This is a genomic window from Stenotrophomonas sp. ZAC14A_NAIMI4_1, from assembly GCF_003086915.1.
Lineage (GTDB): Bacteria > Pseudomonadota > Gammaproteobacteria > Xanthomonadales > Xanthomonadaceae > Stenotrophomonas.
The window spans coordinates 3,199,067-3,429,752 of sequence record NZ_CP026002.1 but is presented as its reverse complement, the minus strand read 5'-3'; the positions used below and the strand labels follow the sequence as shown (position 1 = coordinate 3,429,752).

Genomic DNA, 230,686 nt, shown 5'->3' with positions numbered 1-230,686 from the left:
GCTCGATCAGATCGAACTGGATGTTCGGCGCCTTGACGTTCCGGCCGATCTGGCCCTTGATCGTCATCAGCGACTCCTTGAACTTGCGTGAATCGAAGTTCTCGAAGGCCGAGCCTTTCTGGCGGGCGGCGCTGCCCACGGACATTGTGCTGTCACCCGCCCGCGTCGTCACGCCCACATCCACGTGGGTGGGCACGCCCATCAGCCGGCGGCCTTTGAATTCATCGTATTTGAACCGCGGCAGGTAGTTCCGGCGAAGGCCTACCTCCTGCTGTGGCTCGCCATCATCCTTGCGGCTGTAGCTTTCAAACGTGATCACCTCAACAAGATCGGTCTTCCGGGCAAAGTTCCCGTTGAGCATCGCCGCTGCACGGTCCTCGGCCATGCCCAGGTTCTTCTCGGCCTGGGCAATCGCTTCGAGGCTGCGCCCAGCAAGGGCCTCCTCCAGCTGCCAGCGGGCGCGCGGCACGGCGGAGAGGCTGCCTTCGATGGATCGCGCGACCTCGCGGAACTCCTCCCAGACCTCGGGTGTCAGCAACAGAAGTTCTTCGTCAGCCGCATTCAGCAGCGCCGGCGCGCTGATCTTCCCGGCCAGCTCCAGCGTGGCACCTTCGCCGGGCCCGCTCACAACGGCATGCATCTTCACCGGCACCACCGGCACCAGGCGGGGCTGCCCGACGACCCGTGGCTCCGACAGGCCGCTGCGCAGCTCGCTCCGGCTGCCCGGCAGCGTGAACACCAGCCGCAGATCTGATTCGCAGAAGATGCGCGGCGTCATCCCCTGCAGGTCCGTTACGCCACGCACCACCTGACCGTGCACGTCGCGGGCGATGACCTCCACACCCTTGCTGTCGCGGCGGTAACCCACGAACGCGGCCCCCGGCACCGGTGTTGGCGGACCCTGCCGCTGCAGCTGCAGCTGGTGGAACGGCCGTAGCCGCAGCCGCCGCACCTGCAGCGCAGGCCGCATCGTCGCGTCGGCCCGTGGATCCTCGCTCCACGGCCCCAGCTGCGCGGGCTCACGGCAGTCCGGGTGCTGCAGCGGATCGGTCCACTCGCCGCTGGCATCATCGCGGACCTGTAGTTGGTATCGATGTTCACTCTGCGGCAGTAGCACGCCCTGCCCGGGACCCGCAGCGGCGTCCTGCCCGTTGCGCCGTGGCCAGGGCAGCTTCAGGCCGACTGGCCCGGCGCCGGGGTGCGGCCAGCCTTTGCGCCAGTCAGGGAGGACCGGTGGCGCCGGGGTGGGTGCGCGCTCGGGTAGTGTCACGCGATCCGTGTCGCCGTGGGTGTCGGTCCTGCCGGACGCCACGATCGTGAAGCCATGCAGCACATCGCGGATGCGATAGGTGACGCCCGCACAGGGCACGACGTTGCCATGCCCGTCATGGCGAAACAGCGTGAATTTTCCAGAGCTCATGTTCCAGATTCCTTTCTTCCAACGTGATCAGCTATCGCCTGCGTCGCGCAGGTAGCCCTCGTGCCGTTCGTCATCCACGAACAGGCCAACCTTCTCCGGTCCGTCGGTGACAACTTCCTCGGTAAACCCGTTGCCATCGGTCGTTCCGCTCAACCAGCGGCCATCCGGCAGCTGCATCGAATAGGCCGCCCCCGCCAGCGGGACGCCTGCGTGATCGCGCACAAGGAAGCGGGCGCGGCAGGGTGCAATACCCAGCGTGCGTAGCGGATAAGCAAGGGACGCCGGGCCGACGAAGCTGTGCTGGCCCGCATGCACGGTGAGGGTTCCCGGGCAGCTGAACTGCAGGTTGCCCCCTTCCAAGCGCAGGCTGGCGCCGCCCTCCACCTGTACGACCAGTGCACCTCCAGCGGCCAGTTCGACCGCCGCATGCGCGCTGGACAGGCGCTGTTTCTGCCGAGACTGCAGCTTCACCGCGTCGCCCTGCGCCTGGATCTCGATCGGTTGCTCACCGGCAGCGAGGGTCAGGCCGGACGCAAGCCCCGATGCCGAAGTGGCGGCCGACGCCAGGACGCCGACCGACTGTGCCGCGTGCAGGCGCGCGTGGCCCATGACTACCGCGTGTGCAGCACCACCGGCACCCAGGACCAGGCTCTGCCCTGCCTGCCAGAACAGCCCCTGCCCCGAAACCACCGCCTGCAGCGGCGCAACCATGCCCAGCAGCGGTGCCGTGCTGTGGGGGACGCCACCAGCTGTGTCGCCGGCGGCCGCGCACGCACGGGCGAAGCCATCGGCCGCAACCACGCCCGCTGCCGCTTGCCGCAGCGGTGCCAACGCAGGCGAGGCATGCAACCCTCCGGTGCCGTGCAGCACAGCGCCCTGCCCAGACGCAGCGGCCATCGCCCCACACTGGGCCAGCAGCGCGCCTGCCTGCGCTGCCGTACCCGCCGGTTGGCCAGGCCCTGACGGATGGGCACCGAGCCACAGCCCACGCTCGCTGCGCACCACGCCCGCTGCATCGCTGCGCAGCTCGAAGCCCTGCCCACGCAGGCTGCCGCGATGATTGCCGCGCTGGTGGATGACGTGGCCGAGGTTCAACTGGGTGGCCGCCTGTGTCGTCGCCAATTGCAGGCGGAGCTGGTTGTCCGTGTCGTCGAACTGCAGGGTGGAGCCACCCTCACCGCCCCATTCGCGGGAGCTGAAACCCCAGAGCGCCCCGGGATGGCGATGCGCCTGCGGGCCATCACCCGCTGCGTGCCAGGCCGGTGCGTTGCCACCGGCAAGGTTGCCGGTGCCGCCGACGCGCGTATCGCTCGCCTGCGCATGCAGCGATGGATCGTTCTCGCCGCGCCCGTTGTACAGCGCGCCCAGTACGATCGGGCGTTGCACATCCCCCTCCAGGAAGCCCACCAGCACCTCCTGGCCCACGCGCGGCAGGAACTGGCTGCCCACGCCCGGGCCTGCAAACCGCTGTGCAACGCGCAACCATGCGCTGTGCGCAGGCTTGCCCGCTGCATCCATCAGCGGAAAGCGCACGCGGATCCGCCCGAGGGCGTCGGCGTACACGCGACCGCCTTCGGCTGCTCCGCCGCCCTCATCGGCACCGACCACGATGGCCGTCTGCCGACCCACCACCTGGGCTTCGCCCGCCGGGTCTGTCGTGGATGGACGCCAGGGGCGCTGGCGGTCAACAGCATGGAAGGCGGCGGCATAGCCGAGCTGCTGGGCACGGCGCTGCAGTTCGGTAGGCAGGAACCCGTCACTTTGCAGCGCCTCCACCCAACGATGCGGGAGCAGCCGATCTGGCAAGGTATTGGCGCCGGCATGCTCCAGCGAAGTGATCAGCAGTTCGGGCGTGTGTTGCGGCGACCATTGGCTGATGGCCGACCACCTGCCTGCGGCCAGCCCTCGCACTGTCGCAATGCCCTGCCACCCATGCCGATCCGCTTCGTGGCGCTCAACCGAAAGGACGGCGCGCCGCTCGCCTTCTGCGTGCGATTCGAAGCCCAGCGAGCCGCACGCCAGATACTCCTCGACAGACGAACTGCCACCGCCATCCACCGGCAACTGCACGGCCAGCGTGCGATCCTGCCGATAGTCATCGCTGACCATGCTCAACCGGTGCGGGCCCAGCCGCACGCGCCGGGCCAGGTGCAGCACGCTGTCCTCCTGCTCCGCCGCGTCGCCGCGGTGGAAGCGAAGGGCACCGCCACGTGCCGAAGCCGCGTGCTGTGGCAAGGCCACGCTATCGAAGAACAGTTCGATTCGATGCAGTGCGGGCGCCTCCGCATCTGCCTCGACACGCCAGCCAATGCCCTCTTCGGCCAGCAGGCCGGCGACAAAATCCATATCGGACTGGCGATACTGCACGCAGTAGTGACGCGGCGGCAGCGCGTCCAGGCAGGCCCGCGCATCGTCGCTCCAGCGCCAGCAGGCGAGCGCTGGATGGCCGGCGAACACGGCATCCACGATCTGGCGAACGGTTGCATCACGGAAAACACGACTGTTCCGTTGCTGCGCCAGCCACCACGTCCATGCCGCCAGGCGAATGCGGTAGCGGGTAAGGCCGCGATCGCAGTCCAGCCGGCACACCTCGCGTACCAGGCCGGCCCGCCGGATGTCGCGCCCCTGCGCATCGCGGGTGGACAGCGTCGCAGGCCGGCCCGGCCACGTTTCGCAGGCCGGGTCCGTGTGCGAAGCGAGTACGTCGACGTGGTAATCCAGTCCTTCGGACAACGCTTCGCGTCCGCGCCAGCGTTCGACCAGCAAAAGCCCTGCGCCGGGCAGTTCAAACCGGTGCAGCAGCGCTGCATCCTCATGCGCTTGCAACGTGTGCATATGGCTTACGCCCTGTGCACCACCCTGGCGCACTTCTGTGCGCAGGAACCTAGCAAGGGGTTGGCCGAGGAAAAATCAGACGATTACGAAAATGCCCACGGACGGCTGAAGAACATCACTGCATCACGGATTCGCCAGCGAGTTGTATGGCCGAGACGCAACGTGCAGGCAACAGAAGGTGCTGATTGCGACACGGAAGGTGGCGCCTGCGCAGCGCGCACCGCATTGGTAGAGCCGAGCCCATGCTCGGCTGCTCCTGGCGCGGTGTCTGAGCCGAGCATCGGCTCGGCTCTACAGGTTCCGTCGCCGGGCGTGGCCCGGCGCTACCGTCGTTACTTCGTTGACACAGCACGCACTGCACACGAAGTTCGTAGATCCCGGTAGACGCCAACCAAGGTTGGCACCTACCAGAGCAGCATCAAGCGCGCCGCATCAACGACTCATCGAATACGGCGCCTGCGCACCCTGCCCCGGCCATGCCTTGTTCGGCTCGGCCTGCATGGTGAAGGTCAGCTCGCCACCGGCCAGGATCTCGTCATGGCGCAGGAAGGTGCGCTGCAGCGGCTTCCCGTTGAGGCTGACGCTGCCCACGTAGGTGTGCTTGTCGTCCAGGCCGTTGGCCACGATGGTGAAGGTCTTGCCGTTCGGCAGGCGCATCGCGGTCTTCGGCAGGAACGGGCGGCCCAGGATGTATTCGCCCGAACCCGGTGCCACCGGGTAGAAGCCCAATGCAGTGAACACGTACCACGCCGACATCTGGCCAACGTCATCGTTGCCGGCCAGGCCATCGGGGCGATCGGCGTACTGCGTGTCCATGATCTGCTTCAGGCGTGCCTGGCTGCGCCAGGGCTGGCCGGCATACGAGTACAGGTACGCCACGTGGTGGCTGGGTTCGTTGCCATGCGCATACCAGCCGATCAGGCCGGTGATGTCTTCCATGTGCTCGAAGATGGACGGATCGACCTTGGCGTTGAACACCTCGTCCAGCCGCGCCAGCAGCTTGTCGCTGCCACCATGCGCTGCAGCCAGGCCGGCCACGTCCTGCGGCACGTACCAGGAATACTGCCAGGCGTTGCCTTCGGTGTAGTCGGTGCCGTAACCGCTGGCGCTGGGGTCGAACGGCGTGCGGAAGCTGCCGTCACGCTTGCGCGCGCGCATGAAGCCGGTGTCCTTGTCGAACGCATTGCGCCAGTTGCCGGCGCGCTTGTCGAAAGTGCTGGCCACGTCGGCCTTGCCCATCGCCTGCGCCATGCGCGCGATGGTCCAGTCGTCGAAGGCGTACTCCAGGGTCTTGCTGGCCGCCTCGCCTTCCTCATCGATGGGTACGTAACCCAGCTCGCGGTACTGCGCGATGCCATCGTAAGGGCCGTAGTTCGCCGTCTCGACCATCGCCTTCAGCGCCTTGTCGGCATCGAAGCCACGGATGCCCTTCACGTAGGCATCGGCGATCACCGGCACGGCGTGGTAGCCGATCATGCACCAGTCTTCCAGGCCGTGGAACGACCACACCGGAAGCATGCCGTACGGGCTGTGGTCGTGGTGGGCCAGCATCGAGTTGATGAAATCGCTGTTGCGCTTTTCCGGCTGCACCAGGGTCAGCAGGGGATGCAGGGCGCGATAGGTATCCCACAGCGAGAACGTCGAGTAGTTGGTGTAGCCCTCGGCCTTGTGCACCGCATTGTCGGCGCCACGGTACTGGCCGTCGGCATCCATGAACAGCGTCGGGCCCAGCATGGTGTGGTACAGCGCGGTGTAGGCGCTGCGCCGTGCATGCTCGGGCGCGTCGATGTCCAGCACCGACAGCGCCTGCGTCCACTCCTGCTTCGCCTGTGCGCGCACGCGGTCGAAATTGAAGTCGGCCACCTCCGCATCGAGGTTGGCGATCGCACCGGCCTCGCTGACCGGCGAGATCGCGACCTTGACGATCAGCGGCGCATCCAGCTTGCCGAAGTCGAACGTGCCGACCAGCTGGCGGCCCTCGATCTGCGCCCGCTGCGCCGGGTCCTTCTCGCCCGGGGGCGCGAAGCCCTTGTAGACGATGTCCTTCTCGGTGTTGTGCAGCTCGTGGCTGGCCAGCGGCCGCGAGAAGCGCATGGCGAAGTACAACTGGCGGCCCGCCGCCCAGCCCCGCGTTTCGCGGAAGCCGGTCACGGTGCCATCGTCGCGCACGCGCACCCGCGACCACAGGATCTTGCCCGGGTAGTCGTACATGCTGGTGCGCATGTCCAGCAGCATCTTCGCGTCGGTGCCCTTGGGGAAGGTATAGCGATGCACGCCCACGCGGGCGCTGGTGGTCAGCTCGGCGCGCACCTTGTAGTCGTCCAGAGTCACGGCGTAGTAGCCGGGCTCGGCCTTCTCGTCGTCATGACGGAAGCGCGAGGCGTAGCCACTGCGCGGCTTTTCCGGGTCACCGCGCTCCAGGCCCGGTTCGCCGGTGAACGGCATCACCAGGATGTCGCCCAGGTCGGAATGGCCGGTACCTGAGAAATGCGTGTGCGAGAAGCCGACGATGCTGCTGTCGTCGTAGCGGTAGCCCGCTGCCCAGCCATAGGCCTTCTCGCGCGGCTGGATGCGCGTGTCCGGGCTGAGCTGGACCATGCCGAAGGGCACAGTGGCACCCGGGTAGGTATGCCCTTCCCCGCCGGTGCCGATGAAGGGGTCGACCGAGGCATAGGCCTTGTCGGCGGCGGACTTCGGCGTGGCGGCCGTGCCCACGCCGGAGGCGAGCATGGCGGTGGCGGCGACGGCGATCAGGAGGCGACGGTCCAGCAGGGGCATCGGCATTTGGATCGATTCAGGTGGTGACCGGATCGTAGCACCGGGCCAAGGCCTGCACATGCTGCGTTGCAACTGAACAGATGGAGACGCGACGAAAAGTGTCGCTTTCATATGCAACTTTTTGTATTCACCACCTCTGCCCCGGCGGACAGACTGGATCGGTAGCGGTGCACTGCACCTCTACAACGAGAACCGCCTGCTGATGTGCTGGCGCGCTTGCGACGTTTTTGGCGTTGTTTCGTGGCGCCAATGCGGGTGCCGACGGCCTTCCGCTCTGTTGGGGCTGAGCGCCCGCAGGTAAGCAGAGTGCTTTCCGTTGGGTGCATTGCGCCATGTAGTGACGCATTCGGACCACTTGCAGGGCTGCGCGTTAAAGCGCTCTTGGCAGCGCCGCAGAAGAGGCAACGCGATGATGAAAAAGAAACTGGATCCGCTGCGATGGCGGAGTGCAGGATGGCGGCGCAGTGGCGTAACCGCTGCCGGGCGTGGAACCCCGAAATGAGTTGTGAGAGCTGCTTGCCGTGACTACGGCGGGCGGTGCGCGGCGGCCGCATGGCCCACCGGCTTTTTCTCACAGCTCAGCCGAAGTTCCACCCGCGTATCGCCCGCCACCTACGGGTGGCCCACTCTTGCAGGAGCCATCGCATGTCATCTGAAGCACCCACCATTACCCCCGAAGTGGAATCGCTGTTTTTCCGGTTGGAACACGCGCTGTACACCGCCGAAGGCATGGCGACGATGATCAACGAGAACGAACCGCCGGACCCGGCGGCGCATGGCCGGCCGGGCTACAACGTGCACAAGGTCAGCTCGGCCATCATTGCCGTCAGCCAGCGTGGCCGCCGGTTGCTGGGTGAACTGCGTGCACACCACGGCCCCATTACGTTGCATTGAGGCCGGGGTGGCGCCTTCTGTAGAGCCTAGCCCATGCTCGGCTGAGAGCGCAGTCGAGCATGGCTCGACTCTACAAAAGCAGTCGAGCATGGGCTCGGCTCTACAAAAGCAGTCGAGCATGGCTCGACTCTACAAAAGCAGTCGAGCATGGCTCGACTACAAAAGCAGTCGAGCATGGCTCGACTCTACAACAGCAGTCGAGCAAGCTCGACTCTACTGCAGGCCGCCGCTGACGCGCTCCAGCGCCTGCCGGTAGCGCCGGCTGCCGAACAGGCCCCGCTGCAGGGTCGTGCGCAGCGCCTGCACGTCCTCATCGTCCGGCTGCTGCGCGCAGGCGCGCTCGGCCCAGAACACCGCCCGGTGGAAGTCGTGATCGCTGCGCGCGGCGTAGTACTGCGCCAGCATCCAGGCGGCCTGGGTCCACGCCTGCCCACCCCAGAATTCGAGGGTCTCCAGCAGGCGTGGCAGGCGACCTTCGGCAGGCTCCTGCGTGCGCAGGTAATGGCCGACGCCGGCCACGCAGCTGCGCACCCTACGCTGCAGGCGCTCGCCCCATTCTTCTTCGGTCGCCGCCAGTTCCAGGCAGCGCAGCTCGCAGGCGTTGGACAGGTGCACCAGTTCGTCCACACCCATGCCCGCAATGCCGCCCTCCTCCAGCCCGCGGTCGTAGACCAGGCTGAGGTTGTAGAGCGCGCGGCCACTGTCCTGCTCCGCTGCGCGGCGGTACCACTGGATGGCCAGCGCCGGATCGTAGGCCGGCACATGCTCGAAGTAGTGGTAGCCCAGCGCGGCCTGCATTTCCGGGAAGCCCAGCTCGGCACCGGCCTGCGCCATGTGCAGCAGCGCGGTGTGCTGCTGCGTTTCGTCGAAGGCGTAATAGACGTCGTTGAACGGGCAGTCCGCGCCAGGCGCAGGCACCGCCATCAGCGCCGCCGCATGGCGATAGGCCGCCTCGGCCTGTGCTGCATCCGGCGTCACGCCGCACCAGCCGGTGTCGCGCAGTGCGCCCTGCATCACCGCCGCCCAGGCTGAGTTGCGCCACTGCCGCGCTACGACCGGCGCCAGCCACTCGCCCATGCCGGTGGCGGCGGCCGCGTGCAGCATGCGCATCAACTGGGGGTCGTCAAACCCGCGCGGCACGCTGGGGTCGGCCGCCTGCGCGTAATGCGCCGCGGCCATATCAGTGTTGTCCACCCGCGATGCAAGCTCGGCGAGCTGCAGGTGGATGCCCGTGCGCTCCAGTGCCGACTGCGGCTGCGCCAGCAGTTCCATGCCGCGCGCGAACGCCTGCTGCACCGCGCCGCGGTTGCCGGTATCGATGCTGTCCACGTCGATGGCGTCCAGCCAGGCGACCATCCGCAGCTGGTTGCGCTGCGATGCGTCGAGGCCTTCAGCCAAGGGGCCATCGGCCAGCGCCAGGATCTCGTCATGGCTGCCACCCCAACGTGGCGTGCGCAGCCGCGCGTAGGTGTCCAGCAACGGCAGGCCATGGCCGGCGGCCTGCAGGCCCATCTGCAGCCAGGCCAGCGCCGGCTCCGGCGAACTGCCGACCCCCTCGATCGGGTCGCCGTCCTCGTCCAGCTCCGGCGGCAGCGGAATGGCGGTCGCCCAGGAAGCGGGCAACGCTGCAGGCAGCGCCGGCAGGCGGGGTGACTCGGCCATCCACGCACCCAGCAGCGCCTGCATGTCGCGCCAGGGACCGGCGCCATCGGCGGGATGAAAGCCATCATGCATCCAGTCGCTCATCCACACGGGAACGCCGAAGGCCGCCACGCTGCGCATCAGCTGGTGCAGCAGCGGCCAGCACAGCGGTCCACGATCGGCCAGGGCGATGGCATGCACGAACAGCGCGGTCTGCGCGGCATGCACGCTCGACCAGGCGCCCTCGCCCACTGACGCTGTCCAGCCCGAGCCACGCGCATCGACGGCAATGCGGTCCCAGACCAGCGCTGCCAGCAGCAGCGGCGCGTCGGCCTGCGGCGAGGCCTGCTGCCAGGCAGCCAATGCCTGCCACAACGTGTTGATCGGCAGCGCCTGCGGAGGCGCCAGCAGGGTGAGCACGCGCGCACCGCCATCGGCGTCCTGCGGCGCGAGAAGTTCAGGCAAGGCGGACTGGATGGCCTCGAAGCGATGGGCGAGCAGGTCATCCCAGATCGCGGGCGCGGCACGACGCCGCGGGGATTCAACGGAAAGCGGAGAGGTCATCAGGATTCAAGCAGAGCGACAGCACGCGCGGAGTATAGCGCTGCGGCGGGGTCGTGCTTCGGCTTTGCTTTGGTAGTGGTCAAGCTTGCTTGACCGCCTTTTGCCGTTCCGTCGCGCAAGCTCGACGCCTACCAGAGCGAGAGGCGGACGCAACAGCAGTCGAGCACGCCCGAAGCTACGTCGGCAGCGCCGCCACCAGCGTGGACAGATCCGCGCTGTCCACCGGCCGCACTACGCGGGCTACTTCCTGGCCGTCGCGCAGCAGCACGACAGTGGGCCACAGCTTCACCTGGAATGAGCGGCCCAACGGCTTGCCCTTGCCATCTTCAATTTTCCAGTGCGGCAGGTCATGCGCGTCCACGAAGGCCTGCAGCGCCGGCTGCGCGGCCTGGCAGTGGCCGCACCAGGGCGCGCCGAACTCGATCAGCAGCCAACCCGCCTGCGCATCGACATCGCTGCGGGCCGGCTCAACGGCCTGGTGGTCGCGCATGAACGGCATGCGGTTACGCCGCCAGTGCGCGCTGGATGTCTTCCAGCGGTGCGTTGGTGAAGTTCTTGGCGAGATCATCCAGCAGGCGCGCCTGCGCTTCCTTGTGCAGCAGCGGGCGGATGCGGCCCAGGGTGATCGGGTCGGCCACCAGGATCAGGTGCGCATAGCGGTTCTTCAGCGCATCCTCATTCAACTGTTCGGCCACCTGCTTGGCGAACGTGGCTTCGTTGAGCTGCGAAATGGACATGTCCTTCGGCACGGCACCGGAAGGGCCCTGGCCCGACACGCCCTGCTCGCTGATGTCCTGCAGGCGCAGCTCGCCCTCCTGCTTCAGCGTCAGCTGATGATCGGTGCCGACGTTGATGAACACGCGCGCCGAGCCACCATCGGTGACGACGACAAGGGTACCTTCGGGAATGCGACGGGTCATGCGATGCTCCGGTTGCGTTGGTTCGCCACCACCGTAAAGGCTGCGTTGTGAGCGATGCGGCCACACTGCGTCCACAGCATGTCATCACGGCTCGCACATGAACAGGCACGCTGGAACACTGCGTCCGCGCGTCACCGCTTCGCTGCATGTTCACGCCGTAACCGTTATCATGAACGGATGATCGACACGACGTACTACGTGACAGGCACGCCTGTTACGTGGGAAGCACGGCCGACCGGCGTACCGCTTGCCACACCCGCTCCCACCCCGCCATTCCTCCGCCGCGCGCAGGATCCGGGTGGATGACACCGCTCAGGCGTAGTTCTTCGCTGCTTCTCCCGATGTGCCCCCTGCCCGCCTGAACTGATCAGCCTGTGCTGATTGGCAGCAGCTGCCATCGCGGCTGGCCCGGATCTTCGATCTTCACCAGCCCTCGCCGATCCACGGCGTAGTTTCCCGTGCGTGGTCTTTTCCCGTACGTCCTGGTCCAGCGTGGACCGCCCGCACCGATGCCCCTGCGCCAGTTGCGCCAGCATCGCCGTTTCCGATTCTCGGGACACACCACACCGCCTATTCCGCACTCCAATCCAAGAACAGAAAGGACGTCCCATGCAGGACAACCCCGATGCCCATGCCCATTTCGGCTGGTTCAAACGCCGCCGCCACCTGAAGGTTGACGAGATCACCGTCGTCGACAAGCCCATGCTCAAGCGCGCCGTCGGAGCCGCTGCACTGGGCAACGCGATGGAATGGTTCGACTTCGGCGTCTACGGCTACCTTGCCGTGACCATTGGGCAGGTCTTCTTCCCCTCCAGCAACCCCACCGCGCAGGTCATCGCCGCCTTTGCCACCTTCACCGTGGCGTTCCTGGTGCGCCCGCTGGGCGGCCTGGTGTTCGGCCCGCTGGGTGACCGCTACGGGCGGCAGAAAGTGTTGGCGTTCACCATGATCCTGATGGCGCTGGGCACGTTTGCCATCGGCCTGATCCCCTCCTACGAACGCATCGGCATCTGGGCGCCGGTCCTGCTGCTGCTCGCGCGCGTCGTGCAGGGCTTCTCCACCGGCGGCGAGTACGGCGGCGCCGCGACGTTCATCGCCGAATATTCCACCGACCGCAACCGCGGCCTGATGGGCAGCTGGCTGGAGTTCGGCACGCTGGGCGGCTACATCGCCGGTGCAGGCACTGTCACCGCGCTGCACATGCTGTTGAGCAGCGAGGACATGCTGGACTGGGGCTGGCGCATTCCGTTCCTGGTGGCCGGCCCGCTGGGCCTGCTCGGCCTGTACATGCGCATGAAGCTGGAAGAAACCCCGGCCTTCCGCGCCTTTGCCGAAGAAGCCGAGAAGCGCGAGCACGACCGCCCGGGCCTGGGTGACCTGTTCCGCGTGCATGGTCGCCAGCTGCTGGTGTGCATGGGCCTGGTGCTGGTGTTCAACGTCACCGACTACATGCTGCTGACCTACATGCCCAGCTACCTGAGCGTGACCATGGGGTATGCCGAGAGCAAGGGCCTGCTGCTGATCATCATCGTGATGCTGGTGATGATGCCGTTGAACATCGTTGGCGGGCTTTTCAGCGACAAGCTGGGCCGCCGGCCGATGATCATCGGCGCCTGCATCGCGCTGCTGGTGCTGGCCGTGCCCTGCCTGCTGCTGATCGGCAGCGGCAATGACTGGCTGATCTTCCTCGGCCTGATGCTGCTCGGCCTGGCCCTGGTGTGCTTCACCAGCTCGATGCCCTCCACGCTGCCGGCGCTGTTCTACACGCCGGTGCGCTACAGCGCGCTGTCGATCGCCTTCAACGTGTCGGTCTCGCTGTTCGGCGGCACCACGCCGCTGGTCACCGCCTGGCTGGTCGAGCGCACGGGTGACCCGCTGGTGCCGGCCTACTACCTGATGGTTGCGGCGGTGGTCGGCCTGGTCACCATGATGTTCGTGAAGGAGACGGCGAACATGCCGCTGCGCGGTTCACCGCCGGCCGTGGCCAGCGACAAGGAAGCCGCTGCGCTGCTCAAGAGCGATGGGCCCGTGACCGTGGACCCGACCCTGCCGCCGCTGCCGGAAGCCGGTGACGGCGAGGCACCCCGGCCGGCCTGACAGGACAGGGCCGCTATGCGCATGGGTCGTGAACACGACCCATGCCGCGTCAGCCCGTTGCTGGCGCGTCGGTCTGCAGCAGGCTGTCCCGGTCCCGCAGCGGGAAACGGATGTGGGCATCCACGCCGTCGGCACGGAACAGCAGCTGCCCGCTGCCGGCCAGCTCGTAGGGCACCCGCTTCTCGATGAGCGAGCAGCCGAGCCCGCGTCGCTGCGGTGCAGACCAACCATCCACGGGCGAATGCCGTTCGCACCAGTGCAGGGCCAGCCAGGGGCTGCTCCCCTCCTGCGCCTGCACGGACCACGAAACGTCGATGCGGCCATCGCTGCGGATGGCCCCGTACTTGAGCGCGTTGGTCGCCAGTTCGTGCACGGCCAGCGACAGCACTTCGGCCGCCTTCGGCGGCAGCAGCACGTCAGGGCCATCCAGCAGATACTGCTCGTTACGGTGCACCTGCACCGATATTTCCTCGTCCAGCATGCCGCGCAGGCAGACCCCCGCGTTGTCCGCGCGGGTCAGCAGCGCCTGCGTGCGGGCCAGTGACATCAACCGCCCGCACAAGCGCTCGGCATACTCCTCGACGCTGCCTACGGTTTCCTGCGTGCGCCACGCGATGGCGTGGATCATCGCCATGATGTTGCGCACCCGGTGCTGCAGCTCGGCCAGCAGCACGGCCTGGCGCTCGGTGGCACGCTTCAGCGTATCGATGTCGATGGCGATGGCGAACACACCGGTGACTTCGCCCTGCGCATCCCGCAGCGGCGCTGCCGCGATGCGTGTCCACCGCACCTGTCCATCCTCGTGGGTGAACTGGAATTCCAGCCCCGGCACGACCGTGTCGCCGCGAAGCGCGCGCGCTACAGCGAAGTCTTCCGGGCCGATCAGGCTGCCATCCTCATGCCAGCCCTGCCAACGCGGCATGTTGCCGCTGTCCCGCGACGGCAGCTCGCCGCTGGGCAGGTAGGCGCGCATCTGCTCGTTGGACTGCAGCACCCGGCCTTCGGTGTCGACGATGCACAGCCCCACCGGAAGCATCTGGAAGGCCAGTGACAAGCGCTCGTCACTCTGCCGCCTGCGTCGCTGCTCATCGTCGCGTGCGGCGTGCGCGGCATGCGCGGCGGTCGTCTCGAACATCGTGACGAGCACGCCATCGATGCGCCCGCACGCATCACGGATGGGGCTGTAGGTAATGGTGAACCAGATGTCTTCCAGCACCCCCTGCCGGGCAAGCGGATACAACTTGTCCTCGTAGGTGATGGTTTCGCCCTGCCATATCCGTGCATAGATGGGCCCGTTGATGTGCCACACCTCGGGCCAGCAGATGCGGGTCGCCTGGCCCAGGCCGTGCGGGTGCTTGTCGGCCAGGATCTCGGCATAACCGTCGTTGTACAGCTGGACCAGTTCTTCGCCCCACAGCACGATCATCGGGAAGCCGTGGGCCAGCATCAGGTCCACGGTCGCCCGCAGGTGCGGCGCCCAATCGTTACGGTCGCCCAGCGGGGTGGCCGACCAGTCGTGCCCGGCGATCCGTTCAGCCATGCCACCGCGCAGCGCGTGCAGCGGCGGCGACGTCGGCAGCACCGGCGTCGTCGCAACAGGAGCGCTCAGCTCCATCCGACTAGCCATGCGGCGCCTTCAACTGCCACCTGCGGTGGCTCGGCGGGCATGCACAAGGGTCTCCAGCTGCTGGGCCAGCGCCTGGATGTGGTAGGGCTTGGCGCAGCGAGGCGCATCGGCGAACCGGCTGGGCACATTGTCGTCATAGCCGGAGGTCAGCAGGAACGGGATGCCGGCGGCGGCCAGCCGATCCGCCAGCGGGTAGACCTGCTCGCCCCCCAGGTTGATATCCAGGAGGGCGACATCGATAGGCTGCTCGTCGAACAGCCTGTTCAGCGCGGCGAGGTCGCCGGCGGGGCCGACGATGTGCACGCCCTTCAGTTCCAGATAGTCGACCAGGAACATGGCAATGGCGAATTCATCTTCCGCCACCAGCACACGCACCCCTTGCAGGCCCGGGTTATCAACGGCTCCCAACACGTACAACGCTCCTGTCCAGGCGGTACCTCCGTCTGTTACAGGCAAAGGGTGGCCAATCGGCCTACAAGATCGCGTGACGACAGTGCCACGTACCGGTGCCGGGCCGGCGGCGGTACCATTCCCCGGCCTCCACTTTCCTGTGCCCCCAATGGCCTACGCACGCATCACCTCCACCGCCGACAACTACCTGCACCACGTCAGCAACGGCACGTATTCCGTTGAGGCCGACGAACCTGCGTCGCTGGGCGGCCAGGGCCGCGGCTTCGCCCCCTTCGACCTGTACCTGGCCTCGCTGGCCTCGTGTACGGCCATCACCCTGCGCATGTATGCCCAGCGCAAGGGCTGGGAGCTGGGCGAGTTCCACGCTGAACTGCGCTCGGAGCGCGACGCGGGCGGTCGCCTGCATGTGCACCGGGTGCTGCACGCCAGCGCGGAACTGAGCGATGCGCAGTGGTCGCGGCTGCTGGAGGTGGTGGAAAAGACCCCGGTGACCCTGGTGATGCGCGAGGGTGCCCGCATCACCAGCGAGCGCGGGCAGTAACGCGGCCTAGCGCCGCCGGTGCAGCACGGTACGCTGGCGCATGGCGGCAAACTGCTGCTCCGCCTGCTGGATGTCCTCGGCCTGGAAGCCGGACGCATCCAGCAGCTGGTTGGCCGCTGCGGCGGCCAGCGGATCGTCCTCGCGCTGGCGCCAGCAGCGCGCCGGCAGGAAGTAGCCGACCTCGCTGCGCCCGCGCATGATGACCACCGGCCGGCCGGCATACAGCAGGAATTCGGCCAGGTGCTGGCGAAGCCCTTCCACCGAAACATAGGCCGGACCCGCACCGATCAGGTGCGGGGATGCCTCGGGGCTCTCGAACAGTTTGCGGCGGCTCATGCATGTCTCCTGTCTGCGAATCGGGTGTCCCTTTCCCTTGACGGCTGCATCGGCCTGCAGCCGCCATCGCCTGCGGTCAGAAGCCGGTGTTGAACTCCAGCTGGAATACATCGATCGACAGCGGCGGGCCGGACACTTCCTTGGCCGCCAGCCACTTGCCGCTGATCCAGCTGCGCGCATCCAGCGCGTAGGCACCCCCAACGTAGTAGCCACGCGCGTTGGTGCCACCCAGGTGGAAGTTCGGATCGTTGTAGGCGTCAGGCAGCGCATCGGCCTCGATGCGCTTGTAGCCCAGCAGCGCCTGCCACTGCCCCTTCTCCTTCAGATCGGTGGCACCGACGATCGCCTGCAGCATCCAGGCCGTGTCACCGCTGCGGAAGGTGGCGATGCTCGCGCTGCCGCCCGCACCATAGTTGTTGACGATGCCGTTGTTGGCGCGGGCGAACATGCCCTGCTTGTCATACGCCAGGTTGCGGATGTAGTCGCCATCCAGGCGCAGGCCGATGCCATCGGCCAGCTGGGTGTCCCATCGCAGGTTGAGGGTGGCCAGGCGGAATGCCGAGGCCAGGCCCACGTACTGCGGCGTGGGCGTGTTGGCCGGGTCGAGCGGGTTCAACGCGATGTCACGGATCAGCATCAGCGTGTTGCCCTTCTGCATGAACGCCGGGCGCGACCAGTCGGTATCGCAGCCGACCGCGCCGGCATACAGCGCACACGGCGAAGACAGGCGGCCGCTGATGTTCTTGAAGTCGTAGTAGCCCAGCGCGGCGCGCAGGGCATTGTCTTCGTTGAAGCGCCAGTTGATGCCCACCTGCGCGCCCGACAGCCACTTGTTCTCGTTCGGGGTCTTGACCCGGCTCTGGCTCGGTGAACTGTCGGAGGTGTACTCCAGCGGAACCACGGCCAGGTTGCCGAACAGGCCTACATCCCCATCTGCGAGGTCGTAGTTGAGGTTGGCCGCCAGGCCGTCGAAGTTCAGGTCATTGGAGAACAGCGTGTCGCTGGTCCAGAACGGGTTGCCGAAGCGGCCGCCGCGCACGCTGATCCACTCCGCCGGGGCATAGGCCAGCCACGCCTGGTCCAGCCATACGTCCTTCTTGCTGAGGCCGCCGCCGAGCTGTTCGGTGGTCGAAACCGGGCCATTGCTGCTGCCGCTGGCCAGGCGTACGCCAGCAGTGGTGTGTTCGCCGATCTGCGCGTCGATGCCCACCCTTGCGCGGATGCGCCACAGGTTGCGGCGGTCCTGACGCGTGTTGAGCAGCGGCGGCAGCTGCAGGTTGGTGTTGTTGTTGGTGTCGAAACCACTGCCAGCGTTGACCGAGGCCCAGTTCGTCTCGATATCGCTGTTGCGCTCGGAATAGAAGCGCGACTCGCTGCGCACGCGCATGTCACCACTGACCGTGATGCGCTTGGTCCACTCAGCCACTTCGTTCGGCGCGGCCCAGCCCTCGGATTTCGCCTGCGCCATCACGTCCTGGCGCACTTCGTCACGAATGCCATCGCGCACGCTCTGCGGCACGTACGGCACGCGCACGTCACCGGCCTCCAGGGCGATGCCACCGCTGCTGCCTGCCGTTGCTGCCGCCGCGCCACGCCCGGCTGCCGCCGCCTCGGCCTCGGCCTGCACCAGCAGCGCCTGGCCATCCTCGGGCTTGAGGGCACCACTGGCGATCAGGCCCTTGATCAGCTTGACCATGGTGGTCTCGGCCGCCATCGCACCAGCGGGGGCTGCAAGGCCCAGCAGCACGGCGCAGCACAACAGCGCACGTCGGGCCGTGCGCGGGCGGCGGGATGGGGTTCCAGCGCGGTGGTGGTCGTTCATCACGGTTCTCGTCAAGAAGAAAGGGTCGGCACGCATGTGGTCAGGCGCCCGGGCGGCGCCCCTGCACCAGCACGCGGGCGGGGAAATCAAGGGATGGCGGCGGTGCCTGGTCGACCTTGCCGATCTGCCGCAGGGCATCGAGCACGGCCATGTCGGCCTCCTCGTTGCCGCTGCCACGGACCAGCTCGACCTTCTCCAGGCGCCCATCGGCGGCCAGCCAGACATTCACCTGCAGCTGGAAGGCCAGGCGCTTGACGCGTTCGTCGCGGGAAATGGCCTGCTGCATGAGGTAGCCGAGATAGCGGCCGTAGGTCGCATTGCCGGCGCCACCACGGCCCACGCCCGAGGCGCCTCCGCCACTGCCAGCCTGGATGCCGAAGTTGTCACCGCCGGCCTGGGCGTCGGCGTTCATGGTGACCGGGTCGGCCGCCTCCGGTGCCGGCGTCGGTTCCTCCGCAGGCGTCGGGGTATCCAGTGGCTCCGGCTCGGGCATCGTCTCTTCCGGCGGAGTTTCCGGCTCGGGCGGTTTTTCCGGCGGCGGCGGCGGTGGAGGTGGCGGCGGTGGCAGGGCCAGCATCGGCGGCTGTACCACGGGCCGGCGCGTGCTGGCCGTGTCCTTGAACAGCAGCCACCACAGCGCCACGCCCAGCACCAGCAGCGCGGCGATGACCAGCGCTACGGTCACCAGCAGCTGGCGGCCGCGCATGCCGGGTTCGGGACGGGGTGGTTGATGGGCCGTCATGCCTCAGCCCTGCGCCTTGCCGGTGACCAGGCCGACCTGGGCCAGCTCCAGCCGCCGCAGCAGGTCCAGCACTTCGACCACGCGGGCGTACTGCACCTGCGCGTCGCCGCGCACGATCACCGGGAAATCCGGCGTGGTCGCGCGCTCCGTGCGCAGGCGGTCTTCCAGCTCCGCCATCGACACCGGGTAGGCGTCCAGGAACACCTGCCCGCTGGGATCGACGGTGATCGCCTTGGTCTTCGGTTTCTCCAGGGCGATGCTGTTGCTCGCCTTCGGCAGGTTCACCTCGATGCCGGGAATGGAGGCGTTGCTGGTCAGGATGAAGATCACCAGCACCACCAGCAGCACGTCCACGAAGGGCGTCACGTTGATGCCCTTCTCACGCTTCTTGATGCCGAACGTCGCCTTCTGGCCCATGGCGCGCCCCTCAGCCCTGCACCGCAGCCGGGCCGCGCCCGTCCTGCTCTTCGGCCAGGCGCGCGGCGAACTCGTCGATGAACACCGCCATGTCCGCGCCGATCGCTTCGGCACGCGCACCCAGGTAGTTGTAGCCGAACAGCGCCGGGATCGCGACGCCCAGGCCGGCAGCGGTACACAGCAGCGCTGCGGCCATGCCCGGGGCCACCGAGTTGATGTCCACCGCGCCGGCCATCGCCGCCACCACGAACACCAGCATGATGCCGATGACCGTGCCGAACAGGCCCACGTACGGCGCGCCTTCGATGGTGGTGGACAGCCAGTTCATGCGCTTGGCCATGCCTTCCTGCTCGCGCACCATCACCGCATCCATCGATGCACGGATGGCGGCGATCGTGGCGGCGCTGAGGTAGCCGCTGTTGCCATCGCGCAGGTGGCGCTGCTGCATTTCGTCGATGGCCACCTGGTAGATGCGCCACAGCGAACCGTCGTGCATGTCGGTGGGCGCCTTGCCCTGGCGGTCCATCTCGCCCAGCGTGCGCAGCGGCGCGCCGGCCAGCTTGCCGAAGCTTGCGGTGAACACCGCATTGGCCTTGCTGGTACGGCTGAAATGGCGGCCCTTGGCGATCATGATCGCCCACGACATCAGCATCATCAGGCCGAGGATGGCCACCACCACCCAGGCGTCGAACGGCATCGCCTTGAGGATGAAGCCGAAGTGGCTCTGCCCTGCCGATTGTTCATCGGCACCGTAGCTGACCAGGCGCGAATCGGCGCCCTGTGCCGTGGCATCGGCCAGCAGCAGCGCTGCCGGGCGCGCCACCCGCGAGATGCGCAGTTCATCCAGCGCACCCTCGAACGCGGCCAGCGGTGTTTCGCTGCCCGGTGCATCGGCACCCACGACCGGCGCGGTCGCCAGTGCCGGCAGCTCACCCGCCAGCTGGGCCACCACGCGGCCGTTGAGGTACAGCTGCACCTCGCCTTTTGCTGCAGTCACTGCCACATGCGCCCACTGGCCTTCGGGGATGGGCTGGGCCTGCGTGCTGCGCTGGCCATTGAGCTGCACGAACGGTACGCGGTTCTCGATGCCCACCACCAGCTCGCCCGCGCCGTCGCGGCGAGCGTAGATTGCCTGTGCCGCCTCCTGGGCGCCGGGCTTGATCCACGCGGAGAAGGTGAACGGAGCGCCCGCTTCCTGTGCCAGCGAAGCGCTTGCCGGCAGCGGCAGCGGTGCCGTGCCCAGCTGCACACCACGTCCGATCACCGTGCCTTCGGCGGCCGGCACCACGGCGCCGGCGTTGTTGCCGTAGGCGGTGGTGTCGCGCGCCGGGGCGTTGGCCTCGGCGAAGTGGTAGACCAGCGTGTAGTCCGGATCGAACACCTGCTGGCCGTTGCCGCTGGCCGGGGCCTTGCCGTTGCCGTAGTACATCCAGATCGTCTGCGGGGCAGCGGCGGTCACCGCCGGCACGTCCACCCAGACCAGGGCCAGGCCGGCCTTTGCATCGAACTGCTCGATCTGGTGCGACAGCACCGTGCGGCCGTCGCCGGACACGAAGCGCAGGTCGGCGCCGCCGTCCTGGGTGCCATCAAAGCCGAAGTTGCCTGTATGCAGGCGCAGCAGCAGCGGCGTACGGCCGGGGTCGCCTGCCAGGCCGGCGCCCTGCGGGCCGGCATCGACGGTGATCGGCTTGCGGTACTTCCATTCGGCCTGCCACCAGTTGGTATCGGCCGCCACGGCAGGCAGCGCGACGAACGCGGCCAGCAGCAGCAACACACGCGAAAGCAAACGGTCCATGCGAAAGGTCTCCGGGGATCGCACAACAAGGAAAGGTCAGTAACTGGTGCTGATGTTGAAATGCAGGCGCGGGTCGTCCTTGGACGTGACCGGACCGTCACTGAAGGGCCAGGCGTAATCCAGCCGAAGCTGCAGGTGGTCGCCCAGGCGCATCTGCGCACCCAGGCCGGCCGAGGCCAGGTTGTACTTGTCGATCTGTTCGGGCAGCGGCTGGCGCAGTCGCAGGTAGGCCGCATCGGCGAAGCCGTACAGGCGCAGGTCGGTCCCCTTCCACAGTGACCAGGCCGGCGTGCGCCACTCCAGGTTGGCCAGCGCGCCGTAGTCACCGATCGCCTCGGCCGACAGGTAGCCGCGCACGGTGTACATGCCACCGGCGGCGAACTGTTCGGCCGACACCAGCGGCGCGTCGGTCAACTGCACCGAGCCGCGCGCATACCACTGCCAGTCACTGGCAAAGCTGTGCGTATTGGAGACATCGGCCTTGAACGCGACGAAGCTGGGATCGGCCCAGTACCGTTTCTGGCCGAAATCATCGGCACCGCTGCCATAGCCCAGCAGGCGGCGGGTACCGGCCACCAGCTGCGTGCTGATGCTGGTCTGGTTGCTTTCGCCCTGGCGCACGCCGACGAAAGCCAGGGTAATGGGCGCGTACTTCAGCGGCGTCTTCAGGCTTTCGCCCGCCAGCTGAGTGTCTTCTTCGGTGTCCTTGAAATCCACGCCTACGCTGAGCTGGCGCCACCACAGGCTGCTGCCGGGGACGCGGTAGTTCAGCTTCAGGCCCACCGAGTGGCCATTGCCGATGACATTGGTGCCCGTGCCCACCCCGCCCTGCCCGCCCGCATTGAGCACGCGGCTGTCGGAGGTGTAGCCGGCGGCCTCCAGGCTCCACGGCGTGCCCTCGAAGGGCAGCGTGTACGAAGCGGAAAACACCTTGGCCTGGTCGGTGTCCTCCGGCGCCAGATAGACGCCGAGGGTGGCGCTGTGGCCGCGGCGCCACAGGTTGTCATGGGCCAGCGAGGCGCTCAGGCGCAGCCTCTCAGTGTCCGCACTGTGGTCGTTGTTCAGTGCGGCACTGGCTCGCCACGGTGATTTTTCGTCCACCTGCAGGTCCACGTCCATGGTGCCGGGCGTGGCACCCTCGCGCACCAGCGGCATCACCTGGCGGCGACCGCCCTCGTTGAGCGCGGTCAGTTCCTTCTGCGCCTGGTTGAAGTCCGGCACCCGGCCTTCGGCCAGCGCCGGCACGCGCTCGCGGATGCGCTCAGGCGATTCATTGCGGGTGCCGACCACGCGCAGTTGACCGATGGGGGTCTGCTGCACCTTCAGCAGCACAACACCACCGCTCACCTGCTGCTCGGGCAGTTCGACATACACCGACTGGTAGCCGGCCTGCTGGTAGAGCGCATTCACGGCATCACGCGCCTGCTCGACATCGGCCAGGGTCTTGCCGGGACCGAGATACGGCTCCACCGCGCGCTCGATCTGCCGAGGGTCGAGCACGGTGTTGCCGCGCACGATGTACTCGTTGATGTTGACGCTGGCCGCAGGCGTGGCGTCCTGCGCGAATGCAGGCAGAGGTACGGCGGCAAGCGCCAGCACCAGCGGATGCAGGCACAACGGAAGGCGGACGGCTCGGCACGGAACAGGAGTCATCGAAGGCATCGCGTCGTTACGAAGGGAGTGGCCGGACAGCGGCGCGTGGATCTACCAACAGGACGTGCACGGCGCGTCAAAGCCGCCAACAGTTTTGTGACAGCACTGTCATCTTTTGACGAGCCAGCAACGGGGTCCGGCGGACACTGCGCGCGAGCACCGTCTTCAATGGAGGATGCTTTCCGCAGCAGGAGGTTCGTGATGCACATTCGAGTGATGTCGCTGTTCCGCCACGCGCTGGCGTGCACGATGTTGCTGGCGTCTGCCTGGGCGCTCGCCGAGCCTGCCAAGCCGAAGGAAGCGGCCCCGTGCATCGAAGTGCAGGTCAATGGAGAGCGCGTTCCCGCATGGGAGTGCCTGCAGCAGAAACTGGCACCGGCACCCGGCGCGCCCCGCCGGCCCGCGTTGCCCGAAGCCGAGCGGTTGATGCGCCAGCCGGGCAACCAGCTGCAGCAGTACAACCTGGGAGGCACGCGGCAGCGCATGGGCGATGCGTTCGGACGCTCGGTTGTGCCGCAGCGACCGGCGCGCTGAGCATTGCCCAGGTCCGGCGCTATCGCGTGGCCGGCACGAAGCCATCCATCGAGAGCAGTGGCAACGCGGGAACCGGCAGGCTGCGCAACCGTCCTGCCTCGCGCAGTTCGACCGCATCCGCACGGATGGCAGCAAGGACCGTGGAAGGCCCCAGGCGCTGGCCCGGTGCATAGGCTTCGGCCTGGCCCCCATCCACTGACAGCAGGGCCAGCGGAACACGCCCTCCCGCAAGCACGCCCACGACCACCACCTCGCTCTGCACCGCGCCGGGGGACAGCAGGCGCACCATCGGCACGCTGGCGGCAGAGTCGAAGCTCGGCACTGCGGGCGCGGCACCCTGCACCCGCGCTGGCGCTGCGCCAAGCGGTGCAGTCAGCGCCGTTGCCCAGTAGCCCAGCACGGCCGACAGCAGCAGGGCTGCCAGCAGTGTCAGCAACCGATTGCGATCCCAGCGCCTGCCTTCCATGTCCGCTACCGTCACCCGCCCTGTGTGCGACCACGCTAGCAGCGCCCGCTGACGCTTTTGTTTCATCATGCAGGCCTACGCTCACCGCATCGGCTCGCACAGGAGGCCCTGTCGATGCAGCGTCGTTCCCGCGGCTTCACCCTGATTGAGCTGATGGTGGTGCTGGTCATCATCGGCATCTGCACCGCGGGCATCGGGCTCGGCCTGGGCAGCCTGCTCGATCCCGGCCGGCAGCTGCGGCAGGATGCCGAGCGCCTCGCGCAGCACCTGCAGGTGGCACGTGACGAGGCGCGCATCGACGGCCGCCCGCTGCGCTGGCAGGCCGACGCCACCGGTTACCGCTTCAGCAGGCGCGAAGGTAGCCGCTGGGTGGACCTGGCACGCGACGATCTGCTGCGCCCACAGCACTGGCAGGTCACCGGCATCAGCGTGCAACCCGCTGCAGCCATCGAGTTGAGCCCGGAATGGATCGGCGTGCCGTGGGACCTGGTGCTGTCGCTGGAAGGGCGCCGCGTGCGTCTTCGTGACGATGGCAGCGGACAATTGCAGGTCGTTCAATGAAGCAGAGGACGCGTGGATTCACCCTGATCGAAGTGCTGGTTGCGCTGGCCATCGTGGCCATCGCACTGGCCGCAGTGATGCGCTCGGTGGCTGTGGCCACCGATGACCAGTCGCGCCTGCGCGACCGCCGGCTGGCGTTGATGTGCGCGCAGGATCGATGGCAGGAACTGCGCCTGTCCGCCCAGCCACCGCAGGAGGGGCGGCAGCCCTGCGTGCAGGGACGCAGCCGTTTCCTGGTCATCCAGCACGTGGGTACCGGCACCGATGGCCGGCCGCAGATCGATCTGGCGGTGGTGGCCGAGCACGCACCGCAACAGGCGCTGGCACGGATGCAGCTGCCATGGACAGCGGCACCATGAAGCGACGCGCAGGGGGTTTCACCCTTATCGAGGTGATGATCGCGATCACCATCATGGGCGTGCTCGCGCTTATCTCCTGGCGGGCCCTGGACAGCGTGGCCAGCACTGACCAGCGGTTGCGCCAGGCCGATGCCGAGAGCGCCACCGCACTGCGCATGCTGCAGCAGTTCCAGCGTGATATCGAGATGCGTGCCGATGATGCGCTGATGAACGGTGCGGTGCGCCCGGCCGATGCGCCGCAGCGCCTGCTGCCGCCGTCGCTGGTGAGCGAACGGCATGCCGATGGCAGCTTCGCGCTGGAGATCACCCGCAGCGTGGGCAGCGATGGGCTGCACTGGCAGCGGGTGCGCTGGTGGCGCCGGGGAGACACGCTGTGGCGCGCCAGTGGTGCGGCGACTGACCGGTATCCGCTGCCGACGCCCGAACTGTCGAAGGGCATCGTGGTGGCACGCCAGGTGCAGCGTTTCGACGTGCGTGCGTGGCAGCCGGGAACCGGCTGGGCGGTACTGCCCAGCCAGGCCGATGTGCTGCCGGCTACCGGGCTGGAGCTGCAACTGGTGCTGCGCGACGGGCGAGGCGCATTGAGCTACCGGCGGGTGCTGGCGTTGTAGCGCCGGGCCGTGCCCGGCGGCGGGGTTTCATCCACGCGTGGCGTGGATCTACTGACAACCAAGGTGCCTTGCCCGCCGATTGAGACATCGTGATTCCGCCCGAGGTAGCGCCGGGCCATGCCCGGCGGGTTGGTTGAAATGCCGCCGGGCATGGCCCGGCGCTACCCGTTGGGCACGTTACTGCGTGCGTGGCGTACCGCCCTCGGTGCGGGCCTGCGGAAACTGGAAGGCGCTGTTGCTGTCATACCCGCCTGCCGCCGTGTCACCACGCGTCGGCGCGCTGATGCTGCTGGTGCCACTGCCAAACCCCAGGATCTGTACGCTGATCACCGAAGGCTGGTTGCGCCGCGCATCGTCCTGGCCCTTGCGGATCACGTCCTGCGCCGCCTGGCTGGCACTGCTGGCCGCCGCACTCGCTGACGCCAGTGCATTGACGTTCACCGTGGCCAGCACCGGCAGGCCCTTGCTCTCGCCCTGCACCTGGATGTTGGCGGCGTTGAGCACCTGCAGCGCCGCCAGGTTGATGTTGCCCGACACGCGGATGCCGGCCTCGCCCGCGTCAATGGTGCCCAGCGGTGCGATCAGGTCCACGTCGCCCGGAGCAATCTCGGCGATCGGGTTCAGGGTTGCAATGCCGGCACCGCTGGCAGGCGCCTGCGGCGACAGGCTGACGTTGCCCCAGCCGTCGTACAGCCGGCGCGGCGGCGTATACAGCAACGTAGTGCGCGAACCCCGGCCGGCGTTGATGTCGCCCTGTTCCGACCAGGCCAGGATGTCACCGCCGAAGGTGGTCATCACCCGCGACAACCCGAGCAGCACGCTGTCCTGGCTGAACAGGCGGATGTCACCCTGGCCCTGCGTCACCAGACCCGAGCTGGACGGCGGCACGACGCCCTGCACGCCCACCACGATCTGCCCGCCCGGTGCCATCAACTCGATGTTGCCACCGGCTTCGGTGCGGATGCCGCTGCCGCCGAACATCACGATATCGCCCGTGCGCTTGATATCCGCACCGCTGGCATCCTTGTCGGGCATCAGGGTGGCGATCGCTTCGCGGCCACGCAGGTACGAGCCGAAGCGCGGTCCCTCGGCATCGTTGTACTCGCGCCCGCCCTCGCGCAGTTCAGCGTAGTAGACCTGGCGAAGGAAGATGCGCTGCTGCTCCTTCGGCAACGCATCGAAGGTCGCCAGTGCCACCGCGCCATCGGCATCGACGCCGAAGCGCTGCAGCAGCCACTGCTTCAACTCCTTGTCGTAGACCTTGACGGCCTTGCCTGGTTGAGCGGACAGCGACTGCGAGGGATCGGCCAGCCTGGCCGGGTCCAGATACCGGGCGCGCAGTGCATCAAAATCGATCTGCTGGTTGCCGGCGGTGACGGCCACGCTGGCGCCCGGCCGGGTATCGCCCTGCACCAGGCCACCGGTGGTGACCACGCGGCCCTTGTCTTCCAGCCGCAGCTGGCGCCCGGCACTGACTTCAACATTGCCTGGCCCGGCCACGTGGATACGGCTGTGGACCACATCGCGCCCGGCCACCACCGACGTCACGTCGGTGGACAAGATATTCAACGCACCGATGTCGGACACCAGGATGTCGCGGCCCGCAGTGACCCGTACCGGCGCGGCCAGGTCGCTCCAGGCCAACAGCGTGCGGGCGCCCGCGGTGTTGTCCAGCGTCCACTGTTCACCGGTCTTCAGGCCGATGATGTCGCCCTGCACGGCCTGGAACAGGTTGGGCGTCGCGCCTGCCCGGCGCACGCCGCCGGCACCCGGCACGTTCGCGCCGAAGGCGAACAGCGGCAGGCCCGCGTTGGCACTGCCGGCCTGCACCGCATCGGCGGAGACATTGCCCACCGTGGTCGCCCCTGCCACGGCCATGAACGCAGGAGCGGACGGCGTGGGCAGCGGCGTGTCGGCACCGGAACTGCTGATGCCCGCCGCGCCCTGCTGCAGCAGGATCGAATCCATTGCCAGCACTTCCAGTGCGCCATCGGCCGACGGTGCGGTCAGCAGCACGTCGCGGCCACCGCTCGAGCCGGCCCGGGCGAGACGGATGCTGCCACTGGCGGCAAGCATGCGCAGCTGCGAGGGATACAGCCAGTAACGCAGCTGGCTGCCATCGGCCAGGCTCGTACCCTCGGCGAAGACATCGCCTGCAGAGGGTTCGGCAAGCAGGCTGCCGCGCAGCTGCGCGGGTGCCAGATCGCCACCAATGGACACCAGGTCGATGGCCGTGTTGGCCGTCCACAGCGAGAACCAGCTGTTGGCTGCCGCCGTCCGTCCGTCGCCCAGCGCAACCGCGTTGAAGTTGGCGACCGGTACGCGGCCGGCATCGGCCACGCCGGCCAGCACCACGTCGCCACGTGCCTGCAGGGAGGCCGCCGCATCGCCGAGCACCAGCACGGGGCCGCCCATCGGCTGGCCCATCTGCGCACTGTACGGATCTTCCTGGCGCAGGCCCGCGTAGGGCGCCACGTAATGGGAGGCACCGATCGCCACGCCACCGATGCGCGCGGCATCCAGCTGCACGTGCCCGCGCAGGTTCACCAGCACGCCGTTGAGGCCCAGGTGTGGCACGTTGGACGTGGGCGACGTCGATGTCGCGGCCAACTGCGGATTGAAGGCGCCGCCGAGGCGCACATCCAGGTCGCCACCACCGGTCAGGTGCAGCGTGCCGTCGGCGCTCACGCGGCCGGTGGAGCCGACCGCCGCGACCAGGCCGGATGAATGGCGCGCGCGATCGCTGGCCGTGGCCACACCGCCCATCACGCTCAGCGCACCGGCATTGCGCCCGGCGTCCAGGGCCAGATTGCCGCCGCCCAGCGTGCCGAAGCCAACGAAGCCCACCATGCGCGGCCCGGTCAGCTGCAGGCTGTCGCGTGCGCTGTAGGTGCCGAAGTTGATCCACCAGCTGCTCGGCGATGCCGCCGCACCGCCGACCGCGCCATTGCCCTGCCGCCACAGCCAGTTGCCGATGGCGCTGGCTGCGTAGCCTGCGCTTTCGCGGGTCGTGCCGAGGATGTCCTCAAAGCCGACATCACCGTTGGCATCCCACAGGTCACCGCGGATATCGCGACCGGCGGCCACGGTCAGGTTGCCGCCCTCGTCGGGATACCAGGCCTGCCATGCGGTCAGCGCTGCATCGTAGCGGCCGCTGGCCTGGATCGGGCCCAGCAGGGACGACTGCCCCGGCGCAGGTGCCCTGTCCGGGTTGAACGCTGCATCCTCGCCATTGCCCAGTGCGGTCGGCGCACCGGCGGTGTACACGCCATAGCCGGACATCATCCGCACATCGCGTGCGGCCAGCAGCTGCAGGTCGCCCTTGCCGGTGCGCAGCACGCTCCACAGCGGGATGGCCGGCTTCGATCCGTAGGTAGTGACTTCGGTCATCGTGCCACCGCCATAGCAGTAGCCGGTGGTCGCGCAGAAATCCTCTTCGCTCATGCCGATCAGTTCGCCGAACTCACGGGCGGACTTGCCGACCCACGATTCGTCGCCCCACATGTCCAGCGAGCCCTGCGTGTCGACCAGGCGCGGCGCGGCCTCGCAATAGCCGAACGCGCAGAGGTCTTCCTCGCTCAAGCCCAGCTGGGCGGCCGCGTCCTTCAGCAGCAGGCCGGCCAGCGAACTGTCGCCCCACAGGTCCAGCGAGCCCTGCTCGGTCAATACTTTGTCACCCACCCATTCGGTGCTGGTCTTGATGGTGCCGATGGTGCCGTAGTGGCTGTCGGCCAGCACCACGTCGCCGTCCGCACCGAAGCGGCGCTGGCGCGGATCCGCGGCCACGGTATCGGCGCCGGCCACGGCCGTCAGGTCCCAGGAAGTGGTGCCCTCCGGCAGCATGGCCGCCAGCGCCCAGTTGCGCCCCTGCCTGCCCTCGCCGTCGGCGGGCCGCAGGTTCACCGGCTTGCCATCGGCCAGGCGCACGCCGGTCATCGAGGGAATGAGCGAGCCCGGCGCAAGCACCAGCGCGCTGGACAGGTCCATGGCCTCCGGCAGTGCCACACCGGCCGGCCAGAGCTGCGCGGCCAGGGTGGCGGTGCCGGCCAGCCGGAAGCCGGCGCCCAGGCGGTCACCGGCGGCCAGCTGCATGGCCTGCTGCAACACGGTGCCCGCCCGCAGTACGGTGCCATCGGCGGTGGTGACCGCTGCCGGCAGCACCATGCCAGCCGGCAGCAGCAGGTTGGCGCCAAGGCGCATTTCCGCAGGCAGCACCGTACCGGCAGGCACGTCGATGGCGGCGAACGGGATCGCGTAATTCAGCACGGCGCCCTTGGGGAAGCGCGTGCGTGCCTGCAGGGTGACGCCATCGATGGGCACCACGATGTCACCGCCCAGCGGCGTGATGCGCGTGCCGTTGGCATCAAGGGTCTCACCCAGCAGCCAGCCCGATTCGTCGGGGTTGTCCGGCGGCGGCGCGAAGCCGTCGTTGATGCTGCCGTAGATGTTGATGTCACCGGCGGCACGCAGCACCATCGCTGCCGATTCACCGAAGCCGCGGCGGGCTGCATCGCTGCGGTTGGCGTCCGGGCCGTAGCGGTAACCGGACAGGTCCAGGTCGCCGCGCACGGTCAGGCTGCCGGTGGGATTATCGGCCGAGACCACGCCGACGATCTCCACGCCGGGCCGCAGGCGCGGCGTACCCAGTGCCGCCAGGCGCGCGCCCAGGTCGGCATTGCCCACTGCGGCATTCATCCAGGCCTGGTTGTCCGGGTCGACCACGCTGTCCAGCCACTGCTGGGTGATCAGCTGCGGGCGGGTGCCGTTGACATCCGGCGTCGCCGCCAGCGGCGCATCGGTATAGCGCCTGAAGGCGTTGACCAGCACGTCGCGCGCGCCCAGCACCTGCAGGCCGGATTCAGCGCGTATGGCGGCATCATCGGCACTGCGGCGCGGCACGTTGATGGTGAACGTGCCACGCGCTACGCCGTCGTTCTGGCCCGCCGCCGTGCCCACGGCCACCTCGGTGCCGCTGCGCAGGTCCACGCGCGCGGTGGTGCCCAGTACCACCTCGCCATCGCGGCTGTTCAGCTCCACCTGCGCGCGGTTCGAACTGTTGATGATCTTGCCGTAGCTGTCCACGCGCAGCGCCGTGCCGTGCGCGTCCAGCACGCCATCCACCTGCAGCAGGTCGCGTGCGGCCAGGCGGATGCTGCCCACCTGTTCACCACTGGCATCGATGCGGCCGTTGATGGTCAAGCTGCCGCCATCGACGCTGATCGCAACGTTGCGCGCCTTCAGTGTGTCGGCCACCACCAGGTCGCCCTGCTTGAGCTGGAAACTGCGGGTGCCGAAGAAGCCGCCCGCATCCAGCTGCGTGTTCAACCCATTGAAGTCACCCAGCTGCTGGGCGCGGACGAACAGCTCGCCGCTGTCGTAGGGCACGCGGTTGCCGCCCATCTGCTGCGTGCCACTGGCCGAGCCGAGCAGCGTGCCGGACAGGTCGATGCGGCCGGACCCTTCGCCGAGCGCGGTTGCGCTGATCCTGCCGGCACGGTTGTTCACCGCCGACACATCGATGCGCGATCCATCCAGCGCGATCACGTCGCCTTGGGCGGCGCTCAGCTCGACGTCGCCGCCCCAGCTGTATTTGTCCAGGTCGTCCATGCGGATCCGGCGCCCGGCCAGATCCAGCTGCGCGGCGTTGCCCAGGGTCAGGGTGTCCTCCGCCGCTGCCTGCAGGCGACCAGATGCCAGGGCGACGGTACTGTCCAGCAGGATGTTGCGCGCCTGCAGGGACAGTTCGGCGCCCAGCGCATCACTGCTGGCGCCCGTGCCGCCACCCGCAACGCGCAGGTCACCACCGGTACGCACCTGCAGCTGGCTGCCGGCGCTGCCGGTCAGCAGCGGCGCCTGGATATCCAGCGCACCGCCGCTGTACTGCCAGCCGCTCCCGGCCACGTACTCGCCCTGTGCCTGGTACACGTCCAGGCTGCCCTTGCCGGAGAACTGCACCTGTTCGCTGGCGCGCAGGGTAACCCCGTCGAAGCCCAGCACCTGGCGGTTGGCCGGTACTTCCGAACTCGGCCGGGTATAGGGTGCGCGCCCCAGGATCAGGCTGCGCGTGCTGATTTCCAGCTGGCCATGGCCGAGGCGATCGACCATCGCCGCGCCCGGCTGCTGCGGCGTGCTGCTGATGAACTCCGGCGAGGCCGCCAACGTGCCGTCCCAGACCAGCGTGTCCGCGAAGATGCGGGCCTGTTCGCCCGCCTTGCCATAGCCATGGATGGCCGGCGCGCCCAGCACCAGCTCGCGCAGGCTGCTGTGGCCGGTGGCGGGATTGCGCGTATCCAGATCCACGTTGCCGAACACGTTGATCGCATCACGCGCGCTCAGGCTCAGCGTTTCCAGGGCAGGCGTGCCGGTGGCGGTGTTGCCACGCAACAGCTGCTGCAGGGTCTGCTGGTTCAGCACCAGGCCCTGCGGCAGGCCGCCCGTGGCCGCCGCTGCCTGCAGTGCCGCAGCCTCGCCCATGTTGATCGCCGACATGCTCAGGCCCAGCCGGCGGGTTCCGTAGCTGACCGTGTCGCGCAGCTGGAAGCTGCCTTCCGTGGCCGCGTTGATGCTGCCTTCCGACAGCAGGCGGGTCTGGCCCGCGCAATCGGAGGCCACGCATGCGCCGATGTCGATCGCCACCTTCGCCGTGCTTCCGGCCGGCAGCAGGTTCGTCTGCCCGTTGGACACCACCAGCAGGCCGGTGCTGGCATCCCCCTTGTACAGATAGCCGTCGGTGGCATCGTAGGCCGGCCGGCCCAGCCCCAGCGTGCTGACGGTCGCGCCCTGTTCCACAACCACGCCTTCGCCACCACTGCCTGCGCCGAGCACCACCTCGGCCGCGCGCAGGCTGGCGCCGGACCGCACCAGCACGCTTGAATCGCTGGCGCGAAGCAGCAGCGAGCCCGGTTCTGTGCTGTCCGGGCGTGCGCTGACGCCCACCAGCAGGCGCGACGGCTGCAGCGCGGTGAGCGCATCGGCAAACACCGCGGCGCCCGACATGCGGCTGGCGCTCTGCCCGCCCGCCAGGATTTCCAGACCGCCGCCGTTGCCCAGCACCGCCACCGTGCCGCCGAAGCCATTGCTGCCCGCAGCGGCACCGAAGCGGGTACTGCCCGCCATGCGCAGCGCCACATCGCCGCCCAGGCCTGCACCGTTGCCCAGTTGCAGCAGCAGGGTGCCCGCATCCACGGTCTGCGCACCGCGCGGAATGCCACGCCGTGTCGCATCATCGGCGACGAACTGGTTCCAGGAGGTTTCGTTGTAGCCCGAATGGCGCCGCACCACATCGGCCGGGGTCAGGATCACATCGGTCCACAGCCCTGCCGTGGATGCGCCCAGGCCTTGGGCCTGCTGCCCGCTGGTGCGCCACGAACCCGTGCCGGTCGCGGTGGGCGCCGCCATCGACGCGCCCTGCGCGCCCAGCTCCACCCGGAACGCGCCGGGCTGCAGTGCATACGACGCCGGCAGCAGGGTGTAGGTCCCTGCAGCCAGCCCCGGCACACCGGCTGGCACGGTGATGCGCTGGCCGATGCGCGGATCAGCCGTTCCCTGTGCCAGGTTCGCCGGCGCCACCTCGCTGGCATAGCCCGGCACGATGGCATACACGGCATTGCCGCTGCTGCTGAAGCTGAAGGCCGGATTGGCATCGGCCAACGCATGGCTGCGCACATCGACCGAGCCACCACGGCCGCTGACGAAACCGGCACCGGTCAGCTCGCCGCCGCCGGACAGATCCAGCAACGCGCCCTCGGCAATATCGATCCGGTTGCCGACCAGGCTGACGCCGATGTCGCTGGCCTCGCTCACCCGGCCGATCGCGCCCGGGGTGACGGCCACGCCGCCCAGCTGCCAGACCAGGCCATCAACGGTGCCGCCATAGGGAAGCTTCAGGCCGGCCGCGCTGCTGGAGGTGATGCTTCCGGGCAGCAGGGCCAGCGTGGACGCGGTTCCGGTGGTACTGGTGCCACCCAGCTGCAGCTGGCCCAGCGGAGCACGCACTACGCCGCCCTGCTCCACCGTGGCCGCCACCAGCGCCAGGCTGCCGAACACCGAATGCGGCACGCTGGCGCCTGCGCCAGAGGCGTGGATGCGCAGCAGGCCATCGCTGTCCGCCCAGATGTTGTTGCCGAGGCCGCTGTCGTACAGGCCGATGCCGATACGGGCACGGGTACCGGTGGTGGGATAGACCTGTGCCGCGGTGATGTCCAGCCGCGACGGTGCCAGCAGCTGGGTTGAATAGTGAGCGTTCATGCCGCTGACCCCGGCCAGCAGGCGCAGGTCGCCACGGCTGATCAGTTCACTGCGCTCGAAGCCGGCCAGTGACACGGAATCGCGCAGATCGATCAGCTCGCCCTGCGCGCTGAACACGTGGTCAGCCGAGACATCCCGCGCCGCCTCCGGTGCCACGAAAAGGGCGTTGCTGGTGACACGCTGCCAGCGTGCCTGCGCCAGGCGCAGGTAGGGCGCCTGCACATGCAGGCCGCTACCCTGCGCGCTGCCGGTGGCCATCGCCAGGGCGGCCTCTCTGTTGCCATACAGGCGCAGGCTCTGGCCCAGGCGCAGGTCGACATCGCCCTGCGCTCGCAGGTCGGCGAACAGCGAGAGATGATCGAAGCCGCCCTCCTGCACCAGCTGTGCCGAAAGCACGGCATGACCGTATCGGGGCGCCTGGGCGTCACCTTCGCGCACCGTCGCCTGGGTCAGGGTGATCGCACGTGCACCGCCCACCTCGCTGCTGATGGAGCCGGTGTCGTACAGGCCACCGCCGAACGCCACGCCCAGCGTGCCGCCCTGCGCGCCCGCACCACCGGCCGCCGCACGCAGCGTGCCGTCCATGTACAGGGCATTGGCCGAGCGCAGCGCGATGGTGCCACCGTTGCTGGCCAGCGTGGTCTCGCCCTGGCCCTGCACGTCCAGCACCGCCGTCGCGCCGGAAGCATCCAGCACGGCGCCGCGCTCGATCACCACGAAGGCATCCGGCGGGCGGTTGCCCAGATCATCACGCTCTTCCCAGTCCAGCGTGCCTCCGATGCCGATGCTGCCACCGTCGCGCAGGATGCCCTGGCGCCGGCCGGACGCATCGCGCTCCACATGGCTGTCGGCGGAGACGTCCAGCACTGCATCCTTGCCGATGCGGTATTGCAGGTCACTGCCGGTCGCCTGGTAGGTCTGCGTCGCAGTGCGCACGTCATCGAGCAGGATACTGCCGCCACGTGCGGTCAGCCGGCCTTCCACGGTGATGTTGCCCGCCCCGCGCAGCTCGATGGACTGGCCGGGATCGACCGTGACCGATGCGTTGCGGCCAATGCGTACGTCACCGCCATCGGTAGTGCGCTGCGAGCGCAGCAGTACGCTGGCACCTCCGCGTTGCTGGATGGCGCCACTGCCGACGTCAGCGGCGTACAGCGGCGGCAGCCAGGTTTCCATTGCCTCAGTTGCCGATGCGGCGTCACCGGCGCGATCACGCAGGCGCAGGCGCGGGGCGCGCACGGTCAGCGTCGTACCGTCGGCCACGTCCAAGCCACCATGACCGTTGATGTCATAGCGGTCGAAGCCGCTGCCCAATAGACCAGGGGCCAGCCACAGGCGGCTGTGATCGGTCGCGCTGTCGGCCACCACGATGCTGCCACCGCTGGCCAGCTGCAGGCGGCCCGCGCCGGAAACACCCAGCCCGCTCAATTCACCCTGCAGGCTCAGTCGCCCGCTGCCGTCGCTGGTGACCTGGGTGCTGTCAGCCAGCAGGCTGATGTCGCCGCCCTTGCCGCCGCTGGCACGCCCCTTCAGATCGACACTGCCGCCGGCATCGACCGAGATGCGGCTGCCGCTGGCGACGATCACATCGTGGCTGCTTTCCAGCGCCACCCGGCCACCGTCGCGCCAGGCCTGGCTGTTGCCCGCGGCTGCGTCCAGGCGCTGGTTGGCCCAACGCCCCTGCAGGTCCACCACCGCACCCGAGCCAAGCGAGACCACACCGCGCCCGTCGGCCTGCACCACATGCAATGTGCCGTTGGCGTCGGCCAGCAGGTTGCTGGCGGTCAGGCTGCCGCCGGCAATGCGCAGCTGGCCATCGATCTGTACCTGGTGCCCTACCAGGTTCAGCTGGCCACCGTCGGCCATCGACAGCGCGCCATCCAGCGTGATGTCACCGCGGGTGGCCAGGTCCAGCCGGCCCCACTGCTGGGCACTGAGCTGGCTGCCATCCAACCACACCGTGTTGCGTCGGCTCTCGTCCAGCGACTGCTGCAGCGTCCAGCCCGCACCCGACGGCGCGGCATCGCCAACGCGGACCTGCGAATTGAACACCGAGGTTCGGCCGGTTCCATCGTAGCGGCCCAGCCACAGCTGGGCGCCACGGGCCACCGCGGTCTGCGACTGCGCGTAGCCCTCGGCGGCGGCGGCGGGCGTGCGGGTCTGGCGCACGCCATTGAACACCGCCGTATCCACCTGCCCCTCGAGTACTGCCGTCGGCGCCGACACCAGCAGGCGACCCGCATCGCGGCCGACGGTGTACCCGTTCTCGACACGCGATTCGCTGGCGATGATCGGGTTGCGCCAGGCGTCGGTCACGCCCCAGCGCGACTGCTCGACCTCATAGCCGCGGTACAGCCCGGCAAACACGACCTCGGCCGGGGCATCGTCCATGCGGTAGAGCTGGCCATCGGTGCCGCGCAGCCAACTCTGCCGCATCGTGCCGCCGGCCACGTCCAAGCTGCCACCGGCCAGATTGATGCGCGAGCCACCACTGGTGACCACCTCGTTGCCGGACAGCTGCACGGTGCCGCCCTGCGCCGCCCATTCGCCGATCGAATGGCCCTGGTTGCCGAGGTAGCCGCCCACTTCCAGCAGGCCACCGGCGGTGTACCAGCGCTCGCCTTCGTAACCACCGGTGCCGGCCGGCACATGGATCAGCCCACGGCGATCCACCCAGATCTTCGCGCTGTTCAGCGCGCCGGTATCACGGTTGCCAAGGGCGTCGCGCAGCTCGTTGCCCTGCACGTTGATTTCCAGCTGGTTGCTGTCCATCGCCACTTTCACGCCGGTGGCGCCGGAGACGTCCACGCGCGCCCCATCGGCCAGCAGGGTGCGCTGCTGGGCGTCCACTACCACCTGGCCTCCGGTCGCCAGCGTCAACGAGCCTGCCTGCGCTTCCACCGTACCACCCGACACGATCTCCACCCGCGACTGGTCGCGGCGATCCTGCAGCCGCGAAAGATTGTCGAAGGCACCGGCAACCGCCACGGCACGGACCTTGTCCTGCGCGGTCGACTCGGCCAGCAATGCCTGCCGCTGGCTGTCCAGCGCCGTCGTCTTGCCATCGTCTTCGATCAGGATGGCCGTGGTGGAATCCCGTGACAGGGTCACGCTGCCCGTCGCATCGCTGGACGCGCTGAGCAGGTGCACCGTGCCGCGCTGGTTCAGGGTGCTGGTGGCCACCGCCACGCCGGCCTGCTCCAGCGTGCGCCCGGCCAGGGTGATGTCGCCCTCGCGGGCCTGGATCAGCCCGCTGTTGCGCACGCTGCCTGCCGTGCTGCCGGCGATGAAGCGGGGTGCGATTTCGTTGCCGCGCGTGGTCGAAGCGGTGTTCTGCGCCGTACCCACGCCACGCCGGATCACGAACGCATCGCCCGCGGCCAGCTGGGTCTGTCCCTTGCGCGTCTCGATCTGCCCGGCGTTGTCCACGCTGTGCCCGGCCAGCAGCACATAGCCACCGCCGCGGGTGGCGGTGGTCGGCTCGCGGGTGGTGATGCGCGCGCCCTGCTCGACAATCACGCTGCCCAGCGCATCGGTCAGCGCCGTGCTGTTGTTGTCGCTGCTGTACAGCCCGTTGTCACGGAACTGCGTATCGCTGATGCGCGCGGCGGCGGCCACCAGGTTGCGTACGTTCACCTGGCCGGTATTGCCGAACACCACGCCGTTGCGGTTGGCCACGAACACGGTGCCGTCGGCTTTCAGCTGGCCCAGGATCTGGCTGGGGCGTGCGTTCGGGTCATTCACCCGGTTCAGCACCGCCCAGTCGGCGTTCTGCACGAAGTTCAACGTGGTGTTGCCACCGATGTTGAAGGTTTCCCAGTTCAGGATGGCCTTGTCGGCCGTCTGTTCGATACTCACCTGTACGCGGCCATCGCCGCTCTGCGACTGGATCGCATCGCGTGCGTTGAGCCAGCCCTTCGTCAGCGGATTCTCATCCACCTTCAGGCCATCCTTGCCCAGCCCATCAGCCACCACGAACCCCGCTTCGCGGCGCGCCGTGCGTGCCTGCTCCTGCAGCCGCTGCTGCAGGGCGATCGCCTGCGCGGCGGTGCCCAGATTGTCGATGGACTGCTGCAGCTTCTGCCGCGCCGCATCCTGCTGCTGGGCAGGTAGCGCAAACTGGATCGGGACCCCGTTGGGCATGCGCCCGCTCTGTGCCGCCGCGCCCTGCGCCGCGCCGCGGTCTGCGAACCAGCCTGGGCTGAAGGCCTGCTGGGCCTGGCTGGCCGGTGCCACCATCGTTCCCAGCGCCACGGCAATGGCCCAGGCCATCGGGTGGTTCTGGCGCGCCGGAGGCAGGCGGGAAGCAGTCGTAAGCGGGTGCGACATCGGAACCTCGTCAAACTGGTTGGGCGGCATCGGCCGCAGCGCTGTCTGGTCGGAACGTTCTGGCGGAAACGGAGGGTTCACGCCCTGCACCTGTTAGACGGGAGCGAGGCCGTGAAGCCGACATCAAATCGCCGGGCCCGCGGCCGCCAACGCAGAAGGCGCCGGCATTGCTGCCGGCGCCTGTTCAGACGATTGCGACTGCGTGCTGCGCGTTACGGACGGCCGAGGCCGGCGCAGGTGCTCGGGTTGTTCAGGCCGGCGGTGCTGCTGGCGACCACGAAGCGGGTACGGATGGCATCGCGCCAGGTGGCGGTCAGCGGAACGAAGCCGTGGGCGCGCGAGGCGGCATCATTGTTGCCGTTGTAGTGACCCAGCAGGAACGTGCGCAGCGCGGTGGCCACGGCAACGGTCTTGTAGCACTGGCCCAGGTCGAAGTTGGTGTAACCCACGATCGGGTAACCCACGGCCGGCGGGTTGGTGAACACCGGCACCCAGTTGCGCGGGTCATTGGCGGCAGTGCCGGTCGGCGGGGCGATGGTGTTCAGGGTGGCCTGCACGCTCGGGTCGTTCGGCGAGTAGCCGCGCACCTTGGCGATCTTGGTTGCATTGTCCAGGTCCGGCACGACGTCCGGGCCGATGTAGCCGATGGCACCGGCGGTGGCGTACACCTTGTCGTACAGCGGCTGGCTGCCCAGCGCCGAGGCGGTGGTGAAGTTGGTCGGCAGGGTGGTGAACTGCTTCCAGAATTCCTGCGTGGTGGTGAACTTGCCACCGACCAGGGTGGTGCCGGCGGTGTCACTGGCCGAGCAGGCGTTTTCCAGGAAGCGGGTCAGCAGCTCGGTGGTGCCGCTCTTCTCGTTGCGGTAGACCACGGTGATCGCACCGGTACGGCTGGAGCTGATCTGGTTCCACTGGGTGATCTTGCCCGAGAACACGCCGCACAGCTGGGTCACGCTCAGGTCGAGGTTGCTGCTGCCGTTGTTGTACGGCACGGTGACCGAGGTACCCACCGACGGAATCTGGATGAGCGGGCCATAGGTCGGGGCGAAGTTCTGGTTGTAGGCCAGGACTTCAGCATCGGACAGCACCGAGTCGCTGCCGGCGAAGTGCACGGTGCCGGTGGTGTTGAACAGGGCCGGCTTGTTTTCCAGGAAGGCCTGCTTGCCGGTGCCCGAACCGGTCACTTCGTAGCTGAAAGTGGACGGCAGGATGCTGTCCGAGGAGCCCTTGTACAGCTTGGCCGGCAGCGAAGCGCCGCCGCCCTGCACCAGGGACTGGGCCGATGCGGCACCGGCGGTGGCGAGCAGCGCGGTGGCAACCAGCGCGGCCAGGGTCTTGTACGTGTTCATGCTCTTCTCCTGAAGGGTTTACTGCGAAGGGAAACGCCAAGGGAGGAACGGTCATTTCACGGCTGCTGTCGCCGGGGGCCTCCCAGCCCGCTCTGCGACGACGGTGCCATGCTCGTCGCGGCCGATGACAGGTCGCTTAAGAAACCTGTGGAAGACCGCAAAAAGGTGTGGAGGATTGTGTGGAGGATTCCCGCGTGTCGTGCTTCATTGCACCAGCTGGTTCATTTCCATGATGGGCATCAGCACAGCCAGCACGATGGTCAGCACCACGCCGCCCATCACCAGGATCATGGTTGGCTCCAGCAGCGCGGTCAGCGCCATCGCACGGCGTTCGATGTCGCGCGAGATGGTCTGCGCGGCGCGGTCCAGCAGCGGTGCCAGCGCACCGGTCTTCTCGCCGCTGGCCACCAGGTGCACGAGGATGGGCGGGTACACATCCTGCACTTTCAAGGCCGCGCCGAACGCCGCACCTTCCCGCACCCGCGCCGCGACATCGTCGGCGCAGCGGCCCAGCAGCGCGTTGCCCAGGGTCTGTCGTGCGGCTTCCAGTGCGCGCAGCAACGGCACGCCGGCATCCAGCAGGATCGCCAGCGTCGAGGCGAACCGCGCACTGTTCACGCCGCGCACGAACCGGCCCACCATCGGCACCCGCAGCAGTATCGCGTCCCAGCGCAGGCGAAGTTCCGGCCGGCGCAGGGCCAGCCGCCATGCGACCCCGAGGGCAACGCTGCCCGCCCCCAGCCAGATGCCCCAGCTGCGCACGAACGCACTGGCCGCCAGCATCACCTGGGTCAGCATCGGCAGGGTCTGCCGCGCCTGCACGAACGCCGTCACCACCTGTGGCACCACGTAGCTGAGCAGGAAGATCACGATCGCCACCGACACCAGGCTGATGGCCGCCGGGTAGATGAAGGCGGTCAGCACCTTGGCCTGCAGCGCATTGCGCTTCTCGATGTAGTCGGCCAGCCGCTCCATCACCCGTGCGAGGTCACCCGAGTCCTCGCCCGCGCCGACCAGCGCCCGGTAGATCGGCGGAAAATCACGCGGCCGCGCGGCGAGTGCCACCGTCAGGCGCTGGCCGGCGCGCACATCGGCGCGCACGGCCGTCAAGGCCTGGGCGATGTGCGGCCGCTCGGCCTGCTCGATCACCGCGCTCAATGCGCTTTCCAGCGGCAGGCTGGCAGCCAGCAGGCTGGCCAGCTGGCGCGTGGCCCAGGCCAGTTCGCTGGCCGACAGCCTGCGCGTTCCCAAGCCGCTGCCGGCACTGCGTGCCGTGCTGACCTGTACCGGCGTCAGGCCGCGGCCGCGCAGCAGCTGCCGCGCGCCACGCGGGCTGTCCGCGTCCAGCTGGCCTTTCTCGATCTGGCCCTGGGCATTGGCGGCCTGGTAGTCGAACAGAGCCATGGCCAGATCACTCGTCGCCGGTCACGCGCAGGATCTCTTCCTGGGTGGTCACCCCGCTGTCCACCCAGCGTTGCCCATCACCGCGCAGGCTGCGCATGCCGGCCAGGCGCGCCGCCTCGCGCAGCGCGGGCTCGCCCTGGCCTTCATGGATCAGGGCGCGCACGCGATCATCCACCACAAACAGTTCGTGGATGCCCGTGCGCCCGCGATAGCCGCTGTGCGCGCAGGCCGGGCAGCCTACCGCCCGCCACACGGTGCGCCCATCGGCATCCACCTCGGCACGCCGGCAGGCCACGCACAGCCGCCGCACCAGCCGCTGCGCGAGCACGCCGCGCAACGATGACGCGAGCAGGAACGGCTCCACGCCCATGTCGGCCAGGCGGGTCACTGCTGAAATGGCATCGTTGGTATGCAGCGATGCCAGCACGCCGTGGCCGGTCAACGAAGACTGCACGGCGATCTGCGCGGTCTCGAGGTCACGGATTTCGCCGATCATGATCGTGTCCGGGTCCTGGCGCAGGATCGCGCGCAGCGCGGTGCCGAAGGTCATGCCGATGCGCGCGTTGACCTGGATCTGGCCGATGCCCGCAAAGTCATATTCCACCGGGTCTTCGACGGTGAGGATGTTGCTGGCGCTGCTGTCCAGCTGGCCCAGTGCCGCGTAGAGCGAGGTGGTTTTGCCGCTGCCGGTCGGCCCGGTCACCAGCACGATGCCGTGCGGCTGGCGGATGAGGCCGGTAAAGCTGGCCAGCGTATCGTCGGCCATGCCCAGCCGTTGCAGCTGCAGGCGACCGGCGTCCTTTTCCAGCAGGCGCAGCACGGCGCGCTCACCATGGCCGGTGGGCACGGTCGACACGCGGATGTCCAGCGGCCGCCCGCCCACCCGCAGCGCGATGCGCCCATCCTGAGGCAGGCGCTTCTCGGCGATATCCAGATGCGCCATGATCTTGATGCGCGACACCAGCGCGGCATGCAGCGCCCGCCGTGGCTGCACCATGTCGCGCAGCGTGCCATCGACCCGGTAGCGCACCACCGAATGGGTCTCGAATGGTTCGATGTGCAGATCGCTTGCACCATCGCGCGCGGCCTGCGCCAGCAGTGCGTTGATCATGCGGATCACCGGTGCATCGTCCTGTGCATCCAGCAGGTCGGTCACCTCCGGCATGTCCTGCATCAGCCGGTCAAGATCGACCTCGCTCTCAGCCGCGCCCACCACGGCGGCCGCATCACCGCCGTCGCGATACCGCTCGCCAAGGCGCGCCTGCCACTCGGCTGCATCGAGCACCTGGAACGGCAGCGACCCGTGCCGTCGCCGCAGTTCGGCCACGGCCCATGCGGCGGTATCGGCGGTTCCCAGCAGCACCGGCTCGCCGCCGGACTCGGCCACCAGCACGCCATGGCTGCGTACCCAGGCATAGGGCAACGCGGGCAGGACACTGCTCATGGGGCAATCACCAGTTCCGGCGTGTAGCCCAGCCCCCGCAGCTGCTGCAGCGCCGGGTCCAGCGCGGCCGGCTCGCGCGGCAGGCGCACGCGCAGCCGCTGCATGCTCTCGCCGGGCGTCGCTTCGGCGTAGGCCGGCAAGCCCAGCGCACGCACCTGCGCCACCGCTTGGCTGGCCCGTGCCGGGTCCAGCCCCTGCGCGAACTGCACCAGCTGCACCGTGCCCTCGCCCGCCGGGTACAGCGCAGCCAGGCTGCCGCCCGCAACCGGCTGGCTCTGGCCATCACGAGCGCTGCCCTGGCCCAGTACGCTCAGGTCCTGCGGTGGCAGCTGTGGTGCCGCCAGCGCCGGCAGGGCCCAGCTCTGCACCGGCTGCGCGCTGGCCTGGGCGTTACGCATGTAGTCGTAACGGTCGCGCGTCAGGCGTTGGCCGGCGGCGGGATCACGCACCACGTGCGGGCGCAGGAACACCATCAGGTTGGTCTTGGTGCGATTGCGGGTATCGCTGCGGAACAGCGCCCCCAGCACGGGAATCTTTCCCAGCCCGGGCACCGCGTCGCGGCCATGGCTGACGCTGTCTTCCAGCAGGCCGCCAAGCACCATGATCTGCCCGTCGTCCAGCAGCACGCTGGTATCCAGCGCCCGCTTGTTGGTGATGATGCCGGCACTGGCGCTGGAGCTCTGGCCGTCGATGCTGCTGACTTCCTGGTAGATGTCCAGCTTCACCGTGCCGCCTTCGGAGATCTGCGGGCGCACGCGCAGCTTCAGGCCAACGTCCTCGCGTTCGATGGTCTGGAACGGGTTGTTGCTGCCACCCCCGCCATCGGTGACGTAGCGCCCGCTGACGAAGGGCACGGTCTGGCCGACCATGATGCTGGCCGCCTCGTTGTCCAGGGTCATCAGGTTGGGCGTGGACAGGATGTTGGCCCCGCCCTTGCTCTGCAGCGCATTGGCCAGCGCCTTCATGTTGAGGATCTGGCCGACGCCGGGCAGGTTGATGGTCCCGTCGATCACGCCGATGTTCAGGCCATCGCGCGGCAGCACGTCCAGCGTGGTGCGCGCACCGGTGTCCAGCCCGCTGCCACCCGCGGCGCCGCCGAAGTGGGTGCCGCCGAACGTGCGGCCGTTGCCGAGCATCCACTGCACACCCAGTTCGGCCGCATCGCTCTGGTTCACCTCCACGATCAGGCTCTCCACCAGCACCTGTGCACGACGCTGGTCCAGCTGGTCGATCACCCGGCGCAGGTTGCGGTACACCGGCTCGGGGGCCGAGATCAGCAGGGTGTTGGTGGCCACATCGGCCTGCACCGAAATGCCATTGCTGCTGAAGCCGGTGCTGCCTGCGTCGATCGGGTCGCGGCGGTTCGGATCCAGCCGCTGCGATTGCAGTGCGTTGCCGCTGCCCGCGGCCTGCTGCGGCGGGGCCGGCTGGGCCGCCATGGCGGCCGGGCTGCCCCCCGGTTGCGCGGTGATGCCCGCGCTGCTGCCCACGGCAGGTGCATCGCTCTGCCCAGCCACGACCCCGCGCAGCACGCCGGCCAGCTGGGTGGCCTGCGCGTTGCGCAAGTACACCACATGCAGGTTCCCGGATTCGTCCTGCGCCTGGTCCAGCTTCTCCACCAGCTGTCGCGCCAGCCGCGTGCGGCCCGGGCTGCTGGATCGCAGCAGCACGCTGTTGCTGCGCGGGTCGGCCATCACCACGACCTTCTGCAGCGTCTCGCTGCCCTGCACATCCAGCAGGGGTGCAACCATGGCCGCCACATCCACGGCGATGCCCTGCTGCAGCTTCACGACATCGGTATCCATGCCGGCCGGCGTATCGACACTGGCAATCACCCGGGCGATCCGCTCCAGGTTGTCGGCGTAGTCGGTGATGACCAGCGTGTTGTTGCCCGGGTTGGCGGTGATCGGATTGTCGGGGCTGATCATCGGCCGCAGCACCGGCACCAGGGCGGCCGCACTCTCATAGCGCAGGGCGAAGGTCCGCGTGGCCACTTCGCCACCGGCACCGCCAGCACCCACCTGCCCCGCCATCAGCCTGGCATCGGCCTGCGGCACCACCCGGCTGACGCCAGCACTCTCCACCACGGCAAAACCGCGCATGCGCAATGCGCCCAGCAACAGCTGGTAGGCCTGCGCCGGGCTGACCGGGCCATCGGAGACCACGGTCATCTTGCCCGTCACCCGCGGATCGACCAGGAACTGGCGGCCAGTGAAACGCGCCGCCATGCGCAGCACCCCGCCGATATCGGTATCGACCAGGTTCAACTGCACCGGCTCATCGCGGGCACTCTGGGCCACGGCCTCTGCCGGCAGGTGCGCCATGCCCACCACCAGTGCCAGCGCCAGGCTGCAGAGCAGAGGCTGCATCGCCCTCATGGACGGCCGCCCGGCGCGGCCATCACGATGTTTCCGGAAATCCGTGCCGCCGGCATGTTCGCATCCCCTGTGCGTGTCAGTTGCAGTTGCTGCAGTTCAACGGCCGGATCAGCCAGCACCGGCAGCAGCCAGTTCCACAACGCGTCGGCCGGCACATCCTGCACCTGCAGGTGCCAGCGGCCGTTGCGCGCCTCGATGTGCAGGCCGCCGGCCAGGCCAGCGGCTGCGATCTGCATGCGCAGCGCGGCCAGCGACGGCCGCTGCTGCTGGGCCTGGTTGCGCTGTTCGCGCGCACGCAGCAGCGGCCGGAGGGCATCCGCCTGCGCCTGCAGCCGCGGCAGTTCGGCCTGCCAGTAGCTGTGCTGCTTCAACAGCGGTTCCAGCCAGAATGACCACAGCCCGGCGCCCAGCAGCGCCACCACCATCAGCAGCAGCATCCGCCGGTCACGCACGGGCAGGCGCCGCCAGCGCCCCTGCAGGTCGGCTCCAGGCGCAGCCCGCGCCGGCACCGCAGCGCTCATCGCCTCGCTCCCGTGATACGCAGGAGGCCATCCTCATTCCGCCGCAGCTGCAGGCCATGCGCCTGTGTTGCCTGCTGCCACTGTTCAAGCCGCTGCGGATCATCCGCCAGCGCCCGCGCAGCATCATCGAGGTCCAGCGTCAGCGCGTCCGGCTGGTAGCCCACGCTGCGCACCTGGCCAGCCAGCGCGGGGATGGCCTGCAGCACCGTGGCCACCTGCTGCTGCACGGCCGGCAACGGCGCGGGTGCCGGCGGTACCGCCAACGCGCGGCGGGCCTGCACGACCGGATCCACGACCTCTGTGATTTCCGGAAACTGCGCGGCCAGTTGGCGGGTGGTGTGCTGCTGCAGCGCTTCGCCCGCCGTGCGCCAGCGCATGACCTGCAACTGCAGGCCCACTGCGGCCAGCAGCACGGCCGCCACTGCCAGGGCAATCGCCAGGCGGGGTGCCGCTTGACGGCGACCGGGCAGCGGCAACGACCAGCCCGGCAGCGGTCCGCAGGCATGCGCCTGCTCCGGCAGGGCCGAGGCAGGCAGGTCATGCGGCCAGTCGGGCGGTACGTCGCCCAGCCACTGCACCTGCTGCACGCCGCACTGCTGCAGGCGTGCCTTCAAGGCCAGAAGCACGGCGCCGCGATCCCTGCCGCCGCACCAGTGCACGAACCCGCGGTCCAGCCCGCTGCGTACCAGCAGGTGTTCGCCGCTGGCCTGCAGCGTGGCGCTGCCTGGCTGCCAGGGCAGCAGCAGCGGCGTGGGATACAGGCCCTGCAGGTGCAGGCCACAACCGGCGATGACCTGCTGGGCCTGGACGATGGCCTGTTGCCCCAGCCACGCCACGGCCACCGTGCGATCGGCTGCCTGTCTGCCATGGCCCAGTGCGACGTCCTGCAGGTCATCCAGCAGCATCGCTTCCACCTCGCCCTGGATGGCCGCCTGCAGGCGGCGGCCCGACAACGGCGGCAACGGCAGTTCCAGCAGGATCAGATCCTGCGGATCGAGGCAGGCCAGCAACGCTGCCTGCGGATGACGCTGCCCCAGCACCGCCAGCGTGTCGCTGCCCTGCGCGTGCAGCTCGCCCCTGCGCAGCTGCACCCACTGCACCGTGCTCCCGGCATGCAGCCGCTCCAGCATCGGCAGGCGTACCCGCAGCTGCGTGGTCATGCGCCGATCCTCGTCCAGACACGCTGCACGCGAACGCCCTCGTCACGGTACTCGCGCCAGATCAGCGCACGAAACTCCACGGCAGTGTCATCGGCCTGCACCTGGCCCACGGCAAGGAACCACTCGCTGTGGATACCCAGCGGAAAGCCGGCCATCTGTTCCTGGGTCAACTGCAGGCGGTTGCCGATGTCGCCCCGGTTGAGCAGCCAGTGCCCAGCGTCGCGCTCGCCCAGCAAAGCCTGCAGCCGGGCGCCATCGATGCCGGGGGAGACCGCCTGCAGCACGCCCATGTCTGCAGTGTTTGCGTTGACCAGGGTCTTCGCCGGCAGCACCACGGTACGCTTCGCAAGTGCCTGCACCGCCGCGGCATCCGCACCCGCCAGTACCTGCTCGACCAGGGCTTCGCGCGGCAGCGGCGCCTGTGCCTGCAGTGCGCCGTCGCGCAGGCGCGACTGGATGCGGTCTGCGGCACCGGCGCACGCACTTCGTGCAAGGCCTTGGCTGCCGCACAGGGCGACGAATGCGCGCCGCGCCTCCACGTCCGGCCCACCCTCGGCCAGCAGGTTGCGCAGGTTGAACATCGACTGCGCGTCGATCATCTGCAGGTGCACTGCCAATGGCACCTGCAGCTGCACCGGGCGGGCCCATCGACCGTTGCGCACCGTGGTCAGCTGTTCCTGCGCGTCCTCACGCAGCTGCAGTGCGCCGCGCTCCAGCGCAGCATCCACCGCCATCCGCACCTGCGCGCGCAGCTGCTCGCCACGCAGTGCACGCAGCTGCGCCGATTGCCGGGTCAGCAGTGCGGTGGCGATCACCGCCACAAGCGCCACCACCAGCATCGCCACGATCACGGCCATGCCACGCTGGCGGGCGCACGGGGCCGAACGCATCCGGAGTGCCATTGCGCCGCCTCACAGTTGCCAGGAGCCGATGTCCGCATTCCCGGCATCGCCGCCGGGCTTGCTGTCTGCACCCAGCGAGAACACGTCGATATCGCCGTGCGTGCCAGGCACCTGGTACTGGTAGGGATGGCCCCACGGATCATTGGGCAAGCGGTCAAGGTACGGCGTGGCCGGCAGGGCGCCACTGCCCTGCGGGGGTTTCGCCAGTGCCTGCAGGCCCTGCCCGGCGTCCGGGTAGCGGCCGTTGTCCAGCTTGTAGAGCTTCAGCGCCTGCATCAGTGCGGCGATGTCCTGCCGCGCCGCGACCACGCGCGCCTGGTCCGGCCGATCCATCAACCGCGGCACGATCAGTGCGGCGAGGATGCCGATGATGACCACCACCACCATGATCTCGATCAGGCTGAAGCCCTGCTGCCGAGCCCTGCGACCACGAAACTGCATTGCCATTGTTCCGCCCTCGTCATCCTGGAAGAGACCGCTGCGCCATGCTCAGCGATGCATGTGTCAGTACGATAAACATCCGCCTGCAGTGCGCTGCGGCGGATCCTCTGCAAACCTTGCGCGTACGCGGGGTGCGCACGCCGCATCGCGCAGCACTGCCGGCATCCCGGCCAGCGTTGCGTCGGTCCACGTCACGAGCAGCGGGTGCGCGCAGGCGTGCAGCAGGCGCACGCAGTCCGTTGGCGTCCACGCCAGGCCATGGCCGAGGCCGATGAAGCGGCGATAGGCCTGCTGATGCCGCAGGTCATCATGCAGCCGCTGCGGGCTGTGCAGGCCGCGCATTGCCACCAGCAGCGCCGCACGTTGCAGTATGCGCATGTCCACGGCCTCCAGTGGCAACAGCGGTGCCACTGCATCCGGCCATGGCTGCAGCAGCGGGTCCAGCTCGCGCCGCAGCAGCATCAGCGGATGCGCGCTGCAATCCAGCGCGCCCCAGCGCATGGCGTCCGCCCAGGCATCGCTGCACAGCATCCACACCCACGAATGCCCGTAGCGCTGCACGTTCAATGGCGCATGCCGTGCCTGTTCCAGCGACTGGCTCAGGTGGCGATCAAGCTCCAGCATGCTGACCCTGCGACTTTCTGCCATCGGCGTCGCCCGTGCACTGTGACGCGATGTGCGTCGTCTGCTGGAAGAGACGCCGCCAGCGCCCGCGAAGCGACAGTGCATGTGCAACTCTGTGCGCTGCACCCTGCTTCATTCATTGCGTCACTGCAGCGTCATCATCCTGCAGGCATCGCGATCGATGCGCGGCGCCTCGCCACCGCAGCGCCGGGCCAGCACCGCCACGTCATTGCGCCGTGCGAATGCCGCCAGTGCTTCGCTCAGGCCGGCATCGTCCGTCCACGCCGCGACGGCCGTGCGCAGCGCGGGCAACCTCCAGCCGTCCATCACCCCGTGGGTACCCGCCACGAACCAGTGCCAGAGGCGGTGATGCAGCACCTGGTCGTGCAGCTCGACCAGGTCGGCAATGTCATGCATGGCCAGCAACAGCAGCGCGCGGGCGATGGCGGCCGGTGGCAGCGTGCCGCCTTCGGGCAGCGGCAGCGCCTGCCGCTGCAGGCGCAACAGCATCGACAGTGGGTGAGACTGCGGATCAAACTCCAGCAGCACGGCCTGCTGCTGCCAGCGCGCATCGGACAGCACGCACACCCAGGGCGAGCCATAGCGATGCACCATCAGCGGTTGCCGCTGCGTGGTTTCCAGCAGCGCAGACAGGTTGCGGCGCAGATCCAGCACGCCAATGGTCTCGTTGCGCATCCGTGGCTCCCCCGTTGAGTATTGACCGCCCGTACCCCGACGGTACGCGCCACCCTTTACCCAAGGACGGCGATGCCACCGGGAAAGCGACGCAGGCCCAGCGACATCGTCAGCCGCAGCTGCTCGAGCGCTGCGTCCGGGTCGTCGATGCGGAAACGGCCACTGACCGGCGCCCGGGCCAGTGCGCGCTCGCCCAGCATCACCTTGCCGCGGCGGTAGCGATTGATCTCTGCCACCACCTCGTGCAGTGGCGCGCGGCGGAACACCAGCATGCCGTCGGTCCAGGCGCCGACCTCGGCCGCCACTGCTTCGGCTACCACGCCACTGAGGCGTTCGTCATAGCGGGTTTGCTGGCCGGCCTGCAGCTGCAGGCGGCCCTGGGGATGTTCGATGCGGACGCTGCCGCGCAGGCAGGTCACCCGCACCTGGTCATCGGTATTGCGGATATCCAGCCGCACCGGCCCCTCATCGGCGAGCACGCAGCCCTGCCCGGCGAACACCGCCAGCCGTGCGCCGGCAAGAGTCTGCAACGCTGCCTGGCCCTGCACCAGCTCGTAGCCTTCACCACGGCCGTCGCTGCGCCGGCGCAGGCTGCTCTGGGTATCCAGTTCTATGGCCACGTCAACGCTGGGCGTGATGCGCAGGCGCTCGCCGGTGCCGGTGTGGTAATCGGAGGCCAGCGCACTCGCCGATGGCCACAGCCCCATCGGCGGCCGCACTGCGGCGGCCACGACCAGGCACGCCGGGGCGGCGACCGCAGCCCCGAGGAAGGCGCGCCGGCTCCATCGCTGGGCAGGCGTGGCCACCTGTGGCTGGCGTGCCGCCGCGGGCACCTGCCCGCCCGCCACGCGTACCTGCTCCCACTGGCGTCGTGCCTGGGCAAAGGCTTGGCGATGGGACGGGTCTGCATCGCACCAGTCACGGAACGCGCGGCCATCGGCGGCCGTCGCTTCGCCGGACGTCAGCCGCACCACCCACGCGTGCGCCTGGCGCTCGATGGCGTCCAGGGTGCGGTGCGGGCGGTCGTCAGCGTCCATGGGGGCTCATGCCGTCCCCGCACACTGCGGGGTTCTGCTCGGCGTCAAAGTGTAGACGGACGGCGCGGCTCAGAACCGCACCTGGCGCCCCTGCCCGCTGCGTTCGGCCAGATAGTCCTGTGCGGCCTTCAGCTCGCGCTGCACCAGGCGCAGCGAAACACCGAGCTGCTCGGCCACTTCGCGCTGCTGCAGGCCATCGACGCGGATCGTGAGGAGGATGCGGCGACGGCGTTCCGGCATGCGCTGCAGCAGCCCCACCATGTCTTCCAGCGCCATTTCCTGCTCGGCCGCCTGCGCCGGTCCCGGGCCCGGGTCGGCCATGTCCATCAGCGCATCCACTTCTTCCAGGCTCAGCAGCCTGTAGTCGGCACGCTGCCGATCGATGACGGTGTTCATCGCCATGCGCAGCAGGTAGGCCGCAGGATTCTGCACCGGGTCGAGCCGGTCGCGGCGCGCGCTCAGGCGCATCCACGTGTCCTGCAGCGCGTCGCCGGCCAGCTCCTCCGAGCCCAGCTTGCGTACCAGCCGCCGCTTGAGTTCGTCGTAGCCCCCCAGCAGGTGATCCATCAGGTCTGCCGCCCCGGCGGTACCGTTGCTCATTTTCGCGTCCTTGAATTCATGGAAGGGGGGCGCGGCCACCACAGTCGTGGTTGCCGGCGGAGGGTTGGATCTGCAGCACCACCGGCTGCGGCAGCGCGGCCGTTTCCGGTGCCAGCACCAGCGAACGCAGCGCCTGCAGCAATCGCGCGTCACGGCGCGGGTTGCCGGTACCGCTCACCAGATCGGGGTCGTGCACCTGGCCGCGGGCATCGATGCGGAACTGCAGCGTGGCGGTGTACTGGCCGGGGTGCAGGTCGAGGTCGCCGCAGAACGCGCTGCGCAGGCGCTGCTGCACGCCACCCAACCGGCGGCGACGCTCCGTGTCGGAGAGCACGGGCAACATCGGGCCCGCCGCAGCCTCGACAGCGGCCAGCCGCAGCACCACGCGCTGCGTATCAATGGTCTCGGCGTCGACGCCGGTATCGCGCAACAGCTCGCGCAGGGCCTGGGCCGGTGCCAGGGTGCCCTGCACCGGATGGCTGCGACGGCCCGCCGCCAGATCGCCGGCGTACATCACCGACCACCCACTGGCGACGCTGAAGCGTTCGACCGCCTGTTCCAGCGGCTGCGAGGGAATATCGAAGCGCTGTGCCGGTTCCTGCGCGACAGCGACGAAAGCCAGCAGCAACCATGCGGCGATGGCCACTTTCCAGGTTCTGACCGCACGGTGTCCATTCAGCCCCCTGACGTCGAACACATGACCCTCGGCAGCGACAGCAGCTGCAACAACGGCACGCGGCCCGACCCCGGGGTCGGCCTGCGCACGGTCGGCAAGCGGACCCAAACCGTACTGGCTGCACGTTTCATTGCGATGACCGGCGCGGCCGCTGCCCTGCGGGCAGCCGGTGCGCTACCTCGTTCCCTGCCAGCAGCGTCGGCCCATGCCCGGGGGTGCCCTAGAGCGGCAACTCGGTGGTCTGCTTGATCCGCTGCATCGGGATCTCGGTCTTGGTGTTCTGCACGCCCGCGATGCGGTTCAGGTGCCGGATCTGGAACTGCCGGTACGCATCCAGGTCCGCCACGGCCACCCGCAGCAGGAAGTCGCAGTCACCCGCCATCAGGTGGCACTCGAGCACCTCAGGGAAAGACTTGATGCTGTTGATGAAGTGGTTGGTGGTGTCCTCGTCCTGCCCGCGCAGCCACACCCGCACGAACACCGTGAAGCCGCGCCCGACCTTGGCCGGGTTCAGCAGCGCCACGTAGCGGTCGATGTAGCCCCCCTCCTCCAGCAGCCGCACCCGGCGCAGGCAGGCCGATGGAGACAGCCCCACCTGCCGGGCGAGCTCCAGGTTCTGCAGCCGCCCGTCACGTTGCAGGGCATCAAGGATGCGGCGGTCCAGGCTGTCGAGCTCGTTCTGCATGGGATTTCACTGGAATGGCGAAGGCGCGCACAGGATTGCAGATATTCGGATCAACACGGCATCAACGCAACCCGATTCGAGGGGCTGGCCGTTAGCATGGTCGTCCCCCCACCTGCGATCGCTCCATGGACGCCCGCACCACCCTGCCCCTGCCCGCCCCCGCCTGCGACACCGCACCCCGCGCCGAATTCCTGCGCGGCCTGCGCGCCGCCATCCCGGTGATGATCGGGTTCCTTCCCTTTGCCCTGGTGCTGGGTGCCCAGGCCGCGCAGAAGGGCCTGACCGCGCTGGAAGTGCCGCTGATGACCGGCCTCAATTTCGCTGGCGGCTCCGAATTCGCCGCGGTGGAACTGTGGACCTCGCCGCCGCACATTGCCCTGATCGTGGCCATCACCGCCCTGGTCAACAGCCGCCACCTGCTGATGGGCGCCAGCATCGCCCCATTGCTGCAGCAGCTGCCGCGGCGCCGGGTCCTGCCCGCGCTGTTCTTCATGTGCGATGAAAGCTGGGCGCTGGGCGTGGCCGATGCACGGCACCGTGGGCGCGGCTTCAGCCTGGCCTATTACCTGGGCGTATCGGCGGGCCTGTACACGGTCTGGGTGGTGTTCACCACGCTGGGCGCGCTGGTCGGGCCGCTGCTGGGCGACATCCACGCCTATGGGTTCGACATGGCCTTCCCGGCCGTGTTCCTGGTGCTGCTGCGCGGCATGTGGCAGGGCATGAAGGCCGCTCGCCCCTGGCTGGCCAGCCTGCTGGTGGCCGCAGGCACCTACCTGCTGGTGCCCGGCGCGTGGTACGTGGCCAGCGGTGCGCTGGCCGGGCTTGCCGCCGCGTGGCTGCTGGCGGAGGACGCGGCATGATCCTCGGCGGAGTGATCCACTGGACCTCCTTGCTGACCATCGTGCTGATGGCGGCCGTGACCTACCTCACCCGCATCCTTGGCTACCTGGCCCTGCGCAACCGCACCCTCAGCAAGCGCGCGGTCACGGTGATGGAAGCGGCGCCGGGCTGCGTGCTGATCTCGGTGATCGCACCGGACTTTGTTTCCAGCCATCCGGCCGATCTTGCCGCGCTGGCGATCACCCTGCTGGCTGCCACGCGGTGGTCGATGCTGCCGACGGTGCTGATCGGTGTCGTTTCGGCGGGAGTACTGCGCCACGTGATGGGGTGAGGCATCCCCTGCGTCACCCGGTCGCAGGGTCCGGCGCGGGCACACTTGACCAATATCAATCCGCGCCGCGTGCCGTGCGCGTATCTCTATGCAGGAACCCCAACGCCGGCGTCACCGGCATCCAAAGGACCTGCGATGAGCTACTCCCCCGACAACGCCCAGCTGCTGAACGCCATGCAGAACGTCATGGTGATCTCCACCACCGACCTGCAGGGCAACATCACCTATGCCAATGACCTGTTCTGCACGCTCACCGGGTTCGCGCGCGAGGAGCTGATCGGCCAGCCGCACAGCATCGTGCGCCACCCTGACGTGCCCAAGGCCGTCTACAAGGACATGTGGGACACCATCAAGGCCGGCAAGACCTGGACCGGCATCGTGCCGAACCTGGGCAAGGGCGGCGTGCTCTACGTGGTCGACACCACCGTGCAGCCGCTGTTCGATGCCGAAGGCAACATCACCTCGTACATCAGCATCCGCCGCGTGGTGAATGACCTGATGCAGAACTACGACCTGGTCGAGTTCAGCAAGGAAAAGTTCGACGATTTCTACGAGGCCGCGTGAACGCCCTCCCGACCAGTACGTCCTTCAGCCGCCTGCTGGTGGGCTTCGCGTCCGAGTCGGGCAATGCCCGCGCCCTGGCCCAGCGCCTGGGCGCGGAGCTGCAGCCGCACGCGCCGCAGGTCCTTCCGTTCAACGACATCGACGTGGCCAGCCTCGGCCACGGCGACGTGCTGCTGGCCATTTCCAGCTCGTTCGGCGACGGCGAACCGCCCGCCAATGGCGAGCAGTTCTTTGAAACGCTGCGCCAGACCCCGATGCTGAGCGGGCTGCGCTACGCCGTGTTCGGCCTGGGCGATACCGGCTACCCCAGTTTCTGTGGCTTCACCAAGGCGCTGGACGCCGCACTGAGCGAGCGCCAGGCGCAGCCGCTGCTGCACCGCGTGGATGCCGATCTCGGCTACGAGCAGTTCTTCCAGCAATGGCAGCCGGTGCTGGGCCAGGTGTTGCAGGGGGACCTGGTCGCCGGCCAGGACCTGCGCCTGCAGGTCACCGCCTACGGCGAAGACAACGCCTTTGCCGCGCCCATCCTTGAGCGCCGCCGCTTGAACAGCAGCGACCCCGCTGCCTGGCACGTGCAGCTCGACATTGCCGGCAGCGGCATGGCCTACCGGGCTGGCGACACCCTGCACGTGGTGCCGGACAACGATCCGTCGCTGCTGCAGGCACTCGCAACGTGGTACGGCGATCCCGCTGCAGTGACGGTGCTGCAGGACCGCGAGCTGCGCCTGCCCAGCAAGAGCGTGCTGCGCGAACTGGCCCGCCTTGGCGGCAGCGAAACGCTGAAAGGCCTGCTCAAGGTCAGCCAGAAGCGCGAACTGGACGCCTACCTGCACGGCCTGGATGTGCTGGACCTGCTGCAGGACCATGCCACGCCGGACAGCGTTCCGCTGGACCGGCTGTGCAACATCCTTTCGCCGCGCCTGCCCCGCGCCTACTCCATTGCCTCGCACCCCGGCGACGACCAGGTCAGCCTGTGCGTGCGCGAGGTGCGATACCACCTTCGCGGCCGCGAGCGTTGCGGCACCGCCACCGGCAGCCTGCTGCACGGTGCCGGCCATGCACGCGTGTACTGCCGGTCCAACCCGGGCTTCCACCTGCCCGACGCCGCCGATGTGCCGCTGCTGATGGTCGGCACCGGTACCGGCATCGCGCCGCTGATGGGCCTGATGCAGGAACTGCAGGCCGGCACGCGCGCGCGCGACGTGCACCTGGTGTTTGGCGAGAAGCACCGGCAACACGATTACCTGTACCGCGAACAATTGCAGGACTGGCACGCACGGGGGCTGCTGGCCGGCCTGCATACCGCCTTCTCGCGTGACGGCACCGGAAAGGTCTACGTGCAGCATGTGCTGCAGCAGCGCGCCGATGAAGTGCGTGATCTGCTGGCACGTGGTGGCCACCTGTACCTGTGCGGCAACAAGCGGCACCTGGAAGCAGCGGTGCGTGAGGCCATCGATGCGATCGGTGGCGAGGGGCGCTGGGAGACGCTGCGCGGTGAAGGCCGCACCCACTGCGAGCTGTATTGACGGCTGGATCGATTCCGCCGGGCATGGCCCGGCGCTACCAACCGTGGGGCGCTGCTGCCCTTCGCCGTTACATCGGCACGCCGACAATCACGCTCGATGCCTTGAACAGCACCGTGGCCGGGCCGCCTTCCTGCAGCTCCAGTGCGCGGGTGCTGGTGCGGGTGATGATGGCCACCACGGTACAGCCATGGCCGATATCCACCACGATCTCATCATTCACCGCGCCTTCGGTGATGCGCTCGACCGTGCCACTGAACTGGTTGCGTGCCGAATACCGCGTGCCATCGCCCTGCGCCACGATCACCGAGGACGCCTTGACCAGCGCATACGCCGGCACCCCCACAGCCAAGCCCAGCGATTCCACGCTGCCGTGGGTGATGGTGGCGACCACCGCCACGCCGGGCGCGACTTCAATCTGCACTTCGTCATTGACGGCGCCGTTGGCCAGCGCGCTGACGCGCCCGTCGAACTGGTTGCGTGCACTGGTGATCATGCCGATTCTCCGGATCAGGGCCAGATCCTCGTCCAGCCCAGGGGTGGCCTGCAGCGACTGCAGGAATGCGCGGTGCGCACGCTCGACCTGTTCAAAGCGCGCGATCAGCTGCCGGCCACGCTCGGTCAGGCGCGCACCGCCACCACCGCGACCGCCCACGCTTCGCGCGACCAGCGGTTCGCCGGCCGCGGTGTTCATCGCGTCCACCGCATCCCAGGCGTTCTTGTAGGTCATGCCCATGCGCTTGGCGGCCTGGCTGATCGAACCGCAGGCGTCGATCAAACCCAGCAGGGCGAAGCGCCCGCGTCCGCCCAGGTTCTGCCCGGCAATGCTCAGCCACAGGTTGCCCTGCAGTTCCAGGGTGGGGTCGGCCTCGCTCATCGTGCTCCGTTCCATGCCGCGCGTGCGGGCCCCCAGTGTAAGGCGTCGCTGCACCGCACCGGCCTTGATATGAATCAAGGTGCCCATTCACCGCACCGCCGACACTACCCCGGTCGGTCATCAAGTTGACCTCTGCCAACCGTTATATCATCGTGGATATAACGAACCCGAGGACTCGCGAGGATGCGTACCTGTCGTTTCGTTCTACCCCTGTCGGCCCTGCTGCTCCCTCTCTCCGCACACGCCCTCGAGGCGGCCGCGCCGCCCCCGGTATTCACCCTGGGCACGGTTGACGTGCACGCCACCCGCGGCACGTCGGCCACCGTGGCCGAGCGCCGCCTGGATGCCGAACGCATCCAGCAGCTGGACCGCAATACCGTCGGCGAGGCCGTCAGCGTGCTGCCCGGCGTCAGCCTCGCCCACAACTCGCGCAACGAGGACATGGTCTACCTGCGCGGCTTCGATGCGCGCCAGGTACCGGTGTTCCTGGATGGCATCCCGTTGTACGTGCCCTACGACGGCTATGTGGATTTCGGCCGCTTCACCACCTTCGATCTCGCCGAGATCCAGGTCGCCAGCGGTGGCGCCTCGCTGCTGTATGGCCCCAACATCCTCGGCGGTGCGATCAACCTGGTCAGCCGCCGCCCTGATCGCCCCTTCGAAGGCGATGTGCGCCTGGGCATCGCCGATGGCGGCGAGCGCAAGGCGGCCTTCAACCTTGGCGGCCGCCAGGGCGACTGGTACTACCAGCTGGGCGCATCGATCCTGAAAGCCGATGAATTCCCACTGCCCGACGGCTTCGTCGATTACAAGCGCGTGCCCACAGACACCGGCAGCGAGCGCCAGAATGCCCAGCGCGAAGACCGTCGCCTGTCGTTCAAGCTCGGCTACACGCCGCGCGAAGGCGACGAGTACGCCATCGGCTATGCACGCCAGGACGGCGAGAAGGGCAACCCGGTCTACACCGGCACTGCGCGCAGCGGCATCCGCTACTGGCGCTGGCCCTGGTGGGACAAGGACAGCCTGTACTTCATCGGCAACACCGCCCTGGGCGAACACACCACCCTGCGCACGCGCGTCTACCGCGATACCTACGGCAACGGCCTGGATGCCTATACCGATGGCACCTACCAGGTGGCCATGGACAACGCCAACTTCCCCAGCATCTACGACGACCGCACCGTCGGCGGCTCGATCACCCTGGCCACCACCGTGCTGCCGCGCCAGGAACTGCAGCTGGCGGTGCACTACAAGGAAGACAAGCACAGCGAGAGCAACCCGCATTCGCCGACCAAGGACTACCGCGATGTCACCACCTCGGTGGCCATCGAAGACCGCATCGCGCTCACCGATACCTCGCACCTGCGCGTGGGCATCGGCCACGACCGCCGCGAGGCCAAGCGCGTGTACTTTTGGCCGACCGGCAGCACCGACGCCACCAACGGCGTGGTCGAGTACGTGCAGCAGATGGCGCCGGACCAGCAGTGGTACGCCAGCGTCGCGCGGCGCACGCGCTTCCCGACCATCAAGGACCGCTATTCGGCGCGCATGGGTGCGGCCCTGCCCAACCCGGACCTCGCCCCCGAACACGCCACCCACTTCGAACTGGGCCTGCGCGGGCGCTGGTGGGAAGGCGGCCAGCTGCAGGCCGCGCTGTTCCAGAGCCGCATCGACGACCTGATCCAGACCGCCATCGTGGCCTCGACCGACTGCGGCGGCAGCACCTGCAACCAGGCGCAGAACATCGGCAAGGCCCGCCACCAGGGCGTGGAACTGGGCCTGCAGCAGCGCTTCGGCGATGACTGGAACCTGCAGGGCAGCTACACCTGGCTGCGCCGCACCAACCTGCAGAACCGCGACGTCGCCCTGCTCGACAGCCCGCGGCAACGCCTGTTCATGGCGGTTGGCTGGCAGATGCTGCCGCAGGTGAAGCTGCAGGCCACGGTGGAAGCCGAACAGGGGCGCAAGGTCAGCTACGCCGACACCGCGCGCCCGGTACGTGCCCTGCCCGGCTACGGCATCGTCGGCCTGAAGGCCAGCTGGGCCCCGCGCGACGCCTTGGATTTCGACGTCGGCGTGCGCAATATCGGCGACAAGTGGTATGAGCTGGCCGATGGCTACCCGATGCCCGGCCGCACCTGGTTCGCCAACGCCAACTGGAGGTTCTGAGCATGGGCACCACCCCGACACCGCGCATCGCCGCGATCGTGCATGACCACAGCGGCGAGCCCGACGGACTGCTGGCCGCGTTCGCCGCGCGCCAGCTGGCTGCCGGGGTACGCGTGCGCGGGCTGGTGCACCTGCCACACGAACCCACTGCCAACGGCAAGCGCATGGCGCTGATGGACGTGACCGACCCCGGCTCACGCTACCCCATCAGCCAGGCGCTCGGCCCGGCGTCCTGCGGCTGCAACCTGGACCCGGGCGGCATCGCCGATGCCAGCGTCGTGCTGCGCCGCGCCTTGCAGGAACCCGCCGAGCTGGCCATCGCCAACCGCTTCGGCACGCTGGAATCGGAAGGCGGCGGCATGGCCGACGAACTGCTGGCGCTGATGATGGCCGACATTCCCGTGTTGACCGCGGTGAAGCTTCCCTACCTGCAGGCCTGGCGCGAATTCACTGGCGGGCTGGCCGCCGAACTGCCCGCCGACGCCGATGCACTGGAGCGCTGGTGGAATGCCTGCCGCAGCGCACCGGTGGCGGCGGCATGAGGCGGCGTGCGCTGCTGCAGGCCTTCGCGCTGGCACCCTTGCTGGCCGCCAGTGCAGAACTGCTGGCCATGCCCGCCCAGCGCGTGCTGCGCCTGGGTGCGCCGAAGGCCACGCCCAGGCGCGTGTTCGCGGCCGGTCCGCCGGCCGCCGTGCTGATCGCCGCCGTGGCGCCGGACCGCCTGCTCGGCTGGCCGATGAAGGTTTCGCCGGATGCCCTGGCCCAGTTGCCGGCATCGCTGCGCACCCTGCCCGTCGTCGGCCGCCTCGCCGGCCGTGGCAGCACCGTCAGCCTGGAACGCCTGTTGTCGATGCAGCCGGACCTGGTGCTGGACGCCGGGGATTTCGATGCCAACTATCGCGACGGCGCCGAGCGCGTCTGGAAGCAGACCGCCATCCCCTTCGAGCTGATCGCAGGCCGGCTGCCCGACCATCCCGCGCAGTTGCGCCACGTCGGCAGATTGCTGGGCGTACCTGCGCGCGGCGAAGCGCTGGCCAAGGCCGCAGAAGCACAACTGGCACTGGTGCGCGAGGTGCTGGCCACGCGTCCGCCCGCATCCCGCCCCACTGTCTACTACGGCCGCGGCAGCGATGGCCTGGAGAGCGGCTTGTCCGGCTCCATCAATACCGAGGTGATCGAATTCTGTGGCGGCCGCAACGTCGCAGCGAGTGCCGGCAGCGGTGGCCTGGCGCGCGTATCGTTCGAGCAGCTGCTGGCCTGGGACCCGGACGTGATCCTGACCCAGGATGCCGGCTTTGCCGCACGCGCCGTGCAGGATCCGCGCTGGCGCGCCCTGCGCGCGGTACGCGAGGGCCGCCTCCACTGCGCGCCGGTGCTGCCGTTCGGCTGGCTGGACGGCCCGCCGGGCATCAACCGCCTGCCAGGCTTGCCCTGGCTGCTGTCCAAGCTGCACCCCGGCGCAGCGCCGGCACTGGCACCGGCCGCACTGCACGCAAGGCTGGCGGCACTGCATCTGCTGTTGTGGGGCCAGCCGTTGCCCGCCGACATCGCACGCCACCTGGACCCGCGCAGCTGATGCGGCGTCCGCTTCCTGGTTGGGCCTGGCATGTGGGTGGCTGGGCATTGTTGTTGGCGATGGTGCTGGCGGCGTTCTCGGTCGGCCAGTTCCCCGTGCGGCCCGGCGCGCTGCTGCAGGCCATCGGCTGGCAGCTGTTCGGCATCGGCGAGCCCAGCCCTCCGGCAGTGCAGGCCGCGCTCTGGCATATCCGCCTGCCGCGCGTGCTGGCCGCGGTGCTGATCGGCGCGGTGCTCTCTGCTGCCGGCGCGGCTTACCAGGCCATGTTCCGCAACCCGCTGGTCTCGCCGGACATTCTTGGCGTCTCCGCCGGCGCCGGCCTCGGCGCTTCGCTGGGCCTGTTCCTCGGCCTGCCGATGCTGCTGGTACAGGGCATTGCCTTTGCGGGTGGGCTGGGTGCGGTCGGCCTGGTCTGCATGGTGGCCGCGCTGGTGCGCCGGCATGATCCGGTGCTGGTGCTCGTGCTGGCCGGCGTAGCGGTTTCCGCACTGCTGGGCGCGGGCATTTCGCTGCTGAAGCTGCTGGCCGATCCGTACACCCAGCTGCCATCCATCACGTTCTGGCTGCTCGGCGGCCTCAACTCGGTGGTCACCGATGATCTGCGGGTAACCGCGCCGCTGCTGCTGATCGGCCTGCTGCCGCTGGTATTGCTGCGCTGGCGGGTCAACCTGCTCAGCCTGGGCGACGAGGAAGCCAGCGCACTGGGCGTGGCGGTGACGCCGCTGCGCTGGACCTTGATCGCAGCGGCCACGCTGTGCACCGCCGCCGCGGTTTCACTGGCGGGCATCATCGGCTGGGTCGGGCTGGTAGTCCCGCACATCGCCCGCCTGATGGTCGGCGCGGATTTCCGCCGCCTGCTGCCGGCCAGCCTGCTGCTGGGCGCCAGCTTCCTGCTGGCGGCCGACACGCTGGCACGCATCGTGGCGCCGATCGAACTGCCGCTGGGCATCCTCACCGCCTTTGTCGGCGTGCCCTGCTTCCTGCTGGTGCTGGCGCGCAGCGAGCGTCGTGCATGAGCCCGCCCCCGTTGCTGCTGGATGCAGACGCCCTGGTGATCGGCCATGCCGGGGTGTCACTGGGCGCACCGTTCGCGCTGTCGGTGCAGCCGGGCGAAGTGATGTGCCTGCTCGGCCCCAACGGCTGCGGCAAGACCACCCTGTTCCGTACCCTGCTCGGGCTGCTGCCACCGGTGGCCGGCGAGGTACGCCTGCTGGGCCAGCCGCTGCGCGGGCTTGACCGCGCCACGCGCGCGCGGCGAATGGGTTACGTGCCCCAGGCCGCGCCACTGCCGTTCGCCTGGCGCGTGCGCGACGTGGTGGCGATGGGTCGCGCTGCGCACCTGGGCCTGCTGGCCGCACCCGGCCGCGCCGATGAAGCGATCGCCGAAGACTGCCTGCGCGAACTGGGCCTGCAGGCGCTGGCCGACCGCACCGTGACCACCCTCAGCGGGGGCGAACGGCAGCTGGTGCTGATCGCCCGCGCCCTGGCCCAGCAGGCGCAGCTGCTGGTGATGGACGAACCCACCGCCAGTCTCGATTTCGGCAACCAGCTGCACATCCTCGATACCGTGCGCCGCTTGGCCGGGCGCGGCATCGGCGTGCTGCTGTCCACCCATCAACCGCAGCACGCGCTGCAGGTGGCCGATCGCATCGCGCTGATGTCGGCGGGCAGCCTGACGGCGCTCGGTCGCGCGCAGGAGATCGCCACGCCCGCGCGGCTGGCCGCCCTCTATGGCGTCGATGCTGCCCGCGTCGCCGCCGCACTTCCCGCATCTGGAGCACGATCGTGAACACCCCGCTTCCCCCGCCCATCGACCACAGTGCCCGCTACCGCCAGCACCTGCTGGCCTGCGGCTTCCAGCCCAAGCCCGCCAGCGCCTGGGACGCGCGGGCGGCACAGTCCAGCTGGAAGCGCCGGCATGATGACTACAGCGAGGCCTTCCTCGCCCGGCTCGATCTCACTGGCATTGCCACCGTGCTGGACGTGGGCTGCGGTCCCGGCCTGCTCAGCCTGCCCATCGCCGCGCAGGTGGAGCAGGTGCATGCACTGGACTACAGCAGCGGCATGCTCGATGGACTGCGTGCGGCCATCGCTCGCGACGGCGTGGGCAATGTCACCCCGTGGCCGCTCTCCTGGACCGATGACTGGCAGGCCGTGCCGCGCTGCGACCTGGCCATTGCCTCGCGCTCGCTGATGGTGCCGGACCTGGAAGCCGCACTGCGCAGGCTGGATGCACATGCACGGCAGCGCGCCTGCATCACCTTCGCCACCGGCCCGCGTGCCGGTGTCACGGAACTGGCTGAGCTGCTGGGCCGCGAGTGGGTGCCGATGCCCGACCACCGTTACCCGATCAACATGCTGCTGGACATGGGCCGCGACCCGCAGGTCGACTACCTGCCCGAATCGGTGCGCGACGTGGACCAGGACGCCGAAGGCCTGTTGCGCCAAGCGGTGGACCTGTTCGGTGCACTGGATGAGGACGAGCAGGAACGCGTGCGCGCCTGGCATGCCCGCTCGCCGCAGCATCGCTTTGGCATGGCACCGACACGGCGCTGGGCCTTCATCCAGTGGGCGACGGACTGCTGACCGGGTAGCGCCGGCCGCTGGCCGGCTGCTCTGCTCTGCGCGGTTGCCGGCCAGCGGCCGGCACTACCCTGGCGCCTCCTGCCGCCCACCTTGCGGGCCGCCTGATCGCTTTGGCATGGCACCTGGCCGGCACTACCTCAATCGCTGACGATGCGGCCGTCCACGACGCGGGCCACCTGCTGGCCGAATACTTCGACATCGCGCGGGTCGTGGCTGATCAGCAGCAGCGGGATGCCCGTTTCATCCAGCACCGCTTCCAGCTCCTGGCGCAGGTGCTGGCGCAGATCGTGGTCCAGTGCAGCGAACGGTTCGTCCAGCAGCAGCGCCTGCGGCTGGGTCACCAGCGCCCGTGCCAGCGCCGTACGCTGGCGCTGGCCGCCAGACACCTGCGACGGCAGCAGATCGGCCACGTGGTCGATGCGGAAGGCCTGCAGCCAGCGCTCCACCGCATCATTGCGCACGGCGCGGCGAGGATTGAGCCAGCCGCGGTGCAGCCCGAACGCCACGTTCTGCCGCACGCTCAGGTGCGGGAACAGCGCGTAATCCTGGAATACATAGCCCAGCCGGCGTTGCTGCGGTGGCAGGTTCACCCCCGCGGCACTGTCGAACAACACCTGGCCCTGCAGCCGCACGTGGCCGTGCCAAGGCCGCAGCAGGCCTGCCACGGCCTTCAGGGTCAGGCTCTTGCCCGCACCGGACGGGCCGAACAGCACCACCTGCCGCTGCCGGCACTGCAGCGCCACGTCCAGCACGAACTGCGTGCTGGCCGCCTGCATCGGCCGGTGAACCTGCAGATCAAGCCACATCGCGCAGCTCCTGCCGGCGCCCGCCTACCAGCCGCGCGGCCAGCAGCAGGATCACGATGCACACCACCGAGGTCAGGATCACCAGCGCATTGGCCTTGCCATCCTGCCCGGCCTGCACCGCTTCATAGATCGCAATCGAGAGCGTCTGCGTGCGGCCGGGAATGCTGCCCGCCACCATCAACGTCGCACCGAACTCGCCCATCGCCCGCGCGAACGCCAGCAGCAGGCCGGCCAGGATGCCGCGCCAGGCCAGCGGCAGGGTGATGCGGAAGAACACCGCGGCCTCGGACACGCCCAGTGTGCGTGCCGCATTCTCGAGCTGGCCATCCACGCCTTCGAACGCGGCGCGCGCCGGCTTGAACACCAGCGGCAGCGAGGCCACCGCTGCGGCAATCACCGCCGCCTGCCAGGTAAACACCAGGTTGATGCCGAACCACGACTGCAGCCACACGCCTATCGGACCGTTGCGGCCGATCAGCACCAGCAGGTAGTAGCCCAGCACCGTGGGCGGCAGCACCATCGGCAGGGTCAGTATCGAATCCAGCAGCTCACGGCCAGGGAAGCGCCTGCGCGCCAGCAGCGCACCCAGCGCAACGCCCAGCACCAGGTTGATCGCCGTGGCCCAGCCGGCCACCTTCAGCGACAGGCCCAGGGCGCTCCAATCCAGATCCATGCCTCAGGGCTTGCCGAATCCGTGCTTGACCAGGATCGCCTGGCCCTGCGGCGAGCGCACGAAGGCCGTGAAGCGCTTGGCTTCGGCCGGCTGCGTGCTGGCCTGCACCACTGCCAGCGGATAAGCGATGCGACCGGCGACCGGCACTTCAAACGCGCGGCGCACGCGGTCGGGCATGGCCTGCGCATCGGTGGCGTAGACGAAGCCCGCATCCACTTCACCGCGCGCCACGTAATCGAGCGACTGGCGCACGTTCTGGGTGGTGATGGCCTTGCCCTGCACCGCCGGCCACAGCCCCGCCTTTTCCAGCGCACCCTTGGCATAGCGGCCCACCGGCACGCTGTCAGGGTTGCCCAGCGCGATGCGCTGCACGCTGCCGCCCGCCAGATCCTTCAGGGCACGCGGGGCGGCCTTGGCCTGCGGCGGCACCACCACCCACAGCGCGTTCACCGCGAACACCTCGCGGGTGCCGGGCGCCAGCAGCTTCTGCTGTTCGGCCTGGTCCATCGTGGTCTCGTCGGCCGACGCAAACACATCCACCGGTGCACCACGGCTGATCTGCTGCAGCAGCACCCCGGACGCAGCGAAGTTGAAATCAACCTTGGTGCCCGGGTGCGCCTTCTCGTAGGCCGCGCCCAGTTCGCGGAAACTCTCGGTCAGGCTCGACGCCGCCGACACCGTCAGGTCGGCGGCCCATGCCGGCAGTGCGGCCAGCAGGCCCAGCAACAATAGTCCAGCACGTTTCATCATCGGCTCCCGTCAGGATTCAGTCTGGTTCGGATTCGTCGGCCACCGCCAGGGCGGCCAGACGCTCAGGTTGCAGCAGCAGGATCTCGCGCTGTTTGACCGCGATCACACCATCATCGCTCAGGCGACGCAGCACGCGGCTGGCGGTCTCCGGCGCCATGCGCAGGTAGTTGGCGATCTCGGTGCGGGCCATGGTCAGGTTGAAGCGCGTGGCGGAAAAACCACGGCGCGCGTAACGCTCGGACATGTCCAGCAGGAACGCGGCCATGCGTTCCTCGGTGCGGTGGTTGGCGGCCAGCGTGGCGACCTTGCCGATCTCCGCGCTGAGCAGGCTGAACAGCTTGGCCTGCAGCCCGGGCATGCGCGTGGCCAGCAGGCTCAGCTTCGGGAAGGAGATGCGGCACAGGTGCACCGTGTCCAGCGCTACCGCATTGCAGGGGAAGCGCGAACCATGGATGGCATTGAGGCCGATCACTTCGCCGGGCAGGCTGAAACCGAGCACCTGCTCGTTGCCCTGGCTGTCATCGACGAAGGTCTTGACCATGCCCGCGCGCACCGCGGCGATCGAATCGAACTGTTCACCGGCACGGAAGATGTAATCACCCGCATGGAACGGGCCGACATGATCCACCAGCACGTGCAGGTCACCCAGCGCGGTCTTGTCGTAGCCCTGCGACATGCAGGCATCGGAAAACGCGCAGGTGCTGCAGAAATGCAGGGCGTCGCCATCATCGGCGGCGGCGGGGTTCGGCGTGGCCTGGCCGAGGCGGCCGCGGGAAGGCGGAGTCAAGGACATCGAAGCGACACTCAAGCGATGGCGGCCGCCGGCCGGAAACATGCCGCCATCATACGCCACAGCAGGTGCCCTTCTTCGGCCAGGCGGAGCACGCGCCCGTCCCAGTGGGCCCAGCCGCGCGCCAGCAGCGGATCCAGGGCCGGCAGTGCATCGGCGAAGCACGCATCAAACGCGACGCCATTGCGCCATTCAAACGCCGCGGCATCGACGGAATGATCGCAGGCGATGCTCTGTGCCACCTCGGATGACAGTCGCTCCTGTTCAGACAGGATCAGGCCAGCCGTCACCCCGATCTGTCCGGACTGCAGGCGCGCCTGCCAGGCCTGCAGGTCGTCTTCCAGCCGGTAGAACACCTCGCCGATCTGGCTGCAGGCCGCCAGGCCCAGGCCGACGAAGTCGCTGCGGTCACGGCGTGGCACGCCGGCCAGGTCGCAATGGCGCTGCCCATCGCCCGGCCCGTTCGGGTCCGGCAGGTCGCCGCGCTGGTAGTGGTCACCGCCGATGGCCACGTAGCCGGCGTCGCGCAGCAGCCGCCAGGTCTGCAGCCACGTATCCGCAGCGGGCCGTTCGGGCACGGCACACGGTGCCGGCAACAGGATGCGTTCCGGTGCCTCGGCCAGGACTTCATGCACGCGCTCGATGAAGCCACCATCCTCCGCCGACGGCACGCGGAACTGGTAGTAGCGTGCAGTGAACCCGACCTGGCGCGACTGCGCCAGCAGGGTCGGGCCCGGCGCATCAGCACGGTCGATCACATTGAAACGGGTGCAGCCCACGGCGCGGAGCTGCGACGGTGGCAGCGTGCTGCCGGCATCCACCCGGACTTCCACCTGCGGCCGCGCCACGGTGCGCAGCTGCTGTGGCACCGCATCCAGCAACTGGCCCAACGCCACCGGCGCCAGCACCTCGGCCAGGCCGAGCTGCAGCACCATGGCCACCACCTCGCGATCATCGGCCAGTGCATCGGCCTGGCGCCGCAATGCGGTCAGCAGGGTATCCAGGTAGCCGGACGCGGCTGCCGCCTGCCCTGCCCGGCCGGCCTGGAAGCCCAGGGTCAGCCCGCGCGGGATCAGGTGCTCATTGCTGGCGCGCAGGGCGCCGCGCCATCCACTTTCGCCGAAGCCGGCACTGAACTGGTCGGCCGCCGGGAACAGCACGTGGCGGGGTTGCCGCAGCAATGCTGCCTGCAGCGCGGTGTCCTCACTCGGGTCGACGTGGAAGCTCATGGCAGACATCTTCGGGCGTCCCTCTTCGCGTTGCCCTGATTGAAATCAAGCGTGGTGCATCGGCGAGATACATGCGTGCCAGCGGCCGGCACGCGCACCCGGTAGTGCCGGCCGCCGGCCGGCAAACCCAGTTACCTGCCACGCGCACGATCGGCCGCAGCCGCATCGATCGCTTCGGGCAGATCGGTCTCGCGGTCGATCTGCGGGAAGTGGCGACGCTCCATCCGGCGGATCGCGAAGTGCATCCATGCCAGCGCCGTGGCCACCAGCACGAACAGCAGCATGAAGCAGCTGCTCCAGATACCCAGCGCATCGTTGAGCGCGCCGAACACGATCGGCAGGATGAAGCCGCCCAGCCCACCGATCATGCCCACCACACCGCCTACCGCGCCCACATGGTGCGGGTAATAGACCGGGATGTGCTTGTAGACCGCTGCCTTGCCCAGCGACATGAAGAAGCCCAGCACGAACACCAGCACGGTGAACATCACCACGCCGATGGCCAGGTGGAAATGGATCGGGCCATGGATGCCCTTCACCACGTACTCGGTATCCGGGTAGGCCAGCAGGAAGGTGCAGATGGCCGATACGCCGAAGGTCCAGTACATCACCCGCCGTGCGCCGATCCGGTCCGACATCCAGCCACCGACCACGCGGAACAGGCTGGCCGGGATGGAGTAGCAGGCCGCCAGCATGCCCGCATGGCCCACGTCCATGCCGTAGGCACCCACCAGGTAGTGCGGCAGCCACAACGCCAGCGCCACGAAGCCACCGAACACGAAGAAGTAGTACAGCGAGAACCGCCAGACCTGCAGGTTCTTCAGCGGAGCCATCTGCTCGGCGAACGGCACCGGCTTGACGCCGTCGCGGCGGCGCTGCTCGAGCGAAGGATCCTCCTTGCTGAACAGGAAGAACAGAATGGCGGTGACCGCCAGGGCCACCGCCCAGACCTTGGCCACCATGGTCCAGCCGGCCGCCACCATCACCAGCGGCGCCAGCAGCTTGGTCACCGCGGCGCCGATGTTGCCGGCGCCGAAGATGCCCAGCGCCGTACCCTGCTTGCTGGCCGGGAAGAAGCGCGAGACATAGGCCACGCCCACCGAGAAGTTGCCGCCGGCGATGCCCACGCACAGCGCCGCGAACAGGAACTGGGTGTAGGTCTGCGCGTAGGTCAGCATCCAGGTCGCCACCGCGCCACACAGCATCACCAGCACCATCACCTTGCGGCCGCCGAACTGGTCGGACCAGATGCCGAGGAAGACCCGGCTGATGGAACCGGTCAGCACCGGGGTGGCGATCAGCAGGCCGAACTGGGTGTCGCTCAGTCCCAGCTGCTCGCTGATCTGGATGCCGATGATGGAGAAGATCATCCATACCGCGAAACACACGGTGAAGGCGAACGTGCTCAGCCACAGCGCACGCTGCTGCTGCCCGGCACTGGCGGGGGCGAGGACCTGGTTCATGCAATCTCCTTTCTCAAGGGTCGGTCAGCCGTTCCCGGCTTCGGCTTCGGCTTCGATCTCGTCCAGCCCGCGCACCGGGTAACGTTCCTGCAGCTGCAGCAGGTAGGCCTGCACCTCGCGCTGGCGCACCTGCAGTTCCAGGTAGTCGCGGATCTGCGGCAGCACCGCTTCGAAAGGCTGCGGCTGGCCGTCCTCACGGGCGTCGATGCAGACCACGTGGTAGCCCCAGCGTGATTCCACCGGGAACCCCGCCAGGCCCTCGCGCAGGCGGAACACCTGGCGGTCGAACTCCGGCGTGGTCTGCCCGCGCTGCAGCCAACCGAGGTCGCCACCGTCGCTGCTGGAGGGGCACCGCGAGTGGCGCAGGGCGAAATCAGCAAACAGGTGCGGGGCCTGCTTCAACTCGGCCACCAGCCGCTCGCCTTCGTTGCGCGCGTCCAGCCGCCCGGCCACGTCATCGGCCGGTGCCGCCAGCAGGATATGGCGCAGGCGCACGCGGTCGGGCGAGCGGAAGCGTTCCGGGTTCTGTTCGAAATAGCGCTGGCAGTCCTCGTCGGTGGGCACGCGGTCTTCGATCGCGTCCTCGATCAGCTGCTGGATCAGCACTTCCTCGTCACTCACCCGGCCGCCCTCCTGCGCCTGCAGGCCCAGCCGCCGCACCTCCAGGCGCAGCAGCTCGCGCACCACCAGCGCACGCGCCGCCTCGGCCCGCGACTGCTCCGGGCGCATCGCCCGGTGGTGCTGCATCTCGCGGGCGATGTCGGCCTCGCTGATCGCGGTCTCGTCCACGTACAGCCGGCACGGCGCCGGCTGCCCGAGCGAGCGCGGCCCCTGCTCCGCTGCGTCGTGGTGGTGCGAATGGGCCTCGGCCGGAACCGGGGCATTGGAGTCGATCACGGTGATCGGCAGGAACTTCGGCAGGCTGCCCATGGCTTACTCCCGCGGACCGTAGCGCAGCGGGGCCTGGCGGCGGCGCACCACCTGGTACGGCCGCCACAGGTAGCTGATCGGAATGCTCCACACGTGCACCAGGCGGGTGAACGGCGCGATCAGGAACAGGGTCAGGCCCAGGAAGATGTGCATCTTGTAGACCCAGCTGACGCCCTCGATGTAATCGGCGGCGCCGGCACGGAAGGTGACGATGTGCTGCGCCCATTCGGCCAGCTGCACCATCACGCCACCGTCCAGGTGGCCGGACGAGATGCGGATGCTGTACAGGCCCAGGCACAGCTGGGCGAACAGCAGCACCAGCACCAACGTGTCACCGAAGCTGCCGGTGGCCCGCACGCGCGCGTTGAACAGGCGGCGCACCAGCAGGATGCTGATGCCGATGAAGCACAGCGCACCGAACACGCCGCCCACCACCATCGCCAGCATCTGCTTCTGCGAGGAGGTGATGAAGTGCTCGTACACCGCATGCGGGGTCAGCAGGCCCACCAGGTGGCCACCGAGGATGGCCAGGATGCCGATGTGGAAGCAGTTGCTGCCGATCCGCATGCCCTTGTCCGACAGCATCTGGCTGGAGCCGGTGCGCCAGGTGTACATGGCCTTGTCGTAGCGGGCCCAGCTGCCGATCAGCAGCACCGCCACGGCGATGTACGGGTAGTACTGGAAGGCGAATTGATGAAGGTAGTAGTTCATGGCTGGACCTCACGGTGCACGGGACGCCCGGGCGAGCGCGTCGGTGGCTTGCAGTCTTCGGCAGGGGCTTCGGCGCCGAAGCGCACCGCCTCCTCTTCCCACAACCGGTCCATCGCCTCGGCCGTGTCGTCGCGGGGTTCTTCGCTGGCGCGCTGCCGCAGCGCCTCCAGGTTGACCTTGCCGTCGCCGGCCTCCACCAGGATCTCCAGCAGCGGTACGTGCGGCAGCGTGCGTTCGGCCGCGCGCGCGGCCAGCATGCCGGCGATATGGCCGATATGGTGCAGCCATTCGCGGGCCTCCTCCTGTGGCCGGTGGGCCAGGAATTCCAGCAGCAGCGGCAGGTAATCCGGCAGCTCGCGCGCATCCAGTTCGAAGCCGGCACGGCGGTAGGTTTCCACCAGATCGACCATGGCCTGGCCGCGGTCGCGCGATTCGCCATGGATGTGTTCGAACAGCAGCAGGCTCATCGAACGGCCCCGGTCGAAGGTCGCCAGCCAGGCCGCCTGCGCGTCCAGCGGGTCACTGTCCAGCAGCTGCTGCACGAAGCCGCGCAGCTGCTGGCGACGGGCGGCGGGGAGTGCCGCCTGGTCACAGGCAGCCAGCAGTTCGTCGCCGTGCTGCCAGAGTTCATCACGGGGGTAGTCCAGCAGTACCCCGACCAGCTTGAGGACGCTCATTCCACCACCTCCTTGCGACGCCGGTGGTTGGGCCCGTTGTTGACCACGAAGGTGGTGGCCTTGCGCTGCCCGAACAGGTCGGCCGGGCTGTCACCGTTGCAGCCGTTGCCGAAGGTGAAGCCGCAGCCACCGCGCTCACCGAAGGCGTCGTTGGCATACTCGCGGTGCCCGGTGGGAATCACGAAACGATCCTCGTAGTTGGCGATGGCCAGGTAGCGGTACATCTCCTCCACCTGGGCGATGCTCAGCCCCGCCTGGTCCAGCACGGCGGTGTCCTCCACGCCGTCCACGTTCTTGGCCCGGCGCCAGGCGCGCATCGCCATCAGCCGTTCCAGCGCACGCACCACCGGCGCTTCGTCGCCTGCCGTGAGCATGTTGGCCAGGTAGCGCACCGGAATGCGCAGCGAAGCCACGTCCGGCAGCTCGCCACTCATGCCGATACGACCACGCTCGGCGGCGGACTGGATGGGCGACAGCGGTGGCACGTACCAGACCATCGGCAGCGTGCGGTATTCCGGGTGCAGCGGCAGGGCCAGCTTCCAGTCGATGGCCAGCTTGTACACCGGCGACTGCCTGGCCGCTTCCAGCCAGCTGTCCGGGATGCCTTCCTGGCGCGCAGCGGCGATCACCGCCGGGTCTTCCGGGTCCAGGAAAATGTCCAGGTGGGCCTGGTACAGGTCCTTCTCCGCAGCCACCGAGGCGGCCTCGGCGATGCGGTCGGCGTCGTACAGCATCACGCCCAGGTAGCGGATGCGGCCCACGCAGGTTTCCGAGCACACCGTCGGCTCACCCATCTCGATGCGCGGGTAGCAGAAGATGCACTTCTCGGATTTGCCGCTCTTCCAGTTGTAGTAGATCTTCTTGTACGGGCAGGCCGACACGCACATGCGCCAGCCACGGCACTTGTCCTGGTCGATCAGCACGATGCCGTCTTCCTCGCGCTTGTAGATCGCACCGGACGGGCACGCCGACACGCACGCCGGGTTCAGGCAGTGCTCGCACAGGCGCGGCAGGTACATCATGAAGGTCTTCTCGAAGGCGCCGTAGATCTCCTTCTGCACCTCGTTGAAGTTGTAGTCGCGCGAGCGCTTGCTGAATTCCGAACCGAGGATCTCCTCCCAGTTCGGGCCCCACTCGATCTTCTGCATGCGCTCGCCGCTGATCAGCGAACGCGGCCGCGCGGTGGGCTGGTGCTGGCTGTCCTTGGCGGTGTGCAGGTTCTGGTAGTCGAAATCGAACGGCTCGTAGTAGTCGTCGATCTGCGGCAGGTCCGGGTTGGCGAAGATCTTGGCCAGCATCCGCCAGCGCCCGCCGGCACGCGGCACCAGCTTGCCAGCGCGCGTGCGCACCCAACCGCCGTTCCACTTGTCCTGGTTCTCCCACTCCTTCGGGTAGCCGATGCCCGGCTTGGTTTCCACGTTGTTGAACCAGGCGTACTCGACGCCCTCGCGCGAGGTCCAGACGTTCTTGCAGGTGATCGAGCAGGTATGGCAGCCGATGCACTTGTCCAGGTTCAGCACCATCGCGATCTGTGCACGGACTTTCATCACACCACCTCCTTGCTGGCCGACACGGAAGCGCCCGCGGGCTGTTCATCGTCCAGCCAATCGATCTTGTCCATCTTGCGTACGATCACGAACTCGTCGCGGTTGGTGCCGCAGGTGCCGTAGTAATTGAAGCCGTAGGCCAGCTGCGCGTAGCCGCCGATCATGTGGGTGGGCTTGAGCACGATGCGGGTCACCGAGTTGTGGATGCCGCCACGGGTGCCGGTGATCTGCGAACCGGGCACATTGATGATGCGTTCCTGGGCGTGATACATCATCGCCATGCCCGGCATCACGCGCTGGCTGACCACCGCGCGCGCCGCAATCGCACCATTGACGTTGAACAGCTCGATCCAGTCGTTGTCGACGATGCCGGCACTGCGCGCGTCATCCTCGCTCAGCCACACGATCGGGCCGCCGCGCGACAGCGTCTGCATGATCAGGTTGTCGCTGTAGGTGCTGTGGATGCCCCACTTCTGGTGCGGGGTGATCCAGTTCAGCACGATCTCCTTGTTGCCGTTCGGGCGCTGGTTCAGCAGCGGCTCCACCGTGCGCGTGTTGACCGGCGGGCGATAGCTCATGAACGCCTCGCCGAAGTCGATCATCCACTCATGGTCCTGGTAGAACTGCTGGCGGCCGGTCACCGTGCGCCACGGGATCAGCTCGTGCACGTTGGTATAGCCCGCGTTGTAGCTGACGTTGTCGTCCTCCAGGCCCGACCAGATCGGCGAGGAGATGATCTTGCGCGGCTGCGCCTGGATGTCACGGAAGCGGATCGCCTCGTGTTCCTTGCCGACCGCCAGGTGGGTGTGCTCGCGGCCGGTGAAGCTGCCCAGCGATTCCCAGGCCTTCACTGCTACGTGGCCGTTGGTTTCAGGCGCCAGGTGCAGGATGACTTCGGCTGCGTCGATGGCGGTGGAAATGGCCGGACGGCCCTGGCTGACGCCCTCGTCGAGCACGGTATGGTTGAGCTTGCCGAGGAATTCGATCTCGTGCTTCGTATCCCAGTTCATGCCCTTGCCGCCGTTGCCCAGCTTGTCCAGCAGCGGACCCAGCGAGGTGAACTTGCGGTACAGGTTGGGGTAATCGCGCTCGACCACCGTCATCGACGGCATGGTCTGCCCCGGGATGGCCTCGCACTCGCCCTTCTTCCAGTCGGCCACGCCGAACGGCATGCCCAGTTCGTTGGGCGTGTCGTGCAGGGTCGGCACCAGCACCAGGTCCTTCTCAACGCCCAGCACGCCCGGTGCCATGTCGCTGACGGTACGCGCTACGCCCTTGAAGATGTCCCAGTCGCTGCGCGATTCCCAGGCCGGGTCCACCGCCTTGGACAGCGGGTGGATGAACGGGTGCATGTCCGAGGTATTGAGGTCGTCCTTCTCGTACCACGTCGCCGTCGGCAGCACGATGTCCGAGTACAGCGCCGTGGTGCACATGCGGAAGTCGAGCGTGACCAGCAGGTCGAGCTTGCCTTCCGGCGCCTCGTCGTGCCACTTCACTTCCTGCGGCTTGATCGCGCCCATCTCGCCCAGATCCTTGCCCTGCAGGCCGTGACGCGTGCCCAGCAGGTGGCGCAGCATGTATTCATGGCCCTTGCCCGAGGAACCGAGCAGGTTCGAGCGCCAGATGAACATCATGCGCGGGTGGTTCTGCTGCGCATCCGGATCGGCGAAGGCGAAGTCCAGCGAGCCGTCCTTGAACTTGCCCAGCGCGTAGTCGGCCGGGGCCACGCCGGCCGCCTCGGCCTCGCGCACCAGCTGCAGCGGGTTGCGGTCCAGCTGCGGGGTACTGGGCAGCCAGCCCATGCGCACCGCGCGCAGGTTGAGGTCGGCCAGGCTGCCGCTGTACTTGCTGGCATCGGCCAGCGGCGAGAGCAGCTCATCCACCTGCAGCTTCTCGTAGCGCCACTGCCCGGTGTTGAAGTAGAAGAACGACGTGCCGTTCATGTGCCGCGGCGGGCGGCTCCAGTCCAGGCCAAAGGCCAGCGGCTGCCAGCCGGTCTGCGGGCGCAGCTTTTCCTGGCCCACGTAATGCGCCCAGCCGCCACCGGTCTGGCCCACGCAGCCGCACATGATCAGCATGTTGATCAGGCCGCGGTAGTTCATGTCGTTGTGGAACCAGTGGTTCATGCCCGCGCCGACGATGATCATCGAACGGCCGTGGGTCTTGTCGGCGGTGCGGGCGAATTCACGGGCGATTTCAATCACCTCGGCACGCGACACGCCGGTGATGCGCTCCTGCCAGGCCGGCGTGCCCGGCACCATGTCGTCGAAACTGATGGCCACGTTGCCGCCGCCGAAGCCACGGTCCACGCCATACTGGGCCAGCAGCAGGTCGTAGACCGTGGCCACCAGAGTATCGCCACCATCGGCCAGGGCCAGGCGACGCACCGGGATGTTGCGTTCAAGCACGTCCTCGGCCGGGGCCGCGGTCCAGCCGTCGGTCTCGATGCCGCCGAAGTACGGGAAGCTGACCGCTTCGATACCCTCGTGGCCCTCGGCCAGGCTCAGCCGCAGGCGCGTATCGCTGCCGTTGCTTTCCTTTTCCTCGATGTTCCACTTGCCCTTCTCGCCCCAGCGGAAGCCGATAGAGCCGTTGGGCACCACGATCTGGCCGCTGCTCTCGTCATAGGCCAGGGTCTTCCAGTCAGGATTGTTGGCCTCGCCCAGGCCACCCAGTTCGCTGGCGCGCAGGAAGCGGCCCGGCACCAGCCGGCCATCCTCGCGGCGCTCCAGGCGCACCAGCATCGGCATGTCCGAGTACTGGCGGCAGTAGTCCTGGAAGTACTGCGAGGGCGAATCGACGTGGAACTCGCGCAGGATCACATGGCCGAAGGCAAACGCCAGCGCCGCATCGGTGCCCTGCTTGGGGTGCAGCCAGTGGTCGGTCAGCTTGGCCAGCTCGGAATAGTCCGGGCAGATCGCCACCGTCTTGGTGCCGTTGTAGCGCGCCTCGGTGAAGAAATGCGCATCGGGCGTGCGCGTCTGCGGCACGTTCGAGCCCCAGGCGATGATGTAGCGGCTGTTGTACCAGTCGGCCGATTCAGGCACGTCGGTCTGCTCGCCCCAGATCTGCGGCGAGGCCGGCGGCAGGTCACAGTACCAGTCATAGAAGGACAGGCAGGCGCCGCCCAGCAATGACAGGTAACGCGCGCCGGCCGCATAGGACACCATCGACATCGCCGGAATGGGCGAGAAGCCGACCACGCGGTCCGGCCCGTACTGCTTCACCGTGTACAGGTTGGAGGCGGCGATGATCTCGTTGGCTTCTTCCCACTGCAGGCGCACGAAGCCGCCCATGCCGCGGCGGGTCTTGTACGAGCGCGCCTTTTCCTTGTCCTCGACGATGCTCGCCCAGGCATCCACCGGAGCCATGCTCCTGCGGGCTTCGCGCCACAGGCGCAGCAGCGTGCCGCGGATCAGTGGGTACTTCAGGCGGTTGGCGCTGTACAGGTACCAGGAATAGCTGGCGCCACGCGGGCAGCCACGCGGTTCATGGTTGGGCAGGTCCGGGCGCGTGCGCGGGTAGTCGGTCTGCTGGGTTTCCCAGGTGACCAGGCCGTTCTTGACGTAGATCTTCCAGCTGCACGAACCGGTGCAGTTCACCCCGTGGGTGGAGCGGACGATCTTGTCGTACTGCCAGCGCTGGCGGTAACTGTTTTCCCAGTCACGGCCCTCGCTCTTGGCAAAACCATGGCCATCGGCAAAGGTCTGGGGTTCACGCTTGAAGAACTGCAAGCGATCGAGGAAATAACTCATCGTGGATCTCCCTTTGCGGACATCGGCATCGTGGCTGGGGTGTTCATTGGCTTCGGTGCATTGCTCGGGTTGTCAGCGTGGCTGCCCCTAGCAGGGGGTTTCAGCACCGTGCCGGTAGTACCACCACCAGGTCACGGCCAGGCAGGTGAAGTAGAAAGCGATGAATCCGTACAGCGCCATGTCCGGGCTGCCGGTCAACGTGATGGACGAGCCGTAGCTCTTGGGAATGAAGAAGCCGCCGTAGGCACCGATTGCGCCGGAGAAGCCGACCACGGCGGCTGACTCGATGCTGGCCTGGTGCCCGGCAGCGGCCTTGCCCTCGGCGCTGTCGTTGGCCGCCCAGCGCTCGTGCAGGGTGCGGAAGATCACCGGGATCATGCGGAAGGCGGTGCCGTTGCCGATGCCACTGAGCACGAACAGCGCCATGAAGCTGAGCAGGAAGCCGTTGAAGCTGCCGCCCTGGCCGTCGCTGGGCAGGAAGTGCAGCACGCCGAACACCGCAGCGATCATCAGCGCGAACACCCAGAAGGTCAGGCGTGCGCCGCCCCAGCGGTCGGCCATGCTGCCGCCGACCGAGCGCATCAGCGCGCCCAGCAGCGGGCCGATGAAGGCGTAGGCCAGCGGATTCACCTCCGGGAACTGGCTCTTGACCAGCATCGGGAAGCCGGCCGAGAAGCCGATGTAGGAACCGAAGGTGCCGATGTACAGCCAGCACATCAGCCAGTTGTGCTTGCGGCGGAAGATCACCGCCTGCTCGGCGAAGGAGGAGCGCGCACTGGTCAGGTCGTTCATGCCGAACCAGGCCGCGACCGCGCAGACGATGATGGCAGGCACCCAGATGAAACCGGCGTTCTGCAGGTACAGCGCCGCGCCCCCGTCCACCACCGGCTGCGGTGCGCCACCCAGCGCACCAAACACGCCCACGGTGATGACCAGCGGCACGACCGCCTGCGCCACCGACACGCCCACGTTGCCCAGCCCGGCGTTCAGCCCGAGTGCCAGGCCCTGCTTCTGCTTGGGGTAGAAGAAGGAGATGTTGGACATCGAGGACGAGAAGTTCGCCCCGCCGAAGCCGCAGAGGATGGCGATGACCACGAACACCCAGTACGGGGTGGCCGGGTTCTGCACGGCAAACCCCAGCCAGATCGTGGGCGCCAGCAGCGAGGCGGTGGACAGCGCCGTCCAGCGGCGGCCACCGAAGATCGGGATGACGAAGGAATAGAAGATGCGCAGCGTGGCGCCGGACAGGCTGGGCAGCGCCACCAGCCAGAACAGCTGGTCGGTGCTGAAGGGGAAGCCGATCTTCGGCAGGCTGATGGTCACCGCCGAGAACAGCACCCAGACCGCGAAGGCCAGCAGCAGCGAGGGGATGGAGATGACCAGGTTGCGGGTGGCGACCCGCTTGCCGGTGCGTTCCCAGTAACCGGCGTCTTCCGGCATCCAGTCGCTGATGACGCGGCCGGATCGGGCAGTGCTGGGGACAACAGGATCGCTACCGACGGTCATACATGGCTCCAAGGCTGTGGAATGACGTGGGTACTGCTTTCAAGTTGTAACCCGTCGTCACGCAGCCATTAGGCCGGGCATTGCCCTCGACGGGGTTGATCTGGATCAATCAGGGGCCGGTATCCACCCTGCCCCTGACAAATGTCAAACCGGTGACCCGGAACTGCTGCGGCGGCTCACGCCGCGCTGGCGCACGCTGTCGCGCACATCCACATCGAACTGCAGCTGCAGCGTGGTGCCGTCATCAAGGTACAGCGGGAAGGCCAGCCCGTCACGGCACGGCAGGCGCCCGGCCAGCGCTTCGACCGCCTCGCGCGGCAGTACCAGCCGGCAGTAGGTGCCACCGTCGAGCAGCACGGCCTGGTCGCCGCCATGCAGGGACACCGCCGTGCCCCAACCCCCATTGCCGCCGAACCGGGTCAGGTTCTCGACTGATTCGCCGGCCCGCAGCTGGGTTAGTTCGGCCTCGTCCAGGCGTAGTCGCATGGCTTGATCCTGCAGCTGCACCTTCATGAGGCGACATCCTCCCATTGGGCGGGCGTGTTGCAGTTGACCAGGGCGCTTTCGTCGGCGTGGGCCAGGCGTACGGTGTGTGCGCCCAGGCGATGTTGCAGGGCCTGCAGGGAACGCGGGCCAAGGGGGTCGTGGATCATGCTTTCAAGGACTGTACGGCTTTCATTGTCCACATTAAACAGCATTGGGAGCGGATGGCCGTCATAGATCGTGCAGCGGCCAGGATGGGCATCACGCAACTGCTGGAGCAGCCGGGGGGTGAGGCGTGGCGTATCCACCGGCGCCACCCACGCCGGGCCGTCAGGCATCTGCAGGGCGACGCTGTACAGCCCGCCCAGCGGACCGCAGCGGGCCACCCGGTCGGGGATGCCATCAAACGCCGGGTAGTGGCCACTCACCCAGACCCGGTCCGCGCCTGCGAGCATCAGCAGGCCGCGCATGTGTTCGAGCAGCGTGCGCCCCTGCCATGGCAGCATGGCCTTGTCGCGCCCCATGCGGCTGGACAGCCCGCCAGCCAGCACGATGCCGGCCATCGGCGCGTTCACCTGCGCGCTCCGGGCACGCGCCCATCACGGGTGGTGGGCGTGGTCATGGTCATGCACCGGGGTGTCGTCGGCGTGGCACAGGCTGCAACCCTCGGTCCACTCGCTGTCACCGTCCTGGTAATGCTCCTGCTTCCAGATCGGGCACTGGTGCTTGACCGCCTCGATCAGCTGCCGGCATGCACGGAAGGCTTCGTCGCGGTGCGGGCTTCCTGCGGCCACCACCACCGCCACCTCGCCCACCGCCAGGCGACCCTTGGCGTGGGCCACGTACAGCTTCAGCTTCGGCCCGAAAGCGGCCTGCACCTCGGCCGCCAGCCGCTGCACCTCGTTCAGCACCAGCGGCTCGAACAGGTCATAGCTGATGCCCAGCACCGGCCGGCCCTGGTTGAGGTCGCGCACCTTGCCGATGAATACGTCGATGCCGCCGAAGCCGGGATCGGATACCGCCGCAATGCCTTCGCCCGGATCAATCGCCGCCTGTGCGCGGTCGACCACCTTCGCGATCGTGGGATGGCTCATCTCAACCCCCACTGACCGGCGGCAGAATCGCCACGCGGCCATCGGCCGGCAGCGCATCGTGGTCGCGCAGCACCCGTTGCTGGTCGGCGAACGCCGAGTAGTCCAGCAGGCCGGCACGGAAATCCGGCCAGCGCACCGGCAGCAGCTCGCGCAGCGCCTGGCGCAGATCGGCAATGGTCGCCCCGGCAACGTCAACCGCGATCTCGCGGCTCGCATCCAGCTCGGAAAACGCACCAAACAACTGCAGGTTCACCTGTTTCATCATGATTCCTCGCTTACCAGCTGCACCGGTTCGTGGTGACCCCAGCCCTGCACCCGCACATAGGTCCCGGCCGGCGCGAGGTTGCCCTCGGCCTCCAGCACCACCCAGGCGTTGGCCCGCAGCATGGACATCAGGCGGAACGACTCCTGGCCGGACAGCACGCGCGCGCTCAACCGTCCCTGCGCGTCCACCTCCACCCGCGCACGGGCATGGAAGCGCAGCCCTTCGGGCTTGCGCACGTCGGCCTGCAGCGGCAGCTGCAGCGGCGTCTCCGGGGCCAGCCCCAACAAACGACGCAGCACCGGCTCGACGAAGAAGCGCTGTCCCACCGCCGCCGACACCGGGTTGCCCGGCAGGCCGAAATACAACGCGCCGCCAGGCAGTACCGCGAACAGCAGCGGCTTGCCCGGGCGGATCGCCACCTTGTGGAAGATGATGCGGGCGCCGCGCTCACGCAGCGCGTCTGGCACGAAATCGTAGCGCCCGGCCGACACGGCACCAGTGCTGATCAGCAGCTGCGCCCCGGCGTCCAGTGCCTGGTCGAGCACAGCGTTGAAGGCGGCCACCTCGTCGCCCACCGTGCCCTGCCAGACCACCTCGGCGCCGGCTGCCTGCAGGCGCCCCACCAGGTAGGGCCGGTTGCTGTCACGGATCTGCCCGGACTGCAGCGACTGCGCGGCCTCGGTCACCAGTTCCTTGCCGGTGGCGATCACTGCAGCCTTCGGCCGCGCAACCACCGCCACCTCGCCGACGCCGATGGCGTGCAGCAGGGTGCGGGCGTTGATATCCAGCACGTCGCCGGCACGCAGCACGCGCTCGCCCTCGCTGACGTCCTGGCCGCGCAGGCGCACATGCTGGCCGGGGCTGACATCCGCACGCAGCGCGATCCGGGTCGGGCGGCCTTCGTGGCGCTGCAGGATCTCCACCTGCTCCACCGGCACCACCGTATCCAGGCCGGTCGGCATGCGCGCACCGGTCATGATTTCCCAGGCGCCCTCGCCGCCCACGGCGCCGTCATCGCCGGCGGCCTGCCAGCCCTGCACTGCAAATTCGGTACCACTGGCGAAGGCCGTGCCATCGGCCCGCAGCGCGAATCCATCCATCGCCGAGTTGTCGAACGGCGGCAGCGACTGTGCGCTGATGATGTCGCTGGCCAGAGTGCGCCCGCCCGCATCGTGCAGGCGCAGGCGTTCGGCCGGCAGCGCCGAGGCCGCCTCCAGCAGGTGCTGTAGTGCTTCGCTGTAGGCAATCATGCGGCGCCCCCCTGGCCGTGGCCACCGCCATCGACCATCGCCAGGGCATGTCCAAGTACCGGCGCCAGGATGTCCAGGCACTGCGCGGCGGCGCGCGGGCTGCCCGGCAGGGCAAACACCAGCAGGTTGCCCAGCTGCACCACTTCGGCCCGGCTCAGCCAGGCCATCGGCGTGTGCTGCGCACTCAGCGCGCGCACCATCTGCGCCAGCCCATGCACCGGGCGCGCGTCCAGCGAACGCAGCGCCTCCGGGGTCAGGTCGCGCGGGCCCAGGCCCGTACCGCCGGTGCACAGGCACAGGCGCACGCCGCTGTCGGCCAGCGCGCGCAGGCGGCTGGCCAGCGGCTCGATGCCATCGGCCAGCACCTCGGCCGCCACCACCTCGCCGCCCAGCGCCTGCAGGCCCGCCACCAGCTTCGGCCCGGACGCATCGGCATAGGTGCCATCACTGGCCCGGTCGCTGAGGGTGATCACCGCGCACGCCGCGCCCTCCAGGCCCTTCGGCGCACGTGGCTTGAAACGGGCGCGCTCGGCCTCGTCCATGCCATCGGGATGCAGCCAGACACCGCGCTTGCCACCTTCCTTGAACAGCAGGCGGATGCCTTCGATGCGCAGCGCCGGTTCCACCGGCTTGCTCAGGTCGTACAGGGTCAGCAGGGCCGCGTTCACCCCTGCCAGCGCCTCCATCTCCACGCCGGTGCGCGCCTCGCTGGCGCACTCGCACCAGACGCGGATCGCCTGCCGTTCCGGCACCGGTGCGCAGAACACCTGCACCAGTTCCAGCGGCAGCGGGTGGCACAGCGGCATCAGCATCGACGCCATCTTTGCGCCCTGCAGGCCGGCAATCTCAGCCATCACCAGCGCATCGCCCTTGGGCAGGCGGCGCTCGACGATCAGCGGGTAGGCCACCGGCCCGGCATGCAGTTCGCCCACGGCCACCGCGCGGCGGCGGGTAATGCGTTTGTCGCGGACATCGGCCATGTGGAAGGCCGCGTTCAATTCCCCGGTCATGGTGTTGCTCATCCTCCGATCGAGGCCAGGTGCGGGGTCAGCCCGGTCTGGCCCTGGTGCAATCCGTGCCCGGCCGCTTTCAGGCCGAGCTGGGTGGTGATGCGTGCCAGCAGTGCGTCGTGGTCGTCGTCGCTCTGCAGCAACGGGCGCAGCGGCACGCCGAATTCGCCGAACAGGCACAGCCGCAGGTCGCCCTTGGCGGTCACCCGCAGGCGGTTGCAGCCCTTGCAGAAATCGCGCGAGTACGGCGCGATGATGCCCACCGTGCCGCGGTGCTGCGGGTGGCCGAACTCGCGGGCCGGGCCGGCATCGGCCGCACGCGGGCGCTCCTGCCAGCCAGCCGCCAGCAGCTGTTCGATCACCACGTCAGCGCGCAGGTGGTGGCGCTGGAAATAGGCTTCGTTGTCGCCGGTGCGCATCAGTTCGATGAAGCGCACGCTGAAGGGCCGGTCGCGCAGGTACTCCATCCACTGCGGCAGCTCGTCATCGTTCAGCCCGCGCAGCAGCACCGCGTTGAGCTTGATCGTCTGCAGGCCCAGCGCCTGGGCCAGGGCCAGGCCCTGCTCGATCTCCGGCAACCTGTCATGCCCGGTAATGGCGTGGAAGCGCTCGCGCTGCAGGCTGTCCATGCTCACGTTCAAGGCCGTGAGGCCGGCACGATGCCAGCCCGGCAGGCGCCGCGGCAGCAAGGTGCCGTTGGTGGTGATGGCCACCTTGCGGATGCCGGGCACCGCAGCCACGGTGCCGATGATCTGTTCCAGGTCCTTGCGCAGGCTCGGCTCGCCACCGGTCAGGCGGATCTTGCTCATGCCCAGCGCCGCAAACGCGCGCACCAGCCGGGCAATCTCGTCCACCTGCAGGAAGCGCGGCCGGCCCTCACCCTGGTAGCCATCGGGCAGGCAATAACTGCAACGGAAGTTGCAGGCTTCGGTCAGCGACAGGCGCAGGTACGGAAAGCTGCGCCCGAAACCGTCGGTGAGTTGGCTCATGGCTGGTCCACCTTGTTGCTCCACCGTATTGCCTATGCCCGGAATGGTCCGGATACCCTCGCCTGCTGGAACGATTGCCAGAGTACGCGTCCTTCAGTTCCATGGGCATGACTTAAATCAATCGCCGCTGGCCCGGCCGCGCACGCGTTGTGGCAGCATGCGGCTTTCCGTGCAGCGGATGTGTGACAACCCTCATGATGATGAACGATTTCCAGCAACTCCTGCACGCCGCCGCTGAACAGGCCGAGCCGCAGCGCCTGCTGTTCGTGTTCGTGCGTGCCGACCTGCCCGAATCGCCCACCACCGACCAGCGCGACCGGCACGACCGCCGCGAGGGCGGCACCCTGTCACCGGTGCTGTGCGTGGACAAGCTGCCTGCGGAAGTACCCAGCTTCCAGGCTTTGGCCGCCGAATCGACCACCACCGGCATCAACTGGGACCTGGTGTTCGTGGCCGCCATGGACGGGCGCGCCGGCTTTGCGCCCAACAGCGATGAAGCCGCCCGCCCGCTGCAGCTGATGGTCAATGCCATCCATGACGGCCAGATCGGCCGCTTCGCCGCCTTCGACCGCGCTGGCGAGCCGATCCAGTTCTACTAGGCCAGCAGCTGCAGGGTCAGGAAAAAGATCACCAGCACGGTGTTCAGCCCCCAGGCCACGGTCAGCCCGCGTGCGGCCACGCCCAGGTTGGGGGTGCGCGCGGTAGGCGCGGCCCGCCACACCGCCGGGATGATCCAGCCGGTATAGAGCAGCAGCGCGGCAAACAGGGCCAGCAGCAGCGTGGTGCGCTGGTTGGCCAGGGCCCACAGGGCTGCCGCCCACAGCAGATTGCTGGGAATGACCCCCTGCAGCCAGAACACGCTCCACAGGCGCGTGTGGCCGTGCGTGCCAGGCGAGGGGTGGAGGGACGCGCTTGCGGTCATAAGTCTCCCTTCTAAGCAGGAAGCAGGCCCATCCAGCCTGCGCCCCGCCGCGGCCAGCGTCAACCACCGCCGCCCTACTGTAGAGTCGAGCCTGCTCGACTACCTCGACTCCACGACCATGCCCAGCACCTGCAACGGATTGCCTGCTACCCGGCGCTGCACCCCGCTCATCACCCTGCTCCTGCTCGCCCCCGCCGCGCTTGCGCAGCCGCAGCCGACCGACGTTGAATCGCGCATCGCCCGCGTCGAGCACGGTCTGTCCAGCCCCATCAAGGTCAAGGGCCAGGCCCAGCAGAAAATGACTCTGGCCGAGCGCATGGCCTTCCACGATGTGCCCGCCGTCAGCATCGCCCTCATCAACAACCAGCGCATCGAATGGGCGCGCGCCTACGGCGTGCTGGAACCCGGCAGCACCCGCGCGGCCACGCCGGGCAGCCTGTTCCAGGCCGGCTCGGTCAGCAAGACGGTGGCCGCGCTCGGTGCACTGCGGCTGGTCGAACAGGGCCGACTTTCCCTCGACGCGCCCGCCAACACGCTGCTGCGGCACTGGAAGATTCCGGACGACACCTTCACCTCGCAGCAGCCGGTCACCCTGCGCAGCCTGCTCAACCACAGCGCCGGCACCAACGTGCACGGCTTCTTCGGTTACGCGCAGGGTGAGCCGCTGCCCACCCTGCTGCAGATCCTGCAGGGCGCCCCCCCGGCAAACTCCGATCCGGTGCGCGTGGAGGCCACGCCCGGCAGCGCGTGGAGCTACTCCGGTGGCGGCTACACCGTTGTCCAGCAGATGATGGCCGACGCAGCCGCGCAGCCCTACCCGCAGCTGATCCAGCAGCTTGTACTGGAGCCCCTGCAGATGCGCGACAGCAGCTATGCCACCGACCTGCCGCCGGCACTGCGCGCGCGTGCCGCCCATGCCCACCCCAGCGATGGCCAGCCGGTGCCGGGGGGCTGGCGCGTCTACCCCGAAGCCGCCGCGGCCGGCCTGTGGACCACGGCCAGCGATCTGGCCAAGGTCGTGCTGGAGGTGCAACACGGCGGCCAGGGCGCGCCGGGAAAGGTCCTGTCCAGCGCGATGGCCAGGCAGATGCTGACCCGCATCAAGGGTGACTACGGGCTTGGGCTGTATGTCGCACCCATCGGCACCGGTACCAGCTTCGCCCACACCGGAGGCACCCACGGCTTCCGTGCCCAGATCCAGGGCTACACCCATACCGGCCAAGGCATTGTCGTGCTGACCAGCAGCGACAGTGGCGCCGCCCTGGTCGACGAAATCCTGGTGAGCGTGGCCGCCGAATACGGTTGGCCGGAATTCCAGATCATCGAGAAGTCCGCGCTGGCCCCGGACCCCGCACTGGATGCCGAGGTGGCCGGTGACTACGTGCTGATGGACGCGCCCGCCCGTGTCACCCGCGAAGGGGATCGCCTCTATTTCCAGTGCGATCTCTTCGGGGCGCGGCCGATGGAGCTGTTCCGGCAGTCCAGCCGCGGCTACTTCATGACCGCACAGGACATGACCATCGCGTTTGCGGCATCAACCGCAGGCAAGGTGCCCGGCTTCGAACTGAAGCGTGGCGGCACCACCTACCCCGCGACCCGCAAGGAGTAACCACTGATGCGCCTGCTGCGTCGAATGATGATTCCGATCGTGCTGGGCGTGGTCTGCGGGTGCTCCCAACAGGCGACGCCACCACCACCGACCGCCGCCAGCGAAGACCCGCTGGCCATCGAAGACAAGCCACCCAACGCCGAGGGCCAACCCATGCTGGATGATCTTGCCCGCGTGGCCCGCGACGCCGACCGCATCGTGGTCGTTGAACATTCCTCCCCGTATGACACCAACAACAGCAGCAACAGTGCCACGCCGCCAGCGGAGCGCAGGTATCGCGAAGCGGTGCTGACCGGCACTCGCAAGCAGCCGTTCCTGGCCACGCTGGAGGGCATCGACCCTTATGTGAGCGACTGGACCACCGCCTGCATCTTCGAGCCACATCATCGCTTCGAGTTCTACAAGGGGAAGAAGCGCACCCATACGCTGGAGGTCTGCTTCCAGTGCGGCGAACTGCGGTGGGATGGCACGAAGAATCCGGTGCCGCAGGCGTTCTACGCGGGGCTGCATCCCTTCATCGAAAGCCTCGGCATGCAGCCGGAACGCGATTGGCAGGCCCTGGCCCGGTTGTAGAGTCGAGCCATGCTCGACTGCACTGCACCGCTCCGCCCCGCCCCCATCGCCACATCCGTCCTAGACCTGTCATCGCACAGGGCTAGGATGGGCCATGAACATGCGCCTTGTCTGCGGCTCGATCGCCGCCCTCTTCCTGATGGCGTGCAGCACGCCATCGCCCCGCCAGGCCTCTGCAACGCCCCCGACCACGGTTCAGCCGTCACCGCGCCTGCTGCTGGTCTCCATCGACGGCCTGCGCGCCGATGCCCTTGATCGCGGCCTGACCCCCAACATCCAGCGGATGATCGACGGTGGCGTGCGCGCACGCTGGATGACGCCGTCCTATCCGTCGCTGACCTTCCCCAACCACTACACCCTGGTCACCGGCCTGCGTCCCGGCCACCACGGCATCATCCACAACAGCATGCACGACCCGCAGCTGGGCGGTTTCGAGATCAGCAACCCGGCCGCCGTCACCGACGCGCGCTGGTGGGGCGGCGAGCCGATCTGGGTGAGCGCCGAGAAGGCCGGCGTACGCACGGCCACCTGGTCGTGGCCCGGCAGCGAGGCCGCCATCCAGGGCGTGCGGCCAAGCCAGTGGCAGGTCTATGACCGCTCCATCGCGCTGGAGGACCGCGTGCAGACCGTGCTGGGCTGGCTGGCGCAGACCGGCCCGCAGGCGCCGCGCCTGGCCACGCTGTACATGGAAAACGTCGACAAGGCCGGCCACACCTACGGGCCGGATTCGGCTGAGTACCGCCAGGCGATCCAGCGCGCCGATGCCATCGTCGGCCAGGTGCTGGAAGGCCTGGACGCACGAGGCCTGGCCACCGCCACCAACATCGTGCTGGTGTCCGACCACGGCATGGCCGAGCTGCCCGAGGGCCAGGTACTGGACACCGAGCGCATGGTCGATCCGGCCATTGCGGTGGCCACCAGTGTGGGCCAGCCGGTCGGCTTCCAGGCCATGCCCGGGCGCGAACGCGAGGCCGAGCGGGCGCTGCTGGGCCGGCACGACCACTACCAGTGCCGGAAGCGCGCCGACCTGCCGCCGCGCTGGCAGTACGGCCAGCACCCCCGCACGCCGCCGATCATCTGCGAGATGGATGAAGGCTGGGATGCACTGACGCCCGGCATGCTGGCCCGCCACGCCCATGCGTACCGTGGCACCCACGGCTACGACAACACCCTGCCGTCGATGCGCGCGGTGTTCGTGGCCACGGGGCCCTCATTCGAGGCCGGCAGGACCGTTGAAGGCTTCGACAACGTGGATGTCTATCCGCTGCTCGCCCGCCTGCTGGACGTGCCGGCGGCAGCCAACGATGGCAACCCGGCCACGTTCGACGCGGTGCTGCGCACGCACTGAGCGGGCCGTTCCGTCGCGGATCCGCGCGTGTTCGTCGCGCGTGCGGGCCGCTTCATCGCATGCGGGTTCTCAGCGGGCCAGAACCGGGATACGGTGCGGATTGACCACGCACACGACTTCACCTGCCCATGCGCCGCTGGCTTCTTCTCGTACTCGCCACCCTGCCCTTCGCCGCTGGCGCCATCGTCATCCGCAGCGATGTGGATGACAGCGCCTACCGCGTTCCGGCATCCGCATTCCAGGCCCTGGCCGACCTGCCCGGCGAGGGCCATGGCGTGCTCATCGCGCCGCGCTGGGTGGTGACCGCCGCGCACGCCGCGCCGATGGAGGGCATGAACGCCGAGGTGCAGATCAATGGTCAGGCCTACCGCGTCGAACGGGTGTTCGTGCATCCGGGCTATCGGCGCATGCCCGATGCCTTGGGCCAGGCGGCATTGGCATCGGGCAACCCGGGCCCCATCCACGCCTTCCTCGCCGCTTCCGATGACATCGCGATGATCCAGCTCGCCACGCCGGTCAACGACGTTGCGCCGGTCCGCCTCTATCGAGGGCATGACGAAGCGGGCAGGATCGCCACGCTCGTGGGTAAAGGTGCAACAGGCAACGGCTTGACCGGGCTGGCGCCAGGTGCTCCTCACCGGGGTGAGCTGCGCCGCGCGGAAAACGCGGTGACCGGCGGCAACGACCGCTATCTCTGGTATCGCTTCGACGGCCCGGGCAGTGGCCTGCCGCTGGAAGGCGTGATCGGCAGCGGTGACAGCGGCGGCCCGTTGCTGATCCGCGACCCGCAGGGCTGGCAGGTGATCGGCCTGGGCTCATGGATCACGGCCGTACCCGAACATGCGCTGGAAGCCGGGTATTACGGGCAGGTGGTGCACAACGTGCGCATCTCGCGCTACGCCGGCTGGATCGAGAGCGTGATGGACGGCGAACGGTGAATCACCGGGCGCGGGACACCAACCGTGGCCGCAGCCGCCTGTAGAGCCGAGCCACGCTCGGCTGCATCTCGCGAGGCGCTTGCGCAACGCCGCATGGTAGATTCTCCGGCGTGCCACGAGGCACCTGGGAACATGACACCATGGATGACCGCACTCCCCGCTCCCCGATCAGCGCGCGCTTCCCTGCAAGGATCCTGCCGCGTCCAGCGGGGCTGATTCTCTGTGCGGGCCTGATCACCGCCAGCCATGCCAGTGCGCAGCCGAGCACGCACGCGGAGGACGTCAAGGCCATCGAACAGGTCCTGGAAACCTTCCGCACCGCACTGGTCAACAAGGATAAGCCCACCTACATGAGCCTGTTCTTCTCGGACAAGGCTGAGGACATCGGCTGGCAATTCGTTTCCGAGGACGTGCGCCTGCAGGACATCCGCAGGACCAAGCCCGACGCGATCAAAGCGCGGCAGATTCCCTCGAACAATTTCATCTCGCTCATCGACAATGCGGTTGCATCGTCCACGCCGAAGGAAGAAGTTTTCTCCAACCCCAGGATCGAAACCGATGGCGACGCCGCCTCGCTGACCTTCGATTACACGTTCCTGTCCGATGGTGTGAAGCAGAACTGGGGCAAGGAGATGTGGCAGCTCATCCGCACCGAACAGGGCTGGAAGATCTTCTCGGTGATCTATTCGGTACGTGACGAGCGCAGCCCGGCCGCCGAGTGATCTGTAGAGCCGAGCCATGCTCGGCTGCGTTTTGCTCTTCTGTAGAGCCGAGCCATGCTCGGCTGCGGTCTGCGCGAACCAGTCGAGCATGGCTCGACTCTACAAGAACAAAGCAGCCGAGCATGGCTCGGCCCTACAGACGCGCGCTTTCCAGCTGGTGGGTCAACAACCGCGTCAGGTTCCGGCGCGCGAAGTACCCCTGCAGCTGCGCGGCCTTGATCGTCCGCGCCTTCAATCGCGGCGTGCCGTCGGCGCCGTATTCGATGCGGTAGCAGCGCGAGGCACCACAGAGTTCGGCCTGGCTGGCGGTGACGATGACCACTGTCACTTCCAGGCTGGTGAAGGCGTTGCCGGTCTTGATGTCCGGGTTCTCGGTACCGGCGCGGTCGATGAGCGTGCGGAACCGGCCCAGGTCGCGCTCACCGCCGCTGCTGAGCGGGCCGACGTTGGTGGCGCGGCGGATGTCCTCGTCCTCGCAGGGCGCGCCCTTGCTCCAGTGCTCGGTGCGCTCGGGGATGACCGCGCGCACCACGGTGCCGTCGGGTTCGATCAGATCGATCACCACGTCCAGCAGGTACACCGGCTCCAGGCCCAGGTTGGTCACGAAACAGTGCGCGTCCAGGTTGCGGCCGGCACCGGAGGTGATGAGGATCGACGGGCGCTGCTGGCGGCGGTAGCTGCGCAGAAAGAAACTGAGGTAGACCACCCAGATCAGGGCGGTCACGCAGGTCATCACTGCCGTCAGCAGCGGCGCGAAATGGAGCAGGTTCTGCAGCATCCTCGGTGAAACTCGTGGGCGTGGGGCGGCCCATGGTCGCGGTTGGCGTGCTTGTGGGTTGTGAAGTCTTCGATTTCGACGGGACGCGGGGGCATCCACGCATGGCGTGGATCTACTGCGCGGCCGGGTATGGCCCTTGTTGCGGGGGAACACTGCACCTACCATCGGACCGCCCTTTCCCTTTCCCACCCCGATGACGACCTTCGCCGAACTCAACGCTGCCCAGCTGGCCACCCACGCCCTCAACATCTTCATCGCCGAGGGCCGCCACATCGAAGGCGCGCGCGTGATCTACCGTGCGCTGCAGCTCGACCCGCATGAACCCGATGCGCTGCGCAGCCTCAGCGATTTCCACGCCAACTCCGGCACCGAAGCCTTCTCGGCCGCCACCATGGAGTACGCCCTGTCCGGCGCGATCGATCTGAGCACGGAAGAACGCCAGAAGCTGGAAGCGCTGCATTTCCTCGATATCTGGACCTGGGGCTTCGCCCGCCACAGCTCGGGCGAAGCACAGCTGAGTGCAGAGGCTTTCAAGAACCGCGATGACTTCGACGTCGATCACGCCGCCTACGCAGCCTTCCTCGGCACCATCGTGGAGCCGGCGGGATCGCCGCAGGCTGCTTTCCAGGCCGCGCACCGCCTGTCGGGCCTGATGGCGGGCTTCCTGCAGCACGCCAGCAATGACAACCCGGACCTGGACACCGTGCTGCGCGGCGAAGGTTTCGTCGAAACCCCCGCGTATGCGCAGTGGCTGCAGTCGTCCACCGATGACCTGGATGCACTGGACAAGGCCATCCAGGAGCAGCGCCAGAAGGGATGATCCGCAGCGTCGCCGGGCATGGCTCTGCTTGGGTAGAGTCGAGCTTGCTCGACTGCTTCTCCAACAGCAGTCGAGCGAGCCCGGCGTTACGTCATTGGGCCAGCGCGTAATCCAGGCCCGCGCACACCGCCGCCACCTGGGCGTCGTTGCATTCCTGCGGGTTGGTGCGCGGGCTGTCCGGGTACACCTCGGTGGTGGTGGCATAGCGCGCGTCGGTGAAACCGGCGCACGCGCCGATCGAGCGCGACTCGCCCCAGACCACGCCCGGCGACTGCAACGGCAGGCCCACCAGGTTGCCCTCGGCATCGGCCGGGGCGATATGGGTGATCGGGGCCACGGCCTCGATCAGTGCCTTCTGGAAGCCGTGCTGCGGATCCTCGCTGTTGCCGATCACGTAGAAGCCATCGGGGATGGTGTCACGCTCGAACGGCTTGCCATCGCGGGCACAGCGTGCCGGATCGAACTCGTGCAGGTCGCTGTCGGTGGTCTCGTGCAGGTCCAGGTGCACGCGGATGTCAGCCTTGCGCTCGGCCACCCAGCGCATCAGCGAGGCGGCTTCCTCGATCAGGCCCCCGTCACGGAAGCTGCGGTTGGGGTCGATCGCATTCGGGTTCCAGCGCTGGATGCGCTCGTAGCCCCACGGGCTGACGCACGGCGCCACGATCAGGTTCATCCGGCCCAGGTAGCGCTCGGCCTGCTGTTCGAGGAACTGCAGCGCACCGTGCACGCCGCTGGTTTCATAGCCGTGCACGCCGCCGGTGACCAGGGCGGTCGGCAGCGCCGGGTTCCAGTCGTGGTTGACCACGGCAAACAGCGGGTAGTGATCCGGGGCATAGTCGAGCTGGCCGTACTGGATCACGTCGAAACCGTCGTCCAGGCGCTCAAGCGCGGCCACCACGTCGTCGTGGTAGCTGCGCTGGCGTTGCTGGGCGGCCCGCCACTGTGCGCGTTCAGCATCGCCCCAGGGCTGGCCGGGGGTACCGATGGGATAGAACGGCGCGAGGGTCATGCAGAAGCTCCAGAGGGTCCAGTTGCGTTAGTGCAGCCGACCATTCTAAGCCGTCTGCCGGCGCGGGCCGAGACCCTCCCCGTGCCTGACCACGGGGGATGGCCCGGCCCCTTCATCCAGCGGCGGTCATCTGGTTGTAAAATCAACGGTTTTTGGCCCCTGGCTACTTGATGGCGAACGCCGCGCAGCCGGTCCTCGGTGGACCGGACTTCCTCCGCCTGCTTGCCCGTCTCAGCGACGGTGCGATGCCGGCCAGCAGTCCCGCCCTGACCGATCGCCTCGGCCAGTGGGTGGACTGGAGCCGTGCCGTGGCCCTGTCCGGGGCGCTGGACGGCCGCCTGCCCGAGCCGGGGGAGGCCGCCGAGGCGGTGGACGACCTGCTGGCCGACTGCGCACAGGCCGAAGCCAGCCTGCTGGCCTCCATCGGCGAGGATGCCGAGGCCGAGCGCCTGCTGGACCTGGCCGAGGCCGCCGCACAGGCCAACTTCGCCTCGCTGCGCCAGCGCTACCGCGTGTTGCAGCAGGCCATCCAGACCGCCACCGGGCGCCTGCGCGGCCGCCTGCGCGACCAGCTGGTGCAGGCCTCGCCCGAACTGGCACGGCTGGCCGAGGTCGATGCGGTGATGGAACAGACCCTGACCCCGCGCGAACACAGCCTGCTGGCGACGGTGCCCACGGTGCTGGGCGCCCGTTTCGAACGCGTGCACGGCCAGCCCGGCTGGCGCGCGGCATTCCGCAATGACATGCGCAGCCTGCTGCTGGCCGAGCTCGAACTGCGTTTCCACCCGATCCATGGGCTGCTTGCAGCCCTGCGCTCCCACTGACCGGAACACCATGTCCAGAACTGCTTTCCATGTCGTTGTATTCCTTGTCGGCCTGCTGGCCGTGTGCTGGATCGGCATCGGCTACGTGGCGGTGCACCCGCTGGGCGCGGCCGTGGCGGCGATCATCGCGGCCTGCTACATCGCCGGCGGCATGGAGCTGTACCGCTACCGCCAGGCCAGCAACGGGCTGCGCGCTGCACTGAGCGACCTGGGCACGGCGAAGGAATCGCTGGCGCCGTGGCTGGAGCGCGTGCCGGTGGGCCTGCGCAATGCCGTGCGCCTGCGCGTGGAAGGCGAGCGCATCGCCCTGCCCGGCCCAGTGCTGACCCCTTACCTGGTGGGCCTGCTGGTGCTGCTGGGCATGCTCGGCACCCTGCTGGGCATGATGGACACGCTGCGCGGCACCGGCCTTGCGCTGCAGAGCGCGACCGACATGGCCGCCATCCGCGGCTCGCTGGCCTCGCCGGTGCAGGGCCTGGCCGTAGCGTTTGGCACCTCCATTGCCGGCGTGGCCAGCTCGGCCATGCTCGGCCTGCTGTCGGCACTGCTGCGCCGCGACCGGCTGCAGGTGGTACAGCAGCTGGACCGCGCCATCGCCGGTGAGCTGCATCCGTATTCGCAGGCCTGGCAGCGCGCCGAGTCGCTGCGCCTGCTGCAGGCGCAGTCGTCCGCCCTGCCCGCGCTGGTGGACCGCCTGCAGGCGATGACCAGCGCCTTCGAACTGCACAGCACGACGGCCAACGAGCGGCTGCTGGCCGGACAGTCCGAGTTCCTCACCCAGAGCCAGGCCCTGCAGGAACGCCTGGCGGTTTCGCTGCAGCAGTCGCTGCGCGAAGGTGCCGAAGCCAGTGCGGCCGCTATTGGTGGCGCGCTGCAGCCGATGGCCGAAACCACGCTGGCCGGCCTGGCGACCCATGGGCAGGCCCTGCATGCGCGTGTCGAGCAGGCCGTGCAGCAGCAGCTGGCCGGTCTCAATGATGGCTTCGAGCGCAGCCGCATTGCCACCGAGGCGAGCTGGGCCAAGGTCGTGGCCGAGCAGGCCCGGGCGCAGGAGGCGCTGGTGGCCGATCTGCGCCAGCACCTGCAGGCGTTCAGTGATGGCCAGGGCACACAGGCCGAAATGCTGATCACGCGTTTCAGCGATCGCCTGCAGGCCGATGCCGCTGGCACGGCCGACGCATGGCGCAGCGCGGCCGAGCAGCAGCACACATTGAACACCACGCTGCTGGAACGCCAGCAACAGTCGCTGCAGGCGGTGGGCGCACAGCTGGACACGCAGGCACAGGCACTGCTGCTGGCACTGGACGAGCGCCACGCTGCTGGCCAGTCGCTGCTGCAGGATCACGAAACGCAGCGCTCGCAGGACTGGCAGGCGGCACAGGCTGCCGCCGCCAGCGCTCATGCAGAACTGCAGGCGGGCCTGGATGCGCGCGAGCAGCAGCGCCAGGCGCGCTGGGATGCAGTCGCCACGGAACTGCAGCAGGCGCACGTGGCCCTGCAGTCGCAGTTGCAGGCTGGTGATGAGCAGCGCCTGCAGCAGTGGAGCAGCGCACTGGAAGCCATCGCGCAGGGCCTGACCGAGCGCCAGCAGCAGGTCTGCGCGACCCTGGCCAGCACGGCGCAGCAGATCGGCGAGAACGGCCGCGCGCAGGCCAGCGCCACTCTGGCAGAGGTCTCCACCCTGCTGCAGACCGCCGCCGACGCCCCCAAGGCCGCAGCCGAGGTCATCAACGAACTGCGCAGCACCCTGTCCGAAAGCCTGGTGCGCGACAATGCCATGCTGGAAGAGCGCGGCCACCTGCTGGCCACCGTGCAGACCCTGCTGGAAGCGATCAACCACGCTTCGCACGAACAGCGCACTGCGGTGGACGCACTGGTGGGCGGCTCGGCCGAGCTGCTGGAACGCGTCGGCAGCCGCTTTACCGACCATATTGCTGCCGAGACCGGCAAGCTCGACGGCATCGCCGGGCACCTCAGTGGCAGCGCAGCGGAGGTCGGCCAGCTGGCCGGCACCTTCGGCGCCGCCGTCGAACAGTTCGGCGCCGCATCGACCGAACTGTCCGGGCGCCTGGAACAGATCGGCGGCGCCCTGGACGCCTCGCTGGCCCGCAGCGACGAACAGCTGGCCTACTACGTGGCGCAAGCACGCGAGGTGGTCGACCTCAGCCTGCTGTCGCAGAAGCAGGTGATGGAAGAACTGCAGCAGCTGGCCACGCGCCGTGGCAAGGCCGGTAGCGCATGAGTGACGAACTGGAGGTCGACGGCGGCTCGCACGCCCCGATCTGGGCCGCATTCGGCGATCTGATGTCGGTGCTGCTGGGCGCCTTCGTGCTGATCCTGGTCGGCGTGGTGGCGGTGCAGCTGGAGCTGTCGCAGCGGCTGGACCAGGAAGTAAAGCAGCGCCAGGCCGAAGCCAAGCGCCTGCAGACGCTGGAACAGGCGCTGGCCGGCCCCTTGGCTGCCGGCCGGGTGACCCTGGTGGACGGCCGCATCGGCATCAGCGGCAGCGTGCTGTTCGCGCTCAACTCGGACCAGCTGCAGCCGGAAGGCCAGGAGCTGCTGCGCAGCCTGGCGGCACCGCTGGCGGCGTACCTGGGCTCGCGCGAAGAAATCCTGATGGTCAGCGGCTTCACCGATGACGCGCCGATCCGCGATGGCAACCGCCGCTTCGCCGACAACTGGGAATTGTCCGCGCAACGTTCGCTGACCGTGACCCGCACGTTGATTGCCGACGGCGTACCGGCCGATGCCGTGTTTGCCGCCGCATTCGGCAGCGAGCAGCCGGTCAGTTCCAATGCCGATGAAGCCGGCCGCGCGCGCAACCGTCGCGTGGAAATTGCGCCGATCCCCAAGCCGAAGGCTGCTGATGGCACGTAAGCCATCCTCGCCGCTGGAAGGCCTGCGCGGCCTGGTGCGCGACCTCGATACCGGCTCGCGCAGCCTGCCGCACTACCCGCAGGTGCCGATGCTGGACCAGGTGCGCCGCGAGTGGTCCGAGCTGCGCAGCGAACTGCAGGTGCGCCGCTCGCTGCGTGCCGAAGCACCCGCTGATGGCGGCCCGTTGAACTCGGCCGTGCTGGTGCAGCGCATGCTGGACACGATGCAGGCCACCAGCCCCGGCTACCTGCGGCACTTCATCGACTACATCGACACGCTGTCCTGGCTGCAGGCGCTGCAGGACGGTGCCGCCAGCGGCGGCGATGCCGCAAAGCCCAAGCGCACACGCAAGCCCCGCACCGGCGTCTAGGGCGTTGCCTCGGTAGTGCCGGCCGCTGGCCGGCAGCAGCTCACTATCACGCGCATCGCTGTGGTTGCCGGCCAGCGGCCGGCACTACCCCGCCCCGCGCTGCAACAGTGAGCGCCGCGGTAGTGCCGGCCGCTGGCCGGCATTACGTCCACATCGACCACGCGTGCGGATACTCGCCGACCTGCCTGGCGAGACCGGCCCGGATCGGGTTCCCCAGGATGTACAGCGCCTGCTTCACCAGCGACTCCTCGGCTCTCACCGCGTGATCGAAATAGCCTGACTGCCATACCGTACTGCGCCGGTCGGCCAGTCGATTCAGCGCCAGCGCACTGGATGACTTCAACCGGCGGGCGATGTCAGCAAGCTCCGACGCCTGCAGCTGGAACATCCAGTGCACGTGATCCGGCATGACGACCCAGGCGAACGACCGCACCAGCCCCTTCTCTTCAATGTATCGGAACTGCTCGATGACGCAGGCTGCCGCCGCCGCGCTTTCAAAGAGGCGGCGGCGCTGATGGGTGGTCGTTGTCAGAACGTAGACCTGGCCAGTGATCGAGCGGCGGCCGAGGCGGAGGCGATGGCTGCTCATGGCGCATCATGGGCCAGGCAGTTGAGGGATGAACGTCGGGGTCTGCCGTGACGGAGGTTCGGAATTGTCTGGAACTGATCGGGGTTGCCGGCCAGCGGCCGGCACTACCGGATCGCGATTGCCGGCCAGCGGCCGGCTCTACAGGCGCTCAACCGCGCAGGGTTGCGCCGCCATCCACGTACAGGTCACTCATCGCCACGTGACCGGCCTGTTCGGACAGCAGGAACATCACCGAGTGGGCGATGTCCTCCGGCGTGGCCAGCTTGCGCAGCGGGATGCCCGCCTTGTAGGTGTCCAGGTTGCCTGCAATCACCCGCTCGGCGCCGTGCGCGTCTTCCCACATGCCGGTCTGCATCGGCGTCAGCGTGGAACCGGGCGCGACGATGTTGCAGCGGATGCCCAGCGGTGCCAGCTCCAGCCCCAGGCAGCGGCTGAACATGGTGGCGGCGGCCTTCGACGCCGCATAGGCGGCCATGCCGTGGCGGGGCACGCCGGCCGCATTGGAACTGACGGTAACGATCGCGCCCTGGCGCCGCGGGGACATCACCCGCGCCAACGCGCGGCCAACATGGAACACGCCATCGGCGTTGACCGCGAACACGCGCCGCCAGTCCTCATCGCCGGTCGTAGCCACTTCGCCCACATGCAGCACGCCGGCCACGCTGGCGGCCAGCGCGATTGGGCCCACGCCCGACTCCACCTGCTGCACCAGCGCATCCACCGCCGCACTGTCGGTCACGTCCAGCGCGAATGCCCGTACCCGTGCATCCTGCACGGCTGGACGCTGGTAGTCCGTCGCCACCACCGTGCACCCCGCATCGGCCAGCAGCCGTACCAGGGCCGCGCCGATGCCACCGGTCGCGCCGGTCACCAGCGCCACGCGTCCTTCAAAGCCGCTCAGCTGCATGTTGCGATCTCCTGTTGTTCATCCCACTGCCGCAACCGCGTCGACAACCAGGGCGCCAGCTGCGCCACCGCATCGCGGCCCGTCAGTTCGGCGTGCAGGAACGGCAGCTCCAGTGCCTGCACCCTGCGTGCATGGGCCATCCACAACGCCGACTGCAGCTGCGGTCGTGCCTGGTGGTCGCGCCCTGCCCGCACATGCACCAGCGTGCCGTCGAAGGGCCGATGCTGATGTTCGCGGATCAAGCGATTGGTGCCGGTCACCGCACGCACCACGCCATCGAGTACCACATCCGGCAGGCTGCCCAGCGCGCTGCCACCACGGCGCAGGAAGGCGAGGATGCGCTCGCGGCTGTCCAGTTCCGGATGTGCGTCGGGGTCATGGCCGGCGATGGCCAACAACGCACGCAGCGCGGCGATGGCATCGGGCTCAGGCTCGGCCCGCCAGCATTCACTCGGATACGCATCGAGCAGCACCAGCTCACCCACTTCGCGGCCGATCTCGTGCAGGCGCACCGCCATGGCCTGGGCGAGGATGCCACCCACCGACCAGCCCAGCAGGTGTACCGGCCCCTGCGGCTGCAGGGCGGCGATGCGCTGCACGTAGTCATTGGCCATCACCTCGATGCTCGACGGCATGGCCTGCCGTGGGTCCAAGGCCGGCGACTGCAGGCCATGGACCGTGCGCGCCGGCTGCAGCGCACGCGCCAGCGTCCGGTAGTTCCAGGCGATGCCGCCCGCGGGATGCACCACGAACAGCGGCGGCGCGGCGCTTTCCGCCGTCGCCAGTGCGATCACCGGCCCCAGCGCGTGGTCGGCCGACGCTGGTGGCTCGGCGATACGCGTGGCCAATGCGGCCACCGTCGGCTGCGCGAACAGCGCGCCCAGGCCAAGGTCGCAGCGCCAGCGCTGTTCAATGGCCAGCAGCAGATGCACCGCCGAGAGCGAATCGCCGCCCAGGCTGAAGAAGTCCGCGTCCACGGCAACCGGCGTCGCGCGACCGAGCGCCTGTGCGAACAGCGTTGCCAGTTCATGCTCCAGCGGCGTGCGCGGCGCCAGTCCGCCGACGTGCTCGTCCGGCGGCTTCGGCAATGCACCGCGATCCAGCTTGCCGTTGGCCGTCACCGGCCAATGATCCACGCCGACGAATGCAGAGGGCAGCATGTAGTCCGGCACGCGCGTGGCCAGATGGCTCCGCAGCACCGCTGCGTCGGCAGATGCAGAGGGCACGTAGGCAACAAGCCGCGCGTCGCCCGGCGCATCCTGCCGCAGCAGCACTTCCACCCGGTCCATGCCAGGCAGTTCGCGCAGCGCAGCCTCGATCTCGCCCAGCTCGATGCGCAGGCCGCGCAGCTTCACCTGGTGGTCGCTGCGGCCCAGGTACTCCACCGCGCCATCGCCGCGCCAACGCGCGACGTCACCGGTGCGGTAGATGCGCTGCCCGGGCAGGAAGGGGTCGGCCAGAAAGCGCTCGTTGGTCAGGTCGTCGCGGCCCAGATAGCCGCGTGCCAGCTGCACACCGCCCAGGTACAGATCACCGGCCACGCCGACCGGCAGCGGCTGCATGCGTGCATCCAGCACGTACAGGCGCGTGTTCCATACCGGGAAGCCGATCGGCACCGGCCGCGAGCGATCGCCGGCACTGGCCGGCCACCAGCTCACATCCACCGCCGCCTCGGTCGGCCCGTACAGATTGTGCAGTTCCGCATGCACCCGGCCGTGGAAACGGTCGCGCAGCGTGGCATCCAAGGCCTCGCCGCTGGTGAACACGCGGCGCAGGCGCAAGCCCTCGGAAGCCGGTGCCGCGAGGAAGGCGTCCAGCATCGACGGCACGAAGTGCGCGGTGGTGATGTCGTGGCTGCGGATCAGCCGCGCCAGCTCGCTCGGGTCGCGGTGCGCGTCCGGACCGGCCAGCACCAGGGTGGCACCGCAGAGCAGCGGCAGGAAGAATTCCCACACCGACACGTCGAAGGTGGCCGGGGTCTTCTGCAGCACGCGATCATCCGCGGCGAACCCGTAGTGCTCGCGCATCCACAGCAGGCGGTTGACGATGGCCTGGTGTTCGATCACTACGCCCTTGGGTTCACCGGTCGAACCGGAGGTGTAGATGACATAGGCCGCATCGCCCGGCGCCGGATCGGCCCATGGCGCGGCGAAGCTCAGTGCGGTCCACTGCGAGGGTGGCAGCAGCGTGACATCGCCCAGCCGCGCCTGCACGTCGGCCTCAGCCAGCACGCAGGCTGGCTGCGCCGATGCGAGGATGCGCGCCAGCCGTTCATCCGGGTGGGCAAGGTCCAGCGGCAGGTAGGCGGCACCGGCGCGAAGTACGCCCAGCAACGCGACGACCAGTTCAATCGATCGCGGCAGCGCTACCGCGACAATGTCGCCAGGGCCTATGCCCATCGCGTGCAGCTGCGCGGCCAAGGCGAAGCTGCGTGCTTCCAGCGTGCCGTGGTCCATCGTGGTATCGCCGAACACCAGGGCCGTCGCCTGCGGATCGCGATCCAAGCCCTGCTGCAGCAGCTGCACCAGGGTGGTCGCAGGCAACGCGTGGTCGGTGGCATTGAAGCCATGGACGGTGCGCTGCGCCTCGTCCGGCGTCGCCAGCGGCACCTGGCAGATGTCGTCCGCCTGCAGTGCCGCTGACACGAAATGCTGCAGCCGCACGGCGTGCGCCTGCACGTCATCCAGGCTGTAGAGCGCGGGATTGGCTTCGATCTCCAGATCCAGCAGCGCCTGTCCGTCGCCACGGAAACCCAGGGTCAGGTCATCGACCGGGCCGGTGCACAGCACCTCCAGCGTGGTCTCAACGCCGGGCAACGCCAGCGGCTTGTAGAACGGCTGCACGTTCACCAGCGGGCCGTGCAGGCGCTGCTGCACGCCCACCAGGCCGAGATCGCGGCGCATCTGCTCGCCCCGGTAGCGACCCTGCCTGCGCCCTTGGCTCAGTTGCCGGCCGATGCCGCGCGCGAACGCCTCGACGCTGCCCTCGCCCGCCGCCACCCGCAGCGGCAGTACGTTCATCACCATGGCCGGCACCCGCGCCGAGGCATTGCCCAGCCGCCCCATGTAGGGCACGCCCAGCACGACTTCCTCGGCGGCACTCATCCGCCGCAGGTATTCGGCCGACAGCGCGGCCAGTACGTCCGGCCACGGTTGCAGCCAGCGCACCGACGTCTGCAGCAGCAGGTCACGGAACGCGGCATCGAGTGGCTGCACCCAGCGCAGCGCATCGCTGCCCGCCGCCGCCGTACCGGCCAGGCCCGCAGCGGCCGGTGCGCCCCGCAACTGCTCGCGCCACCACTGGCCCGCCTGCTCGCGACGCGCATCACCACGGTAGGCGGCATCATCGGCCAGTACGCCTGCCAGCGGCGGCAACGGTTCACCGCCGCGGCCTGCGTGCAGCGCACACACGCGATCACTGAACAACGCCATGCCATAGCCATCGGCAGCCAGGTGGTGCACGCGCAGGTACCAGACCCAACGCTGTCCACCCAGATCAAACAGCACCTGCTGGCTGATGCGGTCGCGGGTCGGGTCCACCGGCGCCAGCCGGTCGGCCTGCATCGCCGCCCGCGCCGAGGCGGCGGGATCGGCGTCCGCAGAGAGATCGTGCAGTGCCAGCAGCGGCACGTGGGCAGCGTCATGCCATTGCAGGGGCTGTCCATCCTCGCCCTCGGCAAAGCGCAGCGCCAGGGCCTGCGCTTCGGCGGCGGCCTGGTTGGCGGCGGCCACGAAGGCGGCCACGTCCAGCGCGCCCTCGATCCACACGGCGTGGGCCGTATTGAACGCGGGATTGTCCGGCGCAAGGCGCTGGGCGAACCACAGGCCCGACTGCGCCTCGGTCAGCGCCACCGGCGTGGCCAGCCCCGCAGCGGTCATGCCCGCTGCGCCGCCTGCAGCGTCTGCACCACCGCCCACCACTGGCGCAGCGTGCTGTGCTCGGCCAACTGCGAGAATTCCAGCGGCAGGCCGGTGTTGCTCCAGGCCAGGACCAGGCCGAGCATGCGCATCGAATCCAGGTCCAGGTCGATCAGGTTGTCGTCGTCGCCGATGTCGGCCGGCGCACAGTCGAGCACGCGGGCCACGTCGGCCCGCATGCGTTCAAGGTCCAGCACGTCGTTCGTCGTGGTCATCACAGCACCTCCAGCAGCTGATCGGTGGTCATCGGCACGCCACTGGTGCGCGCGATCCAGTGCAAGGCCTGGTCATGGTCGGCGCGCGAGAAGTCGGCCACCGCATCAGCGGCGATGAAGGCTTCGATGTCGCGCTGGAAGGCTTCGGCCACCGTGGCCGTGCAGCCGATATGCGCATACACGCCGGTGACCAGCAGCTGGTCGCGGCCACGCACGCGCATCAGGGTTTCCAGGTTGCTGCGCTGGAACGCGCTGTAACGGTGCTTGACCAGCACGTGTTCGCCAGCCTGCGGGGCCAGCGCATCGATGATCGGCTCATGCTCGTCGCTGCGGCGCATGCCCGGGCCCCACAGGTCCGCCTGCAGGCCGCGGTCGCGCCGGTCCTGGTCGCCATGCTGGGCGGTGTAGAACACCGGGATGCCATGTGCACGGCAGTGCGCCAGCAGGCGCGCGATGTTGGCCACCGCTGGCTGCAGCGGCGCGGCGTCGGCGTCGAACGCGGCGAGGAAGTAGCGCTGCATGTCATGCACCAGCAACGCGATGCGATCACGCTGCGGGCGCCACGGGCCGCGCGGTGCCGGCAGTTCGGCGGCGGTCGGCAAGGCGTACGGGGTAATGCGGGGCAGCGCCATCAGCGCGTTCCTCCTGTCTGTTGCAGATGACGCGCGCGCAGCTGCGCACGCAGTTCACGGCGGCTGATCTTGCCGACCGCCGTGGTATCGAAACTGTCCACGAACACCACCTGGTCGGGCACCTTGAATGCCGCCAGGCCGCGGCCGCGCATCCACGCCTTCAGCGCCGGACCCTTGATCGGCTCGCCCTGCTGGATGACGAAGGCGCAGCTGCGCTCGCCCAGGTAGTCATCGGGAATGGACACCACCGCCGCGTCGAACACGGCGGGATGGGCCAGCAGGTGGTCCTCGATCTCCTCGGCGGAGATCTTCTCGCCGGCACGGTTGATGTGGTCACCCGCCCGGCCCTGCACCACCAGGTAGCCGCCCGGGAGCTGCTGCACGCGATCACCGGTGCGATAGAAGCCATCGTCGGTGAAGGCCCGTGCGTTGGCCACTTCATCGTTGTGGTACGCGCCGATGGTGTATGGGCCGCGGGTCAGCAGATGCCCCACCTCGCCCTCGGCCACGGGCTGGTCGTGGTCATCGACCACGCGCACCTCGTCATCCGGGCTGATCGGCCGGCCCTGGCAGGCCACGATCAGTTCTTCAGGGTCATCCAGCCGCGTGTAGTTCACCAGGCCCTCGGCCATGCCGAACACCTGCTGCAGGGTGCAGCCCAGGCCATCGATCACCCTTCGGGCCGCCTCAGGCACCAGCTTGGCCCCGCCCACCTGCAGCACCTGCAGGCTGGACAGATCGTGCGCGCTGGTCGCCGCCGCCTGCGCCCACAGCAGCGCCAGCGGCGGCACCAGGCCACAGCAGGTCACGCGCTCACGGGCGATCAGCGGAAACGCCGCATCCGGGCCCGGGCCGGGGCTGAGTACCACGCGGGCGCCGGCGTACAGCGCGCCGAAGAACCCCGGCGAGCTCATCGGGAAGTTGTGCGCCGCCGGCAGCGCCACCAGGTAGACGCTGTCGCGGTCGATGCCACAGATCGCGTTGCTGGCGCGGAACGAATAGATGTAGTCGTCGTGGGTGCGCGGGATCAGCTTGGACAGCCCGGTGCTGCCACCGGAAATCTGCAGGAACGCCACCGATTGCGGGTCCGGTTCGGACGGCAGCAGGCTGCGGTCACCCTGCAGCGCGTCCAGTGCGATGAACCCTTCCGCCTCGCCATCGATCACCACGCGCGAGACGGCGGGCACTTCCGCCTGCAGCGCGCGCGCCAGGCCACGATGGTCGAAGCCCTCGTGCACATCGGTGGTGATGTAGGCGCTGGCTTCGGCCTTGCGGGCGAAGTGGACCAGCTCGGTGAGGCGGTGGGCCGGCAGCACATACACCGGCACCAGTCCGGCACGGAACAGCCCGCATACGGTGGTGATGAAACCGGCGGTGTTGCCCAGCTGCACCAGCACCCGGTCACCCGGCTGCAGACCCTGCCCCAGCAGGCCGGCGCCGATACGCCCGGCTTCGTGCCACAGCTGTGCGTAGCTCAGGCGTACGTCACCGGCCACCACCGCGATGTCATCGGCGTACTGCTCTGCGCGCTCGCGCAGGAAGGCCGGGAAGGTCTCGCCGCGCCAGTGGCCGGCGGCGCGATAGCGTGCAACGCGCCCTTCGGGCCAGGCCTGCTGCAGCGGCAGCCGAGGGGATTCAATGGGGTTCATGGCTGGGGCTCGATCAGGGCCGCCAGGTCGTGCACACCCAGGGCGTTCAACAAGGCAGTGAATTTCGCGCCGGTCTCGGCTGCTTCAGCCTGCGGCTGCGAGTCGGCGACGATGCCGGCACCGGCGAACAGCCGCAGCTGCGTGCCCTGCAGGCGTGCGCAGCGGATGGCCACGTACCAGTCGCCGTCACCCTGCGCGTCCAGCCAGCCGACAGCGCCGGCGTAGAAGCCGCGTGGCACCGGCTCCAGTTCGCGGATGCGCTGCAGCGCGGCCTGTCGCGGGGTTCCGCAGACCGCAGGCGTCGGGTGCAGTTCGGCCAGCAGTGTGGCGGCGGGCGTCGATCCATCCTTCAGCGTTGCATGGATGCGCGTGCCCAGGTGCCACATGCTGGCGGTAGCGTGCAGCACCGGCTGCGCCTGTGCCTCGACACGACGGCACCAGGGGGCCAGGCCGTCGACGATGGCCTCGACCACGTGGCGGTGTTCATCGTGGTCCTTGCGCGAAGCCAGCAACGCCTGGGCCACGCGCTGGTCCTCGGCCGGATCGCTGCTGCGGCGGGCAGAGCCGGCCAGCGGATGCGACAGCACCTGGGCGCCGCGCTTGCGCAGCAGCAGTTCCGGTGTCGCGCCGACCAGCCACGCCGGCGCCTGCCCGGGTTCGACCGGCAGCGGCACGGCATAGGTCGCCACCGAGGGATCGGCACCCAGGCGCGCCAGCAGCGTGTCCGGCGCCAGTGGCTGCTCGGTGTGCGCCACCAGGCTGCGCGCCAGCACCACTTTGCGCAGCGTGGCCGACGGTGCGCGCATCGCCTCCACGGCCGTCGCCACGGCAGCGGCGTAGGCCTGCGCAGTCGGCTCGGCTGTCAATGCCCCGCGCAGGGCGGGCGCGTGCAGAGGCGCCATGTGCAGCCCCGGCAGTACGCGTTCGGGCTGGTACAGCGCATCGTCCGCACGCGGCTCGAACGGCACGGCGCCCACCAACAGCCCCGGGCCACCCCGCTGCTGGGCGAAGAAGGCCTGCACGCGTTCGGCCAGGCTGGCCAGCGCGCCGGTCGGCAGGCTGGCGCGGCAGCCGCGTGCGTGGATCTGCTGGTCGGCGTGCTGCAGCAGGAACAGCGCAGCTTCGTCAGTGTGATGGGCAGGCGTCGGCGCAGCGTCCGGCCACGCGCCCTGCATCAGGGAATCGTTCATGCGGTCTCCTTCGCGCGATGGGCCATGGCCAGGCCGCACAGCAGCAACAGCAGCACGCCCACCAGCAGATACGGCAGGCTGGCGCCTGCGCGGTACAAGACCGTGCCCAGCATCGGGCCGGCCACCATGCCCAGCCCCTGCGCGGCGGCGACGGTGCCGGCGGCTGCGCCCTGTTCGTGCGGCTCTACCGCATCGGCGGCCAGTGCCTGGAAGGACGGGAACACGAACCCCATGCCGAACGCCGCCACTGCGTAGGTGGCCGGCAGCTGCCAGGGCTGCTGCACCGCCGCCACCGCGGCAAAACCCAGCCCCGCAATCAGGGCGCCGATGATGATCCAGCGGCGCGGATGCACCTCCAGCTTCATTACCAGCACCTGCGCCAGGATCAGGCCCACGCCGACGGCGGTGAGTGCGATGCCGGCCATGCGCGCGCCCGCAGCGGCATCCAGCACGAAACGATCAATGGCGAAGAACCCCACGGTGACCTGCGCGATGGTCACCGACACCATTGCCAGGAAGGCCGCCAGCTGCGGCAGGCGCAGGCGTGCATCGAGCCGCGACATCGGTGCGCGCGCACCCGCCTGTGCAGCGGCCACGGGCGGCGTGGCCGGCAGCCGCCAGGCAATCAGCGCCAGCGACAGCAGCGGCAGCAGCGCCGCCACGTACAGCGCCAGGGAAAGGTTGCGGTAGGCCAGCCAACCCGCAGCAGCCGGGCCCAGCACCATGCCCAGCGCATTGGCGCTGCCCAGCCGCGCCATGAACTGCGCTCGCTGGCCGGTGGGGGCCTGGTCGGCGATCAACGCCGCCGCCGTGGGCGGGACAGCTGCATAGAACAGGCCGATCAACCCACGTGCGCCGACCAGCACCAGTACCGAGACCAGCACGGGCGGAACCACCTGCAGGGCGACGTCGATGAACACCGCCAGGCCGATGTAGATCACCGTGTAGGCAGCCATGGCCAGCAGCAGCACGCGCTTGCGGCCGATGCGGTCACTCAGCCGTCCCCAGGGACGGGCGGCCAGCATCCACAACACGCCAGCGGCGGTGACCGACAGGCCGGCATGCCATTCGGACAGGCCGAGCAGGCGCACCACCGGCCCGATCACCGCCACGAACGACATCATCGCCATGGTGCCGATCAGGGCGGCAAGGACCAGGGCCGGCAGACCGGCGACGACGGGACGTGCATGCATGGGACACCAGCCGTTTCTAAAGAAGGCGCCGCCCCGGCAGGGGTGATGGCACCCTCAAATGATAACGGCTCGTATTTGCATTTGATACCCATTCGCTTGAACGCATGGGTAACGCAGCGTCTCAGCGCAGGGAGCGCAGTGACAGCAGGCCGCGGCGGCGGAACCACCATTCCAGCGGCAGGGTGACCAGCGGCGGAATGGCCGCCAGCAGCGCCAGCGCACTGGCCCACCACGGCCAACGCAGGCGGACGGCGGCAAACAACGTCACCGCCACGTAGACCAGGAAGGCCGCGCCATGCAGCGGACCGAACACTTTGACCAGGGCGACGTTTTCATAGGGCCCGTACTTGAGCCACATGCCGGCCAGCAGCCCGGCCCAGGTGAGCGCTTCGATGAAGGCGACCACGGCGAAGACACGCCCGGTCGGATGCATGGGATTACGTCGGGTCACGCGCAGCTCCGGCAGCAGGATCAAACGCGAATGATACGCAGATGCACGCGTTTACCGGTAGCGCCGGGCCACGCCCGGCGAATGCGCGATCAGGCAGCGTGTCCGCCGAGGTCGACACCCACCGCAGCGATCTCCCGCAGCACCTCGTCCACCGGCCGCCCATTGCTGACCAGGTTGAACATCACATGGCCCACGCCCTGGGCATGCACGCGCTGCAGGTAAGCCCGCAGCCCATCGCGGCCGACCTTCAGGCCCAGCGGCAGCGCTTCTGCCGGGGCGCGCGGATCGGCCTGCAGGTCCAGCAGCATCGACTGCACGAACGGCTTGGCAGCACCACCGCCCTGCGCCAGCGCCTGCTGCCACAGCCCGATGCGCCCTTCCTGCGCCGCTTCTTCGCGGTGATAGGTGGCCCAGCCCTCCGCTTCGCGGGCGATCCACTGCAGGCTCTGCCGCGCCGTGCCGACCACCAGCATCGGGATGCGCGCGTGCGGCGCTGGCAGCACGTCGAATCCACCGCTCACGTCGCGCACGCGCGCCCGCTCGGCGTCGTCCGGCGACAACGCTGCACGCAGCACTGCCCAGCGCTCGCGGAACGTGGCTGCCCTGCCCTCCAGGTCTTCACCGAACGCCGCGAACTCCTCCGGCCGATCACCCGAGCCCAGGCCCAGCACGAAGCGACCGCCGCTGATCCGGTCCAGGCTCAATGCCGCCTTGGCCACGTGCAGTGGATGCCGCAGCGGCAACACGATGGCCGCGCTGCCCAACGCAATGCGCGTGGTGGCACCGGCCAGCAGCGCAAGCCAGAGGAACGGATCATCCAGTGCGCTCGCGGTGGCATCAGGCCCCTGCGGCACCATCAGCGGCACATCGCGGGTCCACAGCGCAGCAAAGCCGAGATCGTCGGCCAGGCGCGCGATGCGTTGCGCGTGCGCCACGTCGGCGAGCCCGTTCGCGGCGACCGGCGTCATCAGCCCCAGGCTCAGGCCGCGTGGTGGGAATACCCGGGCATGGGCCGCATTGAAGTGGTTCATGCGGCGAGCTTATCGTGTGCAATGCACCCGCACGTCATCATGGAAAGAACACTGCATGCACGCCATCCGCCCCGCCCGCCCCGACGATCTGCCCGCCATCAGCGCGATCTGCATCGCCGCCTTCGACGCTGCCGTCGCCCCGTCGCTCAGCGCACAGGGCGTGCAGACCTTCATGCAGGTGGCTGCCACCGGCGAATTTGCCGAGCGGCTGCAGGGTGACAACCACATCCTGGTGGCCGAGCAGGACGGCAGGCTGGTCGGCGTGGTCGAACTGAAGGAAGGCCGCCACCTGGCGATGCTGTTCGTTGATCCTCGCTGCCAGGGCCAGGGCATCGGCCATGCCCTGTTCCGCGCCGTCCTGCCGCTGCTGCGCGCACCGGCGATGAGCGTGCGCGCCTCGTTGAATGCGGTGCCGACCTACCAGCGCTACGGCTTCGTGATCGACGGCGAGGCCGGCGAGTTCAACGGCCTGGTCTACCAGCCGCTGAGCCTCGCCGCCCCATGACGCGCCGCCCGCGGGCGGTCAGACGAACATGCCGCCAGAGGCTTCCACGCGCTGGCCGTTGACCCAGGCCGTGGACGGCGACAGCAGCGCCACCACCACCGGACCGATGTCGTCGGGCACGCCGGGGCGACCCAGCGCCGTGATCGACGAGACCATGGCGTTCACCTGCGCGTTGTCACGCACGTGGCCGCCACCGAAATCGGTTTCGATCGCGCCCGGCGCCAGCGTGTTGGCGCTGATGCCGCGCGCACCCAGCTCCTTGGCCAGGTAACGGGTGAACACTTCGATACCACCCTTCATCATCGCGTAGGCCGAGCTGCCCGGCAGCGAGAAACGGGCCAGGCCGCTGGAGACGTTGAGGATGCGGCCGCCATCGGCGATCAGCGGCAGCAGTGCCTGGGTCAGGAAGTACGGCCCCTTCAGGTGCACCGCCACGGCGTGGTCGAACTGCGCTTCGGTGGTCTCGGCGATCGGCGCGTACAGCGCTTCACCGGCATTGTTGAGCAGGCCCTGCAGTGCGGTGACACCCCACGCCTGCAACGCGTCACGCAGCTGCGCGGCGAAGTCCGGGAACGCCGAACTGTCGGCCATGTCCAGCGGCAGCGCCAGCGCACGGCGGCCCAGCGCCTGCACCTGCTGCACGACCTGCGCAGCGGCGTCGGCCTGCGAGCGATAGGTGATCACGATATCGGCACCATCGGCCGCCAGGGCCAGTGCCGCATTGCGGCCAAGGCCGCGGCTGCCGCCGGTGATGAGGACGACGCGGGAAGGAGAAGTCATGGCGGGCACCTGTCTGGGAGGAAGTGTGGCCAGACTATTGGGATTGCCTGCGCGCATAAATCGCGCGATCCTGATTTTACTGTTCAAGCCAGGCGAACAATCGATGGACCGCCTCGACACCCTGCGCGTCTTCCTGCGCGTCACCGAACTGGGTTCGTTCACCCGCACCGCTGACAGCCTGGGCCTGCCCAAGGCCAGCGTCTCCCAGGCCATCGCCCGGCTCGAAGCCGAACTGGGCACGCAGCTGCTGCACCGGACCACCCGCCGCGTGCATCTCACCGCAGACGGTGCCCAGCTGCAGCAGCGCGCGCACGACCTGCTCGACGACATGGACGAACTGCAGAACCTGTTCCGGCGCGAAACCAGCGAGCTCAGCGGCCGCCTGCGGGTGGACATGCCCGGTGGCATGGCCCGCAACCTGGTCATCCCGCAGTTGCCGGCCTTCCTGGCCCTGCACCCGGGGCTGGAGGTTGAACTGAGCGCCACTGACCGCCGCGTGGACGTGGTGCGCGAAGGCTTCGACTGCGTGCTGCGGGTCGGCACGCTGGACGACAGCAGCCTGATCGCGCGCCCCCTGGGGCAGATGCGCATCGTCAACGTGGCCAGCCCGGGCTACCTGGCCGCCCACGGTACGCCGCGCGAACTGGCCGACCTCGACCAGCATCGGCTGGTGCATTACGTGGGCACGCTGGGCCAGCGTTCGCCCGGCTTCGAGTATTTCGATGGCCAGCGCTACCAGACCTGGCCGATGCGCGGCGCGCTCACGGTCAACAGCGCCGACGGCTACAGTGCCGCCGCCCTGGCCGGCCTCGGCATCATCCAGGTGCCGGAAATGGGCGCACGCGAGGCGCTGCGTGACGGTCGCCTGGTGGAAGTACTGCCCGACTGCCTGGCCGAACCGATGCCGGTGAACCTGGTCTACGCGCAACGCCGCCACCTGCCGCGGCGGGTCGAGGCCTTCATGACGTGGCTGGCCGGGCTGCTGGCGGCGGAGGTACACGCGTCGCACTGAGCCGCGGCATATACCACGTGGCAAGCCGGACATAAGCAAACTGCATCAGTGATGGCGGGTGGCGTTCCTACAATGGCGCTTCACTCCCGTTCCTTCGAGATGCTGCCGATGCGCGCTGCCCTTCCCTTGTTGCTGCTGGCCACCGCGCTGAGCGCCTGTTCCCCCGCGCAGGCACCGGTAGCGAGCGCAATGGCCGAGGCCGCACCGGCCACGGCCATTGCCTGGCGCCAGGGCGATGTCGACGATGCGTTCAACGAGGCCGCCGAAACCGGCAAGCCGGTCCTGCTGTACTGGGGCGCAGTGTGGTGCCCGCCCTGCAACCAGCTGAAGGCCGGCCTGTTCAAGGATCCCCCCTTCATCGCCCTCACCGGCAAATTCGTGCCGGTCTACCTGGATGGTGACGAGGAAGGTGCGCAGGCCTGGGGCGAGCGCTTCGGCGTGCGCGGCTACCCGACCCTGATCGTGCTGGACCCGCAGCGCAACGAGATCACCCGCGTGGCCGGCGGCAACGACGCGGCCGAGCTGACCCGTACGCTCACCGTGGCCGCCAGCCGCCGCAGCGCGGTGGCCGAGACCTTGGCCACGGCCTTGTCCACGCCGGGCAAGCTCGGCGCCGAGGACTGGCAGGTGCTGGGTGACTACGGCTGGGAGGTGGATGCCAACCGTCTGGCCGGCCAGCGCAAGGCCGACGACGTGCTGCGCCAGCTGGCCAAGGCCGCACCCGATGCCGCCCTGCAGCGTCGCTTCGCCCTGTTGGCGCTGGCCACCGCGGAAAGGCCGGCCACGCCGCCGACCGAAGTGCGCGAGCTGCTGCAGGCGGTGCTGGCACAGCCCACTGAGGTACGGCGCAACCGCGACCTGCTGGGCTATGCCGGCGCTGCGCTGGTGAAGCAGGCGAGCGCAGGCCCGGCCAGCAGCAACACGCTGGGCCAGCAGTTGCTGCTGGCGCTGGACCGCGCCGACGCCGAGCGTGGCAATCGTGCGGACGATGCACTGTCGCGTGCGTTGACCGAAGTGTCGCTGGCCCGCCAGCAGCAGCCCGAAGGCGCGCTGCCCGCAGCGCTGGTGCAGCGCGTGAAGCAGCGCGTGGCTGCTGCCGATGCTGCGGCCACCGATGCGCACGCGCGGCAGGCGACGATCAGCAGCGCGGTCTATGCCCTGCGCGAAGTCGGCGACGACGCCGGTGCCGAGACCCTGCTGCTGGCCGAGTTGAAGCGCAGCGAGCAGCCCTACTACTACATGCCCGAGCTGGCTGAACTGGCCGAGAAGCGCGGCGACACGGCGGGGGCACTGGAGTGGTTGAAGCGTGCCTACGAAGGCGCACAGGGCCCAGCCACGCGCGTGCAGTGGGGCGTGCTGTACGTGGAAGGCCTGCTGCGCCTGGCCCCCGACGATGCACCGCGCATCGAGCGGGCCACCGACGCGTTGATTGCCGAGCTGCAGGCACAGCCGTCGGGCTACCACCAGCGCACGAAGCAGCGTTTCGAACGGCTGGCGGTGCAGCTGAAAGCCTGGGGCAGCAAGCACCAGGGTGCGGACACACTGGCGCGGTTGCAGCAGCGCATGCAGCAGGCCTGTGGCGAGCAGATCGACAGCGCGTGCCGCGGTTGGTTGAGCTGAGTTTTGTTTGAAAGCGCTGGCGGGTTTTGCGATGCCCGGCGCTTTTGTTGATACGTGCTTGCGGAGGCGGGAGGGGCTGGCCAGGACACGCCGTGAACCCATCCATGGGGGCTCGTAGGCGCCATCCATGGCGCCTGCGGTCCTGGCCAGCCCCTCCCGTCTCCGCCGGACAGTTTTCCGCGAGCGCGGGCAGCGCATCACCGCGCCGGTGAGGATTCGGGTAGTGCCGGCCGCTGGCCGGCAATCACGGATGGCTGAGTTGCCGGCCAGCGGCCGGCACTACCAAGCCGCTTTGCTTTTGCATTTGCCTTTGAATCCGCCTCCGCGCCGGCGCGTGAAACTGTCCGGCAGGGGCGGATGGGTCAGCGCAGGACCGTTGGCGCCATGGATGGCGCCATCGAGCCCCCATGGATGGGTTTACGGCGTGTCCTGCGCTGCCCCATCCGCCCCTGCACCACGAAAAGAATCAAAGCGCCATCAGCGCACGCTTTCCACATCCCCCTTGACCTCAACCAAAGTTGAGGTGCGATAACAGTTCTCCCGAGGCCCCCGGCCTTCCCCACGGAGACTGTTGCAATGCCTTACTCGCTTCCCGCCCTCCCCTACGCCTACGACGCCCTGGAACCGCACTTCGATGCGCGCACCATGGAGATCCACCACGGCAAGCACCACCAGACCTACATCAACAACCTCAACGCCGCACTGGAACAGGCCGGCATCGCCGACACGCCGGTGGAAGCGCTGATCGCCGATCTGGATGCGTTGCCCGAGTCCGTGCGCGGCGCGGTACGCAACAACGGCGGCGGCCATGCCAACCACAGCCTGTTCTGGACCGTGCTCAGCCCCAGCGGCGGCACGCCGGACGCCGGGCTGGCGGCAGCCATCGAGCGTGATCTCGGTGGTTTCGACGCCTTCAAGGACGCCTTCAGCAAGGCTGCACAGACCCGCTTCGGCAGCGGCTGGGCGTGGCTGACCAGCGATCGCGAAGGTCACCTGCAGGTCGAGAGCAGCGCCAACCAGGACAGCCCGCTGATGGGCGCCGCCGCGGGCCTGTCCGGCAACACCCCCATCCTCGGCCTGGACGTCTGGGAACACGCCTACTACCTGCACTACCAGAACCGCCGTCCCGACTACATCGGCGCGTTCTTCAACATCATCGACTGGGCAGAGGTTGGCCGTCGCTACCGCCAGGCACGCGGCTGATGGACGCCGGCGGCCCTGCCTATGCCGGGCCGTGGGCAGGGGTCTTCCCTGCCCCGGCACCGGCTCCATCGGTGGACCTGCCGCCGCGCGCGCTGCGCCGGCTGCTGGGCCACTACCCGACCGGCGTGGCCATCGTCACCGCGCGCGACGCACGGGGCACGCCGCACGGACTGACCATCAACTCGTTCGTGCCGGTATCGCTTCAGCCACCGCTGGTGCTGTGGAACCTGGCCCTGCACGCGCAGAGCCTGCGGGTGTTCCAGCGTGCCACGCGCTTCACGCTCAGCATCCTCGGTGCACACCAGGAAGCCCTGGCCCGGCGCTTCGCCGATCCGGCCGTGCGTGATCGCTTCACGGATGTGGCGTTGCTCGATGGCGAACACGATGAACCCCCGCGCATCGCCGGTGCCGTCGCCCACCTGCACTGCAACCGCCATGCGCAGTGGCCGGTGGGTGACCACCTGCTGCTGGCTGGACGCATCATCAGGGCACACGACGCCGGCGGCGCCCCCCTGCTGTTCCACCGCGGCCGCTTCCTCCCCGGGCCGCTTGAGCACCTGCACGAGGTAAAGCCATGAACATCGAAGCACTGGAGAGCCTGCTGGCCAGCGGCAAGGACAGCGCGCTGCTGCGTTTCGGCCTGGGCCAGAGCTGGCTGGATGCCGGACAGCCGGTGCATGCGGCCACGCACCTGGCCCGGTGCGTAGCGCTGGATCCGCACTATTCGGCGGCGTGGAAGCTGCTCGGCAAGGCCTGGCTGGCCAGTGGCCAGCCGCAGGCGGCGCGCGAAGCGTGGCAGCGCGGGCTCAGCGTGGCTGGCAGCAAGGGCGACCAGCAGGCGCGCAAGGAAATGCAGGTGTTCCTGCGCCGGCTGGACCGCGCCCCGAAGGACGGCGGCCCACCGGCAGCGCTGGCCAAGGCCAGCTGAAGGCCTCAGCCCGCGTTGGCGGGCGCCGGTGCCGGCATGATGTCCGGCATCGGCAGCCGGCGCGGCTTGCTCGGGAAGGCGTGGCGCAGGATGCGCCAGACCACCTGGGCGAACTGGCGCGGCAGCGAGCCGTTGTTGTAATGCTGGCCGTAGCGGCGGCAGATGTCCTTCACTTCCTTGGCAATGGCCGCATAGCGGTTGGCCGGCAGGTCCGGGTAGAAGTGGTGTTCGATCTGGTGGCTGAGGTTGCCCGACAGCACGTTGATGATGAAGCCACCGCTGATGTTGGACGAACCACGCAACTGGCGCAGGTACCAGTGGCCGCGCGATTCATTGCGCAGGCATTCCTTCGGGAAGGTTTCCGATTCGGCGGTGAAGTGGCCGCAGAAGATGATCACGTAGGTCCAGACGTTGCGCATGCCGTTGGCGACCAGGTTGCCCAGCATCACCGGCAGGAAGAACGGGCCGGCCAGCAGCGGGAAGAACACGTAGTCCTTCAGCACCTGGCGCAGCATCTTGCGTGCCACCGGGCGGGTCTGCAGCCACATCGCACGGCTGCTGATGCGGCCCTTGAACCAGCGGCCCAGGCGCAGGTCCTGTGCAGCCACGCCCCACTGGAACAGCAGCGCGAAGATCGGTGCGATGATCGGTTGCAGCAGGTAGAACGGCGACCAGCGCTGTTCCGGGAAGATGCGCAGCAGGCCGTAGCCGATGTCATCGTCCATGCCACGCACGTTGGTGTAGGTGTGGTGGCGGAAATTGTGGGTCTTGCGCCAGTTGTCGGCGGTGGCAACGATGTCCCACTCGTAGGTGTTGCCGCTGAGCTTGGGGTCGCCGGTCCAGTCGTACTGGCCGTGCATCACGTTATGGCCCAGCTCCATGTTCTCCAGGATCTTGGCCAGCGCCAGCAGCAGGGTGCCGGCGATGCAGGCCGGCCACAGCAGCGGCGCCCAGAACAGGGGCGAGAACGCGCCCAGGAACAGCAGGCCACGGCCCAGCACGCCCGACCAGCGCACGGCGGCGGCCACGCGGCGGATGTAGCGGGTGTCGGAGGCGCCGAGGCTGCCCAGGATACGGTCACGGATCGCGTCGAGCTCGGCACCGAAGGCGTTCATCTCGGCGGGGCTCAGGGCACGGTCGGAAGCGCGGGTCATGGCAGCAGGTCCTCAGAGATCCAAAGTCAGGTCGGTGGTCGGTGCGCTCACGCAGATCCGCACCGGCTGCGCCGTTTCGGACTGCATTTCACCGGTGCGCAGGTGGCGGGTGGTGCCACTGACGCGGTCGCAGGTGCAGCTGTTGCAGATACCCATGCGGCAGCCGTGCTTGGGCTTGATGCCCTGCGCTTCCAGGCTTTCCAGCAGCGAACGGCCGCGCGCGACCTTCAGCTGGCGGCCACTGCGGGCCAGGGTCAGGGCGATCTCGCCGGCACTGTCGGCATCGCTGAGCGGTGCCGGCGGGGTGAAGGCCTCGGCCTGGAAACCGGCCACCTGGTGCACCAGGCGTTGCCGTGCAGCCGCCACGAAACCATCCGGGCCACACGCCAGCACGTGGCGCTGGGCCAGCGGGGTGTCGTCGCCGGGCACGGCCAGCGAATGGGTGGTGATGCGCGCAGCCGGGACCTCGCCTTCGCGGGTGGTCAGCAGGTGCACGCGCAGGTTCGGGGTGGCCGCGGCCAGCGCCTGCAGTTCCTCACGGAACTGGAACGCGGCGGCGTTGCGTTCCCAGTAGAACAGGTCCACCGGCGCGGCCAGCGGGCGGCGGCAGGCCTCGCGCAGCAGGCTGCGCATGGGCGTGATGCCGCTGCCGGCGGCCAGCAGCAGCACCGGGGCGGCGGCGGGCATGTGGAAGTCACCAAAGGCCGCGTCCAGGCGGAACAGATCGCCCGGCTTGGCGTGGTGGACCAGGTGCTGGCTGATGGCGCCGCCCTCGACCGCCTTGACGGTGATGGCCAGCTCGCGGCGACCCAGCGCGGTCGGGCTGTAGCTGCGGCGCAACACGCGTCCTTCAAGCTCCACGCCCAAGGTGATGTGCTGGCCGGCGCGCATGCCGGCCCAGTGCCGGTTGCAGCGCAGGACCAGGGTGGCGGCGCCCTCGCCGGCCGGCTCGCGCCGGACCAGGCGGGCCAGGGGCTCGCGCAGGGTCCACAACGGATTCAGCTGGCCCGCCCAGAAATCGAACAGCGACGGCGACAGCCAGCGGTACGGGGAAAACAGGGAGGGACGGATCACAGCGCTCATGGGCGCACTATACGGCCGCACATACACCTGTGTATACATGTGTATATTGCTCCGGATTGGGTATGATTCAGCCTTGCCCCTCCGGAAGTGCCATGGCCGCCGCCACAGTTCTGTCGCCGCCCGAAGATGCCAACAGCCCGGCCCGCCGTACGGTGAGCCGCGAGGATCTGTTGGCCGCCGCGCTGAAACTGATCGGCCCGCACCGCAGCCTGTCCACGCTGAGCCTGCGCGAAGTCGCGCGCGAAGCTGGCATTGCCCCGAACAGCTTCTACCGGCAGTTCCGCGACATGGACGAACTGGCCGTGGCGCTCATCGACGTGGCCGGCCGCTCACTGCGCACGATCATCGGCGAAGCGCGCCAGCGCGCCACGTCCAGTGCGACCAGCGTCGTGCGCGTATCGGTGGAAACCTTCATGGAGCAGCTGCGCGCAGACGACAAGCTGCTGCACGTGCTGCTGCGCGAAGGCGCGGTGGGCTCGGATGATTTCAAGCACGCGGTTGAACGCGAACTGCACTATTTCGAAGAAGAGCTGCAGCACGACCTGGTTCGCCTGGCCGCGCTGGACGGCGCCAAGCTCTACAAGCCGGAACTGGTGGCCACCGCCATCACCCGCCTGGTGTTTGCCATGGGCGCCACCGCGATGGACCAGCCGCCGGAGAAAGACCCGGAGCTGATCGAACAGATTTCCACGATGATCCGCATGATCATCGTCGGCGCCCGCAGCCCGGCCGCGTTCCGCCGCGGCCGCTAAGCACCGGGGTCGGATCCGTTTCCACGGGAAACGGCTCTGACCCCATGCCGACCAACGGTCGGCACCCACCAACAGCAGTGACCAACTGGCGCGCCGGAAATCGATAGTCGAGCAAGCTCGACTCTACAAATTCCGCTTCCTGGAGGGGTCAGAGCCCGTTGCGTCGCAACGGGATCCGACCCCGTGCCGACCAACAGGAGCGTCATGCCGTTCCGACAGCTCGCGGCCAATTGTCGAAGGCGGGGTGGGTCCGGTTGAGGGGGCGTGAGCCGCATGGATGCGGCGACCGAGCTTACATGGACGTACTTGCAGCGTCCCCCTCAACCGGACCCACCCCGCCATCCCACGGATAGCCCGCTTTTGACGTGGACGTGGACGTGGACGTTGATTGTGCGGGTGCAGGGCAGCAAGCCCTGCCCCAAAGCCTCAGCCCGCCCCGCCCTCGGCCTTGCGCACGAACGCTTCAAACAGCGCCAGCGTCTGCTCGCTCACATGGTGCTCGATGCCCTCGGCATCGCGCCGCGCCGTGTCCGGGTCGACGCCCAGCGCCAGCAGGAAGCGCTCCACGGTCTGGTGCCGCTCGCGGCTGGCGTGGGCCAGCGCCTCGCCTTCCGGGGTCAGGAACACGCCCCGGTACGGCCGCTGCACCACCCAACCATCACGGGCCAGGCGCCGCAGCATCTTCGCCACCGTTGGCTGCGCCACGCCCAGGCGGGTGGCGATGTCAACCTGGCGCGCCTCGCCGCCATCGGCCAGCAGGTCGGAGATCAGCTCCACGTAGTCCTCGACCAGCTCCATCCGGTGTGCCTCGCGCACCTGCCGGAAGCTCTCGACCTGGCGCTCGGCCTCGATCAAGGGGGGGTTCTTTGCCGATGTCGAAGCGCCTGTCTTGCCCACGCGTGTGCCTGTCCTGCCGAGGTATTCCGGATCTGAACCTGAATTCTGGACCAGTGACGCAGCAAAGACGATTGTTTCACATTGCTAATGGATATAGCAGTGGCTATATTGCAACCATGAACACCGTCGCGCCCACCGACTCCCCGGCCGCCCCTGCAGCCAGTCTCGGCGCGCTCAACGCCTCGGTGGCCGTACCCGAAAAGGGCCACTGGTGGTTCCGCCTGCTGGCCTTCATCGGCCCCGGCTACATGGTCTCGGTCGGCTACATGGACCCGGGCAACTGGGCCACCGACCTGGCCGGCGGCTCGCGCTTCGGCTACCTGCTGCTGTCGGTCATCCTCATCTCCAACCTGATGGCGGTGATCCTGCAGGCCTTGTCGGCCCGGCTGGGCATCGCCACCGGCATGGACCTGGCCCAGGCCTGCCGCGCGCGCTACCCCAAACCGGTAAACCTTGCGCTGTGGGGCCTGTGCGAAGCAGCGATCATCGCCTGCGACCTGGCCGAGGTGATCGGCACCGCCATCGCACTGAAGCTGCTGTTCGACCTGCCACTGCTGTGGGGCGCGGTGATCACCGCACTGGACACGCTGCTGGTGCTGCTGCTGATGAACCGCGGCTTCCGCGCGCTGGAAGCCTTCGTCATCGCCCTGCTGATGATCATCTTCGGCTGCTTCCTGGTGCAGATCGCACTGGCCGCACCGCCGGTGATGGAGGTGCTGGGCGGCTTCATCCCGCGCACGCAGGTGGTCACCGATCCGCATGCGCTGTACATCGCCATCGGCATCATTGGTGCCACGGTGATGCCGCACAACCTCTATCTGCACTCGTCCATCGTGCAGACGCGCGCGTATCCACGCACCGATGAAGGGCGCCGCAGCGCACTGCGCTGGGCGGTGACCGACAGCACCATCGCCCTGACCCTTGCCCTGTTCATCAATGCCAGCATCCTGATCCTGGCGGCTGCCGTCTTCCATGCCAACGGCCGGTTCGACGTGGAGGACATCGAGCAGGCGCATCAACTGCTGGCACCGATGCTGGGCGTAGGCCTGGCCTCGACCCTGTTCGCGGTGGCCCTGCTCGCTTCAGGCCTGAATTCCACAGTGACCGCCACCCTGGCCGGACAGATCGTGATGGAAGGGTTCCTGCACCTGCGCCTGCCCCCGTGGCTGCGCCGGTTGATCACCCGGGCGCTGGCGATCATCCCGGTGGTGGTGGTGATCCTGCTGTTCGGCGACCAGGGCGCGGTGAAGCTGCTGGTGCTGAGCCAGGTGGTGCTGTCGATGCAGTTGCCATTTGCGATCATTCCGCTGGTACGTCTCGTGACCGACAAGGCCACGATGGGCGCGCTGGTGGCCCCGCGCTGGCTGGGCAGCATCGCCTGGGTGATCGCCGTGGTGATCGTCACGTTGAACGTGAAGCTGCTGGTGGATACCTTCGCCGGCGCGTAACCCGCAGGGGTCGGATCCCTTGCCGCAGGCAAGGGCTCTGGCCCCAGCCTTTCATCACGCATCGCGCGAACGGCAGCCGAGCATGGGCTCGGCTCTACAGTAGATCCACGCCATGCGTGGATGCCCATCCTGCACCGCGCAAGCGCTACAGATGCAGCGCGATCGCGGCTTCTATCTGCTGCGGCGACTGGAATCCTGGCAGGCGCTGCCGCTCGTCACCATCTCGGAACAACGACAGCGTCGGCGTCTGCCGCAGCCCCAGTTCGCGGAAGAACGCTTCGCCCAGCACCTCCAGCTGCACGCGCAGCAGCGTCGTGCCCTGCCCTGCCACGCTGTTGGCCACGCGGTGCAGCGACATCTCCAGCATCCGGCAGCCCGGGCACTGGTCCTTGTGGAAATCCACCAGCACCCGCGGGTGCTCGGCCAGCAGCTGCTGGAACTGCTCAGGCGTGGTGGCGTCGATGATCTGCATCGCAGGTGCTCCTGTAGTGGGCCAGGACCGTATCGGTCCAGGCGTCGATGGCCGCGGCGTGGCGTTCGCCATGCGGCATCTGTTCGATTTCCAGCGGCGGGTAGCTGCTGTTGAAGTAGCGGATCAACCGGTGCACGGCGCCGCAGTAGTACTCCTGCCCCCACTGCGTTTCGCCGGTCCCGAACACCGCCAGCTGGCGTGGGCGCTGGCCGCGCTCGGCGATGCCGGCCACCCAGGCCTTCATCTCCGAAGGCGTCCGCCCGGCGTTGTCGGTCCAGCAGCCCAGCAGCACCAGGTCGGCTTCATCGGCGGCCAGCGGCGCGGCCGCGCGCAGGTCATCGGCCTCCTGCCAGTGCACCACATGCCCGGCCGCCTGGCAGCGCGCCTGGATGTGCCGGCCCAGCTCGCGGGTGTTGCCACTCAACGAGGCCACCACCAACAGGATGCGCAGCGCCGCGCCCGGCTCAGAGGTCGTCGAAGCCGTTGTCGACGTTGGTCTTCTTGTAACTTGCATTGCGCATCTCGAAGAAGTCGGTCTTGGTTTCGGTGAAGTTGTCGGCGTAGGCCTTGATCCACGGCATCACGTTGTCGGTGGTGTCGCTGTACAGGCGCTCGATGCCCAGCATGCCGGCCATCTTGTTGGCGCGGTACTTCACGTAGCGGGTCATCTCCTCGACGTCGATGCCGTCGATGCCGTCCAGCACTTCCGACGACCACTGGGTTTCCAGCTCGATGGCGTGCTCGAAGGCCTGGTGCACGTACGCCGTCAGTTCGTTGGTCTGCAGCTCCGGGTTCTCGCCGATGATGGCGCGGATCAGCTCGCTGATGAACTTGGTGTGGGCCAGCTCGTCGCGGTTGATGAAGCTGATGATCTTGCCGGTACCGGTCATGCGGTTCTGCCGGACCATGTTGTAGAAGTACGCAAAACCGGAATAGAAGTTGATGCCTTCCAGGATCGACGACTGGATCAGCGACTTCAGCAGGGTCTCGGCGGTCTTCTCGCGCATGAAATCGTCATACGCCCCCATGATCGGCGCATTGCGCTTGATGATGGTCGGATGGGTGCGCGCCAGTTCGAACACGCGGTTCTGGTTGGGCAGGTCGGTGATCGAGGCCAGCACGTAGCTGTAGCTCTCGTTGTGGATCACTTCCTGCTGGCCGATGATCGCCGCGTTGGCATGTGCCGCCGGGTCGGTGATGTACTCGGCCACGTTGTAGATGAAGCGGGTCTGCGGCGAATCGAGCGTGGCCAGCAGGCCGATGATCGAGTCGTAAGCGTTCTTCTCGCGCCCGGACAGCTCGCCGTACTGGCGCGCGTCCAGCTTCATGTCGACCTCGTCGGGGATCCAGAAGTTGGTCGACAGCTCCTTGTAGGCCCGATAGAACGACGGGTACGGAATGTCGTTCCAGTTGAGGATGCCACTGGTGCGTCCGTTGATGATGCCGGTGCTGCGGTTGGGATGGCGTGGTTCGAGGATCTTGATGCGGTCGAGGGGGGTTGCCATGGTCTTACCTGCAGGGGGTAGCGCCGGGCCATGCCCGGCGGAATGAATGACGGTCGCGCGATGCGCTCGCCGGGCGTGGCCCGGCGCTACCGTGGGTCGTCAGCTGGAGCACCACTCGCATTCGCTGATGTCGATGTCGTTGGAGCGCACGTAGTAGGTAGTTTTCAGGCCCTCGCGCCACGCGCTCAGGTGCAGCTCCAGCAGGGTGCTTGCGCGGATGGTGCTGGGCACGTACAGGTTGAAGCTGATGGCCTGGTCGACGTGGCGCTGGCGGCGGGCGTTCTGCCGCACGCTGGCGAACTGGTCGACCTTGTAGGCGCCCTTCTCGTAGTAGGGCCACGTCTCCAGCGACAACCCCGGTGCGGCCACGGGCCGGCGGAAGTCCTTCTTTTCCTCGTAGTAGAACGCGCTGTAGATCGGATCGATCGACGCGGTGGATCCGGCGATCTGCGCGGTACTCATGTTCGGCGCCACCGCCAGCAGCCAGCCGTTGCGCAGGCCATGCGTGGCCACGTCGCGGGCCAGGCTGTCCCAGGCGGCGCCTTCGTAGCGGCGGTCACGGAAATAGGCACCGGTCTGCCAGTCGCTGCCCGCGAACATCGGGTAGCTGCCCTTTTCGCGCGCCAGCTGCAGGCTGGCCTGGATGGTCAGGAAATTGATGCGCTCGAACAGCGTGTCCGACAGCGTCTCGGCCTCTGCCGTCTCCCACTGGATGCCCTGCTGCGCGAGCAGGTGATGCCAGCCGAAGGTGCCCAGCCCGATGGCGCGGTACTTGCGGTTGGTGATGGTGGCCTGCGGTACCGGCAGTGCATTGAGGTCGATGACGTTGTCGAGCATGCGCACCTGGATGGGAATCAGCCGCTCCAGCACATCCTTGGCCAGCAGATCGTCCGGTGCGGTGATGGCCCGTCCGAGGTTGATCGAGGACAGGTTGCAGACCACGAAATCGCCGGCGCGGCGCGTGGTGACGATCTGGTCGCCGCTGACGATCTCCTGGATCATCCGCGTCGGGCTCATGTTCTGCAGGATCTCGGTGCACAGGTTGCTGGAATAGACCATGCCCGCGTGCTTGTTCGGGTTTTTGCGGTTCACTTCATCGCGGTAGAACAGGAACGGGTTGCCGGTCTCCAGCTGGCTGACCATGATCCGCTTGAACAGGTCGATGGCACGCACCGTGCGGCGGCTGATGCGTTCGTCGCCCACCAGTTCGGCATAGCGGTCGCGGAAGCTGCCCGCACCCCGCGTCTCATCGTAGAAGTCCTGCAGGTACCAGCCCTTGGCCTGCTTCACCTCGTGCGGGTCGAACAGGTACCAGTCGGCCCGGCGCTCCACCGCCTCCATGAACAGATCGGGCACGCAGACCGCAGTGAACACGTCATGCGCGCGCAGCCGCTGGTCGCCATTGTTCAGGCGCAGATCGAGGAACGCCTCGATGTCGCGATGCCAGATGTCCAGATACACCGCCACCGCGCCCTTGCGCTGGCCGAGCTGATCGACCGACACGGCGGTGTTGTTGAGCTGCTTGATCCACGGCACCACGCCGCCGGAGGAATTGGGCACGCCGCGGATCGGCGCGCCGCTGCTGCGCACATAGCCGAGGTAAGCACCCACGCCGCCACCGTGCTTGGACACCCGGGCGATATCGGTGTTGGAGTCATAGATGCCCTGCAGGCTGTCATCCACCGTATCGATGAAGCAGCTGGACAGCTGCCCGCCGACCTTCCCGGCGTTGGCCAGGGTCGGCGTGGCCACCGTCATGTACAGGTTGGACAGCGCCCAGTAGGCCTCGCCCACCAGCTGCATGCGGCGTTCCCTGGGCTTCTCGTCCTGCATCAGGTACAGCGCGATGGTCAGCCAACGCTCCTGCGGCAGTTCGTACACCTCGCGGCTGCGATCGCTGGCCAGATAGCGCGTGGCCAGCAGGTACAGGCCGTTGTAGGCGAACAGGCGGTCGCGCTCGGGCTCGATCATCTGGCCGGCCTGCTGCAGTTCGTCCTTCGAATAGCAGCGCAGGATGTCGTTGCTGTACACGCCGCGGTCGGCCAGGCTTTCCTGCAGGCCCACGTAGGAACCGTATTTCAGGCTGACATCGTAGAAGCGGTTGCGGCTGGCACGCTTGTACAGCCGGCGCAGGTACAGCCGCGCGGCGAACTGCTCCCACTCCGGCGCCACCAGGTCCACGCGCGATTCGGCCTCGCGGATCAGCAGGTCCACCAGGTCATCGGCGCTGATGCTGGGCTTGCGCTCGACCATCGCCTGCACCACGCGGCGGTAGTCGCCCACGTCCAGCTGCGGGAACTCGGCGTGCACGCTGTCGATGCTGCGCTGCAGGCGTCCGGCGTCGAACGGCAGCCGGCGGTTGCCCGCTTCCTTGGTGATCCAGGTCGGCACGTGCTCGCCTGCAGCGCGCAAAGCGTCGCCGGCGCCGGCCAGATCGGCCGTGCGGTAGGTGTTGTCGGTCATGGTGGTGGAACTCCAGGCTCGCACGCGCGGTGGCGGTCGATGCCATGGCGGCCCAGCACGCGATACCGGCGCACGGGGCGATCGGGGATGTAAGCCAAAGCGCGGGAACACGAGGTCGTCGGCGATAGCCTGCGCCTGCGGCCGGTATCCGGGCCGTGGGGGCGACCTGTGTCCGCACGATGGCGGCCGCGTCGACACGGCAAGCCTTCAGGGGCGGGCCGCGGGACGTTTGCTGCATGTCCGGCGGCGGCGGCTGACCGGGGGTGACGGCCACAACATAGTGGGGATGGGTCGAACCGTCAACACAAGATGCGGTAATCACGACATGCCGCGACGATCCGTCGCAGGATGCCGTGTTGCACCACCGGCGCCTTGTCCACGGCGCCGCCATCCCCAGTTGGTTACAACCTCCTTTTCAACCGGAAGTCCCCCATGCGTGCTGCCCAGTACACCGCCTTCGGCGATCCCGCCACCGTCCTTGCCATCGCCGATGTCGCCCTGCCCGAGCCCGGCCCCGGCGAGGTACGCATCCGCACCACGCTTGCCTCCATCCACAACCACGACCTGCTGACGGTGCGCGGCCTGTATGGCTACAAGCCGACCTTGCCTGCAGTCGGCGGCAGCGAAGCACTGGGCGTGGTCGATGCCCTCGGCGAAGGCGTGCAGGGCCTGCAGGTCGGCCAGCGCGTTGCCGCTGCGTCGGTGCATGCCACCTGGGCCGAGGCGTTCATCGCGCCGGCGCGCATGGTCATCCCGATGCCGGACGCCATCGCCGATGAAACCGCGGCACAGTTGATCGCAATGCCGCTGAGCGCCCTGATGCTGCTGGAATTCCTGCACGTCGAGGCCGGCCAGTGGATCGTGCAGAACACCGCCAACGGCGCCGTCGGCAAATCGCTGGCGATGCTGGCGCGCGCACGCGGGGTCAACGTGGCCAACCTGGTGCGCAATGCCAAGGCGGTCGCGCAGCTGCAGGCGCTCGGTATCGACCACGTGTTTGATACGTCGCAGGACGGCTGGAAGGACCGCGTGCGCGCGGCCACGGGCGAAGCGCAGGCGGCCGCTGCGGTCGATTCCATCGGTGGCGATGCCAGCGCCGATCTGGTCGAGCTGCTTGGCCTGCACGGCACCCTGGTCTCGTTCGGCGTGATGAGTGGCGAGGCGATGCGCATTCCCGCCAGCGGCCTGATCTACAAGGAAGCCACGGTGAAGGGCTTCTGGGGCAGCAAGGTCAGCCAGGCGATGCCGGTGGAAGACAAGCGCCGGCTGGTGGGCGAACTGCTGCAGCGCGCGGCCAGCGGCGAGCTGACCCTGCCGGTGGACGGCATCTTCGCGCTGGATGACATCCAGGCCGCGGCCACTGCAAGCGCGCAGCCGGGGCGCGGCGGCAAGGTGCTGCTGCGGGTCTGACAGACCCGCCGTCCGCACCCGCTTTCGTAGAGTCGAGCTTGCTCGACGGCTTCTGGCAACGGCAGTCGAGCAAGCTCGACTCTACGTAGCGCCGGGCCATGCCCGGCGGTCGTGCATCAACGGCTCAGATGCAGGAACTGCAGGTGCCGTTCGTACTGGCTGATGATGTCGTTGATGATCTGCTTGCGGCTGTAGCCGACCAGGTCGTAGTCCTGGCTGCCTTCGAACAGGTGCACTTCGGCGCGGTAGTAGCGCTGGTTGCGCAGCTGCTGGGCAGCGAACGATGGCGTCAGGTAGCCGCTGAGGATCACCCGGTACAGGAAATCCTGCTGCTCGCCGTGGTTGACCGACAGTTCCATGTCGCCCGCCTCGAAGCGCGTGGCCACATCCCAGCCCTGCCCGCGCAGCTGCTCGGCCACCGCTTCCATCGCCGGCTTCACCGTATCGTCCATGAAGCGGTAGACCTGGTCGCGCACCGGGAAGTGCATGGCCTGGCTCAGGCGCTGGCGCCAGCCCTGGTGGTGGCGGTCATCGCCGATCAGCGGTGAGGGCCGGAACTGCTGCGCGCGCTCGCGGTGCGATTCGTCACTGAAGGCGCGGGTCAGGCCCCACATCATCAGCAGCAGCACCGCCGAGAACGGCAGCGAGGCCAGCACCACCGCCGATTTCAGCGCATCGATGCTGCCGGCCAGCAGCAGGCCTGCGGTGAGCACCGCGATGACCGTGCCCCAGAACACGCGCAGCCAGCGCGGGCCGTCGTCCTCGGGCGCACCGCCGTGCGAGGACAGCGTGGACAGCACCACCGCGCCCGAATCGGCCGAGGTGACGAAGAAGATGAAGCTCACCAGCACGGTCACCGCAATCACCACCCGGCTCCATGGGTAGCCATCCAGCAGCGCGTACAGCACCGTGGGCGGATCATCCACCGCCAGCTGTGCCAGCTGCTGCTGGCCATGGTGCAGCACCTGGTCCAGCGCACTGTTGCCGAAGATCGACAGCCACGCCAGGGTGAAACCGAGCGGTATCAGCAGCACGCCGAACACGAATTCGCGGATGGTGCGGCCACGCGAGATGCGCGCGATGAACAGGCCCACGAACGGCGCCCAGCCGATCCACCAGGCCCAGTAGAACACCGTCCAGCCACCCAGCCACTGCGGGCGGCCGCCATAGGCATACACGTCGAAGCTTTTGCCGACCACGCTGCCCAGGTAATCGCCCAGGTTCTGCATGAGCGTGCTGAGCAGGTACTGGGTGGGGCCGGCGCACAGCATGAACAGCACCAGCGCGATGGCCAGCAGCATGTTGATGTTGGCCATCCAGCGCACGCCCTTCTCCACCCCGGACACGGCCACCGCCACGGCGGCGCCCATCATGCTCGCCACCAGCAGGATCTGCACCAGGTTGGAGTGCGGCACGTTGAACAGGTGGGTCAGGCCGGCGTTGAGGTGCAGCACGCCGAAACCCATGTCGGCACCGATGCCGAACACGGTGGCGACGATGCCCAGTGCATCCACGGTGTAGCCGATGGGGCCGTTGATGCGCTTGCCGATGAGCGGGTACAGTGCCGAGCGCAGCGCCAGCGGCAGGTTGTGGCGGTAGGCGAAATAGGCCATCGCCATGGCCGCCAGCGCGAACACGCCCCAGCCATGCAGGCCCCAGTGCAGGAACAGCAGCTGCATGGCCTGCCGCGCGCCTGCCTCGCCGGCGGCGGCCTCGCCCTGCGGCGGCTGCAGGTAATGGGTCAGCGGCTCGGAAACGCAGAAGAAGAACAGGGTGATGCTGATGCCGGCGGCGAACAGCATGCCGGCCCACGAGAGATAGCTGAATTCCGGCTCATCGTGGTCGGCACCGAGCTTGATGCCGCCGTACTTGGACAGCGCCACGCCCACCACGAACACCAGGTACAGGGTCATCGCCAGCAGGTAGTACCAGCCGACGTTGAGTGCGGCCCAGTCCTGCGCCTTCAGCAGCAGGCGGCCGGCCCCCAGCGGGAACAGGCTGACGAACAGTGCGAAGGCAACGACAACGATCGCCGCGAAGGCGAAGACAGGCCGGAGAGTGCGCACCGGGGTGTGTTGAGGCTCCAGTGCTTCCATCGGCAGCCTTCTCCGGTCGATCAGGGATTAGCCGACCGAGTCTGCATGAACGGCAGTGGACGCAGGATGAAGTGCGGGGTTGCAACGACAGCCCGCCGACAGGTGCCGCGTGCTATCACGCGCGCGCCGCGCCGCTCAGCCCATCACGTGTACACCGCACAGCTTGTTGCCATCCGGATCGCGCAGGTAGGCCAGGTACAGCTGGCGCCCCGCCTTGTGGCGCACACCGGCCGGCGCTTCAATGGCGCTGCCGCCCTGGGCCACGCCGGCATCCTGCCAGGCATGCACCGCCTGCGGGGACTGCAGCGCGAAACCAATGGTGCCGCCGTTGGCGTGGCAGGCCGGCTGGCCATCGATGGGTGGGGTGACGATGAACATCCGCCCCTCCTTGATGTAGACCAGTTTGCCGTCCTCGTCAGTCATGCCCGGGCGCCCGCCCATGGCGACGAACAGGGCGTCGTAGAAACGGCGCGAGATCGCAAGATCGTTGGAACCGACGGTGATGTGGCTGAACATGGCGGGCACTCCATTGCGGGATGCCTGCAGTGTCGGCCCCCCCATCGCGCGCCGCAATCGCCGCCGCTCAGGCGGTGCTGAGCAGCAGGACCGCAGCGGTGACCAGGGCGATGCCCACCCAGCCGATGGGGCGCAGCCGGTTGCCGAACAGCAGGCGGCCGCAGGTGGCCGTGCCGATCACACCGATGGCACCCCACAACGCATAGGCCGTGGCGAGGTCGATGTGGCGCACTGCCTGGCCCAGCATCGCGAAAGCGATCCAGACCAGCACGATGGCCCCGGCACCCCAGCGCCAGCGGCGGAAGCCATCGGATCGGGCCACCATCATGTTGGCGGCCACGTCGATCAGGGCCGAACAGATCACGAAAAACAGTGCGGTCATGTTCATGCGTGCGCCTCCCCCAGGGTGACGCAGACGATGCCGACCACCGCCAGCCCCAGGCCGGCCAGCTGCTGCAGCGACAGGTGCTCGCCGAACACCCACACACCGACCACGGTCAGCAGGGTCAGGCCCAGGCCTTCCCACACGGCATAGGCCACGCCCACCGCGATGCGGCGCACCGACAACGCCAGGAAGTAATACGACAGGGCCAGTGCGGCCGCCATCACCGCATAGCCGACCCAGCCGCCATCGCGGGCGGCGTGGGCCATGAACGACGTGCCGACCACTTCGGCGACGATTGCCACGGTCAGGCAGGCCCAGGCGACCAGCGCGCCACGGGCAGGAACAATGCGGGACATGGGGAACTCCTTGTGGCCGCGCCGGAGCCGGAGGGTAGATCCACGCCGTGCGTGGAAGCGCGCTGCCTGCCGCAGGAGGGCGGTAGGCACGGGAGGCAGTATCATCGCCTTTTACGTTGGCCCCAAGATGGATTCCATCGACAGGAGCGATGGATCGATGCCCTACTCTCCCGAATCCCTGCAGGCCTTCGTCGAGGCCGCTGCGCTTGGTTCGTTCTCCGCAGCGGCACGTCGCCTGCGCAAGACCCAGTCCACCGTCAGCACCGCCATCGCCCATCTGGAAGCCGACCTGGGCGTGGCCCTGTTCGACCGCAGCGCGCGCTACCCGCAGCTGACCGAAGCCGGGCGCGAGGTGCTCGGACACGCGCAGGAGATCCTCGCCGCCGACCAGCGCCTGCAGCAGTTGAGCGTACGCCTGGCCGCGCCCATCGAGCCGCGGCTGACCGTGGTGTTCTCCGATGTCTACCAGCTCGACCCGGCGCAACGCGTGCTGCAGCGTTTTGCTGAGGCGTTTCCCGAGGTGGAGCTGGAATGGCTGGATGCCGAAGGCCGCGATGTGCTGGAGATCGTCGCCAGCGCGCGCGCCGACCTGGGCCTGCTGCCACGACAGGACCGCTATCCCGATGCGCTGCTGGCGCAGCCGCTGGCCCACCACAGCGAGCTGGCGATCTACGTGGCCCTCGAGCATCCGCTGGCACGGGCCGGCACGCGTGCTTCGCAGCAGCTGGCCCGGCACCGGCAGGTGCGGCTGAGCGCGCAGGCCGACCACGCACGCGCCGCCGCTGGCCGGGTGTGGACGGCCTCGGACTACCTGATGGTGATGGAGATGGCCGAGGACGGCATCGGCTGGGCTGAACTGCCGCGGGCACTGGTGCAGCGCTACGACCGCGGGCGGCTGCTGGAGCTGCGCCTGCCCGGCTGGCCGCGGCGCATCCACAGCGACCTGGTGCGCAGCCGCGACAGCCCGCCAGGGCCGGCCGCGTTGTGGTGGGCCGACGCATTGGGGTGATCGCGAGGAGGTTGTCCCGCGATTGCCGGCCAGCGGCCGGCACTCCCCATCAGTAGATCCACGCCATGCATGGATGCGAAGGATTTCAACCGGTCAACGGTGGGCCAGCGCGTACTCCAGCGCCGAGCGCACCGCCGCCACCTGCGCGTCGTTGCACTGCTCCGGCGTCGCCCGCGGGCTGTCCGGGTAGACCTCGGTGGTGGTGGTGTACTTCGCACCGGTGATGCCCGCGCACAGCGCCAGCTTCACCAGCGGGTACTCGATGACGCCGTGGGCGACCACCGGCGAACCGATGATCTCGTTCTTCTCATCCGCCGGAGCGATGTGGGTCACCTGCTCGACCGCAGCGATCACTGCCTGCTGGAACGCCGGCTGCGGGTTCTCGCTGTCATCGACCAGATAGAAGCCATCGGGAATCAGGCCCGGCTCGAACGGCTTGCCATCGCGCGCGGCCAGCGCCGGGCGGAACTCGCTCTCGTCGCTGTCGGTGGTCTCGTGCAGGTCGATGTGCAGCGCGAACTGGCCCTGGTACGGGGCGATCAGCGCGATGACGGCGGTCGATTCACGGGCCGGGCCATCAACGCGGAAATTGCGGTTCGGGTCGATCGCATCGTAGTTCCAGCGGTTGATGCGCTCGAAGCCCCACGGGTTCACGCACGGCGCCACCAGCAGGTTGGCCTTGCCGGCGTAGTCGGCCGCGTGCTGTTCCAGGAAATCCAGCGCCCCCATCACGCCGCTGGTCTCGTAGCCGTGCACGCCACCGGTGACCAGCGCCGCCGGCAGGGCCGGGTTCCAGTCGTGGCTGCGCAGGGCGAACAGGGTGTAGGTCTCACCGGCATAGTCGAGCTGGCCATAGGCCACCTTCTCGAAGCGGCCGGCCAGCGCTTCGATGCGCGGCAGCACTTCCTGGTCATAGCGGCGCAGGCGCTGCTGGCGGCCGCGCCACTGCTCCCGTTCCGCCGTGCCCCACGGCTGGCCAGGGGTTCCGACGGGATAGAAAGCGGCAGTGGACATGGCAGATCTCGGCAGTCAGGAAACAATCTTCCACTTTACCACCGGGCCATTCAGGCCACGGCCGCGCCTCCCCCGGAAGACGCATTCCATTGGCGAATGGAATCAGCAATAATTCTCATTTACGACCCTTCCGCGCCCGCCTCCATGCCCTTCCGAATCCTGCCCCCGGCCCGCCTTCCCCTGGCCGCCGCCCTGACCCTGTGCCTGTCCGCCACCGCCTTTGCGCAGGACAGCGCCACCACCCTGGACAGCATCCAGGTCTCCGGCAGCTGGCTGGGCACCGGCCTGCACGACAGCGTGAAAAGCTTCGCCGGTGCCCGCACCGTGGTCGACCGCCAGCGCATCGACGCCAGCGGCGCAGCCAGCATCGGCGATGCCATGCGCCGCATTCCCGGCGTGCAGGTCACCGACAACTCGGGCACGGCGGGCAGCTCGGTCTCGCTCAACATCGGCGTGCGTGGCCTGACCGGCCGCTACTCGCCGCGCTCGACCGTGCTGCTGGACGGTGTGCCGCTGGCAGTGGCGCCCTACGGCCAGCCGCAGCTCTCGTTTGCCCCGACCAGCCTGTCCAACATCGAGTCCATCGATGTGGTGCGCGGCGGCGGCGCGGTGCGCTACGGGCCGCAGAACGTCGGCGGCATCATCAATTTCAGCACCCGTGCCATCCCCACCGAGGCCGGCCTGCACGGCGAAGCCGGCGTGCGCTACACCGCCAACGACCACGGCGGTGGTGACAGCACCCAGTACAACGCCTTCCTGGGCGGTACCGCCGACAACGGCCTGGGCCTGGCCCTGCTGTACTCGGGCCAGGACGGCCGCGGCTGGCGCCAGGGCAGCGATGACCGCTTCGACGACCTCGCGCTGAAGTTCGCCTATGCCATCGACGAGCAGCAGGAGCTGCGCGCGAAGCTGTCGTACTACGATGTGCGCTCGCTGACCCCGGGCGGCCTGACCCGCGCCCAGTACGAGGCCGATCCGTTCCAGAACACCCGCCCCACCGATTTCTGGAAAGGCCACCGCACCGGCATCGACCTGGGCTACACCAATACCCTGTCGGCCAACAGCGAATTCGAAGTGCTGGCGTATTACAACGAAAGCAACCGCGCCAGCTCGCTGATCAATGCCGCCAACACCCAGCTGACCGTGCAGCCGCGCGACTACCGCGTGCTGGGCATCGAGCCGCGCTACACCCAGCGCCTGCGCTGGGGCAGCACGGTGCATGACATCACCGCCGGCTACCGCTTCCTGCGCGAGCGCGGCAACGACCGCAGCTACACCGTGGTCCGCCGCACCGGCGTGGAAAGCGCCATCACCCGCTTCGACAACGCCACCGATGCGCATGCGTTCTACGTCGACGACCGCATCGCCGTGGGCCAGTGGCGCATCACCCCGGGCGTGCGCATGGAGTGGATCGACATGGACCGCCGCCAGGCCGGCGGCGGCACCACCTTCAGCAGCCGCAACGACAAGGCACTGCCGTCGATCAACATCGCCTACCTGCTGACCCCGCAGCTGACCGTATTCGGCAACTACACGACCTCGTTCGGGCCGGTGCAGAACATCCAGCTGAATTCGCAGACCGCCAGCAACCCGCTGAACCCGGAAGTGGCCAAGACCACCGAACTGGGCGCGCGCTGGCAGGACGGCGCCCTGCGCGCGGAAGTGACCGTGTTCAAGATGCGCTTCGACAACCAGATCCAGCAGGTGCCGGGCATCACCCCGCCGACCTTCCAGAACATCGGTGCCACCGACCACAAGGGCGTGGAGAGCGCGCTGGAATACCGTTTCGCCGAGGACAGCGCACTGGCCGGGCTCGAGCTGTACGCGAACTACACCTGGACCAAGGCGATCCAGCAGTCCGGCGACAACCGCGGCCTGGACGTGCCCTTCTACTCGCGTGACACCGACAGCGTCGGCGCCCGCTACGCCCTCGCCGCCTGGACCTTCAACGTCTCCAGCACGCACCAGACCGGGCAGTTCTCCGATGCGGCCAACACCTGGGCCGAGAGCGCTGATGCGCGCGTGGGCCGGGTGCCGGGCGTGCGCCTGTTGAACGCGCAGGTGGCCTGGCAGGTGCCGGGCCTGGCTGACAGCGAGATCGCGCTGGGCGTGAACAACCTGGCCGACAAGCGCTGGTACACCCGCAACGTCGACGGCAACGCCGGGCGCATGGTGGCCGCGCCGCGCACCTTCTACGTGCAGGGCCGCTACCGCTTCTGAGCCCGTAGCCGCCCGATGCGGTGAGGGCAGCAATCACGGTGGCGGCGTATCATGCCGCCACCATGTCCTCCCACGCTTCGCCTTCCCGCCTGCATCTGGCCTTCCAGGGCCTGCGCCTGCGCCTGCGCGGCAGCGACCTGTGGTTCATCGCCCTGGCCCTGGTGGTCGGCCTGCTCGCCGGCGGCCTGACCCTGCTGCAATCGGGCATCGCGCGCTGGCTGCAGGCCGCGCTGTACGGCCTGGATGAAGGCATCCGCCTGAGTTCCCTGCCCTCGCTGCCGTGGACCGCCCTGCTGGTGCTGCCGCTGGGCGGCCTGCTGGTCGGCCTGGTCGCGCTGGCCGCCACCCGCCTCAAGCGCCCGCTGCTCGATGCGGTGGAAGCCAACGCCCTGCACGGCGGCCGCATGTCGATGCGCGACAACCTGATCGTGCTGACCCAGACCCTGATCTCCAACGGCTGCGGCGCATCGGTGGGCCTGGAGGCGTCGTACACGCAGATGGGCGCCGGCAGCGGCTCGCAGCTGGGCCGGGTGATGCGCCTGCGCCGCAATGACGTGCGCATCCTGGTCGGTGCCGGTTCGGCCGGTGCCATCGCCGCCGCCTTCGGTGCGCCGCTGGCCGGTGCGTTCTACGCCTTCGAGATCGTGATCGGTGCCTACACGCCCGCCGCCCTGGCGCCGGTGGCCGTGGCTGCACTGGCCGGTGCCTTCGTGGCCGACCAGGCCGGCATCGACGCCTATCTGCTGCCGGCCGCATCCACCATCGACGTGCGCGCCGCCGACTACGCCATCTACGGCCTGCTCGGCTGCTGCTGCGCCATGGTCGGCATCCTGGTGATGCGCCTGATCGCTTCGATCGAAGGCACGGTCAAGCGCAGCCCGCTACCGCTGTGGGGCCGCCCGGTGCTCGGCGGCCTGCTGCTGATTCCGCTGGCGATGGCCAGCCCGCAGGTGCTGTCTTCCGGCCACGGCGCGCTGCACCTGGACCTGACCACCCACCTGCCGCTGATCTGGATCGGCGCGCTGCTGACCCTCAAGTGCCTGGCCTCGGGCATCTCGCTGGGCTTCGGCTTCCGCGGCGGCCTGTTCTTTGCCTCGCTGTTCATGGGCACGCTGGTCGGTGCGCTGTTTGCCGGCCTGCTGGCGATGGCCACCGGCGTGCCGGTGATCGATGCCACTTCGGCCGCATTGGCTGGCATGGCCGCGCTGGCGGCCGCCGTGGTCGGCGCACCGATGACCATGGCCATGCTGGTGCTGGAAGGCACCCACGACTTCCTGCTGACCAGCGTGGTGATGAGCGCGGTGCTGGTGTCCAGCACGCTGGTGCGGCAGTGGTTCGGCTATTCGTTCTCCACCTGGCGCATGCATCTGCGCGGGGAAACCATCAAGAGCGCGCGCGACGTGGGCTGGGTGCAGAACCTCAATGCCGGGCGGATGATGCGCAAGGGCGTGGCCACCGCACCGGCCGACCTGGATACGGCCTCGTTCCGCCAGCGCTTCCCGCTGGGTTCGGGCGGCCGCGTGATCCTGGTGGACAGCGAAGGCCACTACGCCGGCATCGTGCAGATTCCGCGCATGTACGGCGATGGCGTGAAGCCGGACGCGGTGGTGGGCGACTATGCCGAGAACCGCGACGTTGCCCTGGCCGCCAACGCCAACGTGGTGGCGGTGATGCAGCGCTTCGACCAGACCCAGGCCGACGAACTGGCGGTGGTGGCCAGTGATGGCCAGGTGCTGGGCGTGGTCTCCGAAGCGTTCGTGCGCAAGCGCTACGCCGAAGAGCTGGACAAGCGCCAGCGCGAGTTGATGGGCGAACGCGTCGAAGACAGCGATTGACGTTCATCCACGCATGGCGTGTATCTACTGCCACGGATCCGGTTGATTCAGTAGATCCACGCCATGCGTGGATGGCAGAACCTGCGGCCGCTACAGCGCCTCGCCGGCGTCGGCCAGGCGTGATTCGATCAGCGCGTACCACTGCTGCAGCGTGTCGATCAGCATGTCCATCTCGGCATCGGCACGTTGCGCGCGCCCGCTGCGCAGGCAGGCCTGCGCGTCCTGCAGCTGGGTGAGGAACCCGGCCACGGTGTCGGCCTGCAGGATCAGGCCGGGAAGGCGCCGGCCGGGAAGGCGCACCACCGAGTGGTTGCCAAGCTGGCCATACACGCTGACTGTGGTTTCCGTCTTCATGGACAAGGGCAGGAATTGGGCATTCATCGCGTGCACCATGGAAAGACCTGGCCCGCCGGCAAGCGGAGATGACGGGGGAGACGCATCCACGCCGGCCGGCGGATCAGGGGGGAAACACGGGCGCCGGCAGGGCCGGCGGGGGCGCTCAGTCGAGCCGGGCGGTACCGGCGATCTGCACGCGGCGGTTCGGCGCCAGGCAGGCGATCAGCTCGCGCTGGCTTCGCTGCGTGCACTCCACGAGGGGGTCGGCGGCGCCGCGTCCTTCCGCGCTGATGGCCTGTGCAGGTACCCCGCCCTGCACCAGTGCCACCCGCACCGACTCGGCACGCCGCTGCGACAGCCGCTGGTTGTAGTCGGCGCCGCCGATACGATCGGTGTAGCCGACCACCTGGATCGACTGCACCTGGCTGGCTTCACGCACCTGTGCGAGCACGCCCTGCACCGCCGTCTGGCCTTCCTGGCTCAGCACGTCGCTGTCGAAGCCGAACAACGCATCGGCGGACAAGCGCAGCGGCTGGGCCGGCAGCGGCGCAGGCGCGGCTGCAACCGGCGGCGGCGGCGGCGGGTCAAGCACGGCCGCGCAGGCCTGCGGCTTCCAGTGCCCGGCCTGGGCGATGCCCTTGCCGTCGAATTCCACCTGGAACTGGCACGTGAAGTATTCCGCGCCCTGTGCGGTGCGGAAGTTGAACAGGTAATTCCACCTGCGCACGCCCCACATGCCTTCGTTGAAGTGCGGCGTGCCCAGCAGCGCGTACAGTTGGCGCTTGCTCATGCCAGGGGCGAAGCGGCGCAGGTCGGCCACGTCGGGATAGGTGCCTTCCTTCAGTGATGCCTTGCTGGCATCGGGAAAGCTGACCAGGGTGTCCGCAGCCGGCGATTCCCCGGCGGGTGCGGTGCTGCGGCAACCGGCCAGCAGGCCGGCGGCCAGGACCAGGATGAGCGACGCGGCGAACGGGCCGGGGCGCGAGGTGCGTTGGAACGTCATTGGGATTCCCCCTGTCGATGTGGTGGGCAGGGCCGGGCTGTCGCGCAGCCCGGCCCGCGCGCTTACCACTGGATGCCGGCGCCGACGGCTACGCCGGCTTCGCCACGGGTGTTGGTGGAACCGCTGAACTTGTAGATCCAGCGGCCGCCTTCGGAGACACCGGAGATGCCCAGCGCCATGCCCGATTCGCCGTTGTAGCTGCCCGCCGCGAACGAGGCCATGCTGCGACCCGCTTCACTGGGCTGCGGCAGTGCGGCGGTGGCCATGGCCGAGGCGATGCCGGCCGAAGCGCGGTTGTCGGTCTTGCGCAGTTCGCGCTCGAAGCCGCCCATGCGCTCGTCGGTGTAGGCCTTGGACCAGTCCAGGGTCTGCGACATGCCGGCCCTCAGCTGGTCGACGTTGACCGCATCGGTACCGGCGGTACCGGCCGCCACGTTGCGCACGGTGGTCGGGCCACCGGTGGTGCTGCCGAGGGTGACGCTGTTGAAGTTGGTGTCGCCGTTGACGGTGGTGTCGTAGCGCAGCGTGCCCTGCTGCGATGCCTGCAGCTGGCGCACGTTGACCGCATCGGTGGCCTGGGTGCCGTCGGCCACGTTGACCACCTGGCGTTCGGCACCGGCAGCGCCCACCGACACCGTGTTGGCGCGGTTGGCGACGGAGCCGGCGCCCAGCGCCACCGAGTTGTCGGCCTGCGCCTGCGCGCCATTGCCCAGCGCAGTGGAGTTGGCCCCAGCGGCGGTGGAGCCGGCACCACCGGCGGCGGAGTTGGCGCCGGTCGCGGCCGGGTCGGCCAGGTTGTTGCTGTTGTTGGCGCGGAAGCTGCCCGCCACGTTGGTGATGTTCTGGATCTTCTGGTCGGTGTAGGCCTTGGACTGGTCGATGGCGTAGTTCACGCCGTTGTTCAGTTGGCCCACGTTGGTGGCGTCGTGGTCATCGGAACCATCGGCCACGTTGGTGATCTTGCGCTCGGCACCACTGCTGCCCACCGAGACTTCACCGGCCGAGTTGCTGGCGCCGGCTTCGCCGTAGGCGCCGGTGTAACCGGTCTGTGCGCCGACGCTGGCGACCGAACCACTGCCCAAGGCCACGCTGTTGTCAGCGCTGGCGCTGGCGCCGTTGCCGACGGCCACGCTGGAGGCACCGGCCGCGCTGGCCTGCGGACCCACCGCCACCGCCTCGTCGCCGGTCGCGGTCGCTGCGGCGGCAGCCGAATTGACCGCCAGGTAGGGACTGGCGCTGCCATTGAGGATGCGCTGGTTGAGCGTGCGCAGCGAACCGTCGACCGCCGAGAAGGCGGCGGTGACGTTGCTGTAGTCGTTGAGCGAGATGCTGCCGTCGGTGGCGATGCTGGAAATGCTGAAGGACGGTGCGGTCCACTGCGAGGTGGTGCCGTCGTAGGTGGTGCTGCCACCGAAGTAGTTGGCGATGGTGGCGTGGGTGGCGAACAGCTGGTCGCCGGTGATGGCATCGCTGCTGCCGGCCTGGATGCTGCCAGCGGCCACGTTGGTCAGCGTCACCGCAGCGCCACCGGTACCGCTGAGGGTGACCGAATCCATCAGGTCACCGGTGCCATCCACATCGTATTTCACCGCACGCTTGTCCAGGTCGTCGGTCTGGTCGACCACGTTGGCCAGCGAATTGCTCACCGCATCGAAGGCACTGCCCACGTCGTTGTAGCTGCCCTGGCTGATGGTGCCGTTGGCGGCGACGTTGTTGATGTTGTAGGTCGGCGCGGTGACCACCCCGTTGCCATCCACCGTCGAACCGCCGCCCAGGTGGGTGGCCACGGTCTGGTTGGCGGCAAACAGCTGGGCGCCATTGATGGCTTCGCTGCTGAGCGCGCTGACTTCGCCCGGGCCCAGGTTGCGCAGGGTGGTGGCGGTGCCGCCCTGGCCCAGCGTGGCGCTGGCGTAGTCCACGCTGCCATCGGCGTTGAGGTCGTATCGCAGCGCGCCCTCCTCCGATGCCTGCAGCTGGCCCAGGTTGACCGCATCGGTCGCCTCGGTTGCTGCGGCGACGTGGGCGATCTGGCGTTCGGCACCGGCGGCGCCGACGGAGACGGTGTTGTCACGGTCGGCCAGGCTGCCTGCGCCGACGGCGATGCTGTTGGCGGCGGTGGCCTGCGCGTTGCTGCCGACGGCGATGGAGTCGCTGCCGGTGGCCACGGCTTCCACGCCGGTGGAGTTCACCCGCAGGTACTTGGTGCCGCCGTTGCGGATGTCGTTGATCTGCGTGTTGAGGTTCACCAGCGAGCCATCGACGGCGTCGAAGGCATCGGTGGCGTTCTCGTACGCGCCCTGCGCGATCGCGCCGTCTCCGGAGATGGTGCTGATCTCGAACAGCGGTGCGGTGAAGGCACCGGTGGCCGGGTCGAAGGCCGTGCGGCCGCCGAAGAAGCGCGTGATCGCATCATTGCTGGTGAACAGCTGGCTGCCGTTGACCGCTTCGGTGCTGGTGGCGCTGATCGCACCTGCGGCCAGGTTGCCCAGGGTGGTGGTGCCGGTGCCATTGCCCAGCGTGACACGGCGGTAGTCCGGGTCACCGTTGGCGTCCAGGTCGTAGGTCACGGCGACGTCACCCAGTGCATCGATCTGGCTGATCGCGCCCCTCAACTGGGCGACGTTGACCGCATCGGTGTTGGCACTACCCGCGGCCAGGTTGGTGATCTGCCGCTCGCCGCCGTTGGCGCTGCCCACGGACACTTCGCCGGCGGACACCTGCGCTGCGGTCAGGCCGTATGCGCTGTAGCTGGCCTGCGCGCCGCGCAGTGCAGCCGAGCGGTAGCCCAGCGCCACCGAATTGGCCTTGTCGGAGGTTGCCTCGGCGCCGAGCAGGGTCTGCCCGTTGGCGGTGCCGGAGGCGCTGTCGCCGACGATCACCGAATGGCCCATGCGCGCGGCATAGTCCGCGGTGGGCACGCCGGTGGGGTTGGTCGGATCGTTGGTGCCGTTGCCGGGGAAGGCGACGTTGGCATCGACCTTGGGCAGTTCGTGGCGTGCGTTGGCGCCGATCACCACTTCCCTGGAACCGTTGGCGAAGGCGCCGTCACCCATCAGCACCTGGTAATCCTGCGCCGGATTGACCGCCCAGCAGGAGATATCGGCCAGGCCGATATCCAGGCACTTGGCCGCCCAGTCCGGCGACTGGCCCGGCAGCAGCAGGCCGAGCAGCCCGCCCGGGTTGCCGTTGTTGATGTTGTAGATGTAGCTGTCCGAGGTGACGCCGCCGATCAGCGTGAGGTGGGAATTCCCACCGGTGACTGCACCGCCCAGGCCGTTGAGGGTGGTGCCGACCGGTGTGGCGTTGACCACCGGAATGCCCAGCACGTTGACCGTGGAATAGGTCTGCATCACGTTGGCCGTGCTGACCTTCAGGTTGCCGTTGGAGAGGTAGCCGGTGCCGCCGAACAGGCTGGCGGTGGTCGGGCCGATCAACGCGCTGACACCACCGACCAGGCCGCCGGTGCCGACGATCAGGCCGGCATTCGGATCGGCCGCTGCGGGTGCCTTCGGGCTGTTCGGCGGGATGGCCGACGGCTGGGTCAGGCCCAGGCCATCGAGGGTGTTGCCGAGCAGGCCACCCACGGCACCGCCGAGGTTGCCGACCGTGCCGTTGAGATCGCCGTTGACCAGGCTGCCGACGGCACCGCCGACACCGTTCAGCGCACTGCCGACGCCGGTGAGCAGGCCACCCAGGCCCAGCGAACTGGTCTGCGCGCCCACCACCGTGCTGCCGGCCAGTTTCAGGTTGCGGTCGGCGATGACCGGCTCGCCATCCGGACCCAGCACGCGCACCTTGCCGGCGACGGTGCCATCGAGCCCGGCAGTCAGTGCACGATCATCGGTGTCGCCCGGCAGTTCCTCCTTGGCCGGCAGCGTGGCCGACGCCGCAGCGCCTACCTTGCCCTGGCCTTCGATGGCATGGCCGGCCAGCGCCAGCTTTGCATCGACCTGGCCATCGACCGCGGCCTTCAGGCCGGACAGCGACGTGGTCGGCGTTGCCGCCACGGTTGCGGCGACCGCGGCCTTGGTATCGAGAGCCGCAACCGGCGTGCCCGCTACGCCCACATGGGCCTTGGCAGCGGCCGTGGTGGCCACGGCGAGCGGTGCCTGCGACTGCGGGGCCAGCTGCGCCGCCACGGCGGCTTCGACGCGGGTGCTGCTGCCCAGCCCGACCGACGCACGCACATCGGCCGCCACGCCCGGCGCGGCCACCTGCTGCGGCGCCTTGCCGGTGCCCAGTGAAACCTTGACCGTGGCCGGCAGTACATCGCGTACCACCGGCAGGCCGGTGGTGCTCAGCTGCAGCCCGATGCGCGCATCGGTGCTGATGGCCGGGCTGGTCTGCGCCTGGCGTGCGGCGGCGGCCAGTGCCACTTCGGCATCGACCTTCACCGGCATGGTCTGGGTGTACTTGGCCGCCAGTGCCTGCAGGTCACGCAGTGACTGATTGGCTTCAGTGGCGGCCGCTGTGCCGCTGGCGAGGACACTGAGCAGTGCCAGGGCCAGTGCGCTGGGCACCAGCAGTTTCGATTGCGGATCGCGGAGCGTGGTCGCCCCGCCATCGCCGGTGGCCAGTTCCGAGGCCACGACAAGAGCATTGAGCTGGCGGTTCCATACACGCCGGTAAATGCGGTTCATGAGCACTTCCCCCGTTGACGAACGACTTGAAATCCAGTGGGCATGCCGGTCGGCACGTGACTGACATTTCAGCGGTTTCAACGTTGGCGGGGCACTTCATTCCGGCACGGCAATCGCGCATTCCGGCAAAGCCACGGGCGGATTCGGCAGGCGGATATGCAGATTCGGCAGCGCGCCGGTTTCAGGCCGGTTGGCCGATCTGCGCGGGCGAACGCATCAGGGTATCGCGTGGCAGTTCGCCGAACACCTTGCGGTAGTTGTCGGCAAACCGGGACAGATCCCACAGGCCGCAGCTGAGCGCGATGGCCTTGACCGAGCGGCGGCTGGAATCGGCCATCGACAAGCTGCGGCACGCCGCGCACAACCGCAGCATCGACAGGTAGCGGTTGGGCGACACGCCGAACAGGTCCTCGAACGCATAGCGCAGGCCGCGCTCGCTGACCCCGGCCGCATCGCAGATTTCATTCATGTATATATTGCGCCGCAGGTTGAGCCGCATGAAGTTCTCGGCCCGCTGCGCGATCAGGTAGTGCGTCCGCCGCGCCCGGGTGAAGCCGGGCCGATCGCCGGGCCCCGCCGCCAGCAGCGCCTGGATGTGTTCATGCAGCAGGCGGTCGGTCTCTTCCGGCTGCAGGGCGGTGCCCTGCCCCAGCTGCGCGTGCAGCTGCAGGTAGTGGCTGGCCAGCGCCTGGCTGTCGACGGGCAGCTGCACCAGGCTCAGGGCCTGGCCGGCCGGCGGCGTGCTGCGCAGGCTCAGTTCGGTGAGCTTGCGCTGCACCCGCGCCACCGGCAGCAGCATGGCCGTGATCCGGGTGCCGGCGCTGAGCGTGAATTCACTGATGCCTTCCGGCAGCACAGTGAATGACATGCCCGCCACCATCGGCACGCCGTGGCACCAGCTCTGCACCTCATCGGTGGCATGCACGAACCCGAGCATCGCCCAGTCCGGGGGCAGCATGAAGCGCCCGCGGCAATGGAAGCCGCAGGTGATGCTGCAGAACAGCGCTTCGTCGTGCACACGCGAAGAGAAGGCAGCCCTGGGGCCGTTGCCGTCGAGCAGCAGCAGCTCCACATCGCAGACGCGAAGCACACCGCTCAGCGTCGCCAGGTCGATCGACCGGAGTTCGCCGTCGTCGAGCTGGCCGCCTTCGATATCGCCCACCCCACCTTCCATGACAGTGTCGTCCCCCATGAGTCCGTATCCGCCGCCCCCACTGCCTGACAGGGCGCGCGCCGTAGTCCATTCACCGTCCCGGCTTTCAATGCAGGTCGGCTGCCACGCTTGCTTGTCGAATGCACCTGAGTATTGCGTGTAAATCAGCGCCCGTAAACAGTGACGCATTACGTTAACCATTAATTTTTCCTGTTTCCAAACAGGTCGCCGAATGGCACGGAATTCGCATGCGGCAAAGCCTCCCGGCGATTTTCTCGATCCAAATGAACGGATTTGTCGGGCAACGTTTTTTCTTCACGCAAACGGCCGCTTTTCTTCACGTGAAAATGGCTTTGTGCCGAATTTGCATATTGATTTGGCTTGCGGCACCGCGCCATTCGGGCAAGAGTCGAAGCCATGGTGATCCGGCCAGGCGACAGCGGCCTCACCCAGGGGGAAACATGCGAAAGCACGCCACCAGCAGACACTCGACCCGCGGCCGGACGCCGCGCCATGGTGGTCGCGTGGCAGCTGCTCCCCGGGTTCTGGATCACGACGAATAAGCAGGGAGGGGAATGTCCCGCCCTGTCCCCCTGCCAGGAAGGCGGGGGTCCATGGATGGACCCGGCGGAGCCGGGCGCCCATTCAAACCGGGTAATACAGCTAAACCTGACTGGTATAGGGAGACAACCGTCATGAACGCATCCATCCGCAAATTCCTCAACGAAGAAGACGGCGTGACCGCGCTGGAATATGGCCTGTTGGCGGCGGTCATCGCCGGCATCCTGGTCGTGGTCGGCAAGGCGCAGATCACCGCATTCTTCACCTCGCTGTTTACCGCGCTCACCAATACCGCCAAGGACGCCACCACTGCCGCGCAGTGAGTCGCCATGCCGTCGAGGGTTGCCTCCGCGCAACCTCGATGGCGGTTTCAGTTTCACGTACGTGTCCATTGAAGGACGCTGAGGGTGTGGGATGACGCTACTGGGGCTGTTGGCCATGGGATTGAGCCTGCGCATCGCGATCAGCGATCTGTATGCCCGCCGTGTCCCCAACGCCTGGCTGGCCGGAGCGTGCGCGCTTGCCCTCCCGTTGATCGTCGCCGGCCAGTTTTCCGGCCCGCACCTGCCATGGTGGGGGCACCTGCTGGGCGCCGCGCTGGGGCTGGCATCGCTGCTGCCCTTCTACGCGCTCGGCTGGATGGGCGCAGGTGACGTCAAGTTCTTCGCCGTGCTGGGCCTGCTGCTGGGCTGGACCGCCCTGCTGCCGATCTGGATCGCCGCAAGCCTGGTGGCAGGCCTGCATTCGGTACTGGTGATCAGCGCACGACGAGTAGTGCCCTGGGTGCCGCCACGCCTGCACCTGCACTGCGCGCGGCTGAGCGCGCACTGGCAGGCGCGCCCGGCCATCCAGGACATGCACCTCGCCCGCCAGGGACGCAAGGGCATCCCCTACGCCGCCTATCTGGCCTTCGCCGCCATCGGCTGGGTCCTGGCCTCGACCCAGGGAGTCATGCCATGAGGATGATCGGACGCCATCGCCAACGCGGCGTCATCACCGTCGAGTACGCGCTGATGATGATGCTCGGCTTCATCCCGCTGCTGATGCTCACTTTCTCGGGCGTGATGATCATGGCCGCGCAGCAGACCCTGGCCACCGCATCGGCAGAGGGTGCGCGCGCATCGCTGCGTTTCGGCAGCACCGCCGAGCGCCGCGTCGCCGCGTGCTCGGCCGCGCGCCGCTCGATGCAGTGGCTGCTGCAGTTCTCGGGCCAGGATCCCGATTGCGGTTCGGCCAGCAGCACGGGCAGCGGCGCCGGCGCCATCGTGGTATCGCCGCCTGCCGCCTGCAGCGGCCTGGCCAGCGCGCAGTGCGTGACCGTCACGGTCAGCTACGACTATTCCAGCCACCCCTTCCTTCCTGGCACCGGCACGCTGTACGGCTGGGTGATGAAGGCCCCCATCCGCAGCGTCGCGGTCGCCCAGCTCGACCTCGGCAGCAACTGACGACCGGTTTCAGGAGATGGTTCCATGCTCAAGTTGACCCGCATCGCCGCCATCGCACTGATCGCGCTGGCCCTGCTGCTTGCCGTAGTGGCGTTCATGGTGGGCCGCAAGCCCGCCACCACGGCGACCGCGCCCATGGCAGCCTCCACCAGCGATGCGCGCACCGTCACCGTGGTGGAAGCCGTGGCCCGCCTGCCGGCCGGCGAACCGATCCGCGCCGATGGCGTGCGCCTGGCCCAGCGCACTGCGGCCGAGCCCGGCGCGTCGTCCGACCTGGGCTCGGTGCTGGGCAAGGTGCCGGTGCAGGACATCGCCGAGGGCACTACGGTCAACCGCAGCCTGCTTGCCCAGGGTTTCTCGCTGCAGCTTCGTCCCGGCGAGCGCGCACTGGCGGTGCCGGTCGATGAGCTGGTGGGCGCGGGCAACCGGATCCTGCCCGGCGATTTCGTCGATGTGTTCCTCAACCTGCGCAGCACCAGCAACAGCGCGAACGGCCAGCCGGAACTGGCCCAGACCCGCCTGCTGCTGTCCCGACTGCGGGTGTTGAGCTACGGCCAGCAGGACATCGCCGTGGACCCGGGCCAGACCAGTGCTGACAACGGCGGCAGTGCGCAGGGCGACGACCCGCGCGCCGCCGACATTACCGGCAGCTCGAGCGCCAGCAGCCACAACGATGCCACCCAACCGGCGCGCAGCGCGGTGCTGGCAGTGCCGGTGAACGAGGCCAACCGCCTGTTGCTGGGCGCCCAGCAGGGCAAGCTCTACCTGGCGCTGCGCAACCCGGCCGACGCGGGCCTGCCCGACGTCGCCCTGTTCCCGCAGGCACGCGGCGTGCTGGATCCGCTGCGCGGCCTGGACACCGAACAGCAGCAGGCACTGCAGCGCCCCGAAAACAACGCCTATGCCGGCATCGACGGCGACGGTCTGGCAGGCGCTTCCGCGCGACCGCGGCCGGTGGCCGACGCAGCGCCGCGCGCGGCCGCACCGCGTCGTGCAGCCGCGCGCCCTGCCGGCATCGAGATCATCCGTGGCGACAGTGCAGCCCCCCGCGGTTCCCTTTGACCTGCCCCCGAGACCTTCCATGACCGTACATCGCTCGCATCCTCGCCCGACCGCCCGCCAACGCTGGCTGGCCCTGCTGCTGGTGCTGCTGGCGCCCGGCACGGGCGTGGCGGCAGATGAGCTGGTGCTGCAGGCCCGCGAACAGCGTCCGTGGACCCTGCCGGCCGACCTGGAACGGGTCGCCATCGCCGATCCGGGCGTGGCCGATGTGGTGATGCTGCGCGGCCAGCGCCAGGCATTGCTGGTGGGCAAGGCGCCCGGCACCACCACCCTGCTGCTGTGGCACCGCAAGCAGAGCGAGCCGCAGCGACTGCAGGTCCGCGTGCAGAGCGCCGTGCAGGGTGCCGCCGATGCCGGCCGCAACGGCCTGGTGTTCACCCAGCAGGACCAGCAGGGCCTGCTGCAGGGAAGCAGCGACAGCATGCTGTCCCACATGCAGGAGCAGAAGACCGCTGCCATGGCACTGGGCAAGGAAGGCATGCTGGCCGACGCCTCCACCATCGCCAGTGGCGGCGTGGTGCAGGTGGAAGTGAAGGTGGTCGAGTTCAACAAGACCGCGCTGAAGCAGATCGGCATCAGCTTCCAGAACCGCAACGGTGGCTTTGCCTACGGCTTCGCCCGCCCCGGCGGCATCCTGCCGGGCAACACCGGCATCCTGCCCGGCATGCAGGAAGGCAACAGCAGCAACGAAGCCGAATCACCGATTTCCTCGGCGTTCCGGCTGGTGTTCGGTTCCACCAACGGGTTGTGGAATGCCGACGTCGACCTGCTGCAGAGCAACGGCATGGCACGCGTGCTGGCCGAGCCGACCCTGGTCGCCCTGTCCGGCCAGAGCGCGAGCTTCCTGGCCGGCGGCGAGCTGCCGATCCTCGAGCCACAGGGCCTGGGCACCACCACCGTCACCTACAAGCCGTTCGGCATCGGCCTGACCGTCACCCCCACCGTGCTGTCGGCCAACCGCATCGCCCTGAAGGTCGCACCGGAAGCGAGCGACCTGGACTACACCAACGCGATCGCCCTCAACGGCGTGCAGATTCCCTCCATCAGCACGCGCCGTGCCGATACCACGGTCGAACTGGGCGACGGCGAGAGCTTCGTCATCGGCGGCCTGGTCAGTTCCACCGTCGCTTCCACGGTGAACAAGATCCCGATGCTCGGTGACCTGCCGATCATCGGCTCGTTCTTCCGCAACCTGGATTACAAGCGTCAGGACAAGGAGCTGGTGATCATCGTCACCCCGCGCCTGGTGCAGCCGCTGGCCCGCAACACCGAACTGCCGCTGCCCGGCGACCGCGAATCCCGCCCGCACCTGCCCGAATGGGGTGCATGGCTGCTGGGTCCGGTCAGCCAGGACCCGGTACCCGGATTCTCGCGCTGACCCGATGCTGCGGACCCCACGCCCATGCCCTACGCCACCGCCCAGCCATTGCATGCCTCGGGACCACCGATGAATCTGGTCCTGTACGGCGTCGATCGTGAACTGCTGCCCCGGCTGGCGGCACGGCTGCCGGCATCGGCAGTGCTGCACTGGCAGGACAGCGCGCAGCCCACCTCCGCGCAGGACCTGCAGCGCGGTGCCAATGGCCTGGTCCTGCTCGACTTCCGTCCCGAGTACGCGGCCTCGTCCATGGTGCTGGCCGCGCAACTGCAGCAGACCCAGCCCGACCTGAACCTGGTGGCGGTGGGGGCGACCGGCAACAGCCAGGTGGAAGGCGTGGTGATGGCCCTGCGTGCCGGCCTGCGCGACGTGCTTGACCTGGACAGTGACAACGCCGGCATCGAAGCCGCGCTGCGCCGTGCACTCTCGCCGCGTGCCGCAGCCGCCGCCCAGCCCTCGCACCGGGCGCGCTTCATCCTGCTGCTGGGCGTGCGTGCCGGCGTCGGCACCAGCACCCTGGCGGCCCATCTGGCGGTGCTCGCGCAGCAGCAGCGAGTCGACGCCGCCGACGATGCCGCCGGCACCGATGGCCTGCTGATGGAACTGGCCCAGCCAGCGGGCGACCTCGCGCTGTACCTCAACCTGGACAGCCGCTTCCACTACGAGGACGCACTGCGCAACGCCAGCCGTATCGATGCCACGCTGGCGCGCACGGCGATGGCCCGGCACACCAGTGGCCTGGTCCTGCTCGACCGCGCCAGCGGCAGTGATGCCGTGCCGCCGTCCGACCCCGGCGCCCTGCTGCAGCGCCTGCGCGGGGTGTTCACCAGCGTGCTGTGCGATGCCGGCGGCTGCCCGCTGCGCCAACTGCCGCCGCTGCTGCTGGAACAGGCCGATGAGATCTGGCTGGTCGCCGACACCGCCATCGCCACCCTGGTGTCGCTCGACCACGCCCTCAAGCATCTGAGCGGGCAGCGCGAACGCGAAAGCCGCCTGCAGCTGGTGGTCAACCGCCATGACGAACACAGCGGCCTGACCCCGGAACAGATCGCACGACGCTTCGAACTGCCCCTGCTGGCCACCCTGCCCGAGCGCCCGCGCGTGCGGGCCGCGGCCAGCCACGGCCACCTGCTGCTGCAGGATGCCCCGCGCGATCCGTACCTGCGCGCCCTCGCCCCGCTGGTGGCGCGACTGGACCCGGCCGCCGGCCCGGCCCTGCCGCCCGGCCTGCGGGAAAGACTTGCCCTTGCCCTGGGTGGAACGCCATGGAAGACAAAGTGACCCTGTTTCCCAACGCCATGGCGCGTGCCGTGCTGCCTGAAAGCGCACCGGCCAGCCCACCGTTCGCGCAGACCGAGCAGTACCAGAAGGTGCTGTCGGCCGCGCATGAGCATCTGCTCAACAGCATCGAGGATGAGCGGATCGACATCGATTCGTGGGCGCCGGACACCATCGCACGCTGGGTGCAGGTGCAGACCGTCAGCTTCATCCAGGAATGGCGCATCCCGATCAACGAGGAGGAGATGCAGGCTGTTGCCCAGGGGCTGGTGAAGGAGCTCACCGGTTTCGGCCCGCTGGATGACCTGCTGCATGATCCGACGATCGAGGACATCCTGATCAACGGCTTCAAGGACGTGCACGTCTCGCAGGGCGGCATGCTGCGGCGCGCGACCCAGCGCTTCACCGACGATACCCATCTGCTGCGCATCCTGCGCCGCATCCTGGCCCCGATCGGGCGCCGCCTGGACGACTCCAATCCGATGGTGGACGCGCGCCTGCCCAACGGCGGCCGGCTCAACGCCATCATCTCGCCACTGGCCGTGGACGGGCCGATGGTGTCCATCCGCAAGTTCCGCAAGGATCCCTTCACCCCCGACGAGCTGCTGGCCAAGGGCACCTTCGACGCACCGATGCAGGCGCTCATCAAGGCCATGGTGCTGGGCCGCTGCAACATCCTGGTCTCCGGCGGCACCAGCTCGGGCAAGACCTCGCTGCTGAACGCACTGACCAGCTACGTGCCCGAAACCGAGCGCGTCATCACCGTGGAGGACACCGCCGAGCTGTCGCTGAACCATCCGCACGTGGTGCGCCTGGAAAGCCGCGTGGGGGGCGCCGATGGACATGGTGCCGTCGGCATCCGCGACCTGGTCCGCAACAGCCTGCGCATGCGCCCGGACCGCATCGTGGTCGGCGAAGTACGTGGCGCGGAAGTGCTGGAGATGCTGCAGGCCATGAACACCGGCCACGACGGCTCGATGGCCACCATCCACGCCAACTCGCCGCGTGACTGCCTCTACCGCATCGAGATGCTGGCCGGCTTTGCCGGCTTCCAGGGCAGCGAGGACAGCCTGCGCCGGCAGATCGCCAGCGCGATCGACTTCATCGTGCAGATCGCACGGCTGCCCAGTGGCCGCCGCGTGTTGGTATCGATCACCGAAATCACCGGCGTCAGCGACAACCTGATCACCACCCAGGAAATGTTCCGGCACGAAGTGCAGGTGGACGCGAGCGGGGCCGAGGTCAACCGCTGGATCGGCCTCGGCTTCCAGCCGCATTCGCGCAAGCTGGAGCCTTTCCGCCAGCTGCTGCGCGAATCGCTGTACGGAGACTTCTGAGCATGGGCATCGGCGCACTCCTGCTGCTGAGCATCGTCGCCGTGCTGCTGGCCGCCGCCGTGTGGCTGTGGGGCGCCGCGCACGGCCGCGAACAGCGCCAGGCCTCCCTGCAGCATGCCGAGCAGCAGCTGGGCCGCGGCGGCAACGCGCCCGCTGCGGCCAGCGACCCGAGCCGGGGGGCACCGGCAACAGCCAAGCGCAGCCTGCCCTGGGATGCCTTCCTGCAGCGCGCCGGGCTGAGCCCGGGCTGGAAACTGCCGCTGCTGCTGATCGTGCCCGGCATCGCGCTGTCCGCCGTGGCCGTACTGCGCCTGGGCACGCTGTGGATGTTCCCGCTGACCCTGGGCCTGTACCTGCTTGCCTGCGTACTGTGGATCGTCCGCCGTACCACCCGGCTGCGGGCGCGCCTGCTGCACCAGCTGCCCGACTTCCTCGACAACCTGGTGCGGCTGACCGCGCTGGGCAACAGCCTGCAGATGGCGTTCCAGACCGCATCGGTACAGACCACCGCGCCGTTGCGCGACATGCTCGACACCACCGTGCGCTATGCGCGCAGCGGCATGGACCTGGACCGGGCGCTGGGCATGGCCGCCCAGCCCTACCAGATGGACGTGCTGAAGGTGCTCGCCGTGGTGATCGGCGTCAGCGTGCGCATTGGTGGCCGCTCCGACCAGATCCTGCAGCGCATGGGCGACTTCATGCGTGACCTGGAACAGGCACAGCAGGAACTGGCCGCCACCACCTCGGAAACCCGCATGTCGGCCTGGGTGCTGGGGCTGCTGCCACCCATCAGCGCGGTGATCATGGCCATCAGCAGCCCCGATTTCTTCCAGCCCGTGCTGCACGACCCGCTGGGCCACAAGGTGCTGTTGATCGCCCTCGGCCTGGAACTGGTCGGTGGCTTCCTGCTGTATCGCCTGGCGCGCTCGCTATGAGCGCACGCCTGTTCCCGGGAGACCTGCAATGAGCGCCGCGACCTGGTGGATGCTGGCCCTGCTGGTGCTGGCCGCGGGCGTGGCCCTGCTCGGCCTGGGCGGCTGGGTGCGCGGCAGCCGTGAAGCACGCACCAGTGCCACCCTGCAGACCGCCCTGCGCCCGCGTGACGCCGCGCCGCCGGACGCCGCGCCGGCCCGCGATTCCTTCGGCTGGCTGCAGCAGCTCGGCCAACTGTTCACCGGCGGCCGGCTGGAGGCCGCCCTGCTGGCCAGCGAAGACCGGCTGCTGCTGGATCTGGCCGGCTGGAACACGCGTCGCGGCACCGCCATCTATCTTGCGCTGCGGCTGCTGCTGGCCATGCTGGTACTGGTGGCTGCACTGGCGCTGAGTGATGCTACCGGGGCGTCACGCTTCATGGTGGTCATCGGTGCACTGGCAGCGGGCCTGCTGCTGCCCAAGTTCGCACTGTCCAGCTGGGTGGCACGCCGGCGCCGCGCGGTATCCAACGAACTGCCGCTGCTGATCGACCTGCTGCGCCTGCTGCAGGGCGTGGGCTTCAGCATGGACCAGAGCCTGCAGACGCTGGGCGAGAAGCTGCGCGATGCACTCCCGGTGCTGGGCGGCGAGATCCATGAAGCCAACACCGCCTATTCGCTGGGCCGTACGCGCGCCCAGTCGCTGCGCCGCCTCAGCGACGTCTATGGCGACGATGACCTGTCCAGCCTCGTGCAGCTGATCCTGCAGGTGCACGCACATGGCGGTGCCGTGCAGGAGCCGCTGCGCCAGTTCAGCGTGCGCCTGCGCGAACAGCGCCGCAACACGCTGAAGGAAAAGGTCGGAAAGCTCTCGGTGAAGATGACCGTGGTGATGATGCTGACCCTGCTGCCGGCGCTGATGCTGGTGCTGGCCGGCCCTGCGCTGGTGGCGCTGGCCAATACCTTGACCAAGATGGGATGAACACCATGCCCGCACTTCGCCCTGCCTACCTGCTGTGTGCCCTGGCCGCGCTGGCCGGTTGCGCCTCGACCACGCCGGCCTACCGGCAGGCGCCGAGCCTGGCCGAACCCACGCCAGCGCCGCAGGACAGCCGCAACACCTACCTGGAACTGATCGCACGCATGCAGCAGCAGGGTGCATGGTTCGCCTCGCTGGCCCACGTGGATGCCTATCGCCAGCGCTTCGGCGATGCGCCCGCCCTGCGCCTGCTGCAGGCCGATGCCCTGCGCGAAACGGGCCAGGCCGACGCCGCGGCCGACATCTACCGCAGCCTGGATTCCGGCCCACAGGCGGCCGCGGCCGCGCACGGCCTGGGGCTGATCGCCGCGCGCCGCAACGATGATGCCGCCAGCGAACAGGCCTTGGCACGGGCCACCCGCCTGCAGCCATTGAACACCGACTACCTCGGTGACCTGGGCTACGCACGCCTGCGTGCCGGCCAGCTGGACCAGGCGCGCGAACCACTGGCCAAGGCACTGGAGCTGCAGCCGGGCAATGCCAAGGCCACCGCCAACCTGGCGCTGTGGGCCGTACTGCGCGGCGATGCCGCCACCGCCGAGCGCCTTGCGGCGCAGGCACAGCTCAGCCCGGACGTACAGCGCAACATCAGTGAACAGGCGCAGCAGATACGCGCGCGCTGGCAGCAACGTGACGCCGCGCGCAGCACGCAGGCCACCGCGCCCGTCGCAGCAGCGCGCAGCAGCATGCCCACCCGCGTTGCCGTGCCGGGCCGGATCGCCGCCGAAGCCACGCGCAGCGAACGCGATGACCGGCTTGTCCCACGCCTCGCCCCCTCCATGCTTGAACGCTTCGGCAGCGCCGACCACCCCACCGGGAACACGCCATGACCGCCTCTCCTTTCCTGTCCCGCCCCCGCATGGCCCTGGCCGCCAGCTGCCTGCTCTGGGCGTCAGCAAGCAACGCGCAGTCGCCGCAGCCGCCGCTTACCGGGCAGATGATGGGCGGCCCGCTGCCCGCCGTGGCCGTGCCAGCGCCAGCGCCGCCTGTGCCCGTGCACACGCCAGCAGCGGCCGAGCCCCTGCCCACCGTCGATCTGACGGCGCCCGCGGTTGCGTCTGCAGCCAGTACCGCCAGCATGCAGGCCGCGCCGGTTGCCACCAGCAGCACCGCCGCGCTGGCACTGTCCGGCAATGGCGCCACCGTGCGCCACCTGTTCCAGCTGCAGGCCTCCGGCACCCAGGCGGGCGCCCGCCTGCCGATGCTCGGCGACCAGGCCACGGCCAGCTATGCGCGCTACCTCAAGAGCTTCGAACACGAAATCCCGGACTTCTTCGAAACCGACGTGACGCGCGGCTCCGGCACGTCCGGCTCCAGCCGCTGAGGACTCGACCATGCGCCGTCCGCCACGCACCCTCACCTTCCACCAGCGCGGTGGCATGTCGGTCACCATGATGCTGGTGATGGCCGGGCTGGTGACGATGCTCGGCCTGGTCGAAGTGGGCTACCTGCTCTGGGCCAAGCGGGACGCGCAGAAGGTGGCCGACCTGGCCGCGCTGGCAGGCGCGCAGCGCCTGGACCTGTGCACCTCCGGCAACAGCGACAATACCGCCGCGCGGCAGAACGCGCTGCAGGAGAACCGGTTCGGCGGCCAACTGGATGTGCGCTGCGGCAACTGGAATGCCAACCATCCCACTGCCGATCACTTCATCGGTACCGTCAGCGTGGAGAATCCGCGCAATGCGGTGAAGGTGGTGGCGCAACGCAGCGTGCTGCCGTTCTTCGGCGCCCACGCACAGCTGCCCACGGTCAGCGCCCAGGCGGTGGCCAAGCGCACGGCACCGTCGGCGGTGTTCAGCGTCGGATCGCAGCTGCTGCGCACCAACGGCAACTCGCCGTTGATGGCCACCCTGCGCCTGGTCGGCCTGGATGTGAGCAACGCCACGGTGCTGTCCTACGACGGCCTGGCCCAGGTGAGCGTCACGCCTTCGGGCCTGCTGAAGGCCCTGGGCATCCCGGTGGAGGCCAACCTGAGCGTGGCCGACTTCAACCGCCTGCTGTCGGTCAACAAGATCTCGTTGGCGCAGCTGGTCGATGCCACCGCGGTCGTGCTTGGCCGTGACAGCGCCGTGGCCGCGCAGCTGCGCGCGCTTGGCAGCCTGGTGTCGACCGGGCTGGACATCAACCAGGCCAACATCACCCTGGGCAGCCAGAACGGCGGCGGCGGCCTGTTCGCCGAGGTGATCGCGCCGGATGGCAGCATCGGCAGTGCGCTGGAATCAAAGATCAACGTGCTGGACCTGCTCAATACCGGCATTTCCATCGCCAACGACAACAACGGCGTGCAGGTGCGCGGCCTCAACCTGCTCGGCATCGACGTCAAGGCCGGCGTGATCGAGCCGCCGTCGATCGCCATCGGTGGCGTCGGCGCGCGTGCGTACAACGCCCAGGTGCGGCTGATGGTGGACGTCGACAGCAACCGCGTGCCTGCGGTCGGCGCGCTGCTGTCGCTGCTGGGCACGCGCCTGCACCTGCCGCTGCAAGTGGACGTGACCAATGCGATGGGCACGCTGTCGTCGATCCAGTGCGGCGCCACGCCGCCCACCGCCACGGTCAAGGTGGACTCGTCGGTGCTGCGGGCCTGCGTCGGCAACGTCAACGCGGCCGATGTCTTCTCGAAGAACAACGTGTGCGACGCGACGCTGCAGAACGCGCAGCTGCTCACCCTGCTCGGCCAGCCACTCATCAACAACAAGATTACCCTGCCGGCGTTGACCGACAGCCAGAACCTGACCCTGTCCGCGGGCCAGACCGCTTCCACGCGCATCAATCCGCTGGCAGTGGGCGATACGGTGTCCACCCTGGTCAACGAGCTGCTGCGCGTGCTGTCCGGCATGCTCAGCGGCCCAAAGAGCGACCCCAAGCAGGCCGCCACTGCCCTCGCCGAACGCTACCTGGCCGCCGCGCATCCTGCCGGTGGCCGCTACAACGTCGACAACGTCATCCCACTGCTGCGCGATGGCAGTCCGGCGCAGAACCTCGCCCCCCTGGGCGACTGGACCGTCACCAAAGGCGTGCCCCGGCTCTGCGTACTGGGCCTCACCACGTGCTGGGAAGACGGATCGGTGTGGACCGGCTACCGCACGGCGGTCACCGGCCAGGGCCTGGGCCTGCTCGATGGTGCGCTCGGCGCGCTGCTGGGCGGCCTGCTGATCAACCGCTGCGACAGCCTCGTCACCAACCTGATCAGCTACAACAACTGCGTGCGTGACAACCTGGCCTCCTACATCCAGACCAAGCCCGGCGGTTTCAACGACCCCACCGGCGGCGATGGGATCACCGGTCCCGGCAACGCGGTCAGCTGCTCGGGCCTGCTGTGTACCGTGCTTACGCCGATCCTGTCCGCGCTCAAGCCCGTGCTCAACAGCGTCGGCGCACTGCTGACCCAGGTCCTGGCCGACCTGCTGGGCCTGGAACTGGGCCGTACCGACGTCAGCATGCAGTCGATCCAGTGCAATGCCGCCCAGCTGGTGTATTGACCCCTGTCCGGTGCGGTTGGCGGCTGCTGCACCCATGCTAGACTCGCGGCGGGGAACCACATTCATTTCAACCACACTTCGTTCGTGGATGGTCTAGACATGCGAGAAACTTCAGGGGGCACCGTCTTCGCCCGGTATCCGCGCGGCGCGGCACTGCTGGCCATGGCCATGATCGTGGTGGCACCGCCGGCACTGGCAGCACGCGGCGATCGCGAAGCGGCGGCCGAACCGGTCCGCAGCGGGCCGGTGGTGCGCAACACGGTTGACGAACTCAAGCAGTTGATGGATGCGAACCAGCTCACCGAGCTGCGCACCACCTACAACGGCAACTACGGCGCCAGCCTGCTGTTCAATGCCAGCACCCTGACCTACTACGTGGCGCTGTTCCAGGAAAAGAACTTCTGGCGCGTCATCAAGACCGATGCGGTCGACAACGCCGAACGCGTCTACCGCACCTTCGTGCAGCAGACCGAGCAGCTGGCCCAGGTCTACATCGACACCACCCGCCTCGAAGCAGGCAAGCGCTACACCGAGCGCCTGGTGTCCTACAACGAAGAGCGCCTGCGTACCCTGCAGCTGGAAATGGAGCAGCAGCAGGCACAGTCGGCCCAGGTCAGCGCCTCCCTGCAGCAGGCCCAGCAGCAGGCGGTCAGCCTGAGCACCGACGTGCAGAGCACCAACAACCAGCTGGATGCCCTGCAGCGCCGCATCCAGATCCTGCAGGCCGAACAGGGCAACCCGGAACTGAGCCTGCCGAAGGCCAGCGCTTCGGGCGCACCGGCGGCCGCCAGCGACGGCAACTGAGTCACCGGCACCGCACGCACGCAACGGCACCTTCGGGTGCCGTTGTTGTTTCAGGGTTGCTGGCAGGCCAGGCGCAGCGCGTCATCCAGCTGCCGCCGCTGCTGGTAATCCAGCCGACGCGCCCGCGTCATCCTCCGCGCCTGCTCGCGACGCGCCTGCTGACAGCCGGCGGGATCGCGTTCCAGCGTGATCAGCGCACCTTCGCTGCGGCCACTGCGGCCACGCGTGGTTCTGCCTGAGGCGCGGCCAGGCTGCGTCGGCCGCGCCACACGCGACGGTGCCACCTCGCCACTGCCACGCGGCTGCGCCGCCTCCGCCGGCACGTCCCAGCGCCATTCCGCACGCCCCTGGCAGGGCGTCTGCTGGTAGACCGGGTGCGGCCCGTCCACGCATTTGTAGACATGGGGCTGGGCCTGCACCGCACCGGCCAGCAGCCACCCCACGATCATTCCCCACAGTGTCCTCTGCATGCCGCCTCCTCCCTGGCCTGGCTGACATCGTGGCCAGCATCGACCCGGTTCCGCCAGAGCGAAGCGCGTCATCGCGGCCTGTGACCGCCTGCCATCCATCGGACACAGGCGTGCAAGCCACGCGGTGGATCCTGCGCTGTACTGCCGGTACGCCGGCAGCGCGACCGCCGGTGTCTTTCCCCTACCGCCAAAGGAACCTGCAATGAGCAACTTCGTAACCGTCAAAGACGGCGCCCGCATCTTCTACAAGGACTGGGGCACCGGCCAGCCGATCGTGTTCGCGCATGGCTGGCCGCTGTCGTCCGACGCGTGGGACCCGCAGATGCTGTTCATGGGCCAGAACGGCTACCGCGTCATCGCCCATGACCGCCGCAGCCACGGCCGTTCCAGCCAGACCTGGGACGGCAACAACATGGACACCTACGCCGATGACCTGGCGGCGGTGATCGAAGCCCTCGACCTGAAGGACGCGATCCTGGTCGGCCACTCCACCGGCGGTGGCGAAGTGGCGCACTACATCGGCCGCCACGGCAGCAAGCGCGTGGCCAAGGTGGTGCTGGTCGGCGCCGTGCCGCCGCTGATGCTGAAGACCGATGCCAACCCGGCCGGCACCCCGCTGGACGTCTTCGACGGCATCCGCCAGGGCACCGGCGGTGACCGTTCGCAGTTCTTCAAGGACCTGACCACGCCGTTCTTCGGCGCCAACCGCGATGGCAACAGCGTCACCCAGGGCATGCGTGATTCGTTCTGGCTGCAGGGCATGCTGGGCGGCGTCAAGGGCCAGTACGACTGCGTGCACGAATTCTCGGAAGTGGATTACACCGAAGACCTGAAGAAGATCGACGTGCCGGCCCTGGTCGTGCATGGCGATGACGACCAGATCGTGCCGTTCGATGCCTCGGCCAAGCTGTCCTCGCAGATCATCAAGGATGCCGAACTTAAGGTCTACGCCGGCGCCCCGCACGGCCTGACCATCACCCACGCCGACCAGTTCAACGCCGACCTGTTGGCGTTCGCACGCAAGTGACGCGTGGCGGCGGCGCCGCAATGGCGCCGCCGCTGATGCATTGTAGCGCCGGGCCATGCCCGGCGGCCGAACACCGAATCCGCCGGGCACGGCCCGGCGCTACCCTTCAGATATCGCTGTGGTGGTGCGGAACGCCGGCTGCCGGCAGCGGGTCATGCCCGCCCACGAAGTGCCGCACCACTGGCGCACGTTCGCCGCGATGCAGGCCGCGCAACACTTCCTGGATCGCCTTGTCATCGGCGGTGATGCGTTCGTGCTGGCGCAGGTGCTCCAGCCACGAGGCAGTCACGAAATACTCCAGGTGGATGCCCGGCGTCGCCACGTCCTCCACCACGCCCCAGACCACTGCACCATCGCGGCGGCGGATCGTGCCCAGCGCGCGCATCTGTGCCTGGAAGGCGGCGCGGTCAGTTGCATCGATGCGGTATTCCACCGTCACCAGCACCGGTCCACGGTCATGCGACACCGGCACCGACAGCTCGGGTGCGGGCCAGTGCCCGGCCGGGCGCAGGTTCAGTTCCTCGGTACCGGCAATGCGCACGCGCCAGACCAGCAGGCCACCGATCACCGCACCCGCAGCAGCCACCAGCAGCGCAAGCTCCGGCGAGGTGCGCTGCGCCAGCGCGCCCCAGCTCAGGCCACCGGCGGCCATGCCAGCCGAGAACACCATGATGTAAAGGGCCAATGCACGCGCGCGCACCCATGCCGGCACCGCGGTCTGCGCAGCAATCTGCAGCGAGGACAGCACGGTGATCCAGGCAAAGCCATTGACCAGCATCACCAGCGGCAGCACGTACCAGCTGCGGGTCAACGCCAGGCCGACCAGGCTTGCCGCCAGCGCCAGGGTCGCCAACAGCACCAGCAGGTCGCGGTCGAGCTTCGCACGCAGCTTGGGCAGCAGCAGCGCGCCGCCCACTGCACCAATGCCGATGCAGCCCAGCAGGATGCCGTACTGCCCTGCCCCGCCGTGCATCTGGCCACGGACCACCACCGGCAGCATCGCGTTCATCGCTGCAGCAAAGAAGAAGAAGCCAACCGATTTGATCAGCACTGCCTGCAGGCGCCCGGCACGGCTGGCATAGCGCAGGCCGGCCTTCAGGCCCGCGCCGAACCCTTCAGGCGGCAGGCTCGAAGCCTTCGGATCGCGCTTCCAGCCCCACACCACGAACAACATCGCCGCGAACGTGATGGCATTGAAGCCGAATGCCCAGACCGCGCCCAGCTGCGCCACGATGACACCACCGATGGCCGGGCCGATCGACCGGGCGATGTTGATGCCGATCGAGTTCAGCGCCACCGCCGAGGCCAGCATCGGTTGCGGCACCAGCTCGGAGACGATGGCGGCCTGTGCGGGCATCGCCATCGCCGCGCCGCAGCCCATGCAGAAGGTCAGCACCACCAGCAGGTTCGGGCTCAGGTGGCCGCTGGCGGTCAGCGCTGCCATCACCGCCGCCACCAGCAGCATCCAGCCCTGGGTGAACAACAGGTACCTGCGGCGGTCGACGATGTCGGCCAGCGTGCCGGCAACCAGCGCCAGCAGCACGATGGGCACCGTGGTGGCCGACTGCACCAGGGCCACCATCAGCGGCGAACCGGTACGTTCGGCCATCACCCAGGCGGCGGCAACATCATTGACCCACGTGCCGATGTTGCTGGCGAGGATGGCCAGCCACAGTGCGCGGAACATGCTGATCTTCAGCGGGGACCAGGCACCGGCAGTCTGTGCGGGTGCCTGCGGCGGGGTTGCGTTCACCATGGCCTTGCTCCAACGATCGATGCGCCCACCGTGCCCGCGGCACCGGCGTGGTTCAGAACGCGAAACATGAGCATCCCATCGCACCCCAGAACGCGGTCAGGTCATCGGTAGGGGCTGCGTGCTGCGCGGCATGGCCGTGGGCGCCGTGGGTGCTGCAGGCCACGCCGTGATGATGACGGTGGGCGGCGGCCAGGCCGGTGGCGGTGCCGCCGACGTGGTAGCCACCGAATCTGTTGACCGGCGACCAGTCCGGCATCGCCGGCGGCAGCTGTGGGGCCAGGCCAGCGTAGTCACCATCGGCATGCACGATGCGGCCACCGACCACGGTCAGCAGGCTGGTGATGTCGGCGATCTGCGCATCATCGACACGGAAGAAATCGGCCGACAGCAGGATGAAGTCGGCCAGCTGGCCTTCCTTCAGCGTGCCCTTCACGGCTTCGTCGCCGGAGAACCACGCGCTGCCCTGCGTCCACAGGCGCAGGGCCTGTTCGCGCTCCAGCAGGTTCTCGTCGCCATACAGCGCCAACCCACCCACGGTGCGTCCGGTCACCAGCCACGACAGCGCCACCCACGGGTTGTAGCTGGCCACGCGGGTCGCATCGGTACCGGCACCGACCGGCACGCCTTCGGCCAGCATGCGCTTGACCGGCGGTGTGTGCCGCGCGGCCTGCACGCCGTAGCGCTCGACGAACGCCTCGCCCTGGTAGGCCATGCGGTGCTGCACGGCGATGCCGCCGCCCAGCGCACGGATGCGCTCGATGTTGCGCGGGGTGATGGTTTCGGCGTGGTCGATGAACCAGTGCAGGCCATCGAACGGCACCTCGCGGTTCACCTGCTCATACACATCCAGGATGCGGGTGATGCTCTCGTCATAGGTCGCGTGGATGCGGAACGGCCAGCGCTTCTCGACCAGCAGCTTGACCACATCGTGCAGCTCGGGCTCCAGCTCCGGCGGCAGTTCGGGGCGTGGTTCGCTGAACAGCTCGAAGTCGGCCGCCGAAAACACCAGCATTTCGCCTGCGCCGTTGTGGCGCAGCAGATCATCGCCCTGGCGCGGCTGCAGGATTTCGCTCCATCCGCGAAAATCGTTGACCTCGTTGCCCTTGTTCTGGGTGAACAGGTTGTAGGCGATGCGCACGGTCAGCTGGTCATCGCGATGCAGCTGCTCGATGACCTGGTAGTCCTCGGGGTAATTCTGGAAGCCGCCACCAGCATCGATCACCGAGGTGATGCCCAGCCGGTTCAACTCGCGCATGAAGTGGCGGGTGGAATTGGCCTGGTACTCGATCGGCAGGCGCGGGCCCTTGGCCAGCGTCGCGTACAGGATAAGCGCGTTGGGCTTGGCCAGCAGCAGGCCGGTCGGGTTGCCCAGCGAGTCACGCACGATCTGGCCGCCCGGCGGGTCCGGTGTTTCCTTGGTGTAGCCACAGGCACGCAGCGCCGCGCGGTTGAGCAGCGCGCGGTCATACAGGTGCAGCAGGAACACCGGCGTATCCGGTGCGATGTCATTGAGCTCCTGCAGCGTCGGCAGGCGCTTCTCGGTGAACTGCGCGGCGGTGAAACCACCGACCACGCGCACCCATTGCGGCGCCGGGGTGCGGTCGACCTGGGCCTTCAGCATGGCCATGGCATCGGCCAGCGAGCGCAGGCCGTCCCAGCGCAGCTCCAGGTTGTAGTTCAGGCCACCGCGGATCAGGTGGGTGTGGCTGTCATTGAGGCCCGGCACAATGCGGCGGCCCTGCGCGTCGAGGATGGTGGCCTCGTTGCCCCACTCGCGCATGATCTGCTCGTCGCTGCCGACAGCGGCAATGCGGCCGTTCTGCACGGCCAACGCCTGCGCATGCGGCTGCTGCGGGTCAAGGGTGGTGATGCGGGCGTTTCTGATGACCAGCGTGCTCATGCGACGCTCCTTCGGTGTGGAATCAATGGCCGCAGCGGCACCGCCGGCCAGCCCCAGCGCCATCGCGGCGCCGCTGGCCAGCACGACGTTGCGTCGGCCAGGGTCGAGGGGGGAAGAACTCATGCAATGTCTCCAGCACGCGCCAGGCCATCGAGCGCCCAGGCGCCCGGACCGGCCAAGGCGATCGCCAGCAGTGCCAGCGTCCACATCAACGGGTACTCGGTGCCGCCGCGCATCCAGAACCAGCCCTTGGGCAGGGCCAGCAGCGCGGTGAAGGCAATGAACGCGGCCGCGAGCAGCGCCGCACCACGGGTCTGCCAGCCCAGCAGCACAGCCAGCCCGGACGCGACCTGCAGCAAGGCCAGCAACAGCGGCAGCGGGGCCACCGCTGGCAGGCCAAAGCCGCGCAGCTCGCCGGCAAACCCGGCCAGGCCAGGGCCACCGAACCAGCCGAACAGTTTGCCCAGCGCATGTGGCAGCAGGAAACCTCCCGCTGCCACGCGCAGGATCAGCAGGGCAAGGTCCAGGCCGTGCCCGCTGTCCATGTTCAGTGGCCGCCTTCCTGCGCGCCGAACATGGTCTTGGCGTACTGGATGCCGATGCCGTAGCCGCCGGCGTGGTCGCGGGCGATGCCGGTGGTCAGGCCATAGGTCTCGCCGCGTGCCCAGTCGCGCTGCAGTTCCAGCAGGTACTGCACGCTGGTGATCGGGCGCGCGCCGGCCTGCACCATGCGGGTGATGGCACGCTCGTGTGCTTCGTCGCTGACATCACCGCAGGCATCGGTGATCACGTAGACCTCGAAGCCCTGCTCCAGCGCCGACAGGGTCGGGCCGACGATGCACACGCTGGTCCACAGGCCTGCCAGCACCAGGCGCTGCTTGCCGATGCGGTTGATCTCATCGATCACCGGCTGGTCTTCCCAGGTGTTCATCGAGGTGCGGTCGAATACGGCCTGGCCGGGGAAGATCTGCGGCAGTTCCGGGAACATCGGGCCGGAGAACGACTGCTCGGCAACCGTGGTCAGCACCACCGGCACGTTGAAGCCCTTGGCACCCTTGCTGATCAGCGACACGTTGTTGCGCAGCGCGGAGATATCGATGGTGTGGGTGGCGAACGCCATCTGCGACTGGAAGTCGATCAGCACCAGGGCGTGGTCGGTCGGGGAAAGCAGGCCCTTGGCAGGCGTGGCGGTAGCGGTGGTCATGGGTGGGTTCCAGTAGTGGGCGGGGCAACAGAAGAGGGATGGACAGCGGGCAGGTGCAGCGCGGCATCACCGGCGAGGTACTGCCCGGGGCTGCACCCGGTCTCGGCACGGAAGCTGCGGACGAAATGGCTCTGGTCGAAGAAGCCCAGGTGCTGGGCCAGGCGGGACATCGGCTGGTCCGCGGCCGACAGCAGCTGCCGCGCGCGTTCGATGCGGCGGCGGCGCAGATAGCGCAGCGGGCTCGCACCGGTGCCGGTGCGGAACAGCCGCACCAGGTGGAAACGGCTCACGCACGCGACTTCGGCCAGCTCGGTCACCCGCAGCGGCTGCGACAGGTGCGCGTCGATGTAATGCAGTGCGCGCTGCAGGGCGGCAGCCTGGTGCGGCGCCAGCGCGGCGGCAAGGACGACGGGCGGTGTAGCTTCGGCCATGACAGAGCACCGCGACGGGGTGTCCCATGGTGCGATGGCCGGCGCCGGCGCCGTACCCCCGTCGGTCGTGGCTGCCACTCACCCATTCGGGGGAGGCCGCCGGCCCAGCCGGCGCCGGCCGAACTGCCGCGCATCCAGCGAATAGGCGCCCGGCCCCAGCAGCAGCAAGGCCAGCGGCAGCGCCAGCAGCGGCAATGCCGCGCCCTGCAGCCACAGCCCGGCACAGGCCAGCACGGCCGACAGCGGGGTCAGCCAGCCCAGTACCAGCAGTGCCACGCCGAGCGCGCACAGCACCACCAGCCCGCCGTCATGCAGGCCTGGCGCGCACAATGCACCGGCCAGGCACAGGCGCAGCCAGAGCAGGCCCAGCCCGGGCCCGCGATCGGGGAACATCACGAACAGCCGCTGCATCCTCAGCCTCCGCCACTCCATTGCCGGCGTGATAGCTGATCCGGCGGCCACCGCGCCTACCCCGTTCGGGTCACCCTGGCCTGCCCCGCACCTGCCAGAATGCTGCCCATGCGTGGCCGCCCCTTCCCCTTCCTGCGTCGCCTGCCGGCGTTGCTGACGTGCCTGCTGCTGATCGCCCTGCCCGCCTTCGCCGAGCAGCGCCCGGCCGTGGCCAACGGCATGCCCGGCTACCAGCACACGGCATGGCGGGTGGGCCAGGGGGCGCCCGGCGATATCTGGGACATCGCCCAGGACCACCAGGGCATGCTGTGGCTTGCGACCGGTTCGGGGCTGTACCGCTTCGACGGCCGTCGCTTCGAACGACAGTCGGCACCGGCCGGTTCCGCGTTCCCGTCCACCAACATGGTCAGCCTGGCCGTGGATGCCGACGACAGCCTGTGGATCGGCTACTTCCAGGCCGGCATCAGCCAGCTCTCTGCGGCGCACCTGCACAGCTTCGGCCGTGGCCAGGGCGTGCCAACGGGCGTGGTGCCGCACTTCAGCCGTGACCGCGATGGCCACCTGTGGGCGGCCATCAACGGTGGCCTGCGCTGGTTCGACGGCGTGCACTGGCGTGCGTTGCCCGTCGGCAGCGGCGTTCCCGAGCGCCGCGTGCAGTGGCTGCTGCATGATCGCCACGGCACGTTCTGGGTGCTGGCCGATCTGAAGGTCTGGCGACGGCCAGCCGGTGCCAGCACGTTCGAGGACACCGGGATCGCCGTCTCGCAGATGGCCTCGCTGGCCGAAAGCCCGCGCGGCGAGATCTGGCTGGCCGACCGCAACCGGGGTACCTCGCCACTGGGCAACGCGCAGGGCCTGCTGCCTGCCGCCGAGCGCGAGGCGCGGCGCCTGCCCGAGCTGGTCGCAGCGCGCCTGCAGTTCACTGCCGATGGCGCGCTGTGGGCCACCATGAGCCCGCACGGCGGCGTAGCAAGGGTCACTTTCGAAGGTGACCAGGCCACGCACATGGAGCGCTTCGATACGCCGCAGGGCCTGACCGCGACGTCGGCGGTGCCGGTCCTCCTCGACCGCGAAGGCAATCTCTGGGTCGGCACCAACCTCGGCCTCAACCGCTTCCGCGCGCGCAGCGTACAGGCCCTGGCGGCCGGCCCCACCGATCCCTACCGCTCGCTGTTACGCGCCAGCGACGGCCGCGTGTACGGCTATGGCGAGGATCTGAAACCCTACGACCTGCGCCGCTCACTGCTGGGCGAGCGCGCCGCGCAGCTGCAGGAGGCCGCGCGCCAGGCGCCGACACCGCTGTGGCAGTTCGACTGGATCAACCTGGTCCGCACCGTCAACGGCCACCCAACCCGCATTCCGTCGCCAGCCCCGTACACCGGTCAATCCCTGCAGGCGGTGCTGTTCCCAAACGATGAGGAGGCCTGGGCCTGTGTCGGCGAGCGCGGCGTCCTGCACTACCAGCGTTCGCAGTGGTACGACCAGGCGCGCCTGCCCGAGCAGGCATGTTCGACGATGGCGATGGGCAGCGATGGTGCCCTGCTGCTGGGCTATGCCGATGGCCGCCTGCGGCGCATGGATGCCAGCAGCGTGGCGACCTTCGATGCGCGCCAGGGCCTCGCCGTCGGGCCGGTGACCGCCCTGCTGCAGGACCAGGACATGCTGCTGGTGGCCGGCGAAGCCGGGCTGGCCGCGCGCATCGACGAGGCCCCCTTCAGCGAAGTGCGTACGGATATGGCGGGCGTGCTGGAAGGCATCACCGGCATGGTCGCCGATGCGCACGGGCGGCTCTGGCTCAATGGCAGCCGCGGGCTTGTGCGACTGGACCGCGCGGCCCTGCGCGATGCCGTGCGCAGTCATCAACCGGTGGCACCGCGGCTGTTCGATGCCGTGGACGGCATGCCTGGCATCGCCCTGCAGAGCGGCCCGATCCCCACGGCCGTCCAGGCCGCCGACGGCCTGCTCTGGCTGGCCACCAACCAGGGGTTGGCATGGCTGGACACCAACGCCGCGCACCGCAACACCCTGGCACCCGGCGTCCGCATCGGCGATGTGCTGTACGGCGCCACCCAGGCACCGCTGCGGGAAGGACTGCGCCTGCCAGCCGGCACCACCCAGCTGCAGATCGACTATGTGGCGCTGTCGCTGGCCCGCCCCGAACGCAACCGCTACCGCTACCGGCTGACCGGCGTGGACGAGGGCTGGCAGGACGCCGGCAGCAGTACCCGTGCCTATTACACCAACCTGGCCCCGGGCACGTACCGCTTCGATGTGGAGGCGGCCAACGAAGACGGCGTCTGGAGCACAGCCCCGGCCAGCCGCACCTTCAGCATCGCCGCCACGTTCGTGCAGACGGTCTGGTTCAAGCTGCTGTGCGCTGCGCTGGTGCTGGCGGCGCTGGTACTGGCCGTGCGCATCCGCAGTGGCCAGTTGGCCGCGCTGTTCCGTGCCCGCCTGCAGGAACGCCATGGCGAGCGCGAACGCATTGCGCGCGACCTGCACGACACCCTGCTGCAGGGCAGCCAGGGACTGATCCTGCGCCTGCACGCCATCAGCCAATCGGCGCAGACGCCGGACAGCGTGCGCACCCAGCTGGAATCGGCAATGCAGCTGGCAGAGCGCAACCTCGCCGAGGGCCGCGAACGGGTCAACGCCCTGCGGGATGGTCCGTTCGCCGGCCGTGACCTGGCCACCGCGCTGGCCGACGTGCACGCCGAATACGCCGGCCAAGGCACCAACCCGCTGCGGCTGACCGTGGAGGGCACACCGCCGCCACTGCAACCCGACGCGGTGGAAGAGGTGTTCCTGATCGGCCGCGAAGCGATCCGCAACGCACTGCGCCATGCCGAGGCCAGCGCCATCGAAGTGGAGCTGTCCTACGGCAGCCGTTGTTTCCTGCTGCACGTGCGCGATGACGGCGTGGGCATCGCCGACGACGATGCCGGCCATGGCCACTGGGGCCTGCAGGGCATGCGCGAACGCGCGCAACGCCTGGGTGCCGAACTGCAGCTGTGGACCCGCCCGGGACTGGGCACCGAAGTGGCGCTGGCGGTCCCCGCACGGCGCCTGTATCACCGCCGGCCGCCGCCTTGGCGCTGGCCCTGGAGCAGAAAACGCGATGACTGAATCCCCTTCCCCGATCGGCGTGCTGGTGGTTGATGACCACCCCCTGCTGCGCGACGGCCTGGCCGCCCTGCTCGGCGCGCAACCGGACCTGCGCCTGCTGGGCGAAGCCGCCGATGGCGAAGAAGCGATCGCGCGCTATCAGGAACTGCAGCCGGACGTGGTGCTGATGGACCTGCAGATGCCGCGCCTGGACGGCGTGGAAGCGATCGTGCGGATCCGTGCGCTGGATCCGCGCGCACGCATCATCGTGCTGACCACCTACCGCGGCGATGTGCGCGCGGTACGTGCGTTGCAGGCCGGTGCCAGCGCCTACCTGCTCAAGGACATGCTGCGCCACGAGCTGGTGGACACGATCCGCACGGTGGCTGGCGGCCGGCGCGCCGCGATTCCGCCGGCCGTGGCAGCGAGCATTGCCGCGCACGTGGTGGAGGACCGGCTGTCGCCGCGCGAGACGGAGGTGCTGCGGCACGTGGCCGGCGGCCTGTCGAACAAGCGCATTGGCGAGCGGATGCAGATATCCGAGCAGACGGTGAAGGCGCACATGAAGAGCCTGATGGATAAGCTGGGCGTGGGTGATCGCACGCATGCGGTGACGCAGGCGCTGCGTCGCGGGATCATCAGCCTGGATGACACCGGCCACGATTGAACGCGGGGGTTTTCTGCAGGGCTTGCAGCCCTGCACCTGCTTCAAGCCGAAGCCGAAGCAAGATCAAAAACAGCTCTGGATTTCTGCTGGTTGGGCGGGCCGGTGTGGATGGTCAGGACACGCCGTAAACCCATCCATGGGGGCTCGATGGCGCCATCCATGGCGCCAACGGTCCTGCCCACCCACACCGCCCCACCCCGACAATTTCACTCGGCTGTTGGTAGGTGCCGACCGTTGGTCGGTACATCTGTCAGATATCGAATGAATTCATCCACGCATGGCGTGGATCTACCCCGGCCGGCTGTTGGTAGGTGTCGACCGTTGGTCGGCACATCTGTCAGACATCGATATCCGACCCCGTGCCGACCAACGGTCGGCACCCACCAACAGCAGCAGCATGTTCTGACAGATCGCGGAGAACTGTCGAAGGCGGGGTGGGTCCGGTTGAGGGGGTGTGAGCGCCATGGATGGCGCGACCAAGCCCCCATGGATGGGTTTACGGCGTCCCCCTCAACCGGACCCACCCCGCCAACCCAAAGGAACCCAGCTTCTGCCGTTGCTCTGGCTCCTGCAGGTGCAGGGCTGCAAGCCCTGCAAAACAAACAAACCTACCTCAACCGCACCAGCAGGCTGCTGCCCGCACACACCACCGCCAGCCACGCCACGCCGTGCCAACCCCACTGCGCCAGCGCAAGGCTGCCCAGCGCGCCGCCCGCGGCCATGCCGATGAACATGCCCGTGAACAACAGCGCGTTGAGGCGGCTGCGCGCCGGCGGTACCAGGCCGTAGACCAGGGTCTGGTGCGCCACCAGCGCAGACTGGAAACCGAAGTCGAACAGCAGCGCGCTCACCACCAGCAGCGGCAGCAGCGCCGCAGCCGGCAGCCAGCTGTCGGCCAGCAGCAGGCCAAAACCCACCAGCGCCACGGCAATCGCCAGGCGCGCCACCGCATGGCTGCCCAGCCGGTCGGCGTAACGACCGGCGAACGGTGCCGCCAATGCACCCGCCGCACCGGCAATACCGAACGCACCGGCCGCGGCGCTGCCCAGCCCCAGCGTCGCGTGCAGCATCAGCGCCAGGGTCGACCAGAACGCACTGAAACCTACCGCCAGCAGCGACTGGCTGGCCACCGCGCGCCGCAACTGCGGCTGCTCGCGCCACAACTGCAACAGCGACCCCAGCAGCGCGGGATAGCGCAGCGTGCTGGTCGGTGCGAAGCGCGGCAGCGCCTTGGCCATCACCGCGCCCATCGCTGCCACCGACACCGCAGCCAGCACGAACTGCGTGCGCCAGCCCCAGGCTTCGGCCACCACGCCACTGACCACGCGCGACAACAGGATGCCCAGCAGCAGACCGGTCATCACCCGGCCGACGATCTGCCCGCGGTGCGCGTCCGGGGCCAGCACCGCAGCCGCCGGCACGATGTCCTGGGCCAGCGTGGCCATCAGGCCCACCAGCAGGCTGGCCACCAGCAGCCCCGGCAGTTGCCCGGCCCACGCGGCGGCGGCCAGCGCCACGGACAGCAGCACCGACTTCAGCAGGATCAGGTGGCGACGATCAAAGCGGTCACCCAGCGGGGCCAGCAGCAGGATGCCCAGCGCATAGCCAAGCTGGGTCAGGGTCGGCACCAGGCCGACGCCACGCTCGCTGGCACCCAGGTCCTGGGCGATCAGGCCCAGCATCGGCTGGCTGTAGTACAGCGATGCAACCGAGAAACCGGCACCGGCGGCCATCGCCAGTACCAACGGGGCCGAAGGAGCGGCCGTCGGCGTGGCGGTCACGGAAACAGAGGAGGTGGACATTCGGCAACTCCGGGGGAGGAATGGTGCATAGCCTGCCGATATTCGCCGCGCGTCTGTAGTAGGCTCATACACATATCCTCCATACGCCACACGCATGAACGACCTGCCCGCCGGCGCCGACCGCCTGGACCTGCTGAGAACCTTCCTGCGCATCGTCGATGCCGGCAGCCTCTCCGCCGCTGCCACCCAGCTGGGCACCACCCAGCCCACGGTGAGCCGGCGCCTGCAGGCACTGGAACGGCAACTGGGCCTGCGCCTGCTGCAGCGCTCCACCCACGGCCTGCAGCTGACCGAGGACGGCCAGCGTTGCCAGCGCCACGCACAGCGCGTCATCGACGAATGGGAAGCGCTGCAGGCCGAGCTGCATGGCGAAGCGCAGGTCCTGCGTGGGCGCCTGCGGGTGATGGTGCCGCACGCGTTCGGCCAGGCGCAGCTGCTGCCGACCATGCTGGACTTCCTCGCCCGGCATCCTCAGCTGAGCCTGGAATGGATACTCGAAGACCATCGCCCGGACTTCGTCGCCGACGGCATCGACTGCGCCGTGCGCGTCGGCCCGGTGGACGAGCCGCGCATGGTGGCCCTGCCACTGGCCGAGGTGCCGCGCATCGTGGTGGCCGCGCCCACCCTGGCCGATCCGTCGCACATCCGCACCCCCGAACAGGCGCAGGCCCTGCCATGGATCGCACTGGCGACCTACTACCGCGAACGCCTGCTGCTGCACGACGCGCAGGGGCGCGCGCACACGCTGTCGATCGCGCCTCGCCTGCTCACTGACAACCTGTTCGTGGTGCAGCGTGCCGCCGTGGCCGGCCTGGGCGCGGCGGTGGTTTCGGCATGGCTGGTGGCTGAGGATCTGGCCGAAGGGCGCCTGGTGCAGCTGCTGCCGCAGTGGCAGGCTCCGCCGCTGCCGGTGCATCTGGTCTTCCCGGCCGCGCGCCAGCAGCCGCTGCGGCTGCGCGCCTTCATCGATGCGATGAAGGAAGCGCTGCCGCAGCTGCACGGCATGCGGCCGGCAGTGCGCTGAACCGCTGGAAGGGTCAGAGCCCTTTCCACGGTATCCGGGGTCGGATCCCTTTCCACCGGAAAGGGCTCTGACCCCACAAGCGATCACTTCGCCTTCGCAGCCTCGGCATTCCACGCAGCCACCTTGGCCTTGGTGTCGGCCAGCATCTTGTCCAGCGCCGCACGGTCATACACGGTGCCGCGCAGGATCACGCTGTCGATCTTCTCCGTCGCGGCGATGTCCTGCAGCGGATTCGCGGTCAGCAGCACCAGATCGGCTGCCTTGCCGGTGGCCACGCCACCATAGCGATCCATCTGCCCGAACCAGGCCGGGCCGGAACGGGTGGCGGCCGAGAGTGCCTGCGGCGCGCTCAGGCCTTCCTTCACGAACAGCTGCAGTTCCTGGTGCAGGGCAATGCCCGGGAAGTTGTACGAGTTGAGGAAGCCGGCATCGGTACCGGCAATGATCGTCACGCCCGCTTCCTGCAGCAGCGGCAGCACCGATGCCACCTGGTGGTACTGCGCATGGCGCGCCTCGATCTGCGCCGGGCTGGCCTTGGCCGCGCGGTCCACGCGCCACTGGTAGGTCGCGCGCAGGCCCGGGCCGATGTAGGCCAGGTACGGATCGTTGGCGTGGTCATCCTGGTCGAGGAAATCGAGGATGCGGCCACCATTGAGGGTCGGGGTGACGAACACGCCGCGCCTGGCGAAATCGCGGTAGGCGTGCATCGCCGTATCGTGGTCGAAGCTGGCATCCAGGCGGCGGTTGGCCTCGGCGCGATCGATGCGCCCGGCACCGAAATCAGCGGCGATCTTCGCTTCATCCTTGCTGCCGGCCTTGAACGCGTAATCGAGATGTTCGATCGAGGCGAGGCCGGCGTCGACGGCCTGTTCGACGGTCAGCGCCATCGGGATATGGCCCGATGCCTTGAAGCCGGCCTTGCGCGCGGCGCTGGCCGAGTACAGGAACAGCTCCGGCTTCAGCGTGCTGTCGGTGATCTTCACGAAATCGACCTTGTCGTGCTGCAGGCGGGCGATCGCCTTGTCGGCGTCCGCCTCGCTGCCCACCTCGATCGTGCCCTTCCAGACCGGCTTGATGCCTTCGATCTTCGCGCCCGAACTGAGCAGCCGCGGCCCGAACAGCGTGCCGTTGGCGATCTCGCCACGCCACTGCAGTACCTGCTCGGGCAGGTCGCCGGAGCAGTCACGCACGGTGGTGATGCCGTGGGCGATGTACAGCGGCAGCAGCGCCTTGTTCTCTTCGATCAACGCCGGGCCGCCGCCGAAGTGCACGTGCATGTCCCACAAGCCGGGGATGAGGTACTTGCCCTTGGCGTCGACCTGGCGGCTGGCGTTCCACTGGCTGCGCAGCTGCGCATCGGGGCCCACCGCGACGATGTCATCGCCACGGATCACCACGCTCTGCCCCGGCACGCTGCGTGCGTGCTCGACATCAACCACGGTGGCGTTGCGGATCAGCAGGTCGGCACGCTCGGCGGCGGACACCGACAGCGGCGCGACGGCAAGAAGGATAGCGAGGGACAACGGACGGGAACGGAACATGGACAGCATCCTGGTGGGCGCGCGTGGCGCGCGGGGTGGAAGGGGTCGGGGTTCAGCGGCTGGCGCCGGCGCGGCGCAGCAGGGTTTCCATCTGCGTGTAGCCACGCTGGCGTGCATGCGCCAGCGGCGTTACGCCATCGCCATCGGCCAGTTCGGGATTCGCGCCGGCGTCGAGCAGCAACTGCACGATCTGCACATGGCGCGGACCACCGTCGCCCAGCAGGATCGCTTCCAGCAGCGCGGTCCAGTGCAGGCGGTTGACATGGTCCACCGCCACGCCTGCACGCAGCAGCGTGCGGACCGTAGCGACATGGCCGCGCTCGGCAGCGGGAATCAAGGCAGTGCCGCCGTAGCGGTTGGTGCTGCGCAGATCCGCACCGTGGGCGAGGGTCAACGCGAGGATGTCATCCAGGCCGCGCGCGCCGGCATACAGATAGGCACTGTCCTGCATCGCATCCTTGGCGTTGACGTCGGCACCGGCTTCGATCAGTTCGCGCGCCGCATCGACGTTGTTGCCGTGGGTCGCCAACAGCAGTGCGGTGCGGCCCTGCCCATCGCGCGACTCCAGGTCGGCACCGTCTTCCAGCGCCGAACGCACGGCATCGGCATCACCACGCGTGGCGGCATCATGCAGTCGCACATCGGCCGGACCGGCGGTGGCAGAACAGGCCGGCACCACCACCGCCAGCAGGCACAGCAGCAACAAGCGACCCAGCGGACGGGGCCAGCGACGGAAACGATGGATTCGCATCTGCGGTTCTCCGGTGCAACGGGGCGCCATGCTTGCCGCCCCCTGCCCTGCATGGTAGAAGTCGCCACGTGCATCCAGAAGTGAAATGTTCAAATGCAAGACAGTGCCAAATCGAATAGAACGCTGTTCGAACTGGACCTGCTGCGTGCGCTGGTGATGGTGGCCGACTGCGGCAGTTTCACCACCGCCGCCACCCGCCTGCATTCCACCCAGTCCACGGTCAGCCAGAAGGTCCGGCGGCTGGAGGAGCTGGCCGGGCACCGCCTGCTCGAGCGCGGCCACCGCGACGTGCACCCCACCGATGCGGGGCACACCCTGCTGGGCTACGCACGGCGCATGCTCGACCTGAACGAGGAAATGGCCCAGGCCCTGGCTGGCGCCACGGTGGAAACCGCGGTGCGCATCGGCGTGCCGGAGGATTTCGTCAACGCGCAGACCACGCGCATGCTGGCCGCCTTCAGCCGCCGCCACCCGCAGGTAAAGCTGGAGATCAGCAGCGGCCTGAGCCGCGATCTGGCGCATGGCTTCGACCACGGCGAGTTGGACCTGGTGCTGGTCAAGCAGCGCCGCAACACCCGCCAGGCGGTGCATTGCCGGCGCGAGCCGATGCACTGGATCGACAGCCTGCGCAGCAGCAGCCTGCTGCAGGATCCATTGCCACTGGTGACCTTCCCGCCACGCGGCCTGTACCGCGACGAGATGATCCAGGCGGTGGAGGCCCTGGGCCTGCGCTGGCGCATCGCGTTCACCAGTTCCTCGCTGAGTGGCATCCAGGGCGCAGTGGCCGATGGCATCGGCATCAGCCTGCTGCCGCGGCGCGCGGTGGGCCGCGAACACCGGGTCATCGATGGCGAGCGTGGCCTGGCGGTGGTGGACAACTACGAGATCGGGCTGCTGCATCGCCCGGATGCGGATGATGCAGTGCGAGCGCTCGCGGCCGAACTCTGGCGCCAGGTCCAGCGCGAGGCGGAGTAGTCTTCGGCAGGGCTGCGCCCTGCACCTGCCGAAGCCGAAGCAACAGCAACAGCGGGCTATCCGTGGGATGGCGGGGTGGGTCCGGTTGAGGGGGACGCTGCAAGTACGTCCATGTAAGCTCGGTCGCCGCATCCATGCGGCTCACGCCCCCTCAACCGGACCCACCCCGCCTTCGACAGTCTTCCGCGAGCTGTCGGAACCTGCTGCTGCTGTTGGTGGGTGCCGACCGTTGGTCGGCACCGGTGAATTCACTCGATATTTGACAGATGTGTCGACCAACGGTCGACACCTACCAACAGCCTGTCGGAGTCGTCCCAGTAGAGCCACGCCATGCGTGGATGAATTCATTCGATATCTGACAGATGTGCCGACCAACGGTCGACACCTACCAACAGCCGCGTGAACCTGTCAGAGGTGGGGCGGTGTGGGTGGGCAGGACCGTTGGCGCCATGGATGGCGCCATCGAGCCCCCATGGATGGGTTTACGGCGTGTCCTGACCACCCACACCGCCCCACCATCCCACGGAATGCCGCTCTGGCTCTGGCCGTTGCCTTTGCCGTTGCTTTAAGCAGGTGCAGGGCTGCAAGCCCTGCCGACTACACCCACCGCCCGCCAACAACGACGCGCCGCTCGGCCGGCACGCCTGCCACCGCCGCGGGACCGTGATCCGCCCGCACTGCCACGAACGTGGCCGGCATCCCCTCGCCCATCCCATGCTCCGGCAACCCGATCACCGCCGCCGCATGGGTGGTCACCATCTCCAGCGCCAACATCAGATCCGCATCCGTGTAGAACCCCGAGCGGTAGCCCAGCAACATCGCACGCTGCAGCAGGTCGCCATTGCCATAGGGCCACCAGCAGTCGCGGATGTTGTCGTTGCCGGCGAACACCCGCACTCCCGCATCGTGCAGCGCCCGCAGCGGCGGGAACGGGTGGTCGCCCGGCGCGTTGCTCATGATCGCCACGCCGGCAGCGGCCAATGCCTCGCCCACCTGCAGCGCGCGCGCCAGCGGCACCTCTCCCAGGGCATACGCGTGGCTGACCGCCACCCTGCCCTGCAGCCCGGCCGCCCGCGTCCGCGCGGCAATGCGCAGCAGCTGGGCCAGGCCGGTTTCACCCGGCTCATGCAGGTGGATGTCCAGGCGCACGCCATAACGTTCGGCCAGGCCGAACAGCAGGGCCAGCTGCCCTTCGGCATCACCATCCAGCGTGGTCGGGTCGATGCCGCCCAGCACCTCCACGCCCTCGGCCAGGGCCTGTTCCAGCACCGCGGCCGTGCCCGCGCAGGACATCACGCCCGCCTGGGGAAACGCCACCAGCTGGATCTTCATGATGTCCGCACAGCGTTGCGCGGCTTCGCGTACCGCCTCCAGGTGGCGCAGGCCGGTGCTGGCGTCGATATCCACGTGGCAGCGCATGGCCACGGTGCCGAAGCCACTGCACTGGCGGATCAGCGCTTCGGCGCGGTCCACCATCGGTGCGGCCCCGGCGACGGCAGCCTTCTCCACTGCCAGGCGCTCGCGCAGGCTGGCCACCGGTTGATGCGGATGCCAGCGGTCACCGACGAAGCTCTTGTCCAGGTGGATATGGCCATCGACCAGCCCGGGCAGCAAGGTGAAGCCCTCCAGGTCGATGATCCTGGCACCTTCGGCCGGGGCCGCCGCGCGGTTGAGCCCCTCGAAACGGCCGTCGCGGATGTGGAAATGCACCGGCGCACCATCGCGATCGACGCCGCCCTGGACGAACTGCAGGGTCATGGGGGGAACTCCCGTAAAGCCATCAAGGGGCCCATCGTGCGCCGCCCCCCGGCATCGGCCAACGAAATATCTGCATGTCTCGTATTCGCCAGCGCAATGAATGGCCACCGGTGCCGACGTGATCGGCACGCCCGGTGCACGCCTGAACGGGTACCATAGACACCTGTTTCCGCTGTGATGCCGCATGGGCCCGTCCGACCGCCACGATCGTCTCCGCCGCTGGCAGGCCGCGTCCCTGCTGGCCGCTGCGCCGATCGCCAGCCTGTCCGCCGCCGATGCCGGTGCCACCGCACCCCTGCAGGCACCGCCCGGACAGCAGCGCGTCGCGCCATCCGCCCTGGTCGAGCTGCTGCACCAGCGCGTGCTGGCCGGCCCCAGCGCAACCGGAACCCTCGAAAGCTGGTGCGCAGAGCACGGTCTGGCTGAACAGGCGCGCGTGCGCGCCGTCCGCGTACATGGCCAGGACAAGGCGGCACCGGCCGATGTACTGAAGGCGCTCGGCGCAGGCGCCGGTACACCGCTGCGTTATCGGCGGGTGCAGCTGGTCTGCGGCAACCGCGTGCTCTCCGAAGCCGACAACTGGTACCTGCCGGACCGCCTCAGCACCGCCATGAACCAGGTGCTGGACAGCAGCGACGAACCCTTCGGCCGCGTGGTGGGTCCGCTCGGTTTCCAGCGCCAGACCCTGGCCGACCAGACCTTCTGGCCGCCGCGCGGCGAAGGCGACCACGGCGTGATCCTGGAAGTACGCGCCCTGCTGCGCGACCGCCAGCAGCAGCCCTTCAGCTACGTCATCGAGTCGTACAGCGTGCAGGCACTGCCGTAACCGCCGGCGCGGCCTGATCAGTCAGGCTTGACGCTACTGGCTGATGCCGTTGGCCGCCGGATCGATGGAAAACACGAAGCGCCCCACGGATTGTCCCTTGCCCAGCGCGTACTCGGCCGTGATCAACGCGTAGTGCGGCGCGTCGCCGTCCTTGCCAAAAGCGCGAACCCAGTCCCGGAATCCAGTGTCGCTGCGGCTGCGGATCTCGCCCATGCACAGGCTGTAGCCACATGACAGCGAAGCAAGGGCCACATCGCCGCCCAGTGCCCGGGTGGCCGCCGCCCGGTACAGCGTGCTCAGATCCTGCGCATCCTGATGGCGTGCGGCATCCTGCTCGAACTGCTGCAGGGCCGTTTCGAACCCGGCACGGGACCGCAAGACGGTTTCGGCCTGCGCCATCGACAGCGCATTCCCGCTCAGCAACCGGGACTCCCCAGCCAGGTAATCCTGATTTGAAGCCGCCACGCGCTGTACAGGGGGCGCAGGCGGCACAGGCGCAACCACCGGCGCGGGCGCCGCGACAGGTGCGCGCGCAGCGTCGTCGGGCAGCACGATGTCACCCGCTGCCTGCGCCGTGGCCGTCGCTCGCTCGCCTGGTCCGGACGCAGCGGCGCGGTTCGTCGTTCCAGCATCGTCCCTGTTGCAGCCTGGCAGCACCGCCAGCAACAGCCCGGCCATCCATAGCCCTCGTATTCCCATCCCTGCGCTCCCTGCGTCGAAGTCCCACATCATGCCAGTTCGCACGCCTTCCACCATCTGCACCGCATCAAGGCAAGGCCGTCGCCATCGGACCTTTCGTTTTCGTCGCAATGCCCGCGGATCGGCCTGCGCCTGAACCAACGCAGGCCTCCCGCGCGCAGGGCAGCTCACTTTGCAACAAATTTCATGGGCATCGGCGCGCAAAGGCGTAATCGTGCCCACATGTGCATCGAACCGAACTCCGCTTCCCACCTTGCCCTGCACCCGGTACTGCGCCGCCACCTGCTGCACCTGGGCCACGGCTCCATCAACCTGCGCTCGCTGCAGCGCACCGATCTGGCCGGCTGGCGCACGCTGTGCGGACAGCGCCGCGGCGGCTGCCACCTGGCCTGCCGCACCGATGCCGAGGTGCAGCTGTTCATCGGCATCCAGCGCTCGCGGCTGCAGGAAGACAATGACCGCCTGCTGCTGGGCGTGTTCGACCAGGCCAGCCACGCCCTGGTCGACCAGATCACCGTGCGGCTGCAGTCGGCACGCGGTCGCAGTGCCGAGCTGCAGCGCTTCTGCCAGGCCGACTGGGGCGATGCGCAACGCTTTGCACACACGCTGCATGCACTGTGCCCCTTCCTGTTTGAACAGGTCGGGCTGCACCGCGTCTACGTGATGCTGCCGCCCGACGACAGCGCCGGGCTCTCGGACGTGCTACGCGCGGCCGGCTTCCAGAAGGAGGGCCTGCTGCGCGACCATCATCTGGGCGCGGACGGCTGGGAAGATCGCAGCCTGCATGCACTGACCGCGTCGACCTGGCGCCCCCAGCAGGCCGCGATGGGTTAGCGCACGCGCTCCAGCGCAGAGCCGGCGCCCGTCAGCACGCTGCAGGCATGGTCCTGCAGCTCCTCGGCACTGGCGTCGTTGCCGGTGGCGGGGTCGAGCCGGGTGGCCAGCAGCACGAAACCGGGCGCACCGTGCACATCGCGGTGGCCCGCCACCAGCAGGCTCCAGTTGCCGACGTCAGCCGGGCCGCTCAGGTCGAACGCCAGCAGGTTCAGCGGGTTGGCGGTCAGCTCCGCACCGGCCAGCAGGCGCGCCTGGTACTGGTGGCCACGCAGCAGCACCGGCAACGGTGCCCAGCGCATCCCCAGCGCCGCCTGCTGCGCGTCCAGCGCCTGCACCACATCGGCACGCAGGCAGTCCACGTGGATGTGCAGCTGGTGCTGCGAGCGGCCATGCGGCGAGTTCAACGCCAGGCTGGCCACCTCGCGCGGCAGCGGCTGGGCCAAGGCCTGCTGGGTGTGGGAACGGGCCCGCCAGGCCGCGGCAAAATAATTGGGTACGCCCTTGCGGTAGAGCCCCGGGCTCTCGATGCCACTGACCTTGTCCAGCGGCATCAGCAGGAACTGGAAGTCGCCATGGGAGTCCTTCACCAGCACATCGCGCCGGTCAGCCGCTTCTTCCATCTGCAGGCAGCTGCCCTGCGGTCCCTGCGCGCTTCGGCAGTCGCGCTCGATCAGGCGCCACAACGCATCGGAATGGGCCGGAGGTGCCGGGGTGCTGGCACAACCGGCCAGCACGGACAGGGACAGGAACAGGAACAGGGACAGGAACAGGAACAACGGAAGCAGACGGGGCACGACACTCACATTCAACGGTTGGGCCAGCGCGCCATTGTAACGCGGCCCTCAGCCCGGCACGGCCGCCTCCACCTGGGCCTCTTCAACCTTGCCCGGCGTGTACTTGGTGGCACCGAAGTACAGCACGCGCCACTGGCTGAGGTTGCCGATGAACCAGTGCGCCACCGAATCGTGGCCGTAGCCATCGAAGAAGGATTCCACCTCCGCCGGCAGCAGGGTCGTGTCATCCCACGACTCGAGGCTCACCCGCTCGGCCATGGTCAACGATGCGCCCCGCTCGCGACGACGCCGCAGGCCGACGATCTTGCCGACCATCGTGTCGTTTTCTTTCTCCAGCCCACGCCGCTGCTTGCGCACGGCCGACAGCTCGTCGTCACGCGCCTTGAGTTCGTCGGACACGCGGTTCCACTCGGCGGTCTTGTCTGCATTGCCCTGGTCGGCCAGGTGCAGGTTGTCGTTGTCCCAGGGCGCGGGCAGCTGCGACTGCCGCCGGCGCAGGGTCCGTACCTGTTCGCGCAGCGCCTCCTCGCGCGCCGCCAGGCGCTGCATCGATGGCAACTTATCGCCGCGGGCCACGCGCACCCGCATCCAGCGGTACAGCAGCTGCATGTGCGCGGCCTGCACGTCCTCCATGCGCCCGCGCTTGACCCGCACCGCCTGCAGGTAGGCGTTGAACACGGCCTGCAGCTCCGGATCCTGCTTGTCGAACTCGGCCTTGACGTGATCTTCCAGAAGGCTGATCGGGTTGAGCAGCACGCCACCGGCCTGCGCCATGTCGTACATCTCGTTGAGGGCAAAGCGCGCGATGCTGTTCTGCCGCCCTTGGTGTTGGGGGTCATAGCCACCGCCCACATCCGAGTGCACGCCGGGGAACCAGATTTCCACCGTGTTGGCCGGGTAAACCGCGTGCTCCCGTGTTGAATCCAGCGGGAACTGGCCACGCAGCTCATGGGCGGCGGTCATGTGCACCGACTGTTCCACGATTTCCGGAACCACCATGCCTTCGGCCCAGCCGGTATGCCCATTGCGGTAATTGATCCCCGCCGCAGCCAGGTTCGGCCACACCGAGCACACCGTATCGAACACGCCCATGAAGCCGATTCGCAGCGGGATGCGTTCGCGGTACAACCAGGTACCATCGGCCTGGCGCTTGCAGCGCGCCGCCAGATCCCGCGCGAACGCCCGCGCCGACGCAGCGCCCCGCGAGAAGCCCAGCACCGACACGCTGACCACCAGAATGCGCATCGGCTCGGGTTGGGTATCGATCAGCTCGTCCAGCGCCTGCAGCGCGAAGTCGATGCGCTCGCGCCCACCCTTGCCGATCGACAGCCCGAGCAGGCCGCCGCTGTCGCCGACTTCCGGGCAAGGCGTGCCGACGCCTGCCAGATACTGGCGTGTGCTGTTGCGACGATCCTTTACATGCGCGTCGTAGAGCCGGGCGATGTTGGAAAGCGCCCGCTCCCCCGCATCCTTGCCCAGCTCCTCTTCGCGATTGTTACCCGTGCCGTCGAAGAACACGCTCAGGTGCAGGCTCTGCGTGCAGCCGGTGGTCGCCGCTTCCTTGTCGGGCACCGTGCCGCACATCGCTTCCTGGCGACGGCGACGCTCGGCATCACTCAACGGACGCGTTCCGCGCGCCAGCCGCGCCGTGCGTGCCGTGCCCTCGGCCTGCGCGATGGGATCGGGGGTACCGGGTTCGAGATCCACCTGCCCCGGAATCGCGGTCGGATCAGTACTGGTCATGGTCCTTGTGCTCCTTCGGCACCGGCATGCGTCGCACATCCCATTTGTTCACGCCCTTGTCCAGCAGCTCCGCCTCGACATGGCCGTCGGCGTAGAAATGCAGCAGCAAAGTCGCCGGGTTGGGCGGATACGGTGTCTTCAGCGGCACCACCGCCTCGCGCGGCACGCGATGCCCCTCGCTCAGGTAGCGGTTGGTGGCCAGATCGTAGCGGTTGGCCTCGATCCAACGCACCCGCACGCTGTCCGGCCCCTTGCCGCGGGGCGCGCGCGGCCCCATCCCGGAGCCGCCATTGGTGTAGCCGTCCAAGCCACCCAGAAACTGCCCATCGACCCGCACATCGGCCAGGTAATGCGGGCTGTAGTTGAACGCGAACAACGACATGATGGGCGTCTTGCCGCGCGCCATCGCCCGGCTGCAGCCGACGCCCACCACCAGCAGCGCGATCACCGCCAGCGCGCTCCACCACAGGTACTTGTTGCTCATCATCGCCGTCTCGCTCCGTTCAATCCCAGCTTTCTTCCAGGGGCCACACTTCATCGCCGATATCGGCCGCACTGCGCCGGCCACTGGCGAAATCCTGCAGGCGCTGCTGCCAGGCCGGATCCTCGCCGAGATCGCTGCCGGCCAGCAGTGCCCAGGTCGCCACCATCACCACGCGGCGGCTGTCCTCGTTGCCGGCCGCCGCAGCCGTCGCCACCACGCGCCGGAAGAACGTGTACCAGCGCGCCCGTGGCAGCCGCGCCAGCAGTTCGGGATCGGTCAGCTGGAAATGGTCGATCAGCGTGTAGGGGTAGCTGGCGTCGATCAGCGCACGCCGCTGCGGTGCCTCCAGCACCCAGGGCGGGTCGTGCGGGTCCAGGGCCACGTCTTCCAGTTCGAGGTGCGCCCATTGCAGGTCATGGCGCAGGTACCACCAACGCTCTCCCATTGCGAGGAACGCGCGGCACTGCGCCTCGTCCAGTACCTGCACCCACCAGGGCAGGACGCGCGCATCGAAAAAGCGCGCAAGGAACAGCTTGCCGTTGGGATAGCTGGCATCCAGGCGCCGCTGCAGGCGCTGCTGCAGCTGCTGGGCGTCCAGGCTCGTCTCGATGATGCTGAGCATGCCGGGCGAACGCCCCTGCGAGGCGGCCCGCTGCAGGAACCGGTCATGCTCGAAACCGCGCGGCAATCGGGCCAGGAACACACTGGCATCGTCGGCACCATCGGCCAGCAGGCCATCGAACAGTGGGAGCGGTGCCCACGGCAACGTGCGCAGCAGCTGCACCGGCTGGTTGCACTGCGCGCCGTCCAGCAGGACGAAGCGCTGCAGGCCCTCCTCCAGCGGCGGCAGATCAAGCGGCGGGAAATGCCAGTCGGGAATCACGCCGGCCCCCCTTTGGGCGTCAGCGGCGCTGCCCGCTGTGCAGCCAGCAGCAGGCATTCCTTGCAGACCGACTGCGGAAACACCGGCAACGGATAGCGTCCGCTGCCGCCCGGCAGGAACGACTTGCGCCCGGCGTGCACGGCGATGCGACCGGGTGCGTTGACCACGATGTTGCCCGCGCTGATGGTGATGCTGGCACCACCGGACGTAGCAACCTGGACGGTACGACCAGCGGCCACTTCCACCGACGCCTGCGCACTTGCCGCGCGCAGCGCCTGCCGCGACTGCACGTCTACCTGATCCTGCTGTGCCTTGAAATCCAGCACCGCCTCACCGCTGGCCAGGGTCAGCGTCGGTGCCTGCGTATCGGCGCCACTGGCCGCCGCAGCCAGCACGCCGATCGCCTGCCGGCCATGCCAGCGCGCATCCCCCATCACCACGGCATCGCTGTGCTGGCCACTACCCAGCACCAGTGTCTCGCCCTGCCCCCAGTGCAACCCCTGGCCGGCCACCATCACCGCGCCCTCCGGTGACGACAGGCCCAGCACGGCATCGCCCGTATGTGGCACCACGCCTTCCCCCGCCCCACTGCTGCGCTGGCTGGCGGCCGCGGAGGCCTCTGCAAGCGTCTCGGCGGGCACGGTACTGCGGACGCTGGCCAACAGCACAGGCAAGGGCGACTGCGCACCATCCAGGCGTGATCGATGCACCGACTGCACCCCGGCCTCCGCCGCGGGCAGCACCGTCCGGTGTGTTCCGGCCGCAACGCTGTAGCTTTTCGCCAGCGCCACCAGCTGCTGCAGCAGCGCTGCCGGCTGCGCGGCCTCGCCCGCAGGCGACGCACCGGCGTGGGCATACGCACTGAACCACGCGCCGGCCGTGCCGCGCACCGCACCCCATGCGTCACTGCGCAGCTCAAAGCCCTGTCCGCGCAGGCTGCCCACATAGTTGTCGGCCTGATGCCGTAGATGGCCCAGCGTCAGCTGCGACACCTGCTGGCTGCTGGCCAGCTGCGTGCGCAGCTGCTGGTTCGAATCATCAAACAGCAGGTGGTTGCTGCCCTCGCCGCCCTCCCACTCGCGTGAGCGGATACCCCACAGCGCGCCGCCGTGGCGGTGCGCCTGGTCGCCGCTGCCCGCCGCGTGCCACGCCGGCGCCTGGCCACCACTGAGGTTGGCCTGCGCACTGTTGCGTGCATCGGCCGCCTGGCCGTAGGCCGACAGATCATCCTCGGCGCTGGAACCGGCCGTGGTCGGCGCCACGCCCGCTTCGCCGCGCCCGTTGTACAGCGTGCCCAGCACCACCGGGCGGTCGATGTCGCCCTCCAGGAAGCCCACCAGCACTTCCTGGCCGATCCGCGGCAGGAACTGGCTGCCCACGCCCGGCCCCGCATAGCGCTGCGCCACGCGCAGCCAGGCACTGTCGGCACCGCCATCATCGCCCTGGAAATGGAACCGCACCCGGATCCGTCCCAGCGCGTCGGCGTGCAGGTCGTTGGATGCTGAAGCGCCAGCCACCACGATCGCGGTCTGGTAGCCCGGCGCCAGCGGCCGCGCATTGCGTCGCGCACCGGTGCCATCCTCCAGGACCGGGCGCCAGCGCCGGTCGCGCGCCACGGCGCTGAACGCATTCACGTAGCCGTGCCGCTTCGCTGCGTCCTGCAGGGGGTCGGGCTCTGCCGCCTCACCCAGCAGCGCTTGCACGCACTCGCGCAGGTCGACCGGCAGGTTGTTGACCCCGGCGTGGGTCACCTCCACCAGCAGCAGCTCGGCCGGCAGATCACCCGGCAGGCCGGTCAGCGCCCAGGCATGGCCGGCATCCGCGCTGCGCACGCTGCCGCGCCCCTGCCACTGCAGCGCCTGCGCTTCCCGCGCCTCGGCCATCAGCCGCGCATGGTGCTGCAGCTCCGCCGCATCGCCGAATGCATAGGCACCCACCGCATCGTAGTCCTCGCGAAGGCCCTCGCCGGCGCCCTCCAGCGGCAGCTGCCCGGTCAGCGAGCTCACGCTGCGATAGTCACTGCTGTGCAGCTGCACGCGCGTGCTCTGCAGCCGCCGTTGCTGCCCCAGCTGCTGCACGCCATCATCGTCCTCGGTGGCATCGGCACGATGGAAACGGATCCCGCCCCGCGCCTGCGAGGCCGCCGATTCCGGCAGCAGCGTCGAGTCGGCAAACAAGAGCACGCCGTGCCCGGCCGGTGCATCGGCCACGTCCTCCACGCACCAGCCCACGCCCTCCTCGGCCAGCAGGCGCTGCACGAAGGCCAGGTCCGATTCCCGGTACTGCACGCAGAAACTGCGCGGCCGCGAGGCCGCCAGCAGCGCATCCACGTCATCGCTCCAGCGCCAGTGCGCATGCGGCGCGTGCGTCTGCAGCACGGCATCGACGATCGCGCGCACGTCCTGGTCCTGGAACACCCGGCTGCACACTGCCTGGTCCAGCCACCATGTCCAGTCGCGCAGGGTGATGCGGTAGCGCACCAGACCGCCATCGGCCTGCAGGCACTGCGCAGCGGCAATTACCCCGTGGCGTGGCCAGTCCTGGCCGTCGGCCTGGCGCACGTACAGGCTGGCCGGCTGCCCCAGCCAATCGGCCAGCGGCAGTGCAACGTCCAGCGACAGCACATCCACCTGCAGGTGCCGACCCGTGGACAACGCATCGTGCCCTTGCCACGCATCCACCACCACCGCTGGCAGATCCGGTAGATCCAAGCGGAACAGGCGACTGCCAGCATCCAGACCGGCCGCCTGCACCATGAGATTGCGCATCGCTTCCATGGCGTTCCCACTGTTGCCGCGCACCGCTCCCCGGCGCGCGGTTCCTCCCCCTGCCAGCCGACGGTAACAGATGGAAAACGACAGCGCACGTCAACGCCTTCACGCGGAATCAACATTCCTGCAGGACGCTCGGCCTTGCCTGCAGGCAGATGTTTACCGCAGAAGTGCGAATGGCAGCGGGGCCTTCAATACGTCCCGAAAGGAACTTCAACCTTCAGGACTGTGCCGCCACCCAGTGGCGTCAGGACGTACGTCAGTACGCCGCCATCATCGTCCGCCAAAGCGTGCTCGCTTCGCTGGAGCGAGTAACGCTTGCCCGACATCTCCAGCGCATTCACCCCGACGCCATGCGCGCCGGCCGGCAGCAGCAGTCCGCCGTTGGCTCCGCCTGTCGCCTCGAATACATGGCTGCCCAACGCACCCTGCACTTCCAGCATCTGCACGTGCGGTCGATACGGCACGGCATCGAGATTCCAGCCGTTGGTGAGGTCGGTCACCCATGGGCCGGGGATGTCGAAGCGACGCTCCAGCTCGCTCTCACTTATCTCAGCACTTGCCACCGACAGGCAGCAGACGACCTTTCCTGTTGCCGCATCATAGGCAGCCCATCGGCTTCCTACCGCTGCAGCACGAGGCAGCATTGAAAAATGGAACTGCCTCTCCAAGCGGCTGTCGGACACCTTGCGCCAGGCTCCCACATCAGAGTCCTGTGCAAGACAGCCGGCTGAGATCAGTAAACCTGCTATTGCGACCAGCGCGCGAATGGTGAAACCCGCCATCATCAGGCCCGCCTCCTGCAGCAGGGGAAACAATCGGATCCGGATCGGCTTTCGATGCACAGATGGCCACGCATTCGAGATGATGCGTCACTGCATGTACTGCGTCGTGTGGCCAGTAAAGCGAACCCCATCGAATCCGAAACAGAACCGACCTTCTTCAAACGCCCGGTAGACCAGCAGTGCACTGCTGACGCAGAACGTGTCAGCTTCCCGCGAGGTTTCCACCTTGCCGTACTCGCGCGCACCCTCCTTGTCCACCAGCGGCCCGCTGAAGGCATCGATCGGCAGCGGGTATACCGTCCCGTCGCGGCTGTCGATCAGCACGATCGAGCGCTGGAAGTACTCCTTGCGCTCATCCAACTGGGCCAGGATGTAGTGCGTGTTGAAGTTGGGGACCTGCGTACGGATCGCCTCATTGATCTGCGCGCGATGCGCCGCATCGCAGAAATCAACCGGACTGTATTGGTAAGAGCACCCTGAATGCGGATAGCTCATCACCACGCCCGCGTACGGCGCATTGCCCGATGCAGTACCCGCAGCAGCGGCAGGCGCGGCTGTGGGAGCAGCGTTTTCCCGCGATTCGGGCACAGGCGCTGCCCCGGACGGGCCAGCACCGCTGCATGCCGCAGGTAGGCAGGCCACTCCGAACCAAGCCGCCGCCAACGCAAATCCGCGCATGTTCATCGGGATCATTTCCGGCTCTCCGCAATTTCCATCAACACTTCCCTCAGCCCCCGCGTCGATCCGGCGTTGGCGCTGTTGGCCGCCCCCTCATGGTAGGACAGGTTGCCATCGGAAACGTTGTCCTTCTTCGTCTTGTACCCGTTCGGCGCGGCGATGGACGCCCACTCCTTTGCTGCCGCGTACTGCGCATCGTCCACGCTTCCAACACCGTCGCGCACGAAGCTGGCCAGTGCGCCACCTCCGGCCTTCGACAGCAGGTATTCAGCGAAAACGCGCTCCTGCAGGTCCGCATCATATTTTTCGCTGCCGGTCAGCCCCATGGACTCCTTCGCAGCGCGCAGCGTCTTGATGATGGTCTGATACTTGCCCGTAGCGAACATGCGGTTGCGGTCTGTTCCGTCCAGCGCGTCCGTCGCCAGGATCTGATCAATGGTCTTGCCGGTGACCGTGCCCGCTGGAGCATGCACGAAGCTGAAGCCAACCTTGTCGCCCGGCACGTTCTTCGTACCCGTGTTGTAGGACTCGTAGCCACCTTCGCCGTGGGCAATGATGTCACCCACCCGGCGCACGAAGTCACCGCCACTGATCTTGGTGCCCAGCCCCATGAAGTTGCTGATCATGGCCAGTGGATGGAAGTGGAACACGTCCAGCGAGGTGGGGAAGTCCTTTACGGATTTCACCGAATCCCACCACTGCAGATTGCGGATGCGCACCTTTTCGCCCGCCCACTCGTTGCCTTGGGCGCGCATCATCATGGCGTCCAGTTCATCCCACTTCTGCATGCCACCGCCCCACTCGCTCTCATAGCGGGCGATCATCCGTTGCAGATAGCGGGCCAGCAGCGGATTCTGCTGTGCTCGCTTCAGCTCTTCCGGGCTCAGATCGCCATCGTTGTCGGTATCCAACAACTGGTAGATCTTGCGATGCAGGGAACTGCCCCGCACACGATCCGCGCGCATGCTGTGCTCGGCTTTTTCCGAAGGTTGCGACTTGGCCATCTGGAATACCTTCCAGGCCATCAGGTCCAGCGGCGTCAGCTGACCTTCCTCGACATATTCGAATCCCGGCCATGCCCAGGGCGATTCCCAATGGGTCAGCGGATGGTCCTTCTGCGCAACCCATCCGGAGGCCTGATCGGTGGATACCCACCACCAGCGATCACCCTTGTCGTCGGTTGCGATCGACTTGCTCTCAAGCGCGTCCAGCTCAACCCGGGCGATCACGCGCGGCAGCTTGCTGGAAGCCGTCGTCAGGTTGCCTGCCCGCAACGGATAAGCATTCCAGGCGGGCACGTCGCTGGCCAACGGCGTTCCTGCCGCAGCCGTCGCCAGCCGCGCGCGCTCGATCCACAGCTCCTCGGCGAGCTGCACAAGCACTTCGCGGTCAGGCCACTTGCCACCGGTCTTGGCGTCCTGCGTACGCTCGCCCTTGCTGCTGATGTACCAGCCGGTGAACTGCTCGCCACCCGCATAGCGCTTGGTCTTTTCGTTGAACTTGCCCAGCGACGTGCGTGACGCCTGCCGTGTCACGCACTTGTGCACTTTCACCCACGGTCCCTTGGGACTATCTGCTGCAGCCACCACCAACGAACCGGCCGCCAGCGTTGCATCGCTGGCCACCGGGGTGGCCAGCTTCACGCCCACGTCCAGTACCAGCATGTTGCGCTCATTGGCCGGTCGCGTTGCCGCGTAGGCTCTGCAGCGACCGATGAAGCCGGGAACGTCGCCGCCGCTGAACATTTCCAGGTGCAGCATGCTGCGCATTCCTGGCGACGGCGATGCACGCGCCACGCCAAAGGTCTGGTATTCGCCGATCTGGCCGATGATATCGCCAGCCTTGACCGGGTACGGCTTGTCCAGCACCACGACCTGGTCCACCGGATCGGCCTTGTCAAACACGGCCTCCATGCGGGACAGGTACACCCAACCGCTCTCCGCACCGGGCTTGATCTGGCCGTCCACGGCCTCGGAAGGAATGATCTCGCCCTCCAGCACTTCTCCAATATGGCCCCATACGCCCTTGCCCACCGCCTTGGTTTCGGTGAAGCGCACGCGGGCTCCCTGCGCCAGCATTCCCAGCAGCTTGCCATTGGGCTCGGAGCGGATGTTCAGCCCCTTGCGCCCCTTGATGGCAGGCGCGACCGGTTCCGGCGCGGCCGCCGGGGCCGGTTCGGCCTCAGGATGGGGCGCAGGGGCACCCGGCGTCGGCAGGCTGCCGTAAGGGACGCGTTGTGGCGTCGCCTGTTCCACGGCGGCCTCAAGGCCAAAGCCTCTCTGGCCCATGCTTTCCTGCGCGCCCGCGCCACCCTGGCCCCACCCTCCGCCCAGCGGCGATTGGCCAAGGCCGAACGCACGGTCGTTGGCAAACGGCGAGCGCGCCGCCGGCGCGAACGGATCGGCCATCTCCTGGACTGGCGCAGGAGGCGGTGGAGGCGGGGGCGGAACTTTCTGGGTGTCTTCGGCCGCTGAGGCGCTCACTCGATAGGTGCTGTCGCCCTTCCAGTACTTCGCCCGCGGAATTGCCTGGTCCTGGCGGTAGCCCCGCCAGTCCATCAGATGCATGTAGAGGCTGAACAACACCAGGGTTTCCGGCTTGCTTTCGGTACGCTCCGGCGTTGCCGCGACCTTCGGCACTTCAGCCTTCTCGCCCTTCTTGGCGTTCTTGGCAGCCTCGGCCGCTGCCGTCTTCTGCGCCTCTTTCGCGTCTGCTGCGGCCTTTTTATCCTCCGCCTGCATCTTCACCGCCACTGCAGAGCGCATCTGCGCGGCACGGGTCTGCTCTTCAAGATCCCTGGTTTCAGCTTCGGGCTGGCAGGCCTTCAGCTGCGTACTTTCCGGCAGCACCAGGGTGTGCCTCACCAGTGTGAAGCCGGTGGAATAAAGCGCTTTCAGCTGCTTCTCGCGGAACTGAACCGCCGGATAGGTGGAATCCAGCTTGTAGGCCACGATTTCGCCATCGGCGATGCAGCGCACACCACTTTTCTCCGCCAGTTGGGTCGGCCCCTGCGCCAGCTCGCTCGCGGTGCCATCACCAAAGTGGATGCCGCCATGCCACAGGCTGTTCCCGCCCACTGGGTAGAACCCATCCTCTGCGCCGCGCATGGCGTGCATATAGGCCGCTACGCTGCGCGGGGCTTGCCCGTCCTTGAGGGCAAACGGATAGCCGAACGCTCCTGAAACGGCCTCCGTGCCGGGAAAGTCGAAGGTCGCCGGGTCCACCGTTTTGTGCAGGCCGAGCACGCCCGACTTTGCGTACGGATGCACTTCAAAATGGAGGTGATTGCCCGAGCTGACGCCACCGGTCATGCCCACCGGGCCGAGGGGATCACCCTTCTTGACCTTGTCGCCAACTTTCAAGGGGGACGGCGCGGACATGTGTGCATACATGGTATGCACCACCTGGCCGCGAATCAGATGCTCGACAGCAATCGTATTGCCGTAGCCATTCATCGATCCGGCATAGACCACGTGGCCATCAGCCGCGGCCGGGATCGGGGTGCCCGCGGGCGCGGCCCAGTCCTGTCCTTCGTGGCGTTTCACCGTACCCAGCGTCGGATGTTTGCGGGCCTGCGACCAGTTGCTGCTCACGCGGAACGGCGGGCCAGGGTTATACGTCGGCATCGTGCGTTTCTCTATCCTTGATCAAGCCCAGTCGGGCGTACACATCAACTGCGACTTCTGCGTGTCATCACCGTGGGGGCCCAGTACCGGCTTCCGCCCCTGCTGGCCATCTGGGCCGCCGCGCAGCTCCGTACCCAACGCCTTCTGCAGGCGCGAACGCGCCTGATCCAGCGGCAGGTCGATGAGGACGCCAATGGGCGTCGGCGCGGTACCCAGATGTGCCACGACCCGATAGACCGGCACCCCATGGAAATCGGCGTTCACACAGAAGTATGCGATTCCGAATTCTGCGTCGCGCTCACAGGGCTGCGGCGCATTCCTGGCCAGGTACGGGTTCGCCGGACGGCCGGATTCCGCATCGATATACCAGCCCTTCGGGCTGCAATCGAGCAGGCCCTCAAACAGCGTCGAGGTGCTGTCAGGGTCCCCTTCGAGCGCGGGCTCGCCACGCGCAGCCTGCTCATCGGCGTGCGCCTGTGCCCTGATCGCCTCTGCCTCGCTCGAGGCTTGTCCCTGTGTCGCGGCCTGCCCACGTCCGTCAGGGACTGAAGTCACCTGGCCACAAGCCGCCATTGGCAGCAGCGCGGCGAGCGCCAGAGCCAGATGTGCTGGCCTGCGCGATGCCCAGACACTGGACGTGAAAAAATTGATCCGAGTCATTGTCTTCACTCTGTTGCAGATAGCGCGCTGGCCTATCCCGAAAAGCCGGTAAGACGCCAGCTTGAGGTTTCGCTCTGGCTCCAGTTCGGCAGCTCGGTCTTGAACTGTGCCGGCCCAAGGAACGACTTGGTGGCAGCATGGACCGTGATCACGCCGGGACAGTTGAAGGTGATGTTGCCGCCCGCCACGGTAATGCTGGCTCCGCCACTTGTGGCGACGTGCAGGATCTTGCCAGCCTCCAGCTCCACCACTCCCTGAGCGCTGGCACCGCGCAGCGCTTGCCGCGCCTGTACGCGGACGGCATCACCCTGTGCCTGCACATCCAGTTCGCCTTCACCACTGGCGATCGTCATCGCAGTATTGACTGCTGCGCCGCTGCTCGCCGCAGCCAGCATGCCCACTGCTTGAGATGCATGCAGGCGCGCCTTCTCCATCACGACCACATCGCTGTGGCCGCCACTGGACAGCAGCAACCCCTCACCCGTGGACCATTGCATCGACTGCCCGGCCAGCTGGACGACGCCAGCAGGCGCGGCCAGGCCCAGCAGCGGGTCGCCACTATGCGGAACACGCGATTCTCCGGGAGCGGCCTCGCGGCGTGGCGCTTCCTCAGCAGCGGGATCGAAGGCTTCGCCGGTCATTGTCGTTCGCACGCTTGCAAGCAGACCCGGCAGCGGAGACTGGTCGGTAATGAGCGTCGAGCGCTTCGCCGAACCTGCCCCTTCCTGCATCGCCAGTGGGCTGGTCACATGCGTGCGGGCCGCCTGGGTAAAGCGCTCGCCCAGCGTCTGCAGCTGCGCCAGCAGCGCCGAGGGCTGAACGGCCTCGCCAGCGGGGGTGGTGCCGCCATGGTCATAGGCGGTGAACCACGCCCCGGCAGTACCACGCACCGCACCCCACGCATCGCTGCGCAGTTCGAAACCCGTGCCGCGCAGGCTGCCAACGTAGTTGTCGGCCTGGTGCCGCAGATGGCCAAGCGTCAGCTGCGAAACTTCCTGGCTGCTGGCCAGCTGGGCCCGCAGCTGCTGGTTGGAATCATCGAACAGCAGGTGGTTGCTGCCTTCGCCACCGTCCCACTCGCGCGAGCGGATACCCCAGAGGGCGCCGCCGTGGCGATGCGCCTGGTCACCGGCACCCGCGGCATGCCACGCCGGCGCCTGGCCACCACTGAGGTTGGCCTGCGCACTGTTGCGTGCATCGGCCGCCTGCCCGTAGGCGGACAGGTCGCCTTCGCCATTGGCACCTGCAGGCGTCGGCGCCACGCCCGCTTCGCCGCGCCCGTTGTACAGCGCCCCGAGCACCAGCGGGCGATCAATGTCGCCATCCAGGAACCCGACCAGCACTTCCTGGCCGATGCGCGGCAGGAACTGGCTGCCCACGCCCGGGCCCGCATAGCGCTGCGCGACGCGCAACCATGCGCTGTCCTGCACGCCGGCGCCCTGCGCCTGCTGGAAATGGAAGCGCACGCGTACACGGCCGTGGCTGTCGGCATGCAGGTCGCGGCTACCCGCGCCCTGGCCGGCCACCACCACCGCGGTCTGGTAACCCGGCACCGTGGGACGTGGATTCAGGCGCGCGCCGGTGCCGTCGATCAGCTGCGGACGCCACGGCGTGGTGCGCTCCACGGCCTGGAAGGTGTTGCCATATCCCACTGCTTCGGCCTGTGCCCACAGCGGTGCATCCTGCGCATCGCCCGGTGCAACGCCAAGCGCGTCCTCCAGGCTGCGTCGCAGATCGGTCGGCAGGTTGTTGATGCCTGCATGGTCCACCGCGACGAGCAGAAGCTCGGGCGGGGTGGCGCCCGGCGCCTGCTGCAGGCGCAGCCAGCACCCGGAGTGCAGTCCACGGACCGTGCCGCGACCCTGCCAGCTGCGGCTGTGGGCCTCACGGGCCTGGGCCTGCAAGCGGGCCTGCCGCGAGGCCGAAGCCGCATCGCTGAAGGCATAGGCACCGACTGCATCGAAATCCTCGCGCGGCGACTGGCTGCCGCCACCGTCCATCGGCCCCTGACCGGCCAGCGCACGGACCTGGCGGTAGTCGTCGCTCTGCAGGTTGACGACGGTGCTGCCAAGGCGGCGATGCAGGCCGATGGCCTGCACGCTGTCGCTGGACTCGGTCGCATCACTGCGGTGGAAACGCACACCGGCACCCGAACTGGCCGCATCTTCCGGCAGGTCGACGCTGTCGGCGAAGATTTCCATGCCATTGCCGCAGGGCGCTTCGTCATCCGCGTACAGCCGCCAGCCAAGCCCCTCTTCGGCCAGCAGGCGCTGCAGGAAATCCAGGTCGCTCTCGCGGTATTGCACGCAGTAGCTGCGCACGCGTTGCTCCAGGAATGCGTCCATGCCCTCGGCCCACCGCCAGCGGGCGACCGCGGCATGGCCGCCGAGCACCGCATCGACGATCTCACGGATGCCCTGCTCCTGGAACACCCGGCTGTGCCGCGCGTACTGCAGCCACCAGGTCCACGAGACCAGCTGCAGGTGGAAACGGGCCAGGCCGCCATCGCTGCCCAGGCAGGACGCGTCCGCAACCAGGCCACTGCGTCGCCATTCACCACCATCGGCGCAGCGGGTCACCAGGGTGGCGCGGGTGCCTGGCAGTTCCGCCAGGTCGATGCCCGCATCGGTGCCCAGCAGGGTCACCTCGGTCCAGGCGTGCTCGCAGAGTGCATCACGCCCCCGCCAGCGTTCGACCGTGCAGGCGGCCAGCGCCTCGTTCTCCAGTCGATACAAACGCTGCGCATCACCGAGCCCGGCGACTGGCGTCATCACGTAATTCAGCTGATCCATGCCAATTCCAGAGTAAAAGACGTCGACCCACTCATCGCAGGACGTCGGTTTCCAGCCGGCGATGCTAGCAGATCGATAGAAGCGTCAATATCACGGCGTGATGACCTCCGCGAAACTGGGAATTTCGTCACATAATTGACGGCACGGGCACTCAAGGCCGCTTCGGTTGCAGCGGACACCGGCGCGCTGTTCACACGCGCGGGCTAGAATCGATCCCAGTCCTCAACGAGACCTGCCATGCTGGATCAGGAAGCCCTGCTGGCCCCGATTTCTGACAACGCCCCGACCGGTGAAGACCTGTCGTTCTCCGCCGAGTTTGACCGGATCATCGAAAACCGTCGTGCCGACGACCCGACCCTGGATCAGGGCGCGTGGCAGACCGACATCAAATACGCCGACTGGAGCAGCGTCCTGCGCGACGCCAGCGACCTGCTGCAGACGCGAACCAAGGACCTGCGGCTGGCAGGCTGGCTGAGCGAGTCAGCCACCCAGCTGGAAGGCTTCCAGGGCCTGGCGGCCGGCTACCGGGTCACCGCCGGTCTTTGCGACCGCTTCTGGGACGACGTGCACCCGCAGGCGCCGGACGGCGATTTCGAAGAACGCATCGGCAACCTGAGCTGGCTGCTGACCAATTCCCTGCAGTGGCTGCGCGCCGTCCCGATCATTGCGGCACCGCAGGGCCGCTTCAGCCTGGCCGATTTCGAACACGCCCACGCCCGCGCCAACAGTGGCGAGGACGAGGACGGTCGCCCGGGGCTGGACATCCTCAATGCAGCGCGCCGCGATACCCAGCACGGGTTCTATCGGCAGATGGCCGATGACCTGCCGGACTGCAGCCAGGCCCTGGCCGAGCTGCAGGCCGCCGTCGACAACCGGCTCGGGCTGGATGGCCCCAGCTTCAGCGCCGTCCGCGAACAGCTGGAGCACCTGCAGCGCACCGTGCTGCGCTTCGCGCGCGAGGCAGGCGTCCTGCTCGATGGCGAAACCCTGCCTGCAGACGACGCGTTCAGCGAGACCGCATTTGCCGATGATGGCCCGTCGTTCGACACGGCTCCCATCGCACCGAGCCGCGGCCCGGCCGGCGCTCCGGCCTCACGCAAGGAGGCGCTGCAGCAGCTGCGGCAGGTGGCCGAGTTCTTCCGCCGGACCGAACCGCACAGTCCGGTCGCCTATCTGGCCGAGAAAGCCGCACGCTGGGGCGAAATGCCACTGCACGTCTGGCTCAAGCGGGTCATCAAGGACCACAGCACGCTGGAGCAGATGGAAGAAATGCTGGATGTGAACCCGGAGGATTGACCTCCACTCCGGGCACTGCCGCAACGGAAGGATCGGGTGATACCCGATCCTTCTGTGTTTACTGGATCTTGAATTCGATGCGACGGTTGCGGGCGCGGCCGTCGTTGCTGGTGTTGTCGGCCACCGGCTCGTCCGGCCCCTTGCCCAGCACGTCCATGTGGCTGCCCGGGATGCCCTTGGCCATCATGTAGTTCTTCACCGCAAGCGCGCGCCCGTGGCTCAGTGCCAGGTTCGATTCGCGCTGGCCCACGTTGTCGGTGTGGCCGATGATGAGGAACCGGCTGTCCGGCATCTGCGCCATCTTGGCCACCATCTCGTCCAGGATGCCCATGCCGAACGGGGTCAGGCGGGCACTGCCACTCTGGAACTCGATGATGCGGTTGGCCAGCGTCTGATCCAGCACGTTCTGCTGGGAGCCCACCTTCAGTGCGTTCGTCACCGTGTAGCTGGTATTGCTGGCCAGGCTGAGGTCGCTGGCGACCTGCTGGCGCAACGCCTCGTTGCCGACCTCGCCGGTGATGCGCACGGACTGCCCGTTGACTTCCAGCTTGCCGGGCGAGACACGCTTCAGGCCCGGGTTGATCATGCCCGAGACGTAGTCGCCCCAGTTCGGCGGGGTTGCGATCGTCTCCACCTGGATCCGGTCGACCACGCGGTCGGCGCCGTACACCGCACGCAGGTTGTTCAACAGCTTGGCCTTGGTTGCCTGGTCAGGCACCACACCTTCGATGACCACCGGCCGCTCGGTTGCCGCAGGCGCGCCCGCGGCGGTGTTCTGCGCGGCCAACGGTGCAGCCGCCAACAGGAGCGGCAGCAGGAAGTGGAGAGGGTTGCACACGCGCATCATCAGGTTCCCAGGAAAGTCTCGCCAAACAGCTTGCGTGCGGTGGCCAGGGCCAGATCGTCACGGTCAAGGAAGCTGCCAAAGCGATTGAGGTTGTAGTCGCCACGCATGTAGTCGTCGACCCATTCCGAATGCTGGGTGCGGATCAGGAAATCGCCGGCCTCTGCCGGGTCCAGCACCGCGCGCAGCACCTGGCGGTCGGCACCGTTGAAGCCGACGATCATGCTGGGTGCCGCGTCGTTGCGGATCAGCACCGCCAGTTCAAAGTCGCCGCGGGCGACGAAGCTGGACAGCAGGTCGAGCCAGAAGGCCGCCACCAGCGGGCGATAGGCCGGGTCGCGCACCAGCGGGAACACCAGCGCCTTGTCGATGTTGACGTCGCCACCGCTCAGCACCGGCTGCAGCAGCAGCCCCAATGCCGGCAGCACCTGCCGCAGCGCCACGTCACCGTGGCCGGAATCACGCAGCCGCTGTTCGAGGTCGGCGACCGTGGTGCTTTCCAGGAAATCCTGGAAGCTGCCGTTGTAGTCACTGGGATCGGTGCTGATGCTGAAACGCGCATCAGCCAGCTGCGCCAGCGCCTGTGCCGCATCGCTGTCCTGGCAGGCCTGGCGTGCAAGGCGGGCCAGGCCCGACCAGGCGTTGGACATCGCCAGCGGGCTGCGGCCGATGAAGGGCAGCGGTTCCGGCGCGTCCAGGCGCAGTGCCGACAACAGTGGGAAGCGTCGTTCGGACGCGTCGCGGCTGGGCAGGAAGTGGCCGCACAGCACCATCTTGCTGCGCGAGCCGAGGAAGGCATAGTGGATCTCGGGCGCTTCGTCGTAGCGCTGCTTCCAGTCCGGGCTCTGGCTCAGCAGCTCCAGGCTTTCCCCGGCCCAGCGGTCGAGCCAGCCGAGCAACTGGTGGTTGTCGGCCGCGCGGACGAAATCGCCGCGCGAGGGCACCTTGCCGAAATAGGACACGCCTGCACTGACCACCCGGCTCATTGTGCGCCTCCTGCGGCCGGAGCCGGCGTCGAAGCCGGCGCAGCCGGCGCCGGTGCTGCAGGGGTTCCACCTGCCACGCGTTCGGGCAACTGCAGGCCACGCTGCCAGTCGCCGCCACCTTCATCGCTACCACCGGCTCGGCGCACGATGCGCATTTCCACGGTCACCCCTACGCCACTGCCGGTCCAGGTAATGCGGCTGGAATCATCCAGGCGCTCGTACTGACCCTCGGCCATCAGGCGGTTGAAGCCGTTGGTCCCCGGCGCGCTGAATACCTCTACCGTACGGCCATCGCCGGTCACCGCGGTGATCTTCACGCCCGGCACCTGGCCGGCGTTCGGGTACTGCATGGTGGTCCATTGCGGCGGCGTATTGCGGTAGCGCAGCACCTGGCCGTCGATCTCGATCGTGTATTCGAGCGCGCCGGCCGCAGGCGCTGGGAGGATCTCGAAGATCGTGGTGTCCTGCGCCGCACCCGCTGCGGCGCCGCTGACCCAGTTGCCGTAGTTGGCGACCAGGTCGGCCGACAGGTTCACGCCCTGCCCTGCCCAGCGCCGGGTCTCCAGCAGCGGTCCGCGCTGGATCACCAGCGAACCCAGGGCTTCCTTGTTGAACGCCGCGATGCTGCCACTGGCGCCGAACACAGCCGCCACGTCGCTCGGTGCAGCATCGACGTCGGAGTTCAGGTTGAACGGATACTGCTGGCCGATGCGCGCCTTGAACGGGTCGTACACCTGGGCCTTCCAGGTCTTGTTCACCTCATCCTCGGTCGGCGTGATGAGCGCGCTGAAGGTCTGGGTGAGCGGGCGCAGCAACAGCGGCCGCAGGGCGGCGCGCTGCTTCTCGTCCAGGCCGGTCAGCACCTGCTCGTCGACCAGGGCCAGGCCCACGCTCAACTCGGACCCCTCGTTGCTGAAGGTGTCCTGCATCAGCTTGCGGGTGCCCACGCCGATCTCACCCTGGCTCTTGATGGCATTGAGGCGGGCGCGCAGCTTGGCCAGCGTTTCGAAGTAGGCCGTCATGATGGCCGGCTGGTCACCGCGCTCGCTGGTCAGCCGCGCGATGCCCTCGAACGCCTTGCCGATCGGGCCGACCGGCTGCGCTGCGGCCGTCGCGGCCGGATCCTTGCGCAGCACGGTGCGCTGGAACCACGCCACGAAGCCCTTGCGTGCCTTCGTTGAACGCGCCAGTGCCGCCGGGTTGTCCCACACGGTCTCCTCGTTGATGCGCTCCAGCAGGATGCGCAGCGGCGAATTGGACGCATCACCCAGCTTGTTGATGCGCGCCACGGCCTCGTCGAAGGTGCTGAATTCAGCCACGCTGAGGCCCTGCACGAACTTGCTCCACTCGCGTGCGTAGTCGTTCTTGTACAGGTTGACCAGCTCGCGCGACACATGCTCCGGGCTGCCCGCCAGCGAAAGATCGCTCTGCTCGGTGGTGCCCAGCACCCAGTCGGTGGTGCTCAGCTGCGTGTTGGCCGCTTCCTTGATCGCGTCCTGCACATAGTCTTCCCAGGCCTTGCGGGAGAACGCGCCGGAAATGGCGTAGCTGCCATTGATCAGGCGGCCGTTGCGCTCCACGCCGATCAGGTTGTCGACGGTGGTGGTGCCGAAACGGGCACCGGCGCGCGCCTTGATCTGCGCATACACGCGCTCCATCGCCGGCTGGCCCTTCATCACCTGGCCCAGCGCCTGGCGGGTATCGGACACCAGCGTGACCTTGTTCTGCACCTGCGGCCAGCTGGGCTTGCCCGACTGCGCCACGTAGAAGGTCATCAGCTTCTCGGCAGCACGCACCATCTCTTCGCGGCTCATCTGCCCACGGTTGGCTTCCAGCCAGGTGCGCCAGAACAGGGTCAACTGCTGCGACAGGTGGGCGCCTTCCACATACTTCGGGTTACCCAGCATCAGGTAGGTCTTGAGCGCGTTGTAGGCGTCGTTGGTGCTGGTCGGCGATGCGTTCTGGTACAGCACCTCGCTGTCGGCGGCGGCACCCGTGCCCTGCCCCAGCTTGTCGCGCTCGGCGACCACCTGGCCCAGGTAGTTCTCCAGGTTGGAGACGGTCGGCGCCAGCATCACCTGCTGCATGCCGTGGTTGTATTCACGCAGCAGCTTTTCGCGGATCGCCGTGCCCTGGTACAGGCCCAGGTGGGTGGTGATGCCGCCCTCCTTGCCGTAGCGGTCCAGCTGCTCCATGCGGTCCTGCAGCAGCAGCAGCGCATCGATGCGTGACTTCAGGTCCATGCGGTCCTTCTGCACGCGCACGGCCTGGTCCAGATCCTTGGTGGCGTTGGCCACCAGCTGCGCATTGGTGGTGTAGGACCAGGTCCACAGGCCCAGCGCCAGCGCCAGCACGCCCACGGCACCGAGGAACACGCCATAGCGCAGGCGGTTCTGGTGCGGGCTCGAATACTGCCGGACCAGTTCCTTGTCGGCAAAGATGACCTTGCGGAACAGATCCTTGAGGAAGAACGCGGTGTGCCCGGTGGGTGCTTCGTCCACGTTCGAGCCGCGCTGCAGCGCGAACTGGCGACCGACGCGCTCGGATGCATGGTGCACCGAACGGCCCTCCTGCAGCGCGCTGGAGAAGTAGAAGCCACGGAACACCGGCTTGAACTGGTAGGGGTTGTCTTCGAACAGGGTGGCGATGAAGGTGCGCAGCGCCGGCTTGATGCCCACGAACTCCAACGGCAGCGACAGCAGGCCCGGCGAGACGTCGCGGCCGCGCTGCATCGCCATGTGGGTCAGGCTCATTTCCTTGATGCCTTCGGCCAGCTCATCGAAATGGCTGTCGAACGCATTCAGCGCGTCGCCCTGCTGCTGCACGTCGAAGGGCAGCGTCGCGCCCCACACATGCTCGCGCTCGGCCGGATCCAGGTTATGGAAGAACTCGCTGAAGCCGGCCACCAGGTCGGCCTTGGTGAACAGCACATACACCGGCGCGAACACTTCCAGCCGCTCGGTGATTTCCTGCACGCGCTGGCGCAGGTTCTTGGCCAGCTCGATGGCGAACTCCGGCTTGCTGCCGGACAGCTCGGCCAGGCTGGCGGCGATGATCACGCCGTTGATGGGCGCGCGCGGACGGTTCTTCTTCAGCAGGCCCAGGAAGGTCAGCCACTCCATGCGGTCTTCAACGCTGACCGAGTAACGGCCGGCGGTATCCAGCACGATGCCGTTGGTGGTGAAGTACCAGTCGCAGTTGCGCGTGCCACCGATGCCCTGCACCACGTTGCCGCGGTTGTCCTCGAACGGGAACTGCAGGCCGGAATTGAGGATCGCCGTGCTCTTGCCCGCCGCCGGGTTGCCGATGATCACGTACCAGGGCAGCTCGTACAGCGCCGCGCTCCCCTTCAGCACGCCCATCCGCGAGGACTTGATCTGCTTGACCGCGTCCATCATGCGCGTGCGCAGGGCCTCGGTGTCGGCACGCTGCGCGGGTTGCGCACCGGCCACCGCCTTGTCCGCCTCGTCCTTGACCATCGCCTCCACGCGCTTGGCAGCGCGGCGGGCCAGGATCCGCTTGATGATCCACACCAGCAGCGCCAGCACCAGCAGGCCTGCCAGCACGATCGCCACCCAGATCCCGATCTGCCGGGCTTCGGCCTCACCGTAGTGCGCCAGCGCCGCGGCACCAACCAGGCCGACCACCAGCCAGAGGCGGTAGTCACGCAGGTAGTAGCTGAAATTGCTCAAACTCATGCAGGGGTCCAGGGGTCAGGAAGCCAGCGACGCATCGGCCGCAGGCATGGGGGAAGAAAGAGGATCAACCGCGCCGAACAGGCGCTGCTGGTTGTCGGCCACGCCCAGCAGCAGCACGGGCTCGGCATTGCGTTGAAGCTGCGCATGGGCCAGCGCCAACTGCGCCAGCGGCAGGGCGGGGCCGAGCTCACCGGCACTGACCGCCACGGCCAGGCTCTGCGGGCTGAAATCCAGGTCGGGCGACAGCGAAGCAGTGATCGCTGCCGCATCCACCATCAGATCGCCACGATGGTCGGCATCATGCAGCACGAACTGCACGGGTGCGCGGCCCGCGCTGAGGCCGGACTGCCACTGCGTCGCCAGGGCGGCAAGCTGGCGCCGCTGTTCCGCCGGGCGCTGCCCTTCGATCTGTTCGGCACGCACCAGCTGGGGCCGCCACAGGCGTCCATCGCCTTCACGCCCCTGGGCCAGGGTCGCCAGCAGAACGCCGGCTGCACCCTCGCCGGGTACGCGGCCGTCGGGATTCTGCGCCGTAGCGAGTACGCCCGCAGACTGCCACGAAGAAACGATATCGGGATCGATGCACGACGACGCGGCCAGCAGAAGGTGCCAACGCGGCACGGGGGATGCAGAAAGGGCATCGATCACCCGCTGCGCGTGCGGCCAGACCTCGCGCGCCGCGTCCAGCGTCGTGACGCGCACATCGAACCGCCGCGCGTCGATACCGGCCTTGCGCGCCTGCCCAAGCAGCCACTCCTGCACCCACGGCCGCAGCGCATCGGACCAGCGGCCCGGCACCAGCAGTTCGATCGTCAGCACGTTCTCCACGCGCTGTTCGTCGCGGCGGCGCAGGCCGGCCACCACCACTTCCTCGGATGCGACGATCTCCGGCAGCGCTGCATAGACTGCTTCCAGCAGCTGCTCCAGCACCGGCTGCAGCAGGGTCATCGCGCGGCGCTCGTGCGCAGCCGTATCGATGCCATCCTGCCGCACCTGCAGCACTTCCAGCTCGTCCAGGTCAGGCGCTGCGCTCATCCGCACAGGCAGGTTGTGGTTGTCGCGGAAACGCCCGTCCAGCGACGGCCGGGGGGGCGCGGCGGCCACCTCCAGCAGTGCCCGCGGTTCCAGGTCGATTCCCAGCTTCAGGCTGCCGGCCAGCAGAGCCACCGACGCCGGCGCCACTACGCCGGGTTCCTTCACTGCATCGCCCTGCGGGGTCGTCGCATCCGTGGCCGCCGGCGCTTCAAGCGCACTGTCGACACCACGCCGCAGCGCACCGCGCACCATGAAGCCTGCACCGCTCAGGCCCACCGGCAGCAGCCCGAGGTAGGCCAGCATCTGCATGCCAGTAGGCACCGTGCCGCTGTTGCGCCAATAGAGGATCGTCGCGCCCCAGGTGGCGATGAAGACCATCACCACCGACGCCGCCCTGCCCAGCCATCCTGCCATCAGTTGCCGTGCTCCATGCGATGCTCCCTCAACCGCCGCTCAGCGCAGGCCCGTCACGGCCTGCGAAGCGACCAGCGTCGCCCCACACGCCGTGCGGTCGCCGTCGCGCGCTACCGGTTGTCCGTCGATGATGACAGTGGCATCGCCGCTGACGATGGTCGTTGAACCGTGCATGGCACACGCGGCGCGGTCACCCACACGCGCCACGGCCTTTCCATTGATGTCGGTCTGGCCGGTGCCAGCGACCACGCTGCCGCCGTGGCTGAGCTTGTCCCCGACGACGATAAACGGTCGTGCCATCCATCACACTCCTTGATTCCATGTAATCCAGCCTTCCATCGCCGCGGACGCGGCGACCTGGATCATCCCCGCAACGATACCAGTATCACAGAAGCGTTATCACCCTTGGCGTGAAAGCTCCTCGCGCTTGGCGGCGCGTGCGGCCCGGCAGCGCCCTGTCATTTCCACGTGAACGTAATCCTTGATGCTGCGCCAGTTGCCACCCCAGTCCAGCCCGGCCTGCTCGGCAAGCTCGCCGTAGAGGAAGTACCCGCGCTTGGTCCAAGCGTCGTTCATGTCCCACTGCAGCTTGCCATCACGCATGGGAGCGCTGTCCACGCCCAGCCCGTACTGATGGCAGCTCTGCCAGGCCCCTGCCCGCGTCGCCTTGCCGCCCGCCATCAGCTCGGCCTGCCGCTGCGGGCTGCGATAGCCTTCAATCAGCACCATCTCATAGCCATATTGGCGCCGCATGACTTCGTAGATGGCCAGCACGCGCTGCTGCAGGTCGGGGTCGATCTGGTCCCACTTGCGGTCGGCCGTGACGATTTCCGGCCGCAGCCGCCGCACTTCTGCCGTGGTGAAAACCTCCGGCGGCGGTGGCGGTGGCGGCGCCAGGCGCTCCCCACGCAACAGCTGCGCGACCATCGAACCCGACTCTGCGAAATCATCGCCCCGAAAATCTTCCAGCACCACCGTCTTTCGTGTGACCAATATCACAGTTGGAGGAATCAGCAGCGCCGCTGCGGCAATCGCCATGATTGGCCAATGGCGACGAATCGCGCTGTGCGCGGCGCCCGCTTCTTCACGAACCCCACTGCGGACCCGCGTCACACCATCACCGACCCGGCCCCCGACGCGGCCCGCCCTGCGGCGGAAACGGCCCAGCGTCGCAGCCAGCACCGCGCGCAGCGACTCGACGCTTTCGGGGAACAGCAAAACCCAGCACACGCCGGCCACCAGCATTACAACGGCAATGGCCATAACCACGATTGGTACCACCGGTCCTCCCTGACATGCGCTCTGGTTGACGCCCCATCCGCTTTCACTAAGAATGCGGAAATTCGCTTCGGCAACTGCCGACTCACACCAAGGGCTGGATGCACTTGAATAATGGCGGAATAAACCGGCCAAGTCTGCTCTCAGGGGGAGCGCAGGCGAAGGGCCAGGCACCGACATCGGGCCGAATTCTCGCAGACATGGAAGGTCGACAGACCACCACGTCCACGCGTGCTGCGCGCACACCGTCTGGCGGCAACCGCCGCATCGGCCTGTGGCTGGGGGTCGCCGTGGCGATCGCCGCCATTGCCGGCCTGGCCGCCTGGGGCCTTTCAGGCAGCGGCGGTTACAGCGAATCCGGCGAGTACTCGCTGACCCCGGATCCGGCGCAGTCCAGCGGACCCACCGGGCATCCGGACGTCCCTGTCGGCGCGCCGCATGACGGCGCCGCCACGATTGTTGATGCACCTGCAGGCAGCGATGGCGCCGCCACGGGTACGCCATTGGAGAATGCCGCCGCTGCACCGACCGATGCGGCGACCACCGCACCGGCAGCTGCATCGGCTGCACCGGCCGCCGGCGCACGAGGCACGTCGCAGGCCGCGCGCAGCGCTCGCGCAGGAACCCAGCCCGGCAGCAAGGGCCAGGGCGATGAGAACCTGCTCGGCACCCTGCTTGGCATCATCAAGGAAGAAGACAAGGACAAAGCGAAGGCCAAGGCGAAGGCCAACGCCCAACCGCAGAGCATGGATGAGCTGATTGCGCAGATTGAAGCGGATCAGCGCAAGCGCACCGAGGACGAGCGTGCCGCATTCGAGCGTGTGGCCAGCAAGAAGTCCGCATCGACCGAGTCGAGCATCCAGGCACAGCTTCGCAGCTGCCCCAGCCCGACCTCGCTGAAGGGCGTGGACTGCCGCCGCCGCATCTGCGCGGCGGTGAGCGGGAAGGATCCGGCCTGCCCGGCGATGTAAGCCAGGACCGTAGAGTCGAGCCCTGCTCGGCTCTCACGGTCAGATGGACTGACGACCCGCCTGCGATTGCGCCATGACCTCGGGCTCGGCCAGTCTCAGCGGGTCATTCGGGTCGACCTTGCAGGCATCCTCCACCCATTGGGGCCATTCCGGCATGCGGCAGGACCGCAGGACCAGCCAGCGGCACAGCACCAGGGGCAGCAGCAGCGGCATCAGCACGAACCGGGCGCCCAGCATGGCTGGGCCAAGGCTGGCGACCACGAACAGGTAGCAGTTGCGCAGGGAAGGATTGACCGAAAGGTTCATCTGCCGGCCCTCGATCGTGTCGACCACGTCCGCCGGCCCTTGCTGCATGTAGCGCCTGACGAATTCCCAGAGTCCCTTGATCGCCTGCTCGTCATCGAAGTAATGGCCCACGGCAAAGGTGCGCTGAACCACGCGCTCATCGATGAGGCTGCACCGGAGATCACGCAGGAACGCCTGGCTGGTGCCTCGTCCGATATAGAACGCGGCCTCATCCCAAGGCACTGCCACGGCCCCTTCCTTGCCGCCGGTGAAGAAATAGACCATCCGGTTGCGACGATTGAATCGGGTCGGATACCAGACGTACGTAAAGAACTCGTACTTGAGTGTCGTTTGCCAGAACAAGACCGGCGCGCCGATCACGCACCCCGCCACCATCGCGTACATCACCCAATCCCACACGTCGCCCTCAAGGTTGGGGATTACCAGCGTGAAGAGAAGGAAGAAGCCAAGCAGGAACAAGCCCAGCGTGCCCAGCAGCACCACGGTGGTCGACACCATGCCGCGCAGCCTGAAACGCCGGTCGATCAGTTCGATGTAGGTTGAGTTGAAGCGGACCAGTGAGGCGCGTTCTTCGGGCGCCGCCGTCTGGGCTGTATGGACATCGAAACGAGCGCGGCTCTCCTCCGGAGAGAGCGGCTTTCCTACGGCAAACTCACGCATCCATCCGGTGTACATGACGCTATCCTTGTCGACCTCTGGCAGGAGAGTATCAGGCACGAAAGGCAGCGCGAAGGAGGGCGACAGCCCATGCTTCCCGACATGATCGGGCCTCGCCTCCGGCGTCAGGCCTTCGTCGTGGCCGCTGTCAGCTGCTGACGAACTTCGTCATTACGGGCCTTCGCCGCTGCAATCGACTCTCTCCAGAAGCGCTCCATCTCATCGGCACGCCCATCCGCATGATTCACCCGACCGTACACAGCCGGCGCACGTAGTGCCGGCAGATCAGATAGGCCATGCACCGCACTGCCTACGATGGACGCCGGCCATACCGGCTTACGGCACAGCTTCATTGCAAGGAAGCGGAACAGCGCCCATGGCAATGTCAACGGCAGCGCGATCAACATCAGACCTTCACCTGCAGATGACACGTGGATGATGAACGCATTGCGAAAACTGGGCTCAACCGAGGTGTAGAGCTGCAGCGGCGGGAACGGCAGTGCTGAACGACCCTCCTCCATGAAGCGCCGGATCATTTCCCAGTGTGCAAGCGTAATCGCCGGATCTGGACCACTGTCTGACCCAACGGCAAAGGTGTGAACGACTTGATCGCCGCGCATCACCAAGCCTCTGAGGTCATAGGTAAAGCCTTCATCAGGCCCTATTGGCTTGTCTCTTCCGATGACAAACTTCACGTCTTTCCATGGAACCGACATCGCCTTATCGCGTCCACCAGTGAAGATGTGAATCTTCATCTCACGCCGATCGAAACGGACCGGGTAGTACTGATAGCGCAGGACATCTCGCAGGAGCAACTTCCAGACGATGAATGCCAGGAGTCCAAGAATGAGAGCGATCAGGCCTCCGATTGCATACGCATCGCCCGTTTCGAGCGCACCCACTCGATCAACCAGCGAGACGGTCGCATGCAATATCGCGACAAGGAATGTAAGCCCCAGCCCAATGAACACGCTCGCCCCCATGAGCGCCCACCCTCGATATCGAAAGTGACGATCAACATACTCAATGTAATCATCATCAATAGCGATGATTCCCTTATCGATCGGGGTGAACGTGGACGAGTCAAACTGGCGCACATCGGCGCGCCTCTCATACTCGGTCAATGGACGATTGTTGCGATATCGCTGAGCGAGCCAGCCGGCGAATTGGCTCATTGCTTAGTTACCCATCAGCGTGCAGGCAGGACAGGACCGTGTCGGCAAGCGGTCAACCCCATTCGGTATCTCTTGGCTCATCTCAGCACCTTTACATTCAGATGGGCGACGAAGGCTTGGATCGCTTCTTTCCAGTCGCAGCCGGCTTCTCCAGGCTGAGCCGCTCTCTCAGAATTGCATCGGTGAACGGACCGGCCCCCACCGATCGCAGGATCTCGGCTGGCCATCGTGGCTTCCGCTGCAATCGATAACTAACGTAGCGATTGAGTCCAATGAACGCGGTCAAGGGTAGCGCGATCAGGCCGAGAGTACCGAGCAGCCACATCGCTGGGCCCTTTTTCCAGTACTGATGGAAACCTGGACCAATGAGAGGCTGCGCAATGGTCAACGCTTCGCCAAGGGTCACCGCGAAGTCCTGATACCGCATCTCACCGGGCGTCCAGACGGGACCAGAACAATTACCAACAAAACCAACTCAAGAACCGCCACCCAACTGAAGCCCATCACAAAAATGGAGATGTAAAGACCAAATCCCACGGTGAATAGACCAACCCAACCTGCGCTACCGGCATACCCGCGCATGGCACTCATTTGATCGACAAATGAGATCCCATGTTCATACACATCCATCACGCTACCATGGGTGAAGGATCGCGGTGATGCTTGGTGACTCTTCTCCGGAAGCTTCAGCGCAGTTGAAGGCGAAGTTAAATCATGCTGTATCGTGCATCCGGAAATCAGCGTCAATTTTTTCAAGACCGGTTAAATTCGCGAATATCAGCGCATCATTCGCCATCGACGAGCGTAGATTCCAAAATCCAATATTCAGTGCCCACCGGATGCCTGCCTGTTCCATGGCGCTTCCCGGACGCCCCGAGCTTCTACATGGTCTGCATGCGACATCCGCATCGACTGCCTGCGCTTCCCGCTGCCGCGCGGCCTGCGCTCCTTCCGGGCCGCAGGCGCGCACGACGATCACGCTGCCTGCAAGCTCCCTACCAGTTCCAGGCGCACCCGCTCGCTACATCAAACGCTGATTGAGCCATTCTGAAGTTGCTCACGCACCTCGTCATTGCGAGCCTTGGCCGCCGCAATCGACTCCTTCCAGAAGCGCTCCATCTCATCCGCCCGCCCCCCTTCTCGATTCACGCGACCATAGACAGCAGGCGCGCGGAGCGGGGGTGTTCCTGAATTTGTAGAGGCTCCATGTCCTAGCACTGCCGCAGGCCAAACCGGCTTACGGCACAGTTTCATCGCAAGGAAGCGGAATAGCGCCCAGGGCAAGGTCAGCGGCAGCGCAATCAACATCAAACCTTCACCTGCAGATGACACGTGGATGATGAACGCATTGCGGAAACTGGGCTCAACCGAGGTGTAGAGCTGCAGCGGCGGAAACGGCAGTGCGGAACGTCCCTCCTCCATGAAGCGCCGGATCATTTCCCATTGGGCGAGCGTGATGGCGGGATTAGGACCACTGTCTGACCCAACGGCAAAGGTGTGAACGACTTGATTGCCTCGCAACACCAACCCTCGGAGGTCATAGGTATAGCCTTCACCAGGCCCCGTCGGCTTGTCTCTTCCGATGACGAACTTTACGTCTTCCCATGGAACTGACATCGCCTTATCGCGTCCACCAGTGAAGATGTGAATCTTCATCTCACGCCGATCGAAACGGACCGGGTAGTACTGATACCTGAAGATATCTCTACTGAGAAGCATCCAATAAGTAAAGGCACCGAGACCGAGAATAATTACGCCGAGCACACCGACCGTGATTGCCATCTCCTGACTTACGGACTTCCCTTCGGCATGAATCTCCAAGGTTGCGTATGCGATCGCCAGGACGAATGCAAGTACAAGCCCCAGAATTACACACGCCCACATCGCGGCCCACCCTCGATATCGGAAGTGACGATCAACATACTCCAGATAATCATCATCAATGGCGATGACCCCCTTATCGATTGGAGTGAACGTAGATGAGTCAAACTGGCGCACATCGGCGCGCTTTTCATACTCGGTCAATGGACGATTGTTGCGATACCGCTGGGCAAGCCAGCCTGCAAACTGACTCACTGTTCAGGCTCCCGCAGGAAGCATTGCATTGTACGCCTCACCCTGCGCCTCTAGCGACTCGAACCTACCGTGCTCATGCACTCCAAACGGCGTCATATCAAGCCACCTCTCGATCTTGTCATCTCGAATCAAATTAATAAGCCACTCTCCAAGCATGCTGATAAGCCCCAGAACCAAAAGCACAATGAAGCCGACGCCAGCCGTCATGACGCCGGCCAGCATTAATATCGCGACAACAGCCCCGGACACCGCAGTTACGGTGTAGAACGCCATCATCGGAACGTCATCTCGTTTGTATGCTTCATACGCCTTCCACCCATCAACAACAGCACCTAGCAATCCGCCGACTGTACCTAACAATTTTCCGAGAAAGCCCACAAATGCGCCCGTGCTTGCGACTTCAATTGCACCAAATCTGATCTCGGCCGCCAAGGCCGTTCTTCCCCACGTGGTCTTGGCTAAGGCCATGCCCGTCAGTTCAACACTTGTACCCGCAAATCCGACCAGTGCGGAGGCGAGACTCAACTGTCTACGACCAGCCGGGCCCTCCTTTTCGACATCCAGCTTGCCGTACGAATCCGCAACGTTCCAAGCATCCAGAATCAGTCCGACAACGCCCAAGCGTACGTCCAAGCTGACATGCGGAGCGGTATACTGCGCGGCGCGATTTCTCACCAGCACCCTCACCTGCTCTTCGCTCATCAGCATATTTGCCATGGCGCCCGGCTGTCCATTCCGCACGGCCGCCATCGCCTCCTTGTCCCAGAAAACGGCCCACTCAAAGACCTTCCTACCCCGTGCGTTGCGATCACCTGTGGCTACGCGTGCGCCGCTACGCTCGCTGAGCTCCTGACGGAGATGCTGATCGACACGCGCCCTCAGCTCGCGCTTGTTTACTCCGACCTGGCCCTCACTAAGCGCTTCTACCAGGAAGTGCGCCATTTCACGCTCAGACGCACGAATACCAACCCTCTGAATGCGCTTTCCGGAAAGCACCCCGAGGAGGCCAACCAAATTGTTCCTGGTAGCGGCAGAGATGGATATGTTCAAACCGGCCTTCACGACGGCCGATCCGGCTTTTGACAGCGCCGTGACGATCACTCCAGAAGCCTTGAAGACAAGTCCCGCAACCAATCCCAAACCGTGCTGCAGCTCCTGAGGCCGGTTGCCTCCGCGGTCCAAAACATGTCCGTAGGCCTTGAAGATATTTGACCACGCCCCAGCATTGTCTGCATTGCTCAGAAAGGTTTTTGACTCCCTTTCGATCACTTCTGCGGCGATCTTGTCATTCAAGGTCAACGCTCGAACCGTACAGTTTTTGATGTCCTGAAAACGCCCAGCCAGGTCTGCAAGGACCGCACCTTGCACACACTCGAAGCCAACGACGCCATCAAGCGTGCTGTCTACGATTTCAGTTAACCTCATTGAACTGTAAGACAGTTCGTCATGGTGGTTGCATGCCAGCCATGTTCTAAAATCATCATCCTTGTACCAGAGCACTAGGCTTTGGGCGATCGGGGTCAAATGGGTGGCGGTAAAGCGCTCCATTTGCGGGCCCAAGTTGGTATCGAACTGGTCAAGCTTGTCCTGGCTGTAATCATCCCGATACCGGTCCCACGCGGAGTCCCTGGCATCTTTATCTTCTTCAGCAGTCAACTCCTCGCGCATCTTCGTGACCCCCGCAGCATAGAGCTCCATTGCCGCACGGCCAGTGTAGGCGCTGGCGCGAACCTTGCTTAGTTTATCGGCAGCCGCCTGATCCTCGATCGCCTGCCGGATCCCGCGAATGGCGACAGATGTCGCGTGCTTCCAGGCCCGGTCATCCTGTTCCTCAAACTCTCTGGTCTTCTGCCGGATCAGTGCTGAGAGCTCCTGGGTGAGTCCGGCCGGATCATTCAAGGCAAGCATCATCGGACGAGAGCCAACCGCACTCTTCTCAAGCCAGGCTTCCATTCCAGGAACATCCTGCTTGCACCTTACAAATGGCACAAATGAGAAGGAAAAGCCCGGATTGGCATACACCTCAACCGACTCGATGGTTCTCGTAATTATGTCATCGACGCCATTGGACTGCGCTTTGACCGGGGGTGTGGGGGGGATCGGCGGCAACAGCGGAATGGTCACCTCCTGCTGCTCGCGGACCCTTCTACCGAACTTGAATTCGCTGACCAACGCTGGGGCGTCTTCGACGTTTCCTGCATGGTCCAACATCTTGCCCTTGAGCCATGCCTGTACGTCAACGCAGCGCATATGCTTCTTGCGCTCGCTTGATCGCCGATTGCGCTCCAGAACTTCCTTGGGCCACGGCGCTTCAGTAAAACCGAACCATACTTTCCCCGCGCGCTTGGGATCTGGCACGGTTACGAAGCGCGCAACCTGGGAGTCAGCCATGCGTGCGCACGAGGGCTCGAATTCTTCAAGAGGCGGGGGCGCAGCATGCGGGTCGAACTCCAGCAGGTAGGAGTCGCTGGTGATCTGGTAGCCCTTCCACTCCCCACGAACCTCGTTGAACACGTAGAGATAGCCTTGGCGAGCGAGCCGGAGGGTATAGCGAGCTTCACTCGCAGGCAGGGCAATATTTGTAACGTCTTTGCCAAAGGCTCCCCCCAGAGCAGGACCCTGCCAAACCTCCTTCACATCGGTACGGCTGATCGCGTATCGCAGCGGGAGAATCGGCAGGCCGACCTGATCACAGATTTCACATTTTTTTGCAGGGTCGCACGACTGCGTCGGCTTCTTATCCATGCTGCCAAACTCCTTGATCCTGCTGCTTCAACGGTGGCTCGCTCTCATCATCTTCAAGCGCGGCTGTGACGATGCTTCTGTATGCACCGGGCTCAAGACGAGCTATGCGGATGGCTTCCTGATACATAGGCGCTTCATGAATTCCTGGCGGCTGGGTGATCGAGACGAATGCAAATGCCTCCTGGTCATCGGCATCGGCCAATCCGAGTGCGTCGGCACTCAACATTTCGTCGTATACCTGCTTGGAGACACTGTGATCATCGATCCCATTGTCTACGCGGAGCAGCCTATCAATCACTCTATTGATAGATGCCAACGAGGAAATGGCATGCACCTGGCCTGGCGCCAGAGGCAATTCATCACTGCCCGTGCCTTTGCTTTCATAAGTACGCCAGATGTCTCTTTTTGCGCTTGGAGCTGTCCAAGACTGAACAGGTCCCAAGAGGGCATCCAATTGCGAGGTGGATAGAATCCAAGTCAACGCACACCAGACGCGAGGGTCGTAGTACCTGAACAACATGCGCTCGCCATCTACCTTCCTCACTAGTCCACGCGCGAGTTGATTTCGGACGTGCTCCGGTCCCGCATCGCTGACCAGCAGGGCGGAGAATGGAACCCTGTCATGCTCCCGGGCGTAGTGGACAGTTTCATCCAGAGCAGCAAGGCGGGTATCGGCAGACATTTCGCCTAGTCGCAGCAGATACGGGAACAGATGCTCCTGCCCTTGTAGTTCTTTGGGCACGATTGGTTCGCACGGCCACAGTTGGGCAATTCGGCGATCAATCTGTAGTGGGTTGATCAACGCGTACTGGTGGGCCTCGAACAGGCGATGGTCGAGTTGCATCAGTCAGCCACCGAGCGGAACCAGGCCCGCGCCAGACTTTTCGGCGGCACGCACCCGGAACTCACATGCCTTGTGTGTACCAGTCGGCATCTTCGCCTCCCCCGGCACACTCGCTGGCCCCACCCACTCCCGCTGGCTCGCCTTGAACTCCACCTTCCCCGGCGCGCCCAGCTCGATGTTGTCGCCCTCGATCCGGATGTAGGCCCCTGCCGCCGTCGCCAGCAGGTGCTTGCTCGGCGCCGACAGCATCACGTCTGCTTCGGTGCTGGCAATGCGCACCTGGGTCTTGGCCGCGACGATCGCCTGGTTCTTGTGCGCGCGTGCGCTGACCTTGCCCTGCGCGGCGTGCAGCGCGATGCCGCGCTCCTGGTTCGGGCTCTCGCCGCTGGGCTGCACACCGGCGGTGTACAGCACCAGGCCGCCGGCAACCGCCAGCGTCAGCGAGCCCTGCGTCATCCAGTTCAGTGCCACGCCGCTGGCCAGGGTGGTGTGCGTGCCGCTCACCCAGACCTGGTCGGCTGGGGTCAGGCTCAGTACGCCGGCCACGCCACTGCCCAACAGAATCGGGGCGCTCCAGCCGGGTGCTTCGCCATCGCCCCCGGTGATGCTGCCGGCCGTGCTGCCGCTGTGGGTCGCACGCAGGTGTTCCTGCAGCTCGCCCAGCGTGGTGTCCGCGGGCAGCTCGGCCGGGTCGCTCGGCAACTGCGCCTGCTGGTTGGCTGCCGATTCGGCCAGCTGCTGCAGCAGCTGCTGTCCTTCCTGTAGCTGGGCCAGCGCCTGCGGCGCGGCCATCTGCGGCGTGCCCTGCTCGGTGGTCAGCAGCAGGCCGCGGCCAGCGCGCAGTGCGCCCTGTGCCTGCGTGGCCAGCTCCACGCCAAAGCCACGCTCGCCGTCGCGCACGTTGTCCTGGCCGCCCTTCAGGTGGCCCAGCGTCAGCGTGGTCTCGTGCTGGGTGGTGGACAGCTGGGCTCGGCCCTGCCCGGGCGTGTCGTCGAAGCGCAGCTGCTGGTAGCCGCCGGTGCCGCCCTGGCTGTCGGCCAGCGCCTGGCTCTTGAAGCCGGTATACACCGCCGCGTGGTCATTGCCCTCGAACCACGCCGCCGCGTTGCCGGTGGCGTTGCCGCCACCGCCGTTGATCTGGTTGTGCTGCGCATCCTGCTGGCCACGGCCGTTGTAGACCGCGCCGACCACCACCGGGCGATCGATGTCGCCTTCCAGGAACGCCACCAGCACTTCCTGCCCGCGCCGTGGCAGCACCACGCCGCCCCAGTTGTCGCCGGCCCATGGGGTCATCACCCGCACCCAGGTCCAGGCACCGCCGTTGGCCGGGGCGTTGTCGTCCCCACCCGGGTGGGCCAAACCGTTGCTGGCGTTGCCACCGCGCTGCCACGGAAACTGCACCTTGATGCGGTGATCGCGGTCGGACAGCAGCGGGTCGCCATCGCTGACCACGATCGCGCTGAGTGTGATCTCTCTGTACGTTGTTCATCCGGGACATCTTTGGAAAATGGTGGTTACCACACCGTTCCAGCCCCCAAAGAGCCCGGATGAACAATCATAAAAATGCCCGTTTGACGCCCTTTAGTCGAGCGCTTCTGGTCCGCCGTATCCTCCACGAGGGCCTACGCCCGGAAGAAGCAGCTCAAGCGTGCGGCGTAAGTGTGCGTACGGCCTACAAGTGGCTGGCCCGATTCCGCCAGTTCGGGGCACCGGGGCTGGAAAACCGCAGCTCACGGCCTCACCAGACGCCGCATTCCACACCTGCTCCCGTAGTCGAGCAAATCAAGGAGCAGCGCCGTAAACGGCAGACCTACCTGACCATCTCCAAGGCGCTGGGGGTCGGCCACAGTACGATTTCAAGGCTGATGCGCGCCCACGGCCTCAATCGGCTGTGTCGGCTTGATCCGCCCAAGGAGGTCATCCGATACGAATACGATCAGCCCGGAGGGCTGCTGCACCTGGACATCAAAAAGCTGGGCAACTTCCAGCGGCCAGGGCACAGAACCGATGCCAAGCGCAGGGGAAACGCCGCTGGCGGTGGCTGGGGCTATGTCCACGTGGCCATCGACGATCACTCCCGGGTCGCCTTCAGCAGCGTCCACCCCAACGAACAGGGCGAAACCGCCTGCCAGGCGTTACTGGGCGCCCTGCAGTACTACGCCAGCCTGGGAATCACCTTCAAGCGGATCCTGACCGACAACGGTGCCTGCTATCGCTCCACCGCCTTTGCCAAGCTGCTCAGATCCCTTGGGATCAAGCACATCAGAACCAAGCCCTACACGCCGCGGACCAATGGCAAAGCCGAGCGATTCATCCAGACCAGCCTGCGCGAGTGGGCTTACGCCTGCGAGTACGCATCCTCGGACCAGCGCAATTCCGTGTTGAACCAATGGCTGCACCACTACAACTGGCACCGTCCCCATATGGCCATTGGTGGCCAGCCACCTATCTCCAGAGTGCCGCTGAACAACGTGGTGGGTTTACACAGTTAGTCGGCTGCTTTTGCAGGGCAGCCGACTAACAGTCGGCTCTACCAGGCGCACAAAGCAACGTCGCCCGCCAGCACCGGAGCACCGCCAGCCAGCCTTCGCCCGCCAGCTGCTCCACCGCCCGCCAGCCGACAAACGAAAAAGCCGGGGAATCCCCGGCTTTTTCGTGTCTGACGTCGTGTCCGGGGTCAGATCCGTTTTCAACGAAAACGGCTCTGACCCCCGTTCCCCGTCACTCCACCGACAACCCTTCCACCTTCTGCCAGCCGCGCGGCAGCAGGTGGCCGCGGGTGGCGCGGGCGCCGAGGTAGGTGTCGAGCTCGTTGAACTTCAGGCCCATCGTGCGCTGGCCGCTGCGCACCTGCAGGGTCTGGCCCGGGCTGATCGCCACGATCGCCACCACCCGCTCGGTGGCGAGCTTGGCCTTGGGGATCTCGATGATCTTGTTGCCCTTGCCCTTGTCCAGTTCCGGCAGGTCGTTGGCGGCGATCGCCAGCAGGTTGCCCGAGCTGGTCACCGCCACGATGCGGTCGGTGGCCACGTTGGCCACGGCCGACGGGGTCAGCACCGAGGAACCGGACGACAGGTTCAGCATCGCCTTGCCGGCCTTGTTGCGGCCGATCAGGTTCTCGAAGCGGGTGACGAAGCCGTAGCCGTGGCTGGAGGCCAGCACGAAGCGGGCATCCGGCTCGGCGCTGGCCAGGGTGACGAAGCTGGTGCCCGGTGCCGGCGAGAAGCGGCCGGTCAACGGTTCACCATTGCCACGTGCCGAGGGCAGGGTGTGCACCGGCGTCGAGTAGGCGCGGCCTTCGCTGTCCAGGAAAGCGACCTGCTGGGTGCTGCGCGCGCGCACCGAACCCTGCAGGGCATCACCATCGCGGTAGGACAGGGTGGACGCATCGATGTCGTGGCCCTTGGCCGCGCGGATCCAGCCCTTCTCCGACAGCACGACGGTCATCGGCTCGCTGGGCACCAGCTCGGTCTCGTCGATGGCCTGCGCGGCCTGGCGCTGCACCAGCGGCGAACGGCGTGCGTCGCCGAACTTCTTGGCGTCGGCGGTCAGTTCGTCGCGGATCAGCTTCTTCAGCTTGGCCTTGCTGTCGAGGATGCCGAGGATCTTCTCGCGCTCCTTGGCCAGCTCGTCCTGCTCGCCGCGGATCTTCATCTCTTCCAGGCGGGCCAGCTGCTTCAGCTTGGTTTCCAGGATGTACTCGGCCTGGTCTTCGGACAGGCCGAAGCGCGCGATCAGCGCCGCCTTCGGTTCGTCCTCGGTACGGATGATGTGGATCACCTCGTCCAGGTTGAGGAAGGCCACCAGCAGGCCTTCCAACAGGTGCAGGCGGCGCTCGACCTTCTGAAGGCGGTGCTGCAGGCGGCGGGTGACGGTGGTGCTGCGGAACGCCAGCCATTCGCTGAGCAGCATCTTCAGGTTCTTCACCTGCGGACGGCCGTCCAGCCCGATCACGTTGAGGTTGACGCGGTAGCTGCGCTCCATGTCCGTGGTGGCGAACAGGTGGCCCATCAGCTGGTCGGCGTCGACGCGGTTGGAACGCGGCACCAGCACCACGCGCACCGGGTTGGCGTGGTCGGATTCATCGCGCACGTCTTCCAGCCACGGCAGCTTCTTGGCGCGCATCTGCGCGGCGATCTGCTCGATCACCTTCGACGGCGACACCTGGAACGGCAGCGCGGTGACCACCACGTTGTGCGCTTCCTTGGTGAAGGTCGCACGCGCACGCACGCTGCCGTTGCCGGTCTCGTACATCGTGCGCAGGTCGTTGGCCGGGGTGATGATCTCGGCGGTCGACGGGTAGTCCGGGCCCTTCACGTGCTCGCACAGGTCGCGCACGCTGGCATCGGGATCGTCCAGCAGGTGCAGCAGCGCGCTGACGATCTCGTTGAGGTTGTGCGGCGGCACGTCGGTGGCCATGCCCACGGCGATGCCGGTGGTGCCGTTCAGCAGCAGGTGCGGCAGGCGCGCCGGCATCCAGGTCGGTTCCTGCAGGGTGCCGTCGAAGTTCGGCGCCCAGTCGGTGGTGCCCTGGCCCAGTTCGCCCAGCAGCACTTCGGCGATCGGGGTCAGCTTGGATTCGGTGTAGCGCATCGCCGCGAACGACTTCGGGTCGTCGCTGGAGCCGAAGTTGCCCTGGCCCTCGATCAGCGGGTAGCGGTAGGAGAACGGCTGCGCCATCAGCACCAGCGCCTCGTAGCACGCGCTGTCGCCATGCGGGTGGTATTTACCGATCACGTCACCGACGGTGCGCGCGGACTTCTTCGGCTTGGACGCGGCATTCAGGCCCAGCTCGCTCATCGAATAGATGATGCGGCGCTGCACCGGCTTCAGGCCGTCGCCGATGAACGGCAGGGCACGGTCGAGCACCACGTACATCGAATAGTCGAGGTAGGCGCGTTCGGCGTACTCGCGCAGCGGCAGTTGTTCGAAACCGTGGAATACGGGGCGGGCAGGTTCGGTCATGCGGCGTTGTTACCTATGTCGGGAGGCGAAGACGGCGGTCGGCGCTCTCAATGCACTGATTATCCGGATGCGGCGGGGGATGCCAAGCCACGCGCCGGATCCAGCCCCGGTTCGAGGCCATGGCCGACCCGCGCCAGGTAGCGCCCGGGCGGCAGGCCGAAGTGGCGGCGGAACACGGTGACGAAGGCGCTGGCGCTGCTGAAGCCCAGCGCGTGGGCGATATCGGCCACGCTGCGGCCCTCGCTGAGCTGGCGCAGCGCCTCGGCCAGGCGGGCCTGTTGCCGCCACTGGGCGAAGCTGAGTGTGGTCTCGTCGCGGAAGTGGCGGGTCAGGCTGCGCGGCGACAGGCCGGCCCAGTGCGCCCATTCGGCCAGGCTGCGCTCGTCGGAGGGCTCGGCCAGCAGCTGCGAGGCGATCTTCAGCAGGCGGCGGTCGCGCGGCATCGGCAGGTGCATGCGCTGGCGCGGCGCGGTGCGGATCTCATCGCGCATGACGCTGAGGATGTGCTCGCGGTCGTCGCTGAGGACGTAGTCCAGCGGCCATTCGCAGATGCGTTCGGCCACTGCCTGCGCAAGCTTGGACAGGCCCAGCACGCAGGGGTCTGAGGGCAGCTCGGTGCAGGTCGGCGCCGCCAGGGCCATGCCCCAGCCGCGCATCGGCCCGTCCAGGCTGACCGTATGCGGTTCCAGCGGCGGCATCCAGCCGGCCGAACCCGGTGCCAGCGACCAGGTGCCGTGCGAGGTGCGGGTGGTCAGCAGGCCGCGCTCGACGTAGATCAGCTGCGCCCGGGCGTGGTGGTGCCAGTCCACTTCACGGGCCAGGCCCTGCGGGCTGTCGAAGCGGAAACCGATGACCGGCGGGCCATCGTTGCGCTCGAACCAGTCCATCGCCACCTCGCGGAGGAGGGTGGGCGGGCCCGGTTCACCTGCCGTCATGACCGGCGGGGGTGGCTGGAATGTGACATTCATTGGCTGGATTGTACTACCGGGCCAGTTCCGGGCGCCATTAAGGTAGCGCCTTCACTGATCGAGCCCGTTGCTGCAACACAGCATTCGATGCCAGATCGAATATTTCCATTGAGAAATATTTTTTTTGGAAGAAAATGCTCCCCCATGATCTGTCCGTCCTCCAACCCCCCCAGCTTCGGCCTGCTGCTGCGCCAGGTGCGCGACGGCCTGGTCCGCCAGCTCGATGCCTCCATGGCCGAAGAAGACCTCGGCATCGGCTTCACCCATTACATCGGCCTGAAGCTGCTGGCCCGCATGGCCCCGTGCACCGCCAACGAACTGGCCCAGGCCATCGACCAGGTGCCCAGCGCGGTGACCCGCCTGCTGGACAAGCTGGAAGCCCTGGGATGCGTGCGCCGCGAGCCGCACAGCCAGGACCGGCGGGCCCTGCAGATCGTTCTGACCGATGAAGGCCGTGCCCTGTGGGCGCGGCTGCAGAAGCGCGGCGACGCGGTGATGGACTTCGCCCTGCGCGATCTGTCTGCCGACGAACGCACGCTGCTGTTGTCCCTCCTGACCCGAATCCGCGATTCCCTGACGACCCCATGAACCCGATCCCGCATCCCACTCTCCGCCGGTCCGGGCGCGCGCTGCTGGTTTCAGCGCTGGCCCTGGCCCTGGCCGCCTGCGCCAGCAGCCGTGGCCTGAACCCGCAGGGCCACGTGCTCGACGTGGACAGCCTGCACAGCGAGCGCACCCTGGCCGACAGCGACCTGAGCGCCACCGGCTTCCCGGCCCAGGACTGGTGGAAGGCACTGGGCGACGCCCAGCTCGACGCCCTCATCAGCGAAGGCCTGGCCGGCCACCCCAGCCTGGACGCGGCCGACGCGCGCCTGCGCCAGGCACAGTCGCAGGTAGGTACGGCCCGTGCCGACCGCCTGCCCAGCCTGTCCGTGTCCGGCGGCTACACCGGCCTGCGCCTGCCCGAATCCATGCTGGGTGACGAACTGGGCGGCCGCTATGGCGGCAGCAGCCAGGTCGCCTTCGATTTCAGCTACGGCATCGACCTGTGGGGCGGCAAGCGCGCCGCCTGGGAAGCTGCCGTCGATGGCGCCCATGCCGCCACCGTGGACGCCCAGGCCGCGCGCCTGAACCTGTCCACCGGCATTGCCCAGGCCTACGCCGAGCTGGCCTATGCCTGGCAGCTCAACGACGTGGCCGAGGAGGAACTGGCGCGTTCGCAGAAGTCGCTGGAACTGACCCGCCAGCGCCGCAGCGCTGGCATCGACAGCGACCTGCAGGTGCGCCAGGCCGAAGCCCGCGTGCCGGCCGCGCAGCAGCAGCTGCTGGCCGCGCAGCAGCGCATCGACGCCGGCCGCACCGCGCTGGCCGCGCTGGTCGGCAAGGGCCCGGACCGCGGCCTGTCGATCGAACGCCCGCAGGCGCTGAACCCGCTGGCCCTGCAGCTGCCGGGCGTGCTGCCCAGCGAACTGCTGGGCCGTCGCCCGGATATCGTCGCCGCGCGCTGGCGCGTGGAAGCGGCCGAGAAGCAGATCAAGGTCGCCAAGACCAAGTTCTATCCGAGCTTCAACCTGACCGCGCTGGCCGGCGTGGTCGCCCCGAACGTGGGCGACCTGCTGAAGAGCAGCTCGACCTTCGCCTACATCGGCCCGGCGCTGAGCCTGCCGATCTTCGAAGGCGGCAAGCTGCGCGCCAACCTGGACAACACCGACGCGCAGTACGACCTGGCGGTGGCCAACTACAACCAGGCCGTGCTGGATGCGCTGCGCGACGTGGCCGACCAGGTCAACGCGGTGCGTTCGCTGGCCCAGCAGGCGCAGGCACAGCAGCAGGCGGTGGATACCTCCCGCGCCGCCTTCGGCCTGGCCCAGCAGCGCTACCGCGCCGGCATCGGCAGCTACCTGGACGTGCTCAGCGCGCAGTCCATCCTGCTGCAGTCGCAGCAGCAGCTGGCCGGCCTGCAGTCGCAGCAGGTGCAGACCTCGGTGCGCCTGAGCAAGGCATTGGGCGGTGGTTTCCAGCCCAGTGACGCCGACGCCGCACCGATCGCCTCCCATTCCGATTCCTCGCATTCCTGAAGACCCACGCCATGAGCCAGACCCAAGACACCGCGGCACCGGCCGCCCCCAACCGCCGCGGCAAGCTGCTGCGCGGCCTGTTCGTCATCGTCGTGCTGCTGCTTGCCGCACTGGCGCTGTGGTACTTCATGTTCGGCCGTTGGTTCGAAGAAACCGACGATGCCTACGTGCAGGGCAACCAGGTGCAGATCACCCCGCTGGTGGCCGGCACCGTGGTTGCCATCAACGTTGATGACGGCATGCGCGTCGAGCGCGGCCAGCTGCTGGTGCAGCTGGACCCGGCCGACACCTCCGTCGCCCTGCAGCAGGCCGAAGCCAATCTGGCCAAGACCGTGCGCCAGACCCGCGGCCTGTACCGCAGCGTGGAGGGCGCGCAGGCGGACCTGAACGCCCGCCAGGTCAGCCTGAAGCGCGTGCGCGAAGATTTCGCCCGCCGCAAGGACCTGGCCGCCACCGGCGCCATTTCCAACGAAGAACTGGCCCACGCCCGCGACGAGCTGGCCGCAGCCGAAGCCGCCGTGGCCGGTTCGCGCGAGACCGTCGAGCGCAACCGTGCGCTGGTCGATGACACCGTCATCGCCACCCAGCCGGACGTGCTGGCCGCTGCCGCGCAGCTGCGCCAGGCCTTCCTGAACAATGCCCGCGCCGGCATCGTCGCGCCGGTCACCGGTTTCGTCGCCCGTCGTTCGGTGCAGGTCGGCCAGCGCGTGCAGCCGGGCAATGCCCTGATGGCCGTGGTGCCGACCGAGCAGATGTGGGTGGAGGCCAACTTCAAGGAAACCCAGCTGCGCCACATGCGCCTGGGCCAGGAAGTGGAGCTGAAGTCGGACCTGTATGCCGGTGACGTGAAGTACAAGGGCCGCATCGAAAGCCTGGGCCTGGGCACCGGTTCGGCGTTCTCGCTGCTGCCGGCGCAGAACGCCAGCGGCAACTGGATCAAGATCGTGCAGCGCGTGCCGGTGCGCATCGCCATCGATGCCAAGCAGCTGGCCGAACACCCGCTGCGCATCGGCCTGTCGATGAAGGCTGAAGTGAGCCTGCGCGACCAGAAGGGCGAAGTGCTGCCGACCGCCGCCGCCAAGGGCACGGTGTTCGACACCGATGTGTATGCCAAGCAGCTGCATGATGCCGATGAGGTGATCCACACGATCATCGAAGGCAACCTGCCGCAGCAGGCCAACGCGGGCTGAGGTCGACATGTCCGCACAAGCTCCAGCGGCGCCCGGCACTCCGGGCGCACCGGCGGCGCCGGGTGCGGCCTCCGGGTTCCTGCCGCCCAGCGTGGCCCTGTGCACCGTCGGCCTGGCGATGGCCTCGTTCATGCAGGTGCTCGACACCACCATCGCCAACGTCTCGCTGCCGACCATCGCCGGCAACCTCGGCGCCAGTTCGCAGCAGGCGACCTGGGTCATCACCTCGTTCGCGGTCAGCACGGCCATCGCGCTGCCGCTGACCGGCTGGCTCAGCCGTCGCTTCGGCGAACGCAAGCTGTTCATCTGGGCCACCCTGGCCTTCGTCATCACCTCGCTGCTGTGTGGCCTGGCCCAGAGCATGGGCATGCTGGTGCTGTCGCGTGCACTGCAGGGCTTCGTGGCCGGGCCGATGTACCCGATCACCCAGTCGCTGCTGGTGTCGATCTACCCACGCGAGAAACGAGGGCAGGCGCTGGCGCTGCTGGCGATGATCACCGTGGTGGCGCCGATCTGCGGGCCCATCCTCGGTGGCTGGATCACCGACAACTACAGCTGGGAATGGATCTTCCTGATCAACGTGCCGCTGGGCATCTTCGCCGCGCTGGTGGTGGGCAACCAGTTGAAGGGGCGCCCGGAGCAGATTGAAAAGCCGAAGATGGACTACGTCGGCCTGATCACCCTGGTGATCGGCGTGGGCGCGCTGCAGCTTGTGCTCGACCTGGGCAACGACGAAGACTGGTTCTCCTCGATGAAGATCGTGGTGCTGGCCTGCGTGGCGGTGGTGGCGCTGACGGTGTTCCTGATCTGGGAACTGACCGACAAGGATCCCATCGTCGACCTGAAGCTGTTCCGCCACCGCAACTTCCGCGCCGGTACGCTGGCGATGGTGGTGGCCTATGCGGCGTTCTTCAGCGTGTCGCTGCTGATCCCGCAGTGGCTGCAGCGTGACATGGGCTACACCGCCATCTGGGCGGGCCTGGCGACGGCGCCGATCGGCATCCTGCCGGTGATCATGACGCCGTTCGTGGGCAAGTACGCCTCGCGCTTCGACATGCGCATGATCGCCTCGTTCGCCTTCGTGTTCCTGTCCTTCACCAGCTTCATGCGCTCGGACTTCAACCTGCAGGTGGACTACGCGCACGTGGCCGGCGTGCAGCTGATCATGGGTATTGGCGTGGCGCTGTTCTTCATGCCGGTGCTGCAGATCCTGCTGTCGGACCTGGACGGTCGCGAGATCGCCGCGGGTTCGGGCCTGGCCACGTTCCTGCGTACGCTGGGCGGCAGTTTCGCGGCATCGCTGACCACCTGGCTGTGGGCACGTCGTACCCAGGTGCACCACGCCGACCTGACCGAACACATCTCGGCCTACCAGCCGGGCATGCAGGACCAGGTGGCCGCGATGGGGCAGGGTGACCTGCAGCATGGCGCGGCGGTGCTCAACAACATGATCAACCACCAGGCATCGCAGATGGCGTTCAACGACATCTTCTACCTGCTGGGCTGGACGTTCCTGGCGATCATCGCGTTCCTGTGGCTGGCCAAGCCGCCGTTCGGTGCCGGTGCAGGCGCGGCCTCCGCCGGCGGGCATTGATCGATCGGTGTTGATGGAAAAACAAAACCCCGCCGGAAGGCGGGGTTTTTGTTTGCGGCGCCATCGCGATACATGCACGCGTTGCGTGGATATGCCCGAACGCCGGACATGAAAAAACCCGCTTTCGCGGGTTTGATCATTTACTGAGTCATGGTGCCCAGGAGAGGACTCGAACCTCCACGAAGTTGCCCCCGCTAGCACCTGAAGCTAGTGCGTCTACCAATTCCGCCACCTGGGCGACTCAGGAGACGAATTATGGGGAACGACTGAGGATGTGTCAACAACATTTCACGCTTTTTTCTGCGGCGGTACGCCGAGGTGTTGCAGCAGGCTGCGCATCGCTGGCGACAGGCGCGTCCCATCGGCGAAGCAGGCGCACAGGCGGCGCTGCGCCCACGCATCTGCAAGTGGCACGCATACCGTCTGCGTGCTGCGCCGATGCTGCCGTGCGATCGTGCGCGGCACGATGCCGACGCCGATGCCGTGGCCCACCATCGTGCACAGGCCTTCGAAGGTCTTCATGCGGATGCGCACGTCCAGGCGTCGGCCTGCCTCGCCCGCGAGTTCTTCCACATAGGTCTGCAGCGCGTTGCCATCGGCGAGTGCGACGAAGGTTTCGCCCAGCACGTCGACAAAGTCGAGCGAGCGCCGGGCCGCGAAGCGGTGGTCGGCAGGCAGCAGCATCACCAGCGGATCTTCGGACACGACGTGCCGTTGCAGGCCCTCGGCAGGCACCGCGTCGCTGATGATGCCTGCTTCGGCCTGGCCGGCGCCGAGCGCGCGCACGACCTCGGTGCTGGTGCGTTCGTGCAGCTCCACGTGCAGGCGCGGGCGCTGTGCCAGCCAGGGCGCAAGCCTCGAAGGCAGGTAGTTGGTCAGTGCCGCGGTGTTGGCATACAGGTGCAGGGTGCCGCGCGCACCCTGGGCGAAGGCTTCCATCTCGCCGCGCAGCTGCGCCTGCTGCTGCAGGATCAGCCGTGCGTGGTGGGCGAGGGCAGCGCCGGCCTCGGTCAGGCTGACGCCGCGTGGATGCCGGTTCAGCAGTGCGGTACCGGCGTCTGCCTCGATCGCGCGCAGGCGCTCGCTGGCCGAGCCTAGTGCAAGATTGGCCTGGGCGGCGCCAGCGGTGATGCTGCCGGCGTCAGCCACGGCCAGGAACAGGCGCAGGTCGGCGATGTCCATCCGCATGTGGGGTGCTCCGGTCGGGGCTGCCTTCGGCTGGTCCGAAGGCAGGGGCGGGAAGACCGCATTGTGCGCCCGCACGGCGCCCGCTCCAATGGCGGCATGAACGAGAATTTGTACTTCTATGGGTTGCTGGTGGTGGTGTTCGTGCTGGCCGGCGTGGTCAAGGGCGTGACCGGCATGGGCCTGCCGACGGTAGCGATGGGGTTGCTCGGTGGCGCGCTGTCACCGGTGGCGGCGGCGTCGATGCTGTTCATTCCCACCTTCGTCACCAATGCCTGGCAGCTGCTGTCCGGCCCTTCGCTGGGGCATACCGTGCGGCGGCTGTGGCCGATGATGCTGGCGGTGGTGGTGGTGACGCTGGGTTCGGCCGCGCTGCTGGTGCGGGTGGATCACACCTGGTCGCGCGTTGCACTGGGCGTGGCGCTGGTGGTGTACGCGCTGTACGCGCTGCTGGCACCGGTGTTCCGCGTGCCGCAGCGGCGCGAGCGCTGGCTGGGGCCGCTGGTGGGTGCGATATCCGGCGTGGTGACCGGTGCCACCGGTGTGTTCGTGATGCCGGCGGTGCCGTACCTGCAGTCGCTGGGCATGCAGCGCGAGGAGCTGGTGCAGGCGCTGGGCCTGGCGTTCACCGTGTCGACCATTTCGTTGACCACCGGCTTGGTGATCCACGGCGCCTTTGGCGTGCAGAAGCTGGGGCTGAGTGCGTTGGCGGTGCTGCCGGCATTGCTGGGGATGTGGCTGGGGCAGGTGATCCGGCAGCGCATCAGTGCACGGGTATTCCGCGCGTGCTTCCTTGGGTTCCTGCTGCTGCTCGGGCTGGAGCTGATGCTGCGGCCGTTGTTCTGAGGGCGTCCGCGCCCGGCGTTTGTAGCGTCGAGCCATGCTCGACTGCTGTGAGGATCAGTCGAGCATGGCTCGACTCTACAAAGACCCAAATTGCAGGCAAGAAAAAACCCGCTTGCGCGGGTTGTTTTCTTTCTCGACATGGTGCCCAGGAGAGGACTCGAACCTCCACGAAGTTGCCCCCGCTAGCACCTGAAGCTAGTGCGTCTACCAATTCCGCCACCTGGGCGTCGAGGAGCGAGATTATGGGGTGTTTTTACCGGGGTGTCAACACCCTTTCTGAATCCGGGGTCGGATCCCGTTTCGCGTGCGTAACGGGCTCTGACCCCATCCTGCCCGCTCGGGGTCAGAGCCCTTTCCTTCGGAAAGGGATCCGACCCCTGTTGCTGGATGACAGGCAAAAAAAATCCCCGCCGAAGCGAGGAGTTTTTTCGTTGGTGCCCAGGAGAGGACTCGAACCTCCACGGTTTTACCCGCTAGTACCTGAAACTAGTGCGTCTACCAATTCCGCCACCTGGGCGTTCCAGAGGCGCAATTGTGAAGATGAATCCGCAGGCTGTCAACGATTTCCAACAAATATTTCACGCGATGCTTTCAACTCCGCCTCTGACCCGCTCTGCACGCCTGCAGCGGCTACCATGTAGGGCGATGACTACCAAAAAACCAAGCAAGGGCGGGAGCAAGTCCCGCAGCCAGGCCCCGACCAAGGGCGCCAAGGCGGGCGCAGCCCGCACCACCAAGCCGGGCAATCCGTTGCCGGGCTGGTTCCCCGAATTGAATGAAGGCGGTGCACCGCCACGCGGCCGCAAGGGTCGCGGCACGGATGCCGCCGCACCGGGCCCGGCCCCGGGCCGCAAGCTGCCGCCCACCGGCAAGGTGATCGACGATCCCTATGCCGCGCGCGAAGCCGAGAAGTACGAACAGCCCATCGCCAGCCGCGAGGCCATCCTGGCCCTGCTGGAACGCTGCGAAGGGCCGCAGACCGCCGAGGAACTGGGCGCGCGCCTGGGCCTGACCGCGGCCGACCGTGCCGAGGCGCTGTCGCGCCGGCTGGGCGCGATGGTCCGTGACGGCCAGCTGGTGCAGAACCGCCGCGGCGGCTTCGCGCCGATCCAGACCTTGAACCTCGTCACCGGCGTGGTGATCGCCAATCCGGAAGGGTTCGGCTTCCTGCGCCCGGTCGAGGGTGGCGACGATCTGTTCCTGCCGCCTTATGAAATGCGCAAGGTGATGCACGGCGACAAGGTGCTGGCCCGCGTGACCGGCATCGATCACCGTGGCCGCCGCGAAGGCAGCATCGCCCGCGTGCTCGAGCGCGGCATGACCCGCCTGATCGGCCGCTTCAGCATTGAAATGGGCATCAATTACGTGGTGCCCGATGACAAGCGCATCCAGCGCAACGTGCAGGTGCCGCCGGACCAGACCGGTGGCGCGCGCGATGGCCAGCTGGTGGTCTGCGAACTGACCCAGGCACCGGACAGCCGCCGCCCGCCGATCGGCCGCATCATCGCCGTGCTTGGCGACAAGCTGACGGCGTCGCTGGTGGTGGAGACCGCCATCCACGGCCACGAACTGCCGTTCGAGTTCCCGCAGGAGGTGCTGGACGAGGCCGCCTCGGTGCCGATGGTGGTCGAGCCGGCGATGATCGGCGACCGCGTCGACCTGCGCAGCACGCCGCTGGTGACCATCGACGGCGAGGATGCCAAGGACTTCGATGACGCGGTCTACTGCGAACCGAATGCCGATGGTTTCCGCCTGGTGGTGGCCATTGCCGATGTCTCCAACTACGTGCGCCCCGGCACACCGCTGGACGAGGAAGCGCAGAAGCGCGCCACGTCGGTGTACTTCCCGGGCTTCGTGGTGCCGATGCTGCCGGAGACGCTGTCCAACGGCATCTGCTCGCTGATGCCCAAGGTCGACCGCATGTGCTTCGTCTGTGACATGCAGATCGACCGTGATGGCGTGGTCACCCATTCGCGCTTCTACGAAGCGGTGATGAACTCGCACGCGCGCCTGACCTACACCCAGGTGTGGAAGGCGGTGGGCGAGGACGATGCCGATACCAAGGCGTGGATGGGCGGGCTGCTGCCGCAGGTGCAGCGCCTGCACCAGCTGTACAAGGTGCTGTCCAAGGCGCGTGCCAAGCGCGGCGCCATCGAGTTTGAAAGCAGCGAAGTGCGCTTCGTGCTGGACAACCGCGGCGAGGTGACCCAGGCCGGTATGCTGGTGCGCAACGATGCGCACAAGCTGATCGAGGAATGCATGATCGCGGCCAACGTGGAGGCGGCCAAGTACCTGCTGTCGCGCCACGTGCCGGCCCCGTACCGCGTCCACGAGAAGCCGCCGGAGACCAAGTTCGCCGACCTGCTGGAATTCCTCAAGGAGTTCAAGCTGAGCCTGCCGCCGTGGTCGAAGGTGCGCCCGGGCGACTACACCAAGCTGCTGAAGAAGATCCGCGACCGCCCCGATGCCACGCTGCTGGAATCGGTGCTGCTGCGCAGCCAGAGCCTGGCGGTCTACAGCCCGGACAATCACGGTCACTTCGGCCTGGCGCTGGAGGCGTACGCGCACTTCACCTCGCCGATCCGTCGTTACCCCGACCTGCTGGTACACCGTGCGATCAAGCACGCGCTGTCCGGCAAGCCGCTGGACAAGTTCACCTACAACGCCCGCGAGATGGCTGCGCTGGCGCTGCAGTGTTCCGAGCGCGAGCGTCGTGCCGACGAGGCCGAGCGCGAGGTCGACGAGCGCTACCGCGCGGCATGGATGGAGAAGCATGTCGGTGGCCAGTTCGACGGCGTGATCAGCGGCGTGACCAGCTTCGGCCTGTTCGTGGAACTGGATGATTCCAAGGTGCAGGGCCTGGTCCACGTGACCCAGCTGCCGCAGGACTATTACAAGTTCGACGCCACCCGCAAGACGCTGACCGGCGAACGCCGCGGCGGCAGCTACCGGCTGGGCGACCGCGTGCGCATCCTGGTGCTGAAGGCCAGCATGGAAGAGCGCAAGATCGACTTCCGCCTGGTCGAGCACAAGGGCGAGGACGAGGGTGATGGCCTGCCGCCGCTGCCGGAACGCGGCAAGCCGGCCAAGCGCACGAAAAAGCAGTATTGAAAGGCGTGCCGACCAACGGTCGGCACCTACCGCACCCGGTAGGTGCCAACCTTGGTTGGCAGATTCCTCACCCGGTAGGTGCCAACCGTTGGTTGGCAGATTCCTCACCCGGTAGGTGCCAACCGTTGGTTGGCACGACGTTTCGGAGGAAAGCACTATGCAAGGCCAACCCGAGTACCACGGCGGCTGCCAGTGCGGCGCCATCCGCTTCGAGGCGCGTGGCGCCCTCACCGACAGCTCGATCTGCCACTGCCGGATGTGCCAGAAGGCCTTCGGCGGGTACTACGCGCCCCTGGTTTCGGTGCGCGGCGTGCAGTTCAGCTGGACCCGTGGCCAGCCGCGCTATTTCCAGTCCTCCAACGTGGTCAGGCGCGGTTTCTGCGGCGACTGCGGCACCCCGCTGACCTACGAGGCCCCGGACGGCATGGCCGTGGCTGCGGGTGCCTTCGACGAACCCGAGCGCCTGCCGCCCACCCGGCAGTACGGCATGGAGCGCAAGCTGCCGTTCGTGGACGCACTGGGCCAGCTGCCTGGCACCCGTACCGAGGAGGATGTGGAGGCCCTAGAGTTCCTGGCCACGGTCGTGTCCCACCAGCACCCCGACCACGACACCCCCCATTGGCCGGCGCGCAGCCGTTCAGCCGAAGGATGAACGGCGGGTAGCGCCGGGCCATGCCCGGCGAAGGCGTGCGGACCAACGGTCCGCACCCACCCACGAAGGGGCCACACCCGGTAGCGCCGGGCCATGCCCGGCGAAGGCGCAGCGCAGCCGACGCCGATGCTCTACCATAGCCACCCCCTTTCCGGTTCGGCCCCCGCATGAGCAAGAACAGCCAGTGGATCGTCGGCGTCAACGCCGTCGCCTCCTCCATCGAGAACGACGCTGACAACGTGCGCGAAGTGCTGGTCGAGGCCGGTGCGAAGAACCCGCGCCTGGTCGAAATCGAGGAAAACGCCCGCCGCAAGGGCATCGACGTGCGCAAGGTCAACAGCCAGGCGCTGGACGGTGTCGGCGGCTCGGTGCGCCATCAGGGCGTGGCTGCGCGCTATGCCGCCGCCCGCACCTACAGCGAGAACGAGCTGGAAGGCCTGGTCACCGCCGCCGAGGGCAAGGCCCTGCTGCTGGTGCTGGACGAGGTGCAGGACCCGCACAACCTGGGCGCCTGCCTGCGCTCGGCCGCCGCGGCCGGTGCCACCGCCGTGATCATTCCCAAGGACAAGTCGGCCACGGTCAATGCGACGGTGCGCAAGACCTCGGCCGGCGCCGCCGACCTCATCCCCGTGGTGGCGGTGACCAACCTGTCGCGTTGCCTGAAGGACCTGCAGAAGCAGGGCGTCTGGATCTACGGCCTGGCCGGTGAGGCCACCACTTCGCTCTACCAGCTGGATCTTAAGGGCAACATCGCGCTGGTGCTGGGCGGTGAAGCCGATGGCCTGCGCCGCCTGACCCGCGAGAACTGCGATGGCCTGGTCAAGATCCCGATGCCGGGCGAGATCGAGAGCCTGAACGTCTCCGTCGCCGCGGGTGTCAGCCTGTTCGAGGCCGTGCGCCAGCGCGGTTGATCGGCCGGCAGCTTCTGTAGAGCCGAGCCCACGCTCGGCTGTCGTGATCGGGGTCAGATCCCTCCCCAACGGGAGAAGGGATCTGACCCTTTTTTTTATCGGAAGGATCGTGTCGACCAAGGTCGACACCTACCAGAGCAGACCCAGGGTCTGGGCCCGTGCCGACCAACGGTCGGCACCCACCATCAGCAGCAGATTCCGACAGCTCGTGGGTTCGAGGCCGTGCGCCAGCGCGGTTGATCGGCTGACCTGGCGTGATCGGGGTCAGATCCCTCCCCAACGGGAGAAGGGATCTGACCCTTTTTTGTGATCGGAAGGATCGTGTCGACCAAGGTCGACACCTACCAGGGCAGAACCGGGGTCAGGGCCCGTGCCGACCAACGGTCGGCACCCACCATCAGCAGCAGATTCCGACAGATCGCGGAAGCCTGTCGAGGGCGGGGTGGGTCCGGTGGCAGGGGTGTGAGCGGCATGGATGCCGCGACCAAGCCCCCAGGGATGGGTTCACGGCGTCCCCTGCCACCGGACCCACCCCGCCATCCCACAGGGAGCCAGCTTTTGACGTTGACGTTGACGTTGACGTTGCTTCGGCGGGTGCGGGGCGCAGCCCCGCATTGCCTCACCCCGCGCTGCCACCCAGGGCCTTGAACAGGGTCACGTCGTTGCTCAGCTGGCTCTGCCGCACGCGGGCAAGTGACAGTTCGGCATCGCGGCGGGTCTGCTGCGCTTCCAGCCAGGTGCGCAGGTCGGTGGCGCCCACGCGGTAACGCACTTCCTGCGCGCGCTCCACTTCCACCGCCTGGTCATAGGACGCCTGCGAGGCCGCCACCTGGCGGGCCAGCTGTCCGCGCGCGGAGAGTGCGTTGTCCACTTCCGAAAGCGCGGTGTACAGCGTCTTGCGGAAGTTGGTCGCGGCGATCTGGTAGGCGGTGCCGGCGATGTCGGTGTCCAGCTGTGCACGCTGCAGGTTGAGGAAGGGCAGCGACAGCCCGGCGCCGAGCGTGGCCACCGGGTTGCGCAGCACATCCCCCAGCGAGGTCGCACTGGAGCCGAGGCTGCCGGTCAGGCTCAGCGCCGGATAGTACTGGGTGGCGGTCACCTTGATGGTCTTCAGGCTGTTGCGCAGGCGCAGTTCGGCCGCGCGCAGGTCGGGGCGGCGGCCCAGCAGGTCGGCCGGCAGGCCTTCGTCGATGCCCGGGCTGCGCGCGGCCTGCAGGTCCTGCGGCTCGTCCTGCTGTGGCCACGGCGTGCCATCCAGCAGCACGGTCAATGCGTTGCGCACTTCCACCCGCTGCTGCTCCAGCGCGCTCTGCGCCGAACGCTGCGATTCCAGGTTCTGCAGCGCCTGGCGCACTTCCAGCCGCGATACCGCACCGGCGTCGAAGCGCGCCTGCACCAGGTCGCGGGTGCGCTCCAGCCGCTGCAGGTTGGCTTCGCCACTGGCGATCGACTGGTTGAGGTAGGCCAGCGACCAGTACTGGCTGATCGTGTCGCCGATCACCAGCAGGGCGGTGTTCTGCCGGTCTTCCTCGCTGGCCTGGGCTTCCCAGCGGGCGATGTCGCGCTCGGTGCGCAGGCGGCCCCACAGGTCCACCTCCCACGACAGCGACACGCCGGTGGAATAGCCACGGCTCCAGTCGGCGGCCTGGTCGGTGGGGCGGCTGCCGCTGGCGCTGACGCCGGACGAGGAGGGCTGCGGCAACAGGGCGTTGCTGGCCAGGCCGGCCTGCAGGCGGGCGCGTTGCACGGCCAGGCCGGCGGCACCGAGGTCGCTGTTGGCGGCCAGGGCCTGCGCGACCAGGCGGTCCAGGCGCTCATCGCCGAAGCCGGTCCACCAGGTGTCCTGGCGGATATCGCGGCCCGGGGTATCCAGGCTGCTGCGCGGGTCGTCGGCCGGCGCATTGAGGGTGGCATCGCCACGGCCATAGGTCGCGGCCACGGCGGGGTCCGCAGTGGGATAGCGGCCCACCGAGGCGCAGCCGGACAGGGCGAGCAGCACGGCGCCAGCCAGCAGCAGGCGCGAGGGGGCAGGGGAGGTCAGTCGGGTCATCATCTTCATTCGCGGGCCAGGGCCTCCACCGGGTCGAGCTGGGCGGCATTGCGTGCCGGCAGGAATCCAAACGCCACGCCGATCAGGGTCGAGCAGGCAAACGCGGCGATGATCGAGGCGGTCGAGAACACCACCTGGAAGTTGCTGGAGAAGTGGCCGATCAGCGCGCCCACCAGCAGGGCCAGGCCGATGCCGAGCACGCCACCGATCAGGCAGACCAGCACGGCTTCGATCAGGAACTGCTGGCGGATGTCACTCTGCCGCGCCCCCACCGCCATGCGCACGCCGATCTCGCGGGTACGCTCGGTCACCGACACCAGCATGATGTTCATCACGCCGATGCCGCCGACCAGCAGCGCGATGGCGGCGATGGCGCCGATCAGCAGGGTCATCGTGCGCGTGGTCTGCTCGATGGTCTCGCGGATCTCGGCACTGTTGCTGAGGAAGAAATCCTCGGTGCCGTGGCGAAGGGTCAGGAGGCGGGTGATGGCCTCCTGCGCCGCATCCATCGGTGTTTCATCGTTGACGCGCACGGTGATGCTGGAGACATGGCTCTGCCCCAGCATGCGCGACATCACCGTGGTGTAGGGCACGAACACGCCCAGGCTGGTGCTGCCGCCGAAACCGAAGCTCTGCTTCTTGGCCACGCCGACCACGCGTACCGGCACGTTGCCGAGCAGGATCACCTGGCCGATCGGATCGCTGTCAGGGAAGAACTGGGTCTTCGTGTTCTCATCGATGACGCCTTCCTGGGCCAGGCCACGCACCGAATCACTGTCGAAGAAACTGCCCGCGAGCAGGGTCACGCCCTTCACCCGGAAGTACTGCTCGCCCACGCCGCTGACCTGGGCGGTGGCCGACTGGTTGCGGTAGCGCGCCGTGACCGAGGTCGACACGCTGGGCGTGGCGCTGTCCACGTAGCTCTGCTTTGACAATGCATCGGCGTCGCTGGCCTTGAGCGTCTGCACGCGCGCCGAGCGCATGTCACCGAAGCCGCGGCCGGGATAGACGTCGATCGTGTTGGTGCCCAGCGCGCTGATGTTCTGCAGGATCTGCTGCTGCGAGCCGTTGCCCAGCGCCACCACCGAGACCACCGAGGCGATGCCGATGATGATGCCGAGCATGGTCAGGAAGGTGCGCAGGCGGTGTGCGTTCATCGCCAGCAGTGCCATCCGGAACGCTTCGGTGAAGCGGTCGCGCGCCGCGCGCCAGCTGCTGCCATGGGCCACGTCGGTGCTTGGCTGGCGCTGCGCGCGGTAGCTGGGCGCCTTCGGGTTGGCGCGGTCGGCGATGATCTCGCCGTCGCGGATTTCAATGATGCGCTGGGCGTGTTCGGCCACGCTCATGTCGTGGGTGACGATGATGATGGTGTGGCCTTCGGCATGCAGCTCGCCGAGGATGCCCATCACTTCCTCGCCGGAGCGGGTGTCCAGCGCACCGGTCGGCTCGTCGGCCAGGATCACCTCGCCGCCGTTCATCAGGGCACGGGCGATGGACACGCGCTGCTGCTGGCCGCCGGACAGCTGGCCCGGCTTGTGGTGCAAGCGGTCGCCCAGGCCCAGCCGCTGCAGCAGCTGCTCGGCGCGCGCGTTGCGGGTCGGCCCGGGGCTGCCGGCGTACACCGCCGGCACTTCCACGTTGCCGCGCGCATCGAGGTCGCCCAGCAGGTGGTAGCGCTGGAAGATGAAACCGAAATGCCCGCGGCGCAGCTCGGCCAGCTCGTCCGGCTCCATCTTGCCGGTCTCGCGGCCGGCCACCTGGTAGCTGCCGCGGGTGGGGCGGTCCAGGCAGCCGAGGATGTTCATCAGCGTGGACTTGCCCGAGCCGGACTGGCCGACGATGGCCACCATCTCACCGGCGTGGATGTCCAGGTTGACGTCGCGCAGCACGGCGATGACATCGTCGCCCGCCGGGAATTCGCGGCGCAGGTCACGCAGGCGCAGCAGGGGCGCCGTCGTGCTCATCGGCGCGGGCCCATGCCACCGGGCCCGCCCATGCGCATGGCACCACCGCCGCGGTTGCCGCTGCCGCTGCCGCTGCTGGAAGTGGCCGCACCGCCTTCGCCGACCACCACGCGCTCGCCTTCCTTCAGCCCGGACAGGATCTGCGCGGAGGCGCCGTTGTTGATGCCGACCTTGACCTTGCGCGGTTGCGGCTGGCCCTGCGCGTCGACCACGCGCACCACGCGCTCGCCGTCACGGGTCTTCGGGCCCAGCGCCACCGCCGGCACCAGCAGCGCGCCCTTGGCCTGCTGCAGCAGCACCGAGACCTGCGCGGTCATGTCGATGCGCAGGGTGCCATCCGGGTTTTCCACGTCGAACAGTGCGTTGTAGTAGACCGCGCTGCTGGAACTGGAGCTGGAGGAACTGCTGGAACTGGACGAGCTTTCGTTGGCGATGGACGACGGCGCCGGATTGATCTGGCGCAGCGTGGCGTGGTACTTGCGGTCCGGGTCGCCCAGGGTGGTGAAGTACACCGGCATGCCGGCCTTGATCTTGACCACGTCGGCCTCGGACACCTCGGCATTGACGGTGACCACGTCCAGGCGCGCGAGCATGACGATGGTCGGCGCGGTCTGGTTGGCGTTCACCGTGCGGCCTTCTTCGGCCACCACGGCCACCACCGTGCCGTCCATCGGCGCGGTGATGCGGGTGTAGGCCAGGTTGGCGCGCGCGGTGCCCAGCTCGGTTTCGCGGCCCTTGATCTGCGCCTCGTAGGACTGCAACTGGGCACGGGCGGTCTTCAGCGTGGCCTCGGCGGCATCGTATTCCTGCTTCGAGGTGGCCTCGGCGGCCAGCATTTCCTTCTGCCGGGCGAAGTCCAGCTCGGCCTGGCGCAGGCTGGCCT

192 protein-coding genes, 3 tRNA genes and 2 pseudogenes (2 of these 197 cut by a window edge) are annotated in these 230,686 nt (G+C 67.9%); 71 read left to right on the top strand and 126 right to left on the bottom strand.

Features of this window, described 5'->3' with window-relative positions; translation table 11 throughout:
* The 3 genes from C1926_RS15595 to C1926_RS15585 all read right to left on the bottom strand — a co-directional run.
* Positions 1-1,420, bottom strand: the start of a protein-coding gene (locus C1926_RS15595) for a DNA repair protein (protein WP_108759815.1). The gene continues 1,670 nt to the left of window position 1, outside the view; 1,420 of the gene's 3,090 nt are visible here — the first part of the coding sequence; the start codon lies at positions 1,418-1,420; the stop codon falls past the left edge of the window.
* Between the two features lie 27 nt (positions 1,421-1,447).
* Complete coding sequence (locus C1926_RS15590; protein WP_108759814.1) at positions 1,448-4,255, bottom strand: type VI secretion system Vgr family protein; 2,808 nt, start codon at positions 4,253-4,255, stop codon at positions 1,448-1,450.
* Between the two features lie 432 nt (positions 4,256-4,687).
* The gene (locus C1926_RS15585; protein WP_108759813.1) at positions 4,688-7,039 is read right to left on the bottom strand and encodes a GH92 family glycosyl hydrolase; all 2,352 of its coding nucleotides are present in this window, start codon (positions 7,037-7,039) and stop codon (positions 4,688-4,690) included.
* Between the two features lie 639 nt (positions 7,040-7,678).
* On the opposite strand from C1926_RS15585, the gene C1926_RS15580 reads away from it, so the two are divergent.
* Entirely contained in the window at positions 7,679-7,927 is a 249-nt protein-coding gene (locus C1926_RS15580) for a hypothetical protein (RefSeq protein WP_108759812.1), read from the top strand.
* Positions 7,928-8,140: 213 nt separating this feature from the next.
* Here C1926_RS15580 and C1926_RS15575 read toward each other — a convergent pair whose 3' ends face one another.
* The 3 genes from C1926_RS15575 to C1926_RS15565 all read right to left on the bottom strand — a co-directional run bounded on the left by C1926_RS15575 (position 8,141) and on the right by C1926_RS15565 (position 11,052).
* A complete protein-coding gene (locus C1926_RS15575) occupies positions 8,141-10,132 on the bottom strand; it encodes a DUF4034 domain-containing protein (protein WP_108759811.1) in 1,992 nt (663 codons plus the stop codon).
* A gap of 175 nt (positions 10,133-10,307) precedes the next feature.
* Positions 10,308-10,631, bottom strand: a complete 324-nt coding sequence (locus C1926_RS15570; RefSeq protein ID WP_079222057.1) for a thioredoxin family protein — start codon at positions 10,629-10,631, stop codon at positions 10,308-10,310.
* Between the two features lie 4 nt (positions 10,632-10,635).
* Positions 10,636-11,052, bottom strand: coding sequence for a host attachment family protein (locus tag C1926_RS15565; RefSeq protein WP_108759810.1), 417 nt, complete (start codon positions 11,050-11,052; stop codon positions 10,636-10,638).
* Between the two features lie 609 nt (positions 11,053-11,661).
* Here C1926_RS15565 and proP point away from each other — a divergent pair.
* Complete coding sequence (gene proP / locus C1926_RS15560) at positions 11,662-13,149, top strand: glycine betaine/L-proline transporter ProP (RefSeq protein WP_108759809.1); 1,488 nt, start codon at positions 11,662-11,664, stop codon at positions 13,147-13,149.
* A 49-nt stretch (positions 13,150-13,198) separates the two neighbouring features.
* Here the strand turns inward: proP and C1926_RS15555 are convergent, their stop codons facing one another.
* Positions 13,199-14,776 carry an HWE histidine kinase domain-containing protein gene (locus tag C1926_RS15555; RefSeq protein ID WP_108759808.1) on the bottom strand — a complete coding sequence of 526 codons (1,578 nt, stop codon included), beginning with the start codon at positions 14,774-14,776 and terminating at the stop codon, positions 13,199-13,201.
* Positions 14,777-14,785: 9 nt separating this feature from the next.
* The gene (locus C1926_RS15550) at positions 14,786-15,187 is read right to left on the bottom strand and encodes a response regulator (RefSeq protein ID WP_108760729.1); all 402 of its coding nucleotides are present in this window, start codon (positions 15,185-15,187) and stop codon (positions 14,786-14,788) included.
* Positions 15,188-15,335: 148 nt separating this feature from the next.
* Between C1926_RS15550 and C1926_RS15545 the strand changes: the two genes are divergently transcribed.
* Entirely contained in the window at positions 15,336-15,728 is a 393-nt protein-coding gene (locus C1926_RS15545) for an OsmC family protein (protein ID WP_108759807.1), read from the top strand.
* Between the two features lie 6 nt (positions 15,729-15,734).
* On the opposite strand, the gene C1926_RS15540 is transcribed toward C1926_RS15545, so the two are convergent.
* From C1926_RS15540 to C1926_RS15515, 6 genes are all read right to left on the bottom strand, one after another.
* A complete protein-coding gene (locus C1926_RS15540) occupies positions 15,735-16,064 on the bottom strand; it encodes a hypothetical protein (protein ID WP_108759806.1) in 330 nt (109 codons plus the stop codon).
* Between the two features lie 76 nt (positions 16,065-16,140).
* On the bottom strand, positions 16,141-17,886 hold the full coding sequence (locus tag C1926_RS15535) for a putative porin (RefSeq protein WP_108759805.1): 1,746 nt from the start codon (positions 17,884-17,886) through the stop codon (positions 16,141-16,143).
* A 40-nt stretch (positions 17,887-17,926) separates the two neighbouring features.
* Positions 17,927-18,592: a cell envelope integrity protein TolA gene (locus C1926_RS15530; RefSeq protein ID WP_108759804.1), complete on the bottom strand. Its 666-nt coding sequence runs from the start codon at positions 18,590-18,592 to the stop codon at positions 17,927-17,929.
* Between the two features lie 39 nt (positions 18,593-18,631).
* Positions 18,632-19,045 carry a biopolymer transporter ExbD gene (locus C1926_RS15525; protein ID WP_108759803.1) on the bottom strand — a complete coding sequence of 138 codons (414 nt, stop codon included), beginning with the start codon at positions 19,043-19,045 and terminating at the stop codon, positions 18,632-18,634.
* A 10-nt stretch (positions 19,046-19,055) separates the two neighbouring features.
* Entirely contained in the window at positions 19,056-20,840 is a 1,785-nt protein-coding gene (locus tag C1926_RS15520; RefSeq protein ID WP_108759802.1) for a MotA/TolQ/ExbB proton channel family protein, read from the bottom strand.
* 36 nt (positions 20,841-20,876) lie between these two features.
* Positions 20,877-22,493: a ShlB/FhaC/HecB family hemolysin secretion/activation protein gene (locus C1926_RS15515; protein ID WP_108759801.1), complete on the bottom strand. Its 1,617-nt coding sequence runs from the start codon at positions 22,491-22,493 to the stop codon at positions 20,877-20,879.
* 201 nt (positions 22,494-22,694) lie between these two features.
* Between C1926_RS15515 and C1926_RS15510 the strand changes: the two genes are divergently transcribed.
* Positions 22,695-23,027 (top strand): hypothetical protein, encoded by a 333-nt coding sequence (locus C1926_RS15510; protein WP_108759800.1) that lies wholly within the window; start codon positions 22,695-22,697, stop codon positions 23,025-23,027.
* Positions 23,028-23,046: 19 nt separating this feature from the next.
* On the opposite strand, the gene C1926_RS15505 is transcribed toward C1926_RS15510, so the two are convergent.
* The gene (locus tag C1926_RS15505) at positions 23,047-23,493 is read right to left on the bottom strand and encodes a type II secretion system protein N (protein WP_108759799.1); all 447 of its coding nucleotides are present in this window, start codon (positions 23,491-23,493) and stop codon (positions 23,047-23,049) included.
* Between the two features lie 114 nt (positions 23,494-23,607).
* Between C1926_RS15505 and gspH the strand changes: the two genes are divergently transcribed.
* The 3 genes from gspH to C1926_RS15490 are packed head-to-tail and all read left to right on the top strand — an operon-like array spanning position 23,608 to position 25,024.
* Positions 23,608-24,054 carry a type II secretion system minor pseudopilin GspH gene (gene gspH, locus C1926_RS15500; protein WP_108759798.1) on the top strand — a complete coding sequence of 149 codons (447 nt, stop codon included), beginning with the start codon at positions 23,608-23,610 and terminating at the stop codon, positions 24,052-24,054.
* Positions 24,051-24,413 carry a type II secretion system minor pseudopilin GspI gene (gene gspI / locus C1926_RS15495; protein ID WP_108759797.1) on the top strand — a complete coding sequence of 121 codons (363 nt, stop codon included), beginning with the start codon at positions 24,051-24,053 and terminating at the stop codon, positions 24,411-24,413. The genes gspH and gspI overlap by 4 nt, the downstream gene beginning before the upstream one ends.
* Entirely contained in the window at positions 24,410-25,024 is a 615-nt protein-coding gene (locus C1926_RS15490) for a prepilin-type N-terminal cleavage/methylation domain-containing protein (protein WP_108760728.1), read from the top strand. Before gspI ends, C1926_RS15490 begins: the two co-directional genes overlap by 4 nt.
* Before the next feature lie 177 nt (positions 25,025-25,201).
* On the opposite strand, the gene C1926_RS15485 is transcribed toward C1926_RS15490, so the two are convergent.
* The 15 genes from C1926_RS15485 to C1926_RS15415 form a co-directional block, all read right to left on the bottom strand.
* A complete protein-coding gene (locus C1926_RS15485; protein WP_108760727.1) occupies positions 25,202-37,600 on the bottom strand; it encodes a filamentous haemagglutinin family protein in 12,399 nt (4,132 codons plus the stop codon).
* 212 nt (positions 37,601-37,812) lie between these two features.
* A complete protein-coding gene (locus tag C1926_RS15480; RefSeq protein ID WP_108759796.1) occupies positions 37,813-38,949 on the bottom strand; it encodes a substrate-binding domain-containing protein in 1,137 nt (378 codons plus the stop codon).
* A gap of 204 nt (positions 38,950-39,153) precedes the next feature.
* Positions 39,154-40,353, bottom strand: coding sequence for a type II secretion system inner membrane protein GspF (gene gspF / locus C1926_RS15475; RefSeq protein WP_108759795.1), 1,200 nt, complete (start codon positions 40,351-40,353; stop codon positions 39,154-39,156).
* Between the two features lie 7 nt (positions 40,354-40,360).
* Positions 40,361-41,797: a type II secretion system ATPase GspE gene (gspE, locus tag C1926_RS15470; RefSeq protein ID WP_108759794.1), complete on the bottom strand. Its 1,437-nt coding sequence runs from the start codon at positions 41,795-41,797 to the stop codon at positions 40,361-40,363.
* Positions 41,794-44,175, bottom strand: coding sequence for a type II secretion system secretin GspD (gene gspD / locus C1926_RS15465; protein ID WP_108759793.1), 2,382 nt, complete (start codon positions 44,173-44,175; stop codon positions 41,794-41,796). The genes gspE and gspD overlap by 4 nt, the downstream gene beginning before the upstream one ends.
* Positions 44,172-44,696, bottom strand: coding sequence for a type II secretion system protein GspM (gene gspM / locus C1926_RS15460; RefSeq protein ID WP_108759792.1), 525 nt, complete (start codon positions 44,694-44,696; stop codon positions 44,172-44,174). Before gspM ends, gspD begins: the two co-directional genes overlap by 4 nt.
* Positions 44,693-45,856, bottom strand: a complete 1,164-nt coding sequence (gene gspL, locus C1926_RS15455) for a type II secretion system protein GspL (protein WP_108759791.1) — start codon at positions 45,854-45,856, stop codon at positions 44,693-44,695. Before gspL ends, gspM begins: the two co-directional genes overlap by 4 nt.
* Entirely contained in the window at positions 45,853-46,758 is a 906-nt protein-coding gene (gene gspK, locus C1926_RS15450; RefSeq protein ID WP_254057285.1) for a type II secretion system minor pseudopilin GspK, read from the bottom strand. Before gspK ends, gspL begins: the two co-directional genes overlap by 4 nt.
* A gap of 9 nt (positions 46,759-46,767) precedes the next feature.
* On the bottom strand, positions 46,768-47,205 hold the full coding sequence (gspG, locus tag C1926_RS15445) for a type II secretion system major pseudopilin GspG (protein ID WP_108759790.1): 438 nt from the start codon (positions 47,203-47,205) through the stop codon (positions 46,768-46,770).
* 57 nt (positions 47,206-47,262) lie between these two features.
* Complete coding sequence (locus C1926_RS15440) at positions 47,263-47,823, bottom strand: hypothetical protein (RefSeq protein WP_254057284.1); 561 nt, start codon at positions 47,821-47,823, stop codon at positions 47,263-47,265.
* A 144-nt stretch (positions 47,824-47,967) separates the two neighbouring features.
* Entirely contained in the window at positions 47,968-48,519 is a 552-nt protein-coding gene (locus C1926_RS15435; RefSeq protein WP_108759788.1) for a hypothetical protein, read from the bottom strand.
* 56 nt (positions 48,520-48,575) lie between these two features.
* Positions 48,576-49,556: a DUF4880 domain-containing protein gene (locus C1926_RS15430; RefSeq protein WP_108759787.1), complete on the bottom strand. Its 981-nt coding sequence runs from the start codon at positions 49,554-49,556 to the stop codon at positions 48,576-48,578.
* Positions 49,557-49,625: 69 nt separating this feature from the next.
* Entirely contained in the window at positions 49,626-50,156 is a 531-nt protein-coding gene (locus C1926_RS15425) for a sigma-70 family RNA polymerase sigma factor (RefSeq protein ID WP_108759786.1), read from the bottom strand.
* Between the two features lie 16 nt (positions 50,157-50,172).
* Positions 50,173-50,853 carry an STN domain-containing protein gene (locus C1926_RS15420; RefSeq protein WP_108760725.1) on the bottom strand — a complete coding sequence of 227 codons (681 nt, stop codon included), beginning with the start codon at positions 50,851-50,853 and terminating at the stop codon, positions 50,173-50,175.
* Positions 50,854-51,052: 199 nt separating this feature from the next.
* On the bottom strand, positions 51,053-51,517 hold the full coding sequence (locus tag C1926_RS15415) for an Lrp/AsnC family transcriptional regulator (protein ID WP_079222062.1): 465 nt from the start codon (positions 51,515-51,517) through the stop codon (positions 51,053-51,055).
* A 125-nt stretch (positions 51,518-51,642) separates the two neighbouring features.
* Here C1926_RS15415 and C1926_RS15410 point away from each other — a divergent pair, with 125 nt between their 5' ends.
* The 4 genes from C1926_RS15410 (at position 51,643) to C1926_RS15395 (ending at position 54,778) form a co-directional block, all read left to right on the top strand.
* Positions 51,643-52,377, top strand: a complete 735-nt coding sequence (locus C1926_RS15410; RefSeq protein WP_108759785.1) for an AzlC family ABC transporter permease — start codon at positions 51,643-51,645, stop codon at positions 52,375-52,377.
* Positions 52,374-52,688 (top strand): AzlD family protein, encoded by a 315-nt coding sequence (locus tag C1926_RS15405; RefSeq protein ID WP_216822015.1) that lies wholly within the window; start codon positions 52,374-52,376, stop codon positions 52,686-52,688. The genes C1926_RS15410 and C1926_RS15405 overlap by 4 nt, the downstream gene beginning before the upstream one ends.
* A gap of 135 nt (positions 52,689-52,823) precedes the next feature.
* Positions 52,824-53,252, top strand: coding sequence for a PAS domain-containing protein (locus tag C1926_RS15400; RefSeq protein ID WP_108746809.1), 429 nt, complete (start codon positions 52,824-52,826; stop codon positions 53,250-53,252).
* The gene (locus tag C1926_RS15395) at positions 53,249-54,778 is read left to right on the top strand and encodes a sulfite reductase flavoprotein subunit alpha (RefSeq protein WP_108759783.1); all 1,530 of its coding nucleotides are present in this window, start codon (positions 53,249-53,251) and stop codon (positions 54,776-54,778) included. The genes C1926_RS15400 and C1926_RS15395 overlap by 4 nt, the downstream gene beginning before the upstream one ends.
* Before the next feature lie 67 nt (positions 54,779-54,845).
* Here C1926_RS15395 and C1926_RS15390 read toward each other — a convergent pair whose 3' ends face one another.
* Positions 54,846-55,652 carry a TOBE domain-containing protein gene (locus C1926_RS15390; RefSeq protein WP_108759782.1) on the bottom strand — a complete coding sequence of 269 codons (807 nt, stop codon included), beginning with the start codon at positions 55,650-55,652 and terminating at the stop codon, positions 54,846-54,848.
* 183 nt (positions 55,653-55,835) lie between these two features.
* Here C1926_RS15390 and C1926_RS15385 point away from each other — a divergent pair, with 183 nt between their 5' ends.
* Genes C1926_RS15385 through C1926_RS15360 form a run of 6 tightly spaced genes read left to right on the top strand, consistent with a single transcriptional unit; the run spans position 55,836 to position 61,983 of the window.
* Positions 55,836-57,821, top strand: a complete 1,986-nt coding sequence (locus C1926_RS15385) for a TonB-dependent receptor (RefSeq protein WP_108759781.1) — start codon at positions 55,836-55,838, stop codon at positions 57,819-57,821.
* Between the two features lie 2 nt (positions 57,822-57,823).
* On the top strand, positions 57,824-58,363 hold the full coding sequence (locus C1926_RS15380; RefSeq protein WP_108759780.1) for a DUF2478 domain-containing protein: 540 nt from the start codon (positions 57,824-57,826) through the stop codon (positions 58,361-58,363).
* Entirely contained in the window at positions 58,324-59,397 is a 1,074-nt protein-coding gene (locus C1926_RS15375; protein WP_254057282.1) for an iron ABC transporter substrate-binding protein, read from the top strand. The genes C1926_RS15380 and C1926_RS15375 overlap by 40 nt, the downstream gene beginning before the upstream one ends.
* Positions 59,397-60,413 (top strand): iron ABC transporter permease, encoded by a 1,017-nt coding sequence (locus tag C1926_RS15370; RefSeq protein WP_108759779.1) that lies wholly within the window; start codon positions 59,397-59,399, stop codon positions 60,411-60,413. The genes C1926_RS15375 and C1926_RS15370 overlap by 1 nt, the downstream gene beginning before the upstream one ends.
* Entirely contained in the window at positions 60,410-61,186 is a 777-nt protein-coding gene (locus C1926_RS15365; protein ID WP_108759778.1) for an ABC transporter ATP-binding protein, read from the top strand. The genes C1926_RS15370 and C1926_RS15365 overlap by 4 nt, the downstream gene beginning before the upstream one ends.
* Positions 61,183-61,983 (top strand): class I SAM-dependent methyltransferase, encoded by an 801-nt coding sequence (locus C1926_RS15360; RefSeq protein WP_108759777.1) that lies wholly within the window; start codon positions 61,183-61,185, stop codon positions 61,981-61,983. The genes C1926_RS15365 and C1926_RS15360 overlap by 4 nt, the downstream gene beginning before the upstream one ends.
* A 137-nt stretch (positions 61,984-62,120) precedes the next feature.
* Here C1926_RS15360 and C1926_RS15355 read toward each other — a convergent pair whose 3' ends face one another.
* The 19 genes from C1926_RS15355 to moaA form a co-directional block, all read right to left on the bottom strand.
* A complete protein-coding gene (locus C1926_RS15355) occupies positions 62,121-62,789 on the bottom strand; it encodes an ATP-binding cassette domain-containing protein (RefSeq protein ID WP_108759776.1) in 669 nt (222 codons plus the stop codon).
* Positions 62,779-63,462 carry a molybdate ABC transporter permease subunit gene (gene modB / locus C1926_RS15350; RefSeq protein WP_108746815.1) on the bottom strand — a complete coding sequence of 228 codons (684 nt, stop codon included), beginning with the start codon at positions 63,460-63,462 and terminating at the stop codon, positions 62,779-62,781. The genes C1926_RS15355 and modB overlap by 11 nt, the downstream gene beginning before the upstream one ends.
* A gap of 3 nt (positions 63,463-63,465) precedes the next feature.
* A complete protein-coding gene (gene modA / locus C1926_RS15345; protein WP_079225244.1) occupies positions 63,466-64,209 on the bottom strand; it encodes a molybdate ABC transporter substrate-binding protein in 744 nt (247 codons plus the stop codon).
* A 19-nt stretch (positions 64,210-64,228) separates the two neighbouring features.
* Positions 64,229-65,005, bottom strand: coding sequence for a helix-turn-helix domain-containing protein (locus C1926_RS15340; RefSeq protein ID WP_079222080.1), 777 nt, complete (start codon positions 65,003-65,005; stop codon positions 64,229-64,231).
* A gap of 11 nt (positions 65,006-65,016) precedes the next feature.
* Entirely contained in the window at positions 65,017-66,231 is a 1,215-nt protein-coding gene (locus C1926_RS15335; protein WP_108759775.1) for a coproporphyrinogen III oxidase, read from the bottom strand.
* A gap of 131 nt (positions 66,232-66,362) precedes the next feature.
* Positions 66,363-67,694, bottom strand: coding sequence for a nitrate/nitrite transporter (locus C1926_RS15330; RefSeq protein ID WP_108759774.1), 1,332 nt, complete (start codon positions 67,692-67,694; stop codon positions 66,363-66,365).
* 24 nt (positions 67,695-67,718) lie between these two features.
* Positions 67,719-68,624 carry a peptidylprolyl isomerase gene (locus tag C1926_RS15325; RefSeq protein WP_108746818.1) on the bottom strand — a complete coding sequence of 302 codons (906 nt, stop codon included), beginning with the start codon at positions 68,622-68,624 and terminating at the stop codon, positions 67,719-67,721.
* 3 nt (positions 68,625-68,627) lie between these two features.
* Complete coding sequence (gene narI / locus C1926_RS15320; protein ID WP_079222084.1) at positions 68,628-69,335, bottom strand: respiratory nitrate reductase subunit gamma; 708 nt, start codon at positions 69,333-69,335, stop codon at positions 68,628-68,630.
* On the bottom strand, positions 69,332-70,012 hold the full coding sequence (gene narJ / locus C1926_RS15315; RefSeq protein WP_079222085.1) for a nitrate reductase molybdenum cofactor assembly chaperone: 681 nt from the start codon (positions 70,010-70,012) through the stop codon (positions 69,332-69,334). The genes narI and narJ overlap by 4 nt, the downstream gene beginning before the upstream one ends.
* Positions 70,009-71,559, bottom strand: a complete 1,551-nt coding sequence (gene narH, locus C1926_RS15310; RefSeq protein ID WP_108759773.1) for a nitrate reductase subunit beta — start codon at positions 71,557-71,559, stop codon at positions 70,009-70,011. Before narH ends, narJ begins: the two co-directional genes overlap by 4 nt.
* Positions 71,559-75,314 (bottom strand): nitrate reductase subunit alpha, encoded by a 3,756-nt coding sequence (locus C1926_RS15305; protein WP_108759772.1) that lies wholly within the window; start codon positions 75,312-75,314, stop codon positions 71,559-71,561. The genes narH and C1926_RS15305 overlap by 1 nt, the downstream gene beginning before the upstream one ends.
* An 87-nt stretch (positions 75,315-75,401) precedes the next feature.
* Positions 75,402-76,820, bottom strand: a complete 1,419-nt coding sequence (locus C1926_RS15300) for a NarK family nitrate/nitrite MFS transporter (protein ID WP_108759771.1) — start codon at positions 76,818-76,820, stop codon at positions 75,402-75,404.
* Between the two features lie 144 nt (positions 76,821-76,964).
* Positions 76,965-77,333, bottom strand: a complete 369-nt coding sequence (locus C1926_RS15295; RefSeq protein WP_108759770.1) for a hypothetical protein — start codon at positions 77,331-77,333, stop codon at positions 76,965-76,967.
* The gene (locus C1926_RS15290) at positions 77,330-77,866 is read right to left on the bottom strand and encodes a molybdenum cofactor guanylyltransferase (protein WP_108760723.1); all 537 of its coding nucleotides are present in this window, start codon (positions 77,864-77,866) and stop codon (positions 77,330-77,332) included. The genes C1926_RS15295 and C1926_RS15290 overlap by 4 nt, the downstream gene beginning before the upstream one ends.
* 36 nt (positions 77,867-77,902) lie before the next feature.
* Positions 77,903-78,397, bottom strand: coding sequence for a molybdenum cofactor biosynthesis protein MoaE (locus tag C1926_RS15285; RefSeq protein WP_108759769.1), 495 nt, complete (start codon positions 78,395-78,397; stop codon positions 77,903-77,905).
* 1 nt (position 78,398) lies between these two features.
* Complete coding sequence (locus C1926_RS15280) at positions 78,399-78,659, bottom strand: MoaD/ThiS family protein (protein WP_108759768.1); 261 nt, start codon at positions 78,657-78,659, stop codon at positions 78,399-78,401.
* Positions 78,659-79,912, bottom strand: a complete 1,254-nt coding sequence (glp, locus tag C1926_RS15275) for a gephyrin-like molybdotransferase Glp (RefSeq protein ID WP_108759767.1) — start codon at positions 79,910-79,912, stop codon at positions 78,659-78,661. Before glp ends, C1926_RS15280 begins: the two co-directional genes overlap by 1 nt.
* Positions 79,909-80,922, bottom strand: a complete 1,014-nt coding sequence (moaCB, locus tag C1926_RS15270) for a bifunctional molybdenum cofactor biosynthesis protein MoaC/MoaB (RefSeq protein WP_108760722.1) — start codon at positions 80,920-80,922, stop codon at positions 79,909-79,911. The genes glp and moaCB overlap by 4 nt, the downstream gene beginning before the upstream one ends.
* Positions 80,923-80,930: 8 nt before the next feature.
* Positions 80,931-81,911 carry a GTP 3',8-cyclase MoaA gene (gene moaA, locus C1926_RS15265; protein WP_108759766.1) on the bottom strand — a complete coding sequence of 327 codons (981 nt, stop codon included), beginning with the start codon at positions 81,909-81,911 and terminating at the stop codon, positions 80,931-80,933.
* 194 nt (positions 81,912-82,105) lie between these two features.
* Between moaA and C1926_RS15260 the strand changes: the two genes are divergently transcribed.
* A complete protein-coding gene (locus C1926_RS15260; protein ID WP_108746825.1) occupies positions 82,106-82,510 on the top strand; it encodes a ribonucleotide reductase subunit alpha in 405 nt (134 codons plus the stop codon).
* Here C1926_RS15260 and C1926_RS15255 read toward each other — a convergent pair.
* Positions 82,507-82,833 (bottom strand): hypothetical protein, encoded by a 327-nt coding sequence (locus C1926_RS15255; protein WP_079222095.1) that lies wholly within the window; start codon positions 82,831-82,833, stop codon positions 82,507-82,509. The genes C1926_RS15260 and C1926_RS15255 overlap by 4 nt on opposite strands.
* A gap of 118 nt (positions 82,834-82,951) precedes the next feature.
* On the opposite strand from C1926_RS15255, the gene C1926_RS15250 reads away from it, so the two are divergent.
* From C1926_RS15250 to C1926_RS15230, 5 genes are all read left to right on the top strand, one after another.
* Positions 82,952-84,442 carry a serine hydrolase domain-containing protein gene (locus C1926_RS15250; RefSeq protein ID WP_254057281.1) on the top strand — a complete coding sequence of 497 codons (1,491 nt, stop codon included), beginning with the start codon at positions 82,952-82,954 and terminating at the stop codon, positions 84,440-84,442.
* Between the two features lie 6 nt (positions 84,443-84,448).
* Complete coding sequence (locus C1926_RS15245) at positions 84,449-85,015, top strand: hypothetical protein (protein ID WP_108759765.1); 567 nt, start codon at positions 84,449-84,451, stop codon at positions 85,013-85,015.
* Positions 85,016-85,109: 94 nt separating this feature from the next.
* A complete protein-coding gene (locus C1926_RS15240) occupies positions 85,110-86,363 on the top strand; it encodes an ectonucleotide pyrophosphatase/phosphodiesterase (protein WP_108759764.1) in 1,254 nt (417 codons plus the stop codon).
* 128 nt (positions 86,364-86,491) lie between these two features.
* Positions 86,492-87,301 (top strand): trypsin-like serine protease, encoded by an 810-nt coding sequence (locus C1926_RS15235; protein ID WP_108759763.1) that lies wholly within the window; start codon positions 86,492-86,494, stop codon positions 87,299-87,301.
* A 140-nt stretch (positions 87,302-87,441) separates the two neighbouring features.
* The gene (locus C1926_RS15230; RefSeq protein ID WP_254057280.1) at positions 87,442-88,023 is read left to right on the top strand and encodes a nuclear transport factor 2 family protein; all 582 of its coding nucleotides are present in this window, start codon (positions 87,442-87,444) and stop codon (positions 88,021-88,023) included.
* Between the two features lie 133 nt (positions 88,024-88,156).
* Here C1926_RS15230 and C1926_RS15225 read toward each other — a convergent pair whose 3' ends face one another.
* On the bottom strand, positions 88,157-88,801 hold the full coding sequence (locus C1926_RS15225; RefSeq protein ID WP_108759762.1) for a hypothetical protein: 645 nt from the start codon (positions 88,799-88,801) through the stop codon (positions 88,157-88,159).
* A gap of 193 nt (positions 88,802-88,994) precedes the next feature.
* On the opposite strand from C1926_RS15225, the gene C1926_RS15220 reads away from it, so the two are divergent.
* Positions 88,995-89,621, top strand: a complete 627-nt coding sequence (locus tag C1926_RS15220; protein ID WP_108759761.1) for a hypothetical protein — start codon at positions 88,995-88,997, stop codon at positions 89,619-89,621.
* Positions 89,622-89,712: 91 nt separating this feature from the next.
* On the opposite strand, the gene C1926_RS15215 is transcribed toward C1926_RS15220, so the two are convergent.
* The gene (locus C1926_RS15215; RefSeq protein WP_108759760.1) at positions 89,713-90,630 is read right to left on the bottom strand and encodes a M14 family metallocarboxypeptidase; all 918 of its coding nucleotides are present in this window, start codon (positions 90,628-90,630) and stop codon (positions 89,713-89,715) included.
* A gap of 170 nt (positions 90,631-90,800) precedes the next feature.
* On the opposite strand from C1926_RS15215, the gene C1926_RS15210 reads away from it, so the two are divergent.
* The 4 genes from C1926_RS15210 to C1926_RS15195 are packed head-to-tail and all read left to right on the top strand — an operon-like array spanning position 90,801 to position 94,701.
* Positions 90,801-91,454, top strand: a complete 654-nt coding sequence (locus tag C1926_RS15210; RefSeq protein ID WP_108759759.1) for a DUF3348 family protein — start codon at positions 90,801-90,803, stop codon at positions 91,452-91,454.
* Positions 91,455-91,464: 10 nt separating this feature from the next.
* Positions 91,465-93,696 carry a DUF802 domain-containing protein gene (locus C1926_RS15205; protein WP_108759758.1) on the top strand — a complete coding sequence of 744 codons (2,232 nt, stop codon included), beginning with the start codon at positions 91,465-91,467 and terminating at the stop codon, positions 93,694-93,696.
* Positions 93,693-94,331: an OmpA family protein gene (locus C1926_RS15200; RefSeq protein ID WP_108746841.1), complete on the top strand. Its 639-nt coding sequence runs from the start codon at positions 93,693-93,695 to the stop codon at positions 94,329-94,331. The genes C1926_RS15205 and C1926_RS15200 overlap by 4 nt, the downstream gene beginning before the upstream one ends.
* Entirely contained in the window at positions 94,321-94,701 is a 381-nt protein-coding gene (locus C1926_RS15195) for a DUF2894 domain-containing protein (protein WP_108759757.1), read from the top strand. Before C1926_RS15200 ends, C1926_RS15195 begins: the two co-directional genes overlap by 11 nt.
* A 142-nt stretch (positions 94,702-94,843) precedes the next feature.
* On the opposite strand, the gene C1926_RS15190 is transcribed toward C1926_RS15195, so the two are convergent.
* The 10 genes from C1926_RS15190 to C1926_RS15145 form a co-directional block, all read right to left on the bottom strand.
* Positions 94,844-95,290: a transposase gene (locus tag C1926_RS15190; RefSeq protein WP_108759756.1), complete on the bottom strand. Its 447-nt coding sequence runs from the start codon at positions 95,288-95,290 to the stop codon at positions 94,844-94,846.
* A gap of 148 nt (positions 95,291-95,438) precedes the next feature.
* Positions 95,439-96,197 (bottom strand): 2,3-dihydro-2,3-dihydroxybenzoate dehydrogenase, encoded by a 759-nt coding sequence (locus C1926_RS15185; RefSeq protein WP_108759755.1) that lies wholly within the window; start codon positions 96,195-96,197, stop codon positions 95,439-95,441.
* Complete coding sequence (locus C1926_RS15180; RefSeq protein WP_108759754.1) at positions 96,188-100,075, bottom strand: non-ribosomal peptide synthetase; 3,888 nt, start codon at positions 100,073-100,075, stop codon at positions 96,188-96,190. Before C1926_RS15180 ends, C1926_RS15185 begins: the two co-directional genes overlap by 10 nt.
* Positions 100,072-100,329, bottom strand: a complete 258-nt coding sequence (locus C1926_RS15175) for a phosphopantetheine-binding protein (protein ID WP_079222120.1) — start codon at positions 100,327-100,329, stop codon at positions 100,072-100,074. Before C1926_RS15175 ends, C1926_RS15180 begins: the two co-directional genes overlap by 4 nt.
* Entirely contained in the window at positions 100,329-100,961 is a 633-nt protein-coding gene (locus tag C1926_RS15170; protein ID WP_108759753.1) for an isochorismatase family protein, read from the bottom strand. Before C1926_RS15170 ends, C1926_RS15175 begins: the two co-directional genes overlap by 1 nt.
* A complete protein-coding gene (locus C1926_RS15165) occupies positions 100,961-102,610 on the bottom strand; it encodes an AMP-binding protein (RefSeq protein ID WP_108759752.1) in 1,650 nt (549 codons plus the stop codon). Before C1926_RS15165 ends, C1926_RS15170 begins: the two co-directional genes overlap by 1 nt.
* Positions 102,607-103,800 (bottom strand): isochorismate synthase, encoded by a 1,194-nt coding sequence (locus C1926_RS15160; protein ID WP_108759751.1) that lies wholly within the window; start codon positions 103,798-103,800, stop codon positions 102,607-102,609. The genes C1926_RS15165 and C1926_RS15160 overlap by 4 nt, the downstream gene beginning before the upstream one ends.
* Complete coding sequence (locus C1926_RS15155) at positions 103,797-104,993, bottom strand: MFS transporter (protein ID WP_108759750.1); 1,197 nt, start codon at positions 104,991-104,993, stop codon at positions 103,797-103,799. The genes C1926_RS15160 and C1926_RS15155 overlap by 4 nt, the downstream gene beginning before the upstream one ends.
* 121 nt (positions 104,994-105,114) lie before the next feature.
* Entirely contained in the window at positions 105,115-105,426 is a 312-nt protein-coding gene (locus C1926_RS15150) for a DUF3817 domain-containing protein (RefSeq protein WP_108759749.1), read from the bottom strand.
* 107 nt (positions 105,427-105,533) lie between these two features.
* Positions 105,534-106,475: a TIGR03571 family LLM class oxidoreductase gene (locus C1926_RS15145; protein WP_108759748.1), complete on the bottom strand. Its 942-nt coding sequence runs from the start codon at positions 106,473-106,475 to the stop codon at positions 105,534-105,536.
* A gap of 55 nt (positions 106,476-106,530) precedes the next feature.
* On the opposite strand from C1926_RS15145, the gene C1926_RS15140 reads away from it, so the two are divergent.
* Entirely contained in the window at positions 106,531-106,980 is a 450-nt protein-coding gene (locus C1926_RS15140) for a GNAT family N-acetyltransferase (RefSeq protein ID WP_108759747.1), read from the top strand.
* 18 nt (positions 106,981-106,998) lie between these two features.
* On the opposite strand, the gene C1926_RS15135 is transcribed toward C1926_RS15140, so the two are convergent.
* Entirely contained in the window at positions 106,999-107,760 is a 762-nt protein-coding gene (locus C1926_RS15135) for an SDR family oxidoreductase (RefSeq protein ID WP_174214101.1), read from the bottom strand.
* 37 nt (positions 107,761-107,797) lie between these two features.
* Here C1926_RS15135 and C1926_RS15130 point away from each other — a divergent pair, with 37 nt between their 5' ends.
* The 5 genes from C1926_RS15130 (at position 107,798) to C1926_RS15110 (ending at position 112,523) form a co-directional block, all read left to right on the top strand.
* Entirely contained in the window at positions 107,798-108,772 is a 975-nt protein-coding gene (locus tag C1926_RS15130) for a LysR family transcriptional regulator (protein ID WP_254057416.1), read from the top strand.
* A gap of 99 nt (positions 108,773-108,871) precedes the next feature.
* A complete protein-coding gene (locus tag C1926_RS15125) occupies positions 108,872-110,392 on the top strand; it encodes a thioredoxin family protein (RefSeq protein WP_108760719.1) in 1,521 nt (506 codons plus the stop codon).
* 576 nt (positions 110,393-110,968) lie between these two features.
* Positions 110,969-111,595 carry a superoxide dismutase gene (locus tag C1926_RS15120; RefSeq protein ID WP_108759744.1) on the top strand — a complete coding sequence of 209 codons (627 nt, stop codon included), beginning with the start codon at positions 110,969-110,971 and terminating at the stop codon, positions 111,593-111,595.
* Entirely contained in the window at positions 111,595-112,173 is a 579-nt protein-coding gene (locus C1926_RS15115; RefSeq protein ID WP_108759743.1) for a flavin reductase family protein, read from the top strand. The genes C1926_RS15120 and C1926_RS15115 overlap by 1 nt, the downstream gene beginning before the upstream one ends.
* Positions 112,170-112,523, top strand: a complete 354-nt coding sequence (locus C1926_RS15110; protein ID WP_108759742.1) for a tetratricopeptide repeat protein — start codon at positions 112,170-112,172, stop codon at positions 112,521-112,523. Before C1926_RS15115 ends, C1926_RS15110 begins: the two co-directional genes overlap by 4 nt.
* A gap of 5 nt (positions 112,524-112,528) precedes the next feature.
* Here C1926_RS15110 and C1926_RS15105 read toward each other — a convergent pair whose 3' ends face one another.
* The gene (locus C1926_RS15105) at positions 112,529-113,677 is read right to left on the bottom strand and encodes an acyl-CoA desaturase (protein WP_108759741.1); all 1,149 of its coding nucleotides are present in this window, start codon (positions 113,675-113,677) and stop codon (positions 112,529-112,531) included.
* Positions 113,678-113,689: 12 nt separating this feature from the next.
* On the bottom strand, positions 113,690-114,760 hold the full coding sequence (locus tag C1926_RS15100; protein ID WP_237772067.1) for a ferredoxin reductase: 1,071 nt from the start codon (positions 114,758-114,760) through the stop codon (positions 113,690-113,692).
* A 92-nt stretch (positions 114,761-114,852) separates the two neighbouring features.
* On the opposite strand from C1926_RS15100, the gene fabR reads away from it, so the two are divergent.
* Positions 114,853-115,512, top strand: a complete 660-nt coding sequence (gene fabR, locus C1926_RS15095; protein WP_108759739.1) for an HTH-type transcriptional repressor FabR — start codon at positions 114,853-114,855, stop codon at positions 115,510-115,512.
* 426 nt (positions 115,513-115,938) lie between these two features.
* On the opposite strand, the gene mntR is transcribed toward fabR, so the two are convergent.
* Complete coding sequence (mntR, locus tag C1926_RS15090; RefSeq protein WP_108746847.1) at positions 115,939-116,409, bottom strand: manganese-binding transcriptional regulator MntR; 471 nt, start codon at positions 116,407-116,409, stop codon at positions 115,939-115,941.
* A 116-nt stretch (positions 116,410-116,525) separates the two neighbouring features.
* On the opposite strand from mntR, the gene C1926_RS15085 reads away from it, so the two are divergent.
* Complete coding sequence (locus C1926_RS15085) at positions 116,526-117,857, top strand: Nramp family divalent metal transporter (protein WP_108759738.1); 1,332 nt, start codon at positions 116,526-116,528, stop codon at positions 117,855-117,857.
* A gap of 145 nt (positions 117,858-118,002) precedes the next feature.
* Here C1926_RS15085 and C1926_RS15080 read toward each other — a convergent pair whose 3' ends face one another.
* The 4 genes from C1926_RS15080 to C1926_RS15065 all read right to left on the bottom strand — a co-directional run bounded on the left by C1926_RS15080 (position 118,003) and on the right by C1926_RS15065 (position 122,297).
* On the bottom strand, positions 118,003-118,329 hold the full coding sequence (locus C1926_RS15080) for a thioredoxin family protein (RefSeq protein ID WP_008266095.1): 327 nt from the start codon (positions 118,327-118,329) through the stop codon (positions 118,003-118,005).
* On the bottom strand, positions 118,301-118,780 hold the full coding sequence (locus tag C1926_RS15075) for a flavodoxin (RefSeq protein ID WP_237772098.1): 480 nt from the start codon (positions 118,778-118,780) through the stop codon (positions 118,301-118,303). Before C1926_RS15075 ends, C1926_RS15080 begins: the two co-directional genes overlap by 29 nt.
* 13 nt (positions 118,781-118,793) lie before the next feature.
* On the bottom strand, positions 118,794-119,834 hold the full coding sequence (locus C1926_RS15070) for a ribonucleotide-diphosphate reductase subunit beta (RefSeq protein WP_079222141.1): 1,041 nt from the start codon (positions 119,832-119,834) through the stop codon (positions 118,794-118,796).
* A 99-nt stretch (positions 119,835-119,933) separates the two neighbouring features.
* On the bottom strand, positions 119,934-122,297 hold the full coding sequence (locus C1926_RS15065; RefSeq protein WP_108759737.1) for a ribonucleoside-diphosphate reductase subunit alpha: 2,364 nt from the start codon (positions 122,295-122,297) through the stop codon (positions 119,934-119,936).
* Between the two features lie 432 nt (positions 122,298-122,729).
* Between C1926_RS15065 and C1926_RS15060 the strand changes: the two genes are divergently transcribed.
* Positions 122,730-123,707 carry a zinc-binding dehydrogenase gene (locus tag C1926_RS15060; RefSeq protein WP_108759736.1) on the top strand — a complete coding sequence of 326 codons (978 nt, stop codon included), beginning with the start codon at positions 122,730-122,732 and terminating at the stop codon, positions 123,705-123,707.
* A 116-nt stretch (positions 123,708-123,823) separates the two neighbouring features.
* Here the strand turns inward: C1926_RS15060 and betT are convergent, their stop codons facing one another.
* The 4 genes from betT to C1926_RS15040 all read right to left on the bottom strand — a co-directional run bounded on the left by betT (position 123,824) and on the right by C1926_RS15040 (position 127,060).
* Entirely contained in the window at positions 123,824-125,803 is a 1,980-nt protein-coding gene (gene betT, locus C1926_RS15055; RefSeq protein WP_108759735.1) for a choline BCCT transporter BetT, read from the bottom strand.
* A gap of 135 nt (positions 125,804-125,938) precedes the next feature.
* A complete protein-coding gene (locus tag C1926_RS15050) occupies positions 125,939-126,319 on the bottom strand; it encodes a VOC family protein (RefSeq protein WP_108759734.1) in 381 nt (126 codons plus the stop codon).
* Between the two features lie 67 nt (positions 126,320-126,386).
* On the bottom strand, positions 126,387-126,707 hold the full coding sequence (locus C1926_RS15045; RefSeq protein WP_108759733.1) for a multidrug efflux SMR transporter: 321 nt from the start codon (positions 126,705-126,707) through the stop codon (positions 126,387-126,389).
* On the bottom strand, positions 126,704-127,060 hold the full coding sequence (locus C1926_RS15040; protein ID WP_079222147.1) for an SMR family transporter: 357 nt from the start codon (positions 127,058-127,060) through the stop codon (positions 126,704-126,706). The genes C1926_RS15045 and C1926_RS15040 overlap by 4 nt, the downstream gene beginning before the upstream one ends.
* A gap of 157 nt (positions 127,061-127,217) precedes the next feature.
* On the opposite strand from C1926_RS15040, the gene C1926_RS15035 reads away from it, so the two are divergent.
* A complete protein-coding gene (locus C1926_RS15035; protein WP_108759732.1) occupies positions 127,218-128,069 on the top strand; it encodes a LysR family transcriptional regulator in 852 nt (283 codons plus the stop codon).
* A 93-nt stretch (positions 128,070-128,162) separates the two neighbouring features.
* Here C1926_RS15035 and C1926_RS15030 read toward each other — a convergent pair whose 3' ends face one another.
* Positions 128,163-129,083 carry a M14 family metallocarboxypeptidase gene (locus C1926_RS15030; protein WP_108759731.1) on the bottom strand — a complete coding sequence of 307 codons (921 nt, stop codon included), beginning with the start codon at positions 129,081-129,083 and terminating at the stop codon, positions 128,163-128,165.
* Positions 129,084-129,227: 144 nt separating this feature from the next.
* On the opposite strand from C1926_RS15030, the gene C1926_RS15025 reads away from it, so the two are divergent.
* Together C1926_RS15025 and C1926_RS15020 are read left to right on the top strand one after the other, a co-directional pair.
* Positions 129,228-131,303 (top strand): TonB-dependent siderophore receptor, encoded by a 2,076-nt coding sequence (locus C1926_RS15025; RefSeq protein ID WP_108759730.1) that lies wholly within the window; start codon positions 129,228-129,230, stop codon positions 131,301-131,303.
* Between the two features lie 62 nt (positions 131,304-131,365).
* Positions 131,366-133,138, top strand: a complete 1,773-nt coding sequence (locus tag C1926_RS15020) for a chloride channel protein (RefSeq protein ID WP_079222151.1) — start codon at positions 131,366-131,368, stop codon at positions 133,136-133,138.
* Positions 133,139-133,228: 90 nt separating this feature from the next.
* Here the strand turns inward: C1926_RS15020 and C1926_RS15015 are convergent, their stop codons facing one another.
* The 5 genes from C1926_RS15015 to C1926_RS21560 form a co-directional block, all read right to left on the bottom strand.
* A complete protein-coding gene (locus C1926_RS15015; protein WP_079222152.1) occupies positions 133,229-133,531 on the bottom strand; it encodes a hypothetical protein in 303 nt (100 codons plus the stop codon).
* Between the two features lie 106 nt (positions 133,532-133,637).
* Positions 133,638-134,477 (bottom strand): OmpA family protein, encoded by an 840-nt coding sequence (locus C1926_RS15010; RefSeq protein ID WP_108759728.1) that lies wholly within the window; start codon positions 134,475-134,477, stop codon positions 133,638-133,640.
* A 62-nt stretch (positions 134,478-134,539) separates the two neighbouring features.
* Positions 134,540-139,117, bottom strand: coding sequence for a YadA-like family protein (locus C1926_RS15005; RefSeq protein ID WP_108759727.1), 4,578 nt, complete (start codon positions 139,115-139,117; stop codon positions 134,540-134,542).
* Between the two features lie 181 nt (positions 139,118-139,298).
* Positions 139,299-140,309, bottom strand: a complete 1,011-nt coding sequence (locus C1926_RS15000; RefSeq protein WP_108759726.1) for an AraC family transcriptional regulator — start codon at positions 140,307-140,309, stop codon at positions 139,299-139,301.
* A gap of 161 nt (positions 140,310-140,470) precedes the next feature.
* Positions 140,471-140,689 (bottom strand): hypothetical protein, encoded by a 219-nt coding sequence (locus C1926_RS21560; protein ID WP_159095125.1) that lies wholly within the window; start codon positions 140,687-140,689, stop codon positions 140,471-140,473.
* Between the two features lie 276 nt (positions 140,690-140,965).
* Between C1926_RS21560 and C1926_RS14995 the strand changes: the two genes are divergently transcribed.
* From C1926_RS14995 to C1926_RS14935, 13 genes are all read left to right on the top strand, one after another.
* Positions 140,966-141,154, top strand: coding sequence for a Flp family type IVb pilin (locus C1926_RS14995; protein WP_108759725.1), 189 nt, complete (start codon positions 140,966-140,968; stop codon positions 141,152-141,154).
* A gap of 91 nt (positions 141,155-141,245) precedes the next feature.
* Positions 141,246-141,791 carry a prepilin peptidase gene (locus tag C1926_RS14990; protein WP_108746861.1) on the top strand — a complete coding sequence of 182 codons (546 nt, stop codon included), beginning with the start codon at positions 141,246-141,248 and terminating at the stop codon, positions 141,789-141,791.
* Positions 141,788-142,276 (top strand): TadE/TadG family type IV pilus assembly protein, encoded by a 489-nt coding sequence (locus C1926_RS14985; RefSeq protein WP_079222158.1) that lies wholly within the window; start codon positions 141,788-141,790, stop codon positions 142,274-142,276. Before C1926_RS14990 ends, C1926_RS14985 begins: the two co-directional genes overlap by 4 nt.
* A gap of 24 nt (positions 142,277-142,300) precedes the next feature.
* The gene (gene cpaB, locus C1926_RS14980; protein ID WP_108759724.1) at positions 142,301-143,338 is read left to right on the top strand and encodes a Flp pilus assembly protein CpaB; all 1,038 of its coding nucleotides are present in this window, start codon (positions 142,301-142,303) and stop codon (positions 143,336-143,338) included.
* Between the two features lie 19 nt (positions 143,339-143,357).
* Positions 143,358-144,716 (top strand): type II and III secretion system protein family protein, encoded by a 1,359-nt coding sequence (locus tag C1926_RS14975; RefSeq protein ID WP_079222160.1) that lies wholly within the window; start codon positions 143,358-143,360, stop codon positions 144,714-144,716.
* A 24-nt stretch (positions 144,717-144,740) separates the two neighbouring features.
* A complete protein-coding gene (locus tag C1926_RS14970) occupies positions 144,741-145,997 on the top strand; it encodes a fimbrial protein (RefSeq protein WP_108759723.1) in 1,257 nt (418 codons plus the stop codon).
* Positions 145,982-147,331 (top strand): CpaF family protein, encoded by a 1,350-nt coding sequence (locus C1926_RS14965; protein WP_108759722.1) that lies wholly within the window; start codon positions 145,982-145,984, stop codon positions 147,329-147,331. The genes C1926_RS14970 and C1926_RS14965 overlap by 16 nt, the downstream gene beginning before the upstream one ends.
* Positions 147,332-147,333: 2 nt before the next feature.
* Positions 147,334-148,266 carry a type II secretion system F family protein gene (locus tag C1926_RS14960; RefSeq protein WP_108759721.1) on the top strand — a complete coding sequence of 311 codons (933 nt, stop codon included), beginning with the start codon at positions 147,334-147,336 and terminating at the stop codon, positions 148,264-148,266.
* 28 nt (positions 148,267-148,294) lie between these two features.
* Positions 148,295-149,224 carry a type II secretion system F family protein gene (locus C1926_RS14955; protein ID WP_108759720.1) on the top strand — a complete coding sequence of 310 codons (930 nt, stop codon included), beginning with the start codon at positions 148,295-148,297 and terminating at the stop codon, positions 149,222-149,224.
* Positions 149,225-149,229: 5 nt separating this feature from the next.
* On the top strand, positions 149,230-150,111 hold the full coding sequence (locus C1926_RS14950) for a Flp pilus assembly protein TadD (protein ID WP_108760718.1): 882 nt from the start codon (positions 149,230-149,232) through the stop codon (positions 150,109-150,111).
* Entirely contained in the window at positions 150,108-150,605 is a 498-nt protein-coding gene (locus C1926_RS14945; RefSeq protein ID WP_108759719.1) for a DUF3613 domain-containing protein, read from the top strand. Before C1926_RS14950 ends, C1926_RS14945 begins: the two co-directional genes overlap by 4 nt.
* A gap of 10 nt (positions 150,606-150,615) precedes the next feature.
* On the top strand, positions 150,616-152,760 hold the full coding sequence (locus tag C1926_RS14940) for a TadG family pilus assembly protein (protein WP_108759718.1): 2,145 nt from the start codon (positions 150,616-150,618) through the stop codon (positions 152,758-152,760).
* Between the two features lie 99 nt (positions 152,761-152,859).
* Positions 152,860-153,564 carry a DUF2968 domain-containing protein gene (locus tag C1926_RS14935; protein ID WP_108759717.1) on the top strand — a complete coding sequence of 235 codons (705 nt, stop codon included), beginning with the start codon at positions 152,860-152,862 and terminating at the stop codon, positions 153,562-153,564.
* A 50-nt stretch (positions 153,565-153,614) separates the two neighbouring features.
* Here the strand turns inward: C1926_RS14935 and C1926_RS14930 are convergent, their stop codons facing one another.
* A complete protein-coding gene (locus tag C1926_RS14930; protein WP_108759716.1) occupies positions 153,615-154,034 on the bottom strand; it encodes a hypothetical protein in 420 nt (139 codons plus the stop codon).
* Positions 154,035-154,236: 202 nt separating this feature from the next.
* Here C1926_RS14930 and C1926_RS14925 point away from each other — a divergent pair, with 202 nt between their 5' ends.
* The gene (locus C1926_RS14925; protein ID WP_108759715.1) at positions 154,237-155,061 is read left to right on the top strand and encodes an alpha/beta hydrolase; all 825 of its coding nucleotides are present in this window, start codon (positions 154,237-154,239) and stop codon (positions 155,059-155,061) included.
* 106 nt (positions 155,062-155,167) lie between these two features.
* Here C1926_RS14925 and C1926_RS14920 read toward each other — a convergent pair whose 3' ends face one another.
* From C1926_RS14920 to C1926_RS14895, 6 genes are all read right to left on the bottom strand, one after another.
* On the bottom strand, positions 155,168-156,817 hold the full coding sequence (locus C1926_RS14920; protein ID WP_108759714.1) for an MFS transporter: 1,650 nt from the start codon (positions 156,815-156,817) through the stop codon (positions 155,168-155,170).
* 52 nt (positions 156,818-156,869) lie between these two features.
* Positions 156,870-158,717 (bottom strand): amidohydrolase, encoded by a 1,848-nt coding sequence (locus C1926_RS14915; RefSeq protein ID WP_174214129.1) that lies wholly within the window; start codon positions 158,715-158,717, stop codon positions 156,870-156,872.
* A gap of 119 nt (positions 158,718-158,836) precedes the next feature.
* Positions 158,837-159,262 (bottom strand): DoxX family membrane protein, encoded by a 426-nt coding sequence (locus tag C1926_RS14910; RefSeq protein WP_079222172.1) that lies wholly within the window; start codon positions 159,260-159,262, stop codon positions 158,837-158,839.
* Between the two features lie 2 nt (positions 159,263-159,264).
* Positions 159,265-159,921: a hydrolase gene (locus C1926_RS14905; RefSeq protein ID WP_079222173.1), complete on the bottom strand. Its 657-nt coding sequence runs from the start codon at positions 159,919-159,921 to the stop codon at positions 159,265-159,267.
* Positions 159,918-160,352, bottom strand: a complete 435-nt coding sequence (locus tag C1926_RS14900; protein ID WP_108759712.1) for an AraC family transcriptional regulator — start codon at positions 160,350-160,352, stop codon at positions 159,918-159,920. Before C1926_RS14900 ends, C1926_RS14905 begins: the two co-directional genes overlap by 4 nt.
* Positions 160,353-160,430: 78 nt before the next feature.
* Positions 160,431-160,763 carry a hypothetical protein gene (locus C1926_RS14895; protein ID WP_108759711.1) on the bottom strand — a complete coding sequence of 111 codons (333 nt, stop codon included), beginning with the start codon at positions 160,761-160,763 and terminating at the stop codon, positions 160,431-160,433.
* A 99-nt stretch (positions 160,764-160,862) separates the two neighbouring features.
* On the opposite strand from C1926_RS14895, the gene C1926_RS14890 reads away from it, so the two are divergent.
* Both C1926_RS14890 and C1926_RS14885 read left to right on the top strand, forming a co-directional pair.
* Positions 160,863-163,889: a sensor histidine kinase gene (locus tag C1926_RS14890; RefSeq protein ID WP_108759710.1), complete on the top strand. Its 3,027-nt coding sequence runs from the start codon at positions 160,863-160,865 to the stop codon at positions 163,887-163,889.
* Entirely contained in the window at positions 163,882-164,535 is a 654-nt protein-coding gene (locus C1926_RS14885; RefSeq protein ID WP_108759709.1) for a response regulator transcription factor, read from the top strand. Before C1926_RS14890 ends, C1926_RS14885 begins: the two co-directional genes overlap by 8 nt.
* A gap of 608 nt (positions 164,536-165,143) precedes the next feature.
* Here C1926_RS14885 and C1926_RS14880 read toward each other — a convergent pair.
* Positions 165,144-166,337 (bottom strand): MFS transporter, encoded by a 1,194-nt coding sequence (locus tag C1926_RS14880; protein ID WP_108759708.1) that lies wholly within the window; start codon positions 166,335-166,337, stop codon positions 165,144-165,146.
* Positions 166,338-166,431: 94 nt separating this feature from the next.
* Between C1926_RS14880 and C1926_RS14875 the strand changes: the two genes are divergently transcribed.
* Positions 166,432-167,361: a LysR family transcriptional regulator gene (locus C1926_RS14875; RefSeq protein ID WP_108759707.1), complete on the top strand. Its 930-nt coding sequence runs from the start codon at positions 166,432-166,434 to the stop codon at positions 167,359-167,361.
* 83 nt (positions 167,362-167,444) lie between these two features.
* Here C1926_RS14875 and C1926_RS14870 read toward each other — a convergent pair whose 3' ends face one another.
* Complete coding sequence (locus tag C1926_RS14870) at positions 167,445-168,902, bottom strand: amidohydrolase family protein (protein ID WP_108759706.1); 1,458 nt, start codon at positions 168,900-168,902, stop codon at positions 167,445-167,447.
* Positions 168,903-168,954: 52 nt separating this feature from the next.
* Positions 168,955-169,653, bottom strand: a complete 699-nt coding sequence (locus C1926_RS14865) for an ankyrin repeat domain-containing protein (RefSeq protein WP_108759705.1) — start codon at positions 169,651-169,653, stop codon at positions 168,955-168,957.
* 93 nt (positions 169,654-169,746) lie between these two features.
* Between C1926_RS14865 and C1926_RS14860 the strand changes: the two genes are divergently transcribed.
* Positions 169,747-170,628 (top strand): LysR substrate-binding domain-containing protein, encoded by an 882-nt coding sequence (locus C1926_RS14860; RefSeq protein ID WP_108759704.1) that lies wholly within the window; start codon positions 169,747-169,749, stop codon positions 170,626-170,628.
* A gap of 597 nt (positions 170,629-171,225) precedes the next feature.
* Here C1926_RS14860 and C1926_RS14850 read toward each other — a convergent pair.
* Positions 171,226-172,386 (bottom strand): amidohydrolase family protein, encoded by a 1,161-nt coding sequence (locus C1926_RS14850; protein ID WP_108759703.1) that lies wholly within the window; start codon positions 172,384-172,386, stop codon positions 171,226-171,228.
* A 184-nt stretch (positions 172,387-172,570) separates the two neighbouring features.
* Between C1926_RS14850 and C1926_RS14845 the strand changes: the two genes are divergently transcribed.
* Positions 172,571-173,212: a hypothetical protein gene (locus tag C1926_RS14845; RefSeq protein ID WP_079222184.1), complete on the top strand. Its 642-nt coding sequence runs from the start codon at positions 172,571-172,573 to the stop codon at positions 173,210-173,212.
* Between the two features lie 33 nt (positions 173,213-173,245).
* Here the strand turns inward: C1926_RS14845 and C1926_RS21555 are convergent, their stop codons facing one another.
* Positions 173,246-173,890 (bottom strand): hypothetical protein, encoded by a 645-nt coding sequence (locus C1926_RS21555; RefSeq protein ID WP_159095124.1) that lies wholly within the window; start codon positions 173,888-173,890, stop codon positions 173,246-173,248.
* A gap of 243 nt (positions 173,891-174,133) precedes the next feature.
* Here C1926_RS21555 and C1926_RS14835 point away from each other — a divergent pair, with 243 nt between their 5' ends.
* Positions 174,134-174,745: a GNAT family protein gene (locus C1926_RS14835; protein ID WP_108759701.1), complete on the top strand. Its 612-nt coding sequence runs from the start codon at positions 174,134-174,136 to the stop codon at positions 174,743-174,745.
* Here the strand turns inward: C1926_RS14835 and C1926_RS14830 are convergent.
* The 10 genes from C1926_RS14830 to C1926_RS14785 all read right to left on the bottom strand — a co-directional run bounded on the left by C1926_RS14830 (position 174,742) and on the right by C1926_RS14785 (position 189,964).
* Complete coding sequence (locus C1926_RS14830) at positions 174,742-175,518, bottom strand: CDP-diacylglycerol diphosphatase (protein ID WP_108760717.1); 777 nt, start codon at positions 175,516-175,518, stop codon at positions 174,742-174,744. The two genes, C1926_RS14835 and C1926_RS14830, sit on opposite strands and share 4 nt — an antisense overlap.
* A 72-nt stretch (positions 175,519-175,590) precedes the next feature.
* A complete protein-coding gene (locus tag C1926_RS14825) occupies positions 175,591-177,285 on the bottom strand; it encodes a DUF2235 domain-containing protein (protein WP_159095123.1) in 1,695 nt (564 codons plus the stop codon).
* Positions 177,272-177,769, bottom strand: a complete 498-nt coding sequence (locus C1926_RS14820) for a hypothetical protein (protein WP_159095122.1) — start codon at positions 177,767-177,769, stop codon at positions 177,272-177,274. The genes C1926_RS14825 and C1926_RS14820 overlap by 14 nt, the downstream gene beginning before the upstream one ends.
* 19 nt (positions 177,770-177,788) lie before the next feature.
* Complete coding sequence (locus C1926_RS14815) at positions 177,789-178,652, bottom strand: DUF4123 domain-containing protein (protein ID WP_159095121.1); 864 nt, start codon at positions 178,650-178,652, stop codon at positions 177,789-177,791.
* Positions 178,649-181,420: a type VI secretion system tip protein TssI/VgrG gene (gene tssI, locus C1926_RS14810; RefSeq protein ID WP_343125644.1), complete on the bottom strand. Its 2,772-nt coding sequence runs from the start codon at positions 181,418-181,420 to the stop codon at positions 178,649-178,651. Before tssI ends, C1926_RS14815 begins: the two co-directional genes overlap by 4 nt.
* A 194-nt stretch (positions 181,421-181,614) precedes the next feature.
* Complete coding sequence (locus tag C1926_RS14805; RefSeq protein WP_216822014.1) at positions 181,615-182,241, bottom strand: hypothetical protein; 627 nt, start codon at positions 182,239-182,241, stop codon at positions 181,615-181,617.
* A 54-nt stretch (positions 182,242-182,295) separates the two neighbouring features.
* Positions 182,296-182,901: a hypothetical protein gene (locus C1926_RS14800; RefSeq protein WP_200732686.1), complete on the bottom strand. Its 606-nt coding sequence runs from the start codon at positions 182,899-182,901 to the stop codon at positions 182,296-182,298.
* On the bottom strand, positions 182,898-186,512 hold the full coding sequence (locus C1926_RS14795) for a M23 family metallopeptidase (protein ID WP_108759698.1): 3,615 nt from the start codon (positions 186,510-186,512) through the stop codon (positions 182,898-182,900). The genes C1926_RS14800 and C1926_RS14795 overlap by 4 nt, the downstream gene beginning before the upstream one ends.
* A gap of 21 nt (positions 186,513-186,533) precedes the next feature.
* The gene (locus tag C1926_RS14790; protein WP_159095120.1) at positions 186,534-187,172 is read right to left on the bottom strand and encodes a hypothetical protein; all 639 of its coding nucleotides are present in this window, start codon (positions 187,170-187,172) and stop codon (positions 186,534-186,536) included.
* Positions 187,173-187,204: 32 nt separating this feature from the next.
* A complete protein-coding gene (locus C1926_RS14785; protein WP_254057277.1) occupies positions 187,205-189,964 on the bottom strand; it encodes a type VI secretion system Vgr family protein in 2,760 nt (919 codons plus the stop codon).
* 237 nt (positions 189,965-190,201) lie between these two features.
* Here C1926_RS14785 and tssA point away from each other — a divergent pair, with 237 nt between their 5' ends.
* Entirely contained in the window at positions 190,202-191,260 is a 1,059-nt protein-coding gene (gene tssA / locus C1926_RS14780; RefSeq protein ID WP_108759696.1) for a type VI secretion system protein TssA, read from the top strand.
* A 58-nt stretch (positions 191,261-191,318) separates the two neighbouring features.
* Here the strand turns inward: tssA and C1926_RS14775 are convergent, their stop codons facing one another.
* From C1926_RS14775 to C1926_RS14750, 6 genes are all read right to left on the bottom strand, one after another.
* Positions 191,319-192,104 (bottom strand): OmpA family protein, encoded by a 786-nt coding sequence (locus C1926_RS14775; RefSeq protein ID WP_079225267.1) that lies wholly within the window; start codon positions 192,102-192,104, stop codon positions 191,319-191,321.
* A gap of 2 nt (positions 192,105-192,106) precedes the next feature.
* Complete coding sequence (tagF, locus tag C1926_RS14770) at positions 192,107-193,090, bottom strand: type VI secretion system-associated protein TagF (RefSeq protein ID WP_079222199.1); 984 nt, start codon at positions 193,088-193,090, stop codon at positions 192,107-192,109.
* Entirely contained in the window at positions 193,087-196,788 is a 3,702-nt protein-coding gene (gene tssM, locus C1926_RS14765; RefSeq protein ID WP_108759695.1) for a type VI secretion system membrane subunit TssM, read from the bottom strand. Before tssM ends, tagF begins: the two co-directional genes overlap by 4 nt.
* A gap of 15 nt (positions 196,789-196,803) precedes the next feature.
* Positions 196,804-198,237 (bottom strand): hypothetical protein, encoded by a 1,434-nt coding sequence (locus C1926_RS14760; RefSeq protein WP_159095119.1) that lies wholly within the window; start codon positions 198,235-198,237, stop codon positions 196,804-196,806.
* A 39-nt stretch (positions 198,238-198,276) separates the two neighbouring features.
* Positions 198,277-198,537, bottom strand: coding sequence for a PAAR domain-containing protein (locus tag C1926_RS14755; protein WP_079222202.1), 261 nt, complete (start codon positions 198,535-198,537; stop codon positions 198,277-198,279).
* A 99-nt stretch (positions 198,538-198,636) separates the two neighbouring features.
* Positions 198,637-199,500 (bottom strand): M15 family metallopeptidase, encoded by an 864-nt coding sequence (locus tag C1926_RS14750; RefSeq protein WP_108759693.1) that lies wholly within the window; start codon positions 199,498-199,500, stop codon positions 198,637-198,639.
* Between the two features lie 215 nt (positions 199,501-199,715).
* Here C1926_RS14750 and C1926_RS14745 point away from each other — a divergent pair, with 215 nt between their 5' ends.
* On the top strand, positions 199,716-200,486 hold the full coding sequence (locus C1926_RS14745; RefSeq protein WP_108759692.1) for a hypothetical protein: 771 nt from the start codon (positions 199,716-199,718) through the stop codon (positions 200,484-200,486).
* Between the two features lie 39 nt (positions 200,487-200,525).
* Here C1926_RS14745 and C1926_RS14740 read toward each other — a convergent pair whose 3' ends face one another.
* From C1926_RS14740 to C1926_RS14710, 8 genes and pseudogenes are all read right to left on the bottom strand, one after another.
* The gene (locus C1926_RS14740; RefSeq protein WP_108759691.1) at positions 200,526-201,467 is read right to left on the bottom strand and encodes a DUF6708 domain-containing protein; all 942 of its coding nucleotides are present in this window, start codon (positions 201,465-201,467) and stop codon (positions 200,526-200,528) included.
* A gap of 107 nt (positions 201,468-201,574) precedes the next feature.
* Positions 201,575-202,624 (bottom strand): DUF6708 domain-containing protein, encoded by a 1,050-nt coding sequence (locus C1926_RS14735; RefSeq protein WP_159095118.1) that lies wholly within the window; start codon positions 202,622-202,624, stop codon positions 201,575-201,577.
* A 97-nt stretch (positions 202,625-202,721) separates the two neighbouring features.
* The gene (locus C1926_RS14730) at positions 202,722-203,030 is read right to left on the bottom strand and encodes a hypothetical protein (RefSeq protein ID WP_159095117.1); all 309 of its coding nucleotides are present in this window, start codon (positions 203,028-203,030) and stop codon (positions 202,722-202,724) included.
* A 306-nt stretch (positions 203,031-203,336) separates the two neighbouring features.
* Complete coding sequence (locus C1926_RS21550; RefSeq protein WP_159095116.1) at positions 203,337-203,603, bottom strand: hypothetical protein; 267 nt, start codon at positions 203,601-203,603, stop codon at positions 203,337-203,339.
* Between the two features lie 47 nt (positions 203,604-203,650).
* Positions 203,651-204,700, bottom strand: a complete 1,050-nt coding sequence (locus C1926_RS14725) for a DUF6708 domain-containing protein (RefSeq protein ID WP_159095115.1) — start codon at positions 204,698-204,700, stop codon at positions 203,651-203,653.
* 3 nt (positions 204,701-204,703) lie between these two features.
* Positions 204,704-207,445: a T6SS effector BTH_I2691 family protein gene (locus C1926_RS14720; RefSeq protein ID WP_108759687.1), complete on the bottom strand. Its 2,742-nt coding sequence runs from the start codon at positions 207,443-207,445 to the stop codon at positions 204,704-204,706.
* Positions 207,438-208,289, bottom strand: coding sequence for a DUF4123 domain-containing protein (locus tag C1926_RS14715; RefSeq protein WP_108759686.1), 852 nt, complete (start codon positions 208,287-208,289; stop codon positions 207,438-207,440). Before C1926_RS14715 ends, C1926_RS14720 begins: the two co-directional genes overlap by 8 nt.
* Before the next feature lie 3 nt (positions 208,290-208,292).
* Positions 208,293-209,756 (bottom strand): annotated as a pseudogene (locus C1926_RS14710) (DUF2345 domain-containing protein); the annotation flags it as partial.
* An 80-nt stretch (positions 209,757-209,836) separates the two neighbouring features.
* On the opposite strand from C1926_RS14710, the gene C1926_RS14705 reads away from it, so the two are divergent.
* Positions 209,837-210,781 (top strand): IS481-like element ISStma3 family transposase, encoded by a 945-nt coding sequence (locus C1926_RS14705; protein ID WP_108759684.1) that lies wholly within the window; start codon positions 209,837-209,839, stop codon positions 210,779-210,781.
* Between the two features lie 229 nt (positions 210,782-211,010).
* Here C1926_RS14705 and parC read toward each other — a convergent pair whose 3' ends face one another.
* Positions 211,011-213,254 carry a DNA topoisomerase IV subunit A gene (gene parC, locus C1926_RS14700; RefSeq protein ID WP_108759683.1) on the bottom strand — a complete coding sequence of 748 codons (2,244 nt, stop codon included), beginning with the start codon at positions 213,252-213,254 and terminating at the stop codon, positions 211,011-211,013.
* A gap of 59 nt (positions 213,255-213,313) precedes the next feature.
* Positions 213,314-214,189, bottom strand: coding sequence for a helix-turn-helix transcriptional regulator (locus C1926_RS14695; RefSeq protein ID WP_254057276.1), 876 nt, complete (start codon positions 214,187-214,189; stop codon positions 213,314-213,316).
* Between the two features lie 177 nt (positions 214,190-214,366).
* Between C1926_RS14695 and C1926_RS14690 the strand changes: the two genes are divergently transcribed.
* Genes C1926_RS14690 through emrB form a run of 4 tightly spaced genes read left to right on the top strand, consistent with a single transcriptional unit; the run spans position 214,367 to position 219,084 of the window.
* Positions 214,367-214,810: a MarR family transcriptional regulator gene (locus C1926_RS14690; protein WP_108746304.1), complete on the top strand. Its 444-nt coding sequence runs from the start codon at positions 214,367-214,369 to the stop codon at positions 214,808-214,810.
* Positions 214,807-216,300 carry a multidrug efflux transporter outer membrane subunit EmrC gene (gene emrC, locus C1926_RS14685; RefSeq protein ID WP_108759681.1) on the top strand — a complete coding sequence of 498 codons (1,494 nt, stop codon included), beginning with the start codon at positions 214,807-214,809 and terminating at the stop codon, positions 216,298-216,300. The genes C1926_RS14690 and emrC overlap by 4 nt, the downstream gene beginning before the upstream one ends.
* Before the next feature lie 11 nt (positions 216,301-216,311).
* Positions 216,312-217,490, top strand: coding sequence for a multidrug efflux MFS transporter periplasmic adaptor subunit EmrA (gene emrA, locus C1926_RS14680; protein ID WP_108759680.1), 1,179 nt, complete (start codon positions 216,312-216,314; stop codon positions 217,488-217,490).
* 7 nt (positions 217,491-217,497) lie between these two features.
* On the top strand, positions 217,498-219,084 hold the full coding sequence (emrB, locus tag C1926_RS14675; protein ID WP_079221273.1) for a multidrug efflux MFS transporter permease subunit EmrB: 1,587 nt from the start codon (positions 217,498-217,500) through the stop codon (positions 219,082-219,084).
* A 151-nt stretch (positions 219,085-219,235) separates the two neighbouring features.
* Here the strand turns inward: emrB and C1926_RS14670 are convergent.
* Together C1926_RS14670 and C1926_RS14665 are read right to left on the bottom strand one after the other, a co-directional pair.
* Positions 219,236-219,322: transfer RNA gene (locus C1926_RS14670), tRNA-Leu, on the bottom strand.
* 50 nt (positions 219,323-219,372) lie between these two features.
* A complete protein-coding gene (locus C1926_RS14665; RefSeq protein WP_108759679.1) occupies positions 219,373-220,272 on the bottom strand; it encodes a LysR family transcriptional regulator in 900 nt (299 codons plus the stop codon).
* Between the two features lie 96 nt (positions 220,273-220,368).
* Here C1926_RS14665 and C1926_RS14660 point away from each other — a divergent pair, with 96 nt between their 5' ends.
* Positions 220,369-221,115 carry a sulfite exporter TauE/SafE family protein gene (locus C1926_RS14660; protein ID WP_108760711.1) on the top strand — a complete coding sequence of 249 codons (747 nt, stop codon included), beginning with the start codon at positions 220,369-220,371 and terminating at the stop codon, positions 221,113-221,115.
* Between the two features lie 139 nt (positions 221,116-221,254).
* On the opposite strand, the gene C1926_RS14655 is transcribed toward C1926_RS14660, so the two are convergent.
* Together C1926_RS14655 and C1926_RS14650 are read right to left on the bottom strand one after the other, a co-directional pair.
* A tRNA-Leu gene (locus C1926_RS14655) sits at positions 221,255-221,341 on the bottom strand.
* A gap of 206 nt (positions 221,342-221,547) precedes the next feature.
* Positions 221,548-221,632, bottom strand: a tRNA-Leu gene (locus tag C1926_RS14650).
* Between the two features lie 365 nt (positions 221,633-221,997).
* Between C1926_RS14650 and rnr the strand changes: the two are divergent.
* From rnr to rlmB, 3 genes and pseudogenes are all read left to right on the top strand, one after another.
* Positions 221,998-224,226, top strand: a pseudogene (gene rnr, locus C1926_RS14645) (ribonuclease R); the annotation flags it as partial.
* 157 nt (positions 224,227-224,383) lie between these two features.
* Positions 224,384-224,878 carry a GFA family protein gene (locus C1926_RS14640; protein ID WP_108759677.1) on the top strand — a complete coding sequence of 165 codons (495 nt, stop codon included), beginning with the start codon at positions 224,384-224,386 and terminating at the stop codon, positions 224,876-224,878.
* A 167-nt stretch (positions 224,879-225,045) separates the two neighbouring features.
* The gene (gene rlmB, locus C1926_RS14635; RefSeq protein ID WP_108759676.1) at positions 225,046-225,789 is read left to right on the top strand and encodes a 23S rRNA (guanosine(2251)-2'-O)-methyltransferase RlmB; all 744 of its coding nucleotides are present in this window, start codon (positions 225,046-225,048) and stop codon (positions 225,787-225,789) included.
* 619 nt (positions 225,790-226,408) lie between these two features.
* On the opposite strand, the gene C1926_RS14630 is transcribed toward rlmB, so the two are convergent.
* The 3 genes in view from C1926_RS14630 to C1926_RS14620 are tightly spaced (each overlapping or abutting the next) and all read right to left on the bottom strand, a layout consistent with a single transcriptional unit that may run on beyond the window.
* Entirely contained in the window at positions 226,409-227,848 is a 1,440-nt protein-coding gene (locus tag C1926_RS14630) for a TolC family protein (protein WP_108759675.1), read from the bottom strand.
* On the bottom strand, positions 227,845-229,803 hold the full coding sequence (locus tag C1926_RS14625; protein WP_108759674.1) for a MacB family efflux pump subunit: 1,959 nt from the start codon (positions 229,801-229,803) through the stop codon (positions 227,845-227,847). Before C1926_RS14625 ends, C1926_RS14630 begins: the two co-directional genes overlap by 4 nt.
* Positions 229,800-230,686, bottom strand: partial view of an efflux RND transporter periplasmic adaptor subunit gene (locus C1926_RS14620; protein ID WP_108759673.1) — the 3' portion only. It continues 367 nt past the right edge of the window; only the last 887 of its 1,254 coding nucleotides appear in the window; the start codon falls outside the window, past its right edge — the gene reads right to left on this strand; the stop codon is at positions 229,800-229,802. Before C1926_RS14620 ends, C1926_RS14625 begins: the two co-directional genes overlap by 4 nt.

Bases quoted from the DNA above. Each gene is read 5' to 3' on its own strand.
- C1926_RS15040 (WP_079222147.1), bottom strand. From the start codon at position 127,060: ATGTCCCGCATTGTTCCTGCCCGTGGCGCGCTGGTCGCCTGGGCCTGC.
- C1926_RS14735 (WP_159095118.1), bottom strand. From the start codon at position 202,624: ATGAGCCAATTCGCCGGCTGGCTCGCTCAGCGATATCGCAACAATCGT.
- C1926_RS15555 (WP_108759808.1), bottom strand. From the start codon at position 14,776: ATGGCTAGTCGGATGGAGCTGAGCGCTCCTGTTGCGACGACGCCGGTG.
- C1926_RS15480 (WP_108759796.1), bottom strand. From the start codon at position 38,949: ATGAACACGTACAAGACCCTGGCCGCGCTGGTTGCCACCGCGCTGCTC.
- moaA (WP_108759766.1), bottom strand. From the start codon at position 81,911: ATGAGCCAACTCACCGACGGTTTCGGGCGCAGCTTTCCGTACCTGCGC.
- C1926_RS15215 (WP_108759760.1), bottom strand. From the start codon at position 90,630: ATGACCCTCGCGCCGTTCTATCCCATCGGTACCCCCGGCCAGCCCTGG.
- C1926_RS15330 (WP_108759774.1), bottom strand. From the start codon at position 67,694: ATGAACCAGGTCCTCGCCCCCGCCAGTGCCGGGCAGCAGCAGCGTGCG.
- C1926_RS14825 (WP_159095123.1), bottom strand. From the start codon at position 177,285: ATGACCAGTACTGATCCGACCGCGATTCCGGGGCAGGTGGATCTCGAA.
- C1926_RS15160 (WP_108759751.1), bottom strand. From the start codon at position 103,800: ATGAACGATTCCCTGATGCAGGGCGCGTGGCCGGACGCTGCGCCGACG.
- C1926_RS21555 (WP_159095124.1), bottom strand. From the start codon at position 173,890: ATGGCCGGGCTGTTGCTGGCGGTGCTGCCAGGCTGCAACAGGGACGAT.
- C1926_RS15065 (WP_108759737.1), bottom strand. From the start codon at position 122,297: ATGACCGACAACACCTACCGCACGGCCGATCTGGCCGGCGCCGGCGAC.
- C1926_RS15165 (WP_108759752.1), bottom strand. From the start codon at position 102,610: ATGAACCCCATTGAATCCCCTCGGCTGCCGCTGCAGCAGGCCTGGCCC.
- C1926_RS14940 (WP_108759718.1), top strand. From the start codon at position 150,616: ATGCGCCGTCCGCCACGCACCCTCACCTTCCACCAGCGCGGTGGCATG.
- C1926_RS15485 (WP_108760727.1), bottom strand. From the start codon at position 37,600: ATGTCGCACCCGCTTACGACTGCTTCCCGCCTGCCTCCGGCGCGCCAG.
- gspL (WP_108759791.1), bottom strand. From the start codon at position 45,856: ATGACCACGCAGCTGCGGGTACGCCTGCCGATGCTGGAGCGGCTGCAT.
- C1926_RS15580 (WP_108759812.1), top strand. From the start codon at position 7,679: ATGTCATCTGAAGCACCCACCATTACCCCCGAAGTGGAATCGCTGTTT.
- C1926_RS15205 (WP_108759758.1), top strand. From the start codon at position 91,465: ATGTCCAGAACTGCTTTCCATGTCGTTGTATTCCTTGTCGGCCTGCTG.
- C1926_RS15355 (WP_108759776.1), bottom strand. From the start codon at position 62,789: ATGTGGCTTGATCTGCAGGTTCACCGGCCGATGCAGGCGGCCAGCACG.
- C1926_RS21560 (WP_159095125.1), bottom strand. From the start codon at position 140,689: ATGGCTTCGACTCTTGCCCGAATGGCGCGGTGCCGCAAGCCAAATCAA.
- C1926_RS15250 (WP_254057281.1), top strand. From the start codon at position 82,952: ATGCCCAGCACCTGCAACGGATTGCCTGCTACCCGGCGCTGCACCCCG.
- C1926_RS15235 (WP_108759763.1), top strand. From the start codon at position 86,492: ATGCGCCGCTGGCTTCTTCTCGTACTCGCCACCCTGCCCTTCGCCGCT.
- C1926_RS14640 (WP_108759677.1), top strand. From the start codon at position 224,384: ATGCAAGGCCAACCCGAGTACCACGGCGGCTGCCAGTGCGGCGCCATC.
- proP (WP_108759809.1), top strand. From the start codon at position 11,662: ATGCAGGACAACCCCGATGCCCATGCCCATTTCGGCTGGTTCAAACGC.
- C1926_RS15510 (WP_108759800.1), top strand. From the start codon at position 22,695: ATGCACATTCGAGTGATGTCGCTGTTCCGCCACGCGCTGGCGTGCACG.
- C1926_RS15080 (WP_008266095.1), bottom strand. From the start codon at position 118,329: ATGCAGATCATCGACGCCACCACGCCTGAGCAGTTCCAGCAGCTGCTG.
- C1926_RS14875 (WP_108759707.1), top strand. From the start codon at position 166,432: ATGAACGACCTGCCCGCCGGCGCCGACCGCCTGGACCTGCTGAGAACC.
- tssM (WP_108759695.1), bottom strand. From the start codon at position 196,788: ATGAGTTTGAGCAATTTCAGCTACTACCTGCGTGACTACCGCCTCTGG.
- C1926_RS14985 (WP_079222158.1), top strand. From the start codon at position 141,788: ATGAGGATGATCGGACGCCATCGCCAACGCGGCGTCATCACCGTCGAG.
- moaCB (WP_108760722.1), bottom strand. From the start codon at position 80,922: ATGACCGGGGAATTGAACGCGGCCTTCCACATGGCCGATGTCCGCGAC.
- C1926_RS15125 (WP_108760719.1), top strand. From the start codon at position 108,872: ATGCTGCCGATGCGCGCTGCCCTTCCCTTGTTGCTGCTGGCCACCGCG.
- C1926_RS14800 (WP_200732686.1), bottom strand. From the start codon at position 182,901: ATGATCCCGATGAACATGCGCGGATTTGCGTTGGCGGCGGCTTGGTTC.
- gspF (WP_108759795.1), bottom strand. From the start codon at position 40,353: ATGGCTCTGTTCGACTACCAGGCCGCCAATGCCCAGGGCCAGATCGAG.
- C1926_RS15565 (WP_108759810.1), bottom strand. From the start codon at position 11,052: ATGACCCGTCGCATTCCCGAAGGTACCCTTGTCGTCGTCACCGATGGT.
- C1926_RS15180 (WP_108759754.1), bottom strand. From the start codon at position 100,075: ATGACCGCTGCGGGGCTGGCCACGCCGGTGGCGCTGACCGAGGCGCAG.
- modA (WP_079225244.1), bottom strand. From the start codon at position 64,209: ATGAAACGTGCTGGACTATTGTTGCTGGGCCTGCTGGCCGCACTGCCG.
- C1926_RS15400 (WP_108746809.1), top strand. From the start codon at position 52,824: ATGAGCTACTCCCCCGACAACGCCCAGCTGCTGAACGCCATGCAGAAC.
- C1926_RS14870 (WP_108759706.1), bottom strand. From the start codon at position 168,902: ATGTTCCGTTCCCGTCCGTTGTCCCTCGCTATCCTTCTTGCCGTCGCG.
- C1926_RS14630 (WP_108759675.1), bottom strand. From the start codon at position 227,848: ATGAAGATGATGACCCGACTGACCTCCCCTGCCCCCTCGCGCCTGCTG.
- fabR (WP_108759739.1), top strand. From the start codon at position 114,853: ATGGCCGCCGCCACAGTTCTGTCGCCGCCCGAAGATGCCAACAGCCCG.
- gspM (WP_108759792.1), bottom strand. From the start codon at position 44,696: ATGAGCGCTGCGGTGCCGGCGCGGGCTGCGCCTGGAGCCGACCTGCAG.
- C1926_RS15240 (WP_108759764.1), top strand. From the start codon at position 85,110: ATGAACATGCGCCTTGTCTGCGGCTCGATCGCCGCCCTCTTCCTGATG.
- emrC (WP_108759681.1), top strand. From the start codon at position 214,807: ATGAACCCGATCCCGCATCCCACTCTCCGCCGGTCCGGGCGCGCGCTG.
- C1926_RS14695 (WP_254057276.1), bottom strand. From the start codon at position 214,189: ATGACGGCAGGTGAACCGGGCCCGCCCACCCTCCTCCGCGAGGTGGCG.
- C1926_RS15255 (WP_079222095.1), bottom strand. From the start codon at position 82,833: ATGACCGCAAGCGCGTCCCTCCACCCCTCGCCTGGCACGCACGGCCAC.
- C1926_RS15300 (WP_108759771.1), bottom strand. From the start codon at position 76,820: ATGACCGTCGGTAGCGATCCTGTTGTCCCCAGCACTGCCCGATCCGGC.
- C1926_RS14925 (WP_108759715.1), top strand. From the start codon at position 154,237: ATGAGCAACTTCGTAACCGTCAAAGACGGCGCCCGCATCTTCTACAAG.
- C1926_RS14960 (WP_108759721.1), top strand. From the start codon at position 147,334: ATGGGCATCGGCGCACTCCTGCTGCTGAGCATCGTCGCCGTGCTGCTG.
- C1926_RS15035 (WP_108759732.1), top strand. From the start codon at position 127,218: ATGCCCTACTCTCCCGAATCCCTGCAGGCCTTCGTCGAGGCCGCTGCG.
- C1926_RS14945 (WP_108759719.1), top strand. From the start codon at position 150,108: ATGACCGCCTCTCCTTTCCTGTCCCGCCCCCGCATGGCCCTGGCCGCC.
- C1926_RS15155 (WP_108759750.1), bottom strand. From the start codon at position 104,993: ATGCATGCACGTCCCGTCGTCGCCGGTCTGCCGGCCCTGGTCCTTGCC.
- parC (WP_108759683.1), bottom strand. From the start codon at position 213,254: ATGACCGAACCTGCCCGCCCCGTATTCCACGGTTTCGAACAACTGCCG.
- C1926_RS14990 (WP_108746861.1), top strand. From the start codon at position 141,246: ATGACGCTACTGGGGCTGTTGGCCATGGGATTGAGCCTGCGCATCGCG.
- C1926_RS14920 (WP_108759714.1), bottom strand. From the start codon at position 156,817: ATGGTGAACGCAACCCCGCCGCAGGCACCCGCACAGACTGCCGGTGCC.
- C1926_RS15585 (WP_108759813.1), bottom strand. From the start codon at position 7,039: ATGCCGATGCCCCTGCTGGACCGTCGCCTCCTGATCGCCGTCGCCGCC.
- C1926_RS15010 (WP_108759728.1), bottom strand. From the start codon at position 134,477: ATGACGTTCCAACGCACCTCGCGCCCCGGCCCGTTCGCCGCGTCGCTC.
- C1926_RS15325 (WP_108746818.1), bottom strand. From the start codon at position 68,624: ATGGGCAGCCTGCCGAAGTTCCTGCCGATCACCGTGATCGACTCCAAT.
- narH (WP_108759773.1), bottom strand. From the start codon at position 71,559: ATGAAAGTCCGTGCACAGATCGCGATGGTGCTGAACCTGGACAAGTGC.
- C1926_RS14955 (WP_108759720.1), top strand. From the start codon at position 148,295: ATGAGCGCCGCGACCTGGTGGATGCTGGCCCTGCTGGTGCTGGCCGCG.
- C1926_RS14935 (WP_108759717.1), top strand. From the start codon at position 152,860: ATGCGAGAAACTTCAGGGGGCACCGTCTTCGCCCGGTATCCGCGCGGC.
- C1926_RS14665 (WP_108759679.1), bottom strand. From the start codon at position 220,272: ATGCGGATGGACATCGCCGACCTGCGCCTGTTCCTGGCCGTGGCTGAC.
- C1926_RS15110 (WP_108759742.1), top strand. From the start codon at position 112,170: ATGAACATCGAAGCACTGGAGAGCCTGCTGGCCAGCGGCAAGGACAGC.
- C1926_RS14690 (WP_108746304.1), top strand. From the start codon at position 214,367: ATGATCTGTCCGTCCTCCAACCCCCCCAGCTTCGGCCTGCTGCTGCGC.
- C1926_RS15415 (WP_079222062.1), bottom strand. From the start codon at position 51,517: ATGCAGAACGAGCTCGACAGCCTGGACCGCCGCATCCTTGATGCCCTG.
- C1926_RS15525 (WP_108759803.1), bottom strand. From the start codon at position 19,045: ATGGGCCAGAAGGCGACGTTCGGCATCAAGAAGCGTGAGAAGGGCATC.
- C1926_RS14995 (WP_108759725.1), top strand. From the start codon at position 140,966: ATGAACGCATCCATCCGCAAATTCCTCAACGAAGAAGACGGCGTGACC.
- C1926_RS15340 (WP_079222080.1), bottom strand. From the start codon at position 65,005: ATGTCCTTGACTCCGCCTTCCCGCGGCCGCCTCGGCCAGGCCACGCCG.
- C1926_RS15380 (WP_108759780.1), top strand. From the start codon at position 57,824: ATGGGCACCACCCCGACACCGCGCATCGCCGCGATCGTGCATGACCAC.
- C1926_RS15050 (WP_108759734.1), bottom strand. From the start codon at position 126,319: ATGTTCAGCCACATCACCGTCGGTTCCAACGATCTTGCGATCTCGCGC.
- C1926_RS15520 (WP_108759802.1), bottom strand. From the start codon at position 20,840: ATGGACCGTTTGCTTTCGCGTGTGTTGCTGCTGCTGGCCGCGTTCGTC.
- C1926_RS14915 (WP_174214129.1), bottom strand. From the start codon at position 158,717: ATGAGCACGCTGGTCATCAGAAACGCCCGCATCACCACCCTTGACCCG.
- C1926_RS15195 (WP_108759757.1), top strand. From the start codon at position 94,321: ATGGCACGTAAGCCATCCTCGCCGCTGGAAGGCCTGCGCGGCCTGGTG.
- C1926_RS15405 (WP_216822015.1), top strand. From the start codon at position 52,374: ATGATCCTCGGCGGAGTGATCCACTGGACCTCCTTGCTGACCATCGTG.
- C1926_RS14705 (WP_108759684.1), top strand. From the start codon at position 209,837: ATGAACAATCATAAAAATGCCCGTTTGACGCCCTTTAGTCGAGCGCTT.
- C1926_RS15020 (WP_079222151.1), top strand. From the start codon at position 131,366: ATGTCCTCCCACGCTTCGCCTTCCCGCCTGCATCTGGCCTTCCAGGGC.
- C1926_RS14755 (WP_079222202.1), bottom strand. From the start codon at position 198,537: ATGGCACGACCGTTTATCGTCGTCGGGGACAAGCTCAGCCACGGCGGC.
- C1926_RS14775 (WP_079225267.1), bottom strand. From the start codon at position 192,104: ATGCGCGTGTGCAACCCTCTCCACTTCCTGCTGCCGCTCCTGTTGGCG.
- C1926_RS15365 (WP_108759778.1), top strand. From the start codon at position 60,410: ATGAGCCCGCCCCCGTTGCTGCTGGATGCAGACGCCCTGGTGATCGGC.
- C1926_RS15335 (WP_108759775.1), bottom strand. From the start codon at position 66,231: ATGAGCTTCCACGTCGACCCGAGTGAGGACACCGCGCTGCAGGCAGCA.
- C1926_RS14890 (WP_108759710.1), top strand. From the start codon at position 160,863: ATGCTGCCCATGCGTGGCCGCCCCTTCCCCTTCCTGCGTCGCCTGCCG.
- tagF (WP_079222199.1), bottom strand. From the start codon at position 193,090: ATGAGCCGGGTGGTCAGTGCAGGCGTGTCCTATTTCGGCAAGGTGCCC.
- C1926_RS15295 (WP_108759770.1), bottom strand. From the start codon at position 77,333: ATGAAGGTGCAGCTGCAGGATCAAGCCATGCGACTACGCCTGGACGAG.
- C1926_RS14715 (WP_108759686.1), bottom strand. From the start codon at position 208,289: ATGCAACTCGACCATCGCCTGTTCGAGGCCCACCAGTACGCGTTGATC.
- C1926_RS14750 (WP_108759693.1), bottom strand. From the start codon at position 199,500: ATGGCCATTGCCGTTGTAATGCTGGTGGCCGGCGTGTGCTGGGTTTTG.
- C1926_RS15150 (WP_108759749.1), bottom strand. From the start codon at position 105,426: ATGCATCCGACCGGGCGTGTCTTCGCCGTGGTCGCCTTCATCGAAGCG.
- C1926_RS14795 (WP_108759698.1), bottom strand. From the start codon at position 186,512: ATGCCGACGTATAACCCTGGCCCGCCGTTCCGCGTGAGCAGCAACTGG.
- gspI (WP_108759797.1), top strand. From the start codon at position 24,051: ATGAAGCAGAGGACGCGTGGATTCACCCTGATCGAAGTGCTGGTTGCG.
- glp (WP_108759767.1), bottom strand. From the start codon at position 79,912: ATGATTGCCTACAGCGAAGCACTACAGCACCTGCTGGAGGCGGCCTCG.
- C1926_RS15590 (WP_108759814.1), bottom strand. From the start codon at position 4,255: ATGCACACGTTGCAAGCGCATGAGGATGCAGCGCTGCTGCACCGGTTT.
- C1926_RS15245 (WP_108759765.1), top strand. From the start codon at position 84,449: ATGCGCCTGCTGCGTCGAATGATGATTCCGATCGTGCTGGGCGTGGTC.
- C1926_RS14885 (WP_108759709.1), top strand. From the start codon at position 163,882: ATGACTGAATCCCCTTCCCCGATCGGCGTGCTGGTGGTTGATGACCAC.
- C1926_RS14965 (WP_108759722.1), top strand. From the start codon at position 145,982: ATGGAAGACAAAGTGACCCTGTTTCCCAACGCCATGGCGCGTGCCGTG.
- C1926_RS15185 (WP_108759755.1), bottom strand. From the start codon at position 96,197: ATGCAGCTGAGCGGCTTTGAAGGACGCGTGGCGCTGGTGACCGGCGCG.
- C1926_RS14880 (WP_108759708.1), bottom strand. From the start codon at position 166,337: ATGTCCACCTCCTCTGTTTCCGTGACCGCCACGCCGACGGCCGCTCCT.
- C1926_RS15170 (WP_108759753.1), bottom strand. From the start codon at position 100,961: ATGGCGCTGCCCCGCATTACCCCGTACGCCTTGCCGACCGCCGCCGAA.
- C1926_RS15000 (WP_108759726.1), bottom strand. From the start codon at position 140,309: ATGGGGGACGACACTGTCATGGAAGGTGGGGTGGGCGATATCGAAGGC.
- gspK (WP_254057285.1), bottom strand. From the start codon at position 46,758: ATGGCACTCCGGATGCGTTCGGCCCCGTGCGCCCGCCAGCGTGGCATG.
- C1926_RS15260 (WP_108746825.1), top strand. From the start codon at position 82,106: ATGATGATGAACGATTTCCAGCAACTCCTGCACGCCGCCGCTGAACAG.
- modB (WP_108746815.1), bottom strand. From the start codon at position 63,462: ATGGATCTGGATTGGAGCGCCCTGGGCCTGTCGCTGAAGGTGGCCGGC.
- C1926_RS15490 (WP_108760728.1), top strand. From the start codon at position 24,410: ATGAAGCGACGCGCAGGGGGTTTCACCCTTATCGAGGTGATGATCGCG.
- gspH (WP_108759798.1), top strand. From the start codon at position 23,608: ATGCAGCGTCGTTCCCGCGGCTTCACCCTGATTGAGCTGATGGTGGTG.
- C1926_RS15085 (WP_108759738.1), top strand. From the start codon at position 116,526: ATGAACACCGTCGCGCCCACCGACTCCCCGGCCGCCCCTGCAGCCAGT.
- rlmB (WP_108759676.1), top strand. From the start codon at position 225,046: ATGAGCAAGAACAGCCAGTGGATCGTCGGCGTCAACGCCGTCGCCTCC.
- C1926_RS15280 (WP_108759768.1), bottom strand. From the start codon at position 78,659: ATGAAACAGGTGAACCTGCAGTTGTTTGGTGCGTTTTCCGAGCTGGAT.
- C1926_RS15115 (WP_108759743.1), top strand. From the start codon at position 111,595: ATGGACGCCGGCGGCCCTGCCTATGCCGGGCCGTGGGCAGGGGTCTTC.
- C1926_RS14910 (WP_079222172.1), bottom strand. From the start codon at position 159,262: ATGGACAGCGGGCACGGCCTGGACCTTGCCCTGCTGATCCTGCGCGTG.
- C1926_RS15140 (WP_108759747.1), top strand. From the start codon at position 106,531: ATGCACGCCATCCGCCCCGCCCGCCCCGACGATCTGCCCGCCATCAGC.
- C1926_RS15505 (WP_108759799.1), bottom strand. From the start codon at position 23,493: ATGGAAGGCAGGCGCTGGGATCGCAATCGGTTGCTGACACTGCTGGCA.
- C1926_RS15290 (WP_108760723.1), bottom strand. From the start codon at position 77,866: ATGGCCGGCATCGTGCTGGCTGGCGGGCTGTCCAGCCGCATGGGGCGC.
- C1926_RS15305 (WP_108759772.1), bottom strand. From the start codon at position 75,314: ATGAGTTATTTCCTCGATCGCTTGCAGTTCTTCAAGCGTGAACCCCAG.
- emrA (WP_108759680.1), top strand. From the start codon at position 216,312: ATGAGCCAGACCCAAGACACCGCGGCACCGGCCGCCCCCAACCGCCGC.
- C1926_RS15015 (WP_079222152.1), bottom strand. From the start codon at position 133,531: ATGGTGCACGCGATGAATGCCCAATTCCTGCCCTTGTCCATGAAGACG.
- C1926_RS15515 (WP_108759801.1), bottom strand. From the start codon at position 22,493: ATGACTCCTGTTCCGTGCCGAGCCGTCCGCCTTCCGTTGTGCCTGCAT.
- C1926_RS15390 (WP_108759782.1), bottom strand. From the start codon at position 55,652: ATGAGCGAGGCCGACCCCACCCTGGAACTGCAGGGCAACCTGTGGCTG.
- C1926_RS14740 (WP_108759691.1), bottom strand. From the start codon at position 201,467: ATGTACACCGGATGGATGCGTGAGTTTGCCGTAGGAAAGCCGCTCTCT.
- C1926_RS14660 (WP_108760711.1), top strand. From the start codon at position 220,369: ATGAACGAGAATTTGTACTTCTATGGGTTGCTGGTGGTGGTGTTCGTG.
- tssA (WP_108759696.1), top strand. From the start codon at position 190,202: ATGCTGGATCAGGAAGCCCTGCTGGCCCCGATTTCTGACAACGCCCCG.
- C1926_RS14850 (WP_108759703.1), bottom strand. From the start codon at position 172,386: ATGACCCTGCAGTTCGTCCAGGGCGGCGTCGATCGCGATGGTGCGCCG.
- narJ (WP_079222085.1), bottom strand. From the start codon at position 70,012: ATGAGCGTCCTCAAGCTGGTCGGGGTACTGCTGGACTACCCCCGTGAT.
- C1926_RS14790 (WP_159095120.1), bottom strand. From the start codon at position 187,172: ATGACTCGGATCAATTTTTTCACGTCCAGTGTCTGGGCATCGCGCAGG.
- emrB (WP_079221273.1), top strand. From the start codon at position 217,498: ATGTCCGCACAAGCTCCAGCGGCGCCCGGCACTCCGGGCGCACCGGCG.
- betT (WP_108759735.1), bottom strand. From the start codon at position 125,803: ATGGAAGCACTGGAGCCTCAACACACCCCGGTGCGCACTCTCCGGCCT.
- C1926_RS14950 (WP_108760718.1), top strand. From the start codon at position 149,230: ATGCCCGCACTTCGCCCTGCCTACCTGCTGTGTGCCCTGGCCGCGCTG.
- C1926_RS14785 (WP_254057277.1), bottom strand. From the start codon at position 189,964: ATGGATCAGCTGAATTACGTGATGACGCCAGTCGCCGGGCTCGGTGAT.
- C1926_RS14975 (WP_079222160.1), top strand. From the start codon at position 143,358: ATGACCGTACATCGCTCGCATCCTCGCCCGACCGCCCGCCAACGCTGG.
- tssI (WP_343125644.1), bottom strand. From the start codon at position 181,420: ATGCGCAATCTCATGGTGCAGGCGGCCGGTCTGGATGCTGGCAGTCGC.
- C1926_RS15005 (WP_108759727.1), bottom strand. From the start codon at position 139,117: ATGAACCGCATTTACCGGCGTGTATGGAACCGCCAGCTCAATGCTCTT.
- C1926_RS15410 (WP_108759785.1), top strand. From the start codon at position 51,643: ATGGACGCCCGCACCACCCTGCCCCTGCCCGCCCCCGCCTGCGACACC.
- C1926_RS15190 (WP_108759756.1), bottom strand. From the start codon at position 95,290: ATGAGCAGCCATCGCCTCCGCCTCGGCCGCCGCTCGATCACTGGCCAG.
- gspG (WP_108759790.1), bottom strand. From the start codon at position 47,205: ATGGCAATGCAGTTTCGTGGTCGCAGGGCTCGGCAGCAGGGCTTCAGC.
- C1926_RS14625 (WP_108759674.1), bottom strand. From the start codon at position 229,803: ATGAGCACGACGGCGCCCCTGCTGCGCCTGCGTGACCTGCGCCGCGAA.
- C1926_RS14905 (WP_079222173.1), bottom strand. From the start codon at position 159,921: ATGACCACCGCTACCGCCACGCCTGCCAAGGGCCTGCTTTCCCCGACC.
- C1926_RS15545 (WP_108759807.1), top strand. From the start codon at position 15,336: ATGGCCTACGCACGCATCACCTCCACCGCCGACAACTACCTGCACCAC.
- C1926_RS14760 (WP_159095119.1), bottom strand. From the start codon at position 198,237: ATGGCAGGATGGCTGGGCAGGGCGGCGTCGGTGGTGATGGTCTTCATC.
- C1926_RS15530 (WP_108759804.1), bottom strand. From the start codon at position 18,592: ATGCGCGGCCGCCAGCTGCTGGTGACCGTAGCGCTGGTCATCGCCGCG.
- C1926_RS15370 (WP_108759779.1), top strand. From the start codon at position 59,397: ATGCGGCGTCCGCTTCCTGGTTGGGCCTGGCATGTGGGTGGCTGGGCA.
- C1926_RS14745 (WP_108759692.1), top strand. From the start codon at position 199,716: ATGGAAGGTCGACAGACCACCACGTCCACGCGTGCTGCGCGCACACCG.
- C1926_RS15430 (WP_108759787.1), bottom strand. From the start codon at position 49,556: ATGGACGCTGACGACCGCCCGCACCGCACCCTGGACGCCATCGAGCGC.
- C1926_RS15230 (WP_254057280.1), top strand. From the start codon at position 87,442: ATGGATGACCGCACTCCCCGCTCCCCGATCAGCGCGCGCTTCCCTGCA.
- cpaB (WP_108759724.1), top strand. From the start codon at position 142,301: ATGCTCAAGTTGACCCGCATCGCCGCCATCGCACTGATCGCGCTGGCC.
- C1926_RS14845 (WP_079222184.1), top strand. From the start codon at position 172,571: ATGGGCCCGTCCGACCGCCACGATCGTCTCCGCCGCTGGCAGGCCGCG.
- C1926_RS15105 (WP_108759741.1), bottom strand. From the start codon at position 113,677: ATGACCCGCGCTTCCGACCGTGCCCTGAGCCCCGCCGAGATGAACGCC.
- C1926_RS14835 (WP_108759701.1), top strand. From the start codon at position 174,134: ATGTGCATCGAACCGAACTCCGCTTCCCACCTTGCCCTGCACCCGGTA.
- C1926_RS14720 (WP_108759687.1), bottom strand. From the start codon at position 207,445: ATGGATAAGAAGCCGACGCAGTCGTGCGACCCTGCAAAAAAATGTGAA.
- C1926_RS15175 (WP_079222120.1), bottom strand. From the start codon at position 100,329: ATGACCACGACGAACGACGTGCTGGACCTTGAACGCATGCGGGCCGAC.
- C1926_RS15425 (WP_108759786.1), bottom strand. From the start codon at position 50,156: ATGAGCAACGGTACCGCCGGGGCGGCAGACCTGATGGATCACCTGCTG.
- C1926_RS15570 (WP_079222057.1), bottom strand. From the start codon at position 10,631: ATGCCGTTCATGCGCGACCACCAGGCCGTTGAGCCGGCCCGCAGCGAT.
- C1926_RS14820 (WP_159095122.1), bottom strand. From the start codon at position 177,769: ATGAGCAACAAGTACCTGTGGTGGAGCGCGCTGGCGGTGATCGCGCTG.
- C1926_RS15025 (WP_108759730.1), top strand. From the start codon at position 129,228: ATGCCCTTCCGAATCCTGCCCCCGGCCCGCCTTCCCCTGGCCGCCGCC.
- C1926_RS14930 (WP_108759716.1), bottom strand. From the start codon at position 154,034: ATGCAGAGGACACTGTGGGGAATGATCGTGGGGTGGCTGCTGGCCGGT.
- C1926_RS15045 (WP_108759733.1), bottom strand. From the start codon at position 126,707: ATGAACATGACCGCACTGTTTTTCGTGATCTGTTCGGCCCTGATCGAC.
- gspE (WP_108759794.1), bottom strand. From the start codon at position 41,797: ATGAGCAGTGTCCTGCCCGCGTTGCCCTATGCCTGGGTACGCAGCCAT.
- C1926_RS15220 (WP_108759761.1), top strand. From the start codon at position 88,995: ATGACGACCTTCGCCGAACTCAACGCTGCCCAGCTGGCCACCCACGCC.
- C1926_RS15200 (WP_108746841.1), top strand. From the start codon at position 93,693: ATGAGTGACGAACTGGAGGTCGACGGCGGCTCGCACGCCCCGATCTGG.
- C1926_RS15070 (WP_079222141.1), bottom strand. From the start codon at position 119,834: ATGGCAACCCCCCTCGACCGCATCAAGATCCTCGAACCACGCCATCCC.
- C1926_RS15120 (WP_108759744.1), top strand. From the start codon at position 110,969: ATGCCTTACTCGCTTCCCGCCCTCCCCTACGCCTACGACGCCCTGGAA.
- narI (WP_079222084.1), bottom strand. From the start codon at position 69,335: ATGAACTACTACCTTCATCAATTCGCCTTCCAGTACTACCCGTACATC.
- C1926_RS15540 (WP_108759806.1), bottom strand. From the start codon at position 16,064: ATGAGCCGCCGCAAACTGTTCGAGAGCCCCGAGGCATCCCCGCACCTG.
- C1926_RS15135 (WP_174214101.1), bottom strand. From the start codon at position 107,760: ATGACTTCTCCTTCCCGCGTCGTCCTCATCACCGGCGGCAGCCGCGGC.
- C1926_RS15440 (WP_254057284.1), bottom strand. From the start codon at position 47,823: ATGCTGGAGCTTGATCGCCACCTGAGCCAGTCGCTGGAACAGGCACGG.
- C1926_RS15145 (WP_108759748.1), bottom strand. From the start codon at position 106,475: ATGAACCACTTCAATGCGGCCCATGCCCGGGTATTCCCACCACGCGGC.
- C1926_RS15060 (WP_108759736.1), top strand. From the start codon at position 122,730: ATGCGTGCTGCCCAGTACACCGCCTTCGGCGATCCCGCCACCGTCCTT.
- C1926_RS15285 (WP_108759769.1), bottom strand. From the start codon at position 78,397: ATGAGCCATCCCACGATCGCGAAGGTGGTCGACCGCGCACAGGCGGCG.
- C1926_RS14900 (WP_108759712.1), bottom strand. From the start codon at position 160,352: ATGGCCGAAGCTACACCGCCCGTCGTCCTTGCCGCCGCGCTGGCGCCG.
- C1926_RS15100 (WP_237772067.1), bottom strand. From the start codon at position 114,760: ATGAGCGCTGTGATCCGTCCCTCCCTGTTTTCCCCGTACCGCTGGCTG.
- C1926_RS15030 (WP_108759731.1), bottom strand. From the start codon at position 129,083: ATGTCCACTGCCGCTTTCTATCCCGTCGGAACCCCTGGCCAGCCGTGG.
- C1926_RS15575 (WP_108759811.1), bottom strand. From the start codon at position 10,132: ATGACCTCTCCGCTTTCCGTTGAATCCCCGCGGCGTCGTGCCGCGCCC.
- C1926_RS14865 (WP_108759705.1), bottom strand. From the start codon at position 169,653: ATGCGAATCCATCGTTTCCGTCGCTGGCCCCGTCCGCTGGGTCGCTTG.
- C1926_RS14860 (WP_108759704.1), top strand. From the start codon at position 169,747: ATGCAAGACAGTGCCAAATCGAATAGAACGCTGTTCGAACTGGACCTG.
- gspD (WP_108759793.1), bottom strand. From the start codon at position 44,175: ATGAGGGCGATGCAGCCTCTGCTCTGCAGCCTGGCGCTGGCACTGGTG.
- C1926_RS15210 (WP_108759759.1), top strand. From the start codon at position 90,801: ATGGCGAACGCCGCGCAGCCGGTCCTCGGTGGACCGGACTTCCTCCGC.
- C1926_RS15535 (WP_108759805.1), bottom strand. From the start codon at position 17,886: ATGAACGACCACCACCGCGCTGGAACCCCATCCCGCCGCCCGCGCACG.
- C1926_RS14895 (WP_108759711.1), bottom strand. From the start codon at position 160,763: ATGCAGCGGCTGTTCGTGATGTTCCCCGATCGCGGGCCCGGGCTGGGC.
- C1926_RS15225 (WP_108759762.1), bottom strand. From the start codon at position 88,801: ATGCTGCAGAACCTGCTCCATTTCGCGCCGCTGCTGACGGCAGTGATG.
- C1926_RS14970 (WP_108759723.1), top strand. From the start codon at position 144,741: ATGCCCTACGCCACCGCCCAGCCATTGCATGCCTCGGGACCACCGATG.
- C1926_RS15435 (WP_108759788.1), bottom strand. From the start codon at position 48,519: ATGCGCAACGAGACCATTGGCGTGCTGGATCTGCGCCGCAACCTGTCT.
- C1926_RS15385 (WP_108759781.1), top strand. From the start codon at position 55,836: ATGCGTACCTGTCGTTTCGTTCTACCCCTGTCGGCCCTGCTGCTCCCT.